General features: G+C 72.9%; 185 protein-coding genes, 5 tRNA genes and 8 pseudogenes (1 of these 198 cut by a window edge). 122 read left to right on the top strand and 76 right to left on the bottom strand.

Annotated features, from left to right (window positions below; translation table 11 throughout):
• From ACZ8ZB_RS12375 to ACZ8ZB_RS12365, 3 genes are all read left to right on the top strand, one after another.
• Nucleotides 1–415: the 3' portion of an ABC transporter ATP-binding protein gene (locus ACZ8ZB_RS12375; RefSeq protein ID WP_470737768.1), read on the top strand. It extends 3,296 nt beyond the left edge of the window; only the last 415 of its 3,711 coding nucleotides appear in the window; its start codon lies off the left edge, out of view; its stop codon occupies nucleotides 413–415.
• Nucleotides 416–525: 110 nt separating this feature from the next.
• Nucleotides 526–912, top strand: a complete 387-nt coding sequence (locus tag ACZ8ZB_RS12370) for a hypothetical protein (protein ID WP_470737767.1) — start codon at nucleotides 526–528, stop codon at nucleotides 910–912.
• 96 nt (nucleotides 913–1,008) lie between these two features.
• Nucleotides 1,009–2,442 carry a S28 family serine protease gene (locus ACZ8ZB_RS12365; RefSeq protein WP_470737766.1) on the top strand — a complete coding sequence of 478 codons (1,434 nt, stop codon included), beginning with the start codon at nucleotides 1,009–1,011 and terminating at the stop codon, nucleotides 2,440–2,442.
• A gap of 16 nt (nucleotides 2,443–2,458) precedes the next feature.
• Here ACZ8ZB_RS12365 and ACZ8ZB_RS12360 read toward each other — a convergent pair whose 3' ends face one another.
• From ACZ8ZB_RS12360 to ACZ8ZB_RS12350, 3 genes are all read right to left on the bottom strand, one after another.
• Nucleotides 2,459–3,109, bottom strand: a complete 651-nt coding sequence (locus ACZ8ZB_RS12360) for a hypothetical protein (protein ID WP_470741467.1) — start codon at nucleotides 3,107–3,109, stop codon at nucleotides 2,459–2,461.
• Between the two features lie 149 nt (nucleotides 3,110–3,258).
• Nucleotides 3,259–5,103 (bottom strand): glycoside hydrolase family 3 protein, encoded by a 1,845-nt coding sequence (locus ACZ8ZB_RS12355; RefSeq protein WP_470737765.1) that lies wholly within the window; start codon nucleotides 5,101–5,103, stop codon nucleotides 3,259–3,261.
• Between the two features lie 337 nt (nucleotides 5,104–5,440).
• The gene (locus ACZ8ZB_RS12350; RefSeq protein WP_470737764.1) at nucleotides 5,441–6,358 is read right to left on the bottom strand and encodes a LysR family transcriptional regulator; all 918 of its coding nucleotides are present in this window, start codon (nucleotides 6,356–6,358) and stop codon (nucleotides 5,441–5,443) included.
• A gap of 90 nt (nucleotides 6,359–6,448) precedes the next feature.
• Between ACZ8ZB_RS12350 and ACZ8ZB_RS12345 the strand changes: the two genes are divergently transcribed.
• Nucleotides 6,449–7,375 carry an EamA family transporter gene (locus ACZ8ZB_RS12345; protein WP_470737763.1) on the top strand — a complete coding sequence of 309 codons (927 nt, stop codon included), beginning with the start codon at nucleotides 6,449–6,451 and terminating at the stop codon, nucleotides 7,373–7,375.
• 94 nt (nucleotides 7,376–7,469) lie between these two features.
• On the opposite strand, the gene ACZ8ZB_RS12340 is transcribed toward ACZ8ZB_RS12345, so the two are convergent.
• The 3 genes from ACZ8ZB_RS12340 to ACZ8ZB_RS12330 all read right to left on the bottom strand — a co-directional run bounded on the left by ACZ8ZB_RS12340 (nucleotide 7,470) and on the right by ACZ8ZB_RS12330 (nucleotide 11,034).
• Nucleotides 7,470–8,708 (bottom strand): MFS transporter, encoded by a 1,239-nt coding sequence (locus tag ACZ8ZB_RS12340; RefSeq protein WP_470737762.1) that lies wholly within the window; start codon nucleotides 8,706–8,708, stop codon nucleotides 7,470–7,472.
• A gap of 94 nt (nucleotides 8,709–8,802) precedes the next feature.
• A complete protein-coding gene (locus ACZ8ZB_RS12335; RefSeq protein ID WP_470737761.1) occupies nucleotides 8,803–9,600 on the bottom strand; it encodes a sugar phosphate isomerase/epimerase family protein in 798 nt (265 codons plus the stop codon).
• Between the two features lie 387 nt (nucleotides 9,601–9,987).
• Nucleotides 9,988–11,034, bottom strand: coding sequence for a LacI family DNA-binding transcriptional regulator (locus ACZ8ZB_RS12330; RefSeq protein ID WP_470737760.1), 1,047 nt, complete (start codon nucleotides 11,032–11,034; stop codon nucleotides 9,988–9,990).
• A 249-nt stretch (nucleotides 11,035–11,283) separates the two neighbouring features.
• Here ACZ8ZB_RS12330 and ACZ8ZB_RS12325 point away from each other — a divergent pair, with 249 nt between their 5' ends.
• The 3 genes from ACZ8ZB_RS12325 to ACZ8ZB_RS12315 are packed head-to-tail and all read left to right on the top strand — an operon-like array spanning nucleotide 11,284 to nucleotide 14,410.
• The gene (locus tag ACZ8ZB_RS12325) at nucleotides 11,284–12,435 is read left to right on the top strand and encodes a Gfo/Idh/MocA family protein (RefSeq protein ID WP_470737759.1); all 1,152 of its coding nucleotides are present in this window, start codon (nucleotides 11,284–11,286) and stop codon (nucleotides 12,433–12,435) included.
• On the top strand, nucleotides 12,432–13,583 hold the full coding sequence (locus ACZ8ZB_RS12320) for a dihydrodipicolinate synthase family protein (protein ID WP_470737758.1): 1,152 nt from the start codon (nucleotides 12,432–12,434) through the stop codon (nucleotides 13,581–13,583). The genes ACZ8ZB_RS12325 and ACZ8ZB_RS12320 overlap by 4 nt, the downstream gene beginning before the upstream one ends.
• On the top strand, nucleotides 13,580–14,410 hold the full coding sequence (locus ACZ8ZB_RS12315) for a sugar phosphate isomerase/epimerase family protein (protein ID WP_470737757.1): 831 nt from the start codon (nucleotides 13,580–13,582) through the stop codon (nucleotides 14,408–14,410). The genes ACZ8ZB_RS12320 and ACZ8ZB_RS12315 overlap by 4 nt, the downstream gene beginning before the upstream one ends.
• A 342-nt stretch (nucleotides 14,411–14,752) precedes the next feature.
• Here the strand turns inward: ACZ8ZB_RS12315 and ACZ8ZB_RS12310 are convergent, their stop codons facing one another.
• The 7 genes from ACZ8ZB_RS12310 to ACZ8ZB_RS12280 form a co-directional block, all read right to left on the bottom strand.
• The gene (locus ACZ8ZB_RS12310; protein WP_470737756.1) at nucleotides 14,753–15,721 is read right to left on the bottom strand and encodes an AraC-like ligand-binding domain-containing protein; all 969 of its coding nucleotides are present in this window, start codon (nucleotides 15,719–15,721) and stop codon (nucleotides 14,753–14,755) included.
• Nucleotides 15,722–16,007: 286 nt separating this feature from the next.
• The gene (locus ACZ8ZB_RS12305) at nucleotides 16,008–16,598 is read right to left on the bottom strand and encodes a hypothetical protein (RefSeq protein ID WP_470737755.1); all 591 of its coding nucleotides are present in this window, start codon (nucleotides 16,596–16,598) and stop codon (nucleotides 16,008–16,010) included.
• A gap of 298 nt (nucleotides 16,599–16,896) precedes the next feature.
• Nucleotides 16,897–17,286, bottom strand: coding sequence for a D-ribose pyranase (gene rbsD, locus ACZ8ZB_RS12300; RefSeq protein ID WP_470737754.1), 390 nt, complete (start codon nucleotides 17,284–17,286; stop codon nucleotides 16,897–16,899).
• On the bottom strand, nucleotides 17,283–18,188 hold the full coding sequence (locus tag ACZ8ZB_RS12295; protein WP_470737753.1) for a ribokinase: 906 nt from the start codon (nucleotides 18,186–18,188) through the stop codon (nucleotides 17,283–17,285). Before ACZ8ZB_RS12295 ends, rbsD begins: the two co-directional genes overlap by 4 nt.
• 102 nt (nucleotides 18,189–18,290) lie before the next feature.
• Nucleotides 18,291–20,249, bottom strand: a complete 1,959-nt coding sequence (locus tag ACZ8ZB_RS12290) for an ABC transporter permease/substrate-binding protein (RefSeq protein ID WP_470737752.1) — start codon at nucleotides 20,247–20,249, stop codon at nucleotides 18,291–18,293.
• Complete coding sequence (locus tag ACZ8ZB_RS12285; protein ID WP_470737751.1) at nucleotides 20,239–21,759, bottom strand: sugar ABC transporter ATP-binding protein; 1,521 nt, start codon at nucleotides 21,757–21,759, stop codon at nucleotides 20,239–20,241. The genes ACZ8ZB_RS12290 and ACZ8ZB_RS12285 overlap by 11 nt, the downstream gene beginning before the upstream one ends.
• The gene (locus ACZ8ZB_RS12280) at nucleotides 21,756–22,790 is read right to left on the bottom strand and encodes a LacI family DNA-binding transcriptional regulator (RefSeq protein WP_470737750.1); all 1,035 of its coding nucleotides are present in this window, start codon (nucleotides 22,788–22,790) and stop codon (nucleotides 21,756–21,758) included. The genes ACZ8ZB_RS12285 and ACZ8ZB_RS12280 overlap by 4 nt, the downstream gene beginning before the upstream one ends.
• Before the next feature lie 190 nt (nucleotides 22,791–22,980).
• Between ACZ8ZB_RS12280 and ACZ8ZB_RS12275 the strand changes: the two genes are divergently transcribed.
• Complete coding sequence (locus ACZ8ZB_RS12275; RefSeq protein WP_470737749.1) at nucleotides 22,981–23,634, top strand: DUF7691 family protein; 654 nt, start codon at nucleotides 22,981–22,983, stop codon at nucleotides 23,632–23,634.
• 122 nt (nucleotides 23,635–23,756) lie between these two features.
• Here ACZ8ZB_RS12275 and ACZ8ZB_RS12270 read toward each other — a convergent pair whose 3' ends face one another.
• Complete coding sequence (locus ACZ8ZB_RS12270) at nucleotides 23,757–24,809, bottom strand: aldo/keto reductase (protein WP_470737748.1); 1,053 nt, start codon at nucleotides 24,807–24,809, stop codon at nucleotides 23,757–23,759.
• Nucleotides 24,810–24,914: 105 nt separating this feature from the next.
• Here ACZ8ZB_RS12270 and ACZ8ZB_RS12265 point away from each other — a divergent pair, with 105 nt between their 5' ends.
• On the top strand, nucleotides 24,915–25,544 hold the full coding sequence (locus ACZ8ZB_RS12265) for a TetR/AcrR family transcriptional regulator (protein WP_470737747.1): 630 nt from the start codon (nucleotides 24,915–24,917) through the stop codon (nucleotides 25,542–25,544).
• Between the two features lie 13 nt (nucleotides 25,545–25,557).
• Here ACZ8ZB_RS12265 and ACZ8ZB_RS12260 read toward each other — a convergent pair whose 3' ends face one another.
• Nucleotides 25,558–25,962 (bottom strand): ATP-binding protein, encoded by a 405-nt coding sequence (locus ACZ8ZB_RS12260; protein ID WP_470737746.1) that lies wholly within the window; start codon nucleotides 25,960–25,962, stop codon nucleotides 25,558–25,560.
• A gap of 224 nt (nucleotides 25,963–26,186) precedes the next feature.
• Here ACZ8ZB_RS12260 and ACZ8ZB_RS12255 point away from each other — a divergent pair, with 224 nt between their 5' ends.
• The 6 genes from ACZ8ZB_RS12255 to ACZ8ZB_RS12230 all read left to right on the top strand — a co-directional run bounded on the left by ACZ8ZB_RS12255 (nucleotide 26,187) and on the right by ACZ8ZB_RS12230 (nucleotide 31,944).
• Nucleotides 26,187–27,038, top strand: a complete 852-nt coding sequence (locus tag ACZ8ZB_RS12255) for a helix-turn-helix domain-containing protein (RefSeq protein ID WP_470737745.1) — start codon at nucleotides 26,187–26,189, stop codon at nucleotides 27,036–27,038.
• Between the two features lie 7 nt (nucleotides 27,039–27,045).
• The gene (locus tag ACZ8ZB_RS12250) at nucleotides 27,046–27,243 is read left to right on the top strand and encodes a DUF397 domain-containing protein (protein WP_470737744.1); all 198 of its coding nucleotides are present in this window, start codon (nucleotides 27,046–27,048) and stop codon (nucleotides 27,241–27,243) included.
• A gap of 7 nt (nucleotides 27,244–27,250) precedes the next feature.
• Entirely contained in the window at nucleotides 27,251–27,460 is a 210-nt protein-coding gene (locus tag ACZ8ZB_RS12245; protein ID WP_470737743.1) for a DUF397 domain-containing protein, read from the top strand.
• 142 nt (nucleotides 27,461–27,602) lie between these two features.
• The gene (locus ACZ8ZB_RS12240; RefSeq protein ID WP_470737742.1) at nucleotides 27,603–28,091 is read left to right on the top strand and encodes a hypothetical protein; all 489 of its coding nucleotides are present in this window, start codon (nucleotides 27,603–27,605) and stop codon (nucleotides 28,089–28,091) included.
• 57 nt (nucleotides 28,092–28,148) lie between these two features.
• Complete coding sequence (gene recD2, locus ACZ8ZB_RS12235; protein ID WP_470737741.1) at nucleotides 28,149–30,422, top strand: SF1B family DNA helicase RecD2; 2,274 nt, start codon at nucleotides 28,149–28,151, stop codon at nucleotides 30,420–30,422.
• Nucleotides 30,423–30,654: 232 nt separating this feature from the next.
• Nucleotides 30,655–31,944 carry a citrate synthase gene (locus ACZ8ZB_RS12230; RefSeq protein ID WP_470737740.1) on the top strand — a complete coding sequence of 430 codons (1,290 nt, stop codon included), beginning with the start codon at nucleotides 30,655–30,657 and terminating at the stop codon, nucleotides 31,942–31,944.
• Nucleotides 31,945–32,588: 644 nt separating this feature from the next.
• On the opposite strand, the gene ACZ8ZB_RS12225 is transcribed toward ACZ8ZB_RS12230, so the two are convergent.
• Together ACZ8ZB_RS12225 and ACZ8ZB_RS12220 are read right to left on the bottom strand one after the other, a co-directional pair.
• Nucleotides 32,589–34,847: a heavy metal translocating P-type ATPase gene (locus ACZ8ZB_RS12225; RefSeq protein ID WP_470737739.1), complete on the bottom strand. Its 2,259-nt coding sequence runs from the start codon at nucleotides 34,845–34,847 to the stop codon at nucleotides 32,589–32,591.
• Nucleotides 34,848–34,993: 146 nt separating this feature from the next.
• Nucleotides 34,994–35,233, bottom strand: a complete 240-nt coding sequence (locus ACZ8ZB_RS12220) for a heavy-metal-associated domain-containing protein (RefSeq protein WP_470737738.1) — start codon at nucleotides 35,231–35,233, stop codon at nucleotides 34,994–34,996.
• A 193-nt stretch (nucleotides 35,234–35,426) separates the two neighbouring features.
• On the opposite strand from ACZ8ZB_RS12220, the pseudogene ACZ8ZB_RS12215 reads away from it, so the two are divergent.
• Nucleotides 35,427–36,472: pseudogene (locus ACZ8ZB_RS12215) on the top strand (zinc-binding dehydrogenase).
• 2 nt (nucleotides 36,473–36,474) lie between these two features.
• Here the strand turns inward: ACZ8ZB_RS12215 and ACZ8ZB_RS12210 are convergent.
• On the bottom strand, nucleotides 36,475–36,675 hold the full coding sequence (locus tag ACZ8ZB_RS12210) for a helix-turn-helix transcriptional regulator (protein ID WP_470737737.1): 201 nt from the start codon (nucleotides 36,673–36,675) through the stop codon (nucleotides 36,475–36,477).
• Nucleotides 36,676–37,070: 395 nt separating this feature from the next.
• Here ACZ8ZB_RS12210 and iolC point away from each other — a divergent pair, with 395 nt between their 5' ends.
• The 7 genes and pseudogenes from iolC to ACZ8ZB_RS12175 all read left to right on the top strand — a co-directional run bounded on the left by iolC (nucleotide 37,071) and on the right by ACZ8ZB_RS12175 (nucleotide 45,693).
• A complete protein-coding gene (gene iolC / locus ACZ8ZB_RS12205) occupies nucleotides 37,071–38,021 on the top strand; it encodes a 5-dehydro-2-deoxygluconokinase (protein ID WP_470737736.1) in 951 nt (316 codons plus the stop codon).
• Between the two features lie 41 nt (nucleotides 38,022–38,062).
• Nucleotides 38,063–38,158, top strand: a pseudogene (locus ACZ8ZB_RS12200) (5-deoxy-glucuronate isomerase); the annotation flags it as partial.
• A gap of 188 nt (nucleotides 38,159–38,346) precedes the next feature.
• A complete protein-coding gene (gene mmsA / locus ACZ8ZB_RS12195) occupies nucleotides 38,347–39,849 on the top strand; it encodes a CoA-acylating methylmalonate-semialdehyde dehydrogenase (protein ID WP_470737735.1) in 1,503 nt (500 codons plus the stop codon).
• Between the two features lie 127 nt (nucleotides 39,850–39,976).
• Nucleotides 39,977–40,897 (top strand): class A beta-lactamase, encoded by a 921-nt coding sequence (bla, locus tag ACZ8ZB_RS12190; RefSeq protein WP_470737734.1) that lies wholly within the window; start codon nucleotides 39,977–39,979, stop codon nucleotides 40,895–40,897.
• Nucleotides 40,898–41,040: 143 nt separating this feature from the next.
• On the top strand, nucleotides 41,041–43,695 hold the full coding sequence (locus ACZ8ZB_RS12185; RefSeq protein ID WP_470737733.1) for an alpha/beta fold hydrolase: 2,655 nt from the start codon (nucleotides 41,041–41,043) through the stop codon (nucleotides 43,693–43,695).
• Nucleotides 43,692–44,591, top strand: a complete 900-nt coding sequence (locus ACZ8ZB_RS12180; RefSeq protein ID WP_470737732.1) for an ABC transporter permease — start codon at nucleotides 43,692–43,694, stop codon at nucleotides 44,589–44,591. Before ACZ8ZB_RS12185 ends, ACZ8ZB_RS12180 begins: the two co-directional genes overlap by 4 nt.
• 151 nt (nucleotides 44,592–44,742) lie before the next feature.
• Nucleotides 44,743–45,693, top strand: coding sequence for a chaplin family protein (locus ACZ8ZB_RS12175; RefSeq protein ID WP_470737731.1), 951 nt, complete (start codon nucleotides 44,743–44,745; stop codon nucleotides 45,691–45,693).
• Nucleotides 45,694–45,794: 101 nt separating this feature from the next.
• On the opposite strand, the gene ACZ8ZB_RS12170 is transcribed toward ACZ8ZB_RS12175, so the two are convergent.
• A complete protein-coding gene (locus ACZ8ZB_RS12170) occupies nucleotides 45,795–47,060 on the bottom strand; it encodes an FAD-dependent oxidoreductase (RefSeq protein ID WP_470741466.1) in 1,266 nt (421 codons plus the stop codon).
• A 2-nt stretch (nucleotides 47,061–47,062) separates the two neighbouring features.
• Complete coding sequence (locus tag ACZ8ZB_RS12165) at nucleotides 47,063–48,325, bottom strand: carboxylate--amine ligase (protein ID WP_470737730.1); 1,263 nt, start codon at nucleotides 48,323–48,325, stop codon at nucleotides 47,063–47,065.
• A 170-nt stretch (nucleotides 48,326–48,495) separates the two neighbouring features.
• Between ACZ8ZB_RS12165 and ACZ8ZB_RS12160 the strand changes: the two genes are divergently transcribed.
• On the top strand, nucleotides 48,496–49,800 hold the full coding sequence (locus tag ACZ8ZB_RS12160; protein ID WP_470737729.1) for a glycoside hydrolase family 26 protein: 1,305 nt from the start codon (nucleotides 48,496–48,498) through the stop codon (nucleotides 49,798–49,800).
• 17 nt (nucleotides 49,801–49,817) lie between these two features.
• Here the strand turns inward: ACZ8ZB_RS12160 and ACZ8ZB_RS12155 are convergent, their stop codons facing one another.
• Genes ACZ8ZB_RS12155 through ACZ8ZB_RS12120 form a run of 8 tightly spaced genes read right to left on the bottom strand, consistent with a single transcriptional unit; the run spans nucleotide 49,818 to nucleotide 59,379 of the window.
• Nucleotides 49,818–50,468 (bottom strand): YveK family protein, encoded by a 651-nt coding sequence (locus ACZ8ZB_RS12155; protein ID WP_470737728.1) that lies wholly within the window; start codon nucleotides 50,466–50,468, stop codon nucleotides 49,818–49,820.
• 52 nt (nucleotides 50,469–50,520) lie between these two features.
• The gene (locus tag ACZ8ZB_RS12150; RefSeq protein ID WP_470737727.1) at nucleotides 50,521–51,657 is read right to left on the bottom strand and encodes a glycosyltransferase; all 1,137 of its coding nucleotides are present in this window, start codon (nucleotides 51,655–51,657) and stop codon (nucleotides 50,521–50,523) included.
• Nucleotides 51,657–52,421: a polysaccharide deacetylase family protein gene (locus tag ACZ8ZB_RS12145; RefSeq protein ID WP_470737726.1), complete on the bottom strand. Its 765-nt coding sequence runs from the start codon at nucleotides 52,419–52,421 to the stop codon at nucleotides 51,657–51,659. Before ACZ8ZB_RS12145 ends, ACZ8ZB_RS12150 begins: the two co-directional genes overlap by 1 nt.
• Entirely contained in the window at nucleotides 52,405–54,237 is a 1,833-nt protein-coding gene (murJ, locus tag ACZ8ZB_RS12140; protein WP_470737725.1) for a murein biosynthesis integral membrane protein MurJ, read from the bottom strand. The genes ACZ8ZB_RS12145 and murJ overlap by 17 nt, the downstream gene beginning before the upstream one ends.
• Nucleotides 54,234–55,580 carry an O-antigen ligase family protein gene (locus ACZ8ZB_RS12135; RefSeq protein ID WP_470737724.1) on the bottom strand — a complete coding sequence of 449 codons (1,347 nt, stop codon included), beginning with the start codon at nucleotides 55,578–55,580 and terminating at the stop codon, nucleotides 54,234–54,236. The genes murJ and ACZ8ZB_RS12135 overlap by 4 nt, the downstream gene beginning before the upstream one ends.
• A 6-nt stretch (nucleotides 55,581–55,586) precedes the next feature.
• Nucleotides 55,587–57,011 (bottom strand): exopolysaccharide biosynthesis polyprenyl glycosylphosphotransferase, encoded by a 1,425-nt coding sequence (locus ACZ8ZB_RS12130; protein ID WP_470737723.1) that lies wholly within the window; start codon nucleotides 57,009–57,011, stop codon nucleotides 55,587–55,589.
• Nucleotides 57,008–58,294 (bottom strand): glycosyltransferase family 4 protein, encoded by a 1,287-nt coding sequence (locus tag ACZ8ZB_RS12125; RefSeq protein ID WP_470737722.1) that lies wholly within the window; start codon nucleotides 58,292–58,294, stop codon nucleotides 57,008–57,010. The genes ACZ8ZB_RS12130 and ACZ8ZB_RS12125 overlap by 4 nt, the downstream gene beginning before the upstream one ends.
• The gene (locus ACZ8ZB_RS12120; RefSeq protein WP_470737721.1) at nucleotides 58,294–59,379 is read right to left on the bottom strand and encodes a DUF3344 domain-containing protein; all 1,086 of its coding nucleotides are present in this window, start codon (nucleotides 59,377–59,379) and stop codon (nucleotides 58,294–58,296) included. The genes ACZ8ZB_RS12125 and ACZ8ZB_RS12120 overlap by 1 nt, the downstream gene beginning before the upstream one ends.
• 328 nt (nucleotides 59,380–59,707) lie before the next feature.
• Between ACZ8ZB_RS12120 and ACZ8ZB_RS12115 the strand changes: the two genes are divergently transcribed.
• From ACZ8ZB_RS12115 to ACZ8ZB_RS12100, 4 genes are all read left to right on the top strand, one after another.
• Nucleotides 59,708–60,475 (top strand): hypothetical protein, encoded by a 768-nt coding sequence (locus ACZ8ZB_RS12115; protein WP_470737720.1) that lies wholly within the window; start codon nucleotides 59,708–59,710, stop codon nucleotides 60,473–60,475.
• Between the two features lie 150 nt (nucleotides 60,476–60,625).
• Nucleotides 60,626–60,898 carry a hypothetical protein gene (locus tag ACZ8ZB_RS12110; RefSeq protein ID WP_470737719.1) on the top strand — a complete coding sequence of 91 codons (273 nt, stop codon included), beginning with the start codon at nucleotides 60,626–60,628 and terminating at the stop codon, nucleotides 60,896–60,898.
• A gap of 94 nt (nucleotides 60,899–60,992) precedes the next feature.
• A complete protein-coding gene (locus ACZ8ZB_RS12105; RefSeq protein ID WP_470737718.1) occupies nucleotides 60,993–61,445 on the top strand; it encodes a tyrosinase family oxidase copper chaperone in 453 nt (150 codons plus the stop codon).
• Nucleotides 61,429–62,295, top strand: coding sequence for a tyrosinase family protein (locus ACZ8ZB_RS12100; protein WP_470737717.1), 867 nt, complete (start codon nucleotides 61,429–61,431; stop codon nucleotides 62,293–62,295). The genes ACZ8ZB_RS12105 and ACZ8ZB_RS12100 overlap by 17 nt, the downstream gene beginning before the upstream one ends.
• A 62-nt stretch (nucleotides 62,296–62,357) precedes the next feature.
• Here the strand turns inward: ACZ8ZB_RS12100 and ACZ8ZB_RS12095 are convergent, their stop codons facing one another.
• Nucleotides 62,358–62,594, bottom strand: a complete 237-nt coding sequence (locus ACZ8ZB_RS12095) for a chaplin (RefSeq protein ID WP_470737716.1) — start codon at nucleotides 62,592–62,594, stop codon at nucleotides 62,358–62,360.
• Between the two features lie 316 nt (nucleotides 62,595–62,910).
• Here ACZ8ZB_RS12095 and ACZ8ZB_RS12090 point away from each other — a divergent pair, with 316 nt between their 5' ends.
• From ACZ8ZB_RS12090 to ACZ8ZB_RS12080, 3 genes are all read left to right on the top strand, one after another.
• Complete coding sequence (locus ACZ8ZB_RS12090) at nucleotides 62,911–63,180, top strand: hypothetical protein (RefSeq protein WP_470737715.1); 270 nt, start codon at nucleotides 62,911–62,913, stop codon at nucleotides 63,178–63,180.
• Between the two features lie 108 nt (nucleotides 63,181–63,288).
• Entirely contained in the window at nucleotides 63,289–63,567 is a 279-nt protein-coding gene (locus ACZ8ZB_RS12085) for a hypothetical protein (RefSeq protein ID WP_470737714.1), read from the top strand.
• 209 nt (nucleotides 63,568–63,776) lie between these two features.
• Nucleotides 63,777–64,043, top strand: a complete 267-nt coding sequence (locus ACZ8ZB_RS12080; RefSeq protein WP_470737713.1) for a hypothetical protein — start codon at nucleotides 63,777–63,779, stop codon at nucleotides 64,041–64,043.
• Between the two features lie 179 nt (nucleotides 64,044–64,222).
• Here the strand turns inward: ACZ8ZB_RS12080 and ACZ8ZB_RS12075 are convergent, their stop codons facing one another.
• A complete protein-coding gene (locus ACZ8ZB_RS12075; RefSeq protein WP_470737712.1) occupies nucleotides 64,223–65,194 on the bottom strand; it encodes an alpha/beta fold hydrolase in 972 nt (323 codons plus the stop codon).
• Nucleotides 65,195–65,689: 495 nt separating this feature from the next.
• Here ACZ8ZB_RS12075 and ACZ8ZB_RS12070 point away from each other — a divergent pair, with 495 nt between their 5' ends.
• Nucleotides 65,690–66,100, top strand: coding sequence for a DUF6416 domain-containing protein (locus ACZ8ZB_RS12070; protein WP_470737711.1), 411 nt, complete (start codon nucleotides 65,690–65,692; stop codon nucleotides 66,098–66,100).
• A gap of 127 nt (nucleotides 66,101–66,227) precedes the next feature.
• Here ACZ8ZB_RS12070 and ACZ8ZB_RS12065 read toward each other — a convergent pair.
• Nucleotides 66,228–66,488: pseudogene (locus ACZ8ZB_RS12065) on the bottom strand (UTRA domain-containing protein); the annotation flags it as partial.
• On the opposite strand from ACZ8ZB_RS12065, the gene ACZ8ZB_RS12060 reads away from it, so the two are divergent.
• The 3 genes and pseudogenes from ACZ8ZB_RS12060 (at nucleotide 66,420) to ACZ8ZB_RS12050 (ending at nucleotide 70,044) form a co-directional block, all read left to right on the top strand.
• Complete coding sequence (locus ACZ8ZB_RS12060) at nucleotides 66,420–66,953, top strand: hypothetical protein (RefSeq protein WP_470741660.1); 534 nt, start codon at nucleotides 66,420–66,422, stop codon at nucleotides 66,951–66,953. The pseudogene ACZ8ZB_RS12065 and the gene ACZ8ZB_RS12060 sit on opposite strands and share 69 nt — an antisense overlap.
• Before the next feature lie 1,003 nt (nucleotides 66,954–67,956).
• Nucleotides 67,957–68,445: a hypothetical protein gene (locus ACZ8ZB_RS12055; protein WP_470737710.1), complete on the top strand. Its 489-nt coding sequence runs from the start codon at nucleotides 67,957–67,959 to the stop codon at nucleotides 68,443–68,445.
• 757 nt (nucleotides 68,446–69,202) lie between these two features.
• A pseudogene (locus tag ACZ8ZB_RS12050) lies at nucleotides 69,203–70,044 on the top strand (IS5 family transposase).
• Between the two features lie 17 nt (nucleotides 70,045–70,061).
• On the opposite strand, the gene ACZ8ZB_RS12045 reads toward ACZ8ZB_RS12050, so the two are convergent.
• The 4 genes from ACZ8ZB_RS12045 to ACZ8ZB_RS12030 all read right to left on the bottom strand — a co-directional run bounded on the left by ACZ8ZB_RS12045 (nucleotide 70,062) and on the right by ACZ8ZB_RS12030 (nucleotide 72,050).
• Complete coding sequence (locus tag ACZ8ZB_RS12045) at nucleotides 70,062–70,259, bottom strand: hypothetical protein (protein WP_470737709.1); 198 nt, start codon at nucleotides 70,257–70,259, stop codon at nucleotides 70,062–70,064.
• A gap of 121 nt (nucleotides 70,260–70,380) precedes the next feature.
• On the bottom strand, nucleotides 70,381–70,638 hold the full coding sequence (locus tag ACZ8ZB_RS12040; protein WP_470737708.1) for a hypothetical protein: 258 nt from the start codon (nucleotides 70,636–70,638) through the stop codon (nucleotides 70,381–70,383).
• A gap of 26 nt (nucleotides 70,639–70,664) precedes the next feature.
• The gene (locus ACZ8ZB_RS12035) at nucleotides 70,665–71,501 is read right to left on the bottom strand and encodes a hypothetical protein (RefSeq protein ID WP_470737707.1); all 837 of its coding nucleotides are present in this window, start codon (nucleotides 71,499–71,501) and stop codon (nucleotides 70,665–70,667) included.
• Nucleotides 71,502–71,974: 473 nt separating this feature from the next.
• Nucleotides 71,975–72,050: transfer RNA gene (locus ACZ8ZB_RS12030), tRNA-Arg, on the bottom strand.
• Between the two features lie 320 nt (nucleotides 72,051–72,370).
• Here ACZ8ZB_RS12030 and ACZ8ZB_RS12025 point away from each other — a divergent pair.
• From ACZ8ZB_RS12025 to ACZ8ZB_RS12005, 5 genes are all read left to right on the top strand, one after another.
• Entirely contained in the window at nucleotides 72,371–73,981 is a 1,611-nt protein-coding gene (locus ACZ8ZB_RS12025) for a dynamin family protein (protein WP_470737706.1), read from the top strand.
• Nucleotides 73,982–73,984: 3 nt separating this feature from the next.
• A complete protein-coding gene (locus ACZ8ZB_RS12020; RefSeq protein ID WP_470737705.1) occupies nucleotides 73,985–75,787 on the top strand; it encodes a YfjP family GTPase in 1,803 nt (600 codons plus the stop codon).
• A gap of 226 nt (nucleotides 75,788–76,013) precedes the next feature.
• Entirely contained in the window at nucleotides 76,014–76,493 is a 480-nt protein-coding gene (locus tag ACZ8ZB_RS12015) for a single-stranded DNA-binding protein (RefSeq protein WP_470737704.1), read from the top strand.
• Between the two features lie 281 nt (nucleotides 76,494–76,774).
• Nucleotides 76,775–78,187, top strand: a complete 1,413-nt coding sequence (locus ACZ8ZB_RS12010) for a Cys-Gln thioester bond-forming surface protein (RefSeq protein WP_470737703.1) — start codon at nucleotides 76,775–76,777, stop codon at nucleotides 78,185–78,187.
• A 74-nt stretch (nucleotides 78,188–78,261) separates the two neighbouring features.
• Nucleotides 78,262–78,711 (top strand): hypothetical protein, encoded by a 450-nt coding sequence (locus ACZ8ZB_RS12005; RefSeq protein ID WP_470737702.1) that lies wholly within the window; start codon nucleotides 78,262–78,264, stop codon nucleotides 78,709–78,711.
• On the opposite strand, the gene ACZ8ZB_RS12000 is transcribed toward ACZ8ZB_RS12005, so the two are convergent.
• The gene (locus ACZ8ZB_RS12000; protein ID WP_470737701.1) at nucleotides 78,600–79,487 is read right to left on the bottom strand and encodes a septum formation family protein; all 888 of its coding nucleotides are present in this window, start codon (nucleotides 79,485–79,487) and stop codon (nucleotides 78,600–78,602) included. The genes ACZ8ZB_RS12005 and ACZ8ZB_RS12000 overlap by 112 nt on opposite strands.
• Before the next feature lie 811 nt (nucleotides 79,488–80,298).
• Between ACZ8ZB_RS12000 and ettA the strand changes: the two genes are divergently transcribed.
• From ettA to ACZ8ZB_RS11985, 3 genes are read left to right on the top strand one after another with little or no spacing between them, the layout of a single operon-like run.
• Entirely contained in the window at nucleotides 80,299–81,963 is a 1,665-nt protein-coding gene (gene ettA / locus ACZ8ZB_RS11995; RefSeq protein WP_470737700.1) for an energy-dependent translational throttle protein EttA, read from the top strand.
• 4 nt (nucleotides 81,964–81,967) lie between these two features.
• Nucleotides 81,968–82,390: an acyl-CoA thioesterase gene (locus tag ACZ8ZB_RS11990; RefSeq protein WP_470737699.1), complete on the top strand. Its 423-nt coding sequence runs from the start codon at nucleotides 81,968–81,970 to the stop codon at nucleotides 82,388–82,390.
• Entirely contained in the window at nucleotides 82,387–83,052 is a 666-nt protein-coding gene (locus tag ACZ8ZB_RS11985; RefSeq protein ID WP_470737698.1) for a DUF8185 domain-containing protein, read from the top strand. Before ACZ8ZB_RS11990 ends, ACZ8ZB_RS11985 begins: the two co-directional genes overlap by 4 nt.
• An 11-nt stretch (nucleotides 83,053–83,063) precedes the next feature.
• Here the strand turns inward: ACZ8ZB_RS11985 and ACZ8ZB_RS11980 are convergent, their stop codons facing one another.
• The 12 genes from ACZ8ZB_RS11980 to ACZ8ZB_RS11925 all read right to left on the bottom strand — a co-directional run bounded on the left by ACZ8ZB_RS11980 (nucleotide 83,064) and on the right by ACZ8ZB_RS11925 (nucleotide 103,388).
• Nucleotides 83,064–84,032: an ABC transporter ATP-binding protein gene (locus tag ACZ8ZB_RS11980; protein ID WP_470737697.1), complete on the bottom strand. Its 969-nt coding sequence runs from the start codon at nucleotides 84,030–84,032 to the stop codon at nucleotides 83,064–83,066.
• A 73-nt stretch (nucleotides 84,033–84,105) separates the two neighbouring features.
• The gene (locus ACZ8ZB_RS11975) at nucleotides 84,106–86,853 is read right to left on the bottom strand and encodes an FtsX-like permease family protein (protein ID WP_470737696.1); all 2,748 of its coding nucleotides are present in this window, start codon (nucleotides 86,851–86,853) and stop codon (nucleotides 84,106–84,108) included.
• 1 nt (nucleotide 86,854) lies between these two features.
• On the bottom strand, nucleotides 86,855–90,133 hold the full coding sequence (locus tag ACZ8ZB_RS11970) for an FtsX-like permease family protein (RefSeq protein WP_470737695.1): 3,279 nt from the start codon (nucleotides 90,131–90,133) through the stop codon (nucleotides 86,855–86,857).
• Between the two features lie 251 nt (nucleotides 90,134–90,384).
• Nucleotides 90,385–90,798, bottom strand: a complete 414-nt coding sequence (locus ACZ8ZB_RS11965; protein WP_470737694.1) for a globin — start codon at nucleotides 90,796–90,798, stop codon at nucleotides 90,385–90,387.
• Nucleotides 90,799–90,916: 118 nt separating this feature from the next.
• Nucleotides 90,917–92,467 (bottom strand): FHA domain-containing protein, encoded by a 1,551-nt coding sequence (locus ACZ8ZB_RS11960; protein WP_470737693.1) that lies wholly within the window; start codon nucleotides 92,465–92,467, stop codon nucleotides 90,917–90,919.
• Between the two features lie 82 nt (nucleotides 92,468–92,549).
• Nucleotides 92,550–93,899 carry a vWA domain-containing protein gene (locus tag ACZ8ZB_RS11955; protein ID WP_470737692.1) on the bottom strand — a complete coding sequence of 450 codons (1,350 nt, stop codon included), beginning with the start codon at nucleotides 93,897–93,899 and terminating at the stop codon, nucleotides 92,550–92,552.
• A 112-nt stretch (nucleotides 93,900–94,011) separates the two neighbouring features.
• Nucleotides 94,012–95,604, bottom strand: a complete 1,593-nt coding sequence (locus ACZ8ZB_RS11950) for a PP2C family serine/threonine-protein phosphatase (RefSeq protein ID WP_470737691.1) — start codon at nucleotides 95,602–95,604, stop codon at nucleotides 94,012–94,014.
• A gap of 3 nt (nucleotides 95,605–95,607) precedes the next feature.
• Nucleotides 95,608–98,136: a serine/threonine-protein kinase gene (locus ACZ8ZB_RS11945; protein ID WP_470737690.1), complete on the bottom strand. Its 2,529-nt coding sequence runs from the start codon at nucleotides 98,134–98,136 to the stop codon at nucleotides 95,608–95,610.
• Between the two features lie 22 nt (nucleotides 98,137–98,158).
• On the bottom strand, nucleotides 98,159–99,478 hold the full coding sequence (locus ACZ8ZB_RS11940) for a hypothetical protein (RefSeq protein WP_470737689.1): 1,320 nt from the start codon (nucleotides 99,476–99,478) through the stop codon (nucleotides 98,159–98,161).
• A gap of 64 nt (nucleotides 99,479–99,542) precedes the next feature.
• Nucleotides 99,543–100,592, bottom strand: coding sequence for a glutamate ABC transporter substrate-binding protein (locus ACZ8ZB_RS11935; RefSeq protein WP_470737688.1), 1,050 nt, complete (start codon nucleotides 100,590–100,592; stop codon nucleotides 99,543–99,545).
• Between the two features lie 29 nt (nucleotides 100,593–100,621).
• Entirely contained in the window at nucleotides 100,622–102,055 is a 1,434-nt protein-coding gene (locus ACZ8ZB_RS11930) for a hypothetical protein (RefSeq protein WP_470737687.1), read from the bottom strand.
• Between the two features lie 247 nt (nucleotides 102,056–102,302).
• Nucleotides 102,303–103,388 (bottom strand): mechanosensitive ion channel family protein, encoded by a 1,086-nt coding sequence (locus tag ACZ8ZB_RS11925; protein ID WP_470737686.1) that lies wholly within the window; start codon nucleotides 103,386–103,388, stop codon nucleotides 102,303–102,305.
• A gap of 314 nt (nucleotides 103,389–103,702) precedes the next feature.
• Here ACZ8ZB_RS11925 and ACZ8ZB_RS11920 point away from each other — a divergent pair, with 314 nt between their 5' ends.
• Nucleotides 103,703–104,239 (top strand): HNH endonuclease, encoded by a 537-nt coding sequence (locus ACZ8ZB_RS11920; protein ID WP_391962203.1) that lies wholly within the window; start codon nucleotides 103,703–103,705, stop codon nucleotides 104,237–104,239.
• 73 nt (nucleotides 104,240–104,312) lie between these two features.
• On the opposite strand, the gene ACZ8ZB_RS11915 is transcribed toward ACZ8ZB_RS11920, so the two are convergent.
• Genes ACZ8ZB_RS11915 through ACZ8ZB_RS11890 form a run of 6 tightly spaced genes read right to left on the bottom strand, consistent with a single transcriptional unit; the run spans nucleotide 104,313 to nucleotide 111,553 of the window.
• Nucleotides 104,313–104,918, bottom strand: a complete 606-nt coding sequence (locus ACZ8ZB_RS11915) for a hypothetical protein (protein WP_470737685.1) — start codon at nucleotides 104,916–104,918, stop codon at nucleotides 104,313–104,315.
• Nucleotides 104,915–106,255: a hypothetical protein gene (locus ACZ8ZB_RS11910; RefSeq protein ID WP_470737684.1), complete on the bottom strand. Its 1,341-nt coding sequence runs from the start codon at nucleotides 106,253–106,255 to the stop codon at nucleotides 104,915–104,917. The genes ACZ8ZB_RS11915 and ACZ8ZB_RS11910 overlap by 4 nt, the downstream gene beginning before the upstream one ends.
• Complete coding sequence (locus ACZ8ZB_RS11905; protein ID WP_470741465.1) at nucleotides 106,252–107,055, bottom strand: ABC transporter ATP-binding protein; 804 nt, start codon at nucleotides 107,053–107,055, stop codon at nucleotides 106,252–106,254. The genes ACZ8ZB_RS11910 and ACZ8ZB_RS11905 overlap by 4 nt, the downstream gene beginning before the upstream one ends.
• A gap of 14 nt (nucleotides 107,056–107,069) precedes the next feature.
• Nucleotides 107,070–107,975, bottom strand: coding sequence for a zf-HC2 domain-containing protein (locus ACZ8ZB_RS11900; protein ID WP_470737683.1), 906 nt, complete (start codon nucleotides 107,973–107,975; stop codon nucleotides 107,070–107,072).
• Nucleotides 107,972–108,598, bottom strand: a complete 627-nt coding sequence (locus ACZ8ZB_RS11895; RefSeq protein WP_470737682.1) for an RNA polymerase sigma factor — start codon at nucleotides 108,596–108,598, stop codon at nucleotides 107,972–107,974. Before ACZ8ZB_RS11895 ends, ACZ8ZB_RS11900 begins: the two co-directional genes overlap by 4 nt.
• Nucleotides 108,599–108,652: 54 nt before the next feature.
• Nucleotides 108,653–111,553 carry a beta-N-acetylglucosaminidase domain-containing protein gene (locus ACZ8ZB_RS11890; RefSeq protein WP_470737681.1) on the bottom strand — a complete coding sequence of 967 codons (2,901 nt, stop codon included), beginning with the start codon at nucleotides 111,551–111,553 and terminating at the stop codon, nucleotides 108,653–108,655.
• Between the two features lie 294 nt (nucleotides 111,554–111,847).
• On the opposite strand from ACZ8ZB_RS11890, the gene ACZ8ZB_RS11885 reads away from it, so the two are divergent.
• From ACZ8ZB_RS11885 to ACZ8ZB_RS11875, 3 genes are all read left to right on the top strand, one after another.
• The gene (locus ACZ8ZB_RS11885) at nucleotides 111,848–112,120 is read left to right on the top strand and encodes a hypothetical protein (protein WP_470737680.1); all 273 of its coding nucleotides are present in this window, start codon (nucleotides 111,848–111,850) and stop codon (nucleotides 112,118–112,120) included.
• A gap of 1 nt (nucleotide 112,121) precedes the next feature.
• Complete coding sequence (gene malQ / locus ACZ8ZB_RS11880; RefSeq protein ID WP_470737679.1) at nucleotides 112,122–114,185, top strand: 4-alpha-glucanotransferase; 2,064 nt, start codon at nucleotides 112,122–112,124, stop codon at nucleotides 114,183–114,185.
• 196 nt (nucleotides 114,186–114,381) lie between these two features.
• The gene (locus ACZ8ZB_RS11875) at nucleotides 114,382–114,657 is read left to right on the top strand and encodes a hypothetical protein (protein ID WP_470737678.1); all 276 of its coding nucleotides are present in this window, start codon (nucleotides 114,382–114,384) and stop codon (nucleotides 114,655–114,657) included.
• A 172-nt stretch (nucleotides 114,658–114,829) separates the two neighbouring features.
• Here ACZ8ZB_RS11875 and ACZ8ZB_RS11870 read toward each other — a convergent pair whose 3' ends face one another.
• Nucleotides 114,830–115,336 carry a MarR family winged helix-turn-helix transcriptional regulator gene (locus tag ACZ8ZB_RS11870; protein ID WP_470737677.1) on the bottom strand — a complete coding sequence of 169 codons (507 nt, stop codon included), beginning with the start codon at nucleotides 115,334–115,336 and terminating at the stop codon, nucleotides 114,830–114,832.
• 124 nt (nucleotides 115,337–115,460) lie between these two features.
• On the opposite strand from ACZ8ZB_RS11870, the gene ACZ8ZB_RS11865 reads away from it, so the two are divergent.
• Nucleotides 115,461–116,462: an EamA family transporter gene (locus tag ACZ8ZB_RS11865; protein WP_470737676.1), complete on the top strand. Its 1,002-nt coding sequence runs from the start codon at nucleotides 115,461–115,463 to the stop codon at nucleotides 116,460–116,462.
• On the opposite strand, the pseudogene ACZ8ZB_RS11860 reads toward ACZ8ZB_RS11865, so the two are convergent.
• Nucleotides 116,384–116,650, bottom strand: a pseudogene (locus ACZ8ZB_RS11860) (hypothetical protein); the annotation flags it as partial. The gene ACZ8ZB_RS11865 and the pseudogene ACZ8ZB_RS11860 overlap by 79 nt on opposite strands.
• A 46-nt stretch (nucleotides 116,651–116,696) precedes the next feature.
• The gene (gene pepN, locus ACZ8ZB_RS11855; RefSeq protein ID WP_470737675.1) at nucleotides 116,697–119,282 is read right to left on the bottom strand and encodes an aminopeptidase N; all 2,586 of its coding nucleotides are present in this window, start codon (nucleotides 119,280–119,282) and stop codon (nucleotides 116,697–116,699) included.
• A gap of 534 nt (nucleotides 119,283–119,816) precedes the next feature.
• Here pepN (ACZ8ZB_RS11855) and ACZ8ZB_RS11850 point away from each other — a divergent pair.
• Nucleotides 119,817–119,948: pseudogene (locus ACZ8ZB_RS11850) on the top strand (type II toxin-antitoxin system PemK/MazF family toxin); the annotation flags it as partial.
• Between the two features lie 125 nt (nucleotides 119,949–120,073).
• Here ACZ8ZB_RS11850 and ACZ8ZB_RS11845 read toward each other — a convergent pair.
• Nucleotides 120,074–121,090 (bottom strand): aspartate-semialdehyde dehydrogenase, encoded by a 1,017-nt coding sequence (locus tag ACZ8ZB_RS11845; RefSeq protein ID WP_470737674.1) that lies wholly within the window; start codon nucleotides 121,088–121,090, stop codon nucleotides 120,074–120,076.
• Nucleotides 121,091–121,424: 334 nt separating this feature from the next.
• Between ACZ8ZB_RS11845 and ACZ8ZB_RS11840 the strand changes: the two genes are divergently transcribed.
• From ACZ8ZB_RS11840 to ACZ8ZB_RS11825, 4 genes are all read left to right on the top strand, one after another.
• Nucleotides 121,425–121,964, top strand: coding sequence for an RNA polymerase sigma factor (locus ACZ8ZB_RS11840; protein WP_470737673.1), 540 nt, complete (start codon nucleotides 121,425–121,427; stop codon nucleotides 121,962–121,964).
• A gap of 1 nt (nucleotide 121,965) precedes the next feature.
• Entirely contained in the window at nucleotides 121,966–122,877 is a 912-nt protein-coding gene (locus ACZ8ZB_RS11835) for a hypothetical protein (RefSeq protein ID WP_470737672.1), read from the top strand.
• Nucleotides 122,878–123,159: 282 nt separating this feature from the next.
• A complete protein-coding gene (locus ACZ8ZB_RS11830) occupies nucleotides 123,160–123,618 on the top strand; it encodes an NUDIX hydrolase (RefSeq protein ID WP_470737671.1) in 459 nt (152 codons plus the stop codon).
• A gap of 246 nt (nucleotides 123,619–123,864) precedes the next feature.
• A complete protein-coding gene (locus ACZ8ZB_RS11825; protein WP_470737670.1) occupies nucleotides 123,865–125,628 on the top strand; it encodes a TIGR03767 family metallophosphoesterase in 1,764 nt (587 codons plus the stop codon).
• Between the two features lie 72 nt (nucleotides 125,629–125,700).
• Here ACZ8ZB_RS11825 and ACZ8ZB_RS11820 read toward each other — a convergent pair whose 3' ends face one another.
• On the bottom strand, nucleotides 125,701–126,753 hold the full coding sequence (locus tag ACZ8ZB_RS11820; RefSeq protein ID WP_470737669.1) for a hypothetical protein: 1,053 nt from the start codon (nucleotides 126,751–126,753) through the stop codon (nucleotides 125,701–125,703).
• Nucleotides 126,754–126,943: 190 nt separating this feature from the next.
• Nucleotides 126,944–129,523, bottom strand: coding sequence for an aminopeptidase N (gene pepN, locus ACZ8ZB_RS11815; protein ID WP_470737668.1), 2,580 nt, complete (start codon nucleotides 129,521–129,523; stop codon nucleotides 126,944–126,946).
• A gap of 137 nt (nucleotides 129,524–129,660) precedes the next feature.
• Between pepN (ACZ8ZB_RS11815) and ACZ8ZB_RS11810 the strand changes: the two genes are divergently transcribed.
• A complete protein-coding gene (locus ACZ8ZB_RS11810; protein ID WP_470737667.1) occupies nucleotides 129,661–130,308 on the top strand; it encodes a mycothiol-dependent nitroreductase Rv2466c family protein in 648 nt (215 codons plus the stop codon).
• Between the two features lie 3 nt (nucleotides 130,309–130,311).
• On the opposite strand, the gene ACZ8ZB_RS11805 is transcribed toward ACZ8ZB_RS11810, so the two are convergent.
• Complete coding sequence (locus ACZ8ZB_RS11805) at nucleotides 130,312–130,554, bottom strand: hypothetical protein (protein WP_470737666.1); 243 nt, start codon at nucleotides 130,552–130,554, stop codon at nucleotides 130,312–130,314.
• A gap of 229 nt (nucleotides 130,555–130,783) precedes the next feature.
• Nucleotides 130,784–132,163 (bottom strand): amino acid permease, encoded by a 1,380-nt coding sequence (locus tag ACZ8ZB_RS11800; RefSeq protein ID WP_470737665.1) that lies wholly within the window; start codon nucleotides 132,161–132,163, stop codon nucleotides 130,784–130,786.
• Between the two features lie 528 nt (nucleotides 132,164–132,691).
• Here ACZ8ZB_RS11800 and ACZ8ZB_RS11795 point away from each other — a divergent pair.
• On the top strand, nucleotides 132,692–133,276 hold the full coding sequence (locus ACZ8ZB_RS11795; protein ID WP_470737664.1) for a biotin transporter BioY: 585 nt from the start codon (nucleotides 132,692–132,694) through the stop codon (nucleotides 133,274–133,276).
• A 79-nt stretch (nucleotides 133,277–133,355) separates the two neighbouring features.
• Here the strand turns inward: ACZ8ZB_RS11795 and ACZ8ZB_RS11790 are convergent, their stop codons facing one another.
• The gene (locus ACZ8ZB_RS11790; RefSeq protein WP_470737663.1) at nucleotides 133,356–134,840 is read right to left on the bottom strand and encodes an amino acid permease; all 1,485 of its coding nucleotides are present in this window, start codon (nucleotides 134,838–134,840) and stop codon (nucleotides 133,356–133,358) included.
• A gap of 203 nt (nucleotides 134,841–135,043) precedes the next feature.
• On the opposite strand from ACZ8ZB_RS11790, the gene ACZ8ZB_RS11785 reads away from it, so the two are divergent.
• Together ACZ8ZB_RS11785 and ACZ8ZB_RS11780 are read left to right on the top strand one after the other, a co-directional pair.
• Nucleotides 135,044–135,529, top strand: coding sequence for a ribose-5-phosphate isomerase (locus tag ACZ8ZB_RS11785; protein WP_470737662.1), 486 nt, complete (start codon nucleotides 135,044–135,046; stop codon nucleotides 135,527–135,529).
• 196 nt (nucleotides 135,530–135,725) lie between these two features.
• Nucleotides 135,726–136,547, top strand: coding sequence for an Fpg/Nei family DNA glycosylase (locus tag ACZ8ZB_RS11780; RefSeq protein ID WP_470737661.1), 822 nt, complete (start codon nucleotides 135,726–135,728; stop codon nucleotides 136,545–136,547).
• Between the two features lie 3 nt (nucleotides 136,548–136,550).
• Here the strand turns inward: ACZ8ZB_RS11780 and ACZ8ZB_RS11775 are convergent, their stop codons facing one another.
• Nucleotides 136,551–137,801: a GNAT family N-acetyltransferase gene (locus ACZ8ZB_RS11775; RefSeq protein WP_470737660.1), complete on the bottom strand. Its 1,251-nt coding sequence runs from the start codon at nucleotides 137,799–137,801 to the stop codon at nucleotides 136,551–136,553.
• Between the two features lie 161 nt (nucleotides 137,802–137,962).
• Here ACZ8ZB_RS11775 and ACZ8ZB_RS11770 point away from each other — a divergent pair, with 161 nt between their 5' ends.
• A complete protein-coding gene (locus ACZ8ZB_RS11770; protein WP_470737659.1) occupies nucleotides 137,963–139,141 on the top strand; it encodes a SpoIIE family protein phosphatase in 1,179 nt (392 codons plus the stop codon).
• An 18-nt stretch (nucleotides 139,142–139,159) separates the two neighbouring features.
• Complete coding sequence (locus ACZ8ZB_RS11765) at nucleotides 139,160–139,630, top strand: HD domain-containing protein (protein WP_470737658.1); 471 nt, start codon at nucleotides 139,160–139,162, stop codon at nucleotides 139,628–139,630.
• Here the strand turns inward: ACZ8ZB_RS11765 and ACZ8ZB_RS11760 are convergent.
• A complete protein-coding gene (locus tag ACZ8ZB_RS11760; RefSeq protein ID WP_470737657.1) occupies nucleotides 139,627–140,814 on the bottom strand; it encodes an acyltransferase family protein in 1,188 nt (395 codons plus the stop codon). The two genes, ACZ8ZB_RS11765 and ACZ8ZB_RS11760, sit on opposite strands and share 4 nt — an antisense overlap.
• 624 nt (nucleotides 140,815–141,438) lie before the next feature.
• Between ACZ8ZB_RS11760 and ACZ8ZB_RS11755 the strand changes: the two genes are divergently transcribed.
• Nucleotides 141,439–141,633, top strand: coding sequence for a hypothetical protein (locus ACZ8ZB_RS11755; protein ID WP_217127783.1), 195 nt, complete (start codon nucleotides 141,439–141,441; stop codon nucleotides 141,631–141,633).
• Nucleotides 141,634–141,815: 182 nt separating this feature from the next.
• On the opposite strand, the gene ACZ8ZB_RS11750 is transcribed toward ACZ8ZB_RS11755, so the two are convergent.
• A tRNA-Gly gene (locus ACZ8ZB_RS11750) sits at nucleotides 141,816–141,889 on the bottom strand.
• 167 nt (nucleotides 141,890–142,056) lie between these two features.
• Between ACZ8ZB_RS11750 and ACZ8ZB_RS11745 the strand changes: the two genes are divergently transcribed.
• The 5 genes from ACZ8ZB_RS11745 (at nucleotide 142,057) to clpX (ending at nucleotide 146,925) form a co-directional block, all read left to right on the top strand.
• Nucleotides 142,057–142,133: transfer RNA gene (locus tag ACZ8ZB_RS11745), tRNA-Pro, on the top strand.
• Nucleotides 142,134–142,299: 166 nt separating this feature from the next.
• A complete protein-coding gene (gene tig / locus ACZ8ZB_RS11740; RefSeq protein ID WP_470737656.1) occupies nucleotides 142,300–143,694 on the top strand; it encodes a trigger factor in 1,395 nt (464 codons plus the stop codon).
• Nucleotides 143,695–144,048: 354 nt separating this feature from the next.
• A complete protein-coding gene (locus tag ACZ8ZB_RS11735) occupies nucleotides 144,049–144,654 on the top strand; it encodes an ATP-dependent Clp protease proteolytic subunit (RefSeq protein WP_167534721.1) in 606 nt (201 codons plus the stop codon).
• Between the two features lie 111 nt (nucleotides 144,655–144,765).
• Entirely contained in the window at nucleotides 144,766–145,458 is a 693-nt protein-coding gene (locus ACZ8ZB_RS11730; RefSeq protein WP_470737655.1) for an ATP-dependent Clp protease proteolytic subunit, read from the top strand.
• A 180-nt stretch (nucleotides 145,459–145,638) separates the two neighbouring features.
• Nucleotides 145,639–146,925, top strand: a complete 1,287-nt coding sequence (clpX, locus tag ACZ8ZB_RS11725; RefSeq protein WP_470737654.1) for an ATP-dependent Clp protease ATP-binding subunit ClpX — start codon at nucleotides 145,639–145,641, stop codon at nucleotides 146,923–146,925.
• 73 nt (nucleotides 146,926–146,998) lie between these two features.
• Here clpX and ACZ8ZB_RS11720 read toward each other — a convergent pair whose 3' ends face one another.
• Nucleotides 146,999–147,955: a hypothetical protein gene (locus ACZ8ZB_RS11720; RefSeq protein WP_470737653.1), complete on the bottom strand. Its 957-nt coding sequence runs from the start codon at nucleotides 147,953–147,955 to the stop codon at nucleotides 146,999–147,001.
• Nucleotides 147,956–148,092: 137 nt separating this feature from the next.
• Here ACZ8ZB_RS11720 and ACZ8ZB_RS11715 point away from each other — a divergent pair, with 137 nt between their 5' ends.
• From ACZ8ZB_RS11715 to ACZ8ZB_RS11665, 11 genes are all read left to right on the top strand, one after another.
• Nucleotides 148,093–150,717: a valine--tRNA ligase gene (locus ACZ8ZB_RS11715; RefSeq protein WP_470737652.1), complete on the top strand. Its 2,625-nt coding sequence runs from the start codon at nucleotides 148,093–148,095 to the stop codon at nucleotides 150,715–150,717.
• Between the two features lie 196 nt (nucleotides 150,718–150,913).
• A complete protein-coding gene (folC, locus tag ACZ8ZB_RS11710) occupies nucleotides 150,914–152,428 on the top strand; it encodes a bifunctional tetrahydrofolate synthase/dihydrofolate synthase (protein WP_470737651.1) in 1,515 nt (504 codons plus the stop codon).
• A gap of 6 nt (nucleotides 152,429–152,434) precedes the next feature.
• The gene (locus tag ACZ8ZB_RS11705; RefSeq protein ID WP_470737650.1) at nucleotides 152,435–152,785 is read left to right on the top strand and encodes a DUF4233 domain-containing protein; all 351 of its coding nucleotides are present in this window, start codon (nucleotides 152,435–152,437) and stop codon (nucleotides 152,783–152,785) included.
• A 65-nt stretch (nucleotides 152,786–152,850) separates the two neighbouring features.
• Nucleotides 152,851–153,264 carry a nucleoside-diphosphate kinase gene (gene ndk, locus ACZ8ZB_RS11700; protein WP_470737649.1) on the top strand — a complete coding sequence of 138 codons (414 nt, stop codon included), beginning with the start codon at nucleotides 152,851–152,853 and terminating at the stop codon, nucleotides 153,262–153,264.
• A gap of 306 nt (nucleotides 153,265–153,570) precedes the next feature.
• Nucleotides 153,571–154,590: a rod shape-determining protein gene (locus ACZ8ZB_RS11695; protein WP_030818432.1), complete on the top strand. Its 1,020-nt coding sequence runs from the start codon at nucleotides 153,571–153,573 to the stop codon at nucleotides 154,588–154,590.
• Nucleotides 154,591–154,763: 173 nt separating this feature from the next.
• Nucleotides 154,764–155,705 carry a rod shape-determining protein MreC gene (gene mreC, locus ACZ8ZB_RS11690; protein ID WP_470737648.1) on the top strand — a complete coding sequence of 314 codons (942 nt, stop codon included), beginning with the start codon at nucleotides 154,764–154,766 and terminating at the stop codon, nucleotides 155,703–155,705.
• Between the two features lie 13 nt (nucleotides 155,706–155,718).
• Nucleotides 155,719–156,387 carry a rod shape-determining protein MreD gene (mreD, locus tag ACZ8ZB_RS11685; protein WP_470737647.1) on the top strand — a complete coding sequence of 223 codons (669 nt, stop codon included), beginning with the start codon at nucleotides 155,719–155,721 and terminating at the stop codon, nucleotides 156,385–156,387.
• A 114-nt stretch (nucleotides 156,388–156,501) separates the two neighbouring features.
• Complete coding sequence (gene mrdA / locus ACZ8ZB_RS11680) at nucleotides 156,502–158,835, top strand: penicillin-binding protein 2 (protein WP_470737646.1); 2,334 nt, start codon at nucleotides 156,502–156,504, stop codon at nucleotides 158,833–158,835.
• The gene (rodA, locus tag ACZ8ZB_RS11675) at nucleotides 158,832–160,034 is read left to right on the top strand and encodes a rod shape-determining protein RodA (protein WP_470737645.1); all 1,203 of its coding nucleotides are present in this window, start codon (nucleotides 158,832–158,834) and stop codon (nucleotides 160,032–160,034) included. The genes mrdA and rodA overlap by 4 nt, the downstream gene beginning before the upstream one ends.
• A gap of 82 nt (nucleotides 160,035–160,116) precedes the next feature.
• Complete coding sequence (locus tag ACZ8ZB_RS11670; protein WP_470737644.1) at nucleotides 160,117–161,688, top strand: CYTH and CHAD domain-containing protein; 1,572 nt, start codon at nucleotides 160,117–160,119, stop codon at nucleotides 161,686–161,688.
• Nucleotides 161,689–161,752: 64 nt separating this feature from the next.
• The gene (locus ACZ8ZB_RS11665) at nucleotides 161,753–163,717 is read left to right on the top strand and encodes a TIGR03960 family B12-binding radical SAM protein (protein WP_470737643.1); all 1,965 of its coding nucleotides are present in this window, start codon (nucleotides 161,753–161,755) and stop codon (nucleotides 163,715–163,717) included.
• A gap of 100 nt (nucleotides 163,718–163,817) precedes the next feature.
• On the opposite strand, the gene ACZ8ZB_RS11660 is transcribed toward ACZ8ZB_RS11665, so the two are convergent.
• Nucleotides 163,818–165,044 (bottom strand): hypothetical protein, encoded by a 1,227-nt coding sequence (locus ACZ8ZB_RS11660; protein ID WP_470737642.1) that lies wholly within the window; start codon nucleotides 165,042–165,044, stop codon nucleotides 163,818–163,820.
• Between the two features lie 315 nt (nucleotides 165,045–165,359).
• On the bottom strand, nucleotides 165,360–166,175 hold the full coding sequence (locus tag ACZ8ZB_RS11655) for a DUF2637 domain-containing protein (RefSeq protein ID WP_470737641.1): 816 nt from the start codon (nucleotides 166,173–166,175) through the stop codon (nucleotides 165,360–165,362).
• 273 nt (nucleotides 166,176–166,448) lie between these two features.
• Between ACZ8ZB_RS11655 and ACZ8ZB_RS11650 the strand changes: the two genes are divergently transcribed.
• The 17 genes and pseudogenes from ACZ8ZB_RS11650 to ACZ8ZB_RS11570 form a co-directional block, all read left to right on the top strand.
• Entirely contained in the window at nucleotides 166,449–167,516 is a 1,068-nt protein-coding gene (locus ACZ8ZB_RS11650) for a hypothetical protein (protein WP_470737640.1), read from the top strand.
• Nucleotides 167,517–167,564: 48 nt separating this feature from the next.
• On the top strand, nucleotides 167,565–168,386 hold the full coding sequence (locus ACZ8ZB_RS11645; RefSeq protein WP_470737639.1) for a TIGR03936 family radical SAM-associated protein: 822 nt from the start codon (nucleotides 167,565–167,567) through the stop codon (nucleotides 168,384–168,386).
• A 261-nt stretch (nucleotides 168,387–168,647) separates the two neighbouring features.
• A complete protein-coding gene (locus tag ACZ8ZB_RS11640; RefSeq protein WP_470737638.1) occupies nucleotides 168,648–172,697 on the top strand; it encodes an Rne/Rng family ribonuclease in 4,050 nt (1,349 codons plus the stop codon).
• Nucleotides 172,698–172,912: 215 nt separating this feature from the next.
• Entirely contained in the window at nucleotides 172,913–173,980 is a 1,068-nt protein-coding gene (locus tag ACZ8ZB_RS11635; protein ID WP_470737637.1) for a glucose-1-phosphate thymidylyltransferase, read from the top strand.
• Entirely contained in the window at nucleotides 173,977–174,963 is a 987-nt protein-coding gene (rfbB, locus tag ACZ8ZB_RS11630; RefSeq protein WP_470737636.1) for a dTDP-glucose 4,6-dehydratase, read from the top strand. Before ACZ8ZB_RS11635 ends, rfbB begins: the two co-directional genes overlap by 4 nt.
• A 38-nt stretch (nucleotides 174,964–175,001) precedes the next feature.
• Entirely contained in the window at nucleotides 175,002–175,859 is an 858-nt protein-coding gene (rfbD, locus tag ACZ8ZB_RS11625; protein WP_470741464.1) for a dTDP-4-dehydrorhamnose reductase, read from the top strand.
• Nucleotides 175,856–177,445, top strand: coding sequence for a glycosyltransferase family 2 protein (locus ACZ8ZB_RS11620; RefSeq protein ID WP_470737635.1), 1,590 nt, complete (start codon nucleotides 175,856–175,858; stop codon nucleotides 177,443–177,445). The genes rfbD and ACZ8ZB_RS11620 overlap by 4 nt, the downstream gene beginning before the upstream one ends.
• Nucleotides 177,446–177,465: 20 nt before the next feature.
• Nucleotides 177,466–178,053 carry a dTDP-4-dehydrorhamnose 3,5-epimerase gene (rfbC, locus tag ACZ8ZB_RS11615; protein WP_470737634.1) on the top strand — a complete coding sequence of 196 codons (588 nt, stop codon included), beginning with the start codon at nucleotides 177,466–177,468 and terminating at the stop codon, nucleotides 178,051–178,053.
• Nucleotides 178,054–178,158: 105 nt separating this feature from the next.
• A complete protein-coding gene (locus ACZ8ZB_RS11610; RefSeq protein WP_470737633.1) occupies nucleotides 178,159–178,953 on the top strand; it encodes a class I SAM-dependent methyltransferase in 795 nt (264 codons plus the stop codon).
• Between the two features lie 290 nt (nucleotides 178,954–179,243).
• Nucleotides 179,244–179,564 (top strand): 50S ribosomal protein L21, encoded by a 321-nt coding sequence (gene rplU / locus ACZ8ZB_RS11605; protein WP_004931419.1) that lies wholly within the window; start codon nucleotides 179,244–179,246, stop codon nucleotides 179,562–179,564.
• A 14-nt stretch (nucleotides 179,565–179,578) separates the two neighbouring features.
• Nucleotides 179,579–179,833, top strand: a complete 255-nt coding sequence (rpmA, locus tag ACZ8ZB_RS11600; RefSeq protein WP_003976205.1) for a 50S ribosomal protein L27 — start codon at nucleotides 179,579–179,581, stop codon at nucleotides 179,831–179,833.
• Nucleotides 179,834–179,936: 103 nt separating this feature from the next.
• A complete protein-coding gene (gene obgE, locus ACZ8ZB_RS11595) occupies nucleotides 179,937–181,391 on the top strand; it encodes a GTPase ObgE (protein WP_470737632.1) in 1,455 nt (484 codons plus the stop codon).
• A gap of 331 nt (nucleotides 181,392–181,722) precedes the next feature.
• Nucleotides 181,723–183,273 carry an alkaline phosphatase D family protein gene (locus tag ACZ8ZB_RS11590; protein WP_470737631.1) on the top strand — a complete coding sequence of 517 codons (1,551 nt, stop codon included), beginning with the start codon at nucleotides 181,723–181,725 and terminating at the stop codon, nucleotides 183,271–183,273.
• 866 nt (nucleotides 183,274–184,139) lie between these two features.
• Nucleotides 184,140–184,610, top strand: a complete 471-nt coding sequence (locus tag ACZ8ZB_RS11585; RefSeq protein WP_470737630.1) for a hypothetical protein — start codon at nucleotides 184,140–184,142, stop codon at nucleotides 184,608–184,610.
• Between the two features lie 225 nt (nucleotides 184,611–184,835).
• Entirely contained in the window at nucleotides 184,836–186,332 is a 1,497-nt protein-coding gene (locus ACZ8ZB_RS11580; RefSeq protein WP_470737629.1) for a D-ribitol-5-phosphate cytidylyltransferase, read from the top strand.
• Between the two features lie 182 nt (nucleotides 186,333–186,514).
• On the top strand, nucleotides 186,515–188,584 hold the full coding sequence (locus ACZ8ZB_RS11575) for a hypothetical protein (protein ID WP_470741463.1): 2,070 nt from the start codon (nucleotides 186,515–186,517) through the stop codon (nucleotides 188,582–188,584).
• A gap of 197 nt (nucleotides 188,585–188,781) precedes the next feature.
• Nucleotides 188,782–189,299 (top strand): annotated as a pseudogene (locus tag ACZ8ZB_RS11570) (glycosyltransferase family 2 protein); the annotation flags it as partial.
• 247 nt (nucleotides 189,300–189,546) lie between these two features.
• Here ACZ8ZB_RS11570 and ACZ8ZB_RS11565 read toward each other — a convergent pair.
• Nucleotides 189,547–191,595, bottom strand: a complete 2,049-nt coding sequence (locus ACZ8ZB_RS11565; protein WP_470737628.1) for a hypothetical protein — start codon at nucleotides 191,593–191,595, stop codon at nucleotides 189,547–189,549.
• Nucleotides 191,596–191,966: 371 nt separating this feature from the next.
• On the opposite strand from ACZ8ZB_RS11565, the gene proB reads away from it, so the two are divergent.
• The 5 genes from proB to ACZ8ZB_RS11540 all read left to right on the top strand — a co-directional run bounded on the left by proB (nucleotide 191,967) and on the right by ACZ8ZB_RS11540 (nucleotide 196,857).
• Nucleotides 191,967–193,094, top strand: a complete 1,128-nt coding sequence (gene proB, locus ACZ8ZB_RS11560; protein WP_470737627.1) for a glutamate 5-kinase — start codon at nucleotides 191,967–191,969, stop codon at nucleotides 193,092–193,094.
• A gap of 133 nt (nucleotides 193,095–193,227) precedes the next feature.
• Nucleotides 193,228–193,695, top strand: a complete 468-nt coding sequence (locus ACZ8ZB_RS11555) for a hypothetical protein (protein WP_470737626.1) — start codon at nucleotides 193,228–193,230, stop codon at nucleotides 193,693–193,695.
• Nucleotides 193,696–193,758: 63 nt separating this feature from the next.
• The gene (locus ACZ8ZB_RS11550) at nucleotides 193,759–195,045 is read left to right on the top strand and encodes a glutamate-5-semialdehyde dehydrogenase (RefSeq protein ID WP_470737625.1); all 1,287 of its coding nucleotides are present in this window, start codon (nucleotides 193,759–193,761) and stop codon (nucleotides 195,043–195,045) included.
• 99 nt (nucleotides 195,046–195,144) lie between these two features.
• Nucleotides 195,145–195,699, top strand: a complete 555-nt coding sequence (locus ACZ8ZB_RS11545) for an SCO2584 family spore wall biosynthesis protein (protein ID WP_470737624.1) — start codon at nucleotides 195,145–195,147, stop codon at nucleotides 195,697–195,699.
• Nucleotides 195,700–195,786: 87 nt separating this feature from the next.
• On the top strand, nucleotides 195,787–196,857 hold the full coding sequence (locus tag ACZ8ZB_RS11540) for an SCO2583 family membrane protein (RefSeq protein WP_470737623.1): 1,071 nt from the start codon (nucleotides 195,787–195,789) through the stop codon (nucleotides 196,855–196,857).
• A 198-nt stretch (nucleotides 196,858–197,055) separates the two neighbouring features.
• On the opposite strand, the gene ACZ8ZB_RS11535 is transcribed toward ACZ8ZB_RS11540, so the two are convergent.
• Nucleotides 197,056–198,183, bottom strand: a complete 1,128-nt coding sequence (locus ACZ8ZB_RS11535; protein ID WP_470737622.1) for a M48 family metallopeptidase — start codon at nucleotides 198,181–198,183, stop codon at nucleotides 197,056–197,058.
• Between the two features lie 363 nt (nucleotides 198,184–198,546).
• Here ACZ8ZB_RS11535 and ACZ8ZB_RS11530 point away from each other — a divergent pair, with 363 nt between their 5' ends.
• The 9 genes from ACZ8ZB_RS11530 (at nucleotide 198,547) to ACZ8ZB_RS11490 (ending at nucleotide 203,376) form a co-directional block, all read left to right on the top strand.
• Nucleotides 198,547–198,711, top strand: coding sequence for a hypothetical protein (locus ACZ8ZB_RS11530; protein WP_470737621.1), 165 nt, complete (start codon nucleotides 198,547–198,549; stop codon nucleotides 198,709–198,711).
• Between the two features lie 61 nt (nucleotides 198,712–198,772).
• A complete protein-coding gene (nadD, locus tag ACZ8ZB_RS11525; RefSeq protein WP_470737620.1) occupies nucleotides 198,773–199,411 on the top strand; it encodes a nicotinate-nucleotide adenylyltransferase in 639 nt (212 codons plus the stop codon).
• A 16-nt stretch (nucleotides 199,412–199,427) separates the two neighbouring features.
• Nucleotides 199,428–201,137 carry a LytR C-terminal domain-containing protein gene (locus ACZ8ZB_RS11520; RefSeq protein ID WP_470737619.1) on the top strand — a complete coding sequence of 570 codons (1,710 nt, stop codon included), beginning with the start codon at nucleotides 199,428–199,430 and terminating at the stop codon, nucleotides 201,135–201,137.
• Nucleotides 201,138–201,231: 94 nt separating this feature from the next.
• Nucleotides 201,232–201,675, top strand: coding sequence for a ribosome silencing factor (rsfS, locus tag ACZ8ZB_RS11515; RefSeq protein WP_470737618.1), 444 nt, complete (start codon nucleotides 201,232–201,234; stop codon nucleotides 201,673–201,675).
• On the top strand, nucleotides 201,672–202,340 hold the full coding sequence (locus ACZ8ZB_RS11510) for a histidine phosphatase family protein (RefSeq protein ID WP_470737617.1): 669 nt from the start codon (nucleotides 201,672–201,674) through the stop codon (nucleotides 202,338–202,340). The genes rsfS and ACZ8ZB_RS11510 overlap by 4 nt, the downstream gene beginning before the upstream one ends.
• A 132-nt stretch (nucleotides 202,341–202,472) precedes the next feature.
• Nucleotides 202,473–202,545: transfer RNA gene (locus ACZ8ZB_RS11505), tRNA-Ala, on the top strand.
• Between the two features lie 201 nt (nucleotides 202,546–202,746).
• Nucleotides 202,747–202,920 (top strand): hypothetical protein, encoded by a 174-nt coding sequence (locus tag ACZ8ZB_RS11500; protein WP_470737616.1) that lies wholly within the window; start codon nucleotides 202,747–202,749, stop codon nucleotides 202,918–202,920.
• 3 nt (nucleotides 202,921–202,923) lie between these two features.
• Nucleotides 202,924–203,157 (top strand): hypothetical protein, encoded by a 234-nt coding sequence (locus ACZ8ZB_RS11495; protein WP_019523121.1) that lies wholly within the window; start codon nucleotides 202,924–202,926, stop codon nucleotides 203,155–203,157.
• 146 nt (nucleotides 203,158–203,303) lie between these two features.
• Nucleotides 203,304–203,376: transfer RNA gene (locus ACZ8ZB_RS11490), tRNA-Ala, on the top strand.
• 98 nt (nucleotides 203,377–203,474) lie between these two features.
• Here ACZ8ZB_RS11490 and ACZ8ZB_RS11485 read toward each other — a convergent pair.
• Together ACZ8ZB_RS11485 and ACZ8ZB_RS11480 are read right to left on the bottom strand one after the other, a co-directional pair.
• Nucleotides 203,475–205,082 carry an NADH-ubiquinone oxidoreductase-F iron-sulfur binding region domain-containing protein gene (locus tag ACZ8ZB_RS11485; RefSeq protein WP_470737615.1) on the bottom strand — a complete coding sequence of 536 codons (1,608 nt, stop codon included), beginning with the start codon at nucleotides 205,080–205,082 and terminating at the stop codon, nucleotides 203,475–203,477.
• Entirely contained in the window at nucleotides 205,079–206,326 is a 1,248-nt protein-coding gene (locus ACZ8ZB_RS11480; RefSeq protein ID WP_470737614.1) for a cytochrome b/b6 domain-containing protein, read from the bottom strand. Before ACZ8ZB_RS11480 ends, ACZ8ZB_RS11485 begins: the two co-directional genes overlap by 4 nt.
• Before the next feature lie 482 nt (nucleotides 206,327–206,808).
• Here ACZ8ZB_RS11480 and leuS point away from each other — a divergent pair, with 482 nt between their 5' ends.
• From leuS to holA, 8 genes are all read left to right on the top strand, one after another.
• Nucleotides 206,809–209,697, top strand: coding sequence for a leucine--tRNA ligase (gene leuS, locus ACZ8ZB_RS11475; RefSeq protein WP_470737613.1), 2,889 nt, complete (start codon nucleotides 206,809–206,811; stop codon nucleotides 209,695–209,697).
• A gap of 216 nt (nucleotides 209,698–209,913) precedes the next feature.
• Nucleotides 209,914–210,651 carry a hypothetical protein gene (locus ACZ8ZB_RS11470; RefSeq protein WP_470737612.1) on the top strand — a complete coding sequence of 246 codons (738 nt, stop codon included), beginning with the start codon at nucleotides 209,914–209,916 and terminating at the stop codon, nucleotides 210,649–210,651.
• Nucleotides 210,652–210,744: 93 nt separating this feature from the next.
• Nucleotides 210,745–211,590 (top strand): DegV family protein, encoded by an 846-nt coding sequence (locus ACZ8ZB_RS11465; protein ID WP_470737611.1) that lies wholly within the window; start codon nucleotides 210,745–210,747, stop codon nucleotides 211,588–211,590.
• Between the two features lie 106 nt (nucleotides 211,591–211,696).
• Nucleotides 211,697–212,926 (top strand): ComEA family DNA-binding protein, encoded by a 1,230-nt coding sequence (locus ACZ8ZB_RS11460; protein WP_470737610.1) that lies wholly within the window; start codon nucleotides 211,697–211,699, stop codon nucleotides 212,924–212,926.
• Nucleotides 212,923–215,508, top strand: a complete 2,586-nt coding sequence (locus ACZ8ZB_RS11455; RefSeq protein WP_470737609.1) for a ComEC/Rec2 family competence protein — start codon at nucleotides 212,923–212,925, stop codon at nucleotides 215,506–215,508. The genes ACZ8ZB_RS11460 and ACZ8ZB_RS11455 overlap by 4 nt, the downstream gene beginning before the upstream one ends.
• A 16-nt stretch (nucleotides 215,509–215,524) precedes the next feature.
• Nucleotides 215,525–216,364: an arylamine N-acetyltransferase family protein gene (locus ACZ8ZB_RS11450; protein WP_470741462.1), complete on the top strand. Its 840-nt coding sequence runs from the start codon at nucleotides 215,525–215,527 to the stop codon at nucleotides 216,362–216,364.
• Between the two features lie 24 nt (nucleotides 216,365–216,388).
• Complete coding sequence (locus ACZ8ZB_RS11445) at nucleotides 216,389–216,634, top strand: hypothetical protein (RefSeq protein WP_470737608.1); 246 nt, start codon at nucleotides 216,389–216,391, stop codon at nucleotides 216,632–216,634.
• Between the two features lie 55 nt (nucleotides 216,635–216,689).
• Nucleotides 216,690–217,667 (top strand): DNA polymerase III subunit delta, encoded by a 978-nt coding sequence (gene holA / locus ACZ8ZB_RS11440; protein ID WP_470737607.1) that lies wholly within the window; start codon nucleotides 216,690–216,692, stop codon nucleotides 217,665–217,667.
• A gap of 188 nt (nucleotides 217,668–217,855) precedes the next feature.
• Here holA and rpsT read toward each other — a convergent pair whose 3' ends face one another.
• Entirely contained in the window at nucleotides 217,856–218,122 is a 267-nt protein-coding gene (gene rpsT / locus ACZ8ZB_RS11435) for a 30S ribosomal protein S20 (protein WP_030858234.1), read from the bottom strand.
• 255 nt (nucleotides 218,123–218,377) lie between these two features.
• Between rpsT and lepA the strand changes: the two genes are divergently transcribed.
• The 5 genes and pseudogenes from lepA to ACZ8ZB_RS11410 all read left to right on the top strand — a co-directional run bounded on the left by lepA (nucleotide 218,378) and on the right by ACZ8ZB_RS11410 (nucleotide 226,589).
• A complete protein-coding gene (gene lepA / locus ACZ8ZB_RS11430; protein WP_470737606.1) occupies nucleotides 218,378–220,246 on the top strand; it encodes a translation elongation factor 4 in 1,869 nt (622 codons plus the stop codon).
• 246 nt (nucleotides 220,247–220,492) lie between these two features.
• Complete coding sequence (locus tag ACZ8ZB_RS11425) at nucleotides 220,493–222,367, top strand: AMP-dependent synthetase/ligase (RefSeq protein ID WP_470737605.1); 1,875 nt, start codon at nucleotides 220,493–220,495, stop codon at nucleotides 222,365–222,367.
• Nucleotides 222,368–222,600: 233 nt separating this feature from the next.
• Complete coding sequence (locus ACZ8ZB_RS11420) at nucleotides 222,601–224,643, top strand: SpoIIE family protein phosphatase (protein ID WP_470737604.1); 2,043 nt, start codon at nucleotides 222,601–222,603, stop codon at nucleotides 224,641–224,643.
• A gap of 27 nt (nucleotides 224,644–224,670) precedes the next feature.
• The gene (hemW, locus tag ACZ8ZB_RS11415) at nucleotides 224,671–225,903 is read left to right on the top strand and encodes a radical SAM family heme chaperone HemW (RefSeq protein WP_470737603.1); all 1,233 of its coding nucleotides are present in this window, start codon (nucleotides 224,671–224,673) and stop codon (nucleotides 225,901–225,903) included.
• Nucleotides 225,904–225,985: 82 nt separating this feature from the next.
• A pseudogene (locus ACZ8ZB_RS11410) lies at nucleotides 225,986–226,589 on the top strand (Uma2 family endonuclease).
• On the opposite strand, the gene ACZ8ZB_RS11405 reads toward ACZ8ZB_RS11410, so the two are convergent.
• Together ACZ8ZB_RS11405 and ACZ8ZB_RS11400 are read right to left on the bottom strand one after the other, a co-directional pair.
• Nucleotides 226,561–227,379, bottom strand: a complete 819-nt coding sequence (locus tag ACZ8ZB_RS11405; protein WP_470737602.1) for a DUF3097 domain-containing protein — start codon at nucleotides 227,377–227,379, stop codon at nucleotides 226,561–226,563. The pseudogene ACZ8ZB_RS11410 and the gene ACZ8ZB_RS11405 overlap by 29 nt on opposite strands.
• A gap of 34 nt (nucleotides 227,380–227,413) precedes the next feature.
• On the bottom strand, nucleotides 227,414–228,142 hold the full coding sequence (locus ACZ8ZB_RS11400; RefSeq protein WP_470737601.1) for an MBL fold metallo-hydrolase: 729 nt from the start codon (nucleotides 228,140–228,142) through the stop codon (nucleotides 227,414–227,416).
• Between the two features lie 171 nt (nucleotides 228,143–228,313).
• On the opposite strand from ACZ8ZB_RS11400, the gene hrcA reads away from it, so the two are divergent.
• A complete protein-coding gene (gene hrcA, locus ACZ8ZB_RS11395) occupies nucleotides 228,314–229,330 on the top strand; it encodes a heat-inducible transcriptional repressor HrcA (RefSeq protein WP_470737600.1) in 1,017 nt (338 codons plus the stop codon).
• Nucleotides 229,330–230,466, top strand: a complete 1,137-nt coding sequence (gene dnaJ, locus ACZ8ZB_RS11390; RefSeq protein WP_470737599.1) for a molecular chaperone DnaJ — start codon at nucleotides 229,330–229,332, stop codon at nucleotides 230,464–230,466. The genes hrcA and dnaJ overlap by 1 nt, the downstream gene beginning before the upstream one ends.
• Nucleotides 230,467–230,686 lie beyond the last annotated feature (220 nt).

Below are 230,686 nucleotides of genomic sequence, written 5' to 3'. Positions count from 1 at the left end.
GGCGGCGGCCCGCGCGGTCGGCGCGCACGAGATGATCGCCACGCTGGACGGCGGCTACCTCCACGAGGTCGCCGAGCGAGGCCGCAACCTGTCCGCCGGACAGCGCCAGCTGATCGCACTGGCGCGCGCCGAACTGGTCGCCCCGGACGTGCTGCTGCTCGACGAGGCCACGGCCGCGCTCGACCTGGCGACCGAGGCGCAGGTCAACCAGGCGACGGACCGGCTCGCCGGGCGTCGTACGACCCTGGTCGTCGCCCACCGCCTGACCACCGCCGCCCGCGCCGACCGGGTGATCGTGATGGACCACGGCCGGGTCGCGGAGGACGGCACGCACGAGGAACTGCTCCGGCTCGGCGGCGCCTACGCCCGGCTGTGGCGGACGTTCGTCGGGGAGGACGTGCCGGCGCCGGCGTGAGGGGCGGCCCGCCCCCGCGGGGGCGGGCGCGCGCAACCATCCGGCGTACGCCGTGCGTCCGTACACGCGTACGCCGCCTGGCGCGGCAGCCGCGGTACGGGAGGACGACTGTGGGCAGTGGAGCGATACGCCGGCGACTCGCGCTCGGCCTGGCGATGCTGACGGCCTCGGGGCTGCTCGCCGTCGCCGCGCCGGGTGACGCGCACGCCGCCGCGTACTGCGCCGGGCGCAAGGTGCGCACGCTGCCGTTCTCCACCGGCTCGGTGGCCGTCTACAAGCGGGGCGGCTACGTCTGTGCCGTCACCCTCGCCAAGAACCCCGGCACCAGACGGAAGATGTCGCTGAGCGTACGGGCGCGCGGGGGCCGCCCGGTCGTCGACGAGGGCAACTACAAGCACCACGCCGGACCGGTGACCGTGCACACCGGCCGCCGCTGCGTGTGGGTGAAGGGCAGGGCCGGCGGCGGGTCCGTCAGCTCCGGCTGGATCCTGTGCTGACCCCTCGTCGGCCGAGGGTTATCCCTATGTCCCCTGGTGCTGGAGGGAGTTGGTCCAGTAGCTTCCGGCGCACATCCGTCTCACAGGGGAGTGCGCATGCGCAAGGCGCTCAGATGGCTGCTGGCGCTCACGGTGCTCATAGGCACACTGGGCACGGCCGGGGCGGCCACCGCCGCCGAGCCGGAGGCCACCGGCACCACTGACATCAAGGAGAGACTGCTCTCGATCCCGGGCATGAGCCTGATCGAGGAGAAGCCGTACACCGGGTACCGCTTCTTCGTCCTCAACTACGCCCAGCCGGTCGACCACCGCAGGCCCTCCAAGGGCACGTTCCAGCAGCGGATCACCGTGCTGCACAAGGACACCGCGCGGCCGACCGTCTTCTACACCGGCGGCTACAGCGTCTCCACGACGCCGCGGCGCGCCGAGCCGACCCAGATCGTGGACGGCAACCAGGTCTCCATGGAGTACCGCTTCTTCACCCCGTCCCGGCCCGAGCCGGCCGACTGGTCGAAGCTGGACATCTGGCAGGCCGCCAGCGACCAGCACCGCGTCTTCACCGCGCTGAAGGAGATCTACTCGAAGAACTGGATCTCCACCGGCGGCTCCAAGGGCGGCATGACCGCCACCTACTACGAGCGCTTCTACCCGCGTGACATGGACGGCGTGGTCGCCTACGTGGCCCCCAACGACGTGGTGAACAAGGAGGACTCGGCCTACGACCGCTTCTTCCGCACCGTCGGCACCAAGGAGTGCCGCGACCGGCTGAACGCGGTGCAGCGCGAGGCGCTGGTGCGCCGGACGCCGCTGGAGGAGCGGTACGAGGCGTACGCCGCCGAGAACGGCTACACCTTCGACACCATCGGCAGCCTGGACCGGGCGTACGAGGCCGTCGTCCTCGACTACGTGTGGGGCTTCTGGCAGTACAGCACCCTCGCCGACTGCGCGGACATCCCGGCGGACGCGAAGAACGCCACCGACGACGAGATCTGGACCTCGATCGACACGATCTCCGGGTTCTCGTTCTACACGGACCAGGGTTTGAGCCCGTACACGCCGTACTACTACCAGGCCGGCACGCAGCTGGGCGCGCCGACCATCCGCTTCCCGCACATCGAGAAGAAGTACGTCCGCTACGGCTACCAGCCGCCGCGCAACTTCGTGCCCCGCTCGATCGACATGAGGTTCCAGCCCCACGTCATGCGGGACGTCGACTCCTGGGTCCGCCACAACGCGCGGCAGATGCTGTTCGTGTACGGCGAGAACGACCCGTGGGGCGCCGAGCCGTTCCGCGTCGGCAGGGGCGCGCGCGACTCGTACGTGTTCACCGCGCCCGGCATGAACCACGGCGCGAACGTGGCCGGTCTGGCCGCCGAGGAGAGGGCGCTGGCCACGGCCCGCATCCTGGACTGGGCGGACGTCGCGCCGAGCACGGTCCAGGAGAACCCGGCGGCGGCGAAGCCGCTGGCGAAGTTCGACGCCAAGCTGGACAAGCGGGACGTCGGGCAGGAGCGGACGCTGCGCCCGTAGCGGGGGCGGGGCGGGACTACACCGGGCGGGCGCAGCCCACCGGTGACGAACCGCCCAGCCGGACGTAGAGGGCCGTGGACGCCGGACACTCGGACCGGTCGTCCACGGCCTTCACCACCTCGAACTCCGGTTCCCGCCCGGCACTGCCGTCGCAGGCCGTCTCGCGGACCCTGCCGGCGCCCAGCTCGTAGACGCAGTCGCCGACGATGGTGCGCGGCCCGCCCCCGCCGCCCGGGTCCCCGGGGTGCGGCGGCTGGAGGTGGCGCATGCAGGCGTAGCCGCGCGGCACCGCGCCGTCGCCGTCCTCGTCGGCGGAGGGGCGCTGTTCGCTGATGTGCAGCACGAAGTCGGTGGTGGCCGGGCAGCGCGGCCCGTCGCGCGCGGTCCCGTCGTGGCGGGCGACGACCCGGGCCGCCGCCCGCTCGCTGCGGCAGGACACCTCGGTGAAGCTGGTCCGGCCGAAGGAGCTGCACTCGTCGACCGCGAGGAACACCGCCCCGTACCCGGACGGCGGGGCCGCCGTCGGCGACGCCGTCCCCGTACGCCGCTCGCCCGGCCGGCCGTCCTCCTCGGCGCCGCCGTCCGGCGCGCCCCGGCAGCCGGTGAGCAGCACCGTGACCGCCGCCGCGAAGACGGCGCGCGTCCCCCACCCACTTCCCACGTGCATCGTCATCCCCCGGACACTCCCGTCCAGCGTGACCCGATCCGCCGGGGCACGCCAGACATCCGGTGGGCTTTCACCACATCGGGGAGGGTGCGTCGGATGGGTGACGTACGCGCGCTACGCCCGGCGGGGAGGGGCGCGCCCGCGTGCGCCTAGTACCTCAGCCCGTGCCCGACGGGGTACAGCACCGTCGCCGGGTCGTCCGCCCGCGGCACCGGCACCGGCAGCGTGCCGCGCGGGCGCACCCTGCCCGCGATCACCCGTGCCGCCGCCCGCAGTTCGACGTCGGTCCAGGAGTACGTCGCCAGGTACGCCGGCACGCCGGGCAGGTGGGCCACGTCGTAGGGGTTGCGGATCGCCACCGCGACCACCGGCCTCCCGGTCGCCAGCAACTGCTCGACCAGCGTCTTCTGACCGCTGGTCGCACCGACGTCGTACGTCCCGACGACCACCGCGTCCGCGTTCCGTGCCGCCGCGACGGCCTCGGCGACGGTGGCGGCGGACGGCGCCGTGCCGGTGGACAGGGCGGTGGCGGCGAAGCCCAGCTCGGTCAGGGCGTCCGCGAGCACCCCGGTCGGCGGTCCCGTCGTGCCGGACGGGGAGGCCGGGTCCGCGCCGACCACCAGCAGCTCGGGGTGCCTGCGCCGGGACAGCGGCAGCAGGCCGCCCTCGTTGACCAGCAGGGTGGTGGTGCGCTCGGCGATCCGGTCGGCGGCGGCCAGGTGCGCACGGGTGCCGACGGCGCGGTCGACCCCGGCGTGCGAGACGTACGGGTCCTCGAACAGGCCCAGCCGCGCTTTGAGCCGCAGCACCCGCAGGACCGACTCGTCGAGCCGGGACTCGGTCAGCTCGCCGTCGCGCACGGCGTTCAGGACCGCGTTCCAGGCGACGTCCAGGGAGGGCGGGTTGAGCAGCTGGTCCACGCCCGCCTCGAGGGCCAGCACCGGCACCCGGTCGTCGCCGTACTTCGTGCGGACGCCCTCCATGCCGAGGGAGTCGGTGACCACGACCCCGTCGTAGCCCAGTTCCTCGCGCAGGATGCCGGTGAGGACGGGGCGGGAGAGGGTGGCCGGGTCCTCGGAGGCGTCGAGGGCCGGGACGACGATGTGCGCGGTCATGATGGAGTCGATGCCCGCGCCGATCGCGGCCCGGAACGGCGGTGCGTCCAGCTCCTCCCACTGCTCGCGGGTGTGGTGGATGTACGGCAGCTCGGCGTGGCTGTCGGTGATCGTGTCGCCGTGTCCCGGGAAGTGCTTGGCCGTCGAGGCGACTCCGGACGACTCGTAGCCCCTGACCTCCGCCGCGACGAGGCCCGCGACCGCCTCCGGGTCGGACCCGAAGGAGCGGACGCCGATGACGGGGTTGGCCGGATCGACGTTGACGTCGGCCACCGGGGAGTAGTTCTGGCGGATGCCCAGCGCGCGCAGCTCACGGCCCGCGATCCGGCCGAGGGTGCGGGCGTCGGAGCGGGAGCGGCCCGCGCCGACGGCCATCGCGCCCGGGAACAGCGTCGCGGGCTCGCCCACGCGGGCCACGATGCCGTGCTCCTGGTCGGTGGAGATGAGCACGGGCAGCCCGCGCTCCAGCCCGAGGGACGCCTTCTGGATGCCGTTGGACAGGTCCGCGATCTGGTGCGGGTCGCGGGTGTTGTGCGCCCAGGCGAAGTAGATGATGCCGCCGACCCGGTACCGGGCGAGCAGTTCGGCGGCCGAGCGGACGCCGATCTCCTCGAGGTTGGCGTCGACGTCGGCCTGGTCGGGGTCGGTGGCGGAGTGGCCGTAGACCCGCATCACGAACAGCTGGCCGACCTTCTCCTCCAGCGTCATGCGGGAGACGAGGGCGCGCAGCCTCCTGTCGTCGTGCGCGGACGGGCCGTCGGCCGCGTGGGCGGCGCCGCCGGCCGCGAGGGCGGTGGTGACGCCCGCCGTCGCGGCGAGGACGGCGCGTCTGGACGGACGTGCGGTGCTTCCCGTGCTTCCGGTGCTGCTGTCGGGCACGTGCGCTCCTTTGGAAGGTGATCCGCGGGGACCGGGATCCGCTGAAGGAAACTGCCGGGAAGTCACCAATATCCGGGAAGTTTCTGCCAGTCAAGGGGATGCGCGGCGGCCGGGGCGGGGCCGTCACCGGCGCGGCGGGAGGGGACGCGCCGATGACGGCGGGCTGCCGGCCGTGGCACGGCGGAGAGGGCGGGCCGGCGGTCGCGGCAGGCGGCGAGGGCCGACACCGCACCACGGGGACTCGCCCGGCAGCCCGGCCCTGGGACGGACGGAGGCGGGAACGGGTTCCCCGCCCGGCCCGTGATCCCCGAAGCCGGGACCGGTGGTGCGGACGGGGTCAGCGGGGCGAGTGCGCCGACACCTCGGGCCAGTGCCCGCACAGCGTGCGGACGGTCTCCACGATCGCCGGACGACGGGCCGCCCCGGCGCGCCACAGCGCGTACAGCCGCCGTACGGGCAGGGGGTCGAGCGGCACCTCCACCACCCCGGCGGGCAACGGGCCGCGCCCCAGCCGGGGGATCAGCGCGATGCCGAGCCCGGCCGCGACCAGGGCGACCAGGGTCGGGTTCTCGTCGGCCTGGTGGACGATCTCCGGTTCGTGCCCGGCCGCGCGCAGGGTGCGCACCAGCCACTCGTGGCAGACCCGCCCCGGCGGCTGGCAGATCCACCGCTCGCCGCCCAGCTCCGCCCGCCGCACCGCCGTACGCCCCGCGAACCGGTGGCCCTCGGGCACCAGCAGATCGCACAGGTCGTCACCGATGACCACCTGCTCCAGGCCCGTCGGGGCCGGCAGCGGCGCGATGTCCCAGTCGTGCGCGACGACGAGGTCGACCGCGCCCTTGGCCACCAGGTCCACGGACAGGTGCGGGTCGACCTCGGTGAGCCGGGTGTCGAGCGCGGGGTGCCGGCGCGCCAGGTCGGCCAGCACGGGCGGCAGCAGCCCGCGCGCCGCCGACGGGAACGCCGCGACGGTCAGCCGCCCGGCCGGCACCCCGCGCCGCTCCTCCAGCTCCGTCTCCGCCCGCTCCACGATGGCGATCAGCTCCCGGGCCGCACGCACCAGTTGGTGCGCCTCGTCGGTCAGCCGCACGCCCCGGCCCTCCCGCTCCAGCAGCACCGTGCGCGTCTCCCGCTCCAGCTTGGCGATCTGCTGGGAGACGGCGGACGAGGTGTAACCGAGCGCCGCGGCGGCGGCGCCGACGGTGCCGTGGACGGAGACGGCGTGCAGGGCGCGCAGCCGCTGGAGGTCGAGCATGGCGGCTCCCCGATCGGTTAGCGGTGCTTCATCCAACCATGCAGGAATCATCGCTGGTGCTGAAGTGCGGCGGGCGGTGATCCTCGACGTATGCGCCCTTCCCACCTGCTCCTGGCCGTCCTCGTCACCGCCGTGTGGGGGGTGAACTTCACCGTCATCGAGGTCGGGCTCGACCGCTTCCCGCCGCTGCTCTTCTCCGCCCTGCGCTTCCTGGTGGCGGCGCTGCCCGCGGTGTTCCTCGTGGGGCGGCCCAAGGTGGCGTGGAAGTGGATCGTGGGGGTGGGCCTCGCGCTGGGGGTGGCCAAGTTCGGGCTGCTGTTCGTCGGCATGGACGCGGGGATGCCGGGCGGACTGTCCTCGCTGGTCCTGCAGATCCAGGCGGTCTTCACGGCCCTGTTCGCCTTCGCGCTCCTCGGCGAACGCCCCTCCCGGCTGCGGCTGGTGGGCATGGCGGTGGCGCTGGCCGGCATCGGCGTGGCCGCGGTCGACGAGGGCGCCTCGGGTCCACTGCTCGGTTTCGCCCTGGTGGTCGCGGCGGCGGCCTGCTGGGGCGTCTCCAACATCCTCACCCGCAAGGCGGCGCCCACGGACGCCCTGAACTTCATGATCTGGGTGAGCACGGTGCCGGTGCTGCCGCTGCTGGGCCTGTCGCTGCTGCTGGAGGGCCCGTCGCGGGACCTGGACGCGCTGCGCGGCCTGGACTGGCAGGGCGTGGGCACGGTGCTCTTCGTCGCCTGGGTCGCCACGGTGTTCGGCTTCGGCGCCTGGGGCTGGCTGCTGCGCCGTCACCCCGCCTCCGCGGTCGCGCCGTTCTCCCTGCTCGTCCCGGTCTTCGGGATGTCGTCGGCCGCCCTGTTCCTGGGCGAGTCGGTCACCCCGCTGCGGTGGTGCGCGGCGGCGCTGCTGGTGGGCGGGGTGGCGCTGGCCTCGGTGACGCCGCGGCGGCCGACGGCGCGGGCCGTGGAACCCGTTCGGCGGGCGAAGGCGCGCGCGGAGGACTCCCCGGTCGGTGGATGAAGGGGGACGCGCAGGGTTTCCGTGCTCCGCCGCGCACCCGCGAACACCGCCGCGCACCCGCGGCCCCGGGCTCCCGGACACCCCCTGCCGGGGGTCAGGGCGCCTCCGGCGCCGGGGCCCCCTCACGCAGTTCCCGCGTGCTCGCGCCGACGTACACCACCGCGACCAGGCACAGCAGCCCGCCCGTCACCAGGGCCGCCGCCCCGGACGTCGCGCCGGCCACCAGCCCCGCGCGCATGTTGCCGAGGTGCGGGCCGGCCTGCCCGACGATCTGCTCGGCGGCCGTGACCCGGCCCAGCAGGGCGTCGGGCGTACGGGTCTGCACGATCGTGGTGCGGGAGAGCACCGACAGGGCGTCGGCCCCGCCGGCCACCACCAGCAGCCCCAGCCCCACCCAGGGGCTGGTCATGAGACCGAACGCGGCCAGCGCGGCCCCCCACACACCGGCGCCGCACAGCATCACCAGGCCGGGACGGCCCAGTTGGGTCACCGCCCCGGACAGCGCGGACGCCAGCACGCCGCCGATCGCGACCGCCGACAGGAACAGGCCCAGCGTGCGGGGGTCACCGCCGAACCGCTCGTCGTTGATCAGCGGGAACAGGCTGACCGGCATCGACAGGACGGTGGCGGCGAGGTCGGTGACGAGCGCGCCGCGCACCACCCGGTGGCCGGCCAGGAAGCGCAGCCCGTCCAGCACCCCGTGCAGCCCCGCGCGGGACGGCTCGCCCTCGGGCGGCAGCGCGGGCAGTCCGAACGCGCCGTAGAAGGCGAGGAGGAAGCTCAGCGAGTCCAGCAGGTAGCAGACGCCGATGCCGAACCAGCCGAGCATCAGCCCGCCGAGGGCCGGGCCGACCAGCATCATCGACTGGGCGGTGACCTGGTACAGCGCCAGCCCGGAGGCGACCTGCTCCTTGGGCAGCAGCCGGGGGACGAACACGCCGGCCGCCGGACCGCCGACCGCCGCGCAGGCGGACTGGGCGGCGACCAGGGCGAGCACACCGGCCACCGGCACGTTCCCGGTGAATCCCTGGACCGCCAGCAGCAGCGAGCACAGCGCCTGGCCCACCGTCGCGGCCAGGAAGATCCGGCGCCGGTCGCCCCGGTCGACCCAGGCCCCGGCGAACAGGCCGAAGCACACCAGCGGCAGCGCCTGCGCGAGACCCACCGCGCCGCTCCAGGCCGCGCTGTGCGTCATCTCCCAGACCTGGTACATGACGGTGACCATGGTCATGAAGCCGCCGAGCACGGACACCGTCCGCCCGATCAGCAGCCGTCGGAAGACCGGCGAGGTGCGCAGGGGACGCACGTCGATCAGCGTGCGGGACAGGCTCACGAGGGGAGGACGGCGGGGCGGGGCGCGGTTCGAGGCACGGCGGAAGACGCTATCCGGTCGCCCCGTGCCCCGGCCAGCGAATTTCCGCGTCCGCTCAGGCCGACTCGTTCAGCAGCCGGGCCAGGTGTTCCCGGCCGGGGGTGAGGAGGCCGGGCAGCGGGGCGGCGTCGGCGTACCAACGCTTCTCGTACTCCCAGCAGAGCCAGCCGTCCCAGCCGTGCCGGGAGAGGACCTCCACGACGTCGGCCAGCGGGAGGACGCCGGCGCCGAGCGGGAGCGGGGCCGTGTCGTCGGCGGAGGCGATGTCCTTGACCTGCACGTACCCGAGGTGCGGGGAGAGGGCCGCATGACTCTCCACGGGCTGCTCGCCGCCGAGCCAGGTGTGCATCACGTCCCACAGCGCGCCCACCTGCCGGTGGCCGACCAGGCCGAGGACCCGCATCGCGTCGGCGCCGGTGCGGTGTGAGTCGTGGGTCTCCAGCAGGATGCGCACGCCCAGGTCGGCGGCGTACTCGGCGGCCGTGCCCAGCCGGCGGGCGGCCGTCGCGTCCGCCTCCTCGGGACTCCGGTCGCCGCCGCCGGGGAAGACCCGGACGAAGGGGGCGCCGAGGTCCCGGGCGAGGTCGAGGAGGGCGCGGACCTCGTCGAGGACGGGTTCGTCCGCGCCGGGCGCGGCGACCCGGGCGTATCCGGCGAGGCCCAGGACCTCGACGCCGGCCGCCTTGAACTCGGCGGCCACGTCGGCGCGCCGTGCGGGGTCGAGGCCCGGGTGGACGGGCTCCTCGGGGTGGGCGCGCAGTTCGACGCCGTGGTAGCCGTGCGCGGTCGCGAGGTCCAGCACGTCGGTGAGGGGGAGCCCGGGGACGCCGAGGGTGGAGAACGCCAGCTTCATGGAATCGGACCCTACCCGCGAGGACCCACCTTGATTCCTCTCCCTCACCCTGGTGTCGGCGTCACGGCTCCGTGGGGGACTCGCCGCGCGGTTCCCCGCGGCCCCTGAGGGGTGTCCGTGCCGGAGCCGTGGAGGATCCGGCGAGCAGCCCCCACGGCCCGCACTCGATGTCGCACCTCTCCAGGGGCGCGGGGAGCTGCGCGAGCAGCCCTCACGGCCCGCACTCGACGTCGCACTCGACGTCGCACTCCTCCAGGGGCGCGGGGAGCTGCGCGAGCAGCCCTCACGGCCCGCACTCGACGTCGCACCTCTCCAGGGGCGCGGGGAGCTGCGCGACGAGCCGCAACCACTCCGCGCCGGCGGTGCAGGCCCCGGACCGGGGTCCGGTCAGTCCCGCGGTCCCGCCGTGGACCCCCGCACCATCAACTCCCCGCGCACCGAGGCGATCCCGCCGGGCGGCTCCTCCTCCCGCCCCATCGCGATCCGCCCCGCCCTGGCCCCCGCCTCCGCCAGCGGCAACCGCACCGTGGTCAGCGCCGGCACCGCGTCGATGCTGAACGGCAGATCGTCGAACCCGGCCACCGACACCTCGTCCGGGATGCGCAGGCCCGAGTCCCGCAGCGCCGCGCAGGCCCCCAGCGCGACGGAGTCGTTCGCCGCGACGACGGCCGTCAACGACGGGTCGCGCCGCAGGAGTTCGAGCGTCGCCTCGTATCCCGACCGCCGGTCGTACCGGCCGTGCACGGTCCACCGGGGGTCCTCCTCGATGCCGTGCGCGGCCAGCGCGTCGCGGTGGCCCTCGAGCCGGTGGCGGGTGGTGGTGCGTTCCTGGGGGCCCGCGATGTAGCCCAGCCGCCGGTGCCCCAAACCGATGAGGTGTTCGGTGAGTTCCCGGCCGCCGCCCCGGTTGTCGAAGGTCAGCGCGATCGCCCCGGTCTCCGGAGCCTGCGGCCGGCCGCACAGCACCACCCGGGTCCCGGCGTCCGCCAGTTTCCGCAGCTTCGCGTTCATGGCCGCCTTGTGCGGCGCGTCCTCGATCGCGCCGCCGGTCAGCACCACCGCCGCCGCCCGCTGCCGCTGGAGCAGGGTGAGGTAGGTCAGTTCGCGCTCGGGCGAGCCGCCCGTGTTGCACACGACCGCGAGTCTCTCCCCGCCCGCGCGCCCGCCCGGACCCCCGATCTCCGCCTGGATCGCGCTCGCCATGATGCCGAAGAACGGGTCGGCGATGTCGTTCACCAGGATGCCCACCAGGTCGGAGGTGGCGGCGGCCAGGGCGCTGGCGGGCCCGTTGAGGACGTAGTCCAGCTCGTCGACGGCCTTCAGCACCCGTTCGCGGGTGGTCGCGGCCACGGGGTAGTTCCCGTTGAGCACGCGCGACACCGTCGCGGGGGAGACCTGTGCGCGAGCCGCCACGTCCGCCAGGGTCACCGTCATGTCTCGTCCTCCGCCTCGCGCGTTCGCCGTACGCCGTCGTACACACCCACACCCACGCCCACACCCGTGGTTCCGAGCAGACCCTACGGCCATCCGCGCGGCTGTTCGCCCCCTCGAACAACTCGGGTTCGCCGCGGTCTTGTCCACACTGCCGCTCAGAGGCTAGCTTCTACGTACATAGAAAGCGCTTGCTGTCACGCTCACCAGTGGGGCGTACGCGGCGCGCGAACCGCGTACGAAGGGAATGACGTGACACGCAAGACGGTGCGTATCGCCATGAACGGTGTGACCGGGCGCATGGGCTACCGCCAGCACCTCGTCCGCTCCATCCTGGCCCTGCGCGAGCAGGGCGGCCTCGACCTCGGTGACGGCACCGTGCTGTGGCCGGAGCCGATCCTGGTCGGCCGGCGGGAGCACGCGCTGAAGGCGTTGGCCGAGCGGCACGGACTCGAGCACATCGCGACGGACGTGGACGCGGTCCTCGCCGACGGGAGCGTCGACATCTACTTCGACGCCCAGGTGACCTCGGCCCGCGAGGAGGCGATCAAGAAGGCGATCGCCGCGGGCAAGCACGTCTACACCGAGAAGCCGACCGCCACCGGCCTCGACGGCGCCCTGGAACTCGCCCGCCTGGCGAACGCGGCCGGCGTCAAGCACGGCGTCGTCCAGGACAAGCTCTTCCTCCCCGGCCTGCTCAAGCTGAAGCGCCTCATCGACGGCGGCTTCTTCGGCCGCATCCTCTCCGTGCGCGGCGAGTTCGGCTACTGGGTGTTCGAGGGTGACTGGCAGGAGGCCCAGCGCCCCTCCTGGAACTACCGCTCCGAGGACGGCGGCGGCATCGTCGTCGACATGTTCCCGCACTGGGAGTACGTGCTGCACGAGCTGTTCGGCCGCGTGAAGTCCGTCCAGGCCCTCACCGCCACCCACATCCCGCAGCGCTGGGACGAGAACGGCAAGCCCTACGACGCCACCGCCGACGACGCCGCCTACGGCGTCTTCGAGCTCGAGGGCGGCGCCATCGCCCAGATCAACTCCTCCTGGGCGGTCCGCGTCAACCGCGACGAGCTGGTCGAGTTCCAGGTCGACGGCACCGAGGGCTCCGCCGTCGCCGGGCTGCGCAACTGCCGCGTCCAGCACCGCTCCGCCACCCCCAAGCCGGTCTGGAACCCGGACGTCCCCGCCACCGAGGTCTTCCGCGACCAGTGGCAGGAGGTCCCGGACAACGGCGAGTTCGACAACGGCTTCAAGGCCCAGTGGGAGCTCTTCCTCAAGCACGTCTACGCCGGCGCCCCCTACCACTGGGACCTGCTGGCCGGCGCCCGCGGCGTCCAGCTCGCCGAGCTGGGCCTGAAGTCCTCGGCCGAGGGCCGCCGCCTCGACGTGCCGGAGATCGCGCTGTGACCCTCCACCTCCCCGACGCGAACGGCGCCCTGCGGGCCTACGAGCCCCGCACCGAGCCCCTCGCCCTCACGACCGGAGCCCCCTTCACCTCCCGTACGGTCTTCTCGGCCGCGCACGTCGTCGCCGACCCGTACGCCGACACCACCCCCGACTCGCCGGCGGCCGTCGACTGGGACGCCACCCTCGCCTTCCGCCGCCACCTGTGGTCGCACGGCCTGGGCGTCGCCGAGGCCATGGACACCGCCCAGCGCGGCATGGGCCTGGACTGGGCCGGCGCGGCGGAACTCATCCGCCGCTCCGCCGCCGAGGCGAAGGCGGTCGGCGGCCGCATCGCCTGCGGCGTCGGCACCGACCAGCTCGCCGGCGGCACCCTCGCCGAGGTGCGGGCGGCGTACGAGGAACAGCTCGCGGTCGTCGAGGAGTCCGGCGCGCAGGCCATCCTGATGGCGTCCCGCGCGCTGGCCGCGACGGCGCAGGGCCCGGAGGACTACCTGGAGGTCTACGGCCACCTGCTGCGCCAGGCCGCCGAGCCCGTGATCCTGCACTGGCTGGGCCCCATGTTCGACCCGGCCCTGGAGGGCTACTGGGGTTCGGAGGACCTCGACGCGGCCACCGACACCTTCCTGGAGGTCATCGCCGCCCACCCGGACAAGGTCGACGGCATCAAGGTCTCGCTCCTGGACGCCCAGCGCGAGATCGACCTGCGCCGCCGCCTGCCGCAGGGCGTGCGCTGCTACACCGGCGACGACTTCAACTACCCCGAGCTGATCGCCGGCGACGGGCAGGGCTTCAGCCACGCCCTGCTCGGCATCTTCGACCCGCTCGGCCCGCTGGCGGCGGAAGCGGTCCGCGTCCTCGACACCGGGAACACGGAGGGCTTCCGCGCCCTGCTCGACCCGACCGTCGAGCTCTCCCGCCACCTCTTCCAGGCGCCCACCCGCTTCTACAAGACGGGCGTGGTCTTCCTGGCCTGGCTGGCGGGCCACCAGAGCCACTTCACGATGGTCGGCGGACTGCAGTCGGCGCGTTCCCTGCCGCACTTCGCCCGCGCCTACGAACTCGCCGACGGCCTCGGCCTGTTCCCCGATCCCAAGCTCGCCGAGGAACGCATGAGGACCCTGTTGCACCTGTACGGAGTGACCCCGTGACCGACCTCGCGCGTTTCAGCATCAACCAGATGACGGTCAAGCAGCTGTCGCTGCCCGACCTCGTCGACGCCTGCCGCGAGCTGGGCGTACCGGGCGTGGGCCTGTGGCGCGAGCCCGTCCAGGCGTACGGCGTCGAGGCGGCCGCGAAACTGGTCCGCGACGCGGGCCTGGCGGTGACGACCCTGTGCCGCGGCGGCTTCCTCACCGCGATCGACCCCGGCGAGCGGGCGGCGGCCCTGGCCGACAACCGGCGGGCGGTCGACGAGGCGGCCACGCTCGGCACCGACACCCTGGTCCTGGTCTCGGGCGGACTGCCGGCCGGCTCCAAGGACCTGCGCGGCGCCCGGGAACGCATCGCGGACGCGCTCGCCGAACTCGGCCCCTACGCCGAGGAGCACGGGGTGAGACTGGCCATCGAGCCGCTGCACCCCATGTTCGCCTCCGACCGGTGCGTGGTCTCGACGCTCGCCCAGGCCTTGGACATCGCGGAGCGCTTCCCCGCCCACCAGGTGGGCGTCACGGTCGACACGTACCACATCTGGTGGGACGACGGGGCCCCCGCGCAGATCGCCCGCGCGGGCGCCCAGAGCCGCATCCACACCTTCCAGCTCGCCGACTGGACCACCCCGCTGCCCGAGGGCGTCCTCAACGGCCGCGGCCAGATCGGCGACGGCGCGGTCGACATGCGGGAGTGGAAGGGCTACGTGGAGGCGGCCGGGTACACCGGCCCCATCGAGGTCGAACTGTTCAACGACGTCCTGTGGGCCCGCGACGGCCGCGAGGTGCTCGCCGAGACGGCGGCACGGTTCGCGGAGCACGCGGGCTAGGAGCCGCACGCGGCGTCCCGGGTCTTGTGCGGGGCCCGGGTTCCGCCCGTGTGGCGTCCCGGGTCTTGTGCGGGGCCCGGGGCACCGCGTCGGGGCGCGGGGCACGGGAGAAGCTCTGGGGAGAGGTCTTCCCGTGCCCTGTCGTCCCCGTGCGGGGCGCAAGCCGTGCGGTGCCGGACCGGACGCCGACGTTCGCCGGCACCGCACGCTGCTTCCCCCCGTTCCCCCGTGCGTGCACAGCCCCCACTGCGCACGGGCACCAGCATGCGGCCGTCGAACGTGTGCATCCTTGACCGTTCGTGCAGAGGGCTTGTCGATTCCGGCAGGACGGCACACCCGCCCCTACGGGCTCGCGTGGTGGCGGTGGTCCGTCGGCGTCATGCCGTACGCGCGGCGGAAGACGCGGCTGAAGGTGGCCGCGTCGGTGAAGCCCCACCGCGCGGCGATCGCGTGGACGGAGCGGCCCCGCAGCCGGGGGTCGGCCAGGTCGCGGCGGCACCGCTCCAGCCGACGGTGGCGGATCCAGGCCGCCGGGGTCTCGCCCTCCGCCGCGAACAGCTGGTGCAGATGCCGTACCGAGATGCCGTGGGCCGCCGCGACGGCCGCCGGGGACAGCGACGGATCGCCCAGGTTCCGGTCGATGAAGTCCCGGATCCGGGCGTGCAGGGCGCGACGGCGGGACTCCGGCGGCAGCGCGTCCTCGGAGTCCGCGCAGCGGCCGAGCACGGAGGCGAGGAGGTCGGTGGTCACCGAGGCCAGCACCGGCGCGTCCGCCTCGGTGAACTCGTCGGCCCGCCGGGCGACGTCGGCCAGCCAGCGGTACAGCGCGCCGCCCATGCCGTGGTCCACCGTGAGCGGCACCGCCAGCAGGCGGCGCACCGCGCGCGGCGGCAGCGGGAGCCGGGCCCGGGGCATGCTGACGACCACCGTCGTGGACCGCTGCGACGTCCTGTTGATGCGGACGTCGTACGGAAGGCTGGTGTCGGCCACGATGAGCTGCCCCGCCCCGAACACCCCCTCGGTGCCGTCCTGCACCAGGATGCCGTCGCCGGAGAGATGACAGTTGATCTGCAGGAACTCAGGGTCGAAACGCCGGATGACCCGCGGTGTGCGCACGGTGTCCAGGTGCGGCAGGTCCAGCTCGGCGATCTGCAGGTCCCCCAGGGGCAGCACCCGCATCGTGGCCTCGAAGTCGTCGCTGCGCCCACTGCGCATCAGGGTGGGCACGTGCGTCCGCGTGGCCACGTCCTGCCACAGATCCCACCGCTCGGCGGGCGGCACCGCCCCGGTCCGGAACTCCTGCACCAGCATCCCCACACACCCTCACCGCATACCGGACGCCCGCATCCTGCCCGGACGGACACCGCAAGGAACCGGAACCGCAAAAAATTCCGGAGAGCCCGTGCCCTCCCCGCGCCTCGTGGGTCGTACAGGGAGTCGGTCAGGACTCCTGGAAAGGGACCCGGGCGACACCGTCGGCGGAGGCCGGGGACCGCCCGGCCTCCGGGAACCGGGCGTGCCACTCCCACCGGGTGGCCCACCGGACGGCTCCGTGGGCGGGTCAGGCGCCGGAGCGGGTGCGCGGGGCCGGGGCCCTTCAGTCCTCCCGGAACGCCCAGAAGACGCCGACTTCCGCGTCGGACACGGCGACGAGTCCACAGTCGGTGGTGCAGACGGAAAGACAGTCCCACTCCGTGTCGGGGTTCAGGAGGTCGGCGTCGGGGTCCCTGCGGGCTTCGGCCGCGTTCGTGAAGAAGCGGCTGCCGGCGCCGAACCGCGACAAGATCGTCCGGGAGCTCCTGAACAACGTCTCCTTCCGCTGTTCGAAGCCGGGGATGCGGGCGGCCTGGTAGAGCTCGCCCTGCAGCGCGACCAGGAGCCGGCCGGCCGGTTCCACTCCTATTTCGTGCAGGGACTTCCCGGTCTCCTCGGGACTCCACGGAAGGAACGGCGAGTGCGTGCCGCTGTGGTTCTCGTCGACTCCGGGCGCGTAGTTGAGCGAGGCCCAGCGTCGTGGATCGGTGGTCTTGAGGGCCATGACCGTGGTCACATCACGGCGCCAGTCGTCGTGGCGCCTGGGGCCCACCTGGGCGAAGGTCCAGCCGCCACCGAACAGATCGAGTACGGCCGTGTTCCAGGAGTCGGCGTCGACGGCGGGTTCCTGCTCGGGCACAGTGCTCCTGTTCATGAGGCCGGCCGGTTTCATGGCGGATCCCCCGTCCTGCTCAACGGCATCGGACAACTGCCGACACTCATCCGACGGATGATCCCAGGGAACGACCTGCGGGGCACGGTTCGAGGTCCTTCGGGGACGGCCGGGAAAAATCTTCCGCACCCCGTGCAACCCTCCCCGCACCTCGCGGGTCGTACTCGGCGTCAGGACTTCTGGGAGGGGACCCGGGGGGGGATTTCGAGGGGTTCTGACGGGGAGGGACGAGGGGGCCGGGTCGACGGACCGGGCCCCCTCGAAGTTCATACGGACCGCCTCAGAAGAACACCCCGCAGCGCAGCAGCACGTTGGCGTACGGCCGTGCCTCGCCGGTGCGGACGACGAGCCGCGCGCCGGCGCTCAGCTCCTTGAGCCGCTCGTGCGGGACCAGGCCGAGGCCGGGGAAGCGGTCCGCCAGCAGTCCGGCCGCCGCCGGATTGGCCTCCCGCACCTCGGACGCGGCCGTGGCGCCCTCGACGACCAGCTCCTCCAGCAGCCCCTCCAGCACCTCCGCGAACGACGGCACCCCCGCGCGGAACGCCAGGTCCACCACGCGCGGCCCGTCGGGGATCGGCATCCCCACGTCGCACACCAGCACCCCGTCCCCGTGCCCGAGCTCGGCCAGGGCGCCGGAGAGGTGCCGGTTCAGGATCCCGTGCCTCTTCACAGCGACGCGACCTCCTCCGCCGTCGGGAAGGACACCTGCGCGCCCTCCTTGGTGACCGTCGCCGCCCCCACCCGGGCCGCGTACGCCGCGGCCCCGGCGAGCGGCTCGCCCGCGCCGAGGTGCCAGGCCAGCGCGGCGGTGAACGCGTCACCCGCCCCGGTGGTGTCCACGGCGCGCACCCGCACGGACGGGACGCGGGCGACACCGTCGGCGGAGGCCACCAGCGCGCCCTCGCCGCCCAGCGTCACCACCACCGAGCGCGGACCCTTCGCCAGCAGCAGCCGCGCCCAGTCCTCCGGTCCGTCGCCCGCCCCGGCGGTGTCGCCCAGGATCACCTTCGCCTCGTGCTCGTTGACGATCAGCGGGTCGCAGGCCGCCAGCACCTCCGCAGGGAGCGGGCGCGGCGGGGACGGGTTCAGCACGAACCGGCTGCCCGGCGCCAGGCTCCGCACCACCTCCACCACCGTCTCCAGCGGGATCTCCAGCTGCGCGGAGACCACCTTGGAGGCGTGGAACAGGCTGCCGGCCGCCCGCACGTCCGCCGGCGTCAGCCGGCCGTTGGCGCCGGGCGAGACGACGATGCTGTTGTCCCCCGACGGGTCCACCGTGATCAGCGCGACCCCGGTGGGCGCCCCGCCCACCAGCACGCCCACCGTGTCCACCCCGGCCGTCCGCTGCGAGTCCAGCAGCAGCCGTCCGTGCCCGTCGTCGCCGACCCGCGCCAGCAGGGCCGTACGGGCGCCGAGCCGGGCGGCGGCGACCGCCTGGTTCGCGCCCTTGCCGCCCGGGTGGACGGCCAGGTCGGAGCCGAGGACCGTCTCCCCGGCGCCCGGCCGGCGCTCGACCCCGATCACCAGGTCGGCGTTGGCCGACCCGACGACCAGGAGGTCGTAGTCGTACATGTGTTGCTCCCCGATCCGAGTGAACCCCAGTGAACCCGAGTGAATCCGAGTGAGGGCGGGCGGTCGTCGTGACCGCCCGCCCGGGTGCCTCCGTGCCCGGCGTCAGCCCTCGAAGCCGGCCACGTTCTCCCGCGTGACCACCTTCACCGGCACCTTCACCATGCTCTCCACCTTCTCGTCCTCGGCGGCCCGCAGCGCGTTGCGCACCGCGATCCTGCCGAGTTCCGACGGCTGCTGCGCGACGGACGCGTACAACGTGCCGGCCTCGACCGCCTTCAGCCCGTCCGGCGTGCCGTCGAAGCCGACGACCTGGACCGACTTCCCGGCCCTCGAACCGAGCGCCTTGACCGCGCCGAGCGCCATCTCGTCGTTCTCGGCGAAGACGCCGTCGACGTCCGGATGCGCCTGGAGCAGGTTCGTCATCACGTCCAGGCCCTTGGTGCGGTCGAAGTCCGCGGGCTGCTTGGCGACGACCTCGATGCCCGGGTAGTCCTTCAGCCCGGCCGCGAAGCCTGCCCCGCGCTCGCGGCTGGCGGAGGTGCCCGCCTGGCCCTGCAGGATGACGATGGTGCCCTTGCCGCCGAGCTTCTCGGCGAGCGCCTTCGCGCCCAGCGCGCCGCCCTCGACGTTGTCGGAGGCGACCAGCGCGGCCGTGTCCGCCTTGTTGACCCCGCGGTCCACGGCGACGACCGGGATGCCGGCCTTGTTGGCGCCGCGCACCGCGGGACCGGCCGCGTCGGAGTCCACCGGGTTGACGACGACCGCGGAGAGCGAGCCGCTGGTGAAGTTCTGCAGCTGGTTGGCCTGCTGGGAGGCGTCGTTCTGCGCGTCCGTGACCGTCAGGTCCACGCCCAGCTTCTCCGCCTCCTCCTCGGCGCCGGCCCTGATCTGCACGAAGAACGGGTTGTTCAGCGTCGACAGCGACAGGCCGATCTTCTGCGTCTTCCCGGCCGGGGACCCGTTGTGCAGCAGCGAGGTCGCGCCGACCACCGCGACGGCGACGACGGCGGCGATCACGTACGTGAGCGCCTGCTTGCCGCGGTTCCCGCCCCCGGACGCCCCGGCCGCCGGGGTGGTCGCGCCCGCCTTGCGGCGCAGCGTGTCGAAGAGGACGGCCAGCGCGATGACGACACCGATGACGACCTGCTGCCAGAACGCGGAGACGGACAGCAGGTTGAGCCCGTTGCGCAGCACCGCCAGGATCAGCGCGCCGATCAGCGTGCCCGACGCCTTGCCGGTGCCGCCCGCCAGCGAGGCGCCGCCGATGACGACGGCGGCGATGGCGTCCAGCTCGTAGCCCTGCGCGGCCTGCGGCTGCGCGGAGGACAGCCGGGAGGCGAGCACGATGCCCGCGGCGGCGGCGAACAGACCGGAGAACGCGTAGATGGCGAGCTTCTGCCGCTTCACCCGCAGGCCCGAAAGGCGCGCGGCCTCCTCGTTGCCGCCGATGGCGTACATGGAGCGGCCGATGTACGTCCGTCCGAGCACGAAGGCGGTGAGCAGCCCCATGACGACCATCACGAGGACCGGCACCGGCAGCCAGCCGCCCAGCGTGTCGCCCAGGTGGGAGACGGAGTCCGGGAAGGCGATCGGGGAGCCCTGCGAGATCACGAGCGACAGACCGCGCCCCACCGACAGCATGGCGAGCGTCGCGATGAACGGCGGCAGCTTCCCGTACGAGATGAGGAAACCGTTCACCAGACCGCAGGCGATGCCCGTCGCGACGGCCAGCAGGACCGCCAGGGCGACCGGGATCCCGGCCTCGGTCGCGCTCCACGCCAGCACGGTGGCGGACAGCGCGGCGACCGAGCCGACCGACAGGTCGATGCCCGCCGAGACGATCACGAAGGTGACGCCGAAGGCGAGGATCGCGGTCACGGCGGCCTGGACGCCGACGTTGAGGAGGTTGTCGGCGGTCAGGAAGTCCCCGGACAGCGCCGACATGGCGATCACGAGGACGATCAGCGCGGTCAGCGCGCCGTTGTCGAGGAGCAGGCGGCGCAGGCCGGCCGTGGCGCCGCCCTGCGCGCCCGGCTTGCCCTTGAGCGTGTCAGTGGCCACGGGAGGCCTCCGTTCCATGGGTGTGAGTGCTGACGGCGAGGGCCATCACGGCGTCCTGGGTGGCCTCTTCGGCGGTGAGTTCGCCGGCGACGCGCCCCTGTGCCATGACGACCACCCGGTCGCTCATGCCGAGCACCTCCGGCAGGTCGCTGGAGATCATGAGCACGGCGGCGCCGGCGGCCGTCAGTTCGTTGATGAGCTGGTAGATCTCGACCTTGGCGCCGACGTCGATGCCGCGCGTCGGCTCGTCGAGGATCAGCACCTTGGTGTCCGCCAGCAGCCACTTGCCGATGACGACCTTCTGCTGGTTGCCGCCGGAGAGCGTGCGCACGTGCTGTCCGAGCCCGGCCATCCGCACGCCGAGCTGCCCGGCGATCCGCTCGGCCGCCTCGTGCTGCCCCTTGAGGTCGACGAGCCCCGCGCGGGAGGCGGACCGCAGGGTGACCAGGCCGAGGTTCTCCTCGACGGAGGCGTCGAGCACCAGCCCCTGCCCCTTGCGGTCCTCGGGCACGAGTCCGATCCCGGCCGCCATGGCGGCGTTCACGTCGTGGCGGCGCAGCGGCGCCCCCGCGACGTGCACGGCACCGGCGTCGTACGGGTCGGCCCCGAACACGGCCCGGACCACCTCGGTCCGCCCGGCTCCGACGAGCCCCGCGATGCCGACGACCTCACCGGCCCGCACCTCGAAGCCCACGTCGTGGAAGACGCCGTCCCGGGTGAGCCCTTCGACCTTGAGCAGCGCGTCACCGGCCTCGGCGCGCTCGCGCGGGTACTGCTGCTCGATCGACCGTCCGACCATGAGCCGTACCAGCTCGTCCTCGGGGGTCGAGGCGGGCACCTGGCCGACGCTGCGGCCGTCCCGGATGACGGTGACCCGGTCGCCGAGGGCGGCGATCTCCTCCAGGTGGTGCGTGATGAACACGATCCCGACGCCGTCCTCGCGCAGCCGTCGCACGATGGCGAACAGCTTCTCGACCTCCTCGGAGGTCAGCACGGCGGTCGGCTCGTCCATGACGAGCACGCGCGCGTCCAGGCTGAGCGCCTTGGCGATCTCGACCATCTGCAGCCGGGCGATGCCGAGTTCGCGCACCCGGGCCCGGGGGGAGACGTCCACCCCGACCCGCTTCAGCAGCACCTCGGCGTCCGCGTCCATCCGCTTCCGGTCGATCATCCCGAAGCGGCGCGGCTGCCGGCCCAGGAAGATGTTCTCGGCCACCGTCAGATCGGGGACCAGGTTGAACTCCTGGTAGATGGTGGCGATCCCGAGCCGCTCGGAGTCCTGCGCACCGTGGACGCGCACCTCCTGGCCGCCGACCGTGATCCGGCCGGCGTCGGGCGTGTAGGCGCCGGAGAGCATCTTGATCAGCGTGCTCTTGCCGGCGCCGTTCTCACCGAGGAGCACGTGCACCTCGCCCCGGCGCAGGTCGAAGTCGACGCTGTCGAGCGCGACCACACCGGGGAAGGTCTTGCGGATGCCCTCGATGCGCAGCAACTCGTCCGGGTTGCTCACGACGTACTCCTTCGTACGGGGGAGGGGGACTGTGGGGACACCGGCTCACCGCACGAGCGGCGTACGACGAGCCGGGCGGGCAGGGTCACGGACTCGCCGGGACCGCCCTCGACGCGGTCGACCAGCGCGCGCACGGCGGCCCGGCCCAGTTCACGGGTGGGCTGGGCGATGGCGGTGACCGGCGGATCGGTGTGCACGAACCACGGGATGTCGTCGAACGCGGCCAGCGCGATGTCGTCGGGCACCCGCAGCCCGCGCGCGCGGACGGCGTCCAGCGCGCCGAGCGCCATCAGGTTGTCGGCGGCGAACACGACCTCGGGCGGCTCGGCCAGGTCGAGGAAGCCCTCGGTGACCCGGCGCCCGCTGTCGGCCTGGAAGTCGCCCTGGCCGATGTAGGCGCCGGGGAGGGCGAGCCCGTACGCGCCGAGCGCCTCGCGGAAGGCGTCCACGCGCTCACGGCCGGTGGTGGTGGCGGCGGGCCCGGCGATGATCGCGAGCTTGCGGTGCCCGAGCTCGTACAGGTGCGCGACCAGGTCCCGTACGGCGCCGCGTCCGTCGGACCTGACGACGGGCACGTCCACCCCGGGGATCCACCGGTCGACGAAGACCATGGGGGTGCCCGTGCGGGCGGCGTCCAGCATGCGCGGGGAGCCGCCGTCGGTGGGGGAGACGAGCAGGCCGTCGATGCGGCGGTCCAGCAGGGTGGTGACGTGGTGGTCCTGGAGGTCGGGCCGCTCGTCGGCGTTGCCGATGATCACGCTGTAGCCGAGCGCGCGGGCCTCCTCCTCGACGGAGCGCGCCAGCTCGGTGAAGTACGGGTTCATCACGTCGCTGATGACCAGTCCGAGGGTGCGGGTCTGGTCGGTGCGCAGGGAGCGTGCGACGGCGTTCGGGCGGTACCCCAGCGCCTCGACGGCGGCCAGCACACGGGTACGGGCGTCCGCGCTGACCGACGGGTGGTCGTTCAGGACGCGCGACACCGTGGCGACGGACACCCCGGCCCGCGCGGCGACGTCCTTGATGCTCGCCATCGCCGTTCCACCTCCTCGTGGAATCGATTACACGGAGGATTGGAAACGATTACACGGGTGGCTGACAAGAGGGTGGCGGATGGCCGAAACCGAATCGTGACCGCGCGGCGCGGCAGCGGGCCCGCCCACCGCGCTCCGGCGGATCGCCTTCCCCGCCGCGCTGTCAGTGGTCGCTGACAGCATGACGGTCATGAGCCGGATCATCTCGTACAGCACCGCCGACAAAGCCGACGTCCTGGCCTTCATCGGAGCCGCGGACGACCTGACGCCCGACCAGGCACGGCAGCTGGGCGTCATGCGTGAGAAGGCGCGGGAGAGCCAGCGGGAACTGGAGCGGCAGGGCATCGACCTGGGCCTGACCGTCCCCGACGCGCTGGAGCACCTCGTGGCCGGTCACGCGAGCTCCGAAGCCGAGTACGCGGCGGGCGCCTACTACCGCGCGCTCCAGCACATCATCGACCGCAACGCCTCCGACCCCGCCGACCTCGGTGTCTACTCCCGGCCCTCCACCTTCTTCGGCCTGCTCGACGAAGAGCTGCGCCGTGCGGGCGTGAGCGCCGATCTCCTGCTGCACGACCGCCTGTTCTCCGGGCCGCCCGAGGAGATCCCCTTCCCCGTCCCCTCTCCCGTCGACGGGCCGCACATCGGCATGTTCCCGCTGGCCAGGGCCAAGCCGGCCGCCGACGCCTACCGCGCGGCGCTGGACCGGGTGGACGAGGACTTCCGGTACGACCTGCGGGAGCTGGCCGAGAAGCTCGAGTTCGAGCACACGGAGTGGGAGTACTCCACGAAGAACATCGACTGGTACACCCAGGACACGATCTTCTTCTCCATCACGGGCTGAGCGGCGGTGGCCGCCCCCCGGTGGCCCGCGCTGCGCACGGTCACCGGACTCGAGCGGCCGAGCGGGGCGTTCGGCCGGTCTGCCGTCGCTACCTTGCTGATCACCACCGACAACGCCGGTCCTCACGCGGCGGGCGGAGCTGCGACGACGGGCGGGTTGAGGCGGGCGAAGCCTTCCTGGCGCTGGTAGGGGAAGTACGGGTAGGGCGCCGTCCTGGCACTCGCCGCGTCGAGTCTCGCCGTCTGGTCGGGCGTGAGCGACCAGCCGACGGCGCCGAGGTTCTGGCGGAGCTGCTCCTCGTTGCGGGCGCCGATGATGACGGAGGAGACGGTCGGCCGCCGCAGCAGCCAGTTGAGGGCGACCTGCGGAACGCTCCTGCCGGTCTCCCGCGCGACCTCGTCGAGGACGTCGACCACGCGGTAGAGGTGTTCGTCCTCGACCGGCGGGCCGTAGTCCGCGGTGCGGTGCAGTCGGCTGCCGGCCGGGAGCGGCAGGCCGCGGCGGACCTTGCCGGTGAGCCGTCCCCAGCCGAGCGGGCTCCAGACGAGGGCTCCGAGCCCCTGGTCGAGCCCGAGGGGCATCAGCTCCCACTCGTAGTCGCGGCCGATGAGCGAGTAGTAGACCTGATGGGCCACATAACGAGGACGGCCGTACCTCTCCGCGCTCGCCAGGGACTTCATCGCCTGCCAGCCGGAGAAGTTGGAGATGCCGAGGTAGCGGACCTTCCCCGCCCGTACGAGGTCGTCGAGCGTGGACAGGACCTCCTCGACCGGCGTCCCGGCGTCGAAGGCGTGCAGCTGGAACAGGTCGATGTGGTCGGTGCCGAGACGGCGCAGGGCGTCCTCGCACGCGGTGATCAGGCGTGAACGGGAGGTGCCCGCGTCGCCGGGGCCGTCGCCCATCGGCAGGCCGGTCTTGGTGGACACGATCACCTGGTCCCTGCGGCCCTTGATCGCCTCGCCCAGCACCTCCTCGGAGGCCCCGCCGGAGTAGACGTCGGCGGTGTCGAACATCGTGATCCCGGCGTCGAGGCAGATGTCCACGAGACGCCGTGCTTCCCGCGCGTCCGTGGTGCCCCAGGCGCCGAACAGCGGCCCCTGGCCGCCGAAGGTGCCGGCGCCGAAGCTCAGTGCGGGGACCTTGAGGCCGGACGCGCCCAACTGCCTGTACTCCATGGCTGTTCCTCTCCCATCACACGACCTGGCTAACGGGTCTGAAGTTCCGTTAGTGTGGACCCCAACGTAGCAGGCGTGAGCATTTAATGGAACTGGAGTCCCGTTATGGAGTTCGAGGGTGCGGATCCGGGGACCGTCCGTCCTGGTGGGCGCACGGCGCGGGTGCGGGCGTCGGTGCTGCGGGCGGCCGGGGACGCCCTGGCGGAGCACGGCTTCGCCCACCTGGACCTCGCCGACGTCGCGCGCCGTGCCGAGGTGGGCAAGACCACCGTCTACCGCCGCTGGGGGACGGTGACCGGCCTGGTGGCCGATCTGCTGCTGGACATGGCCGAGCAGTCGCTGCCGCGCACCGAGACCGGCTCGCTGCTCGGCGACCTCAAGGCCAACGCCCGGCTCGTGCGGCGCACCCTGGCCGACCCGCGGCAAGGGGCGCTGTTCAAGGCGGTGATCGCCGCCGCCACCTGCGAGGCGAAGACGGCCGAGGCCCTGCACCGCTTCTACGACATCCGCGTCGAGGAGTGGGCGCCCTGCGTCCAGCAGGCCGTCGACCGGGGCGAGGTCCCCGAGGGCACCGACGCCCACGAGGTGATCCGCGCCGTCTCCGCCCCCCTTTACTACCGTCTGCTGACCACCGGCGCCCCCCTCGACGAAGCGGCCGCGGACCAGGCCGCCGAGGCCGCGGTGGCGGCGGCGCGCGCGGGAGCGTACGTGCGGGGCGGCGAAGCCCGTACGTGACGGGCTCGCGCCGTCAGGCCGCCGACAGCTCGCACCACACGTACTTGCCCCGGCTGCCCTGCCTGGCCAGCGGCTGCCACCCCCACACGTCGGCGCAGGCCCGCACCAGCGCCAGCCCCCGCCCGTCCTCCGCCTCGTCTTGGAACTGCCTGGGTGGCTCCGGAGGTTGAGGGTCCGCGTCCCACGCCCCGATCCGCAACGTCCCCGGCGGCGACCAGTGCACGCGCAGGCCGGCGGGGCCCTTGGTGTGCCGCACGGCGTTGGAGACCAGCTCGGTGGCGAGGAGTTCGGCGACGTCGACGAGGCGGATCAGTCCGTGCATGGTCAGGATCAGACGGAGGGTGCGACGGCTGACGGTGACGGCGCGGAGGTCGTTGGGGATGTACAGGGAGTACTCCCACGGTTCGTTTTCGGACATGCGGGACTCCGTTTCGGGTGCGGGGGAGTTGGAATCGGCCCCGGTGTCATTGCCGCAGCCGTCACGACAGGACGGGGCGGTGCGCTTCCGGCGGGCCGGTGTCGCACGGTGTGCGTCGCGTCACTGACAGTAGGTACCAAATTTGGTCCAACGCAAGCCGCTGTCGTAGCCTGTCCCCCGAACGAGTCGCTGTAGAACGCTGGTTGAAGCGAAGGAGGGCGGCGATGCCACGTAGGCAGCAGGCCACTGCTCGTCAGCGGCGTTTAGGCGCTGAACTGCGCAAGCTCCGCGAGGCCGCAGGGATCAAAGGGCGGGAAGCCGCAGCGTTGTTGGGTACCGACTCCGCCCAAGTGAGCCAGATCGAGGCCGGCCTGGCGGGTGTCAGTGAGGCGCGCCTGCGCCGCATCGCGGCACACTACAACTGCACCGATCAACAACTGGTGGATGCCCTGGCGGCCATGGCGGGAGAGCGGACACCCGGTTGGTGGGAAGGGTACCGGGGTCTTCTGCCGACGTCCTTCCTGGACCTGTCGGAACTGGAGCATCACGCCGGCTACCGATGGGACGTGGACTTCCTGCATGTTCCTGGGCTCCTGCAGACCGAGGACATCGCGAGAGCGCTGTTCTCGTCCCGCGTTCCTGAATTGCCGGAAGCGGATCTGGAACTGCGAGTCCAACACCGGATGCAGCGCCGTGCCATCCTGACCAAGGAGCAGCCCACCAGGTACGAGGCACTGGTCCATGAGGCGGCGCTGCGCATGATGGTCAGCAGTCGTGCTGCCGCACGAGGCCAACTGGCCCGACTCCTGGAGTTCTCCGAGGCGCCGCACGTCACGGTCCGGGTCATTCCGTTCGAGCGCGAACACTTCGTCGATGTCGGCGCCGCCATGGTGTACGCGGGCGGCGCCGTTCCCAAGTTGGACACCGTCGTGCGCGACGGTCCTCATGGAACGGTTTTCGTCGACTCCGAAGCACAACTGTCGGTGTTCCGCACTCATTTCCGTAGAGTGGAGGCGATGTCGTGCGACCCCGCACCATCGCGTGACCTCATCCACAAGCTGTCGAAGGAACTGTGAGGAACTGATGGCCGACCGCGACCACTGGCGCAAGTCCTCATACTCCGGTGGCGGTGACGGGAACGCCTGCGTGGAGATCGCTGAGGGGTCGACGCACATAGGTATCCGCGACTCCAAGGCCCCCGCGAACGGAACACTCGCCTTCCCCGCCGAAGCCTTCGGCGCTTTCGTGCGAGCGATCAAGGAGACGACCGGGAGGATGTGAGGGGCCCATGGAGAACTGGCGCAAGTCGTCCTACTCCGGCGGAGGCGACGGCAACAACTGCGTGGAGATCGCGACCTCGCCCACCCACGTAGCCGCCCGCGACTTCAAGGACTCCGCCCGAGCCACCCTCACCTTCCCGACCACCGCCTTCACTCACTTCCCCAAGGCGCTGAAGGAACCCGAACCGGCGGGAACCGGCATGATGTCCCTCGGCTGATGTCCCTGGCGGACACGTTCTTGTGGAACCGGGCCACACCGTTCCGCAGTCTCACGGACAGCTGCCCTGCCCGGCGGCTCCTTTCCGCCCCACCCGCATCCTGGAGCCCGCTTTGCCTGTACGGACAAGCACCGCCCGCCCCATGCTCCTGCTCCTGTCGACCGTGCTCGCGGCCGGAACGCTCACCGGCTGCGCGCTGCAGGAGCTCACCAGGGACTGCGAGGGGACCGACGGCCGGGTCAAGGAGATGGCCGCGCTCGGCATCCTCGACTCCCGGCCCGCCGGGGCCACCGTCGCCCGGGGCTTCGAGGAGGTCGACGCGGGCTGCTGGGCGGACAGCGGCGACGTCTCGGTGTACGCCGGCCGGACCTACGCCTACCCCGGGACGAAGGCCGAAGTCGCCGCCCACTACCGGACGGCGGCGGTGCGGGACGGATGGGATCCGGCCTCCGAAGCCCCGTCCGACGACCTGTGCTTCGTCAAGGAGGACATGACCCTGCGGGTCGTCTTCCTCACCGCCGAGGGCCTCGCGGAGGACGGCCACGGAGACCGCCCCGACCTCACCACCGGGGCCGGCTACTCGGTCGACGCCGACTCGTTCGTGGGCAGCGGCGCCGAGGCGGGCTGCTAGGGCGGGGTCGGCCGGACGGGGCACCCCGTGTCACACCCCACCGGTACCGTCGGACCCATGCCCAACCAGTCCGCAGCCGCCGCCCCCGGTGAACGCCGGCTCGCCACCCTCGAAGGCGTCCTGGAAAGGATCACGTACGCCAACGAGGAGAACGGTTACACGGTCGCCCGCGTCGACACCGGCAGAGGCGCCGGCGACCTCCTCACCGTCGTCGGCGCGCTGCTCGGCGCCCAGGTGGGGGAGTCCCTGCGGATGGAGGGGCGCTGGGGGTCGCACCCCCAGTACGGCAAGCAGTTCCACGTCGAGAACTACACGACCGTCCTCCCCGCCACCGTCCAGGGCATCCGCCGCTACCTCGGCTCCGGCCTGGTCAAGGGCATCGGCCCGGTCTTCGCCGACCGCATCACCCAGCACTTCGGCGTCGACACCCTCACCGTCATCGAGGAGGAGCCGAAACGCCTCATCGAGGTCCCCGGGCTCGGGCCCAAGCGGACCAAGAAGATCGCCGACGCCTGGGAGGAGCAGAAGGCGATCAAGGAGGTCATGCTCTTCCTCCAGACCGTGGAGGTGTCCACCTCCATCGCCGTGCGCATCTACAAGAAGTACGGCGACGCCTCGATCTCCGTCGTGAAGAACCAGCCCTACCGCCTCGCCGCCGACGTCTGGGGCATCGGCTTCCTCACCGCCGACAAGATCGCCCAGTCCGTCGGCATCCCGCACGACAGCCCGGACCGGGTGAAGGCCGGCCTGCAGTACGCCCTCTCGCAGGCCACCGACCAGGGGCACTGCTACCTCCCCGAGGAGAAGCTGATCGCCGACGCGGTGAAGCTGCTCCAGGTGGACACCGGCCTCGTCATCGAGTGCCTGGCCGAGCTCGCCGCCGAGCCGGAGAACCCCGACGAGGACCCCGGCGTCGTACGCGAGAAGGTGCCCGCCCCCGACGGCGGCGACCCCGTCACCGCCGTCTACCTGGTCCCCTTCCACCGTGCCGAGCTGGCCCTCTCCGCCCAGCTCCAGCGCCTGCTCCGTACCGACGAGGACCGGATGCCGGCCTTCCGGGACGTGGCCTGGGACAAGGCGCTGGGCTGGCTGAAGGGCCGTACCGGCACCGACCTCGCCCCCGAGCAGGAGGCCGCCGTCAAGCTGGCGCTGAGCGAGAAGGTCGCCGTCCTCACCGGTGGGCCCGGCTGCGGCAAGTCCTTCACGGTCCGCTCGATCGTGGAGCTGGCCCGCGCCAAGAAGGCCAAGGTCGTCCTCGCCGCCCCGACCGGCCGCGCAGCCAAGCGGCTCGCCGAGCTGACCGGCGCCGAGGCCTCCACCGTCCACCGCCTGCTGGAGCTCAAGCCCGGCGGCGACGCGGCCTACGACCGGGACCGCCCGCTCGACGCCGACCTGGTGGTGGTCGACGAGGCGTCCATGCTGGACCTGCTCCTCGCGAACAAGCTGGTCAAGGCGGTGCCCCCGGGCGCCCACCTGCTCTTCGTCGGCGACGTCGACCAGCTCCCCAGCGTCGGCGCGGGCGAGGTGCTCCGGGACCTCCTCGCCGACGGCGGCCCCGTCCCCGCCGTCCGGCTCACCCGTGTCTTCCGGCAGGCGCAGCAGTCCGGCGTGGTGACCAACGCGCACCGGATCAACGCGGGGCAGCACCCCGTCACCGACGGCATGAAGGACTTCTTCCTCTTCGTCGAGGACGACACCGAGGAGGCAGGCCGGCTCACCGTCGACGTCGCGGCCCGGCGCATCCCGGCGAAGTTCGGCCTGGACCCCCGCCGTGACGTGCAGGTCCTCGCCCCCATGCACCGGGGCCCGGCCGGCGCGGGCACGCTCAACGGGCTGCTCCAGCAGGCCATCACCCCCGGCCGCCCCGACCTCGCCGAGAAGCGGTTCGGCGGCCGGGTCTTCCGTGTCGGCGACAAGGTCACCCAGATCCGCAACAATTACGAGAAGGGGGAGAACGGTGTCTTCAACGGCACCGTGGGCGTGGTCACCGCCCTCGACCCGGTCGACCAGCGCCTGACGGTGCTGACCGACGAGGACGAGGAGGTGGGTTACGACTTCGACGAGCTGGACGAGCTGGCGCACGCCTACGCCGTGACCATCCACCGTTCCCAGGGCAGCGAGTACCCGGCGGTCGTCATCCCGGTGACCACGGGCGCCTGGATGATGCTCCAGCGCAACCTGCTGTACACGGCGGTCACCCGGGCCAAGCGGCTGGTCGTCCTCGTCGGCTCCCGCAAGGCGATCGGGCAGGCGGTGCGCACGGTCTCGGCGGGCCGCCGGTGCACGGCGCTGGACTTCCGCCTCGCCGGTTCCCGCCTCTCGGAGGCGTGAGGCGCCGCTGTGAGCGGTCCGTCACCAAAAAATGATCGATCAAATGAGTCACGAAGGTCACAGAGGGCTTCCGGATCGCGAACACAAGGGGCAGGATGGGCAAGTTGGCGGCACTGAGTGCCGCCGATAGGCCCGATGGTCGACCCCGAGTGCACTCTCCTGCGCCGAGTGGGGGATGGTGGAGACAGTCAGGGCACCTCGAAGATGAGGCACTAGGTCGGTGAGGGAAGACGTGAGCGACAACTCTGTAGTACTGCGGTTCGGCGGCAGCGAGTACACCTACCCGGTGATCGACAGCACCGTCGGCGACAAGGGCTTCGACATCGGGAAGCTCCGCGCCCAGACCGGTCTGGTGACACTGGACAGCGGCTACGGCAACACCGCCGCCTACAAATCCGGGATCACCTACCTGGACGGCGAGGCCGGCATCCTCCGGTACCGCGGCTACCCGATCGAGCAGCTGGCCGAGCGCTCCACCTTCCTGGAGGTCGCCTACCTGCTGATCAACGGCGAGCTGCCGACCGTCGACCAGCTCTCCGCGTTCAAGGGCGAGATCACGCAGCACACCCTGCTGCACGAGGACGTCAAGAACTTCTACAAGGGCTTCCCGCGCGACGCCCACCCGATGGCCATGCTGTCGTCGGTGGTCTCCGCGCTGTCGACGTTCTACCAGGACAGCCACAACCCGTTCGACGAGCAGCAGCGCAACCTCTCCACCATCCGCCTGCTCGCCAAGCTTCCGACGATCGCGGCGTACGCCTACAAGAAGTCGGTCGGCCACCCGTTCGTCTACCCGCGCAACGACCTCGGCTACGTCGAGAACTTCCTGCGCATGACGTTCTCGGTCCCCGCGCAGGACTACGAGCTCGACCCGGTCGTCGTGGCCGCCCTGGACAAGCTGCTCATCCTGCACGCGGACCACGAGCAGAACTGCTCGACCTCCACCGTGCGCCTGGTCGGCTCCTCGCAGGCGAACATGTTCGCCTCGATCTCCGCGGGCATCTCCGCCCTGTGGGGCCCGCTGCACGGTGGCGCCAACCAGTCGGTGCTGGAGATGCTCGAGGGCATCCAGGCCTCCGGCGGCGACGTCGACTCCTTCATCCGCAAGGTGAAGAACAAGGAGGACGGCGTCCGCCTGATGGGCTTCGGCCACCGGGTCTACAAGAACTTCGACCCGCGCGCCAAGATCATCAAGGCCGCCGCGCACGACGTGCTGTCCGCCCTCGGCAAGTCCGACGAGCTGCTGGACATCGCGCTGAAGCTGGAGGAGCACGCGCTCTCCGACGACTACTTCGTCTCGCGCAGCCTCTACCCGAACGTCGACTTCTACACCGGTCTGATCTACCGGGCCATGGGCTTCCCGACCGAGATGTTCACGGTCCTGTTCGCCCTCGGCCGGCTGCCGGGCTGGATCGCCCAGTGGCACGAGATGATCAAGGAGCCGGGCTCCCGCATCGGCCGCCCGCGCCAGATCTACACGGGCGTCGTCGAGCGGGACTTCGTCCCGGTCGAGGAGCGCTGACACCTGCCGACAGAGACGTGGTGCGCCTGAGGGCACGTCACTGAAGGGGCGTGGGCGACTGCGGGCCGGTCCTGTGGCCGGTCACGCGGTTCCCCGCGCCCCCAGGTGTGTGGCGCGACCGCAAGGAAGACCGCAAGGAAGAAGGCGCCCCGGCCGCCGGTCCCCCCACGGGCCGACGAGCCAGGGCGCCTTCCCATGTCCCGGTGCGGATTCCCCCCACGGGATCCGGCCGGGCGTCTGTGAGGACAGCGCCTGAATCGCTGTGCGAGCACGGGCGGGCCTGAATCCGCCGCACTCGTCGGTGTGCGGTCTGCCGGGACAGCGCACATTCGGGAGGGCCGCTCAAAGCTCCCCGCTGGGCACGTGCCCCGGCAACGCAATCTCTGGGAAAGTCCCCCAAGACATCCCCAGATGCCAGGAAACGCCCCCCAAGACGTTGCCTGACATCGCCAACTTAGACCTTCGAAGCCCTTCGATGGTTACGTTCAGATCACTGTGATCTGCGTCTCTTGCACATCCCTCGAAGGTGCGCGGGAGCCCGCAAACCGCTCACGGGACCCGAGCGTAAGGAAGATGCGCGAGCCGTGTGAAGAGCTTATGTGAGGGACGTACCGGACGACAGGGGTACACCCCAACTCGAGACCTCAATGAAACGCCCGCAGGCGCAGGCTGTTCGTCACCACGAAGACCGAGGAGAACGCCATCGCCGCACCGGCGATCATCGGGTTCAGCAGTCCGGCCGCGGCCAGCGGCAGCGCGGCCACGTTGTAGCCGAAGGCCCACACCAGATTGCCCTTGATCGTGCCGAGCGTCCTGCGGGACAGCCGTATCGCGTCCGCGGCCGCCCGCAGGTCGCCGCGGACCAGGGTCAGGTCGCCCGCCTCGATCGCCGCGTCCGTGCCGGTGCCCAGGGCGAGACCCAGATCGGCGACGGCCAGCGCGGCCGCGTCGTTGACCCCGTCGCCGACCATGGCGACGCTGCGCCCCTCGTCCTGCAGCCGTCGTACGACGTCGGCCTTGTCCTCGGGCAGCACCTCGGCGATCACCCGGTCGATGCCCACGCTCCGCGCCACCGCCTCGGCCACGGTCCGGTTGTCGCCGGTCAGCAGCACCGGTGTGAGCCCCAGGGCCCGCAGCTCGCGCACCGCCTCGGCGCTGGTCTCCTTCACGGCGTCGGCGACCGTCAGGACACCGCGTGCCGCGCCGTCCCAGCCGGCCACGACGGCAGTGCGCCCGTCCCGCTCGGCCTCGTCCTTCACCCGCGCCAGCTCAGGCGGCAGCTCCCCGAAGAGCTCGGAGAGCCGCCCCACGGCGACCTCGTGGCCCTCCACGCGCCCGCGCACGCCCCGGCCGGGCACGTTCTCGAAGTGCTCCGCACGGGGCAGCGCGCCGGCGCGTTCCTCCGCGCCCGCGGCGATCGCCCGCGCGACGGGGTGCTCGGAGGCGTGCTCCAGGGCGCCCGCGAGCCGCAGCAGCAGCCGCTCGTCCGTGCCCTCGGCGACGTACACCTCCTGGAGGGTCATCCGTCCGGTGGTGACGGTGCCGGTCTTGTCCAGGACGACGGTGTCGACGCGGCGGGTGGACTCCAGGACCTCGGGGCCCTTGATGAGGATGCCGAGCTGGGCGCCGCGCCCGGTGCCGACCATCAGGGCGGTCGGCGTGGCGAGCCCGAGGGCGCACGGGCAGGCGATGATCAGTACGGCGACGGCGGCGGTGAACGCGGCGACCGTGTCACCGGTGGAGCCGAGCCACATCCCGAAGGCGCCGACGGCGATCAGCAGCACCACGGGGACGAAGATCCCGGAGATCCGGTCGGCGAGGCGCTGCACCCGGGCCTTGCCGTTCTGCGCCTCCTCCACCAGCTTCGCCATCCGCGCGAGCTGTGTGTCGGCGCCGATCCGGGTCGCCTCGACGACGAGCCGTCCGCCGGCGTTGACCGTGGCGCCGGTGACGGTGTCGCCGGCGGTGACGTCCACCGGGACGGACTCGCCGGTCAGCATGGACGCGTCCACGGCGGAGGAGCCCTCGAGCACCGTGCCGTCGGTGGCGATCTTCTCCCCGGGCCGTACGACGAACCGGTCGCCCACGGCCAGCCGCTCCGCCGGGACCCGCACCTCGCGTCCCTCGCGCAGCACGGTCACGTCCTTGGCGCCCAGCTCCATCAGCGCCCGCAGGGCCGCTCCCGCGCGGCGCTTGGAGCGGGCCTCCAGCCAGCGGCCGAGCAGGATGAACACGGTGACGCCGGCGGCGACCTCCAGGTAGACCGTGGAGGCGCCGTCGGTGCGGGCGACGGTGAGTTCGAAGGGGTGGCGCATGCCGGGCATGCCCGCGTCGCCGAGGAACAGCGCCCACAGGGACCAGCCGAACGCGGCGAGCGTGCCGACGGAGACCAGCGTGTCCATGGTGGCCGCGCCGTGCCGGAGGTTGGTCCAGGCGGCCCGGTGGAAGGGGGCGGCGCCCCAGACCACGACGGGCGCGGCGAGGGTGAGCGAGAGCCACTGCCAGTTGTCGAACTGCAGGGGCGGGACCATCGCCAGCAGGACGACGGGGAGGGCGAGGAGCGCGGAGACGGTGAGGCGCCGGCGCAGGGCGGCCGACTCCGGGTCGGCCTCCGCGGCGGGCGTCCCGTCGCTCTCCTCCCGCGGGGGCGCGGGTTCCTCGGCGGTGTAGCCGGTCCGCACCACCGTGCTGATCAGGTCGGCGACCTCGGTGCCCGGCGGGTAGGTGATCCGGGCCTTCTCCGTCGCGTAGTTCACCGTGGCGGTGACGCCGTCCATGCGGTTGAGCTTCTTCTCGACGCGGGCCGCGCAGGAGGCGCAGGTCATCCCGCCGATGAGCAGCTCGACCTCCGAGAGGGCCGGCTGTCCGGCGGCCGGCGCCTCGGTGGCGGTGGTGCTGGTCATGTCCGTGCTCCAGGGACGTCCGGGGCTCCAGGGGGGTCAGGGGCTCCGGGGGCGGTGGCGTGCCGGGCCGAGGTGGTGGCGGACCGCGGGGAGCGGGTGGCCGCCGCGGCCCGGTTCACGCCGTGCGGAAGCGGGGCGTTCCCGGCTCAGGCCGGGCCGGCCAGCTCGAAGCCGGCCTCGTCGACGGCGGCGCGGACGGCCTCCTCGTCGAGCGGGGCCGCGGAGACGACGGTCACCTCGCCGGAGGAGGCGACCGCCTGCACCGAGCTGACCCCGGGGAGCCGGGAGATCTCGCCGGAGACGGCGCCCTCGCAGTGCCCGCAGCTCATCCCGCTCACCCGGTAGACGGTGGTGACGGAACCCTGGGTGTCGGTCTGGGAGGTCATGTCGTTGCTCCTCGTCGAGGCGTAAGGGGTCGGTGTGGCCGTGGCCACGGTTCCAGGTTATACCCCCTAGGGGTATGAATCAAAGCTCGGCGGCCGGCCCGGCGCGCGGCGGACCGGGGACGCCCGCGACAAGGCGGGACCCGGGGGATGACGTTCCGGCGGAAGCGACGATCACCGGAGGGCGGGACCGGACATGCGGGCGGTGGTGTTCGAGCGGTACGGAGAGCCGGCCGAGGTGCGGGAGGTCGCGGACCCGGAGCCCGCGGAGCACGGGGTGGTGGTCCGCGTCGAGGCCACCGGCCTGTGCCGCAGCGACTGGCACGGCTGGCAGGGCCACGACCCGGACATCACCCTGCCGCACGTCCCCGGCCACGAACTCGCCGGGACCGTCGAGGCGGCCGGCGCCCGCGCCGCCCGGTGGCGCGCCGGGGACCGGGTCACCGTCCCCTTCGTCTGCGCCTGTGGCTCCTGCCCCGCCTGCGCGGCCGGCGACCAGCAGGTGTGCGAGCGCCAGACCCAGCCCGGCTTCACGCACTGGGGCTCCTTCGCCCAGTACGTGGCGCTGGACCACGCGGACGTGAACCTCGTCGCCGTCCCCGACGGGATGTCCTTCGCGACGGCCGCCTCGCTCGGCTGCCGGTTCGCCACGGCCTACCGGGCGGTGGTGCAGCGGGGCCGGGTGGCGGCGGGGGAGCGGGTGGCCGTGCACGGCTGCGGCGGGGTGGGGCTGTCGGCGGTGATGATCGCGGCGGCGGCCGGTGCGCGCGTCGTCGCCGTCGACGTGTCGCCGGGCGCCCTCGACCTGGCGCGGACGTTCGGCGCCGCGGAGTGCGTGGACGCGGCGGCCACGGCGGACACGGCCGGGGCGGTCCGCGACCTCACCGGCGGCGGCGCCCACCTCTCCCTGGACGCCCTCGGCGCACCCGCCACCTGCGCCGCCTCGGTGAGCGGCCTGCGCCGCCGGGGCCGCCACGTCCAGGTCGGCCTGCTGCCCTCACCGACGGGCGCCACGCCGTCCCCATGGCCCGCGCCATCGCCCTCGAGCTGGAACTCCTCGGCAGCCACGGCATGGCCGCGCACACCTACCCTCCGATGCTGGAACTGGTCCGCGCCGGTGTGCTCCGCCCCGATCTGCTGGTGACCTCCGCCCTCGCCCTGGACGCCGCCCCGCGCGCCCTCGCGGCCATGGGCGGGGCGGCGGCGGGGGCGGGCGTGACCGTCGTCGAGCCCTGGAGCTGACCTCAGCCGTTCCCGCGGCCCCGGTTGCCCGGGCGGGAGGCGACCCACCTGCGGACGGTGTCGGCGTACCAGTAGGGCTTGCCCGCCTCCACGTGGTCGGGCGGGGGCAGCAGGCCGTGCTTGCGGTAGGAGCGGACGGTGTCCGGCTGCACCTTGATGTGGGCCGCGATGTCCTTGTAGGACCACAGCGATCGGTCGGTCATGGTCGTGGCACCTCCCCGCGCGCACCGCGGCGACGGCCGGGGGCGGCCGTCAGGGGGAGCCGGGTGCGCGCTGGTGATCAGGTATGCGTCGTGCCCGGTGAACGAGAGCCGTCGGCGGCGGGGCAGGGGCTGTGCTCCGGGTGTGACGGGAGGGTCGCGCACGTGTGACGCCCGTGACGGCGCGGGAGTGTTTGTGACAGGAACGTCACACGGGCGCGCGCCGGTCCGTCGGCGGGGCGCGTTGACTTCCCCCGCGGCGGCGGGTCCGGGCGGGACACGGAAAAAGTCTCGTCCGAATGTCCGGACAAAACATTGACAGGGCTTCGTGCCCGGGGCTAGAACCAGGGGGGAGCCGTGAAGCCGTAGATGCCTTCCAGCCGTACGAAGGGGACGCGATGGCGTACGACGTGATCACCATGGGGCGGATCGGGGTGGACCTCTACCCGCTCCAGACGGGCGTACCGCTGGCGCAGGTCACGTCCTTCGGCAAGTTCCTCGGCGGCTCGGCGGCCAACGTCGCGGTCGCCGCCGCCCGCCTCGGCCGCCGCACCGCGGTGATCACCCGCACCGGCGACGACCCCTTCGGCGCCTACCTCCACGAGGCGCTGCGCGACTTCGGCGTCGACGACCGCTGGGTCACGCCCGTCCCCGGCCTGCCCACCCCGGTCACCTTCTGCGAGGTCTTCCCGCCGGACGACTTCCCGCTGTACTTCTACCGCCGGCCCAAGGCCCCCGACCTGGAGATCGACGCCCGTGAACTCGACCTGGACGCGATCCGCGGGGCGCGCGTCTTCTGGGTCACCGGCACCGGGCTGAGCGAGGAACCCAGCCGCACCGCCACCCTCGCCGCCCTCGCCCACCGCGCCAGGTCCCACGCCACGGTCTTCGACCTCGACTGGCGCCCGATGTTCTGGACCGACCCCGACGCCGCCCGCCCCTTCTACCGAGAGGCCCTGCGCCACACCACGGTCGCCGTCGGCAACCTGGACGAGGTGGAGGTCGCCACCGGGGAGCGCGAACCGCACGCCGCCGCCCGCGCCCTGCTCGCCGCCGGGGTCGGGCTCGCGGTGGTCAAGCAGGGACCGAAGGGCGTGCTGGCGATGGACGGGGACGGCCGGGTGGCCGAGGTCCCGCCGCTGCCGGTGAACGTCCTCAACGGTCTCGGCGCCGGCGACGCCTTCGGCGGCGCGCTCTGTCACGGCCTGCTGGCCGGCTGGGACCTGGAGAAGACCGTGCGGCACGCCAACGCCGCGGGCGCCATCGTCGCCTCCCGCCTGGAGTGCTCCTCCGCGATGCCCACCCCCGACGAGATCGACGCGGCGCTCGCCGCCGGCGCCGTCGGATGACCGAGCCGCACGTCCCCCGGGGCGCCGCCACCGGCGCCCCACCGATCGCCTCCGGCGCGGGAGGCCGCCTCGCTTTGGCAGGAGCGAGGTGCGAGCGACGACTCCCCGCCCGCCGCGGCCCCGCGCCGGAGGTTCCGCCGCAGTGTCATGTGTCCACTCGGGGACCCGAACGGCCGACACTGTGTCGGGCCCGTCCGGCCGTCCGGTCCTGGTGGGATGGGCCCGTGGCCGAGGCCGCGGCGCGTCCGCCCGCGGCCGGGGCGCACGAGCTGCACGAACGGCACGTCCCCACCCGTCGCCGCCATCTGTGAAGGAGTTCCCGGTCATGACGAAGATCGTCAACCACTGGATCGGCGGCAGGACCGCCGAAGGCGCCTCGGGCACGTACGGCCCGGTGACGGACCCGGCGACCGGCGAGGTCACCACGAAGGTCGCGTTCGCGTCCGTCGAGGAGGTCGACGCCGCCGTCGCCGCCGCCAAGGAGGCGTACCTGAGCTGGGGCCAGTCCTCCCTGGCCACCCGCACCTCGGTCCTCTTCCGGTTCCGCGCGCTGCTCGACGCCCACCGCGACGAGATCGCGGCGCTGATCACCGCCGAGCACGGCAAGGTGCACTCCGACGCGCTCGGCGAGGTGGCGCGCGGCCTGGAGATCGTCGACCTGGCCTGCGGCATCACCGTGCAGCTGAAGGGCGAGCTGTCCACGCAGGTCGCCAGCCGCGTCGACGTGTCGTCCATCCGTCAGCCGCTGGGCGTGGTCGCCGGCATCACGCCGTTCAACTTCCCGGCGATGGTGCCGATGTGGATGTTCCCCCTCGCCATCGCCTGCGGCAACACGTTCGTGCTGAAGCCGTCCGAGAAGGACCCGTCGGCCTCCGTCCGCCTCGCCGAACTCCTCTCCGAGGCCGGACTGCCCGACGGCGTGTTCAACGTCGTGCACGGCGACAAGCTGGCCGTCGACCGCCTCCTCGCCCACCCCGACGTCAAGGCGGTCTCCTTCGTCGGCTCCACCCCGATCGCCCGCTACATCCACACCACCGCCTCCGCCAACGGCAAGCGCGTCCAGGCCCTCGGCGGCGCCAAGAACCACATGCTGGTCCTCCCCGACGCCGACCTCGACGCGGCGGCCGACGCGGCCGTCTCCGCGGCCTACGGCTCGGCGGGCGAGCGCTGCATGGCGATCTCCGCGGTCGTCGCCGTCGGCGCGATCGGCGACGCGCTGGTGGAGAAGATCCGCGAGCGCGCCGAGAAGATCAGGATCGGCCCCGGCGACGACCCCGCCTCCGAGATGGGCCCGCTGATCACCAAGGCCCACCGCGACAAGGTGGCCTCCTACGTGGCCGGCGCGGCGGACGAGGGCGCCGAGGTCGTCCTGGACGGCACCGGCCACACCGTCGACGGCTACGAGAACGGCCACTGGATCGGCATCTCCCTCCTCGACAAGGTGCCGACCACGGCGAAGGCCTACCAGGACGAGATCTTCGGCCCCGTCCTGTGCGTCCTGCGCACCGAGACCTACGAGGAGGCCCTGGACATCGTCAACGCCTCCCCCTTCGGCAACGGCACCGCGATCTTCACCCGGGACGGCGGCGCCGCCCGCCGCTTCCAGCTGGAGGTCGAGGCCGGCATGGTCGGCGTGAACGTCCCGATCCCGGTCCCCGTCGGCTACCACTCCTTCGGCGGCTGGAAGGACTCCCTCTTCGGCGACCACCACGTCTACGGCAACGACGGCACGCACTTCTACACCCGCGGCAAGGTCGTCACCACCCGCTGGCCCGACCCGGCGGACGCCCCCACCGGCGTCGACCTGGGCTTCCCGCGCAACCACTGAGGCACCCGGACCACCCCGCCCGGCCGGGACCGTGCCCACCCCCCCCACGGTTCCGGCCGCCCGCCCGCGACCGCCCGGCCTTCCCCGCTACCCTCGGGCGCTGAAGATCACAGACCCGGAGGAGGGAATGGCTGTGGACAGCGCACGGCGGCCCGTGTCCCGGCGCACCGTGCTCGCCCGGGGAACCGGCGCGGCACTGACCGCCGCCCTGGCCGTGGGCGGGAGCGCCCACGCCTCGGCGCCGGACGGCGGGATCGTGCGCCGGCTGAGGGAGCTCGAACACCGGCACTCCGCCCGGCTGGGCGTGTACGCCCGCGACACCGCCACCGGCAAGTCCGTGCGGTACCGCGCGGACGAACGCTTCCCGATGTGCTCGGTCTTCAAGCCGCTGGCGGCCGCCGCCGTGCTGCGCGACCTCGACCGCGACGGGGAGTTCCTGGCCAGGCGCGTCCGCTACACCGAGAAGGAGGTCAGGGACTCGGGGTACGCACCGGTCACCGGCACGCCCGGGAACCTCGCCTCGGGCATGACCGTCGCGGAGCTCTGCGCCGCCGCGGTCTCCCACAGCGACAACGCCGCCGGGAACCTCCTGCTCCGGGAGCTGGGAGGGCCGGCCGCGGTCACCCGGTTCTGCCGGTCGGCCGGGGACCGGACGACACGGCTCGACCGGTGGGAGCCCGAGCTGAACTCCGCCGAACCGTGGCGGGTGACGGACACCACCACACCGGACGCCATCGGACGGACCTACGCGCGCCTGACGCTCGGCACCGCGCTCGTCCCCGAGGACCGCGAGCGGCTCACCGGCTGGCTGCTGGCCAACACCACGGGCGACGCGAAGCTCCGGGCCGGCCTGCCCGCCGACTGGGCCGTCGCGGAGAAGACCGCCGGCGGGAAGTACGGCACCAACCACGACGTGGGCGTCGCCCGGCCCCCGGGGCGCGCGCCCCTCGTCATGGCGGTCCTCACGACGAAGCGCGAGCCCGACGCCGCGCCCGACGACCCGCTGATCGCCGAGACCGCCGCACTGCTGGCCGAAGCGCTCACCTGACGACGACCGCCACCACGGTCGTCGTGCGCCGCCGCGTACCGCGGACGCGGTACGCGGCGGCGGTTTTGTACGCCTGCGGGAGGTGACCGGGTTCGGTCTGCGGTCGACATCCGTCCGACAGGTTCGCCCCGTACGGTTGACGCATGGATCTTCGACTGCCCGGATCGCGGTGGCTGCGGTCACGGCGGCCGCGACGGGTCATCGCCGCCGCGGCCGCCGTCCTCGTGCTCGCCGGCGCCGGTACGTGGACCGCCGTCGCCTCCGACGACGCGCCCGCGGTCCGCCGCGCCGACCGGGTCATGAACACGGGCGACGGGGTGCGCATCGACACCTCGTACTTCACCGCGGGGCCCGCAGGACGCCGCCCCGCCGTCCTGCTCGGGCACGGCTTCGGCGGCAGCAAGGACGACGTGCGGGAGCAGGCCGAGGACCTCGCGCGCGACGGGTACGCGGTCCTCACCTGGTCCGCGCGCGGCTTCGGCGCGTCGACCGGGAAGATCGGGCTGAACGACCCGGAGGGCGAGGTCGCCGACGTCTCCCGGCTGATCGACTGGCTGGCGGACCGGCCCGAGGTCGAGCTGGACGAGGACGGCGACCCGCGGGTCGGCATGACGGGCGGTTCCTACGGCGGCGCCGTCGCGCTGCTCGGCGCCGGGTACGACGACCGGGTCGACGCCATCGCCCCGGCGATCACCTACTTCGACCTCGCCGAGGCGCTCTTCCCCAGCGGCGTCTTCAAGAGGCTGTGGGCGGGCGTCTTCGTCAACTCCGGCGGCGGCTGCGAGAAGTTCGAGCCCGCGCTGTGCGAGATGTACCAGCGGGTCGCCGAGTCCGGCGTCCCGGACGACGAGGCGCGCGAACTGCTCGAGGCGCGCTCGCCGTCCGCCGTCGCCGACCGCATCGACGTGCCCACCCTCCTGCTGCAGGGCCAGAGCGACTCCCTCTTCCCGCTCGGCCAGGCCGACGCCGCCGCGAAGGCGATCCGCGCGGGCGGCGCCCCGGTCGGCGTCGACTGGATCGCGGGCGGCCACGACGGCGGCGACCCGGAGACGGACCGCGTGCAGCAGCGCGTGACCACCTGGTTCGACCGGTACCTCAAGGGCGACGAGAGCGCCGACACCGGCCCCGCCTTCCGCGTCACCCGCACCGGAGGCGTCGACTCCACCGACGGCGAGGCCGTGCTGAACGGCGCGAGCGCCGACACCTACCCGGGGCTGACGAACGGCGGCCGCTCCTTCCCCCTCACCGGACGCGAACAGAGCTTCGCCAACCCGGCCGGCGCCAGCCCGCCCGCCGTCTCCTCCCTGCCCGGCCTCGGCGGCTCCGGCGGACTCGCCCAGCTGTCCTCGCTCGGCGTCGGGATCTCCCTGGACTTCCCCGGCCAGTACGCCCGCTTCGAGTCCGCCCCGGTCGGCGGCGACCTGCGGATCACCGGATCGCCGACCGTCACCGTGCACGTGAGGTCGACCGGCGAGGACGCCGTCCTCTTCGGCAAGGTGTACGACGTCGGCCCGGACGGACGGCAGCAGGTCCTCCCCTCGCAGCTGGTCGCGCCCGTCCGCGTCGAGGGCGCCGAGGCCGGCAAGGACGTGACGCTCACCCTCCCCGCCGTCGACCACGAGGTCCGCAAGGGCCACCGCCTGCGCCTCGTCCTCGCCTCCACCGACCTCGGCTACGCCTCCCCGGCCGCCCCGGCGACGTACACCGTCTCCCTGAAGAGCGACCTCACGGTGCCCACCGCACCCGGCGTGACCACCGCCGCGGCCCCGCTGCCCGCCTGGGTGGTGTGGCTGCCGGCCGCCGGCGCCCTGATCGCCCTCGCCCTGCTGCTCACCGGCCGCCGCCGCACCACCGCCCCGGCGCCCGACCCCGCACTGGCCGGTGTGCCCCTCCAGATCACCGGCCTGAGCAAGCGCTACGCCCGCTCCTCGGACCGGTACGCCGTGCGGGACCTGTCCTTCCGGGTCGAGAAGGGCCAGGTGCTCGGCCTCCTCGGACCGAACGGCGCGGGCAAGACGACCACCCTGCGCATGCTGATGGGCCTGATCAGTCCCGACGGCGGCGAGATCCGCGTCTTCGGCCACGCCGTCCGCCCCGGCGCCCCGGTGCTCTCCCGGGTCGGCGCCTTCGTCGAGGGCGCGGGCTTCCTGCCGCACCTGTCCGGCCGGGAGAACCTGGAGCTGTACTGGCGGGCCACCGGGCGTCCGCCGGAGGACGCCCACCTGGAGGAGGCGCTGGAGATCGCCGGCCTCGGCGACGCGCTCGCCCGCGCGGTGCGCACCTACTCCCAGGGCATGCGCCAGCGCCTCGCCATCGCCCAGGCCATGCTCGGCCTCCCGGACCTGCTCATCCTGGACGAGCCGACCAACGGACTCGACCCGCCGCAGATCCGCGAGATGCGCGAGGTGATGATCCGGTACGCGGCCGCCGGGCGCACGGTGATCGTCTCCAGCCATCTGCTGTCGGAGGTCGAGCAGTCCTGCACCCACCTCGTGGTGATGGACCGCGGGCGGCTCGTCCAGGCCGGTCCGGTGCACGAGATCGTCGGCTCCGGCGACACCCTGCTCGTCGGCACCGTCGAGCCCGTGGACGAGCCGGTCGCCGAGAAGATCGCCGCGCTGCCGGGCGTCGCCTCCGCCGTCCGCACCGACGAGGGGCTGCTGGTCCGGCTCGACGCCGGCGGCACCGCCCCGCGCCTGGTCGCCGAACTGGTCAGGCTGGAGGTGCCCGTGGCGTCGGTGGGCCCGCACCGCCGCCTCGAAGACGCCTTCCTCACCCTGATCGGAGGTTCCGCATGAGCACGCTCACCGAGCGGGCCGAGCCCACCGGGCGCACCGAGGGGGCCGAGCCCGTGGAGGTCGCCGCCGGCTACCGCGCGGGCCGCACCCTGCCGCTGCGGGTGGAGCTGGTCCGCCAGCTCAAGCGCCGCCGCACCCTCGTGATGGGCGCGGTCCTCGCCCTCCTGCCGTTCGTGCTGGTGGTCGCCTTCGCGATCGGCGGCGAACCGGACCGTCCGGGCGGCCGGGTGAACCTGATGGACACGGCCACCGCGTCCGGCGCCAACTTCGCCGCCGTGAACCTGTTCGTGTCCGCGGGCTTCCTGCTGGTCATCCCCGTCGCCCTGTTCTGCGGGGACACGGTCGCCTCGGAGGCCGGCTGGTCCTCCCTGCGCTACCTGCTCGCCGCGCCGGTGCCCCGGATGCGGCTGCTGTGGTCCAAGCTGATCGTCGGACTGGGGCTGAGCCTGGCCGCGATGGTGCTGCTGCCGGTGGTGGCGCTCGTCGTCGGCACGGCCGCCTACGGCTGGGGTCCGCTGCACATCCCCACCGGCGGCACGCTCGACCCCGGCACGGCGGCGCAGCGGCTCGTGGTGGTCGTGGCGTACCTGTTCGTGTCGCAGCTGGTCACCGCCGGGCTCGCGTTCTGGCTGTCCACCCGCACCGACGCCCCGCTGGGCGCGGTCGGCGGCGCGGTCGGCCTGACCATCGTCGGCAACGTCCTGGACGCCGTCACCGCCCTCGGCGACTGGCGGCACTTCCTGCCCGCGCACTGGCAGTTCGCCTGGGCGGACGCCGTCCAGGCGACCCCGGAGTGGTCCGGCATGATCCAGGGCGCCTCGGTGTCCGTGACGTACGCGCTGGTGCTGTTCGCGCTGGCGTTCCGCGGGTTCGTCCGCAAGGACGTGGTGTCGTGACCGGTGGCCCCTTCCGGGTGAGGAGCGGGCCAACCGGGTGAACCTGCGCAACCGATTCCGCCGAGTCGGGTTGAAGAAGGAGTAGGCCATGCGGCAGCGGAGGGCCAGAACGCGTGGCCGCTCCCACTCTTCAAGCAGGAAGACAACCACATTGCGACAGACCCTGAGCAGGGGAGTGTTCGTGGCGGCCGCCGCCGCCACGGGCATTCTGTCCCTGTACGGAACCCCCGCCCTCGCCGACTCGTACGCGGTGGGCAGTGCCGAGGATTCTCCCGGTGTGCTGTCCGGGAACAACGTGCAGGCGCCGGTCCACGCGCCGGTGAACGCGTGCGGCAACGGCGTCACCGTGGTCGGGGCGTTCAACGAAGCGACCGACAACACGTGTGTCAACGGCTCCTCCACGTCCGGCCACGACTCCCGCACGTCCGACCACGGTTCGCGCGGCTCCGACGGCGCGTACGCGACGGGTGGCGCCAAGGGCTCGCCCGGTGTGCTGTCCGGGAACAACGTGCAGGCGCCGGTCCACGCGCCGGTGAACGCGTGCGGCAACGACGTCACCGTGGTCGGGGCGTTCAACGGGGCGGCCGACAACACGTGCGTCAACGGCTCCCACGACCACGCGAAGAAGTCCGCGGACGGCTCGCACGGCGACTCCTACGGTGAGTCCTCCTACGGCGACTCCTCGCACGCGGACTCCGGTGGCGCGCACGCGACGGGTGGCGCCAAGGGCTCGCCCGGTGTGCTGTCCGGGAACAACGTGCAGGTGCCCGTCCACCTGCCGGTGAACGCGTGCGGCAACGGCGTCGACGTCGTCTCGCTGTTCGGCGGCTCCTACGGCAACACCTGCGTCAACGACAGCGGTTACGGCAAGGAGGAGGAAGAGCCCGAGAAGGAGACGCCGCCCCCGCCCACCAAGGTCAAGACGCCTCCCGCCCACGAGGTCGAGAAGCCCCCGGTCGAGGAGGAGGAGGTGCCCGGCAACCCGCCGCACCTGGCCGAGACCGGCAGCGACGGCATGATCGCCGCCTCGGCGGCCGGCGCCGTCCTGATCACCGGCGGCGCGGTGCTCTACCGCCGCAGCCGCCTCGCCTCCCGCCGCTGATCCGTCGGCTGCCGGGCCCGCCCCACCCGGCAGCCGTACCCGCAGGACGACGCGTCCCCCGGACCGACCCGGTCCGGGGGACGCGTCGTCGTCCCCGCCCGTCAGCCGCTCACCGGCGACGGCGCCCCGCTGCGGCTGCCGCCGCCCGGGACGGGGACCGACCCGCGCACCGGCGTCGACCTCAGCCGCCGGCGCACCCCCTGGACCAGCGTCGGCGCCGTGAACGTCGCCCCGTGCACGAAGCGCATCGCCGGGCCGAAGCCGGACGCGGTCACCAGGCCCGCCAGGAACAGCCCGGGGTGCGAGGACTCGAAGCCGCGGCCCAGCACCGGGGAACCGTCCGGCAGCATCGCCAGCGTCCCGCGCAGCTCGGCGGAGAGCAGGCCGAGCCGGTCACGGTGCGCCCTGAACCCCGTGGCGGCGATGACGTGCTCGGTCTCCAGGAAGCGCCGGGAGCCGTCCCGGCCGGCCAGGTCCAGGCGCAGCCCGCCCGGCACCGCGGCGGCCGCGGTGACCTCCTGGCCCGGCAGCAGGTCCACCGCCCGCTCCACCCGGTCCCGCACCCACCACGCGCCCGCGGGGCCCAGCGCCGTGGCCGCGATCCGCGACCGGGTCCCCCGCGGCAGCCTCCGGAACAGGCCGGGGCGCTCGGCGTAGAACCAGTTCCGCCAGCCGGGCCCGAGACCGCTGTGCGGCGAGCGGACCGACTGCCACCACGGGCGCTCCCGGGGCGGCGGCACGTCGTTCCACCGCAGCCGCTCCGCCCGCGCCAGCACCCGTACCCGTGTGCCCTGTTCGGCGAGGAGCGCCGCCGTCTCCAGAGCCGCCTGGCCGCCGCCGATCACCGTGACGTCCTTGCCCTGGAGGTGGCCCAGGTCGCTGTGGTGGCTGCTGTGCGTCACCAGCGTGGGGTGCAGCCCGCGCAGCGCCGCCGGCACCTCGATGAACGGCATCACCCCGACCGCCAGCGCCACCGTCCGCGCGTGCAGCGCCTGCCCGTCCTCGGTGACCGCCGTGAAACCGGCGGGACCGGACGACACCCGGGTGACCGTGCGCTCGTCCACCTCCGGCACGGCGTTGCGGGCGAACCACAGGCCGTACGAGGCGAACTCCTCCACCGGGATCGGGTGCGCGTGGCGCACCGTCAGGCCCTGCTCGGCGCAGTACGCGTCCAGCCGCCAGCGCCCGGCCGGGTCGGAGAGATGGGACGCCCACGGCTCCGACTTCAGGAACATGCCGCCGGGCATGTGGTCCCGCCAGGACGCCATGGGCCGGCCGAACACGCGCAGGTTCAGTCCGGCGGCCGCGGCGTGGGCCGCGATCGACAGGCCGTACGGACCGGCGCCCACCACCAGGAGGTCGTACATCATCAGCTGCTCGCTTTCTCGTCGTCGGTCGGGGAGGTCGGGGAGGGCGCGGCCGCCCGGGGGGCCGGGAGGGGCGCGGGCACGGCGGCCGACGTGCCCAGCCGCTGCCGCAGCCGGCCGGACACGTGGCGGGCCCACAGGGCCCACATCGCCCATCCGGGGGCGCGGTCGTCCCGGGCGTACCAGGCCAGTTCGCGTCCGCCGGACGGCGTGCGCAGCGCGGCGAACGGCGCGTAGTTCTCCACTACGAACGACCGTCCGGCCACCGGATCCCCGTCCGGCAGCGGACGGCCGGTCAGATCCAGGTGCAGGGCGCGTACGACGTCCAGTCCCGCGCTGTCCGCGAAGAGCCGGAACTGGGCGCCGGGGCGCGGATTGAAGTCGAGGAGGTGGTAGCGGCCGGTCGTGCCGCAGCGGCGGAAGTCGAGGTCGAAGACGCCGCGGTAGCCGAGTTCGCCGGTGAGCCGCTCGGCGAGCGCCCGGACCTCGGGGTTGGGCGTCCAGTGGCCCACCGCGGTCAGCCCCGCGCCGCGCGGCCAGGACAGCTGCTTGCGGCCCGGACCGCCGGCGCGCACGGTGCCCGCGCGGTCGGCGTAGCCGTGGAAGAACCAGTCCCGGTCCTCGCCCGGCGGCAGGAACTCCTGGAGCAGCAGCGGGCTGCCCGCCTCCGCGGTGCGCGCGTACAGCTCCCGGGCCTGCCGTGCGGTGCGCACCAGCTGGGTGCTGCGCAGTCCGCCGCCGGCCGGCAGCAGCCAGGGCCGGCTCCACTTCGCGACCAGCGGCAGCCCGAGCCGGTGGGCGTCGTCGACGGCCCGCCCGGGGCCGTCCGGTACGAGCGTGCGCGGGTGCGGGATGTCCGCGGCGGCGCACACGGCGGCCAGTTCCGCCTTGTCGGCGACGCGTTCGGACAGCGCGGCCGGCATCTCGGGCAGCAGGTAGGAGGGCGCGAGGTCGTCCCGCAGCCGGCCCGCGGCGATCGCGGTCGCGTCGTCCAGCGGGATCAGCACGGCCGGGCGCCCCACCCGTGCGGCCACCCGGCGCAGCACGGCGAGGATCTGCCGCGCGGACGCTCCCGGCGGCGGCGGGGAATGCATGCTGTGGACATAACGCGAGCGGCGAACGGGGCTTCCCGCGGAATCGGCGACGACGTGCACCTCCACTCCCGCCCTGCCGAGCGACCGCACGGCCCCCAGCGTTCCGTGGTGAAAGGGATTCCGGTCGGTCCGCAGCAGTACGGCGGGGACTCGGGTGTCGAGCAGCGACACGAATACTCACTTTCCTCTGGCGCCGGATCACCCGCACGGGCGAGTTCGGCACTCGAAAGCCGCAGTGACATTGGCACCGCCGTATTTCCTGTGCCTGAATTCATATGACTGTTCGTCAAGAACGGATCGTTCAGGCAGAAGGCGGACGTGGATGAGAAGAGGAGCAGCCGATGGCCCCACAGCACAGGCGGGTCCGGGCCCGCACGATGGCCGTGGGCGCGGCGGCGGTCGTCGTGGCCGCCGCCCTGGCGGCCGGACCCGCACCGGCGCCGGCGCCGGCCGACGACTCCCGTCCGGCGGCGCCTGCCCCGGACGAACCCGTGGCCGTCCCCACGGCGCCCGCCGTCCCGGACGTCGCCGTCCCGGGCGTCGCCGTCCCGGGCGTCGACGTCCCGCCGGTCCCCGCGCCGGTGCTGCCGGCGCCGCTCCGTGACGTCCCGGCCTTCGGCGCCTTCCTCGCCTCCGACGCCCGCGGCGTGGCCCGCATGGAGCAGTTCAGCCGCTGGCTGGGCGGCGCCGAGCTGCGCGTCGGCCACACCTACCTGCCCGGCAACCACTGGAGCGACATCGAGGGGAATGCCGGCTTCCTCGAGGCGTGGGCGCGCTGGCGCAACGCCGAGGACGACCGGATGCTCGTCCTCAACGTCCCCCTGCAGGAGCGCAACGAGGCGGGCGTCCCCGACCACGAGGTCCGGCAGCTGCTGCGGCGGGGCGCGGCCGGGGAGTTCGACCACCACTTCCGCGTCCTCGCCGAGCGGCTGGTCGAGCTGGGGATCCCGGACACGGTGCTGGTGCTCGGCTGGGAGATGAACGGCGTCACCTACACCCACCGCTGCGGTCCCGACCCGGAATCCTGGAAGCAGTACTGGAACCGGATCGTGCGGACCATGCGCGCGGTGCCGGGCCAGGAATTCCGCTTCGACTTCACCCCGAGCCGCGGCCGGGACGCCGTCCCCTGGACGCAGTGCTACCCCGGGGACGACACGGTCGACATCGTCGGCATGGATTCCTACGACCAGCCGGCCGGGCGCTCCTTCGACGAACAGGTGAAGGAACCGTACGGACTCCAGGCGCACGTCGATTTCGCGAAGGCCCACGGAAAACCGATCTCCTATCCCGAATGGGGGCTCTTCCGCAACGGCGACAATCCCGAGTACGTGCGGCGCATGCTCGCGTGGATCGACCGGCACAAGCCGCTCTACAACACGCTGACCGATTACTGCCCGCACGGCGTGTGGCAGTGCGACGACAACCCGGAATCGTCCCGCGTCTACCGGTCCGTGCTCCTCGGACGCGCCCACGAGGAGGAGCCGGACACCACGCCGCAGACCCCGGCGCCCACTCCCGTGCCGACCGTGCCCGGCGTGCCGCCGCCGCCGGAGGACTGCTCGCCGCTGGACATGGGCCGGTGGGTGGAGCACTGGCTCGGCGGGGAACTCTGCTTCCGCTTCGACTGGTGGTCGCGCACCCGCTAGGGGCCGTCCCGGCCGCGTCACCGCTGCACATCGGCGGCGGTGGCCGGGCCGGGCACCGAGGCGGCGGGGGCCGGGTCGTCGCCCCGGCCGGTCCGCCTCGGCCGGGCGAGCAGCACCAGGCCGCCGAGCAGGCCGCCCGCGCTCGCCCCCACCAGCGCGGTCACCTCCGACGACGCGGACGACGGCTTGCCCGGCGGCACCGCGCGCGAGAACCGCACGAGCCGGACCTGCGTGCTGCCCTTGGTGTCCTCGGCGTGCCGGGTCAGCGCGCGCGAGACCGCGTTGGCCATGTCGACGGCCAGTCCGGGCTGCGTGGAGGTGGCCGTGACGGCGACCATCGGCGCGTCCGGCGAGGTCGCCGTGCGGACGCTGTCCCGCAGCGTCCGCACCGGCACCCCGGCCCACACCTGGGCGTCGCCGAGCACCGCGAGCTGGGTGGCGACCCGGCCGTACGCCTGCGCGAAACCGCGGGCCGCGTCCGGGGTCGCCTTGTCGGTGGGCACGGCGACGACGTAACTGGTGGCCGTGTACACCGGGGGCGTGAACAGACCGTACGCGCCGCCGAGCAGACCGCCGAGGGACGTGCCCGCCACCAGCGCGGACCAGGCCGGCAGCTTTCTGACACGGTCCAGGGACGGACGGCGCCGACGGGTCGGGGTGTCGGTCATGACGGGCTTGCTCCCTCGAAGGTACGGCAGAGACGTGCGGTGCGGCGGAGGCTCACGGTGCGGCGGGCGGCGACGCGCCGGTGACGGCCGCCGTGTACACGTCCATGAGGCGGGCTGTGCTGCGGGTGATGCTGTAGTGATGCGCGGCCCGGCCGGCCGTGCGCGGTCCGGGGCCCGCCGCACGGACCTCGGCGATCGCGCGGGCGTACGCGGCGGGGCCGCCGCGCACCCGCCGGGCGCCGGCGCGGGTCTCGGGCGGCAGGTCCTCGACCGCCGGGCAGGAGGCGTAGAGCACGGGCAGGCCGGACGCCAGCGCCTCCACGACCGCCAGGCCGAAGGACTCCTCCGCGGACGGGGAGGCGAACAGGTCCATCGCCGAGGTCAGCGAGGGCAGGTCGGGGCCGGGGGTGCCGTCGGGGACGACGGGACGCTCGCCGGTGAACAGCACCCGCCCCGCCACCCCGGCCTCGCGGGCGGTGCGCCGCAGCACGTGCTCCTCGGGGCCGCCGCCCACCAGCAGCAACCAGTGGTCCTCCGGCAGCAGGGCGAGCGCGCGGACGAGGACGTCGAACCGCTTGCCCCGGGCGAGCCGGCCGACGCCGCCGACGACGAACGCCCCCTCCGGCAGGCCGAGGCGCCGGCGGGTGCGCTCCCGCCGCTGCGGGTCGAAGCGGAAACGGTCCAGGTCGATGCCGTTGGGGACGACCTCGATGCGGGGGGCGGGTACGCCCCAGCGCTTCAACCGGTCGGCCACCGTCGGGGAGACGGCGACCGTCGCCGACCCGAGCCGCTCGCTCGCCAGGTACAGCGCGCGCACGCCGGCCGTCAGCCTGCGGCCCTCCATCTGGGTGTCGCCCAGGGAGTGCTCGGTCGCCACGACCGCGCGGATCCCGGCGGCCCGGGCGGCGAACCGGCCGTAGACGCAGGCCCGGTACAGGTGCGTGTGCACGAGGTCGTAGCCGCCGGCCCGGATCACCCGGACCAGGCGGGGCAGCGCGGCCAGGTCGCGGTTGCCGCCCATGCCCAGGTGCACGACCCGCACGCCGTCGGCGCCGAGCCCGTCGGCGACCGCGCCGGGGTTGGTGAGCGTCACCACGTCGCAGTCGACCGGCAGGTGACGCAGCAGCAGCCGCAACTGCTGCTCGGCGCCGCCGACCCCGAGCCCGGTGATGATGTGCAGCGCCCGCATCACAGGCCCTCCACCGGGCGCCGGCGCAGCCGGTGCAGCCGGAGCTTGAGGTGCAGGCGCCACGCCGTGTCGTTCTGCCCGACGTGTGCGCGCGGCAGGGCGTGCGGGCCGGTCAGCGGGCCGGGGTCGATGGCGCAGGCGTAGGTGTAGCCCGCCTTGCGCACGGCCTCGACGGCGCGCGCGTCGACCGTGCCGTACGGGTAGCAGAACCCGGCGGCCGGGGCGCCGGTCAGCGCCTCGATCCGGGCGCGGCTCTCGGCGACCTCGGCGGTGAGCGTGGCGTCGTCCGCGCGGGTCAGGTCGGTGTGGGTGAGGCCGTGCGAGCCGATCTCCACGCCGCCGTCGGCGGCGCGCCGGATGCCGTCCGCGGTCAGCAGCGGCTTGCGCGGGCCGAGCGGGTCCCAGGCGTTGTCGCCGCCGAGCCGTCCGGGCAGGACGAAGAGGGTGGCGCCGCAGCGGAAGCGCTGCAGCAGCGGCAGGGCGCCGGTGAGGAAGTCGGTGTAGCCGTCGTCGAAGGTGAGGCCGACCAGGTCCCGGCCCTCGCCGCGGGCGCGCGCGGCGAGCAGCTCGGCGACGGACACGCCGCGCAGCCCGCGCCGGCGCAGCCAGGCCAGCTGCCGCTCGAGCCGCCCGGGGGTGACGGTGATGCGGTACGGATCGTCCGGGCAGTCGCTCACCGAGTGGTACATCGCCACCCAGGGGACGGGGCCCGGACGGGGCGCGGAGGAGCTGCCGGCGGCGACGGAATCAACGGGAGCGGCCATGTGTGAGCCTTCGTGTGACGGTGCGTACGGAGCGCAGTGCGGATGCGGATGCGGATACGGAGCGCCGGGCGACCGGGACGGACAGGGCGAGCGGCACGAAGACGGCGGCCACGGCCGGACAGCCGGCCGCGAGAGCGGCCGCCGGGGAGTCGAAGAGGCTCGCGGCAAACGTCCCGGCGGCGACGGCGAGGACCGAGGCGAGCACGGGCCGGCTCAGCCGGCCCAGGACCCCGCGGACGCCGACCGTGACGCCGGGCGTCCCGCCGGGGCGGGCCGTGCGCAGGCCGGTCAGCAGCAGCACGGCCGTGACGGTGATGCCGAAGGCGTTGGCGGCGGCGATCCCCGCCACCCCCCAGCGGCCCACGGTCACCGCGCCGATCAGGGACGTGGCGACGACGCCGGCCGCCATCACGCCGAGCGGGTACCAGCTGGGGCGGCCCGCCGAGAAGTAGCAGCGGACGAGGGCGCCCACGAGGGTCTGGCCGAGCAGGCCGAGGGCGTACACGCGCATGACGTTCGCCGTCGCGGCGGTGTCGGCCGCGGTGAACGCCCCCCGCTGGAAGAGCAGTTCGATCATCTGCGGGGCGCAGGCGATCACCGCGCACATGCCGGCCAGCACCACACAGGACGCCAGCACCAGGTCCCGTTCCACCCGGGCGCGGGCCCGGCGGGTGTCGCCGTCGGCGAGCGCCCGCGCCACCACGGGGAAGGTGACGGTGCACACCATCAGCGACAGCGTCATCGGGATCTGGGCGACCTTCTGCGCGTAGTTGAGGTGCGAGATGGACCCGGCGGGCAGGGAGGACGCCAGGAACCGTTCGACGAGGACCTGCGACTGGCGGCACAGCGCGAACAGCAGCACGGCGGCGATCAGGGCGAGGCGCACCGGCCGCTCCTCGTCCGCCGGCCCGGTCGCGGCGGGCGCGGGCGCGGGCGACGCGAGCCGCCGCCACAGGGACGGCAGCTGCACCGCCACCATCAGACAGCCGCCCACCGCGACCCCGAGGGCCGCCGAGCGCACCCCCCACTCCCCGCCGAGCAGGAACATCGTCGCCACGATGCCGGTGTTGTACGCGACGTAGATCGCCGCCGGCGCGAAGAAACGGCGGTGCGCCCGCAGCGCGGCGCTGCAGTACCCGGCGAGCCCGAAGGCCAGCAGGCTGAGCGCGGTGAGCCGGGTGCAGTCGACGGCGAGGCGGGGATCGGGCAGACCGGGCGCCAGCACCCGGACCAGGTACGGGGCCCCGGCGGCGACCAGCGCCGCCACCGCGGCGAAGGCCAGGCACAGCCGGGGCAGGGTGGCCCTGACCAGATCGCGCACCGGGTCGCCGGGCACGCCCCGGGCCCGCCGCGCCAGCGCCATGCTGAACGCCGGGATCAGCGCGATCGCCAGCCCGTCCTCGATCAGCAGCGTCGCGGCGATCTCCGGCACGGTCCACGCCACCAGGAAGGCGTCGGTGTCGCTCCCGGCCCCGAACAGCCGCGCCAGCGACTGGTCCCGCACCAGACCGAGCAGCGACCCGGCGATGGACAGCACCGCCGTCCCCAGCGCGGCCCGGGCGAGGAACCTCCGGGACACCGCGCCCGACTCACCACCGTCACCGCCGCCGGTCCCGGATCCGCCGGCCCCGGGGAAGCCGGTCGTCGTGCGTGTGCCGGCCGGGGACCCGGCGGGTCCGGCTTCCGCGGCTCGGGGGCCGTCCGCCGGAGCGGAGCCCGTCGCGGGCCGGCCGGAGGCGGGACCGCCGGTCCTGAGCCCACCGGGCCCGGACCCGGCGGCGCCGGAACCGGGAGTCTGCGAAGGCAGCACCGTCATCGGGTCGCGGCCTCCTCGAGGCGTGCGGGCGCTCCGTCCCGCGGGGCGGCGCCCGCCCGGTCGTCGCGGGACAGGGCCCACCACGCCGTCAGGCCCAGGGCCACACCGGTCAGGACGGTCGAGGGGCCGCCGATGTCGCCGTAGAGGAAGTCGGTGAGCTGCCAGAGCAGGAGGCCGACGGCGACGAGCGCGCAGTCGAGGTCGGGGCCGCGGCGGCGGGCCCGCGGCAGGCGCCGCAGCGCGCACACCAGCAGCGCCAGCCAGCCCCCGGCGAGCGCCGTCAGCCCGATCAGGCCCTGCTCGCTCAGCACCAGCAGGTACATGCTGTGCGGCGACAGCAGCGCCTGCCTCCGGTACTCCGTGCCCGCGCCCGCGATGTCACTGCCCGAGGACAGCGCCAGCGTGGCGTGCCCGTCGCGGTACTCGGGGAAGCTCTTCAGCCCCACCCCGGTCCACGGGTGCTCGCGCCACATGCCGGCCGCCGCCGCCCACAGGGCGTACCGGTCGACGACGGACTGGTCGGGCGCGTCGGCGACCTCCGTGATGCTGCCGATCCGCTCCTGCAGCATCGCCGTACCGACCCCGAACCCGCCCACCAGGACGACGCCCGCCGCGGCCACGGCCGCCGCCACCTTCAGCGCGCGCCGCAGCCCCGCCAGCGCCAGCTGCGCCGCGCACGCCAGCGCGGTCGCGATCCAGGCGCCCCGGCTGAAGGACAGCGCCAGCGGCAGCACCAGGACCAGGGCGCACCCGGCGGCGGCCGTCCGCTGCCGCACCGGGCCCCGCCCCAGCGCGATCCCCGCCGCGCACACCACGCCCAGCGACACCGCCGTCGCCATGCCCATCACGTCCGTGGCCCCGAAGGTGCCGACCGCCCGGACGGTCTCGCCCCGGTACGAGGCGCCGGTCCCGGTGACGTACTGGTACACCCCGACGGACCCCTGCCACAGGGCGAGCCCCACGAACGACCAGGCCAGCGCCCGGAAGCCGGCCCGGCCGCGGAGCAGCACCAGGACGGCGGCCGGGACGAGCACGAAGACCTGCAGATAGCGGCCCAGCCCGCCGAACGCCGCCTGGGGCGAGGCCGCCCCCATGGCGGCGAGCGCCAGACCCACGACCGGCAGCCCCAGCACCACGGCCGCGCGGGGCGACAGCGGACTCCGCCGCTTCCGCAGCAGCAGGATCACGCAGTACCCGACGACCAGCGCGGACACCGCGTCGGCGGGCCCCGCGCCGTCCCCCGTGGGCGGCAGGCCCGCCAGGACGACCACCGCCACCAGCGGCAGGACCGGCACCGGCGCGGCGACGGCCCGGCGCGGCAGCGGTGCGAGGGCGTGGCTCACGTGTCGTCAGCTCCCCGTCGGACGGACCAGCGTGGTCGCGGTGCGCAGCAGGATGCAGACGTCCCGCCACAGCGACCAGTCGTCGATGTAGGCGTTGTCGAACCGGCAGCGGTCCTCGATCGAGGTGTCGCCGCGCAGCCCGTGGACCTGCGCCAGACCGGTGATGCCGGCGCGCATCCGGTGCCGGGCCGCGTAGCCCGGGTACGTCTGGCTGAACTGTGCGACGAAGTAGGGCCGTTCGGGCCGGGGGCCGACCAGGCTCATGTCGCCGCGCAGCACGTTCCACAGCTGGAGCAGCTCGTCCAGGGAGGTGCGCCGCAGCATGCGGCAGAACCAGCGCATCTCGTGCTCGCCCGCCACGCTCCACCGGGTCGCCGACTCGCGCTCGTCGACCGGGCGGTGGGTGCGGAACTTCAGCAGCGTGAACGGCTCCCCGTTCCGGCCGATGCGCTCCTGCCGGAACACCACGCCCGGCCCGTCGGCCAGCCGCAGCGTCACGGCGCACACCAGCAGCAGCGGGCTGACCAGCAGCAGCAGCGTCCCCGAGACCAGGATGTCGAGCATCCGCTTGCCGAGGCCGCCGTCGCGCGCCGGGGCGAGGTCCAGCCGCCGGCAGGAGAACCCGGCCAGCCGCTCCCGCGCCGGGTACGGCGCCGGGTCGGCGTCCACCTCCCAGACCGCGCAGCCCGACGCGGCCAGCGCCCGCAGCAGCGCTCCCTGTTCGGTCCGCACCGAGGGATGGACGGTGAGCACCGCCCGCACCCCGTTCTGGATGACCGCCCGCTCGACCTCCTCGTCCGTGCGCAGCACCGGCACGCCCTCGGCGCCGTCCGGCCGCCCGGCGACGATCCCCACCGGCCGCACCCCGCAGCGCGGGTCGCGCAGCACGGCGGCGGCCACCCGCTGCGCGGTCGCGGCCGGCCCGACGACGAGCGCGGCGCGCGGACGGCGCAGCAGCGCGGCCCGCCGCCGCCCGTGCACGGCCGCGCGCAGCGCGCAGGCCGCAGCCGCCTGCACGGCGAGCCCGGTCAGCACGGTGCCGGCCGGCAGCGCGTCCTCCGGCCGGTACGCCGCCCACAGCACCGCGCCGGCCGGCCAGACCACCGCGACACGGCCGCACACGGCGGGCAGTTCCTCCAGCAGCCCCGGCACCGGCGGCCGGGTGTCACGCGGGCGCAGCAGCAGCGACACCGCGATCAGCAGGGCGACGAGCAGCGGATGGCGCTGGGCCCCGGGCAGCACCAGCGCGGCGGGCAGGACGGCGGCGCCGTCCGCGACGAGCAGCGGCAGCGGTGAGGCCGTCCGGGGCGGCGCGGCGGGCAGGCGGGGGCCGGTGTCGGCGCCGCGCGGCGGCATGACGGAGACGGGTGAGGGGAATCCGTGGTCCCGCGGCGGCACGCCGGGGGAGGTCACGGTACGTTCGGCGGTCACGAGTGGATGGGCTCCCTGTGCTCGGAGGGCTCGGCGCGCGATGTCGTCCGGTCGGCCTCGGCGCCCCCGGCCGCCCGGTGCGGACATGCCCTCGCCGCGGCGGGCCGGGTGCCGAGCAGGTCGTGGTAGACGTCGGCGACCGCCCGCGCGGTGTGCCGCACGTCGTGGAGGGACAGCACGTGCCGACGTCCCCGGTCGCCGAGGGACGTGCGCAGCACCGGGTCGAGCAGCAGTTCGCCGACCGTCTCCGCCAGGGCCCGGGGGTCCTCCGGCGGCACCACGCACAGGGCGCAGAGGGAGGGCGGCAGGCTCTCGCGGGCGCCGTCGACGTCCGTGACGACCACGGGCCGCCCGCAGGCCATCGCCTCCAGCGGGGCCAGCGCCATGCCCTCCCAGCGGGACGGCAGGACGACGAGGTCGGCGGCCTGGTACCAGGGGGAGGCGTCCGCGACGGCCCCCGCGAACAGCACGGACCCGGGGGCGACCGCGCGCAGCCGGTCCCGGTCCGGCCCGTCGCCGACCAGCACGAGACGGGCGTCGGGCACCCGGCGCAGCACGGCGGTCCAGGCCCGCAGCAGGACGTCCTGCCCCTTCTGCCGGCACAGCCGGCCCACGCACACGACGAGTGGCGTTCCCTCGCGCAGCCCGGCCAGCGGCGCGAGCCCGGCCCGTACGGGTCCTGCGGGCGCCGGACGGAAACGGCCGGGATCGATGCCGTTGGGCACGACGGTCAGGCGGCCGGTGATCCCGGCGTGCACGCCGGTGGCGCGCTCCGCCTCGCTCACGCACACCACCCGCGCGGCCCAGCGGGCCGCCCACCGCTCCCAGCGCAGCGCGAGGGCCGCCGTGCCCCCGCCCACCGCCTCGAACGACCAGGCGTGCGGCTGGTACACCGTGGGGATGCGCCCGCGCACCGCGAGCCGCCCGGCGAGCCCGGCCTTCGCACTGTGCGCGTGCACCAGATCGGGGCGCACCTCGTCGATCAGCCGGGTCAGCTGCCGCACCTCCCGCGCCAGCGAGGCGCCCGGCGAACGCGTCGCCCTCCAGTGCCGCACGTGCGCGCCGAGCGACCGCAGCCGGCCGGAGAGCGCGCTGTCGGGGCAGATCGCGGCGACGTCCAGGCCGTCCGCGAGCTGGGCCCGCACCAGGTCCGTCACGACACGCGCCACTCCGCCGTCCACCGGCTGGGTGAGGTGCAGGACCCGCGGCCGGCGGACGCCGGCCGCCGGGCCCGCGGGAACGGTCTTTCCGCCCCCGAAGGTGCTCGACGCGGAGGCGTTCATCACCGGGCGTCGACGGCGGCGAAGAGCACGCCCGCCCATGCCGCGTCCCGCTGGGACGCGAGCCGGAAGGTCGCCCGGTCACCGGCGTGCGGCAGGCCCCCGTCGAGGTCGAACACGTCGGAGTCGTAGCCGAGGGTGTTGGCGTACGCCGGCACCCGCGCGGGGGACGCGCCGCCGGGGTCGGCGATGGTGGAGTTCAGGACGTCGTCGAAGGGGTTGGCCCGGTCGGCGAAGGCGGTGGGGGTGGGCCCGCCGGCGGTGAGGACGAGCGAGTCGCCGGTGGTGCCGCGGTCGCCGTTGTAGGCCACCAGTCCCGCCCGGCCCCCGGCGCCCGCCGGGAACGGCAGGTCGCTCAGCGGCATCCCGACCCCCGAGCGGCCGCCCAGCGGGGCGAAGCCGTCCCAGAGCGCGAGGTGCCGCAGCGGCTCCGCCGGGTTCTCGTACGCCACCACCAGCGTCCAGCCGCCCCAGGTCCCGGCCGCCGATCTGCCCATGGCCACGTTGACCTGCGCCACCGTGTACAGGCCCGGTCCGCTGTCCCGCACCAGTGCCGTCACGTCCGCCGAGGCCTGGAAGGCGTCCGCGCCGTCCGCCACCCGGTGTCCCACCACCGTGTCGGCGAACAGCTCCTTGTACTCCCCGCCGGGCTCGGCGATCAGCACCCGTCCGTTGTCCTGCCACGGCTTCTGTTCCCCGGCGAGCAGGTTGCCGCCCCAGTACAGGCGGGCGTACGTCACCCGGGAGCCGGTGGGCAGACGGACCTCCGCGCGGGAGGAGTTGTACGTGTTCGGGTCGCTGTCGACGTCGACGTAGAACATGTCGAAGTCGCCGTTCACCCCGGGGCCGCCCGCCTGCGCGTCCCGGCACGAGGACGCCTGGGCACGGCAGGTGGCCGAGGCGTTGGCGGCGCGCACGATGCCGCCGTGCTGGACCGCGCGGTACCGCTGGGAGAAGGCGAGGCCGTCGGCCTCCGGAGAGGGCGCGAGCGGCGCGGAGGCCGCGGAGGCGCAGGGCGCCCACAGCACTGCGAGGGAGAGGACGCCCACTGCCGTGTGGCGAAGCATCTGACCCAGGGATTGACGCATGACCGTCGGAGCCTTTCGGAACAGGTGGCGGTGGCAGGCAGCGGGGACGAGTGCGATGCGGCCGCCCATGGGGTGCTCGGGAGGTTCGCAACTCTAGTCATCAAACGGACAAATTCACCGAAATTCGATGAAGGGCGACAAGTGTGTTGGAAGCGTGAAGCCCCTTCCGGGGGCGGCCGGCCCGGCCCACCGCCCCGTCCGGGTGCTTTCCGGGCGGTACGCACGACGGGTGAGGAGCGGGGAACCGAATGGCGCACACCCGGTTGCGGGGGTCCCCGGGTGCTCCCACGGTGGGCTTCGAGATCCGAAGCCTGTGAAAGGAACCCCCATGCGCGCTCTGCCTGCCCGGCGCATCGCACTCGGCGCACTGTGCGCCGCCCTCCTCGCCGGCCTCACCGGCCCGGCCGCCATGGCCGACGAGCACGACCGCGCGGCATTGCTCGCGCAGGTCAGGACCGTCGAGGCGGGCGAGCCGGGGCTCGCTCCGGTCGTCGGCCTGCTGGAGGCCGTGCTCGAGAAGGGCGAAGGCCGGCTGTCCGCCGCCGAGGCCAGGGAGCTGGGTGACGCGGCGAAGGACGCCCTGGCGAAGGCGGCCGACGAGGACCCGGCGACCACGGCCGGGATCACCCTCACGACCGGGACCGCCACCACGACCGGACCGTCGCCGTCGGCCACGACGACGACGACCACGACGGCGACCACGACGGCGGACGGCACGGCACCGGCCGCCGCCGGGGACGACCTCACGAGCGAGGAGACGGCCACCCTGCGGGAGGTCCTCGACGCCCTCCTCGACCTGCTCCGGCCCGACGCCGGCACCGACGCCGACGCCGACGCCGACGCCGACACCGGCACCGACGCCGACACCGGCACCGACGTCACCGCGGACGCGGACACCGGGGCGGACGAGGGCACCGCTCAGGAGCCCTCGGCCCTCGACGAACTGCTAGCCCGGGTGCACGACCTCGTCGACGCGCTGCTCGGCGCCGCGCCCCAGGCGTCGACCCTGCCCGCACCCGTAGGACCCGTGCAGACGCCGCTGCTCCCCGGCGTCACGTTCCCCGCGCTCCCCTCGGTGCTGCTGCCGTCCTCGTGAAGTCGAGGTCCCGCCACCCCCGAAAAACTCTCATATGAGGACTTGCCAATCTTCGGCTCCACGGTTTCCGCTCCGGCAGGAGGTCGTTAGGCACGGCGACAGAATTCCCCTCCGGCGACCGGCTCCCGCGTTGCCGAAGAAAGGAACACGATGAAGTCCCTGAAGGCTGCCGCCGTCCTTGCCGGAACCCTGATCGCCGCCGGTGCCGCCGCGCCCGCGTACGCCCAGGGGTCCACCGACCTGGCGTCCACCAGCCTCGACACCGGCCTGCGCACCGCGCTCCCCTTCGAGGTGACGGCGACGGACGAGTCCGGCTCGCTCGCCGGCGCCGACGAGGAAGCGCTGTTCGGCACGACGAAGGAAGCGGCGGCCACGGTGAACGAGGCGAAGCCGGTCCACGGCGACCTGGGGCTGCACGCCTGAAAAGCACCCCTGAGAAATCCGGCCCCCAGTTTCCCCTGGGGGCCGGATTTCGTTTGCCGCTACGGACAACCGTACGGACAAGGGAGTCAGGCCGATGGCCATCGGAATCGACGCAGCCCCGAAAGGCGTGCAGCCGCCGCCCGCACCGAAGGGCAGAACGAGGCGGGAGGTGTCACAGGGTCTGCGCACCGGAGCGCTCGCCGCGGCCCTGGCACCCCTGCTCGCCGCCTTCCGCGCACCACGCCCCGCCCCCGGGAGGGCTCCCGGCCGCGCCTCCTTCGCCGAGACGTACCGAGGCCGCCGCATCCAGGGCGTGCGGGCCGCGGACGGCCACTGGCACGTCACCGTCGACCGCCGCCCCCTGCACCTGATGCGCCGGGCCGACGGCACCTGGCTGAGCATGGTCGACCACTACTGCTCCTACCCCACACCGCTCGACGCCGCCCGCGCCGCCGCGGACGCCCTCGCCCCCGGCGAGCGACTGCGCGCGGCGGGCGCGGAACCGCGGCACGAGCACCGGGGAGGCGGGCATGGCGTACGTGCGTAAGGACGCCGCCACCCTCACGGCGGCCGAGAAACGCCGGTTCGTGAACGCGCTGCTCGAGGTCAAGCGGCGGGGGGAGTACGACGAATTCGTGCGCACGCATCTCGCGTACTTCTCCTCCGACGGCGAACGGGGGCTGCGCACCGCGCACATGGCGCCCTCCTTCCTGCCCTGGCACCGCCGGTTCCTGCTCGACCTGGAGGAGGCGCTGCGCCGGGTGGACTCCTCGGTGACCCTGCCGTACTGGGACTGGACCCGCGACCGCACGGCCCGCTCCGCACCCTGGACGGCGGACCTCCTCGGCGGCAACGGGCGCCGTTCCGACCGCCGGGTGACGACGGGCCCGTTCGCGTACCGGGAGGGCAACTGGAGGCTCCGGGTGGGCGTGACCGAGGGGGAGTTCCTCACCCGGGACCTCGGCCGCCGGGACGCCCCGATCGACCTGCCGGGCAAGAGCGACCTGGAGTGGGCGCTGAAGGAGCCCGCCTATGACGTGGCGCCCTGGGACTCCACGGTCACCCGGGGCTTCCGCAACCGGATGGAGGGCTGGGGCACGGGCCGGGGCAGCGTCTCGTGGCGCAACCACAACCGGGTGCACCGCTGGGTCGGCGGCGTCATGCTCACCGCCGCCTCCGTCAACGACCCCGCCTTCTGGCTCCACCACGCCTTCGTCGACCTGCAGTGGTACCGCTGGCAGCGCCGGCACGGCGGTGCCCGCTACCTGCCCGCGACGGCGCCGGGCCCGGGTGACGAGCAGCACGGCCGGGTCGTCCCCCGCGACGAGAGGCTGCCGCCGTGGGACGTGACCCCCGGTGAGCTGGAGGACGTCAGCGACACGTACCGCTACGCGTGAGGTGACACGAGGGCATGGCAGAGCCCCGGCGCCGGAGGCGGCCGGGACTTCCTCGCGACGCGCTACTTGTTCACGCAGTGGTCGCCGAAGGCGGGGTCGAGGGCGCCGACCACGTTGACGGTGTTGCCGCACGCGTCGACGGGCACGTGGACCGGGACCTGGATCACATTGCCGGACGCGACACCGGGCGAGTGGACCGCCGCGCCCTCGGCGCCGGAGTCCGCCGAGGCCGTTCCGGCGCCACTGATCACGGCGGCCCCCGTGCCGAGAGCCACGGCCGCCTTCGCGATACGAGACATCACGTTCTCCTTGTTGGTCAGGCAAGTGCGGTCCCCTCACGAGCAGCCGCACTTCCCGCTCAACGCGCCGACTTTCGCGGGGTGACGGGCGATGCCCGGGGGTCGCTTCTCGGTCGCCTTCGCGGCGGACGCGGGGCGTGTCCGCGACGCCGTTCATCCATCTGGTGCAGCCGGACAGGGCCCTGACCTGCACATCCACACAAAACATGTGCATCTGGGGTGTTTTGATTGTTCATAACCGTCGAGATCGCCTAGATTGACAGCGTTCGGTGACCGGCCCACTACGGACCGTGTCCACTCGAGAAACGGAGAGGTAATGCGTAAGTACCAGAAGGCCGCCGTCGTGATGGCCATGCTCGGCAGCGTCGGCTTCCTCGGTGCCGGCGTCAGCCACGCCGGTGACGAGCCGTCGTTCGAGCTGAACAGCGAGCAGGCGGTGACCTGCGCGCAGGACAACTCGGTCCAGTCGCTCATCTCCATCGACGACGTCAACGCGGGCGTCGGCGCCCTGCTCGGCCTCGGCAACGCCGAGAACACCGAGACCAACGCCGTGGCTTGCACCAACGCCCTCGGTATCGGCGGCTGATGGCCACTGCCAGGTGATCTGGGCAGGTCCTGGAGTGCGGGCCCACGTGTCCGCCCTCCGGGCCTGCCCGGCCCGTCGGTCGGTCCAGGACTGTTGAGGAAAAGGTAGATGTTCAAGTCGAAGAAGATCGCAGCGGCGGCGGGGGTTCTGGGGAGCTTCGCCCTGATCGGCGTCGGCGCCGTCCAGGCCGTCGGTGCCGAGAACCCCGGCAACTGCACCGAGGACGAAAAGGGCAACGTCCACTGCGTGCAGGTGGACGAGCACCGGATCACGCGCGGCGAGGACGGGAAGGTCCGCATCGACGGGCGGACGTCGAAGAGCTGCTCCGGCTCGGGCGGCGAACTCTCCTGTGTGAGCAGCGTCGTGTTCAGCGACGAGGCGCCCTGACGATACGGAAGGGGCGCGGTGGCGCTGTCGCCTGATCGCCGGGCTGCCGAGTCGGTCAGAGGGCGTACGACAGCACTGCGAAGTGTCTTTTTCTCTATGCGAACGCTGTTCAGCGTTTCACCTACCAATTGACGCAAAAGCCACCCGGGTTCGGTGGCCGTCCGTGACCGATTCATGGTGAATCGTGTCTATTCGAGAATGGAGAGATAATGCGCAAGTACCAGAAGGCCGCTGTCGTGATGGCCATGGTCGGCAGCGCCGGCTTCCTCGGCGCCGGTGTCGGCCACGCCGGTGACGGCCCGTCGGCGGAGCTCAACAGCAGCCAGACCGCGACCTGCGTGCAGGACAACTCGGTGCAGTCGCTCATCGCCGTCGACGACATCAACCTCGCCGTCGGTCTGCTGGGTCTCGGCAACGCCGAGAACGCCGAGACCAACCTGGTGGCCTGCGGCAACGGCCTGGGCATCGGCGGCTGACGATCACCGTCAGGTGATCCGGTCGGGTCCCGGGGTGCGGACCGTGTGTTCACGCCCCGGGACCTGCCGGTCTCCGTCGGCCGAGGTGCCGTCGTTCACGGCGGCGCCTCCCGCGCCGGACCACCCGTACCACCGGAAATGGCCGGGACCCGATACCGGGTCCCGGCCATTTCCGGTGGTCAGCGGCGTGCCGCCGGAACGGAACCGGCGCCCGGGGACTCGACGGCGTTGCAGTACGGCAGGTCGTCGATGGAACGGTCGGTGCAGAAGCGGCCGATCAGGTCCGAGGACTCCTGCCGGCGTTCGACGGTGACCAGGTGGTCCGCCTCCTTGACGGTCGTGAAGCGCGCCGAGGGCATCACCGTGGCCAGTTCACGACCCATCTGCGGGGTGCAGAGGGTGTCGTACTCCCCCGTGAACACCAGGGAGGGCACGTCGGGGATCGGCAGGGGGCGGTAACAGCCGTGTGTCGTCAGCCGCGTGTTGTGCTCGACCGCCTTCCTGATCTCGTCCGGCGTCTGGTTCAGGAACTGCTGCTGGAGGAGGCGGGCCACGGCCGCGTGCTTACGGACCCGCCCGGCCCCCGGGTTGGACATGAACAGCCGCACCAGTCCGCCGGCGGCTTTGTCGTTCTCGCCGCGCTCGAGCGCCCGGGACAGCCGGGGCACGGCGTCGGTGTAGATGTCGGGAAGCCGCTTCGCCGCGCCGCAGAAGACGATGCGCCGGACGAACTCGGGGTGGAGCTGCGCGAAGCGGAGGCCGACGACTTCGCCGAAGCAGCCCCCGAACAGGTTCACCTGCGGCATGCCGATGCTCACCAGCATGTGTCTGACCGCGGCGGCGAGGAAGTCCATGCCGTACCGGGCGGGCAGGAAGTCCGAACTGCCGTAACCGGGGAGATCCACGGTGACCAGCGTGCACAGCGGTGACAGCCATTTCTCGTGGCCCTGCCAGGAGTACCTGTTCTGGGACGAGCCTCCGAGCAGTACCAGCGGGTCGGTCCGCGGAGCGCTCTGGTGGACGATGCGGCATGTGTACGCGAAGCCCTCGAAGGTGAGGCTTCGCTCCTCGGCCTGCTCCGGCGCGGGCGTGTCAGAGCCATGGTGGTGTGCGTTCGGTGCGTCCTGGGGGATGGTGGCGGTAGTGCGCATGAACGGCTCCGGGACAGAAGGAACGACGGTGAACCCGTCCATGATTGCCGACAATGCACCATTTAGGGCGTAATTCCACTTTTGTGGGCGATCCCAGTGAGGCCGTCCTCCGGCCGGGATCCGGCGGTGGACCGGAAGGCGCCCGGCCCGCGGCGTCGGGCGCCCTCCGGCACGCGAAAAGGCCGGCGTTTTCGCCGGCCGGCGGATGTGGCGCCCCCGGCAGGACTCGAACCTGCGGCCAAGCGCTTGGAAGGCGCCTTGCGGGTTGCGTCCCACCCTCCTGATGACCTGCGGCTCCTCCCCGACTGAACGGTGTGTCGGTGGAGCTTCGACACGGATTCGACATGCACTGGACTGGTGGCCCGTACGGCGCGAACGTTACGCACACCGGCCGATGGTCTGCGGTACCGGAGGTTGGGCCGGTCAGGTACGGAGCAGTCCCGGGGTGGGCTTGGAACGGGGCAGAATGAAGCCACTCAAAGGCGAGACGTGGGGGTGGACGTGACGGTGTATCTGGCTGAGGCCGATCCGCGGTGGGCTGAGCATTCCGGGGAAGAGGGGCACTACGAAGCTCCGGAATGGGGTCCCGAGGACTTGGAACGCGCCGCGGTGTTCCTGGCCGAACTCGCCCCGCAGGCCCGGCAGGTGTTCGAGTACCTGCTACGCAACCCCGGCCGGAGGATCCACTGCACAGAGCTGGTGGACAAGGTCCTGGGTGGGCCCAATGGGAGTGATCCGGCGCGACGCGTGGCAGGTGTTCTGTCCGGGACGAGCAAGGGGCACGGCAATAGTGGGCGGCGGTATCCGTTCTACTGGTGGGAGGCCCCTGAGGGAAGTGCGGGCGCAACGTACGCGGTCCGCCCCTCGGTGGCAGCGGTGTTCCTGGCCGCTCAGCTCGGCGAGTGACTCCCTCGCCCGTGGCGTGAGGGCCGGTGGTCTCGTAGTAGCGCCTCGCCGGCGACCGTTTGTCGTCGACGGGGCGCACGCCTTTTGAACCTCGCCCGGTGCATATCAACCGCCCTGCGAGCAGCGGCTAACGGTTGATCGGGATCTCGTAGACGATCTCGCAGTGCGCGGCGGGCACCACGAGGTCCGCCGTCTCCACGGGCCGCCCCTGGTCGCTGTAGTACGTCCGCCGGATGTGCGTGACGAGCGCGGACTTCCGGATGCCCAGGAGTGACGCTTCCTCGGCGGTCGCCTGCCTCGGCTCCGGCTGCTCCACGGCGTGGCTGACGGTCACGTCGATCGCGGCCATGCGGTTCACGACACCCGTCCCGGCGTACGGCCCACCCTCGGCACCGATACGCCGCGCCCCGCGACCGCCCGGGCCGTCCGCGAATTCTCCAGCCCTGGCGAGCTGAACTCCACCGTCGGGGAGTTGTGGGTGACTGTGCATCGGAGAGACGATGCCCGCTCGGCGCTCGACGATGTTCGCAAGGCGCTCACGGAGTGCTCGGGCAGCTTCAAGGTTCTCGGCGCCCCCGTGATCTACCGCGACCTCGAACCAACCCAGGCCCCAAATCTCGGGGACGAATCCGTCGGCTTCCGGTTCACCACCAGCCTCTCCAGCGTAAGCAGTCCCGCGACCTACGCCGTCGTCCGCACCGACCACATCCTCACCACGATGATGGTGATCACGGACACGCTTCCGCGGCCCCTTCTGGAGGCGCAGCTGGCGAAGCTCCCCGGCCGAGGAGGGCACACAAAGGGTGCACAACGCATCAGGGCCCGGTTTCCCGCGCAGGAAACCGGGCCCTGAGCTCTGCTGCTTCAGCTGTCGGGGTGGCGGGATTCGAACCCACGACCTCTTCGTCCCGAAGCAACCGGGCTGGGGTGCTGCCTTGAGTTACTGCGCGTCTCACCTGCGTTGACGGTCCACATGCGTTCGCGCTCGTCCGCCGATGTCCGTCGGCGTTGTCACGCAGTTAGACACTCACCTGGGCACGTGGCGGTGTTCCTGAGTCGTCTGCTCGATGCCGTCATGGCGGTGACGATCGATGGTCATCGCCGGTATCGTGACGTGATCCGTCCTTTGCTGCACGGGAAGTTCTCATGCCTCGCCGTTCTCCGGGCGAGATCAGGTCTGAACGGCTTCGGCGCATGCCGGCAGGCGGGATCCCGGTCATTGACGGGTTGTGTGCCGCGACGAATCACGAGATCGCTCAGTTCGAGACCCGTCATCAGTTGCCGGCAGGGCATGTGGCCCGTGCCTTCCGGGACTGGGCCCTGGCCCTACACGAGCGGCCGGACCAAGGAGCAAACCACGGCTACGGGACAACGGCGTGGAGGGACATGCACGCCCGAACGCTGTTGGAGGATGTGGCGGCGTCGATGCGACGCAGGAACAGACGTGACTTTCTGGCGGCGATTGCTCCCTTGGACGACCGCTATGTCTCGCGAACGCTCCCTGATCCCTCTGCGGCGAGCCGGGGCCCATGGTGGAAGTGTCGCCTCAAGGATTGATCCGCACTGCGCCGCTTCGGCTGACAAGAAAACCCCATCTTGCTGCATCGCCGCCCCGGGGCGGAAACCCGTGGGATCGGGGGCTCTGAACTGCGGTTTCTACGCTGGCGGCGGTGGCTCGCGTGTCGCCGTTGGTCAACGTCGGTCGCCGTTGATTCCCCTCGCGCGGCTCAGAGGCGGCCCAGCAGGTGATCACTGCGGCCGCCGCCGATCGGATCGGATCGCCTCGACAGCATCCTGACCGGAGGCTGTACTGTGCCGCCCAGGTGGAAGGGCGCCGACAGGCATCAGGGGGTCGCGTGAACACGGGCATGACCCGTCCGCTCGGACCGGGCGGCGCGTCGCGAGGCGCTTTCCGCCGGGTCGCACGTCACCTCGGCGCCATGCATCTGGGTGGTGCGCTCCTGCTGTTCACCTACGTGATCCCTCCGGCCCGGTCTCTCGACGCCTACGGCGCGGCACCGGCCGGCGATCCTTCGGCGGACGTGCCCCCGTTCGTGATCTTCGCTGTGGTGCTGTTCCACTGTGTGGGCTTCCACGTGCTCGTACAGATCCCCTCCGGGCTTTTGGGTACCAGGTTGGGCCTCCACCACGGCGGCTTGATCACCTACGCCTCGGCCCTGGCGATCGCGGGAGTCCTCACCGCCGTGGCCTTGCCGGCGGCCCTGCGTGTGGAGGATGTCGGTGAGCTCGGGCGACTATGGGCTGACTTCATGGTGCGTGGCTCGCTCGGACTGGCGGGCTACGTGTGGATGACTCGGCGGTCGCAGGAGGACTCGAAGACGTGAGGCCGGCGGAGCTTCAATGGATGAGCCAAGTGCCGTCAGGGGCGATCAGAAGCCGGTCTACTGATCACCGGTTCCACTGACCAGCGGGCCTGACGAAGCCCACGGCTCTGACCAGTTCGGATGCCGTGGGCTTCTGTCGTTGTCGGTCGGCGTTGGCTGACCTTGGACGGCCCAGAGACGGCCCGGCACAGTTAGCTGAGGCGCCTCTGCCGCACGTATCGAAAGATTACGAGGGTGATCACAGCGAGCTGCGCAAAAAGCCAGATGCCGATCTCCACCCCTCCCATGCTGCTGCCGAGTGCTACCAGCGCCAGAGCGAAGATGGCGATGACCAGCAGAAGATTTACGATCAAGCTGCGCAACGTCCTGCCCCCTAGATTTGTGGGCTTGTGCCCTGGTGGGCATGATCGCAGGTGGTGACCGCCGCGTATAGATTTGGCTGACCAGTACGGTCGGTGGAGCCCTGATGGCCCAGATGAGCACTGGCGCATGGGTCCTGGACCACCAGTTTGGAAGATCGCGTACGCGGACCGGCACTAAAAGAGCGTTTCGTCCTGTGATGAGTGTTTCATCGCACTTTAGGCGCCGGATCGTTTCGGGCTGGTCGGGGCGATAGACGTCTGCTGTGGCAGGCGAGGCGGGTGACAGCCTTCGGGGGTCCGTTTCGGTCCGTTCGCTCCTGTCTGATCCCAACACGCCCCCCACCGTGCTTGTTTGCGCCCTGTGGCAGGGGGGCGATCATCGGTACTACAGAAACATGCCTCGCAGACAGCGGCCGTATCCGAGCGACCTGTCCGATGCCCGTTGGAAACTGCTGGAACCAACTCTGACAGCCTGGCGGGCCGAACGAGGAGGGAAGGGCCTGGACATCGGCCGGCCGCCTGAACACGACCTGCGCCGCATCATGGACGCCATCCTCTATGTCGACCGGACCGGAATCCCGTGGCGGTGTCTGCCACACGACTTCGCCCATGGGAAACCGTCTACGGATACTTCGCCGCCTGGCAGAAGGACGAGGTCCTCGACCAGCTCAACGGCCTCCTGCGACGACTGGTCCGGAAGGCCGAAGGCCGCGACGCCGAGCCCGGCGCCTGCATCCTCGACGCCCAGAGCGTCAAGACCTCAGCCAACGTGCCCGCGGCCGGCCAGGGTGTCGACGCGGGCAAGAAGATCGCAGGCCGCAAACGCCACCTCGGCGTCGACACCGCCGGCCTCCTCCTGGCCGTACTGGTCACCGCCGCCAGCGTCTCCGACAACGCCGGCGGTATCCACCTGCTCTCGAGCATCGCCGAAGGCCGCCCCCGCGTCACGAAGGCGTGGGCCGACACCGGCTACCGCACCAAAGCCATCGAACACGGTGCCACCCTCGGCACCGACCTCGAAGTCACCCGCCGCGACCCCGCCCAGAAGGGCTTCAAGGTGATTCCGCGACGCTGGGTCGTCGAGCGGACCTTCGGCTGGCTCATGCACCACCGCCGCCTCGCCCGCGACTACGAAACCCGCCCCCACCGCTCCGAAGCCATGATCAAGGTGGCCATGGTTGACCTCATAAGCCGACGGCTCACCCGCGGATCATCCCCGAACTGGCGCGACGCATGACCACCGCGCAGGCGACTTCACGAGTGCGTCGGGCCCTGCCGCAACACGCTGAATCGCTGATCCACCAGATCAACGCACTCATGCAGACTCGGCATCGGCAGACCGACACGGTCACGCATCACAGCAATGGCCTGCACGTTTCGCCCGGCCGAAACGAGGCTGTCCACCTCCGACCGCACCTCAGCTGAGAGCCGGCCCCACAGCACGTTCTCCATACCCGCATTGAACCCCACAGGCCGTACTCGAGAGCGACCGCGCCCCCTCGAACCGTCGCCTTACCAAACAGCCCCACCGGGACAAAACGCTCCTTAAAGGGTCGGCGGTTTCGTAAGACAATCAGCCATCGAAGCGGTTCCAGTCGATAGGGAGGTCGGCCAGCGGGGCCAGGGCACTTCGGTGGGTGGCGCCGGCCCAGGCATCGAAAGCTTCCCCGTTCTTGCTGCTGACACGCACGACGAGGCCGGGGGCCACATAGAAGTGGGTGGGCGCCCCGGGCCGGAAGGGACGCAGGGGCACAAGCTGCAGTGCTTCGGTGAGTTGCTCGACCTGTGGTGCAGTGAGTTCGCGGGGCAGGGCGAGGTAGTCGGCGCCCATGGATGCCTCGAAGAGGGAGAACTGGATCAGGAAGCCGCTGAGCGGTTCCTGTTCGGCGATCGGCGCCTCGTCGAATTCACGGAACCAGACAGTCGGATCGGCTTCAGGTTCCTCAAGCGTCCACAGGAGTGACCAGAAGAAGCCTCCTTGGTTCCGACGCCGAAGACGAGCATTTCTCCGAGACGGTCGGTGTGCAGGTCTGGCTCGGGCAGGATCCTGTTCTGGATTCCGAGGGCACCCGGCCGCTGCTTCGCGAGCCGGTACAGCTGTCTCAGTCCACCGGGAAGGCGTGGCGCGGAGTCGCGGGTAGGCGATTCGGCGGCGTCTGCGGTGGGGTACCAGCCGGTGACGAACTGCTCGAGAGCTGCCGCACGGTCACCGTTCATATTCCTCAGCCACTCCAAGTCCGGCACGTGCGCAGGTGGAAGTGGTGGGCGCACTCGGTTGAGGAGTTCTCTGCTCAAGGATGCTTCAAAGCGCAGTTCGCATTCGGTGAGAACGCCATCGGAGGTGCCAGCCCGGGTCACCCAGGCAGTTCCCAGGTACAGGACCTCACCTCCGACGCGGACCGCGATGTGGATCGGTGACGAGCCTTCGCCCACACCCCAGGACGCCCCCATGAGCCGCTCTGTGACCGGCGCCGGTGCGGGCCCGATCAAGCGGACCTCCTCAGCGTTCCACACACCGCTTCTGGCGGGTGCGTCACTCGCTTCCGCGATGATCACCGTTCCGGCCGGGCCTATGACGACACTGGCACCCCCCACCGTGAAACGCCCGGGTACCACCGAGCCGCCGACGAGCACGGGTACGTGCTCCCGATCGAACACCGGCACCGGAATCACGGCGGGAAGCTGATCGTTCATTCCCGCATCATCCTTGACCACGGCCGGTCACCCCCAATTCCTCGCGTCGAGCCCGCCTCCGGCACCGCATCCAAGGCGGACAGGCGAGTGGGTTCGTCATCTCTCCGCTCCCGGAATCCGCGAACCCACGCGTTCTTGACCTCGACCACTTCAAGAACCTCGGCGACAGCCTCGGCACCCTTCGCCACGCACGCGCCGACTACCGAGTCGCCCAGGAACACGTCGCCCTCGGCCTGGACGGCCGTGAGCCGGACACCGTCCTGGTCGTCCGCGGCATCGTGGGGCACAGCGCGCTGGAGGTGACGGTGAACATCTACGCGCACGCCGACATGACGGAGAAGCGGGCCGCTCTGGACCGGCTGGGGAGCCTGCTGGCCGTCGAGTGACGGGGCCGTTGCCGTCAGCACTGCCGTCAGAACCACGAAACGCGCCGGAGGGGAGGTCCCCTCCGGGGCGTTCTTGCTGATAGGAGGTGGCGCCCCCGGCAGGACTCGAACCTGCGGCCAAGCGCTTAGAAGGCGCCTGCTCTATCCACTGAGCTACGGGGGCCGGTGTGGTGGCTGTCGTCGCGGTGCCCGGGGACGGGCCCGTCCGTGACGTCGCCGGAGACAAGGATAGGGCTCCCGCATCCTCGTCCCTGTTGCCTCGCCTCCGTGACGCGGTGTGGAGGTTCGGTGAAGCGGTCCCGATAATCGCAGGCAGGTGCGAATCGTGCATCGCTTTTGACCCCTGGCGCACCGGGTGTTGTGCACTCGTTATGCCTGGAGCGCGCACGCGCCGTGGTCATCCCTTCCGTCCCTTGTGTCTTGTCGGCGCGCAGACATACTCATATGCTTCAGAATTCCCCCAAAATTGGGCATTCTTCGCATGTGGTGACCTTGGACGTACGGCCCCAGCTGCTCGACGCACTCTCCGCCCTGCGCGAGCGTGTCGCCGCCGCACGCTTCCCGCTCCCCCTGGCGGGGGCCGCACGCGCGCGTGCCAACCGCGACGAGCTGCTCGCGCAGCTCGACGACTACCTGGTGCCCCGGCTGAGGGATCCCGAGGCGCCCCTGCTGGCCGTCGTCGGGGGGTCCACCGGGGCCGGGAAGTCCACCCTGGTGAACTCCCTGGTGGGCCGCCGGGTCAGCGAGGCGGGCGTGCTGCGGCCGACGACCCGGACACCGGTGCTCGTCTGCCATCCGGAGGACCACCACTGGTTCAGCGGGATGAGGGTGCTGCCCGACCTCACGCGCGTGTGGGTGCCCCACCACCGGGACCCCGCGGACGACCTGCTCCTGCCGGGCGAGGACCCCGCGCGGGTGCTGCGCGTCGAGACCGCCGACACCCTGCCGCCCGGTCTCGCCCTCCTGGACGCGCCCGACATCGACAGCCTCGTCTCCGACAACCGGGTCCTCGCCGCCGAGCTCATCAGCGCCGCGGACATCTGGGTCATGGTCACCACCGCCGCCCGCTACGCCGACGCCGTTCCCTGGCACATGCTGCGCACCGCCAAGGAGTACGACGTCACCCTGGTGACCGTCCTGGACCGCGTGCCCCACCAGGTCGTCTCCGAGGTGTCGCGGCAGTACGGCGCCCTGCTCACCAAGGCCGGACTCGGCCACGTACCGCGCTTCACCGTGCCCGAGCTGCCCGAGTCGGCCTGGGGCGGCGGACTGCTGCCCGCCACCGCCGTGGCCTCGCTGCGGACCTGGCTGGTCCACCAGGCGCTGGATCCCGCCGCCCGGCAGTACACGATGACCCGCACCGCGTACGGCGTCCTCGCCTCCCTCGACACCCGCATGCCCGAGCTGGCCGGCGCCCTCGCCGCGCAGTACGCGGCCGCGCTGCGGCTCACCGCCGCCGTCGAGGGGGCGTACGACAGCGAGCACGCGCGCGTACGGGGCCGGCTGCAGGCCGGAGCCGTACTCGCCGGCGACGCGCTCAGACGGTGGCGCGCCTTCCCCCTGGACTGCACTCCGGGCGAACTCCTCGACACCCTGGCGGAGAGCCTGAGCGCGCTGCTGCTGTGCGCCGTCGCCGCCGCCGACGAGCGCGTCGACGACGCCTGGCGGCGCGAACCCGCGGCGGACGCCCCCGAGCTCGCCGGCCGCGACACCGCGCCCGAGAGCGCCGAGCACCGTATCGGACTGGCCGTGCGGCGCTGGCGGCGCGAGCTCGAGGAGTACGCCGAGGACGAGGTGCGGGGGCTGGACCGCAGCGTCGCGCCCGACCCCGAGACGGTCGCCGCGCTGGTCGCCACGGTCCTGCTGGGCGGTCGCCGGGGCCGGACCGCCGGGGAGGGGCTCGCCGAGCGGATCGGCGCGCACGGCGCGCTGCGGCTGCGCGACCGGGGCGGACGGCTGCTCGTCGCGTACGTGGACCGCGTCATGTACGCCGAACGCGAACGCCGGCTCGCCCCGCTCGACGCGCTCGAGGTGCACGCGGAGCCCCAGGCCGAACTCATCGCCGCGTTGTCCGTACTGCAGAAGGAGAGGTGACCGGTGACCGCCGTCACTGACCAGGACCACACCGAGCACCCCGAGCGTCCCGAGCACGTCGACCGTGACGCCGGGCGGCCGCCCCGTACGGACACCGCGGGCCCTTGGGACGACGGGCTGATCGCGCGCCGGGTGAACGGGGGCTCCGACGAGGAACAGCGCGGGGCGGCGGCCCGCACGGCCGCGCCGCAGACCGTGACCCCGCTCGCGTACGACCCGTGGCTGCGGTCGCGGCTCGACGCGCTGCGCGAACTGGTGGGGCTCTCCCGCGCCCGGCTCGACAACCGCACCCTCGCGCGGGCGGGCCGGGTCCTCGAGGAGTCCACCGCGCGGCGCCGGCTCTCCGGACAGCACACCGTCGTCGCCATCGCGGGCGCCACCGGCAGCGGCAAGTCGCAGCTGTTCAACGCGCTGGCGGGAGTGCCCGTCTCGGAGACCGGCGTACGGCGGCCGACCACCGCCGCGCCCATCGCGTGCAGCTGGAGCGACGGCGCGGCGGGGCTCGTCGAACGCCTCGGCATCCCGCCCCGGCTCAGGCGGCGCCCCCTCCAGGCGACCGCGGACGCCGACGAGCGGCTGCGCGGGCTGGTCCTGGTCGACCTGCCCGACCACGACTCGGCGGCCGTCCAGCACCGGAAGCAGGTGGACCGCGTCCTGGGACTGGTCGACGCGGTCATCTGGGTCGTCGACCCGGAGAAGTACGCCGACGCCATGCTGCACGAGCGTTATCTGCGGCCCATGGCGGCCCATGCGGAGGTCATGTTCGTCGTCCTCAACCAGATCGACCGGCTGCCCGGGGAGGCCGCCGAGCAGGTCCTGGACGATCTGCGGCGACTGCTCGACGAGGACGGCATCGTCCTGGGGGAGTACGGCGAACCCGGTACGACCGTGCTGGCGCTGTCCGCGCTCACCGGTGACGGGGTCGGCGAACTGCGCGAATCGCTCGCCCGGTTCGTGGCCGAGCGCGGGGCCCCGGCCCGGCGGATCTCCGCGGACGTGGACGTCGCGGCGGCCCGGCTGCGGCCCGTGTACGCCACCCGGCGGCGCACCGGGCTGAGCGAGGAGGCGCGCGAGGAGTTCGCCGACCGGCTCGCGGACGCCGTGGGGGCCACCGCCACGGGCGAGGCGGCCGAGCGCGCCTGGCTGCGCAACGCGAACCGCGCCTGCGGCACGCCCTGGCTGCGGCTGTGGCGCTGGTGTCAGGCGCGGAGCGAGCCGTCCACCGGCCGGGTCGCCCTGCGCGGTCAGCCCGACGAGGAGGCGACGGCCCGGCAGCGCGTGGAACAGGCGGTGCGCACGGTGGCCGACCGCGCCTGTGCCGGACTGCCGGCGCCGTGGGCGCTGGCTGTGCGGGAGGCGGCCGTACGCGGCTCCCAGGGCCTGCCGGAGGCACTGGACGAGCTGGCCGTACGCGCGGGACTGCCGCCGGGGAGGCCGCCGCGGCCCGGGTGGTGGCCGCTGGCGGTGCTTGCCCAGGTGTCGATGACAGTCCTTCAGTTCGCCGGCGGGCTGTGGCTGCTGGCGCAGATCATCGGGGTCGTGGCGCCGAACCTGGGGGTGCCGGTGCTGCTGATGGTGGTCGGCATCGTCGGCGGCCCGCTCGTCGAGTGGAGCTGCCGTGTGGCGGCGCGGGGGCCCGCCCGGCGGTACGGGCAGGAGGCGGAGAGGCGGCTGCGGGAGGCGGCCGCGGGGTGCGGCCGGGCCCGTGTCCTGGATCCGGTGGCGGCGGAGCTGCTGCGGTACCGGGAGGTACGGGAGCAGTACGGGCGGGTCGTGGGGGCAGGGGCGGGGGCCGGCCGGGGCTGAGGCGGAGCGCCTCCTTCGGGTGGTGGGGATGTCCACAGGGCGGAAGCGGTCCACAGCGCTCGGCGGGCCCGGCCCGACGGAGGCAGTCTGGCTTCGCGGCGATCGCGGGACGGTCCGCGGTCGCCCTGCCGGACGGCAGCCGTACGGGACGGGCCCGTACGCGTACCAGCCCGGCGCCGGTGTCGCCGTGCGCGGCCGGCGGGGCCGGGCGAGGGAGGGAGACACGATGAACGAGACGATGGTGTGCGTGGTGGGCAACGTGGCGACGCAGCCGGTGTACCGGGAGACGGCGTCCGGCCCCGCGGCCAGGTTCCGGCTCGCGGTCACGTCCCGGTACTGGGACCGGGAGAAGAGCGCCTGGGCGGACGGACACACCAACTTCTTCACGGTGTGGGCGAACCGGCAGCTCGCCACCAACGCGGCGGCGTCGCTGTCGGTGGGCGAACCGGTGATCGTGCAGGGCCGGCTGAAGGTGCGTACGGAGACGCGCGAGGGGCAGCAGGGGTGGATGTCGGCGGACATCGACGCGGTGTCGATCGGTCACGATCTCGCCCGGGGCACGACCGCCTTCCGGCGCGCGCAACGGCCGGAGCAGGCCTCCGTGCCGGAGCGCTCCGGACCCGACTGGGAAAGCGGGCCGGGGAATCCGGCGGCGGCGTACGGAAGCGTGCCGCAACGGCAGCCGGAAGCGGCGGCGGTGACATGAAGTCAGGGATTCGGCCTCGGCGCCGCCGCTGACTGAACCACGGCTTATCGGTGGATCCGCACCGGAACATCCCGAGTGGATTTGTCGACAAGGCCTGCTCGTGACGGCTTCCGCGATAACGATTCCGAGTCGGATCACTCCTCCGACGCGATCACCGGCAAGCGCGCTTCGCCGCCTCCTTAGGATGCCGGGCAAGGCTCCCGGCACTCTCGGGGCCGGTGATTCTGCTGGTGGGACCGTCAGCCCCCCACGTCAACGGGTCCCGCCCGGGAAGGATTTCGGTGTTTGCTTCGTTCTCCGCGGGGTCCGCACGCGGATGCGGGTCGGCCCGTCTCGCCGCAGGGGCGCTGGTGTCCGGACTCGTCGCCACGGCCGCACTGGCCGGCGCCGGGACGGCAGCCGCCGACGAGGAGACGGCACAGGGGCACAGCGGGGCGGCCGCGACCGTGGGCGGGCTCAAGACCTACGGCGCGGCCGTGATCCACGGCGCCGCCGGGGACCAGCAGGTGTCGGCGGGACTGTTCGAGATGTCCGTCGAGGGCGGCGGCACGCTGCAGACGTACTGCGTCGACATCCAGACGCCCACGCAGAAGGACGCCAAGTACCACGAGACCGCCTGGAGCGGGACCTCGCTCGGCGTCAACAAGGACGCCGGCCGGATCCGCTGGATCCTGCGGAACTCCTACCCGCAGGTCAACGACCTCGCGGCACTCGCGAAGAAGGCCGGCGTACGCGGCCGGCTCACCGAGCAGGACGCGGCGGCCGGCACACAGGTGGCCATCTGGCGGTACTCCGACGACGTCTCCGTGGACGCCGTCGACCCCCAGGCCGAGCAACTCGCCGACTACCTGCAGAAGAAGGCCCGCGATCAGGGGGAGCCGAAGGCGTCGCTGGCCCTGGACCCGCCCGCGGTCTCCGGCCGCCCGGGTGAGCTGATCGGTCCGGTGACGGTGCGCACGGACGCGCGCAGCGTGACCGTCTCCCCGCCGGCGGACGCCACCACGACCGGGGTACGGATCGTGGACAAGGACGGCGAGCCCGTCACCACCGCCACCGACGGCGGCCAGATCTTCTTCGAGGTGCCCGAGGACGCGGCGGCGGACACCGCCGAGCTGACCGTGCAGGCCTCGACGACGGTGCCGGTCGGCCGCGCCTTCGTCTCCGAGAGCAGGAGCCAGACGCAGATCCTGGCCGGCTCCAGCGAGTCGACGGTCTCGGCGACGGCGAGCGCCACCTGGGCGCTCGAAGGCGCGATACCCGCACTGTCCGCCCGAGAGAACTGCGCCGCGGGCGGGGTGGACGTCACCGTCGCCAACCAGGACGACGAGCCGTTCACCTTCGAGGTGGCGGGCGGGGAGCACACCGTCGCGGGCGGCGAGTCCCGCACGGTGACGGTCCCGCTGAGCGAGGACCGGCCCTACGACTTCACGGTCACGGGCCCGAACGGCTTCGAGCAGCGCTTCACCGGCGTGCTCGACTGCCTCACCCGGTCCGCCGAGATCGGCACCACCACCCACACGCTCACGGGCCCGAGCCTCACCCCCCTGGCCGGCACCCCCACCGACACCAACCTCGCCGAGACCGGCTCCTCCAGCGCCACCCCGTGGATAGCCGGTACCGCGATCGCCCTGGTCGTCCTCGGCGGAGCGGGCCTGGTCATCACCCGCCGCAGGAACGCTCCCTCCGGGGGGTGAGCCGCCCTTCTCCCGGTGTGCCGGCGTCTGGCGGCACGAGGGGAGCGGGGGCAGGAATCCGACCGGTCGCCGCCGTGGCCGCTGCGGCGCTGCTGCCGGCGGGGCTGCCCGCGCCGTACTTCCCGGCCGTCCACGGCTGCGGTGAGGAGGAGGACCGTCTCGCCGAGGCGACGGCCGGCGAGACGGTGCTGGACGCGGCTCCGGAAGACGCGGACGGGAAGGACCGCCACCGGGAGTGCGATGACGACGACCGCTTCGTCGTCGTGGGAGCGCGGTACCGGTACGACGGTTCGCCGGAGGACGTGCTGCGGTACTACGGGGAGACGGCCCGCGCCGACGGCCGGCGGCCACGGGCAGGGGCCGGATCCTCGATGGACCCGGACCCGGACCCGGACCCGGACCCGGCGGTGCGTCAGCCCGCCCAGGCCTCGGCCTCGTCGGCCGGGACGGTGGTGGCCAGGCCCAGTTCCTTGCGGGCGGCGACCGACTTGTTCGGGTCGATGTCGGTGATCGCCGGGTCGTAGGCGAGGTAGAACGCGTCGGCGTCGGCGGCGTCCGCGGCCTTCTTCCAGTTCCCGGCCGCCTTCGTCAGCGTCGCGCGGAGCTTGCCGACCTCGGCGCCCTCGATGCCGCCCAGGCCCTCGACGTGCGTGTCGAGGGCGGCCGCGACGGCCTTGGCCTGGGCCTTGTAACCGGCCAGGTCGTCCTCGACGAGGTCCTTCTCGGACTGGTTCGCCCACAGGGCCTCGTAGAGCGCGTTCGAACCCTCGAGGTACCTGGCCTGCTCGGGCTTGAGGGACTCCGCGGTGTCCAGCGAGCCGCTGAGCGTGCCCTTCTCCGAGGTGTAGGTGCAGCTCACCGCGCGGTCGCCGGTCGCCCAGCTCTCCTTGGTCGGGGTGTAGTAGAAGAGGGCGGCGCCCTCGGGGAGCGCCCAGGTGTCCGGGGAGTACTTCTGCGCCTCGACCGGGCAGCGGTTGTCCGCGATCGCCGAGATACCGTCGTCGCCGGGGTACTCGTTGCCCTCGTCGATCGCGAACTCACCGACGACCTGGCCCTCGTGCGCCTCGTCGCAGGGCACGATCTCGACGGAGTACGCCGTCCCCTCGGCCTTGCCGTTCGGGTTGTAGCAGTCGCCGACGTCCAGCGAGAACACCGAGCGCTGGCGGGCCACCTTCTTCGCGCCGTCCTTGGCGCTGTCGACGGCGTCGGAGACCTCCGAGCAGCCCACCGCGCCGATCGCGAGCAGGGCGACAACGGCGGATATGCCGCGCAGGGGGCCACGGGGGGCGCGGATTGCCATGACGTGTACATCCTCTTATGTGATCTTCATGAAGGTCGCGCGCATCGTATGTCATCCCTGTGAGCAGGCCGCGCGAAGGCCCTCACCTCATCGCGGCATCCCCGACGCGCGACGGGCCGCAAGGATCGTGCTCGGGTCGCTCGCGGGCGGGAGCGGGGAAGGGGCCTGTGACATCCCCGCGGAGCCGGGCGCCGACCGTTCCGGGCTCACCGGCCGGGGCTTTGAGCCCTAGCGTCGGCACGCCCGCGTCCCGGAGTCCGGAACCCGCGTCAGCGGGTGCGCCACCACCGGCGGGGCGGCGTGACCGGCTCGCTCCCGGCTGCCCGCTCGGGCTTGAGCCGCGCCGTGCGGGCCGCGGCAGGCGGGTGACCTTCGGCGGGGCGGCGAGGTTCCCTGTGCCGGGGGGGCGACGCCCCGTCCCGTCCCGAGTGCGGCAAGCCCCTGGAGCCGGGTGGCTCCGTGCCGCCGGGCGAGCCGACGACGGGCGGAGGGCCCGTCGTTCTCCGCGGTGGTGGGCCGATCGGCACCCGGTGGCGCCGGACGGACCGGTCGAGGAAGAGGCACTCCGCCGAGCCGGTCACGGCGGCGCGACAGCCCGACGCGTCGGGGGACCGGCATCCCCGGGCCGGGCCGCACGGGGTGCCCAAGGCCGGCCGATGGCGACCGGCAGTGACGGGCGAGCCATACCCGCCGCCGGCGAAGCCCCAGGTCAGAGGCTCCGGACCGGACGGGTTTCCGTCCAGGGGTAGCGGTCGGGCAAGATGGGGTGTATCTGCCCACTGCCAGATTTCAAGCTGCCGGACGGTTTCTCTTGGCTGAGTACATCTACACCATGCGCAAGGCGCGCAAAGCGCACGGCGACAAGGTGATCCTCGACGACGTCACCCTGAGCTTCCTGCCGGGAGCGAAGATCGGTGTCGTCGGTCCGAACGGCGCCGGCAAGTCGACCGTCCTGAAGATCATGGCGGGGCTGGAACAGCCGTCGAACGGTGACGCCTTCCTCACTCCCGGTTACACCGTGGGCATCCTGCTCCAGGAGCCCCCGCTGAACGAGGACAAGACCGTCCTGGAGAACGTCCAGGAGGGCGTCGCCGAGGTCAAGGGCAAGCTCGACCGGTTCAACGAGATCGCCGAGCAGATGGCGACCGAGTACACCGACGAGCTCATGGACGAGATGGGCAAGCTGCAGGAGCAGCTCGACCACGCCAATGCCTGGGACCTCGACGCCCAGCTGGAGCAGGCCATGGACGCCCTGGGCTGCCCGCCCGGCGACTGGCCGGTCGCCAACCTCTCCGGTGGCGAGAAGCGCCGCGTGGCGCTGTGCAAGCTGCTGCTCGAGGCCCCCGACCTGCTGCTGCTCGACGAGCCCACCAACCACCTCGACGCCGAGTCGGTGAACTGGCTGGAGCAGCACCTCGCCAAGTACGAGGGCACCGTCGTGGCCGTCACCCACGACCGGTACTTCCTGGACAACGTCGCCGGGTGGATCTGCGAGGTCGACCGCGGCCGGCTGCACGGCTACGAGGGCAACTACTCCAAGTACCTGGAGACCAAGGCCACCCGCCTCAAGGTCGAGGGTCAGAAGGACGCCAAGCGGCAGAAGCGGCTCAAGGAAGAGCTCGAGTGGGTGCGGTCCAACGCCAAGGGGCGGCAGGCCAAGTCCAAGGCGCGTCTGGCCCGCTACGAGGAGATGGCCGCCGAGGCCGACAAGATGCGGAAGCTGGACTTCGAGGAGATCCAGATCCCGCCGGGCCCGCGCCTGGGCAACGTGGTCGTCGAGGTCAACAACCTCACCAAGGGCTTCGGCGAGAAGCTCCTCATCGACGACCTCAGCTTCACGCTGCCGCGCAACGGCATCGTCGGCATCATCGGCCCGAACGGCGCCGGCAAGACCACGCTGTTCAAGATGCTCCAGGGGATCGAGGAGCCCGACTCCGGGTCCATCAAGGTCGGCGAGACCGTCAAGATCTCGTACGTCGACCAGAGCCGGGAGAACATCGACCCCAAGAAGACGCTGTGGGCCGTCGTCTCCGACGAGCTGGACTACATCAACGTCGGACAGGTCGAGATGCCCTCGCGGGCCTACGTCTCCGCCTTCGGGTTCAAGGGACCGGACCAGCAGAAGCCGGCCGGGGTGCTCTCCGGCGGTGAGCGCAACCGGCTGAACCTCGCGCTCACCCTCAAGCAGGGCGGCAACCTGCTGCTGCTCGACGAGCCGACCAACGACCTCGACGTCGAGACGCTCTCCAGCCTGGAGAACGCCCTGCTCGAGTTCCCCGGGTGCGCCGTGGTCGTCTCCCACGACCGGTGGTTCCTGGACCGGGTCGCCACGCACATCCTCGCCTACGAGGGTGACTCCAAGTGGTTCTGGTTCGAGGGCAACTTCGAGTCGTACGAGAAGAACAAGGTCGAGCGGCTCGGACCGGACGCCGCGCGTCCGCACCGCGCCACCTACAAGAAGCTGACCCGGGGCTGATCTCTTGCGGCACATCTACCGCTGCCCGCTGCGCTGGGCGGACATGGACGCGTACGGCCACGTCAACAACGTGGTCTTCCTCCGCTACCTGGAGGAAGCCCGTATCGACTTCCTGTTCCGCCCGGAGAAGGACTTCAAGCAGGGGTCCGTGGTGGCGCGCCACGAGATCGACTACAAGCGGCAGCTCGTCCACCGGCACCACCCGGTCGACATCGAGCTGTGGGTCACCGAGATCAGGGCGGCGTCCTTCACCCTCACCTACGAGGTGAAGGACGACGACCTCGTCTACGTCCGCGCGTCGACGGTGATCGTGCCGTTCGACTTCGAGGCGCAGCGTCCGCGCCGCCTCACCGCGGAGGAGCGCGAGTTCCTCCAGGAGTACACGGACGACGGCCCGGGCGAAGAGGAGGAGGCCGTCGCCGCATGACGGTGCTCCACCTCGCCGACGAGGGGGAGGCCGCGGATCTCGCGGCCTTCCTCTCCCGGCTGCTGCGCTACGACCGTTCCGCCGCGGTGCGGTTGCAGGCGGCCGGCACGGCGCTCGCCGTCTTCGGCCGGCCGCCCTCCTTCGAGGTGCTCGCCGTCCGCGCCGCACGGCTGGCGAAGCCGTACGAGAACGGGCTGGACGTCACGCTGGACGTGACCGTGTCCGCCGGTGAGCTGCTGGAGTCGGTGGACGAGTCCGCCGCCACGGCCGCCGTGCCGGGCGCGGTGACCGGGCCGCCGTGGGCCGGGGTGCTGCCGCCGCGCGGCGGCTGGCGGGCCGAGCCCGGGCTGCCGGCGCCCGAGGAGCTGCGCGGGCTCGTCGCCGCGTCGGTCGCGGAGTTCCGGTCCCGTACGGAGGAACTGGCGCCCGAGCGGCGCACGCGGGCCGAGCTCGACCGGATCGGACGGGAGATCTGGTCCCGCACGGTCGCGGAGACCGGGCTTCCGGTGCGGGCGGTGCACGCCGCCCAGTCGCTGGGGTTCCTGCGGGGCGGCGCGCAGGGGCTGTTCTCCTCCGGGGCGTGGCTCCGGCTGCGCACGCCGTACGGGTCGGTCGCCGTGCGCCGGGCGGGGCTCGGGGCGTTGGGCCTCAGCGTGCGCTGAGACCGCCGCGCTCACCGCCCTTCGCTGTCGTCCGGACGGACGGCGATGTGGTCGGGTTCCAGTTCCAGCGCGACGCGGTCGCGCATGTGCAGCGCCTTCGTGTACTCGGCGGGCAGCTGCAGGCGGCCCGCGCGGTCCAGCATGGCGTACTCGCGGGCGACGACGGTCTCGTGACCGGTGGCCGCGTCGACCTCGCTGCGGCGCAGCACCTCGGTGGAGGTGCGGCCGTCGCGGATGGCGACCGTGCGGCGGACCTCGCCCGCCACCGCCTGGTCGTGGGTGACGATCACGACGGTCGTGCCGAGCCGTTCGTTCGCGGTGCGGAACGCGGCGAAGATCTGCTCCGCGGTGTGCGAGTCGAGTTCGCCGGTGGGCTCGTCGGCGAGCAGCACCGCCGGATCGCCCGCGAGGGCCACGGCGATGGCGACGCGCTGCTGCTGGCCGCCGGACATCTCGTGCGGGCGGCGGCCCCGGCAGTCGGCTACCTCCAGCAGCTCCAGCAGTTCCAGCGCGCGTCCGGCATCGGCCCGGCGGGCGGAACGGGACCGGCCGCGGCGGCCGGCGAGCCGCATCGGCAGGGCGACGTTCTGCGCCGCGGTCAGATAGGGCAGCAGATTGCGGGAGGTCTGCTGCCAGACGAAGCCGACGACCTCGCGGCGGTAGGCGAGGCGGTCCCTGGCGGTCATCGTGAGCAGGTCGCGGCCGGCCACGCGGGCCGCCCCGGCCGTGGGGGTGTCCAGGCCGGCCAGGATGTTCATCAGGGTCGACTTGCCGCTGCCGGACGCGCCCACGAGCGCCATCAACTCCCCCTCCCGCACCAGGAGGTCGAGTCCCTGGAGCGCCTGCACCTCCACCCCGTCCGCGGCGAAGACGCGGACCAGCCGGTCGCAGGTGATGAGCGCGTCGTGGCCGTAGGCCGGACGGTCGCGGTCGGCGGTGACGCGGCCGGCCAGCTCGGCGAGCGTGGGGTTCGAGGTCATCGGGGGGCCTCCTGCGGAGAGAAGGGAGGGAAGGGGAGGAGCCGGCGCGACGCGAAGGCGGGCGAAGGGGCGTTCACCGGGCGTCCCCGGCCCTCAGCTCGCGCACCGAGCCCCCGCGGCCCGTCCACCACGCCTGTGCCGCCGCGATGCCGACGGTCAAGGCCACCACCGTCAGGGCCGGCACCAGCAGGGACACCGGGTCGGTGCGCAGCGCCGCCCGTCCCGCCGGGGACGAGGATGCGGAGACGGCGACGGTCGTCAGATCGATGCCGGGAGACAGCAGCCGGACGGCGGCCCACGCCGTGACCGTGCCGCCGGCCGCCGCGAGCAGCGCCTGCGGCAGGGACTCGAGGACGAGCAGCCGGCGGCCCTGGGCCCGGGTGAGGCCCATGGTGCGCAGCCGGGCCAGCAGCGCGGCGCGTTCGGGCGCGGCGCGCAGCAGGGTCAGCAGCAGGGCGAGCACGGCGTACCCGGCGCCCGCCGCCACCGCCGCGGTGTAGACGCGTTCGGCGCCGGACTGCAGGGGCGAGTCGACGTACTTCGCGAACTGTTCCGCGCGCAGCCGGACCTGCGCGGTGCCGCCCGCCGCCTCGCGCAGCGCGCCCGCGTCCGGCCGGTCGCCGGTCACCAGCAGCGTGGTCGGACGGGCGGGACCGGCGGGCAGCCCGGAGCGGTCCACGACCAGGAAGTCCAGCCCGGCCAGCACCGGGGTCCGTTCGCGCACCGCCACGATCCGTACGGTGAACCGGCTGCCGTCGTCCAGGCGCACCGGGAACGGCCGGCCACCGTGGCGGTCGGCGACCTCGGGGGAGGCCAGGGCGGGCAGGGTCCCGGCGCCGGAGGCCCTCAGCACGTCCGGGTCGAAGGCGCCGATGCCCGTGTGCCGGCTGAGGGCCGCGTAACCGGCCGGGTCGACACCGGCCACCGGCACGGTCGGCCCGCCGTCCGCGGGGCGGCCCTCGTAGGTGACGCTCGCGGCGGTGACGTCCCGCACGCCGGGTGCGCGGCGGACCCGGTCGGCGAGACCGGACGGCAACGGCCGCAACCCGTCGACGCGGGCGTCCGCGCCGACGGCGAGGACGGCCGCGCGGTCCCGGGCGTCGGCCACCCCGGTGAGGACGGAACCGCCGAAGGCGGCCGTGGTCAGCGCGGTCAGCAGGGCGAGCAGGGGCAGCACCGCGGACCCCGGGGCACGGCCCGCGCGGGCCAGCGCCAGCGGGCCCACCACGCCCCGCAGCCGGCCGGCCGGACCGGCCAGCCCGCGCAACGGCAGCGGATACAGCCGCACCAGCACCAGCGCGGCGATCATCCCCACCAGCACCGGGGCCAGCGACACCAGCCCGTCCCCGGACGCTCCCTCGCCGTCCGGCGTACCGCGCGTGCGCAGCGCCACGACCGCGCCCGCCGCCAGGGCGAGCAGCGTCAGCTCGGCGACCGTGCGGCGCCGTGACGGGCGGGCCGCGGCGAGGTCGTCGCGGGCGGTGTGCACGCGCACCGCGCGGTGCGCGGCGACGGCCCGCAGCGGCAGCGCCACGGAGGCGAGCAGGGCGACGGCGCCGGCGGCGGCCACGGCGTACGACGGCCGGCCCCCGTCGACCGCGAGCAGGGCGGCGGCCAGACCCAGGGCGGCCGCCGGCACGGCGACCACCGCCGTCTCCGCCAGCAGCCGCCCGGTCAGACCGGGCAGGGAGACGCCGCGGGCGCGCAGCAGGGTCAGCTCGGCGCGGCGCCGGCCGGCGGCGAGAGCGCCCGCCATGAGCAGGACGACGGCCGCGACCGTACCGGTGCCGAAGGCGGCGACGGCGACCAGGGGACCGATGACGGAGCGCAGTTCGGTGTGCTCGGCGAGCACCTCGTCGAGCGAGGTCTCCGCGTCCAGGGCCGGCGAGGCGGCCGCACGGGCCCGCTGGAGCAGCGGACCCGACTCCAGGGAGGCGACGGCCGACGTCAGCCGCGACAGGTCGTGACCGTGCAGGGCGGACACCTCGGGGGCCAGCGTCCAGTACCGCTCGGGGAGCCCGCCCGTGCCCAGCAGCGCCGGGGCCGCGCCCGGGGGCAGCAGCAGCGCGCCGGCCCAGAACACGCTGCGCTGCGGGTCGCCGGGGACGGTCAGCAGGTTCGGGCCGCGCAGCACGGGCGTGGTCGACCAGTACGCCCCGCGCGGCGCGCGCGGTTCGACGACGCCGGTGACCCGCACCGTGAGCGGGGCGCGCTCCACACCGGGCAGATGGAGGACCGAGCCGGCCTCGATGTTCAGCTTGCGGGCCGTCTCCGCGGTGACCGCGGCCTCGACCGCCGTCGTCGCCGCGGTGACGTCGTCCGGGGCCTTCGGCAGCCGGCCCTCCCGCAGCCGCGCGTGGCCGGCGAGCCCGCTCGGGGCGACGAGGTGGAACTGCGGGGCGATCCCGTCCGGCCGGGACAGGTACGGGTCCGGGGCCGCCAGCCGCCGGGTGGTGCGCACCCCGTGGGACGACTGCCCGGCATCGAGCGGCAGGGAGCGTCCGGGCAGCGCGAGGAGCTCGGCGTAGGGGGCGCGCACCGCGTCCGGGCGCAGCCGCTCCTGCCACTCCTCCGGCGACATGAAGACCTCGTCCTGGGAGGCGTACAGCTGGACGGTGGTGCGGCCGGGCCCGGCCGTCTCCACCGACCGGCGCAGCCCCGCGTCGCCGTACCGGTCGACCGCGAGCGGCAGCGCGGCGGCCAGGAACGCGGTCACCGCCACCAGCAGCGCGAGCGCCGCCGCCGCACCGGGGGCCGCCCGCAGCCGGGTGCGCACCCAGGGCGCGGTCACCCGCGCTTGTTTTGCGGTCCGCCCGGTCACGTCACTCGCCTCCCCGTTCCCGCAGCGACGTCACCGGGTCCGCCCTGCGCAGGGCCAGTACGGCCGTGATCAGCAGGGGCGCCGCGGCCACGGCGGCCAGGAGGACGGCCACCCGGGCGGGCGGCAGCTCCACCAGGACGCCGGGGACCGGGCGGGTGGCCTCCGAGGTCAGCACGGTCAGGGGGATCACCGCCCGGGCCAGCACCGCGCCGAGCAGGACGCCCACCGCCAGCGCCAGACCGACCAGTACCCCCTGCTCGACCAGCACCACCCGGGCCAGCCGCCGCCGGGAGGCGCCGAGCGCGCGCAGCACCGCGAACTCGGCGGACCGCTCCCGCAGCGACCCCGCCGCGCTCACCGCGAACCCGACCGCCGTCAGCGCCGCCGCGGCGAGGGCCGCCGCCCCGAACGCCGTCCCCGGCCCGGCGCCGAACGGGTCGTCGCGCAGCTCCGCGGCGATCTCGTCCCGCACCACCACCCGGGACGGATCGATGTCGGGCCGGCCGCGCAGCGCCCCCGCCACCCGCGCCGACGCGCCCGGCGCGGTCGCCAGCCACCACTCGTCCGGCAGCACGGTCTCCCCCTGGCGCGCCTGGATCATCCGGTTGACGGAACGCAGGTCGACGAGCAGGGCCCCGCCGTCGTCCTTCCCGCCGGCCGGCGCGGACGGCAGCTCCCGCACCGCCCGCACCAGCCGCAGCGGCACGGTGGACCCGCCGATCCGCACGTCCACCCGCTGCCCCGCACGCGCGCCCGTGGAGGCGAGGTAGCGGTCCGTCGCCACGGCGGCGACCTCGGACGGCGACGGCTGCGGCACCTGGAGGCCGATCGTGAGCGGTGACGGCTGCCAGGCCAGCTCCGACGGGAGGTGACCGGTGCCGTAGACGACGGTCGTCGGAGCGCCGGGGACCACGCGGGGCCGGTCCGGCCCGGTGCCCCCGCCCGGGGAGGACACCGCGCGACCGGCGCGGACGGACAGCTTCCACTCGTCCGGCAGCGGCAGCTCCCGGTCCCGGCCGCCGGCGTCCGTGGCGGTCAGCGCCGCCAGGGTGAGGCGGTGCCGCTCGGCCTTCCCGACCGGCTGGGTCAGTTCCAGCCGGAGCCCGGTCAGCGTCAGCGCGCCCACCGGCGCCTCGGCGGCCGCCGTGAGGTCGCAGACGAGGGCGTGGGGCCGTCCGTCGGCGGGCAGCCCGCCGAGACCGAGCGTGTACGGGGTGCCGTGGGAGTCCTCCACCGTGGCGGTGGCCGTGACCGGGGCCCGCGCGTCCGCGCCCCGCAGCGCCGCCGTCAGCGCCAGCCGCGCGGTGCCCGCCGGGACGCGGACCCCCGCCGCGGCGCCCCTCGGAGACAGCCCGGACACCAGCGAGGGCACCGGTTCCGGCGCCAGGTCGGGGCGCATCAGCAGCGTGTCCGCCGCGTGCGCGGTGTCCAGCGCCAGCACGGTCGCCGTCCGCCCGCCGGACAGCGGCACGGTCGTACGGGCGGCGGGGGCGGCCTCGCGCACGCCCGGGACGGCCGCGTACGCCTGGGTACGGCCGAACCCGCCCTGCCCGGCGGTGGTCACCCGCACCGGCGCACCGGCCCGGAAGTCCGCCCGGTCGTCCTGCGAGCGGTCCCACGAGGAGCCCTGACCGATCGCCAGCGTGCCCAGTGCCACGGCGAGCACCAGCAGCAGCACCGGGCCGGCCCCGCGCATCGGGCGGCGGCTGAGCTGCCAGCCCGCCAGCGCCCCCGGCAGGCCGCGACCGCGGGCCGCCCGCCGCTCGGCCAGCCGCGCCACCGGCGGCAGCAGCCGCAGCGTCAGCACCGTACCGGCGAGCAGCGCCAGCGCCGGGGCGACCACGAGCAGCGGATCGACGCCGAGGTCCTCGCCGACGGCGCCGGAGGGCCGGCGGCTCAGCCGCCAGTACGCCACACCGGCCACCACCAGCAGGCCCACGTCCGCGCCCGCGCGCACCAGGCCCGGCAGCGGCTTGGCACGGCCGGCCGTGAAGGAGGAGACGAGAGCCGGGACCGTGACGGCCAGCGCGCAGCCCAGCGCCACGCCCGCCGCCGTCAGCCACACCGCGCCGCGTCCGGCGACCGCGCCGACGGAGGCGTCCAGGCGCAGCCCGATCCGGTCCAGCGCGCCCTGCCCTGCCAGCAGCCGGGTGAGCGGTCCGGCGAGCAGCGGGGCGCAGGCCGCCGCGGGCACGGCCAGCAGCAGCGCCTCCAGGGCGGCGAGCCGGGCCACCTGGGCGCGGGAACCGCCACGGGCCCGCAACAGCCGGGTCTCGCCCGCGCGTGCGGTGCTCAGCAGCCGGGCCACCAGCAGCAGGGCGCACATGGCGAGGAGGGCGAGCTGGAGCGCGATGACCAGCAGCGTGGAGCGGGAGACGAACAGGGAGCGCTCGATGCGGTCCAGCGCGGCGGGCAGCTCGCTCGTGGCGGTCGCCGTGCCGTCCAGCGCCCCGGCCTCGGGCAGGGCGGCGACGCCCCGGCGCACCGCCTCGCGCAGCGCGTCGATCCGCCCGGTCGTCATCGCCGAGAAGTCGGCCGACGCCAGCCAGCCCGAGGGGCCCGTGCTGATGTGGTCTCCGGTGAACACGGCGGGGGTGGTGAGCAGGGGGCCGTACGTCGTGAAGTGGTCCGTGACGATCCCGCGGCCGTTCAGGTCGTCCAGCCGCCAGTAGGGCGCGGTGGTGTCCACGGGCCGGTACAGACCGGTGATCCGGACCTTCGCGGGCGGTCCGTCGAGCCGGTCGTCCAGGGTGAGGCGGTCGCCCGGTTCCAGGGCGAGGGCCCGGGCGGCGGTCTCCGGGAGGGCGGCCTCGATCTCCGTGCCGACGGCCCGTGCGGGCATGCGGCCCTCGGTGATCCGTACCTGGGTGCGGTCCAGGGCCGCGAAGTGCGTGAGGTCGGGTTCGTCCGCCTTCGCGCGTTCGTCCGGGGGGCGGAGGGAGCCGGGCAGGGCGTACGGGCCGGAGCGGGTGAGGGTGCGCAGCGTCACCGGCAGTCCGTCGAAGGCGTCCCGGGCGCCTTCGCGCACGGCGGTGTCGGCGGCGGCGCGACGGTCCGGCGGGAGGGCCTCGGCCTCGACGGCGAGCGTGGTGTCGGCGGCGGTGCGGGGGGCCGCCAGGGCGTGGCGCAGGGACGCGTCGCCGATGGCGGTGGAGTAGGCGGTGAGGGTGGCGAGGACGGCCGTGGTCAGGAGGACGGTGAGGAGGGCGGCCGCGAGGAGTGGTGCGTGCGCGCGTGCGCGGGCGAGGACGAATCCCGCCGAGCTCCCTGCGGATGGCACCGCAACCCCCCGTGGCTGTCCGGACCTTCGGGTGATGCTGTCAGAGGGGGGTGCCGGAGGTAACCGTCCGGGGCGGGGACTTGACCGGATCGTGATCGGAAACCGGCGCCGGGTGACCGGAATGCGATGGGGAAGGGGGGAGGGTTCTCTTCGCCCCCGCCGCCCCTTCCCGTCCGTCCCCAGGGGGCTCTGCCCCCTGGACCCCCGCTCCTCGAACGCCGGAGGGGCCGGATCGCGCCGGTGGGGTCGTCTCAGTCCGGGGAGTTGATCATCGACGCCGCCGCGTACGTCAGGTACTTCCACAGGGTCTGCTCGTGTTCCTCGGACAGGCCCAGTTCGTCCACGGCGTCGCGCATGTGCTTCAGCCAGGCGTCGTGCGCCGCCCGGTCGACCTTGAACGGGGCGTGACGCATCCGCAGCCGGGGATGGCCGCGGTTCTCGCTGTACGTGGTCGGACCGCCCCAGTACTGCATGAGGAACAGCGCGAACCGCTCCTCGGCCGGGCCCAGGTCCTCCTCGGGGTACATGGGCCGCAGCAGTGGGTCGTCGGCCACTCCCACGTAGAAACGGTGGACGAGCCGACGGAAGGTCTCTTCCCCGCCGACCTGCTCGTAGAAGGTCTGCTCCTGAAGCGTGCCGCGCCGAATCTCTGTCACGCCGTCCATGGTCTCAGACGCGACGGCATAGGACCGGAGGCCTAGGACCGGCCCACCGCGGAGGCGCGGGCGGGCAGGCCGCGGCGCGAACGCCGCGGCCTCACGACCGGTGCCCCGGGGGCCGTGCTCAGCCCCGGTGGATGGTGATCGTCGTCCAGGCGCCCACGTGGACCCGGTCGCCGTCCTGGAGCGGGACCGGGACGAACGGCTGGATCGGCTCGTCCGAACCGTTGACCGTCGTGCCGTTCGTCGAGTTCTGGTCGACGACCGCCCACGTGCCGTCCGGCTGTTGCACCAGCACCGCGTGCTGGTGGGAGACGCCCGGGTCCTCCGGCGGGGTCGACAGATCGATGTCGGGGGTGTCGCCGGTGGAGTGGCGGCGGCGCCCGATGGTGATCTGGTTGCCGGTGAGCGTGCGCTGCTGCTCGGGCGAGTACGCGGGCAGGTTCAGGCCCGCGGCCTCGGGGCCGGAGCGCTGCATCATCGCCATGAAGTACTCGCGGTCCGGGCCGATGGTCGCGGTCCAGGTCGCGGGGCCCTGCGGCGGCCCGGGCTGCTGCGGGAAGCCGCCGGGGCCGGGCGGAGCCTGGGTCGCACCGGGCTGCGGGTAGCCGTAACCGCCGCGCTGACCGGGGCCGTTCGGACCGCCGGGCCCAGGGCCGGGCCCAGGGCCGGACCCAGGACCGGGGCCACCGGGCCCACCGGGTCCGCCGGCCGGCGGGGAGATCACCCAGTCGTCGTCACCGCCGCCGAAGGGCGGTCCGCCCGGCTGGGGGCGGCCGGTCGTCTCCTGCGGGAATCCGGGCGGGGCCGACGGCCCGGACCGGAACGCCTGCGGGGCACCGGGACCGTTCGGACCGCCGGGCCCACCGGGGCCGTTCGGAGCACCGGGCCCACCAGGTCCACCAGGCCGACCGGGGCCGTTCGGACCGCCGAAGGCGCCAGGTCCACCGGCCCCACCGAAGCCGCCGGGACCACCAGGTCCACCAGGCCGACCGGACCCGCCGGGGCCGTTCGGACCGCCGGACCCGCCGGGGCCACCGGGGCCGTTGGGGCCACCGGGGCCGCTCGGAGCACCGGGCCCACCAGGTCCACCAGGCCGACCGGGCCCACCGGGGCCGTTCGGGCCGCCGAAGCCACCGGGTCCGCCCGGGCCGGGCGAGGGCGGTACGGAGCGCGAGGGGTCGCCGCCGAAGCCGGGCGGGCCCGGCGGGATCGGCTCGGCGGGACGGTTCATCTGCGAGGGACGCGAACCCTGGTAGTCGTACGCGTCACCGCCGCCGTACGACGGTCCGCCGGGCGGCTGCTGGAAGGGTCCGCCCGGACCCGGACCCGGACCCGGACCCGGACCGGGGGCCGACGGGCGCGGGGCGGCCGGGGTGTACGAGGTCGCCGTGTTCGTCAGGAAGTTCCACCGGCACTCCTCGCAGAACGGCGCCGCGCCCTCGCGCGGCGTACGGCACTGCGGGCACAGCTCCGGCCGGCCGCCACCGGGGCCGCCGAAACCACCGGGGCCGGCGGGGCCGCCGGCGGGGCCGCCGGGCGGGGGGAATCCGTAGCCGCCGCCGGGTGCGGGCGGCGGGGGAGGAGGCGGGGGCACGGCACCCGCCATGCGGTGACCGCACACCTCGCACCAGTCGTCGGAACCCGACTGGTGTCCGCTCGGGCAGGTCGGCATGTCGGCGCTTCCCCCTCTCCTCGTCCGGCCGGTTCCGGCCGGTTTCTCCCACCCCGAGGGGTCGGGCTCGATTACTTACGGATCACTTCTTTACACGAACAGTCTTTGTCGACCGAGTCTCGAGCGTCATCTCGTCGGCCTCCTCGACCTTCGTCTTCAGTCGCACAGTACCCGTCGCGGCGTCGACCACGTCCACCACCTTCGCAAGCAGTTTCGCAGTATCCGCGTTGCCGGACACGCTCGCGAGCTGAACGGCCCTGCCCAGTTTGGCCGTCGCTCCGCCGATATCTCCCCCCTTGCTCAGGTCCAGGCCCTGCCGGATGACTTCCGCCAGTTCCGCCTGCCCGGTGTAGTGGGCGACCTGGGGGTTGATCGCCGTCGAGGCGGCCATGTCGTCCGTCCACACGGCCCGGACCAGACCCTGCGCCCCGAGGTTGCGCACGCCGCCGTCGGACGGCTGCGGGATCACCAGCGACACCCGGGCCGCCAGCATCTCCTGCCCGATGTCCGCGGGCGGCACCTCCACGCAGACGTGGTAGTCGCGGGACTCGTCGCCCCAGGAACCCAGCGGGTAGTCGCCCGCGCGCGGGCCCGCATCCGTGCGGCGGCCGGTCAGGTCCTCGACCGTCGGCGCGACCTGCTTGACGAACCTCACCGTCGCGCCGACCGGGGTCCACAGCCGAAGCGAGACGTCCGCGACCTCCTTGCCCATCGCCGTCTCCATCATCCGCGTGAAATCGGCGGGGAGACCGGCCGGGTCGGCGACGATGTCGGCGGTGCCGAGGAGGGCGGAGGCGATGGCTGTGACTTCTTTCACTTCCCAGTCGGTGCCCACACCCCGGGCGTCACAGGTGAACCGTCCCGCGCAGGCGTCCAGGGCCGCCTTCAGGTCCTGCGGCGACTCGTGCTCGTTGCGGCCGTCGGTGAGCAGGATGCCGTGCCGGATCGCCACGTCCGCCGACGCCAGCAGCCGGTCGGCCAACCGCAGCCAGGTGCCGATCGCCGTGCCGCCGCCCGCGCTCAGCTTCCGCAGCGCCTGCTTGGCCCGCTCCCGCGTGCCGGCGCCGGCGACCGCCAGACCGCCGCCGCCCGGATACACCTCCTCGGCCACGTGCGTGCCGCCGACCACCGCGAAGTTCACACCGTCGCGCAGGGCGTCGATCGCCGCGGCCGTCGCGTCGCGGGCGTTGCGCATCTTGGTCGGCGGATAGTCCATCGAGCCCGAGCAGTCGACCATGAGGACCACCGCCGCCGACGGCCCCTCACCGGGCGAGTAGAGGTGGGGCGCCGCCACCGCGCTGCCGATGGTGCCGCCGCCGGTCGCGGTCACCGTGACGACGGCGTTGACCTCGCGGCCGCCCTCCGGCAGGTACTCGTTCTGGTACACGTCCACCGAGAACTGCGGCACGTTCGATTTCGAGAAATTGGCCATGCCTGGTTCGCTCCCCCTTGGCTGCCCCGGCGGCGCGGGACGACGACGGATGACGGACCGGTCCCCTCCGGTCCGTCGGGACTTCTCCGTGCGAGGCGGCCCGCAAGCGGCCTCAGGCCGATCCTGCCCCCTGCGGGACGGCGGGGAACGGGACGAGGGCCACTGTTACGTTGTCGTGGCCCCCGCCGTCGAGGGCGTGGCCGACCAGCACCCGGGCGGCGTGCAGCGGTCGTACGGCCGCGTCCGCGGGCACCACCCCGGCCATCTCGCCGGCCGACTCCGCGTAGTTCCACAGGCCGTCCGTGCAGACCACGACCACGCCGGGCCGGTCCGGCTCGAACGAGGCGGTGTGCGGCTCCAGTTCGTACGCGTCGGCGCCGAGCCAGCCGGTGATGGCGTGCGCGCGCTGGTCGGCGTACGCCTCGGCCTCGCCCATCAGGCCCGCGGCGACCATCTGCGCGGCCCACGAGTCGTCCTCGGTGAGCCGGGCCGCCCGGACGGAGCGGTCGACCGGCACCCAGTAGACGCGGCTGTCGCCGACCCAGCCGACGACCAGCAGACCGGCCGTCACCACGGCGCCGACGATCGTGCACGCCGGGGCGTTCTGGTGCGGGGCGTGCTCACGGGCCGCCGCGGGCTCGTCGGCCAGCGCGTTGACCGCGTCGGAGGCGGCGACGATCGCGTCGTGCATCGCCTGCCGCGGGTGCGTGCCGCGTGGCAGGGCCGCCAGCAGGGACTCGCTCGCCGCACGGGAGGCGGCGAGTGACGCCTCGTCGGGACGGGTCGCGGAGGAGACGCCGTCGCAGACGATCGCCACCGAGGCGGGGGAGCCGTCGGACAGCGCCGTGACGCCGACGGCGAAGGCGTCCTCGTTGCGGTGGTGGCGCAGACCGCGGTCGCTGACCGCGGCCACGGGCCCGCACTCCTGTTCCATGTGGTCCCGTTCGCGTGGCTGGGCGTGGCCGCAGTTCTCGCAGTAGCCGTCGTCGTCGACCCGGCCCGCACGGCAGGCCACGCACACCGCGGCGCCGTCGGCGGCCGGCCGCTGCTCGGCCGCCACCCGCGGGTCCGGCGCCTGGAGCGGGTACTCGTCGGGCTGCGCGGCCGGCCGGCCGGCGGCAGCGGACCCCTCCTCCGGCTGCGCGCGCCGGTCGAAGCGGACCCCGGACGACGGCGCGGGGGACGCCGCGGGCGGGGGAGGGGGTACGGCGCCCTGCGCCGGGGGCGGCGGGACAGGGGCGCCCGGTACCGGGAGAGGCGGAACGGGAGCACCCTGGGCCGGGGGCGGTGGCGACACGGGGGCGCCCTGCGCCGGGGGCGGCGGGACAGGGGCGCCGGGCGCCGGGGGCGGGGGTGGGGGCGTCACCCCGGCAGCGGACGGCGGCACTTGGGCGCCGGACGGCGGTGCGGGGGCGCCCTGGACCGGTGTTCCGCGGCCGGCCGGGGCGTCGGGCACGGGAGAGCCGTCCGCGCCGGGCCAGGCCGGCGCGGCGGGCGGGGCCGACGGCGGCCGGGGCCGGTCACGGTCCGTCAGGACCTGCGACGGCACCGAGCCGTTCACGGCGATCGTCGGCTCGTCCCGTGGCCGCACGGGGACCACGGACAGGTCGTATCCGCACGCACCGCAGAAACGGTCACCCGACTCGAGGGGTTCCTCGCAGCTCGGGCACTTCGTCAGAGCGGCCTGCTGAGGCATCTGCGACATCAACTACACCCACGTCCGGGGGCGGTAACGATTGGCACGTTCCACCAGGTCGATCCTCTCCTCGCCGCTGCGCGCCAGCCGGGCCAGCGTGCGGTACGAACGCTCCAGGCCGAAACGGAGGCCCCGCTCGTCCAGACCGCTGCCGAGCAGCGTCCGTCCCCCGGCGGCGGGAGGGGCGGAACCCCGGCCCCCGGAGAGTACCCAGTCCAGCCCGCAGCCGAGGACCTCGGCCGACAACAGCTCGCGTCGCGCCGGGTCCAGACCGTACGCCTCCAGGGCCTCGACCTGCCCGGCGGCGGCGGTCAGGTCGTCCAGGAACGGTACGTCACCGGCGGCGGCCGTACGCCCGCGCAGCCGCGCCCGTACGGACGCCACCCGCGCGGCCGTGTAGTGGATGGAGGACTCCGGCACCGACACCAGCGTCCGTACCGCGCCGCCGCGGTCCCCGGCCGCCAGCCGCACCCGGGCCAGGCCGAACGCGGCGCTCACATGGCTCGGGTCGGTCGCCCACACCAGGCGGTAGTACTCGGCGGCGTTGTCCAGCTGGCCCAGCACCTCCGCGCACACGCCGAGCGCCAGCTTCGGCGCGATCTCGCCGGGGAACGCGTCGTAGACCGCGTCGAAGGCGAGCGCGGCGCCCTCGTGGTCGCCGGTGACGAGCGAGGCCACCCCCCGGTACCAGACCACCCGCCAGTCGTCGGGGTCCTGCTCCTCCAGCGCGTCCAGCGCCGCCAGCGCGGCGGACCACTCGCCGGTCTCCAGCCGGGCGCGGATCTCGCGCAGCCGGGTCTCCACCGACGGGGCGGGGGCGGCGGCGAGCGCGTTGATCAGCTCACCGGGCGCGGACGTCAGCAGGCCCGCGAGGAGACCGGCGTTGGGGTCCGAGGGATGGACGTGCGGCACGGGCAGCGCGAGCGCGGCGGCCGGGCAGTCGACGGGTCTGACCGGGGCGGGGGCGCCGGCGGCGGGCGGGAGCGCGCGCGGCGTCCCCTTGCGGAGGCGGACCGGGCGGGCGCCGAGGCGGGAGACGTCACCGTTCAGCGCGGGGAACAACTCCGTGTCGGTCACCCGGAGTTCCGGACCGAAGAGGGTGGACAGCGCGGGACGGGCGCGGCCCGACTGCAGGGAGACCACCTCGCGCAGCACGCCCGTCAGCTGCTCGGTCATCTCCTGCGCGGAGGCGAACCGGCGGGCCGGATCCGGGTCGGTGGCACGGACCAGGAAGCGGTAGAAGGACTCGTACCGCCGGAAGACCTCGATGCCGTCCGGGTCGGGCAGCGAGTCCACGTGGACGTTCGTGTAGCCCTGGAAGTCGAAGGTGAGGACGGCGAGCGTACGGGCCACCGTGTATAGGTCCGACGCCACCGAGGGGCCGACGTCGGCGACCTCGGGCGCCTGGTAGCCGATCGTGCCGTAGATGGCCGACTCCTCGTCGTCCATCCGGCGCACCGCGCCCATGTCGATCAGCTTCAGCTGGTCCTCGGTCTGGATCGCGTTGTCGACCTTGAAGTCGCAGTACAGCAGGTTCCGGCTGTGCAGGTGGCCGAGCGCCTCGAGGGCCTCGATGCCGTACGCGCAGGCCTGCTCCACCGGCAGCGGATCGCGTCTGCCCTCCGGTGTGCGGCGGCCGTTGGCGATCTCCTTCAGCGACTTGCCGCCCAGGTACTCCATGACGATGTAGCCGTCGAGGGAGCCGGTGCGCTGGTCGAGGTGCTCCACGAAGTTGTAGATCCGCACGATGTTGGCGTGCTCGATCTCCGCGAGGAAGCGCCGTTCGGAGATCGCCGCCGCCATCGCGTCCTGGTCGCCCGTGTCCAGCAGGCCCTTCAGCACCACCCAGCGGTCCGAGACCGCCCGGTCCACGGCGAGGTAGACCCAGCCGAGGCCGCCGTGCGCCAGACAGCCGACCACCTCGTACTGGCCGTGCACGATGTCGCCGCCCCGCAGCTTCGGGACGAACGAGTACGGGTGGCCGCACTTGGTGCAGAAACCCTCCGTGCGCCCCGGCCGGCCGCCGCGGGCCCGGCCCACCGGCGCCCCGCAGTCCGAGCGCGAGCAGAACCGCTTCCGCTCGGGCACCTCGGGGTCGGCCAGCACCATCGTGCGCGGATCGGGGCGCGGGATCGGCGGCACCTCGACCAGACCGGCGCCGAGGCGGCCGCGGCCGGAGGAGCCGGCGCCCGCGCCGGAACCGCGCACCGACACCGAGCGGCCCGCGGTCCGGCCCGACACCGAGCGGGAGAGCCGTCCGGAGACCGAACGGCGGGACCGCGACGACTGGGACCGCGACGACTGGGACGAGGTGCGGGAACCGCGGCCGCCGGAGCGCCCGCTGCCCGCCGAGCCGCGCGATCCGCGGCCGTCCGCCGTGATGCCGGTCGGGGCCGAGCCGACCATGCCGGTCGGCGACACCACCGGGGCCAGGCCGCAGGTGTCGCAGTACAGCTCGCCGCCGCCGACGTCCTCGTACGCGCCGCCGCACCCGGGGCGCTGGCACCCGGCCCCGGCCGCCCGGTTCTCCGGTTCGCTCATGACGCGGCCTCCCCCTCCTCGCTCATGCGCCGGGCTCCCTCCGGTCGTCGGGCACGCCCTGGCCCGGTACCCGCGGCTCCGTGCCGAGGAGCTCCGCGGCCGCCTGCTGGTAGCGCAGCACCGCCCGGTCGGCGGCGCGCAGGTCGCAGGGCGCGCTCCACAGCATGCGACGCGCCTTCTCGTACCGCTCCACCAGGACGGGATCCTCCGCCAGGCCGTGCCGGGCCACCTTCGCCCGGTACGCGTCCAGCCGCCCGCGCAGCTCGGCGCGGACCGCCAGCGGCGCCGTCACCGCGGTCAGCGACTCACGGGCGCGCAGCAGTTCGTCCTCGGCCTTCCGTTCGAGGGACTCCAGGAGCGGGGACAGGCGGTGCCACTGGGCGTGCCTGCGGTACTCGGCGGCCGTCGACAGCTGCTCCTGCAACGCGGTCGGCGGTCCGCTGACCACCGGCACCTCCGTCGCGGCGATCTTCGCCAGCACCTCGCCGCGCGCGGTGCGGGCCTCGGCGAGGGTGCGGTCGGCGCGGGACAGCACGTCCCGCAGTCTGATGATGCGTTTCTCCGCGTCCTGGCGGACCGTCAGCACCGCGTCGATCTCCCGGCGCACGTCCTCCAGCGCACGTGCCTCGCGGTCGTAGACCGTGGTGTCGGGCCGTCCGCCGCCGGGCGCCGAACTGCCCTCCGCCCGCTTCCAGTACGCCAGCGGGTCGGACACCACCTGCTCGCGCAGCTTCGTCAGCGTGCGGGTGATCCGCTCCAGGTCGTCGCCCGCCGGATGCTCGCCCGGGCGCACGCCGACCGAGTGCGCGAGCCGGCCGGTGCGCTGCAGCTCGGCGGCGAGCAGGTCGATCCGGGCGGGCAGCGCCGACCACACCGCGTCGGCGGCGACGACCATGTCCAGCGAGGCCGCGTACAGCTCGTTCATGCGGTCGACGAGGGAGGCCAGCGAACAGCGTTCGCCGAGTCTGCCGGGGGCGGCGCCGAGGGCCGTCGCGGCGCCGCCCGCCACGGTCACCGCGTCGCCGCGCAGCAGCTCCGTCAGCTCCGCCAGGTCCTCGCGGCTGGACCAGCGGCGGCGGGACCGGATCTCCCGGGCCCTGCGCAGCGCGTCCGTGTACGCGTCGAAGTACGTCCACAGCAGGGTGATCGACGCCTCCGTGACCGTCCAGCGCTCCGCGGTGACGCCGGTGAGCCGCGCGCCCTCCAGGAGTCTCCGGCCCGCGTGGTCCTGCAGGGCGAGGAGCGAGGTCTCGATCGCCTCGTGCTCCGCGCCGAGCCGCGCCAGCGCACGGTCCACCTCGTCCCGGTCCATCACCGGCCCGGCGGGATCCGTGTCGGCCATCGGTCACCTCTCGCTGCGGGGTTGTTGACGGTTGGGGGAGTGCCCGGCCGGAGCCGGTCCGTGATCAGCTCTCGCGCAGGTACTCCGGGGCCGGGGGCCTCGACCCGGAGGAGTCGTCGCCCAGCGTGGCCGAGAGCCACTCGGCGTACGCGTCCTCCCAGCCGTCCGTGGTGTCCTCCCGGAAGTCCACCAGGATCCGGTTGACCCGGCGCACCAGGTCGTCCGCGTCCTTCCTCATCGCCACGCCGTAGTACTCGGTCGTGAAGGCCCCGCCCTTGAGCCGGACCGTCGGGTCCTGCGCGGCCTGGCTGGCCGCGAGCGCGCCGTCGGTGACCACCGCGTCGACCTCGCCGAGCTGCAGCCGCACCAGACAGTCCAGCTGGTTGGGGACGGTGGTGCGGATGTCGGTGGACGCCGGCAGCCTGCCCGCCTCCTTGTCCGCCTCCAGTTTCGCGTACGCGGTCGAGCCCGTCGCCGTGCAGATCCTCCGGTGCGCGAGCGTCTCGTCGTACCCCTCGACCGGTGAGGACTTCGGGGCCAGGACCTGCTGGCCCGTCCTGAAGTACGGCGCGGAGAACGCCACGTCCTCGATGCGGGCGCAGTTGATCGTCATCGTGCGGACGACCATGTCGACCCGGCCCGCCTTGATCGCCGGGATGCGCTGGTCGGTCGGGATCGCCTTGAACTGGACCGCGTCCCGGTCGCCGAGTATGTCCTCGGCTATGCGGTGCACCAGGTCGATGTCGAAGCCCTCGAGGGTGCCGCTCTCCCCGCTGTTGGGGTCGCGGTAGCCCCAGCGGTAGCTGTTCTGGTCGACCCCCACGACCAGTTTGCGCTTCTCCCCCCGGCGGTTCTTGATCTCCTCGATCGTGGGCCCGTCGGCGTCCGACGGGGACAGGGTCTGCTTCTCCGGGGCCGTGCAGTCCTCGTCCGCCTGGGCCCGCGCGGTGTGGGACACGCTCTGGCCGGCGGTCCTCGAGGGGGCGCCGGCCGGGGCGCCGGCGCAGGTCAGCACCAGCGCGAAGACCAGTGTCAGGGCGCAGGCGGTCGCCATCGCGCCCACGCCGCCCCAGCCCTTCAGGCGGGCCCGCAGGTGTCGTGCGATCGTCGTCATGGCCCCCTCCGGCTCGTTCACGCGTCCGTTCATCGGTACTCCGACAGCCTGCGGCCGATGCCCAGCACCGCGCCGGCCGCGCCCAGCACGGCGAGGACGGCCGCGCCGGCCGGCAGGCCCGTCAGCGCGTCCCGGCCGTCGCGGGCCGCCCGCCGGAACTCGTCCTCCTCGTGCGCGAGCGCCCTGGCCAGGTTCTCGTCGACGCTGTCGAAGCACTCGCCGGTCGAGCCCTTCGCGCCGATCACCATGTCCAGCGCCTGCTGGTAGTTGCCGTTCTCGTCCTGCTCGCGGGCCGCCGCGTGGCGCTTCCTCCACTCCGCCATGGCGCCCGACGCCGAGGCGACCGGCCGGGAGCCGCCGGCGTCGTCCGCGAGGCGCTCTGCCCGGGTCAGCCCTTCGGCGAGGGCGTCCATGTCGCGGCCGAAGTCGTGGTCGTAGGCGTCGAGCGTCTCGTCGCCCGCCTTCGTCGTCTCGGCGCCGCGGGCCACCAGGGTCAGGTTCTCGTTGCCCCTCGCCTTCAGGGAGGCGATGCGGGCGTCGTGCAGCACGTCGAGCGAGCGGACGCCGTGGTCGTAGGAGTCGTCGAGGCTTGACCGGGCGAGGGTGTGACCGGCCGTCAGCCAGAGGAGGACGACGGTGGTCGCCGCCGTCGCCGCCACCAGGCCGTGGTTGAGGACCCTGTTGGTGCGCAGGTAGGTGCGGCGCATGGCCCAGGCGAGGGCGGCGAGGGCGAGGACGCCGAGGGCGACGGCGGGCCAGGGATAGGGGGTCGCGTCCGCGTAGTCGTCGCGCAGGCGCTGGTTCTCCCTGGTGTAGAGGTCCTCCGCGGCCGGGAGCATCTCCTCCTGCATCTTCTCGTTCGCGTACCGCAGGTAGGCGCCGCCGACGGGGAAGCCCTGGCGGTTGTAGGTGCGGGCGCGTTCGACCAGGCCCTTGTACTCGGGCAGCAGGCGGTTGAGCTCGGTGATCGTCTTCGCGGAGGGGGAGCCGGGTTCCGAGTTGGCCGCGGCGTTGACGAGCTTCGCGGCGGCGGTGCGGATGTCCTTCTCGTAGCGGTTCCTGGAGGCGGCGGTCTCCTGACCGCCGGCCAGGAAGCCGTCGGCCGCGGCCGTGTTGGCGTCGGCGAGGGAGCGGTAGATGTCGGCGGCGTCCGAGCTGAGGGGCTGGCTGCCGGTGAGGACGTCGTCGGCGGCCGCGGCCCGGTCGGTCATCTGCCAGGCGGTCACCGTGCCGAAGGCGACGACGAGGGCGGCGAGGACCGCGCCGATGACGCGGAGGCGGCCGGGTTCGGTGGTGGCGGCCCTGCGGAGGCGGTCGACGCCCTCGGCGAAGGCGGTGCGGCGGGCCCGCGGCGGGGGCGCGGCGCCGGCGGGGGTGGGTCGGGGAGGCGCCGCCGGCAGCGTGGGCACGGGTGTGGGCGTGGTGGTGCCGGGTGGCGCCGTGCCGTTCGGCGTGCCTGTCATGCGACCTCCCCCATGGCCATCCCCTCGGGCAAGTATCGCCGCCGGGACCGGCGTGCGCACCGGCCTTGGCGCGATCTTGATCCGGTCGCCGCGCGACCGCCGGACGCTCCGCCCCCACCCTGCCCACGAACACGCCCGGGAAATCGGTTCGGTTCCCGCGTGACGTCCGGTCCGGCGGGGCGGCCGGGGGAGGGACGGGGAAGGGCGGCACCCGGGGATCCCGGGTGCCGCCCTTCGCGGCCGGCGGTTACTTCGTGGTGCTGGGCGGGGGCAGCGGGGACGCCGCCACCGACTGCGGGGAGACCGTGCTCGCGTAGACCGACGGGGGCGCGACGCCCGCCGCGGGGTCGGGGGCCTCCACGTCCTCCGTGGCCGTGGCCCCGCCGACGATGCGGATGCCCGCCGCGTCGAAGGCCCGCTTGACGCGCCAGCGCAGCTCCCGCTCCACGGTCAGGGACTTGCCCGGCATGGTCTTCGCCGAGAGGCGGATCACCATCGAGTCCAGCAGCACCGAGTCCAGGCCGAGCACCTCGACCGGGCTCCACAGGAGCTCGTTCCAGGGCTCCTCCTTGCCCATCTTCTCGGCGACCTCGCTCAGCGTGGCCTTCACCCGGTCCAGGTCCTCGTCGGCACGGACCGTCACGTCGACGCCCGCGGTCGCCCAGCCCTGGGAGAGGTTTCCGATGCGCTTGACCTCGCCGTTGCGGACGTACCAGATCTCGCCGTTGTCGCCGCGCAGCTTGGTCACCCGCAGCCCGACCTCGATCACCTCGCCGGAGGCCACGCCCGCGTCGATCGTGTCGCCGACGCCGTACTGGTCCTCCAGGATCATGAAGACGCCGGAGAGGAAGTCCGTCACCAGGTTGCGCGCGCCGAAACCGATCGCCACGCCCGCGACACCCGCCGAGGCCAGCAGCGGGGCCAGGTTGATCTGGAAGGTGCCGAGGACCATCAGCGCGGCCGTGCCCATGATCAGGAACGACGCCACCGAACGCAGCACCGAGCCGATCGCCTGCGAGCGCTGCCGGCGCCGTTCGGCGTTGACCAGCAGACCGCCGAGCGCGCTGCCGTCCACCGCCTGGCCGGTCCGGGACATCCGGTCGACCAGCTTGGTGATCGCCCGCCGCACCATAACCCTCAGCACCGTCGCGATCACCAGGATCAGCAGGACCCTGAGCCCGATCGCGAGCCACGTCGACCAGTTCTCCTCGATCCAGCCGGCGGCGTTGCTGGCGCTCTCCTGCGCGTCCTGGAGCGAGGGCACCCGTGGTGTCCCGGACTCCGAGGGCGTCGGTGACGGGTCGGCGGCCGACAGAACGGCGGACAAGGACACGGCAGGTACCTCCAGGTGCATGTCTGCCCCCGGCGCGGCGGTCAACATCTTCAAGGTCACGAATGGGTCACCGGTACGGGCAGAACCACCACACTAACGGGGCATTGTGAGCGGATCGGCGGCATCTGTGAAGAAGAGACCGGCCTCACCCGTGCTTGAACAGGCCATGATCCTGGGGATGAATCGGGATGTGGTCGAGAACACTCCCAGCCCGTTACCGGGACATGGTGGCGCGTCCACCAGGCATGAGGAGAGACTGGCCACGGATCGTCCCGGCGCGAGCCACGCGCCGCCGGCGTACAAGGAGGCCGTCCGTGCCGCATGTCCTGGTCCTCAACGCGTCGTACGAGCCGCTCGGCGTCGTACCGCTCCGCCGCGCGCTCGTGCTCGTCCTCGAGAACAAGGCAGTCTGCCTCGAGGAGACCGGCGCCCATCTGCACAGCGCGACCGTCACCGTCCCCGCACCCAGCGTGGTCCGGCTCAAGCGTTTCGTGCGGGTTCCCTACCGGGGGCCCGTTCCTCTGACCCGCAGGGCGCTGTTCGCCCGTGACGGGGGCCGGTGCATGTACTGCGGTGGCGTCGCGACCAGCGTCGACCACGTCATCCCGCGCAGCCGCGGGGGCAAGCACGTCTGGGACAACGTGGTGGCCTCCTGCCGCCGCTGCAACCACGTGAAGGCCGACCGCCACCTGTTCGAGCTGGGCTGGCGCCTGCGCCACAAACCCGCCCCGCCCACCGGTCTGGCCTGGCGGATCATCGGCACCGGCCACCGGGACCCGCGCTGGCTGCCGTACCTGCAGCCGTACGGCGCGGACGACGCGCTGGCCCGCATCGAGGGCATCTCCGCCTGACGGCGCGTCCGGGCCGCCCGGCCCCGGGGAACCCCCGTTCCCCCGGGGACGCGGCGAGCCCCCGCGCGGCGCGTCAGCCGCGCCGTCCCTCGGGCCGCGCCCCGCGTACGACGTACAGCGCCGAGCCCGCCACCAGGAGCACGACGGCGGTCACCCAGGCGGTGTGCTGCGCGGCGGGCTGCACCGGCCACGCCCACACCGGGACCAGACGGCCGCGCGCGCCCGCCGACCCCACGTACACGGCGCTGACGTAACCGAAGGCCGGCAGCCAGCTCAGCCGGGCCCCCAGCAGGGCGGCCGCGCCCGCGGTGAGGCCCGCGCACCCCAGGGTGTTGCGGACCATGGCCGCGGGGCCGAACGGGGAGGGGTGCCCGTACACGGTCGCCGCCAGCAGCAGCGCGGCGCAGCCGGTCAGCGCCGACAGATGGACCAGGCGCCGGCGCCACCAGGGGCGCACGGCGGTGCGGTCCAGCTCCTCGGACGCGCTGTGCAGGCCGGTGCCGATCACCGCCGCCGCGAACAGCGGGGCCAGCGCGACGACCGGGACCTGCCGGGACGGGTCCAGGTACGCGTCCAGGTTCCGGGCGCCCAGGACGGCGGCCGCGGCGGTCGCGACGAGCACCAGCACGGTGCGCGGCAGGACACGCGAACGGGCGTACAGGAGGAAGCCGTGCGTCACAGCTCCGGCACCCCGTTCCGGCCGCACTCGTCCCGCGTCGCGAAGTACGCCGACAGCCACGCGCGGCGCTCCTCGTCGCCCATCGACGCCAGCCGCTCGCGCGCCGCGAGCCGCTCCGCGAGCGCGGCGCGTTCGGCCGCGTCGCCCCGCGCGTACTGCTCGTCGAACTGCCGCCGCAGCGGGCTGGGGGCCAGGTAGTGCTCGACGGCGTCGTCCACGGCGGACACCCGCGGCGCCACCTCGTCGCAGTCCCCGCGGCCCTGCAGCGTCATGCCCGCCGACCACGCGTACTCCTCGGGATCGGTGAGCCGCCCCCGTACGACGGACCAGCCGATCGGTGTGATCATCGGCAGCTCCACCTCGTCCGGGCCCGGTCGGCCCGGCAGGTCCTCGAAGCGCACCGGCAGGTTCTCCACGCCCTCCAGCCGGCCCGTCATCCCGGACAGGGCCTCGGTGACCTGGGGGAGCAGCTCCTTGTAGCGGGCGTTCACGCAGATCTGCGGGGTGGTGGAGGTGTCGCACACCTGGCGCCGGGCGAGCGGAGCGGTGTGCCACAGGCCGTCGCCGGTCTGGACGAGCAGCGTGCCGGCGGCGGCCGCGGCCACCAGCGGCAGCAGGGCGACCGCGCGGCGGCGCGCGGTGCACGCGAGGACCGCGGCGGCCGTGAGACCGCCCGCCCACGCCGCCGTCGCCAGGGGCTGCCACCACACCGGCACGGAGCCGGGCGAGGCGTCGGTGAACGGCGACAGGTGCCGGAGGGGCCCGTGGTCGCCGTACCCGGCCACGCCGAGCACGACGTACCCGGCCGCGGCCAGCAGCGGCGCCGCCAGCCGCCAGGCCACCAGCCGGCCCACCACCTGGCCCGTCAGCGCGGCGCACGCCACGACGGCGGCGTCCCCGAGCGGCGTGCCCAGGTGGGGCCGGTCCCCCATGGCGCGGTACCAGGTGGCGAGCAGCGCGAGCGCGGTCGCGACGGCGTACCCGGCGACCAGCCACAGCGCGACCGGCAGGGCCGACGCGAGGAACGCCGTCGTCCGGCCGCGCACGGCCGTCGCCAGCAGCTCACCCGTACCGCGCCTGCGTTCCCGGCCGCCCTGCCAGCAGCCGGCCGCGAGAGCCAGCGGAACGCCGAGCAGCATCGCCGCCGTGTGCGCCTGGTCACGGGTCTCCGCCCAGCCGCCCTGCCACCGCTCCGACCCGGCCGCCAACGCCACCCCGAGCACGAGCGGCATCGCCGCTCCGGCCCAGGGGGCGAAACCGCGCACGGCCTCCGCCCGCAGCGGGTGCCGGGGCCGCCGGGCCCGCTGCCGCGGGGTCCGCTCCGTCACGAGGGTCATCGGAGCATTCCTCCTGGAGCCGACGCGCGGTGCGCCCGCAGCGCCGCCGTGTAGCCGCGCTCGATCGGGTGGTCGCCGGGGCCGCCCTCCGACTCGCCGAGCGCGGCGAGCGACGGCGGCGTCCCCCGGTAGGCGACCCGGCCCGCGTCGACGAGGGTGACCTCCGTGCAGGCCGCCGCGACGTCCTCCACCAGGTGCGTGGAGACGATGACGGTGGACGAGGCGCCCAGTTCGCGCAGCAGTTCGCGGAACTCCACGCGCTGTTCCGGGTCCAGGCCGGCGGTCGGCTCGTCGAGGAGCAGCACCCGCGGATCGTTCACGACGGCCTGCGCGATGCCGACCCGGCGGATCATGCCGCCGGACAGGCGGCGCACCTTCGTGTCGATGCGGTCGGCCAGGCCGACACGGGCGACGGCGCGCTCGACCGCGGCCGGGGCGCGGTCCGCGGGCATCTCCTTCAGCCAGGCCACGTAGGCGACGAACTCCCGCACCGTGAAGCCCGGGTAGTAGCCGAAGTCCTGCGGCAGGTAACCCAGGTGGCGGCGGACCTCGCCGCGCCGCCGGTGGTCGCGGGTGTCGTGGCCGAGGATCTCCACCCGGCCGCCGGACGGTTCGGCGACCGTGGCGAGGACGCGGATCAGGGAGGTCTTGCCGGCGCCGTTCGGCCCGAGCAGACCGTGCACGCCGGGGCCGAAGTCCAGGTCCACCGCGTCCAGGGCGACGGTCCTGCGGTGCCGGACGTGCAGGCCGGCGGTCCGGACGGTGGCGGCCGGCGCCCCGGGCACGGGACGGGGCACGATGCGTGGAACCGTACTCAACTCTTCTCCGGGAAGTGGAAGGCGGGACGGCGCGCGGCCAGCAGGGCGGCGGACAGGACGGCCGCGGCCGCCCAGCCGCCCTGCGCCGGGGCGCCGCCGAGGTACGAGGACAGCCGCAGGCCCAGCTCGCGGGTGAGCCCGCCCGGTGCGGTGAGCACCGGACCGAGGACGGCGCACAGCCAGGCGCCGCCGGTCACGGCGGTGGCGACGCGCAGGCCGGTGTAACCGGCCAGGGCCAGTGAGGCGAGGGTCAGCGCGAGACCGGGCAGCAGCCAGGCTGCGGCGTTCGGGGCGCCCGTGGACGGCAGCAGCGCCCCGGCGAGGGTCAGCAGCGGCAGGCTCACCGCCAGTACGGCGGCCGTGCGCGTCAGGACCAGCCGCAGCCCGGCCGAGGGCGTGGCCGCGGTGATCTCGTGCATCGGGTCGGCGTGCGGTCCGTAGGACAGGGCGACCCCGGCGACCGGCACGACCGGGGCGAGGGCCAGCAGCCAGGGCCGTGCGTGGGCGAAGCCGCCCCCGTGGGCGAGCGCGACGGCGCCGACGGCGACGAGCAGCACGGCGGGCAGCCAGGCGCCGCGCACGGCGGGACCCAGCGCCCACAGCACGCGCACGGCTCCCGAGCCGGCGGACGGCCACCGGTACGCCCGCGCGCGGGACGCGGCGGGGCGTCCGAGGCGTCCGGGGGCCGGCGCGGGCGCCGCCGCGGACACCTCGGCCAGGACCGCCTCGCGGACCTCGGCCAGGACCGCTTCCGCCGCCGTCGCGCGCACCGCCCGCGAGACCCGCGCCGCGCAGTCGCCGCAGTGCTCCAGGTGTTTCTCCAGCGACCAGGCGTCCGACTCCGGCAGGGAGCCGTCGGCGTAACAGGTCACAAGGCGGTCGGACGCGTGCCAGTCGTTCATGCCGGGCCTCCCATCGGCGACGGGTTCATCCGGGCGAGGACGGCCCGGAGCTCGGCCCGGGCGCGCGTCGCACGGGACTTGACGGTCCCCTCGGGGATGCCCAGCAGCCGCGCGGTCTCCCGGGTGCTCAGCCCGTCGACGACCGTGGCGCGCAGCACCTCCCGCAGCTCGGGCGAGATCCGGTCGAGGGCGGTGCCCACGTCCCCGTACTCCAGGCCCGCCAGCACCCGGTCCTCGGCGGAGGGCGACGCGGCCCCGGCCTGCGTGCCGCCGTCCCACGCCTCCTCCATCGGCGCCGTGCGCAGCCGCGCGGACCGCTCCTGCGCTCGGAACGCGTCGACCAGGCGCCGCGCGGCGATGGTCCACAGCCAGCCGCCTGCCTGCTCGCCGCGGTGCGCGTCCGCCGAACGCCACACCGTGACGAACGTGTCCTGGAGCACCTCCCGCACGGTCTCGGGGTCGGAGCAGCGCCGGCTCAGCCGGGCGTGCAGCCACCCCGCGTGCCGGTCGTACAGCGCGGCCATCGCCGCCGGGTCCCCGCCCGCGACCGCCTCGAGCAGCGCCGCGTCGGAGTCCCCCTCGTCCTTCTCCCGGTGGCCCCCCACGGGGCGGAACAGTCTCACACCCCGTCTATCGACGGCTCCGGCGGTCCCGGTTCACGGCGGCGGCGGGCCCGGTCACCGGGCGACCGCGTACGCCTCCACCGACCACAGCGAGTAGCCGTACCGCGTGGCGCGCTTCTCGCCCCGGACACGGACGTGGCGCACACCGGGCTCGTCCATGCGGACGGTCTCCCGGCCCCCGCGCCCGTCCCGCACCGTCGCCGCCGTGCGCCAGGTGCGGCCGTCCGCCGACACCTCCACGCGGTACGCCGACGGGTGCGCCTCCTGCCAGTGCAGCGCGACCTTCCCCAGCCGCACCGGGCGCTCCAGCTCGACCTGCCACCAGGCGTCGTCCTCGACCGGCGACGACCAGCGTGTCTCCGGGTCGCCGTCGTTCGCCGCCGCGGCCGGGAAGTCGGGCGTCTCGTCGGCCGAGGACGACGCCCGCCCGGCGCGGGCCAGATCGGGGCCGGCGGTACGCGGGACGGCGTGGACCGTCAGCGTGCGGGCCGCCCCGCCGAAGCCGAGCCGCACGCCGTACGACCCGGTCGGCGTGCCCGGTGCCACGGTCACCTCCACCGGCACCTCCACCGGCGTGCCGCGCGGGGCGGTCAGCGCCTCCTTCGGCACCCGGACCCCGATGCCCTCCGGCGCCGTCACGGTCAGCCTGCCGCGCACCTCGTCGGGGCGCAGCGAGCCGACCGAGACCGTCAGCCGCCGGGTGCCGCCGATGTCGGTGTCCGCGCGGTCGTCGGACAGCTCCAGGGAGGCGGCGGGCGCGTCCGCGTACCAGGGGACCAGGTGCCGCACCCGGGAGGCGTCGGCGCCGGTGACCCGGACGGAGTCCACCGGACCGTCACCGGGCCGCAGTTCGGTGGCGCCCGTCGCGGACAGCGCGCCGAGACGGCGCCACCCCTCACCGGGCGCCCGGACCTCCACCGCCCCTTCCGTGCCGGGCTCGGTGAGCACCGTCACGGCGTCCATCGCGCGGGCGCGCGGCAGGTCGAGGGTGCGGTCGCCGCCGGACCGCGCCGGCGGCTCGTGGTCGATGCCCGCCCAGCTCTCGTACGCCTCCTGCGCCCGGCTCAGGAACGGGTCGAGCACGCCCTCGCCGACCGTCACCCGCGAGGACGCCAGTCGCGCCCGCTGCTCGCCCAGCCGCCGGTACGCCGTCCAGGCGGCGCCCGCGTCCCCGCCCCGCTGCGCGCGGAGCAGGTCCAGGGCGGTGGTGCCGGCCTCGCCGTACCCGGCCAGCCGCCGGGACCACGGGCCGGTCTCGGCGGCGAGCCCGGTCCCGGACAGCCGCTCCGGCAGCTCGCGCAGGACGGCGAAGGCCGCCCGCAGCCGCTCGGCTTCCGCTGTCCCCTCCGCCGTCCCGTCCTTTCCGCGGGCGGTCGTACGGGTCCGCCAGAACGCCTTCATCAGCGGCCGCAGGTACGCCGACTCCTCGCCGCCCAGCACCGAGGACGCGGTGTTCCCGGCGAGCGCGCTCAGGGCCTCCGCGCGCCGGGCGTCACCGCCGGCGAGGTCGGCGATCGCGGCCCGCCAGGACTCCCGGGGGCGGTAGTCGCGCGGGTTCCAGGCGAAGTCGGCGGCGGTGAACAGCGGGACGCGGGACGCCTCGGGCTGCTCCATCGCGTTGGCGAGCAGCGCGGCCGAGCCCGCGGCGACGGCCGGTTCGCGGCCCTGGTAGGGGCCGAGGAAGAGCCGGTCGGGGGCGTAGTCGTTCACCGGGTAGTTGTCCATGGTCACCAGCGGGTGCCCGAACACCTTCCGCGCCTCGGCCAGCTGGCCGCCCGTGATGGTGCGCGGCACCACCCCGACCCCGGTCCACGCCACCTCGACGCCCGCGTCCAGTTCCTCCGCCAGGGCCCGTCGGTAGGCCGTCGGGCCCTCCTCGTAGAACTCGGTGGGCATCAGGGACAGGGCGACGGAGTCCGGGTGGCGCTCCGCCAGGTGCCGGGCCACCGCGTTCGCCACGTGCGCCTGGGCGCGGGCGGCGGCGCCGGGTCCGGAGCCGAACCGGTCGGCGTCCGCCCCGCAGTGCCACTCGCTGTAGCTCACGTCCTGGAACTGCAGCTGGAAGGCGCGGAAGCCGAGCGCCCACATCGCGTCCAGCTTGCGGGTCAGCGCCCGCAGGTCGTCGTCCGAGGCGAAGCACATGGCCTGCCCCGGCGCCACCGCCCAGCCGAGCGTGACGTGGTTGCCGCGTGCCCGCTCGGCCAGCTCCCGGAACTCCGCCCGCCGCTTCGCCGGGTACGGCTCGCGCCAGCGGGCCTGCCGGTAGAGGTCCTCGCCGGGCGCGTAGAGGTACCGGTTCTGCTTGGTGCGGCCCATGAAGTCCAGCTGGGCCAGCCGCTGCCCGTGCGTCCACGGGGTGCCGTAGAAGCCCTCGGTGATGCCGCGCACGGCGGTGCCGGGCCAGTCGCGGACGACGGCCGCGGTGAGCGTGGCGCCGTCCGGGCGCAGCAGCTGGCGCAGCGTCTGCACGGCGTGGAACAGGCCGTCGCCGTCCGCGCCGGTCAGGGAGACGGCGCCCTTGCCGACGGTCAGCGCGTACCCCCCGGCGGGGAGGGCGTGCCGGGGGTCGGTCGAAGCGCGCTCCCTGCCCATACGCACCACGAGCGCCCCCTCGGCCACCGATGCGCCGGGGGTGGTGAACCGGCGTGCGCCCGCTTCCCGCAGCAGCGCGCGGAGCGCGTCGAGGGCGTGCGCGTCGGCCGTCGCATCCGTGACCAGGGCGACCTCCTCGGTCACCGCGACCGGGGCGCCGTTCGCGCGCAGCGAGTGGGGGCGCGGCCACACGGACGGCTCCGCCGTGTCGGCGGCCGGGGCCGTGGCGGCGCCCGGCGCGGGCGGCACGGCCAGGGCGGCGGGCGCGGCGGCCAGGGGCACGGCGCCCAGGATTCCGGTGAGGAAGGCGAGGGCGAGGGCGGCCCTCCTGGCGTTCGCCGTCCTCCCACGCCGCAGCTGCACGGGCCCTCCTGGTCGCTCGACGGGCCGCCCGGCCCGGTGACCGATGCGGCCGTGTCCATTCCGTTACCGGGAAACCCCGAGCCCACCACTTCTGCGGTGAACGTGTCAATGAGAGTGAGCGATGTGGCGTATTTGTCCCGCCGTGGGGGGAGGGGGAAGGGAGAGAATATGACCAGGATCACGTGAGAAGGGTTTGTGCGTCTGACGTCGCGCCCACGGGGTAGGGCTGCGGGATGACCCGCACGACCCGCGCGCCCCGCGTGATCCGCGCCGTGCCCGACGAGGAGGCCATCTGTGGCTGCACCCGCCTACGTTCCTTCCCCCGCCCCGTCCAAACCCGCGGCGGAGCCCTCCGCCGACGTCGAGGAGCCCCACTTCTGCGTCTTCAGCGCGGAAGGGTCCTGCGCCGAGGCCCCGTTGACCAGCGAACCCCCGCTGCCCGACGCCGAACCCCTCACCAGCGAACCGCCGCTCGCCGACGCCACCCCCCTGACCAGCGAGTCCGACGCCTTCCTGGACTCCTCCGGACTCGACCCCTTCCCGGCCCAGTACCGCCCGGAGCCCTAGGGTGAGCGCGCCCCGGCCGGCCGAGCCCCCTTCCGAGGACCTGTCCCGGCTCGCCGCCCTGCACGGCGTCGCCACCTCCTACCAGCCCTCCCCGGACCGCACGGTCGCGGCCTCGGCCACCGCCGTCACCCTCGCGCTGGCCGCCCTCGGCGTGGACGCGGCGACCCCGGAGGCCGTCCGCACCGCCCTCGCCGCCCGTGAACGCGAACTCGGCGAGCGGCTGCTGCCCCCCACCGTGGTCGGCTGGGGCGCCCGCACCCCCGCCGCCCTGGCCGCCCTCCCCGAGGGCACCCGGCTGCACGTGGTCACCGAAGAGGGCGGGACCCGGGCGTCCGCCGAGCACCTCCCGCCCGGCGTGCACGAGGTGACCGCCACCGCTCCCGACGGCCGCACCGCCCGCGCCCACCTGATCGTCGCCCCGCCCGGGCTGCCCGCGCCGCCCGGACGCTCGTACGGACTCCTGGTCCAGCTCTACTCCCTGCTCTCCCGCCGCTCCTGGGGCATGGGCGACCTCACCGACCTCGGCGAACTCGCCGGCTGGGCCGGACGCGCCCTCGGCGCCGGATTCATCCAGGTCAACCCCCTGCACGCGGCCGTCCCCGGCCCGCCGACCGACCCCTCCCCCTACCGCCCCTCCTCCCGCCGCTTCCCCGACCCCGTCCACCTGCGGATCGAGGACGTCCCCGAGTTCGCGTACGTCGACGACCAGGGCCGTGTGCGCGCCCTGCTGGAGCGGGCCGGACGCCTGCGCGAGGCGGTGCTGGAGAAGGGCGCGCTGATCGACCGGGACGCCGTGTGGGAGGCCAAGCGGGAGGCCCTGGAACTGGTGCACGAGGTTCCGCTCGGGCCGGGCCGCCGCGCCGCCTACGACGGCTTCCGCGCCGGAGAGGGCCGCGCCCTGGAGGACCACGCCACCTGGTGCGCGCTCGCCGAGGTCCACGGCGCCGACTGGCACCGCTGGCCCGCCCCGCTGCGCGACCCGCGCTCTCCCGGGACCGCCCGTGCCCGGCGCGAGCTGGCGGACCGCGTCGACTTTCATTCTTGGCTCGTCTGGCTCACCGACGCCCAGCTCACCGCCGCCCAGCGGGCCGCCCGCGAGGCCGGGATGCCGGTCGGGATCGTCCACGACCTCGCCGTCGGCGTCCATCCCGGCGGCGCCGACGCCTGGGCGCAGCAGGAGCACTTCGCGGCCGGCATGTCCGTCGGCGCGCCCCCGGACGCCTTCAACGCGCGCGGCCAGGACTGGGGTCTGCCGCCCTGGCGCCCCGACCGGCTCGCCGCCTCCGGGTACGCCCCCTTCCGCGCCCTGCTCCGGGGCCTGTTCCGGTACGCGGGCGCCCTGCGCGTCGACCACGTCATGGGCCTGTTCCGGCTCTGGTGGGTTCCCGGGGGCCACCCGCCCACGGAGGGCACGTACGTCCGCTACGACGCCGAGGCGATGCTCGCCGTCCTCGTCCTGGAGGCGTCCCGGGCCGGGGCGACGGTGATCGGCGAGGACCTGGGCACCGTCGAGCCCGGCGTGCGCGAGGCGCTGCGCGAGCGGGGCGTGTACGGCACGTCGGTGCTGTGGTTCGAGCGGGACTGGGACGGCGACCGGCGCCCGCTGCCGCCGGACGCCTGGCGCGCGGACTGCCTGGCCACGGCCACCACACACGACCTGCCGCCCACGGCCGCCCGGCTCAGCGGTGAGCACGTGGAGCTCCGGGACGGCCTGGGGCTGCTGACGCGGTCCCTGGAGGAGGAGCGGGCGGAGGCCGCGGCCGACACGGCGGAGTGGCGGGAGCTGTTCGTGCGGCTGGGGCTGATGGAGGCGGGCGCCTCCGAGGAGGCCGAGATCCGGGCCGTCCACCGGTACCTGACGCGGACGCCGGCGCGGATGGTCGGGGTCTGGCTCCCCGACGGCGTCGGCGACCGGCGCCCGCAGAACCTGCCCGGCACGTGGGACCAGTACCCGAACTGGCGGCTGCCGGTCGCGGACGCGCGGGGAAGACCGGTGACGCTGGAGGAACTGACGGGGTCCGCGAGGCTGCGCGCGCTGATGGACGTGCTGAGGGAAGGTCCGTGACCGCGGGCGGTCGTGCCTCCCCCGGCGCCTCGAGGGCCCGGGAGGCGCCCCCGGGACGGCACGGGCGGGCGCCGGGGGCCCGCCCCCTGCGCGGGAGGCGTCCCGCGAGCGCCGGACCGCGCGGGCCCGCCCCCGGCCGAGCCCCTTAGGACACCCCGCGCGCGCGGAGCCCGACCGCGTTGGATAGTTTGGCACCGTGGACAAGAAGAACGCCCTGCGCGCCGGCGCCCTGGCAGCCGGTACGACGCTGATGATGCTGCTCATGTCGTCCCCCGCGCTCGCGCTCACCCGCGACGACGGCGACGACCCCGGTACGGGCCTGAGCGTCGTCGAGACGCTGGGCCTCTACGTCGTGGCTCCGATCGCGCTGTTCGTGATCATCGCCGCCCTGGTGATGATCGGCGACAAGTCGCACAAGAAGAAGGACCCGACCAGCTCCAACATCAGCACCAAGGCCGAAGCCAAGGCCTGACCCGGGTCTCACCGCCTTCCGAGGGCGCCGGCACCGCCGTACGCGGGGCCGGCGCCCTTCGTGCTGCCGCAACGCGCCCTCGCGCGTTCCGGCGTGGCGCGCTCTTCGCGCGGGCGGCATCGGGGAGGCGCCGGTGCACGGCCCCGCCGGCCCGCCGACAACGCCCCCGCCGCTACCTCTCCGTGGCGAGCAGCAGTTCCCGCAGCAGGCCGGCCAGGTGCGCCGCCCGCTCCGCGTCCAGGGCGGACAGCGCCTCGGACTGGGCGGCGAGGCCGGCGCCGACCGCCGTGTCGATCAGCCGCAGCCCCTCCTCGGTGAGCGTGACCTGGAGTCCGCGCCGGTCGTGCGGGTCGGGGGAGCGGCGGAGCAGTCCCGCGCGCTCCAGTTTGTCGAGGCGGCCGGTCATCCCGCCGGTGGTGAGCATCAGCGTGGCGGAGAGCTGGCGGGGGGAGAGGGCGTAGGGCTCCCCGGAGCGGCGCAGGGTGGCGAGGACGTCGAACTCGCCGCGTGAGATCCCGTATGCGGCGTACGCCTTCTCCATCCGGTCGCCCATGGCGCGCGCGAGCCGGAAGACGCGCCCGAAGACCTCCATGCCGGCGGTGTCGAGGTCGGGCCGCACCCGCGCCCACTGCTCGATGATCGCGTCGACGGGGTCCTCGGGGCGCTGCTCTGCGGTCATGGCAGGAGTATCCGCCGGAAGCGGGTCACCCGCAAGAAAGTGGGTCGACGTTAAGCAACTTGACGCCAAGTAGCTTGCGACTAAGCTACTTGTCATTGACCTACTCGGAAGAGGTGCGCCCGTCATGGCCGCGAACCGCGCCACCCTCATCGCGCTCACCGCCCTCGCCCCCGTCTCCTGGGGCACCACCTACGCCGTGGCCACGGAGTTCCTCCCGCCCGACCGCCCGCTGTTCACCGGCCTGACGCGCGCCCTGCCCGCCGGCCTCGTCCTGCTCGCGCTCGTCCGGGTGCTGCCGCGGGGAGCCTGGTGGTGGAAGGCGACGGCGCTGGGCGCGCTCAACATCGGCGCCTTCTTCCCGCTGCTGTTCCTCTCCGCGTACCGGCTGCCCGGCGGCATGGCGGCGGTGGTCGGCTCCGTCGGGCCGCTGTTCGTGGTCGGCCTCTCGGCGCTGCTGCTGGGGCAGCGGCCGACGGCGCGGAACGTGGTCACCGGGTTCGCGGCCGCGTCCGGTGTCAGCCTGGTGGTCCTGAAGGCGGCGGGCGCACTGGATCCACTGGGCGTCCTCGCGGCCCTCGCCTCCACCGCCTCGATGTCCGCCGGCACCGTCCTCACCAAGCGCTGGGGCCGCCCGGAGGGCGTCGGCCCGCTCGCCCTGACGGGCTGGCAGCTGACGGCCGGCGGTCTGCTGATCGCGCCCGTCGCCGTCCTGGCCGAGGGCGCGCCCCCCGCCCTGGACGCCCCGGCGATCGGCGGCTACCTCTACCTCGCCCTGGCCAACACGGCGATCGCGTACTGGCTCTGGTTCCGGGGCATCGGCCGCCTCACCGCCACCCAGGTCACCTTCCTCGGCCCCCTCAGCCCCCTCACGGCGGCGGTGATCGGCTGGGCGGCCCTCGGCGAGACGCTGACCCCGCTGCAACTGACGGGCATGGCACTGGCGTTCGGCGCGACGGTGGCCGGGCAGGTCGCCACGCGCCCCCGCCCGGTCCCCGCGCCGCCCCTCGCCGACCGCCCGCAGGACACCCGGCCGGCCCGGGGCGCGCCTCAACCGCGGGTGGCGGACCGCTCGACGAGGGCGACGGTGGCGCGGGGGTCGTCGACCTCGATGACCAGGCGGTCGTAGGTCTCGGCGTCGGCGAGCTCGACGACGACCGCCTTGTCCGGGTTCTTCACGGCCCAGAAGAGGCGCTCCCCGTCACGCCGGAAACGGCCGGCGGTGATGACGCCCGGGAAGTGCGTGCCGCCGACCCGTACGCCCTTCGGCTCGCGCGCCATCCCGGGATCGTGGGTGGCGCCGCGCACGTGCGCGAGGGCGCCCGGTGCGAAGGCACCGGGCGCCCCCTTCGGGGAACCGGTGCTACCGGGCCGCCCCCGCCGCCGCGTCCGCCGCCTGGGCGCGCAGCGCGCGCTCCACGCCCGCGCGGGACTCCGAGACCAGGCGGCGCAGGGCCGCACCCGGCTCGGCGGACGCCAGCCAGGCGTCCGTCTTGTCGAGGGTCTCGCCGGAGACCTGGACGGCCGGGTAGAGGCCGACCGCGATCTGCTGGGCCATCTCGTGCGAACGGGAAGCCCAGACGTCCGCCAGCACCTCGAAGTACCGGTCCGTGTACGGCGCCAGCAGCTCGCGCTGGTCGGTCTGGACGAAGCCGGAGATGACCGCCTCCTGGACGGCGTTCGGCAGCTTGTCGGACTCCACGACCGAGGCCCACGCCTCCGCCTTGGCCTCCTCGGTCGGGCGGGCCGCGCGGGCGGTCGCGGCGTGCCGCTCACCGGCCGCCGTCCTGTCCCGCTCGTACTCGCTCGCGATCTCCGCCTCGTCGAACCGGCCCACCGCCGCCAGCCGCTGCACGAACGACCAGCGCAGCTCCGTGTCCACGGCCAGCCCCTCGACGGTCTGCGTACCGGCCAGCAGGCCCTCCAGCAGGTCCAGCTGCTCCGGCGTACGGGCCGTCGCCGCGAACGCCCGCGCCCACGCCAGCTGGTGGTCGCCGCCCGGCTCGGCGGACCGCAGGTGGGCCAGCGTGGCGTCGGTCCAGCGGGCCAGCAGGGTCTCGCGGGCGCCGGGATCGGCGTACAGGTCGATCGCCAGCTTCACCTGGCGGTGCAGCGACTGCACGACACCGATGTCGGACTCCTTGCCGATGCCCGACAGCACGAGCGAGAGGTAGTCGCGGGCGGCGAGTTCCGCGTCCCGGGTCATGTCCCAGGCGGAGGCCCAGCACAGGGCGCGGGGCAGGGACTCCGCGAAGTCGCCGAGGTGCTCGGTGACGACGGCGAGCGACTCCTCGTCCAGCCGGACCTTCGCGTACGACAGGTCGTCGTCGTTCAGCAGGACGACCGCCGGGCGGCGCTTGCCGACCAGCTGCGGCACGGCCGTCAGCTCGCCGTCGACGTCCAGCTCGACGCGCTCGCCGCGCACCAGCCTGCCGTTCGCGTCGAGGTCGTAGGCGCCGACCGCGATGCGGTGCGGGCGCAGCGTCGGCTCGCCCTTCGCGCCGGCCGGGAGCGCCGGGGCCTCCTGGCGGACGGCGAAGGAGGTGACGACACCCTCGGCGTCCGTCTCGATCACCGGACGCAGCACGTTGATGCCGGCCGTCTCCAGCCACTGCTTCGACCAGGTCCGCAGATCGCGCCCGGAGGTCTCCTCCAGCGCGCCCAGCAGGTCGGACAGGCGCGTGTTGCCGTACGCGTGGCGCTTGAAGTACGCCTGCACGCCCCGGAAGAACGCGTCCTCACCGACGTACGCGACGAGCTGCTTCAGCACCGACGCGCCCTTGGCGTACGTGATGCCGTCGAAGTTGACCAGCACGTCGTCCAGGTCGCGGATGTCCGCCATGATCGGGTGCGTGGACGGCAGCTGGTCCTGGCGGTAGGCCCAGGTCTTCATGGAGTTCGCGAAGGTCGTCCACGAGTGCGGCCACTTCGAGCCCGGCGCCGCCGCCTGGCAGGCGATGGACGTGTACGTGGCGAACGACTCGTTCAGCCACAGGTCGTTCCACCACTCCATGGTGACCAGGTCGCCGAACCACATGTGGGCCAGCTCGTGCAGGATGGTCTCCGCGCGCACCTCGTACGCCGCGTCGGTCACCTTCGACCGGAAGACGTACTGGTCGCGGATGGTCACCGCGCCCGCGTTCTCCATCGCGCCGGCGTTGAACTCCGGCACGAACAGCTGGTCGTACTTCTCGAACGGGTACGCGTAGTCGAACTTCTCCTGGAACCAGTCGAAGCCCTGCCGGGTGACCTCGAAGATCGCCTCCGAGTCCAGGTACTCGGCCAGCGACGGGCGGCAGTAGATGCCGAGCGGGACGGACCGGCCGTCCTTCTCGTAGACGCTGTGCACGGAGTGGTACGGGCCGACGATCAGCGCCGTGATGTACGACGAGATGCGCGGGGTCGGCTCGAACCGCCAGACGTTCCCCTGCGGTTCGGGCGTCGGGGAGTTGGAGACGACGGTCCAGCCCTCCGGCGCCTTCACGGTGAACCGGAAGGTCGCCTTCAGGTCGGGCTGCTCGAAGCTCGCGAAGACCCGGCGGGCGTCGGGCACCTCGAACTGGGTGTAGAGGTACGCCTGGTCGTCCACCGGGTCGACGAACCGGTGCAGGCCCTCGCCCGTGTTGGTGTACGCGCAGTCGGCCTCCACCCGGAGGATGTTGCGGCCCTTCAGCAGGCCGGGCAGGGCGATGCGGGAGTCCGCGAAGACCTCGGCGGGGTCGAGGGGGTCCCCGTTGAGGGTCACCTCGTGCACGGTGGGAGCCACCAGGTCGATGAAGGTCTCCGCGCCGTCGCCGTCCTCGGCGACGTCGAAGCGCACCGTGGTCACGGACCGGTAGGTGCCGCCCTCCTGCGCGCCGGAGAGGTCGAGATCGATCTCGTACGAGTCAACGGTCAGCAGCTTCGCCCGCTGCCGCGCCTCTTCGCGAGTCAGGTTTGTGCCAGGCACGCGGTCATCTCCTCGATATGTGTGGGTTGCGCCATCCTTCCACGCGACGTCGGGATGAGGCGATGACCGAGCCGGATCATGGGGATACCCCTGTGTCGGCCGGTCGGGGCGTGTCCGGCCGACGGTCCCGCGTGCGGGTGGCCAAGGTGTTCCCACCGCGAGCGGCATCGAGGGTGTGAAGATCAGTCTGAGCCCGCCTCAGGAGGATGTCGCCTTCGTCGACGAGTACGCCGCGCGCACCGACGCCGACTCCAGGTCGGCCGTGACGCACGCCGCGATCGGGCTGCCGAGGCAGGCGCAGCTCGTGCAGGAGCACACCGAGGCGTTCGCCGAGCGGGACGCGGGCGAGGGTGCCGCCCTCCGGGACCGGACGAGCGGGGACGGGATCACCGATGAGGCGCGGCGACGTCTACCTGGTGGGCCTGGAACCGGCCAGGGGAGGCGGGGCCGACAAGGCCAGGCCCGCTGTGATCGTGTCCGCTCGACGGGACCGACGAGCCCGTCGAGCGGAACGGCCGAGGCGTCGTCGGTGTCGTGCCGCTGGCGTCGGACACCACACGGATCCTGTCGTTCCAGGTCCTCCTGCGTGCTGACGGGAGTCGTCTGCCCAGGGACTCCGAGGCGGAGTGCGAGCAGGTGCGCGCCGTCGCGCCGGAGCGTCTGCGGCAGCGGGTCGGCGCCCTTCCCCGACAGCGCGTGGCCGGCATCGACGTGGCGCTGCGGCGGCACCCGGCGCTCCGAACGCCCCGAGGGGGCGCCCACCGGCGCCCCCTCGGGTCATGCCCGCGGCGTCACGCGCTCAGCTCAGCCGCCACCAGCTCCGCGATCTGCACGGCGTTCAGCGCCGCGCCCTTGCGGAGGTTGTCGTTGGAGACGAACAGGGCGAGACCGTTCTCCACCGTCTCGTCGGGGCGGATCCGGCCGACGTAGGACGGGTCCTGGCCGGCGGCCTGGAGCGGGGTGGGGATGTCGGTGAGGACGACGCCGGGGGCCTCCGCCAGCAGCTCGGCGGCGCGCTCGGCGCTGATCGGGCGGGCGAAGCGGGCGTTGATCTGCAGGGAGTGCCCGGAGAAGACCGGGACGCGCACGCAGGTGCCGGAGACCTTGAGCTCGGGGATCCCCAGGATCTTGCGCGACTCGTTGCGCAGCTTCTGCTCCTCGTCGGTCTCGCCCAGGCCGTCGTCGACGAGGTTGCCGGCCAGCGGCAGCACGTTGAAGGCGATGGGGCGCTTGTAGACACCGGGCTCGGGGAAGTCGACCGCCGCGCCGTCGTGGGTGAGCTTGTCGGCCTCGTCGATCACCTTCTGCGCCTGGCCGTGCAGCTCCGCGACGCCCGCGAGGCCGGACCCGGACACCGCCTGGTACGTGGCGACGACCAGCGCCTGGAGGCCCGCCTCCGCGTGCAGCGGACGCAGCACCGGCATCGCGGCCATCGTGGTGCAGTTCGGGTTGGCGATGATGCCCTTGGGGCGGTCGGCGATCGCGTGCGGGTTCACCTCGGAGACGACGAGGGGGACCTCGGGGTCCTTGCGCCAGGCGGAGGAGTTGTCGATCACGACCGCGCCCTGCGCGGCGACCTTCTCGGCCAGCGCCTTCGAGGTCGCGCCGCCCGCGGAGAACAGCACGATGTCCAGGCCGCTGTAGTCGGCGGTCGAGGCGTCCTCCACCGTCACGCCGTCCAGCTCCGTGCCCGCCGAACGGGCCGAGGCGAACAGGCGCAGCTCGGTGACCGGGAAGTTCCGCTCCTTGAGGATCCCGCGCATGACCGTACCCACCTGACCGGTGGCTCCGACGATTCCGACCCTCACGGCGACTCCCTACTGTGTCCTGATTCGTATCCGAATGCCTGGCCGAGGCTCTTCCATCATGCGGCCGACCACGGCCCGCCTGTCCAATTCTTTGCGGATCCTGCCCGCCCAGTGGGACACCCCGGCGACGACCGCCGGTTGCGGACCTTCGGCCGTCACCCCTGTGAACTGCAGAAATTCAGCCTTCGGGGGCCGTGGGCCGGAAGGTCCCCTGCCCGGTCCGGTCCCGGTCACACGAAGGTGTGACATACGCCTCGGCCGGATCCGGAGGAGCCGGCCGAACGTTCCGGGCGGGAGCGGCGTCGTAGGGGAAACAGCGTGAGGGGGGTGGCCAGTGCTGCGCGGAAGGACCCGGCGCGGCCGGGGGGCGTCGTACACCGCCACGGACGACGACCCGCTGGACGAGGCGCAGGAACGCCGGGTGCGGGCGGTGCTCGCACTGGGCGGGGTACCGCAGGCGGACCTGCCGGACGGGGTGCAGCAGGTCCGCCTGCGGCTGCTGGAACGCGCCGCGAGCGGGCGGGAGGCGCCGCGGGACGTCTCGGCGTGGGCGGCGGTGGTCGCCTCCAACCTCGCCATGGACTGGCACCGGGCCAAGCGCCGCCAGGAGCGGCTCGGGGAGCGCCTCGCGTCGCTCCGTCCGGCACAGGCCCCGTCCGGCGAGGAGACCAGCCTGCTCTCCCTCGCCGTGGCCCGCGGCCTGGACGCGCTGCCCGACGCGCAGCGCCAGGTGGTCGTGCTGCGTTTCTACGCCGACCTGCCGGTGCGGTCCATCGCCGAGCAGCTCGGCGTCCCGGAGGGCACGGTCAAGAGCAGGCTGCACACGGCGGTACGCGCCCTGCGCGCCCGCCTGCACGAGGACGAGGTGGTGTGACGTGACCGCCCACGACGACCGGGGCCCCGGAGACGGCGCCGAGGACGCCGTCGAGGACGCCGCCGGCGCCGGGTACGACGGCGTGGACCCCCTGACGGCCGCGCTCCTGGACGAGCCGCCGCCCGCGCGGGCCCGGCGCGATCCGGGGTTCCTGGCCGCGCGCGATGCCGCCGCCGCCGACCTGGCGGTGCTGCGGGAACAGCTGGCGCTGATCGGGGACGCGCTCGCCGCCGCCCCGGGGGAGCGGCCGGAGTCCGGTGACGGGGCGCGGCGGCCGGGCACGCAGGGGCGCTTCCCGGAGGGCGGGGGCGCCGGGGACGGGACACGGCACCGGCCGGCCGCCCACACGTCGCCGGGGCACCGCTCCCCGCGTCCCGGAGGCTCCCGCGGCCCGCGCCGAGCCCGCCGTCTGAGGGCGGCCCTCGGCACGCTCGCCGCGGCGGCCGCCGCCGCGCTGGTCGTGGGGGCGGGCGGCTGGCTCGTGGCGCAGGGCGGTACGGCGTCGAGCGACGAAGCGGCGGTGGCTCCGGACGCCGCGGCCGGCAAGGAGGCCTACGGGCAGGACGGCGAGCAGGACGGCGGTGTCGCCTTCGGCAGCCCCCGCTACCTGGCCTGCGCCCGCCTCGTCGCCGAGGGCACCGTCACCGCCGTGGAACCGGTGGCGGGCGCCGGCCGGGAACGGATCACGCTCGAGGTGACCCGCGTCCACAAGGGGGGGAGCACGGACCGGATCACCTTCGTGCTGGAGCCGGCCGGGCAGCCCCGCCTCCGCGGGGGCGAGCGGGTGATGGTCGGTCTGCCCCGCGCGGGCGACCGCCCGGACACGGTGATCACCGGGGAGGAGGACATCGCCCCCGAGCGGGCCCGGATCACCGCAGGACTCCCCGAGTCGCGCACCCTGGCCTGCGACTGAGTGACGACGGGACGACGAGGGGGCGGGCGTCCGCACGGGACGCCCGCCCCGCCCGCGGCGCGGGGAACACCGTCCGGAGGACGCCGGCCACGAGGGGAGCAGTGCGTACCACCGGACCGCCCCGAAGGAGGCGCGCGGGGAGGCCGTGCTCCCGCGCCGCACGGGGGACGCGGGACGTGGCGGACGGGGCGGGACGTGGCGGACGGGACGGGGCGGGCGCCCCGGAGGAGCGCCCGCCCCGCTCCCTGTCACGGACGGCGGCCGCCGGGTTAGCGTCCCCGGATGCGACGGAATCTGAGGGTGGCGGCCTACGCCGTGGTGGTGCGCGAGGGACAGTTCCTGCTCGCCCGGTCGCCGGGCCCCGGCGGCGTCCCCGAGTGGGTGCTGCCGGGCGGCGGCATGGAGCACGGCGAGGACCCCTACGACACCGTGCGGCGGGAGGTCGAGGAGGAGACCGGCTACCGCATCGAGGTCACCGGACTGCTCGGCGTGAACTCCACCCGCCGCACCTTCCCCGCCCGCTTCGGCCGCTCCGTCGACCACCACGGCGTGCGGCTGGTCTACGAGGGCCGGATCACCGGCGGCGAACTGCGCAACGAGGTCGGCGGCTCCACCGACCTCGCCGCCTGGCACCCCCTGGACGTCGTCCCGGACCTGGTCCGCGTCCGCATGGTCGACATCGGGCTGCGGCTGTGGCGGGAACGCCCGGCCGCCGGACGGGTGGAGGCCGCCGGGAACTAGGGGGGTGGCTGCCCCGTGAGATGAACGAGGCGTGACCGCTCCCCGGCCGGTGCGGGAGCGGCCGGCGACGCCTGCGGCGGTCCGCGGGCGGTCCGGGGCCGACGTACGGCGATCGGCGTCGCGCGTTGCCGTCTCGTTCACGCCCGGGTCATCCCCGGTGCCGAGCATCCAGTACGAGCGGGACGGTCGCCCAGCGAGCGCCCCGCGACCACTGCCGACGCGTTCGCACCCGGGGAGACAAGCGCCATGTCGCGCACACGCTCAGTCGCCGGCTCCACTGGACTCCACCGTCGTTCCCTCCTCGCCGCCACCGGAGCGGTGGCCCTCTCCGCCGGCGCCGGCTACGCGCTGTGGCCCGGTGAGGGCCGGGCCGCCGCCGCGGCGGGCCCCGGTTCCGGCACGGAGGGGGCCGCGCCCGCCTCCTCCGGCCGGGCGCCGGCCGCCCCGCTCGTCCCGTACACCCGCGGCACCACCGTCGCCGCCTCGGCGGCCCCGCGCCGCGGCACGGGCTACCGGCGCCTCGCCGAGGGGCCGGGCTGGGACCGCGTGGTGCGCGGCGAGCTCGCCGGGCCGCGGGCCGGACGGGACGACCGCCGGACCGCGCTCGCCGCGTTCGTGCACCTCACCGACCTGCACATCACCGACGTCCAGCATCCGCTGCGCCTGGAGTACCTGCGCTCGGCGGACGTCCACGCCTGGCGGCCCCAGGAGGCCCTGACCGTCCAGGGCGCGGTCGCCCTCGTGGAGCGGATCAACGCGCTGCGCGGCGCCCCCGTCACCGGATCGCCGCTGCGCTTCGCGATGACCACCGGCGACAACACGGACAACAACTGCCGCGCGGAACTGGAGTGGTTCCTGACGGTGATGAGCGGGGGCCGCGTCACCCCCGGAACCGGGGACCCGCGCCACTACGAGGGCGTCCAGAACAGCGGTCTGGAGCAGTACTGGCACCCCGACACCGCACTCCGCGACACCGACAAGCGGCTCGGCTTCCCGCACCTGGACGGCTTCCTCGCGGCGGCCGTCCGCGAGGTGAACAGCCCCGGCCTCGACCTGCCCTGGTACTCCACCGTCGGCAACCACGACGCGATGCCGCTCGGCTGCTTCGCCTCCCACGGCGACCCCCGCCTCACCGAATTCGCCGTCGGCGGGCGGAAGCTGATGGACCTGCCGGCGGCCGAGGCGCACCGGCTCCAGCAGACCCTCAGGAGGGCGAAGGACCCCAGGGGCGTGCGGTACGGCGACTTCCTGGCGGCCCATGCCCGCTCCATGCGCTCCGTCACCCCCGACGAGAAACGCGCCCCCTTCACCCCCGCCGAGTACCTCCGGGCCCACCTGGACCCGGCGTACACGGGTCCCGGCCCGGTGGGCCACGGCTACACCGCGGAGAACCTCGACGCGGGCACCCAGTACTACGCCTTCCGCATCGCCGACGACGTCCTCGGCGTCAGCCTCGACACCACCGGCCCGGGCGGCCACTACAACGGTTCCCTCGGCACCGCCCAGCTGCGCTGGCTGGAGCGGACGCTCACCGAGAACCGGGACGCGTACGTCCTGGTGTTCAGCCACCACACGAGCACGTCGATGGACAACACCCACCGCGACCCGGCCCGCCCCGGCGAGCGGCGTCACACCGGCGAGGAGGTCGTCGCGCTCCTCGGCCGGCACCGCAACGTGGTCGCGTGGGTCAACGGGCACGTCCACCGCAACGCGATCACCCCGCACACCGGGTCCGGCGGGGCCTTCTGGGAGATCTCCACCGCCTCCCACGTCGACTTCCCCCAACTGGCCCGGGTGATCGAGCTGGTGGACAACGGGGACGGCACGCTCTCGCTCTTCACCACCCTGGTCGAATCCTCGGCCCCGTACCGCACGGACTTCACCGACCTCTCCCGGACCGGCCTGGCCGCCCTCTACCGCGAACTCTCCTTCAACGCCGCCGGCTCCCGCACACACCGGGGCGGCGAACCGGGGGACCGCAACACCGAGCTGGTGCTGAGGAGGCGCTGACCCGGCGCACGCGCGGGGAGGGGCCGCCCGGCGGCCCCTCCCCTCCCCTCCTGACGGCGCCGCCCCGGCCCCCTACCGGGGCAGCACCACGACGTACGCCGACGGGGCGCGGTCGGCCGAGGCGATCAGCGCCGTGCGGACCACCGCCGCCTGCTGCTCCATCGCGTCCCGCAGCTTGCGCGGGGTGATGTGGACGACCGTGACGCCGAGGCGCTCCAGGTGTTCGCGCCTGCGGGCGTACTCCGACCACTCGGCCTCGTCGTCGGGCCGCCGGCCCGGGCGCGGCGCGCGGGTGTCCAGCTCCACCGCCACCGCGTGCTCCGGCCAGTACGCGTCCACGCCGCCGAGGCGGGGCCCGCCCGGCAGCCGCAGGTCGACGTTCCAGCACGGGTCGGGCAGGCCGTGGTCGCGCACCATCCGGTACAGCCGGGACTCCGCCAGCGTCCGCCCCTCGGCCAGCAGCGAGTCCACCGCGTCCACCACGTGCGGCCGGTTCAGCAGCTTCGCGGCGGTCAGCTCGCGCACCGCCGCCGCCGGATCGCAGAAGCCGCCGCGCACCGCGTCCGTGAGCAGCCGGCGCACCGTGCCCGCGTCCTGGAGGCCCGCCACGGCGTCGGCCAGCGCGCGCGGGACCGGGGCCACCGGCAGGCCCGTGACCTGCTCCGGGACGGGCAGGTCGGGGGTGCGGACGATACGGACGCAGCCCGTCGAGCGCAGCCGGCGCAGCCGCGGGACCAGGACGTCGAAGGCCTCCAGGGACGGCAGCGGGGGAGCGGACGGGAAGCCGTGCAGGGTCAGCGCGGCCAGTCCGGTGATCATCGCCTCCCCGTAGGCGGACGCGGGCGGGCTCTCCGTACCGGGCTGGACGGGGACGCCCGTGGTCCGTTCCCGTGCCGCGTACATCAGCACCGCGTGCAGCCGCTCCTCGCTGGTCGGCGGGCCGGGGTGGAGCAGGACGACGCCCGGGAGCAGCTGCTGCCAGGGGCCGCCGGGGCGGCACTGCTCGCCGGCCTTCGCGGCGGAGACGCCGTGGGCGCGCAGCTGCGCGTGGGTCAGCACCCGGCGCCCGGCGCCGGTGGAGAGGTGGTGCAGGGGGCGGGGGGAGAGCGGGGTGTTGTGGTTCATGACCGGCAATTTCCCGTCTTCGGCCGGTCCGCGAACCCGTGTTACACGCTCGTCGACAAACAAGGACAAGGCCGTACTGAAGGACACGTGTTCGGATGCCGGGAACCCCTGGTCCGTCCGGGCGCGGACCAGGGGTTACGGGCGTTCTGTAACGATGGCGGAACGCCCGGCCGAGGGCCGGATCCGCCCTTCAGCGACCGGCGGCGGCCGCGTCGCAGGCCTGCCCGCGCAGGGCACGGGCCAGGTCGTCGCGGGCCTCCAGGACCAGGCGGCGCAGGGCGGGGGCCGCGTCCTCGTGGGACGTGAGCCACGCGTCCGTCGCCTCCAGCGTCGCCCGCGAGTCCTGGAAGGAGGGGAACAGGCCCCGCACCACGTCCATGCCGATCTGGATCGACCGCTCGGTCCACACCCGCTCGATCGCCGCGAAGTACCTCTCCGCGTACGGCGCGAGCAGCTCCCGCTGGGACGCCTGCGCGAAGCCCGAGATGGTGGCCTCCACCAGCGCGTTGGACAGCGCGTCCGACTCCACGACCTGCGCCCAGCACTGCGCCTTGACCGCGGCCGACGGGCGGGCGGCCAGACAGCGCACGTGGTGCCGCTTGCCGGACGCGGTGTCGTCCCGGGCCAGCTCCTCGTCCAGCCGCTTCTCGTCCGCCGCCCCGTGCGCGGCCAGCGGCTCCAGGAACGCCCAGCGCAGCTCCTGGTCCACCTCCAGGCCCGGCAGGGTCACCGTGCCGTCGAGGAGCGAGGTCAGCAGCTCGACGTCGGCCGGCGCGTGGGCCACGTGGGCGAAGAACCTCGCCCACGCCAGCTGGTGTTCGCTGCCCGCCTCGGCGGCGTACAGCAGGGCGGAGGCGCCCTCGGCGAGCCGGCGCCCGGTCTGCTCCCGCCGCTCGGGCGCGGTGTAGTGCACCGCCGCCGAATCGGCCCACGCGTGCAGCATCTGCAGCACGCCGATGTCGGACTCGCGGCCCGCGAACTCCAGCACCAGCTCGATGAACTCCTGGGCCGGCAGCAGCGCGTCCCGCGTCATGTTCCACAGCGCCGACCAGCACAGGGCGCGGGCGAGCGGGTCGGTCAGCGCGCCCAGGTGCTCGCGCAGCGTGTCCAGCGACGTCTCGTCGAAGCGGGTCTTGCAGTACGTCAGGTCGTCGTCGTTGACCAGCACCAGCTCCGGCGCGTCCGCGCCCGCCAGCTCCGTCACGACCGTACGCGCCCCCTCGACGTCCGTCTCGGCCTGCGCGTACCGCTCCAGGGCGTCGGATCCCGTACGCCGGTACAGGCCCACCGCCACGCGGTGCGGGCGCAGTTCGGGGTGCGACTCCGCCGCCTCCTGCACGACCGTCAGCTCGTCGATCCGGCCGTCCTCGCGCAACAGCACCTGCGGGGTGAGCGAGTTGACGCCGGCCGTCTGCAGCCACGCCCGCGACCAGGCGGCCATGTCCCGCCCGCTGGTCTCCTCGAGGACGGACAGCAGGTCGCCGAGGCGCGTGTTGCCGTACGCGTGCCGCTTGAAGTAGCGCCGGGCGCCCTCCAGGAACGCGTCCTGGCCCACGTACGCCACCAGCTGCTTGAGCACCGAGGCGCCCTTGGCGTACGTGATGCCGTCGAAGTTGAGCTTGGCGTCCTGCAGGTCGCGGATGTCGGCGGTGATCGGGTGCGTGGAGGGCAGCTGGTCCGCGCGGTAGGCCCACGCCTTGCGGCGGTTGGCGAAGGTGATCCAGCCGTCGGTGAAGCGGGTCGCCCCGACCAGCGAGAACGCGCCCATGAAGTCCGCGAAGGACTCCTTCAGCCACAGGTCGTCCCACCACTCCATGGTGACCAGGTCGCCGAACCACATGTGCGCCATCTCGTGCAGGATGACGTTGGCCCGGCCCTCGTACGACGCCCGCGTCACCTTGCCCCGGAAGATGAACTCCTCCCGGAAGGTCACCATCCCCGGGTTCTCCATCGCGCCCAGGTTGTACTCGGGCACGAACGCCTGGTCGTACTTGCCGAACGGGTACGGGTAGTCGAAGTGGTCGTGGAAGAAGTCCAGGCCCTGCTTGGTCACCAGGAACACGTCGTCGGCGTCGAAGTGCGGGGCGAGGCCCTTGCGGCACATCGCGCCGAGCGGGATCTCCAGCCGCGTGCCGTCCTCGAGGACCCGCTCGTAGGAGTCGGTCACGTAGTGGTACGGGCCGGCCACCACGCACGTGATGTACGTCGAGATCGGCTTGGTCTCCGCGAACCGCCACACGCCGTCGGAGAGTTCACCGGCCCCGTTGCTCCAGACCGTCCAGCCCTCGGGCGCGCGCACCTCGAAGCGGTACGGCGCCTTGAGGTCGGGCTGCTCGAAGTTGGCGAAGACCCGGCGGGCGTCGGCCGGCTCGTACTGGGTGTACAGGTACACCTCGCCGTCCTCGGGGTCGACGAAGCGGTGCATGCCCTCGCCGGTGCGGGAGTAGGCGCACTGCGCGTCGACGACGAGTTCGTTCTCGGCGGCCAGGTCCTCCAGCAGGATCCGCGAGCCGTCGAAGACCTGGCCGGGGTCGAGGTCGCGCCCGTTCAGGGACAGGGCCGTCACGCTCGGCGCGATCAGGTCCGCGAAGCTGCTCGCGCCCGGTTCGGCGCAGCGGAACCGGACGGTGGTGACGGAGCGGAAGGTGCGCGGCTCCCCGCCGTGCTCGCCGACCGCCGAACGCAGGTCCAGGGACACCTCGTACCCGTCGACGGACAGCAGGGCTGCCCGCTCCCGGGCCTCGTCACGGGTCAGATTCTCACCGGGCACGGGCGGACTCCTCATGCGTCGTCGACATGGATGAACAGGACCGATCCTGCCATGCGCCCCTGACGCGGGCCGTCCGGGAATGGCGGGGACCGGTCACGTTGTTCCCCCGGGCGAGACTTCCCTTCCTGAGGAGTGACATGTCGGACAAGCCTTCCGCCACGCCCGTCGACTTCTGGTTCGACCCGCTGTGCCCCTGGGCCTGGATGACCTCCCGCTGGGTGCGCGAGGTGGAGAAGGTGCGGGACATCGAGGTCCGCTGGCACCTGATGAGCCTCGCGGTCCTCAACGAGGACAGGCTCGACGAGCTCCCCGCCGAGTACCGCGAAATGCTGGAGGTCAAGGCCTGGGGGCCGGTCCGGGTGGTCATCGCGGCCCAGCAGGAGCACGGCGCCGAGGTGCTCGGCGACCTCTACACCGCGCTCGGGACCCGCATCCACAACCAGGGCGAGGGTCCGGGGAAGGACGTGGTCGCCGCCGCCCTGAAGGACGTCGGCCTGCCCGAGTCCCTCATGGAGCACTGGGACTCCACCCCGTACGAGCCGGAGCTGCGCGCCTCCCACAGGCAGGGCATCGAGAAGGTCGGCCAGGAGGTCGGCACCCCGGTCATCGCGGTCCCCGGCCCCGACGGCGAGGAGATCGCCTTCTTCGGCCCGGTCGTCACCCCGGCGCCCCGGGGCGAGGAGGCCGCCCGCCTGTGGGACGGCACCCTCGCGGTGGCCTCCGTCCCCGGCTTCTACGAGATCAAGCGCTCCCGGACGAAGGGGCCCGACTTCAGCAACCTGTGACGGTCAGTCGATCACGGGCACCTTGATCGGCTCGGCGAACGGTTTCTTGTTGAAGCCCGTACGCAGGTTGCGGCACTGCTTCCCGGTGTCGGGGTCGAGCACGTTCACGCAGAGCCAGAACTCGCCGACCCCGGACCGGCCGAGCCGTTCCTTGAGCCAGTCCTCCTCCTTCTTGCCCAGCCGGCGGTGCTGCTGGTCCCCGCCGCAGGTCCAGCAGTAGTCCTTTTTCGTCCTCTGTGTCGCCATTGCGCAACCATGGCCCGGATCGCCGCATACGGGAAGCCCCCACGAGTCACGTCCTCGCGGGGGCTTCCCTCTTTCCGCCTGCCGGGTGAACGGTGAGAAGGCGATCGCGGGGCAGGTTTTTTATTGCAACATCCTTGCAACTGCACGCTAGCAGCAGAAAGGGCCGTCCGTGAGCCCCGGTACGCGAAACGGCCCCCGCGTTCTCCCGCGAGGGCCGTCGGGGCGCAGGTCAGCCGCGTGCGCGCGCCCGCTGCCAGGCGTAACCCCCGGCCGCCAGGAGCAGCGTCATGGCGCCCGTCGAGTACAGCTGCACCCGTGTGTCCGGCTCCCGGGCCATGAGGACGAAGACCGCCGCCATGCCGGCCAGTGCCGACCAGGTCAGCCACGGGAACGCCCACATCCGCACCGTCAGCCGCTCCGGCGCCTCGCGCTCCAGCCGGCGGCGCAGCCGCAGCTGGGAGACGGCGATGAAGATCCAGACGACCAGGATCACCGCGCCGATGGTGTTCAGCAGCCAGGCGAAGACGTCGTCCGGCCGCCAGTAGCTCAGCAGCACGCACAGGAAGCCGAAGGCCGAGGAGGCCAGGACGGCGATCCGCGGCACCCCGCCCGACACCCGGCCGAGCGCCTTCGGGCCCTGCCCGCGCTCCACCAGCGAGTAGCCGATGCGCGAGGCGCCGTAGATGTTGGCGTTCATCGCGGACAGCAGCGCGACCAGGATCACGACGTCCATCAGCCGGCCGGCGCCCGGGATGCCGAGGCGGTCCAGGGCGGCGACGTACGGGCCGTCCTCGACCACTGCCGGGGAGTCCCACGGGACCAGGGTGACGACGACCGCCATCGAGCCGATGTAGAACAGCGCGATCCGCCACATCGCCGTACGGACCGCGCCCGCCACGCTCTTGACCGGGTCCTGCGACTCGGCCGCCGCGATGGTCACCGTCTCCAGGCCGCCGTAGGCGAAGACGGAGGCGAGCAGGCCGATCACCAGGCCCTCGCCGCCGTTGGGGAGGAAGTCGGTGAGGTGGGAGGCGCCCGGGGAGTCCGTGCCCGGCAGCACACCGGCGACCGCCAGCACGCCGAGCACCAGGAACAGGGAGATCGCGCCGACCTTGAGGGCCGCGAACCAGAACTCGAACTCGCCGAAGTTCTTCACCGCCGCCAGGTTCGTCCCGCAGAACACCACCATGAACAGCGCCACCCACGCCCAGGCGGGCGTGCCCGGCAGCCAGCCGGTGACGATCTTCGCGGCCCCGATGCCCTCCAGGCCGACCGCCGTGCACAGCAGCACCCAGAACGACCATCCGGCGGTGAACCCCGCCCAGGGGCCGATCGCCCGCTCGGCGTGCGCCGAGAAGGAGCCCGACGACGGGTACGCGGCGGACATCTCGCCCAGCATCCGCATCACCAGCATCACCAGGAGGCCGGAGACGGCGTAGGCGACGACGACGGACGGGCCGGCGGCGGCGATGGCCTCCCCGGAGCCGACGAACAGCCCGGCGCCGATCACCCCGCCGAGGGCGATCATCGACAGATGGCGTTGCTTCAGGCCGTGCGAGAGGGAGGCGCCGCCCGCCTCGGGAGGCGTCTCGACGGTGGTGCGGGGCATGGCGCGACTCGTCCAATGCGGAAGACGGCGAAAACGCCGCTCAGTGTGGTCGGCCGCCCCGCGTGCACGAAGAGGCCGACCAGCATGTGGACATACGACATGCGGAGGGTGATGATCCGCTTACGCCGCGACGATCGTGCGGCGCGAGGCGTCCCCCTCGGTCGAGCAGGACTCCTTCGCCTCGACGCCGGCCCGGACGTCACCGGTGACCATCACCCGGTGCAGCCGGCGCGGCAGGCTGAAGATGTCCGTCCCGCGCTGCCCGGACGGCGACCGACGGGCGAGGCGGCGCCCGCGCCCGCCCGGCCCGCTTGGTGGATCCCCACAGCCGCCGTTCCCCGACGGCGTGTTGGCGAAACCACGTCACCTCAGTGACCGGTGTCACCTCGCGTGCTTCGGCTCCCCGCCCTTTGTCCGGAGCCCACCAAGTCCACGGCGACGCCTTTGTCGGCCGCTGACGGTGATCGGCGCGCGGACACCGGTATAGCGTCGCGGTGTCCCCGACTGCCCTCACTCCGTGGAGACCCCATGAGCACCGCCACCCTCACGTCCGCCCGATCCGGACAGGTCCTCGCGGACCTCGTCCCGGCCTCCCGTGTCCGGGACGCCGCGCTCGTGCTCGGCGGCGCCGCGCTCACCGGCCTCGCCGCCCAGATCGCGGTGCCCGTCCCCGGCTCCCCGGTGCCGGTGACCGGCCAGACCTTCGCGGCGCTCCTGGTCGGCACCGCCCTCGGCGCCCGCCGCGGCTTCGCCTCCCTGGCGGTGTACGCGCTGGTGGGCGCGGCCGGCGTGCCGTGGTTCGCGGAGGGCAGGTCGGGCCTGGGCATGCCGTCCTTCGGCTACGTCCTCGGCATGCTGCTGGCCTCCGTCGTCGTGGGCGCGCTCGCCCGCCGCGGCGCCGACCGCTCCGCCTGGCGCACGGCGGGCACCATGGTGCTCGGCTCGGCGGTCATCTACGCCGTCGGCGTGCCCTACCTGGCCCTCGCCACCGGCATGTCCGCCTCCGCCGCGATCGCGGCCGGCCTCACCCCGTTCCTCGTCGGCGACGCCCTGAAGGCGGCCCTGGCGATGGGCGTGCTGCCGACGGCCTGGAAGCTCGTCGGCAAGCGGTGACCGCCCGGTTCCACGGCGGGAGGCTCGGCGGGGGCGCCGTAGAGCGCCTCCGCCGAGCCTCCCGCCGTGGAAAGGTGTCTCAGCCCGCCGGGACCCCGTCCCGGTCCCCGGCACGACGCCCCGCCACCCGCTGCCTGACGACGGCGATGACGAGCACGATCGCGGCGACCAGCAGGGACAGCAGCATCGTCGTACGCCCGTCGTGCTCGGTGTCGGTCAGCATGTAACCGATCACGAACACGATCAGCGCGGCGCTGGCCCACGTCAGATACGGGTACAGCCACATCCGCACGACCAGCTTCTCCGGCGCCTCCGCCTGGATGATCTTCCGCATGCGCAGCTGCGAGAAGCAGATCACCAGCCAGACGAACAGCGCGACCGCTCCGGAGGAGTTGACGAGGAAGAGGAAGACGGAGTCGGGGAACTTGTAGTTGAAGAAGACGGCGACGAAGCCGAACACCACCGACGCGATGATCGCGGTCCGCGGCACGCCCCGGCTCGTGGTCCGGGCGAACGCCTTCGGCGCGTCCCCGCGCCGGCCGAGCGAGAAGGCCATCCGGGAGGCCGTGTAGAGCCCGGAGTTGAGGCAGGAGAGCACGGACGTCAGCACGATGAAGTTCATGATCTGACCGGCGTGCGCGATGCCGAGGGAGTCCAGGGCGGCGACGTAGGAGCCGTCCTCGGCGATGGACTCGCTGTCCCAGGGCAGCAGACAGACCACGACGAAGATCGAGCCGAGGTAGAAGACGCCGATCCGCCAGATGATGCTGTTGGTCGCCTTGGTGACGGCCCGCTGCGGGTCCTCCGACTCGCCGGCGGCCAGCGTGGCGATCTCGCTGCCCATGAAGGAGAAGACGACGAGCAGGATGCCGGTGAGGATCGCGCCGGCGCCGTGGGGCAGGAAGCCGCCGTGGCCGGTGAGGTTGGCCAGGCCGGCCTGGTCGCTGTCGACGCCGGGCAGCACGCCGAAGACGGCCAGTCCGCCGATGACGATGAACGCGCCGATGGCGACGACCTTGATCCCGGCGAACCAGAACTCGAACTCGCCGTAGGAGCCGACGGACACCAGGTTGGTGGCGGTCAGCACCACCATCACGATGAGGGCCCAGCCCCACTGCGGAACGGCCGGTATCCACCCTTCGAGGATCGCGGCGCCGGCGGTCGCCTCGACCGCGAGGACGACGACCCAGAAGAACCAGTAGAGCCAGCCGATCGTGAAACCGGCCCAGGGACCGAGCGCCCGGTCGGCGTGCGCGGAGAAGGATCCGGACGTCGGGTTGGCCGCGGACATCTCACCGAGCATCCGCATCACCAGCACCACGAGCGTGCCGACGAGGGCGTACGAGAGCAGGATGCCGGGGCCGGCGGTCGCGATGCCGGCGCTGGAGCCGACGAAGAGGCCCGCGCCGATCACGCCGCCGATGGCGATCATCGACAGATGGCGGTTCTTGAGCCCGGCCTGGAGCCCGGAGCCGGGTTCTCCGGGTCCGCTCGCGGATCCTCCGGGTCCTCCGGGGCCTGGGTGGCCGCTTCCGGCTGTCTTCAGGGTCGGCTGCGAGGTCATGGAACGGGATTTCCTTTGCGCCGGGAGAGCTGCGCTCCGCAGAGGTCTACGGGCCGGTCCAGTGAAACGGAGGCGAACAGATTGTGGAACCTTTGATTCCCCTTCTTTACCCGAGCTTTTCCAGAGGTTCTGTAATCCTCCTCACGTTTCCGGCGGCCCGCCCCGACGCGTCTGCCCGCCCGCCCCCGTGTCACACTCGGACCATGCGCGTGTATCTCGGCTCGGACCATGCGGGCTACGAACTCAAGAACCACCTCGTCGAGTGGCTCGAGGCGGCGGGCCACGAGCCCGTCGACTGCGGCCCGCACATCTACGACGCCCAGGACGACTACCCGCCCTTCTGCCTCCGCGCCGCCGAGCGGACCGCCGCGGACGAGGGCGCCCTCGGCATCGTGATCGGCGGCTCCGGCAACGGCGAGCAGATCGCCGCGAACAAGGTCGAGGGCGTACGGGCGGCCCTGGCGTGGAGCGAGGAGACGGCGGCACTGGGCCGCCAGCACAACAACGCCAACGTGATCGCGGTGGGCGCGCGCATGCACACCCAGGACGAGGCGACGAAGTTCGTCGAGACCTTCCTGAGCACCCCCTTCTCCGGTGACGAGCGCCACGTCCGCCGGATCGACATGCTCGCCGCCTACGAGACGACGGGCGACCTCCCGCCCATCCCCCCGCACCACCCGCAGCAGTAACGCCGCCAGGGCCCTTCCCCGACGCACGGGTCCGGGGGAGAGCACCCTCTCCACGGGGCGCACCACCGGGGCCGCGCGCCGGGGCGCCGACGGGGCGCGGGAGACGCGGCCCGCCGGGGTCCGGGGCCGAGCCCCCGGCACGCGCCGGGCCGCCCGGCCGACCGGGCGGTGGGCACACGCTTGGAAGGACACCCCCGTGCCGGAAGGCCACACCATCCACCGGCTGGCCGCGGACTACGCCGCCGCCTTCGCCGCCGGCGCCCCCCTCCGCGTCACCAGCCCTCAGGGCAAGTTCGCCGACGCCGCCGCCCTCCTCGACCGCACGCCGCTGCACAGCACCGACGCCCATGGAAAGCACCTGTTCCTCGGCTTCGGCGACACCGAGCCCGCCGAGTGGGTCCACATCCACCTCGGCCTCTTCGGCAAGGTCGCCTTCGGCCCGGCCCCGGCGCCGCCGCCCACGGACACCGTCCGGCTCCGCCTCGCCGACGCCACGTCCTACGTCGACCTGCGCGGCCCCACCACCTGCGCTCTGATCACGGACGGCGAGAAGCAGGCGGTCCACGACCGCCTCGGCCCCGACCCGCTCCGCCCGGACGCCGACCCGGCCCTCGCGTACCGCAGGATCGGCCGCAGCCGTACGACGATCGCCGCCCTCCTGATGGACCAGAAGGTCATCGCGGGCGTGGGCAACGTCTACCGCGCCGAGGTCCTCTTCCGGCACCGGATCGACCCGTACCGCGCGGGCCGGGACCTCACCCCGGCCGAGTGGGACGCCCTCTGGGCCGACCTGGTCGCGCTGATGCGCGAGGGCGTGCGCGACAACCGCATCGACACCGTCCGCCCCGAACACACCCCGGAGGCGATGGGACGCCCGCCGCGCGTCGACGACCACGGCGGCGAGGTGTACGTCTACCGCAGGGCCCGCCTGCCCTGCCACATCTGCGGCGGCGAGATCCGCACCGCCGACCTCGCCGCCCGCAACCTGTTCTGGTGCCCCGGCTGCCAGCGCCGCTGAGGCTCAGAAGCCGTGCGGCAGCCACGGCGCCGGGTCGCTCCCGAACGCCAGGGACGCCTCCGCCAGCGCGCCCCGCCGCAGTTCGTCCACCCGGCCGGCCGCCGCGAGCGCCGTGAGGCTCGTGCCGCCCAGATAGGCCGCGCCCAGCTCCCGCACCGACAGGGCGAGATCGGCCGGGTCCTCGGCGCGTTCGCAGGACGCGCCCTTGGCGTCCCCGCTCAGTCGCCAACGGCCCGCGTTCCAGGGGCAGAAGGCGTCCTCCACCTCGAGGACGACGTCCACCGGGGCCCGGTACGTCCGCGCCCGGAGCGCCGCCCCGACGTCGACCAGCCGTACGTACAGCGCGTCCCGGAGCTCCGGCCGGCACCGGCGGATGTCCGACACCATGTGCTGCCACGCCTCGTCGACCGGCCGGCCGCGCACCACCAGCGTCGACGTCAGGTCGATGCCGAACAGGAACCGCCACAGCGCCGCCTCGGCCGCCGGGTCCAGCGCGGCCAGGGCGCTCAGGACCACCGACCCCTCGTGCCCCGCCGGACCGTAGTCCCCCTTCACCCGGAACCACGCGTACCCGACGGTCTCGCCGTCCCGTTCGGCGACGACGCCCTGCAGCGGCGACGCCCCGTCCCGGCTGCCCGCCGGGTCCAGCGTCCCCAGCCGCTCCCAGCCCGGCTGCCGCGCGAGCATTCCCGGCCGGCCCGGCACGAGCCGGGCGTACACCGCCTCGCACCGGTCGAGCACGTCGGCGGGGGCCGCGTACCGCACCCGTACGCCGTCCGTGCCGGGCGGGACCGACAGGCGCGTACGACTCGTGTCGATCTCGGCGTTCAGCTGGAAGGTGGCCGCCCCGTACCCGAACCGGCCGTAGATCGCCGGCTCGGAGGCGGTGAGCACCGCCAGCGGCTCGCCCCAGGACCGGACGTCGTCCAGCTGGCGCCGCATCATCGTCCTCAGCACGCCGCGCCGCCGGTGCGTGGCGGCCACACTGACGCCCGTGATGCCCGCGGCCGGCACGGAGTCACCGCCGGGAACGGTCAGCCGGAAGGAGAACGCGCCCGCCGTCCCCACGCACTCGTCGCCGTCCCAGGCCCCCAGGAAGCGGTCGTGCTCGGTGAGCGAGTTCCACAGCTCGCGTTCCTCGTCCGCCTCCTCGGCGCCGCCGAACGCACGGATCAGGTTCGCGTACCACTTGTCCCAATCGTCAGGGTGGAGTACTCGAAGTCCGGTTGCGGGGCTCGCCTGTTCGATCGCCATGGGCCATGCCTATCAGGGCCGTACAGGACGGGCGAGGCAATTTCTCCCGTGCGGCCCCACGGCGGCGTCCGGTGAAGTTGACTGTGAAGTCGGCCCCGACAAGGGGACAACCAGGACCTCCCGTGCCAAGTGGCCGGTCCGATGGATAGGGTCCCGAACTGATGGCAGCAGGACGAGAGCGGCGCGCGGAGGCCGAGACGTTCACGGCCCGGTTGAAGAAGCAGTGGCACCGGGCCCGCGTCGGCATGCGCCGGTCCGCCGTCGACTACTTCCGCGGGGACGGCTCCGACTGGGTCGCGCTGGCCGGACTGCTCCTCACCGTCCCGCTGATCGCGGCCGGGACGCTCACCAACTCCGTGTGGTGCGCGCCCGCCGCACTGGTCCTGCCGATCGTCGCCGGCGGCCTGCTGCTGCGCCCGGCGAGCCTGCTCGGACTGTACGCCGCCGCGGCGACCGCGCTGATCGTGGAGTCGGTGCTGCTCGGCCCCTACACCGAGGGCGCGGCCCGCGTCACACCCGGCGTGGTCCTCACCGTCGCCGCCTGCGGCTTCTTCGGTCTGCTCGTGGCCCAGTTCCGCAGCCGGGTGGGCGTGCCCTGGCGGCGCGGCGGCACCATGCTGTTCGACCTGCGCGAGCGCATCCGGGTGCAGAGCAAGCTGCCGAAACTCCCCGACGGCTGGCACCGCGAGATGGCCCTGCGCCCGGCGGGCGGACAGTCCTTCTCGGGCGACTTCGTGGTCGCGGCCCGCACCAACGGCGGGCGCACCCTGGAGGTCGTGCTCACCGACGTCTCCGGCAAGGGCATGGACGCCGCCTCGCGCGCCCTGCTGCTGTCGGGCGCCTTCGGCGGCCTCCTCGGCAGCCTCCCGCCGCACGCCTTCCTGCCGGCCGCCAACGGCTACCTGCTGCGCCAGGACTGGGACGAGGGCTTCGCCACCTCCATCCACCTGGTGCTCGACCTGGACACCGGCGACTACGAGCTCTACTCCGCCGGGCACCCGCCGGGCCTCCAGCTCAGCGCGGGCAGCGGACGCTGGGAGGAGAAGGCGGCCGACGGCCCGCTGCTCGGCGTCTACGACGGAGCCCAGTTCGACTCGGTGAAGGGCTCGCTGCGCCCCGGGGACGTGCTGATGCTGTTCACGGACGGCCTGGTGGAGACCTCCGACCGGGACATCGTGGAGGGCATCGACCGCCTCACCGGCGAGGCCGACCGCTACGTCGCCGGCGGTTTCCACGGAGCCGCCTGGCACCTCATCGAGGCGGTCGCCAAGGACGTCAACGACGACCGGGCCCTGCTGCTCATATGCCGGGAGGGCCCGACGGCCGCGGCGGTCCGCTGACCCGTGCACACTGGGCGGATGACCGAGACGACACCGCTGTCCCCGGCCGAGGTCGAGGCCGTCGCCCGCGCCGCGCACACCGGCCAGACCGACAAGGCGGGCCGGCCCTACGCAGAACACCTCCGGGCCGTCGCCGAGGGGGTACGGGCCCGCGGCGGCGACGAGGAGCAGATCGCGGCGGCCTGGCTGCACGACGCCGTCGAGGACCACAGGCTGTCGCGGCGCCGGCTGGAGGAGGCCGCGCTGACCCGGCGGACCAAGGACATCGTCCTCGCGGTCACCAAACGGTCCGGGGAACCCCCCGAGGCGTACGCGGCCCGGATCCTCGCCACGCCCGGCGCGCTCCTGGTGAAGGAGGCGGACCTGGCGCACAACGCCGACCCGGCCCGCCTGGCCGTACTGGACGGGCCGACCCGCGCACGACTGACCGAGAAGTACGCGCGGATGCGCGCACTCCTCGGTCTCGTGGCGGGGGAGGGCGACTCCTAGGCGGAGACCTTCTCGCGGGTCTCCTTCTTCTCCTGCCGCTCGGGCGCGCGGGCCGCTTCCGCGGTGTCCCGCTTGAACGCCCACTCCATCCTCGGCTCCATCACGAACCGGAACACCCGCCGCACGGGGGCGGTGCACAGCAGCGTCACCATGACCGCCGCCAGGACGCTCACGGCGATCTCGCCGAGCGGCTGGTGCAGCACGGAGTGCTCGAACCAGCCCCGGTAGTCGCCGGCCTTCACCACGAAGCCGTGCAGCAGGTAGCCGTAGAGCGTGCCCGCGCCGAGCGCCGTGAACCACGTGCGGCGGCCCGGCACCCAGGCGAAGAAGCAGGCGGTCAGCACCAGCGAGCAGCCGAACATCGCGAGCACCATGACCGGACCGGCCCACCACGGCGCGCCCAGCTCCTGCGCGGCGTCACGGTGGTAGAACCACGCGGTGTTCATCCGCGGCACCGCCCACCAGCCGAAGGCCAGCGCCGCCGCGAACACCGGCACCGCCGCGATCCGCACCGACCGGCGGCGCACCAGGTGGAAGTGGTCCGGCCGCAGGCACAGACCGAGCACGAAGTACGGCAGGAACTGCAGCACGCGCTGCAGGTCGAGGCCGTCGCCGATGGCGGGGGTGACACTGGCCAGCATGGCGATGCCGAGCGCCGGCGGCAGCGGGTGCCGTACCGCGTTCCAGATCGGCGTGGTCAGCCGCCACACGAACAGCGCGACCAGGAACCAGGTCAGGTACCAGGGGTCGAGCAGGCTGATCTCCTGCTCCGGGGCGTCGTCGACGACCCGCCGGAACAGGGGGTAGGCGGTCTCGAACACGATGTACGGCACGGCGACGCCGGTGATCAGCCGGCGCAGCCGGTCGGGCCGCATGTCGAAGCTGCGCGAGAAGAAGCCGGAGATGATGATGAAGGCCGGCATGTGGAACGAGTACACGACCGTGTACGCCGCCTCCAGGACCCGGCTGTCGCCCTTGAGGGGTTCCCAGGCGTGTCCGACCGCCACCAGCACGATCGCCAGGTACTTGGCGTTGTCGAAGAACGCGTCGCGCTGTCCGCCGGACGGCGCCGGCCGGTCGCCGCGCCGGCTCTCCGTCCGCGGGCTCGGCACTCCGGGCGCCGGCGGCCGTGCCGGGGGGAGCGGCGTTCTGCGGTTGCCGTACGGTCGCTGCGAGTTCGTCACTGACACTCCCGGCGGGGACTCGGGGAGCCGATCGGTGAGCTCGCTGCGCTTGCGGGGGACGAGGCAGCGTGGAACATCTGAGGCACCCTAGCGTCGTCCGCGGGATTTCGTAAAACGCCCGGCGCCGTCCCTGGTATTCGGTTCGGGAAACCCGGATTCGGGAAAGCGCGCGAGGTGATCGGCGTGATGACCAACACGCTGCGCGCATAAGGAACTTGGATGCGAAGCAGGGCGTCTTTGTCATGATTGTTCCGGATCAAACCGTGCACGAGGCCAGCAGGCGACTACGGCGGTATGTCCTGCTTCGGTGTGTATATCCCGTATTGCGTGAAGGGGTGTTGGAGTACCCGCGGCGGCAATTCGAATGAGCTGCGAACGCATTGTGTGGAGACGGAAACGATCCGGATGAATTCCCTGTGCGGGTGTTCTTTCGAATTGCCGTGCGACACGGCGCCGCCGGCCCGCGCGGACGGCCGCGTGCGGGCGGGCCGGCCGCGCCGGGACGGATGATGCGTCAGCCGCCGCATAGGGCGGCCGTGTTGGTGGCACGATGGTTCTGGCGGGGTGCGCGGGGTCGCGTCGCCCGGGCCGGGGAAGCGGAACCGACCGAGGGTGTGATCAGTTGTGGCCATTTCACTGTCCGTGGTGCTGCTGTTGGCGATCATCCTGGTGGTGCTGATGAGAAGCGGCTCCATCAAGGCGGGGCCGGCGATCGTCGCCGTCCTCTTCGGCTTCTTCCTCGCCTCCACCGGCATGGCCGACGACATCCAGCGGTTCCTGGACTCGATAGCCGAAATGATCAACTCCATCAGCTTCTGACCCCGCCCGCGGAAACGATCCGGGCCGGCCCGGGAGCCGCTCCCCGCCCCGTCCGCTTCGGCCGCCCGGCCTCCGTTCTCCTCCGCGAGCCCGCGGGCGACCGGGGAGCGGGACCGACCGGGGCCCGGAAAGCGATCAGGGCCAGGCGGAGGAATGATCCTCCGACCTGGCCCTGAGCCGTATGGAGCGGGCGACGGGAATCGAACCCGCGTAGCTAGTTTGGAAGACTAGGGCTCTACCATTGAGCTACGCCCGCACGGAGCGCGCCGCGCGTCGGTGGCCGCGGCACTGACAGGCATCGTAGCGGGTCGTACGCCCTCGTCGCACACCCCGTTTCCGTCCCGCCCCCCGGCACCCCGCCGCGCCCGCGAAAACGCGGCGGCCGTTCCGCCCGGGTGCATGTACCCTACGTGTCGCACCAGACGGGGTGTGGCGCAGCTTGGTAGCGCGTCCGCTTTGGGAGCGGAAGGCCGTGGGTTCAAATCCCGCCACCCCGACCAGCCACCTGCCTCATGCAGCGATGATCGCCTTTTGGGTGCCGTAGCCGCTGCCGTTACTATGCAAACTGCACGCCCTGTGTGTCTCTGAAGTCCTCCGGGCGGCGAATCGGCCGGACCCTTCTGGTCCCGGCAGAACCCGAGAAGTCAGCCACAAGGAGACCGAACCGTGAAGAGCGCCGTGGAGACCCTGAACCCGACCCGGGTTCGGCTCACTGTCGAGGTGCCCTTCGAGGAGCTCAAGGACAGCCTCGACGCGGCGTACAAGAAGATCAACCAGCAGGTCACGGTGAAGGGCTTCCGCAAGGGCAAGGTCCCGGCCCGGGTCATCGACCAGCGCTTCGGCCGCGGTGCGGTGCTGGAGGAGGCCGTCAACGACGCCCTCCCGAAGTTCTACACCGACGCGGTCAACGAGGCCGAGCTGAGCCCGCTGGGCCAGCCCGAGGTCGACATCACGGAGCTGAAGGACGGCGAGACGCTGAACTTCACCGCCGAGGTCGACATCCGCCCGGCCATCGAGATCCCGGACTACTCCGGCATCGAGGTCGAGGTCGACGCCGTCGAGGTCACCGACGAGGACGTCGAGAAGTCGGTCGAGCAGCTCCGCGAGCGCTTCGCCTCCACCTCCCCGGTGGAGCGCGCCGCCGAGGAGGGCGACGTCGTCACCATCGACCTGGAGGCCAAGGTCGACGGCGAGGTCCTCGAGGACGGCGTCGCGAACGGCGTGTCGTACACCATCGGCTCCGGCGAGCTGCTGGAGGGCATCGACGACGCCGTGAAGGGCCTGGAGGCCGGTGGCGAGGCCACCTTCACCTCCGAGCTCAAGGGCGGCTCGGCGGCCGGCAAGGAGGCCGAGGTCACCGTCAAGGTGTCCCAGGTCGCCGCCCGTGAGCTGCCGGAGCTGGACGACGAGTTCGCCCAGCTCGCGTCCGAGTTCGACACCCTCGAGGAGCTGAAGGCGGACAGCCGCAAGCGCCTGGAGAACATGAAGCAGTACGACCAGGCCACGCAGGCCCAGGAGCGCGTCCTGGAGAAGCTGCTCGAGCTGGTCGAGGTCCCGGTCCCCGAGAAGCTGCTCGAGGACGAGATCAACACCCGCAAGCACAACCTCGAGCACCACCAGCTCGGCCAGATGGGCCTCGACCTCGCGAAGTACCTGGAGATCCAGGGCAAGACCGAGGAGGAGTTCGAGACCGAGACCCGCGAGGCCGCGGTCAAGGGCATCAAGACCCAGTTCGTGCTCGACGAGCTCGTCAAGCAGGAGAAGCTGAACGTCAACCAGGAGGAGCTTACCGAGCACCTCATGCGGCGCGCCGCCTCCTCCGGCATGTCCCCCGACCAGTTCGCCCAGGCCGTCGTCGAGCAGGGCCAGGTCCCGCTCCTCGTCGGCGAGGTCGCCCGCGGCAAGGCCCTGGCCTCCGTGGTCGAGAAGGCCACGGTCAAGGACACCAACGGCGAGATCGTCGACCTCGAGGACGAGGACGAGGAAGAGGCCGAGGCCGCCGAGTCGGCCGAGGGCGCCGAGCAGACCGAGGCCGCGGCCGAGGAGAAGACCGAGGGCTGACCCTCGCGTCACACCTGACCGACGCACGCGGGGCCCCGGCGATCACGCCGGGGCCCCGCGTCGTGCGGCGGGACGACACCCCCGGGAACGCGCGGTGGCGGCCGGTGTACGGCTCCGCCGCGCGGGCGCGACCGGCCGCCCACGGGCCGCGGCCGCCCGCAAACCGAACAGGCGCCCCTCTACGCCCCCGGCGAACACCCCCGTTACCGGGATTCCCCGGCGGAGCCACCGCGTTAGGGTCCATGAATAACGGGGGGCCAGGAATCACGGCGAAACCGCCGGAGGCCCCCGCAGGGATACGTGAGACGGCCCGGCGCCGTCGCAAGACGAGCAGGTGGATACGTGACGAATCTGATGCCCTCCGCCGCCGGCGAGCCCTCCATCGGTGGTGGCCTCGGCGACCAGGTCTACAACCGGCTGCTCGGCGAGCGGATCATCTTCCTCGGCCAGCCGGTCGACGACGACATTGCCAACAAGATCACCGCACAGCTGCTGCTCCTTGCCTCCGACCCGGACAAGGACATCTACCTGTACATCAACAGCCCCGGCGGCTCCATCACGGCCGGCATGGCGATCTACGACACCATGCAGTACATCAAGAACGACGTGGTGACGATCGCCATGGGCCTGGCGGCCTCCATGGGCCAGTTCCTGCTGAGCGCCGGCACCCCCGGCAAGCGCTTCGCGCTGCCGAACGCCGAGATCCTGATCCACCAGCCGTCCGCCGGACTCGCCGGCTCGGCCTCGGACATCAAGATCCACGCCGAGCGGCTGCTGCACACCAAGAAGCGCATGGCCGAGCTCACGGCCCAGCACACCGGCCAGTCGGTCGAGCAGATCACCCGCGACTCCGACCGCGACCGCTGGTTCGACGCCTTCGAGGCCAAGGAGTACGGCCTCATCGACGACGTGATCGCCACGGCCGCCGGCATGCCGGGCGGCGGCGGCACCGGGGCCTGAGCGGCCTCACGGAGCCCGCACGGCCCCGTGGACGCCCCCGGGCCCCAGGGCCCGGCCGGACCAAGCCCCAGCAGCCCCAGCCGACCGCCTCAGCCCCTTTCAGGAGACACCGTGAACAGCTTCCCCGGCAGCGGCCTGTACGACCGCACGCCCGCCGCCTCCGAAGGCCGGTACACCGGCCCCTCGGCCGAGTCCCGCTACGTCATCCCGCGCTTCGTCGAGCGCACCTCCCAGGGCATCCGCGAGTACGACCCGTACGCGAAGCTCTTCGAGGAGCGCGTGATCTTCCTCGGCGTCCAGATCGACGACGCCTCGGCCAACGACGTGATGGCGCAGCTGCTGTGCCTGGAGTCGATGGACCCCGACCGGGACATCTCGGTCTACATCAACAGCCCCGGCGGTTCCTTCACCGCGCTCACGGCGATCTACGACACGATGCAGTACGTGAAGCCGGACGTCCAGACGGTCTGCATGGGCCAGGCCGCCTCGGCCGCCGCCGTCCTGCTGGCCGCCGGCACGCCCGGCAAGCGCATGGCGCTGCCGAACGCGCGCGTGCTGATCCACCAGCCGTACAGCGAGACCGGCCGCGGTCAGGTCTCCGACCTGGAGATCGCCGCCAACGAGATCCTCCGGATGCGGAGCCAGCTGGAGGAGATGCTGGCCAAGCACTCCACCCGGCCGCTCGACAAGATCCGCGAGGACATCGAGCGCGACAAGATCCTCACGGCCGAGGACGCGCTGGAGTACGGCCTGATCGACCAGATCATCACCACCCGGAAGATGGACAACGCCAGCCTGCGCTGACGCGGGGCGGGGAGTGACGTCTGCCGCCCCTTGGCACGGTTTGGCACGGTCCACGTCAAAGTGAACCGTGCCAAGGGGGGCCCGAACGGAGGGCTCGGCAGGGTACCGTCGGACATAAGGCAGCACCAGGAGCCGCCGGACGCCCACGTCCGCGTCTCCCAGGCGAAGGGGAAGCACACCGTGGCACGCATCGGTGACGGCGGCGATCTGCTCAAGTGCTCGTTCTGCGGCAAGAGCCAGAAGCAGGTCAAGAAGCTCATCGCAGGGCCTGGTGTGTACATCTGCGACGAGTGCATCGATCTCTGCAACGAGATCATCGAGGAAGAGCTCGCCGAGACCAGCGAGGTCCGCTGGGAGGAACTTCCCAAGCCCCGCGAGATCTACGAGTTCCTCGAGGGGTACGTGGTGGGACAGGAGGCGGCCAAGAAGGCCCTCTCCGTCGCCGTGTACAACCACTACAAGCGCGTCCAGGCCGGCGAGAACGGCGGCGCCCAGGGCCGTGAGGACGCCATCGAGCTGGCGAAGTCCAACATCCTCCTGCTGGGCCCCACGGGCTCCGGCAAGACCCTGCTGGCCCAGACCCTCGCCCGCATGCTGAACGTCCCGTTCGCGATCGCCGACGCCACGGCGCTCACCGAGGCGGGGTACGTCGGCGAGGACGTCGAGAACATCCTGCTGAAACTGATCCAGGCGGCCGACTACGACGTCAAGAAGGCCGAGACCGGGATCATCTACATCGACGAGATCGACAAGGTCGCCCGGAAGAGCGAAAACCCGTCGATCACCCGTGACGTCAGCGGTGAGGGTGTGCAGCAGGCCCTGCTGAAGATCCTCGAGGGCACCACGGCCTCCGTCCCGCCGCAGGGCGGCCGCAAGCACCCGCACCAGGAGTTCATCCAGATCGACACGACGAACGTGCTGTTCATCGTGGGCGGCGCCTTCGCCGGACTGGAGAAGATCATCGAGGGCCGGGCGGGCGCCAAGGGCATCGGCTTCGGCGCGACGATCATCTCCAAGCAGGAGCGGGACTCCAAGGACCAGTTCGAGGAGGTCATGCCGGAGGACCTGGTCAAGTTCGGCATGATCCCCGAGTTCATCGGCCGGCTCCCGGTCATCACGAGCGTCCACAACCTCGACCGCGAGGCCCTGCTCCAGATCCTCGTCGAGCCGCGCAACGCGCTGGTGAAGCAGTACCAGCGCCTCTTCGAACTCGACGGCGTGGAGCTGGACTTCGAGCGCGAGGCGCTGGAGGCCATCGCCGACCAGGCCATCCTCCGCCAGACCGGCGCCCGCGGCCTGCGCGCCATCATGGAGGAGGTCCTCCAGGGCGTGATGTACGAGGTCCCGTCCCGCAAGGACGTCGCCCGCGTGGTCATCACGGCCGACGTGGTCCTCTCCAACGTCAACCCGACCCTGATCCCGCGCGACGCCCGCGGCCGGGGCCCGGGCGAGCAGAAGACGGCGTAGCCGCCCCACACCGACGCGGAAGAGGGGCCCCGGCCGGTGCCGGGGCCCCTCTTCCGCGTGTGCACGCGCCGCGTCAGGCCTTGACGCGGACGTCCTTGCGGAACTTGGCGGTCAGTTCGGCGGCCTTCCCCAGGTCGGCGGGCTTACCGGCCATGGCGTCGGCCAGGTCGGTGTTCATGACCACGGCCAGCGTGCTGTGGTCGCCCCAGATGCACACCGGCATGCTGATCTCCGAAGGTCCGGAGGCCGGGTCGCCCGGGGCGGCACCGCTGTTCTTGCCCTTGATCTCCTGGCACTTCAGGACGGCGCCGTCCAGGGCGCTCGGCTCGAAGCCCTTCGGGCTGCCGACGAGCTCGGCCTCCTCGTCCCCGGAGGCCTCCCTCCTCATCTCCGCGAACATGGCGTCGACGGTCTTCTCCGGGTCGTCGATCTCGCCGTAGACGCCCGTGAAGTTGATCATCTTCATGGCGAACGGGTTGCTCTCGTCCCCGGCCTGGTAGGCCGCGCTGACGTTCTTGGCGTTCTTGACGCCGTGCTTCTCGGCTTCCTTCATGTCGTTCTCGTCGAATCCGCCGCTGTCCGCGGCGTCGCCCTTCTTGTACTCGCCGCCGAGCACGGTCGTCGGCGTCGTCAGCTTGTGCGCCCCGTCGTCCTCCAGGCCGCCCGCGCCGCCGCCCACGCCGATCACGAAGTACGCGCCCACGCCGAGGGCCGCGACGACCGCGACCGCGCCGATGATGATCCCGGCCTTCTTGCCGCCGCCGCCCGGGGCGGGGGGCTGGGGAGGCATGCCGTACGGGGGCTGGCCGTAGGGCGGCTGCTGGCCGTACGGGGGCTGCGGCGGCACGCCGGGCTGGCCGGGCTGCTGCGGGTAGCCGTAGCCGGGCTGGCCGGGCGGGGGAGCCTGCTGGGGGTAGCCGTAGCCGGGCTGCGGGGCCTGCGGCGGCTGGCCGTAAGGACCCGGCTGGCCGTATGGCCCCGGCTGCTGGGGCTGCTGCCCGCCGTACGGGCCCGGCTGGTTGTAGCTCATTACGGGGTTCCCCCTCCAAGTGCTTGTGCGTTGCTGACATCCTGGCTCAGGAGTGATGCGTTCAGGTCAGCGGGGGTCGCACCGTTACAGAGAAACGCGTTTCGGGACAGGCCCGTGACGCCTCTAAACTGAGCCCCGTGACCGAGAACGCTCAGCAGCAGCCACCAGCGCCCACCACCGAACTGCCGACCCAGTACGCGCCGGCCGATGTAGAGGGGCCGCTGTACGAGCGCTGGGTGGAGCGCGGTTACTTCGAGGCGGACGCGAAGAGCGACAAGCCTCCGTACACCGTCGTCATCCCGCCGCCGAACGTCACCGGCAGCCTGCACCTCGGGCACGCGTTCGAGCACACGCTGATCGACGCCCTCACCCGCCGCAAGCGCATGCAGGGCTTCGAGACGCTGTGGCAGCCCGGCATGGACCACGCCGGCATCGCCACGCAGAACGTCGTCGAGCGGGAGCTGGCCAAGGAGGGCAAGTCCCGCCACGACCTCGGCCGCGAGGCGTTCGTCGAGCGGGTCTGGCAGTGGAAGGGCGAGTCCGGCGGTCAGATCTCCGGCCAGATGCGCCGCCTCGGTGACGGTGTCGCCTGGTCGCGCGAGCGCTTCACGATGGACGAGGGCCTGTCCCAGGCGGTCCAGACCATCTTCAAGCGGCTCCACGACGACGAGCTGATCTACCGCGCCGAGCGCATCATCAACTGGTGCCCGCGCTGCCTGACCGCGATCTCCGACATCGAGGTCAACTACCAGGACGACGACGGCGAGCTCGTCTCCATGACGTACGGCGAGGGGGACGACACCATCGTCGTCGCCACCACCCGCGCGGAGACGATGCTCGGGGACACGGCCGTCGCCGTCCACCCCGAGGACGAGCGCTACAAGCACCTCGTCGGCAAGCTCGTCAAGCTGCCGCTGACCGACCGCTCCATCCCGGTCGTCGCCGACGAGCACGTCGACCCCGAGTTCGGCACCGGCGCCGTCAAGGTGACGCCGGCCCACGACCCGAACGACTTCGAGATCGGCCGGCGGCACGACCTGCCGTCCATCACCGTGATGGACGAGCACGCCGTCATTACCGTCCACGGCCCCTTCCAGGGCCTGGACCGCCTGGAGGCCCGCTCCGCCATCGTCGCCGCGCTGCGCGCCGAGGGCCGGATCGTCGCCGAGAAGCGCCCCTACGCCCACTCCGTCGGCCACTGCTCGCGGTGCAGGACCACCGTCGAGCCGCGGCTGTCCATGCAGTGGTGGGTCAAGGTCGGCCCGCTCGCCAAGGCCGCCGGTGACGCGGTCCGCGACGGCCGCGTCAAGATCCACCCGCAGGAGATGGAGAAGCGCTACTTCGACTGGGTCGACAACCTCCACGACTGGTGCATCTCGCGGCAGTTGTGGTGGGGCCACCGCATCCCCGTCTGGTACGGGCCCGACGGCGAGGTCGTCTGCGTCGGACCGGACGAGGAACCGCCCACCGGCGAGGGCTGGCACCAGGACACCGACGTCCTCGACACCTGGTTCTCGTCGGGCCTGTGGCCGTTCTCCACGCTCGGCTGGCCCGAGCAGACCGAGTCGCTCGCGAAGTTCTACCCGAACTCCGTCCTGGTCACCGGCTACGACATCCTCTTCTTCTGGGTCGCCCGGATGATGATGTTCGGCCTGTACGCGATGGACGGCACCCCGCCGTTCCACACCATCGCCCTGCACGGCATGGTCCGCGACCAGTTCGGCAAGAAGATGTCGAAGTCCTTCGGCAACGTGGTCAACCCGCTGGACTGGATGGACAAGTACGGCTCCGACGCCCTGCGCTTCACGCTCGCGCGCGGCGCCAACCCGGGCGTCGACGTGCCGATCGGCGAGGACTGGGTCCAGGGCTCGCGCAACTTCGCCAACAAGATCTGGAACGCGACGCGCTTCGCGCTGATGAACGGCGCGACGGTCGAGGGCCCGCTGCCGGACGCGTCGAGGATGTCGCCGACCGACCGCTGGATCCTGTCCCGGCTGAACTCGGTCGTCGCCGAAGTCGACGCGTACTACGACGACTTCCAGTTCGCCAAGCTGTCGGACGCGCTGTTCCACTTCGCGTGGGACGAGGTGTTCGACTGGTACGTCGAGCTGTCCAAGACGACGTTCCAGGCGGGCGGGGAGCCGGCCGAGGTCAGCAAGCGGGTCCTCGGCGAGGTCCTCGACGTCACGCTGAGGCTCCTCCACCCGGTGGTCCCGTTCGTCACGGAGACGCTGTGGACGACGCTGACGGGGGGCGAGTCGGTCGTCGTCGCCGAGTGGCCGTCCGACAGCGGCTTCCGGGACGCGGAGGCCGAGCGGGAGATCGAGACGCTGCAGTCCGTCATCACCGAGGTCCGCCGCTTCCGTGCCGACCAGGGGCTCCAGCCGGGCCAGCGGGTTCCGGCCCGCCTGACGCTCGACGGGACGGCGCTCGCCGCGCACGAGCCGGCCATCCGCCAGCTGCTGCGCCTGACGCCGGAGGGGGAGTCCTTCACGGCCACGGCGACGCTGCCGGTCGCGGGTGTCGAGGTCGCGCTGGACCTGTCCGGTGTGATCGACGTCGCCGCGGAGCGCAAGCGCCTGGCCAAGGACCTCGCCGCCGCCGAGAAGGAGAAGGCCCAGGCGACGGCGAAGCTCGGCAACGAGGCGTTCCTGTCGAAGGCGCCGGACCACGTCGTGGACAAGATCCGGGGGCGTCTGACCAAGGCGGACGAGGACATCGCACGCATCCAGGCGCAGCTGGAGAAGCTGCCGGAGGCGTAGGCGCCGACGCGTCGACGCAGGCTCCCGGTGCCCTGCCGGCACCGGGAGCCTCCGTGTGCCCGGGGGCCCGGGGCCGTATCGGTGTGCGGCTCCGCCGCGTGGGGGCGACCGGCCCCGACGCCCTCGCGCGCCACAGGGCACCAGCCGTCCCACTCCCGTGGGCCCCCCGTCGCCCGGCCTCCGTAGACTGGTCCCCGTGAGCGACATCCCCGGCGAGAACGATCAGCCAGACCCCCTCGACTCCTTCGACGAGATCATCGACGCGGAGACCACCCGCGACCCCGACCTCGCCGTCATCGAGGCCGGCAGCCGCACCCTGCGCACCCAGGGCGGCCCGCCCCAGGCCGACGTGCCCGCCCGCCCCGAGGACCCCGAGGTCGACAAGGCCCTGCGCGAGGTCGAGGCGGAGCTCGCCACCCGCTGGGGCGAGACCAAGCTGGAGCCCTCGGTCGCCCGCATCGCCGCGCTGATGGACGTCCTGGGCGAGCCCCAGCGCTCGTACCCCTCGATCCACATCACCGGCACCAACGGCAAGACCTCCACCGCCCGCATGATCGAGGCCCTGCTCGGCGCCTTCGAGCTGCGCACCGGCCGCTACACCTCCCCGCACGTCCAGTCGATCACCGAGCGGATCAGCCTCGACGGTGCCCCGGTCTCCGCCGAGCGGTTCATCGAGACGTACCAGGACGTCAAGCCGTACGTCGAGATGGTCGACGCGGCGCAGGAGTACCGGCTGTCCTTCTTCGAGGTGCTCACCGGCATGGCGTACGCCGCCTTCGCCGACGCCCCCGTGGACGTGGCGGTCGTCGAGGTCGGCATGGGCGGCAGCTGGGACGCGACGAACGTGATCGACGCCGGCGTCGCCGTGGTGACGCCGATCGACCTCGACCACACCGACCGGCTCGGCACCACGCCCGCCGAGATCGCCGCCGAGAAGTCCGGCATCGTCAAGCGGGACGCGACGGTGATCATGGCGCAGCAGCCGGTGGAGGCCGCGCAGGTGCTGCTGAAGAAGGCCGTCGAGGTGGACGCGACGGTGGCCCGGGAGGGCCTGGAGTTCGGGGTCGTGGCCCGGCAGGTCGCCGTCGGCGGCCAGTTGGTGACGCTGCGCGGACTCGGCGGCGAGTACCCCGAGGTGTACCTCCCGCTGCACGGCGAGCACCAGGCCCACAACGCGGCCGTGGCGCTCGCCGCGGTGGAGGCGTTCTTCGGCGTCGGCGCCCAGCACGCCCAGCCGCTCGACGTCGACACCGTGCGCAAGGCGTTCGCCGCCGTCGCCTCACCGGGGCGGCTGGAGGTCGTACGGCGTTCGCCGACCGTCGTCCTGGACGCCGCCCACAACCCGGCGGGCGCGCGGGCGGCGGCCGCGGCGATCGGGGAGGCGTTCCAGTTCAGCCGGCTCATCGGTGTGGTCGGCGCGAGCGGCGACAAGAACGTGCGCGGGCTGCTGGAGGCGTTCGAGCCGGTCTTCGCCGAGGTCGTCGTCACCCAGAACACCAGCCACCGCGCGATGGGCGCCGACGAGCTGGCGGCGGTCGCCGTCGAGGTGTTCGGCGAGGACCGCGTCCAGGTCGAGCCGCGGCTGCCGGACGCCCTGGAGGCCGCGATCACGCTGGCCGAGGAGGAGGGCGAGTTCGCGGGCGGCGGTGTGCTCGTCACCGGTTCCGTCATCACCGTCGGCGAGGCCCGACTGCTCCTGGGGAGGGGCTGAGATCCCGTGCGTACGCTCTGCGCTTCCACCCTGATCGGCGAGTTCTTCATCATCGGTTTCGCCGGGCTGGTCGCGATGAAGGACGCGGACCTGTCCACCGGCACGGTGTGGACGGTCTGCGGCATCGCGATGTTCCTGTGCGTGGCCCTGTGCGGGGTGATCACGCGACCCGGCGGGGTGGCCCTCGGCTGGGCGCTGCAGGTCGCCCTCGTCCTCTCCGGCGTCTTCGTCCCGATGATGTTCTTCATGGGGGCGCTCTTCGCACTGCTGTGGTGGGCATCGGTGCACTTCGGGCGAAAGGTGGACGAAGCGAAGGCCCGTTTCGCCGCGCAGGCGGAGCGGCCTGACGCTGCATGACGGATGTCCCGACACGCCCGGTAACCTCGTGTTCCCGCACCACTTCACGCACAAGGAGCTCCGTCGTGACCCAGCGCACCCTCGTCCTGCTCAAGCCCGACGCCGTACGTCGTGGCCTGACCGGCGAGATCATCAGCCGTATCGAGCGCAAGGCCGGCTGGCAGATCACCGCGCTGGAGCTGCGCGACCTGGACCAGGACACGCTGGAGCAGCATTACGGCGAGCACAAGGGCAAGCCGTTCTACGAGCCGCTGATGGAGTTCATGGCCTCCGGCCCGGTCGTGGCGATGATCGTCGAGGGCGAGCGGGTCATCGAGGGGGTACGCCAACTGGCGGGCCCCACCGACCCGATCGCCGCCGCGCCGGGTTCGATCCGCGGTGACTTCGGTGTGATCGTCCGGGAGAACCTGATCCACGCCTCCGACTCCGAGGAGTCCGCCGAGCGCGAGGTGAAGATCTTCTTCCCGGGTCGCGCGTAACTTCGCGCATAACGATCACGTCGCGGCCGAGTACAGTGCGTTTGGCCGTCTCTCGGGTGGTCTGGGGGCTTTGCCCCCGGACCCTTTTTTGGCATATGCGCGGCGTTCGGGGGAACGGATGCCCCCGATGGGCCGTCTCCGCAAGCAGGGGGAGACGCCATCTGATGACAATGGCGAAGACCCTCGCGCGGTGCTCGCGAAGGCGCGTCTACGATGGAAGCATTCACGTCACCGCACCCACCTCGCCGACCTGAAAAGCCCTCAAAAGCTCGTGGGAAGGCCAGACGAATCCTGATGGGGAACTCAATGTCGTTCATCGGCCGTGACATGGCTGTCGACCTCGGGACCGCCAACACGCTGGTGTACGTCAGGGGTCGTGGGATCGTACTCAACGAGCCGTCCGTCGTCGCGATCAACACCAACACCGGCGGCATCCTCGCGGTCGGCTCCGAGGCGAAGAAGATGATCGGGCGCACGCCCGGCAACATCGTCGCCGTGCGTCCGCTGAAGGACGGTGTCATCGCCGACTTCGAGATCACCGAGCGGATGCTCCGCTACTTCATCCTGAAGATCCACAAGCGGCGGTACCTGGCTCGTCCGCGGGTCGTCGTCTGTGTGCCCTCGGGCATCACCGGCGTCGAGCGCCGCGCCGTCATCGAGGCGTCGTCCCAGGCCGGCGCCCGCCAGGTGCACATCATCGAGGAGCCCATGGCCGCCGCCATCGGCTCCGGACTGCCGGTCCACGAGGCCACCGGCAACATGGTGGTGGACATCGGCGGCGGCACCACGGAGGTCGCGGTCATCTCCCTCGGCGGCATCGTCACCGCCCAGTCCATCCGCGTCGCGGGCGACGAGCTGGACAACGCGATCATCCAGCACATCAAGAAGGAGTACTCCCTCCTGCTGGGCGAGCGGTCGGCCGAGCAGATCAAGATCACGATCGGTTCGGCGTACGACCTGGACACCGACGAGCACACCGAGATCCGCGGCCGGGACCTCGTCTCCGGGCTGCCGAAGACCGTGGTGATCTCCGCCACCGAAGTGCGCAAGGCGATCGAGGAGCCGGTCAACGCCATCGTGGACGCGGTCAAGACGACCCTCGACAAGTGCCCGCCGGAGCTGTCGGGCGACATCATGGACCGGGGGATCGTGCTGACCGGCGGCGGGGCCCTGCTGCGCGGCCTCGACGAGCGGCTGCGCCGGGAGACGGGCATGCCGATCCACATCGCCGAGGACCCGCTGGACAGCGTGGCGCTCGGATCCGGCAAGTGCGTCGAGGAGTTCGAGGCGCTTCAGCAGGTGCTCGACGCCCAGCCGCGCAGATGACGCGACGCTTCGGTTCCGCCGTACGGGATGTTCACCCTCCGTACGGCGGATCTCTGATATAGAGGCATAATCTCCCCACAACGCCTCGAAACATCATTCGAAGCACCTTCAACACACCTGAACAGACCCCCACCTCATACCCGTTCTCGACGAGGAAGGCACGGCCGCCGCACGTGAGGGACACACGAGAGAGCCGGCTGCTCCTGGTGCTGCTGATCGCCATCGCGTTCGCACTGATCACGGTGGACATCCGCGGCGGGGAGGATTCACCGGTCGACGGTGCCCGACAGGCCGCGGCGACCGTCTTCGGCCCGATCGAGAACGGCGTGTCCGGCGCGGTCGACCCGATCGGCAACGCCGTCTCCGCCGTCCGCGAGTCGGGTGACCGGCACGACCGGCTCGCCGAGCTGGAGAGGGAGAACACCGCGCTCAAGGCCGAACTCGGCAGCGACGACCGCAGCCGCAGCCGCCTCAAGCAGCTCGACGAACTGCTGAAGATCTCCGGCCGGGGCCAGTACGGCATCAAGGGCGCCCAGGTCATCGCCATAGGAGCGGCCCAGGGCTTCTCCTGGACCATCACCATCGACGCCGGGGCCGACGACGGCATCGAGCGCGACATGACCGTCCTCAACAACGACGGACTCGTCGGCCGCGTCACCACCGTCGGCCCCGACACCGCCACCGTGCTGCTCGCCACCGACCCCGACTTCACCGTCGGCACCCGCATGGAGGCCACCGACGAGCTCGGCTTCGCCTCCGGCCAGGGCGACCGCCCGCTGCGCGTCGAACTCCTCAACGGCAGGGCCGAGATCAAGAAGGGCGACCGTCTGGTCACCTTCGGCTCCCAGGCCGACAAGCCGTTCGTGCCCGGTGTTCCCGTCGGCGTCGTCTCCCGCGTCGACCCCTCCGGCGGCGGCCTCACCCGCACCCTCTCCGTCACGCCGTTCGTCAGCTTCAGCAAGCTCGACGTGGTCGGCGTCGTCGTCCAGGCCCCGGAGAAGGACCCGCGCGACACGGTGCTGCCCAAGAAGCCGAAGCCGACCCCCACGCCGACCGTGACGGTGACCGTCACGCCCTCCGCCTCTGCCGACGGCCTGAACCAGCAAGAGCAGTAGGAGCTGTCACCCCATGCGCGTCAACCGGATCCTGCTCTCCAGCTCGCTGATCGTCGTCGCCCTGGTGATCCAGGTGAGTGTCCTCGCCCGGCTCCACCTCCCGGGTGCCGTCCCCGACCTGCTGCTGCTCACCGTCCTGGGCCTCGCCCTGGTCTACGGCCACGTCGGCGGCGCCCTCGTCGGCTTCGCCGCCGGACTCCTCGCCGACCTCGCCCCGCCCGCCGACCACGCCGCCGGACGCTACGCCCTCGTGCTGTGCGTCATCGGCTACCTCGCCGGACTCGTCAAACCCGAGAACGGCCAGGTGAAGTCGGCGACCGGCCCGATGACCGTGGTCGTCGCCGCCGCCGTCGGCTCCACCCTGCTCTACGCCGGCGTCGGCGCCCTCGTCGGCGACACCGCCGCCCGCCATGTCGGCCTGGGCGGACTGCTGTTCACCGCCGCCCTGTACGACCTGCTGCTCGCGCCGTTCGTCGTCCCCGGCGTCATGGCCCTGGCCCGGCGCGCCGAGAACGACCCGCTCGCCGAGACCAACCCCGCCAAGTCCGGCGACATCTCCTCCGGCTGGCTCTCCGGCGGCACCGGACTGCGCATCGGCGGGCAGCGGGGCGGACTGCGCGTCAAGGCGGCCCGCGCCCGGATGGCCCGCGCCGGACGGATCAAGGGGGTCAAGCGCCTGTGACCTCGCACAACTTCACCGGAACGAGTGAACGACGGCGGAACGCGGGCGCACGGCCCGGCCGTTCACCCCTCGTACCCGCACCCGCGTACGCGCTCTGAGAGAGGAGGAAACCGCGTGACCAACATCCCCGAGACCGGCCGCAGCCCGCGGGTCCAGATCCGGCTCGTCGTCATCCAGGTCCTCGTCATCTCCCTCCTCGGCACCCTCGGCGGGCGCCTGTGGTACCTCCAGATCCGCGAGGGCGACCAGTACGCCAAGGAGGCCTCCGGCAACCACGTCCAGCAGGTCGTCCAGCCCGCGGTCCGCGGCTCCATCCTGGACGCCCGCGGAGTGCCCCTCGCCGACAACGAGACCCGCCTGGTCGTCTCCGCCTCCCGCACCGACCTGCTGAAGATGAAGGACGACGGCAAGGCGGTCCTCACCAAACTCGCCGGCGTCCTCGGCATGGACGCCGAGGAGGTCCTCCGGAAGGTCCGCCTCTGCGACGCCGAGACCCCCCAGCCCTGCTGGAACGGCTCGCCGTACCAGCCCATCCCCATCACCGACGAGGCCACCGCCAAGCAGGCCCTGCAGATCCGCGAGCGCGCCGAGGACTTCCCCGGCATCACCGCCGAACCGCAGGCCCTGCGCCGCTACCCGAGCCCCGGCAAGGCCAACACCGCCCAGGTCCTCGGTTACCTCTCGCCCGTCACCGACGAGGAGATCACCAAGGCCCAGGACACCAGCTCGCCCTACCTGCGTTCCGACATGGTCGGCCGCTCCGGCCTGGAGCGCCAGTACGACAAGCAGCTGCGCGGCAAGGCCGGCGTCACCCGCTACGAGGTCGACAACCTCGGCCGCGTCATCGGCGAGGCCGAGTCCGACCCCGCCGAGCCCGGCGCCAACCTCGTCACCAGCATCGACGCGCGCGTCCAGCGCATCGCCGAGTACGAGCTGAACGAGGCGATGAAGGACGCCCGCAAGGTGGTCGACCGCAACACCAACCGCCCCTACGAGGCCGACTCCGGCGCCGTCGTCGTCATGGAGGCCAGGACCGGCCGCGTCGTCGCCATGGCCTCCAACCCGACCTACGACCCCAACGCCTGGGTCGGCGGCATCTCCGCCAAGGACTACGCCGCCCTCACCGGCAAGAAGTCCAACTACCCGCTGCTCAACCGCGCCATCCAGGGCCAGTCGGCGCCCGGCTCCATCTTCAAGGTCATCCCCACGGCCGCCGCGATCAACGCCGGCTACTCCTTCGAAGGCCCCTACGACTGCTCCAGCTCGTACTCCATCGGCGGACAGGTCTTCAAGAACTTCGAGTCGCAGAACCACGGCCCGATCAGCCTCGGCCGCGCCCTGGAGGTGTCCTGCGACACCGTCTTCTACGCCCTCTCCCACGAGGAGTGGAAGCGCGACGGCGGCAACAAGCCGAAGAAGGACGCCGACGACTGGTTCTACAAGACGGCCCACCAGTTCGGCCTCGGCGCCGAGACCGGCATCGACCTGCCCAACGAGGTCACCGGCCGCGTTCCCGACCGCCAGTGGAAGCTCGACTACTGGACGGCCAACAAGGACGCCTGGTGCAAGTACGGGAAGAAGGACGGCAGCTACGCCGAGAAGATCGCCTACGAGAACTGTCTCGAAGGCAACCGACTGCGCGCGGGTGACTCCGTCAACTACTCCATCGGCCAGGGCGACACGCTCGTCACCCCCATCCAGATGGCCACCGTCTACGCGGCCCTCGCCAACGGCGGCACCCTCTACGACCCCACCGTCGGCAAGGCCGTCATCAGCCCCGACGGCAAGACGGTCACGGAGATCGAGCCCCAGCCGCACGGCAAGCTGCCGATGACGAAGAAGACGCTCAGCCAGATAGACGAAGCCCTCGAGGGAGTCGCCACCCGCGGTACGGCCGCGTGGCGATTCGGGGGCTGGCCACAGGACGAGATCCCGATGCACGCCAAGACCGGTACCGCCGAGGTCCACGGCAAGCAGACCACCTCATGGTTCGCCACGTACACCAAGGACTACTCGATCGTCATGACGATCTCCCAGGGTGGTACGGGCTCCGGTGCCTCGGGCCCCGCCGTGCGCAACATCTACAACGCCCTGTACGGCGTCTCCGAGGACGGGGAGATCGACAAGAAGAAGGCGCTGCTGTCCACGCCGCAGAAGAACCTCCCCAAGGTCCGCACGGACGGCACCATCACGTCCCCGAAGATCTCCAAGGACCCCGCCAAGGACCGGGCGACCCCCTCGCCCGACGCACAGGCCACCACCCCGCAGGGCGACCCGGCCGACCCGCAGCAGACCGGCACGGTCCCCTCACCGGAGAACACCAACCGCGACACCCGCCGCCGCGAGCGACGGCGGGGCGGCGGCGGACCACGACGCGGCGACGGACGCCCCCGCCACCGCGCACACCACCGGTGCGGCCGCAGCGGAGCACGGAGGACGGCGTCATGACCGGCGGCGTCAACAGCTTCCAGGTCTCCGGATACGGACCGGAGCGGGCCGGCTGGACACGGGTCTTCGCCCGCGACTCCCTGGCCCGCCGCCTCGACTGGCCGATACTGTTCTCGGCGCTCGCCCTGTCCCTGCTGGGCTCGCTCCTGGTCTACTCGGCCACCCGCAACCGCACCGAACTCAACCAGGGCGACCCCTACTACTTCCTGGTCCGGCACTGGCTCAACACCGGCATCGGACTCGCCCTGATGATCGGCGTCCTCTGGCTCGGCCACCGCACCCTGCGCACGGCCGTGCCCCTGCTGTACGGCGCCTCCGTCTTCCTGATCCTGCTGGTGCTCACCCCGCTGGGCTCCACCATCAACGGCGCCCACTCCTGGATCAAGCTCCCCGGCGGCTTCTCCCTCCAGCCCTCCGAGTTCGTGAAGGTCACGATCATCCTGGGCATGGCGATGCTGCTCGCCGCCCGCGTCGACGCCGGCGACAAGCCGTACCCCGATCACCGCACGGTCCTCCAGGCCCTCGGGCTGGCCGTCGTCCCCATGCTGATCGTGATGCTCATGCCGGACCTCGGGTCGGTCATGGTCATGGTCATCATCGTGCTCGGCGTGCTGCTCGCCTCCGGCGCCTCCAACCGCTGGACCTTCGGCCTGCTCGGCGCCGGAGCGATCGGCGCGGTCACCGTCTGGCAGCTCGGCATCCTCGACGAGTACCAGATCAACCGCTTCGCCGCCTTCGCCAACCCCGAGCTCGACCCCGCCGGCGTCGGCTACAACACCAACCAGGCCCGCATCGCCATCGGCTCCGGCGGACTGACCGGCTCCGGCCTCTTCCAGGGCTCCCAGACCACCGGCCAGTTCGTCCCCGAACAACAGACCGACTTCGTCTTCACCGTCGCCGGTGAGGAACTCGGCTTCGTCGGCGGCGCACTGATCATCGGCCTGCTCGGCGTCATCCTCTGGCGCGCCTGCCGCATCGCCCGCGACACCACCGACCTGTACGGCACGATCGTCGCCGCCGGCGTCGTCGCCTGGTTCGCCTTCCAGTCCTTCGAGAACATCGGCATGACCCTCGGCATCATGCCCGTCACCGGCCTGCCCCTGCCGTTCGTCTCCTACGGCGGCTCCTCCATGTTCGCCGTCTGGCTCGCCGTGGGCCTGCTGCAGTCCATCCGGATACAACGCCCGATGTCCGCGTGACCCTCACGGGCGCGGAGCGGCGGTCCACCGCCGCTCCGCGCCCGTGACGACTAGATTCACCCATGACGGATAGACGGACCTCATGGCGGACACCAAGCGCGAGATCGAGCGGAAGTACGAGTCCGACGACAGCGGACTGCCCGACCTGACGCGCGTCCCCGGCGTGGCGACCGTCCTCGACAAGGGCGTCACCCACCTCGACGCCACCTACCACGACACCGCCGACCAACGCCTCGCCGCCTCCTCCGTCACCCTGCGCCGCCGCACCGGCGGCTCCGACGCCGGCTGGCACCTGAAGTTCCCCGTCGCCCCCGGAGCGCGCGACGAGATCCGCGCCCCGCTCTCCGACACCCTCCCGGACGAACTCGCCGCCCTCGTTCGCTCCCGCGTCCGCGGCAGCGCACTGCTGCCCGTCGTCCGGCTGCGCTCCGACCGCGACGTACGCCATCTGATGGACGCCGACGGCCGGCTGCTCGCCGAGGTCAGCGTCGACACCGTCCACGCCGAACGCCTCACCGGCGACGGCGGCACCGCCCGGTGGACCGAGATCGAGGTCGAACTCGCCGACGACGGTGACCCCGCCTTCCTCGACAAGGTGGAGAAACGCCTGCGCAAAGCCGGCGTACGCCCCTCGAAGTCCGCCTCCAAACTCGCCAGGGCACTGGCCGACACGGCACCGGCCACCACCACGACCGCGGCGACGACAGCCGCACCCGCCACCGCACCGGAGGCCGCCCCGCGGCGGAAACGCCGGTCGAGGGCGGTCGGGAAGCCCGTCACCGCCGGCGACCACGTCCTCGCCTACGTCCGCGCCCAGCGCGACGCCCTCGTCGAGCTCGACCCCGCCGTACGCCAGGACGTCCCCGACTCCGTGCACCGCATGAGAGTCGCCACCCGCCGCCTGCGCAGCACCTTCCGCTCCTTCCGCACCGTCCTCGACCGCGAGGCGACCGACCCCATCGGCGACGACCTGAAATGGCTGGCCGCCGAGCTGGGCCTGGACCGCGACCAGGAAGTGCTCGCCGAACGCCTCCGGTCGTCCCTCGCCGACCTGCCCGACACCCTCGTCGCCGGCCCCGTCGGCCACCGCCTCACCACCTGGGCCGAAGCCCGCCACGCCGGGGCCCACGGCCGCCTCGCCGGCATCCTCGACTCCCGCCGCCATCTCGCCCTCCTCGACGCCCTGGACGCCCTGCTCACCGACCCGCCCCTGCGCAAGAAGGCCGGAGCCGCACCGGAGAAGGTCCTCACCAAGGCCGTGCGCAAGGACCTCGACAAGCTGACCGGCCTCGTCACCCGCGCCCTGGACCTCCCGCCCGGCACCGACCGCGACGTCGCCCTGCACGACGCCCGCAAGAAGACCAAGCGCACCCGCTACGCCGCCGAGGCCGCCGCCCCCGCACTCGGCCGGCCGGCGGACGACCTCGTCAAGGCCATGAAGTCGCTCCAGGACCTGTTCGGCGACCACCAGGACAGCGTCATGGCCCGCAAGAGCCTCCGCGAGTTCGCCGCCGTCGCCCACGCCGCGGGAGAGAGCGCCTTCACCTACGGCGTCCTCCACGCCCGCGAGGAACGCCGCGCGGAACTCGCCGAGGCCGCCCTCCCCGGAGCCTGGAAGAAGATCACCAAGGACCTCCGGCACTGGACGACGTAGGGAGTACCCCTCCGGCCGCGTTACGCTGAATGGTCACCCCACTCAGCACACAAAGGTTCGCGAGATGCCTGCCGAAGCCGCCGAGTCTGTGTTCCCGCAGCTCGAAGCTCTGCTCCCGCATGTGCAGAAGCCGATCCAGTACGTCGGCGGAGAGCTCAACTCCACGGTCAAGCCGTGGGACAGCTGCGACGTCCGCTGGGCGCTCATGTACCCCGACGCCTACGAGGTCGGACTGCCCAACCAGGGCGTCATGATCCTCTACGAGGTCCTCAACGAACAGGACGGCGTCCTCGCCGAGCGCACCTACAGCGTCTGGCCGGACCTCGAGGCGCTGATGCGGGAGCACGACGTCCCGCAGTTCACGGTCGACAGCCACCGCCCGGTGAAGGCCTTCGACGTGTTCGGCCTGAGCTTCTCCACCGAGCTCGGCTACACCAACATGCTCACCGCCCTGGACCTGGCCGGCATCCCGCTGGAGGCCAAGGACCGCGGCCTCGACGACCCGATCGTCATGGCCGGCGGCCACGCCGCCTTCAACCCCGAGCCGATCGCCGACTTCATCGACTGCGCGGTCATCGGCGACGGCGAACAGGCCGTCCTGGAGGTCACGCGGATCATCCGCGCCTGGAAGGAGGAGGGCCGCCCCGGCGGCCGCGAGGAACTCCTCTTCCGCCTGGCGAAGACCGGCGGGGTGTACGTCCCCGGCTTCTACGACGTCGAGTACCTCCCCGACGGCCGCATCGCCCGCGTCGTACCGAACAAGTCGGGCGTCCCGTGGCGCGTCTCCAAGCACACGGTGATGGACCTCGACGAGTGGCCCTACCCCAAGCAGCCCCTCGTCCCGCTCGCGGAGACCGTCCACGAGCGCATGTCCGTGGAGATCTTCCGCGGCTGCACCCGGGGCTGCCGCTTCTGCCAGGCCGGCATGATCACCCGCCCGGTCCGGGAGCGCTCGATCACCGGCATCGGCGAGATGGTCGACAAGGGCCTGAAGGCCACGGGCTTCGAAGAGGTCGGCCTGCTCTCCCTCTCCTCCGCGGACCACTCGGAGATCGGCGACATCGCCAAGGGCCTCGCCGACCGCTACGAAGAGGACAAGATCGGCCTCTCCCTCCCCTCCACCCGCGTCGACGCCTTCAACATCGACCTGGCGAACGAGCTGACCCGCAACGGCCGCCGCTCGGGCCTCACCTTCGCCCCGGAGGGCGGCTCGGAGCGCATCCGCAAGGTCATCAACAAGATGGTCTCCGAGGACGACCTCATCCGGACCGTCGCCACGGCCTACGGCAACGGCTGGCGCCAGGTGAAGCTGTACTTCATGTGCGGCCTGCCCACCGAGACCGACGACGACGTCCTCCAGATCGCCGACATGGCCACCCGGGTGATCGCCAAGGGCCGCGAGGTCTCCGGCTCCAACGACATCCGCTGCACGGTCTCCATCGGCGGCTTCGTCCCCAAGCCGCACACCCCGTTCCAGTGGGCCCCGCAGCTCTCCGCCGAGCAGACGGACGAGCGCCTCGCCAAGCTCCGCGACAAGATCCGCGGCGACAAGAAGTACGGCCGTTCCATCGGCTTCCGCTACCACGACGGCAAGCCCGGCATCGTCGAGGGCCTGCTCTCCCGCGGCGACCGCCGCATCGGCGCGGTCATCCGCGCGGTCTACGAGGACGGCGGCCGCTTCGACGGCTGGCGCGAGCACTTCTCGTACGACCGCTGGATGGACTGCGCCGACAAGGCCCTCGCGCAGTTCGGCGTGGACGTCGACTGGTACACCACCCGCGAGCGCACCTACGAGGAGGTCCTCCCCTGGGACCACCTCGACTCCGGCCTCGACAAGGACTGGCTCTGGGAGGACTGGCAGGACGCCCTCGACGAGACGGAGGTCGAGGACTGCCGCTGGACCCCGTGCTTCGACTGCGGCGTGTGCCCGCAGATGGACACGGCCATCCAGATCGGCCCCACCGGCAAGAAGCTGCTGCCGCTGACGGTCAAGAACGCGGCGCCGGCGCCGAGCGGTCACGCCCACTGACGCGAGCGGGGGCCTCGATCGGGTGATCGAGGCCCTGGGGGCGGGTGAGGGCGGGGCGGCCCTGCCGCGGCCGTCCGGTCACGGACTTCCGTCACCTGCTTCAGGCGGTGCCCCTGGCGGTGACGACGTAGCAGCTGGCGTGCCCTCCGTTCCGTTCCCATTCTTCCGGATCCGACCACATGTACCAGTAGGCTCCGGTCCGGTCCGCCTCGGAGACCCATCGCCCGGGGGCGGTGTCATAGGCGGCGCCGCAGGCGGCGGCGGCTTTCTCCTGGGCGGCCGTGCTGCCCGGGTAGGGGCCCGTACCGAGTGTTCTCTGGGCGAAGATCCTGCCGTCGTGCGCGCCCGAGCACGGCACGTCCACGACGGTGTCCAGGACCCGCTGGCCGGTGCTGAAGTCGACGCAGCCTCCCGGCTTCACCGAGTCGGTGGAACGGACCGCCTCGTCGGCCGGCCGGACGGGTCCGTCGGGCTTCGCGGCGGGCTCGGACACGCCGTGTCCGGAGAGCCGGAGGTCGACGGTCAGGGAGGTCATGCCCTCGAACGCGCTGCCCTCCTTCCCCAGGGTCGTCGAGAGGTCGGCCCGCACGTGGGTGACGCGTCCCCGGCCGTCCACGGAGACGGTCGTCGGCAGTGGGGCGCCCTTGCCGGAGGATCCGGTGGGGAAGGGGAGGGACAGTTCGCGCGTGAGGTCCTGGGGGAGCAGTTGCTCGACAGTGCTGGTGGGCATGTCCGCCTCGTAGACGCGCTGGGAGCCGTCGGTCCGCCAGGATGCCGCCTCCGTGGCGCCGAGTCCTTCGAGGAGGGTGCCGCCCACCGGTCCCTCGGATCCGCGCAGGTGGCCGACGCTGTCGGTGCCGAGGCCCCGACCGGTGTCGTTCGTCGTGTACTGGAGCCAGTACGCCGCCGACCCGGCGCGGTAGTGGATGTGCTGGAGGTCGACGAGGACGCGTGCCGAGGGGTCGGCGTTGCCCTTGCCCGGGGTGGCGCCCAGGAGCGTGTCCTTCGTTCCTCGGGGGAGTCCCTTCGACAGGCGCCACGTCGTGGTCGCCTCGCCCGTTCTCTTCGCGAAGTCCATCCGCCCGCCGAGGGTCTGCACCGCCCGGCCCTTCTTCGATTCGAAGGTCATGGTCTGGACGAAGTCGGCACCGCCCGCCTTCTGCGTCCGGCGCAGGGCGAGGTAGACCTGGAGGCCGAGCTTCTGGTCGAAGACGGGGTGCTCGACGACGGGGTGCTCGGCGGGGGCGTCCCGGCCGCCGGAGCAGGCGGTCAGGAGCAGGGACGCGACGGTGAGCACCGCACCTGTACGGGCAAGGTGTCTGATCATGCCCGTAAGACCCGGCCGGGTGGTGGAGGGTTGCCTTCGCACGGGCCGTGGTGTGACCGCCTTCGGCGGTCGGGGACGCGGCGTCGGCGCCGATGGGTCACGGCCGTCGGAACCCGAGTGCCGGTGTCGGTGCCTGCCGGCGTGACACCGTTGCTCCTCGCCGGGCTTCTCGCCGGCGCCGAGCAGGCCGTCCGCAGCGGCTGGAGTGCCGGGACGTGCACCCCCGAGTACCGGTCGCGCTGGACCGGGGACGATCCGGCCCGGGGGAGGTCCCCTGCTGTCGGCGGCGCATCGGACAGCCGACAGCGGGAGGCCTTACGGGGTGTGCTGTCCGGGGTACCGGGCGGATGGCGTGTCACGCCGGTAGGAGTGGGCCGGGGCCCGGAAACGTTCCTGTTCGCCGGGATCGGCGAGCGGTGCGGGGTGGTCCGCGGGGGACCGCAGTCGGTGGCGGGGGACGGCGCGGCGGGGCGGGCGGGTGAGGGTGATCTGGCGGACGAGTTGCTGGAAGCAGGTCAGGGCGGCCACGCCCGGAAGGGCCGCGGCGGCCGTGTCGGTGAGGGTCCGGGGGGCCTGGGCCACGCAGAGCATGACGGCGAGGGACGAGAAGAGGAGGACGACGAACCACGAGTGCAGGGCGCGCCGTTGGTGCAGTGCCGCGCGGAGGACGGACAACGAGCCCGCCAGCCAGGGGCCGTAGACCAGCACGGGCCACCAGGCCGAGGAACTGCCGCTGCTGTGGGCCGTGGTGACGAGGAGCAGGGGGTCGTAGGTGACGACGCCGCTGAAGACGCTGACCATCGACACGGTGACCGCCGTCAGGGCGGCGGTGGTGTAGCTGGCGAGGCGCAGCGCGTCGGGGCGTCGGCGCGGGGGTTTGCGATGACCGCGTGGTGCGGCGCGCAGGGGCGGCAGTTCCGCCGTGATCTCCTGCGGGTTGCCCAGGGGACCGCCGGCCGGGGGAGCGGTGGCCGAGGTCTCCCCGCGGGGCTGCGGCATGGTGACGCCGGGGGGTTCCTCGCCGCGGGCTTCCTGGAGCAGGTAGGCGAGTTCCTCGGCCGGGTCCCAGTGCGGTACGGAGGACTCCATGGGGTCTGCGTAGACGAGAGGGTCGTAGCGTTCGTCATTCATGTCAGCCGGCCTCGCCGATCCTGCGGCCGGTGAGGTCGGTTTTCCACGAATTCCCCCCCGTCGGACCTGATGAGCCCGGGCATGCGTGCCTTCGTCATATAGCGACTAACGGCAGCTGTTTCGCTGGGATGCGTGGCAAATGAGTGAACACCCGTAGAGAAAATTGTTTTATATAAGTCGCGGAATTCTTTTTTCCTATGGGTGTTCGGCATATGAAATGAACAATGTCTCGGACGTGGGATCCGGGCGGGCCGCGCCCGCGTCTTTGCGAGCATGGATCTCGAGAAGCCGGCCCGCCCGCCCGCCGCCGTGCCCGCGGATGAGGGGTGCCTCGTCGTGGCGGTCCGCGTCCCGGTGCGGATCGTGGTGCTGGTGCTGGTCGTGCCGGTGCGGATGGTGTGGGACGCGCTGGTCGTGGCCGGGCGGTTCCTGAACGACACGCTGCTGCGGCCGCTGGGACGGGCGCTGCTGTGGGTGGGGCGGGCGGTGTTCGTGTGGCCGTTCGTGGGGCTGTGGCGATATGCCCTCGTGCCGTTCGGCAAGGGGCTGGCGTGGCTCGGGAAGGCGCTGGTGGTCCTTTTGGCCGTCGCGTTCCACCGCCATGTGCTGACCCCCCTCGGTCGTGGGGCCGTGTGGGTGTACGCGCGGGTGCTGACGCCGATCGGTCACGTCCTCGCCGCGGTCGGGGCCGGGGCGTGGGCGGGCGCGGTGCGGCTGGGGCGGTGTCTCGTCGCCGTGCCCTCGGCGTGGCTGTACCGGCGGGTCCTGGCCCCGGTGGGGCGGGCGGTCGTCCGGTGCGCGCGGGGTCTGACGCGGGTGGGGGAGGCGCTCGTCGCCGGGATCGGCACGGGGCTGTACTGGATCACCCGGATCCTGCTGGTGCTGCCCGCGCTCGCGGTGTGGCGCCGGGCGCTGACGCCCGTGGGCCGTGTGCTCGCGGTCGTCGCGCGGGAGGCCGGAGAGGCCCTCGGGCACGCCTGGCGCGTCGCCGGACACGTCTCGCTCGCCGTCGGACGGTGGCTGGGGACGTTCTTCCGGTGGGTGTTCGTGGAGCCGGCGCGGTGGATGTACCGGAGTGTGCTGACCCCGGCGGGGTACGCGGTGCGTGACGCGGTGCTGCGGCCTCTCGGGGGCGCCGCCCGCGCAGTGGGCCGGGCCACCCGGCAGGCCCTCGCCGCCGCCCGCGCGTCGGTGTGGCGGGCACGCGCCGACCTCCGGCGGACACTGCTCGGCGAACAGGCCGGTGCGGAGCGGGAACCGCAGCCCACGCACCGGCGGGAACCCAACGGCCCGCGGACACGTACTCTTGGTAGCAGTACGACCGCTCTCACGAAGGACTGAACGACACTGGGCAAGCGACAGCCCGAAGGCCCGCCGCCCGCACCCGCGGTGCAGCGCATCCGACTGCGCTACACCAAGCGCGGCCGCCTCCGGTTCACCAGCCACCGTGACTTCCAGCGCGCCTTCGAGCGTGCGCTGCGCCGCGCCGAGGTGCCGATGGCGTACTCGGCGGGGTTCACACCGCACCCGAAGGTGTCGTACGCCAATGCCGCACCCACCGGCACGGGCAGTGAGGCCGAGTATCTGGAGATCGCGCTCACCGAGCCGCGTGACCCCGAGCGGCTCCGGGGCCTGCTCGACGAGTCGATGCCCGCCGGGCTCGACATCGTCGAGGCGGTCGAGGCCCGCACCTCGGGTCTCGCCGACCGGCTGACGGCCTCCGTGTGGGAGCTGCGGCTGGACGGCGTCGGCCCCGAGGACGCCCGCCGTGCGGTGGACGCCTTCAACGCGGCCGGGACCGTCGAGGTCCAGCGCCGGGCCAAGAACGGCGTCCGCACCTTCGACGCCCGCTCGGCGGTCGTGCGGCTGGAGAGCGCGGAAAGGCACCCGTCGCCTCCCGACGCGAGCACCGCCTCCACCGGAGCGGCTGACGCCGTGCTCCTTACTGGGCCGACCGACCGCCCCTGTGCGATACTGCGGCTGGTTGTTCGGCACGTGACGCCTGCCGTACGACCCGACGACGTCCTGTCCGGTCTCCGCGCCGTGGCCGACCTGGCGCCGCCGGTCCCCGCAGCGGTGACCAGGCTGGCGCAGGGGCTGCTCGATGAAGAGACCGGCACGGTGACCGACCCGCTCGCGCCCGACCGCGAGGCAGCAGCGACCGAGCCGCAACAGGCCGGCGCCACTGCCGCCGCGACGGCGCCGGCGTAAGGAAGGTCCCGCGAAGGGACGGACGTCGTAAGCGCCGCCCTCGACCTCGGGAGCCACCTGGGTCGGGCAGCGCACCGACCAGAAGACTTTCGCCAGGCCGTACGCATTCGGCGTACGGAACCGGCGAGACAGGACACAGAGTGCTCCCGTGCGGCGCCCGCGCCCCGGACGGCGGCGATCGCGCACCGCGCGAGCCGCGGACGTCACCGGCATCGCCGGACCAGGCGCGGCGCCCGGGAGCCTGACGGGAGAAACGCCCGCATGCTCGAACCGACCGAGCCCACCGAGGGCTCCGAACCGAACACCCCCAGCGACACCCTGCCGCCGAGGCGGCGGCGCCGTGCCGCGTCCCGCCCGGCGGGCCCGCCCGCCGGGGCGGCCGACACGACGGCGGAGACCGTCGCGCCGGCCATACCGGCCGCGGAGGCCCCCGAGCCCGAGGAGCCCGTGGAGCAGGAAGGCGCCGAGGCCGAGCCCGTCGAGGCCCCGGCCGCCGCGCCCCGGCGTCGTCGCGTGGTCCGCCGCGCGGCCGCGCCGGCCGGGGCGCCGAAGTCGGCGGAGGCCGCCGAGACCGTCGTACCGGCGACGCCCGCCGCTCCCGAGGCCGCTCCCGCTCCCGAGCAGCCCGCAGCCGCCGCGACCACCTCCGAGGACGCGGCCCCGCGCCGTACCCGGCGGCGCGCGACCCGCAGCGTGACCTCGCCGACGGCGACCGCGGAAGCCCCGCAGACCGCCTCCGAAGCCCCGGAGGCCGCCCCTGCAGCCCCGGAGGCCGCGGAGACCGCGGTCGAGGAGGCGGCTCCGCGCCGTACCCGGCGTCGGGCCACGCGCGGTGCGACCTCCCCGGAGGCGTCCACCGGGACCGTCGAGGCCACCGTCGAGGCCGCAGGGACGGCGGAGCCCGCCGCCGAGGCGCCCGAGGACGCCGCTCCGCGCCGTACCCGGCGGCGCGCCACGCGGCGCGCCGACGCGCCCGCCGCCGAGGAGACCCCGGTGACCGAGGCCCCCGAGTCCGCGCGGACCCCCGAGCCGGTGCAGGCCTCCGAGCCCGCGCAGGCCCCCGAGCCCGTCGCCGACGAGGCCGGTCCGCGGCGCCGGCGCCGGGTGGTCCGCAAGCCCGCCGCCGGCTTCGCCGAGCCCGCCGGATCCGGTGAGGCGGAGACCTCGCAGCTGCGCCCCGCGCGTCCGGCCGTCGCCGTGTTCCAGCCGCCGGTGTTCACCGAGCCCCGCTTCCAGACCCCGGAGCGGGCCGCCGCCGAAGCGGCCGCCGAGGGCGCCGAACCGGCGGCGGAGCCGGAGCGGACCGAGGAGTTCCCGGAGGAGGAGCAGCCCGCCGCCTCCCGCCGCCGCCGTCGGCGCCGGGGTGCGGGCGACGAGCCCGAGGCCGCTCCCGCGACCCACGCCGAGGACGAGGCGGAGGAGGCCGAGGAGCAGTCCGACGACCACGCCGAGGACCACCTCGAGGCCGACGACCAGGACGACAGCGAGGCCGCCGGTTCGCGTCGTCGCCGTCGTCGCGGCGGCCGTCGCCGCCGGCGTGGTGACTCCGCGGAGGCCGACCTCGAGGGCGACGAGTCCGCGGACGTCGGCGCCGAGCAGGCCGCCCAGGACGCCGAGGACACCGCCGAACAGGTCGAGGAGGATGCGGAGGACGAGGCCGAGTCGGCCGAGGACCGCGAGGAATCCGGGTCCAGCAGCAGCCGGCGCCGTCGTCGCCGTCGTCGTCGCGCCGGTGACGGCGGCGGTGAGACCGAGGCGGCCTCCGACGACCCCGAGCGCACCGTCGTCAAGGTCCGCGAGCCCCGTCCGAAGGCCGAGCCGTCGGACGAGGTGCAGTCCATCAAGGGCTCCACGCGTCTGGAGGCGAAGAAGCAGCGCCGCCGCGAGGGCCGTGAGCAGGGCCGCCGCCGGGTGCCGATCATCACCGAGGCCGAGTTCCTGGCCCGCCGCGAGGCCGTCGAGCGCGTCATGGTGGTGCGCCAGCACGGCGACCGCACGCAGATCGGCGTCCTGGAGGACGGCGTGCTCGTCGAGCACTACGTCAACAAGGAGCAGGCGACCTCGTACGTCGGCAACGTCTACCTCGGCAAGGTGCAGAACGTGCTGCCGTCGATGGAGGCCGCCTTCATCGACATCGGCAAGGGCCGCAACGCCGTGCTCTACGCCGGCGAGGTCAACTTCGAGGCGCTCGGCATGTCGGGCGGTCCGCGCCGCATCGAGTCCGCGCTCAAGTCGGGACAGTCGGTCCTGGTGCAGGTCACCAAGGACCCGATCGGGCACAAGGGCGCCCGGCTCACCAGCCAGGTCTCCCTCCCGGGCCGCTACCTCGTGTACGTCCCCGAGGGCTCGATGACCGGCATCAGCCGCAAGCTGCCCGACACCGAGCGGGCCCGGCTGAAGACCATCCTCAAGAAGATCGTCCCCGAGGACGCGGGCGTCATCGTGCGCACCGCAGCCGAGGGCGCGAGCGAGGACGAGCTGCGCCGGGACGTCGAGCGGCTGCAGGCGCAGTGGGAGGAGATCAAGAAGAAGTCCAAGAACGGCGGCAGCGCGCCGACGCTGCTGTACGGCGAGCCGGACATGACCGTCCGGGTCGTGCGGGACATCTTCAACGAGGACTTCACCAAGGTCGTCGTCAGCGGTGACGACGCCTGGGAGACCATCCACGGGTACGTGTCGCACGTGGCGCCGGACCTGGCCGGGCGGTTGTCCCGGTGGACCAGCGAGGTCGACGTCTTCGCCACGTACCGGATCGACGAGCAGCTCGCCAAGGCGCTGGACCGCAAGGTGTGGCTGCCCAGCGGCGGTTCGCTGGTGATCGACCGGACCGAGGCGATGGTCGTCGTCGACGTCAACACCGGCAAGTTCACCGGCCAGGGCGGCAACCTGGAGGAGACGGTCACCAGGAACAACCTGGAGGCGGCCGAGGAGATCGTGCGTCAGCTGCGGCTGCGCGACCTCGGCGGCATCATCGTCATCGACTTCATCGACATGGTGCTGGAGTCCAACAGGGATCTCGTTCTGCGGCGCCTCCTCGAGTGCCTGGGCCGGGACCGTACGAAGCACCAGGTCGCCGAGGTGACCTCGCTGGGTCTGGTCCAGATGACCCGCAAGCGGGTCGGCCAGGGTCTGCTGGAGTCGTTCTCGGAGACCTGCGTCCACTGCAACGGTCGCGGTGTCATCGTGCACCTGGACCAGCCGACCGCCGCCGCCGGCGGCGGCAAGCGCCGGAAGCGGGCCCGGGCCGGTGCGGCGGAGCAGCCGCACGAGCACGAGATCGTCGTGGACGCCGGGACGGCCGAGGAGGAGGCGGAGACGGAGACGGAGACGGTGGCCGAGGTCGCCGCCGAGGCCGCCGAGCCGGTCGCGCTCCCGGCCCCCGAGTTCGTGCCGGACGAGGAGCTGTACAGCAGCGCCGCCGAGGCGGAGGCCGCGGCGACCCGTGGGCGCACGCGCCGCCGGGCGAGCCGGCGGGCGTCGGCCCCGGCGGGCGCGCCGAGGCGGGAGACCGCCAAGGACAGGGCGGGCCGGCACAAGGCGCAGGAGAGCGAGCAGGCCGAGACCGAGGCTCCGACGGCGCAGGACGTGACGGCCGCGGAAGAGGTCGCGCGTCCGGTGCAGCCGGAGTCGGCCGCCGAGGCGCTGGCCGAGCCCGCGGCCGTCGAGGACGCGGTGGTCCCCGAGCCGCCGGTCGAGGAGGCCGCGCCCAAGGGCCGTACGCGTCGCCGGGCCACCCGCAAGGCGTCCGCGCCGGCCGGTTCCCCGGCGGGAGCGGAGGCCGCGGTGGTGACGGTCACGGAGCCCGCGGCCCCGGTCGCCGAGGCGCCCGAGCCGAAGCCCGAGGAGGTCCCGTCCGAAGCGCCCGCCGAGACCGGGGCCCCGGCCCGCCCGCGCCGCCGCGCGGTGCGCAAGCCGAGCACGTCGACCGCGTCCGAGGAGACGGCCGTCGTGGTCGTCCCCTCGGTGGCGACGGAGGCGGCGCCCGCCGAGGAGGCGTCCAAGGCGCCTTCCGACGAGCCCGTCGAGGAAGCCGGGGCCGAGGCCGCCCCGGCCAAGAAGACCGCCCGCAAGGCGGTCAAGAAGGCCACGGCGAAGAAGACCGCCACGAAGAAGACGGCGGCCAAGAAGACCGCCACGAAGAAGACGGCGGCCAAGAAGACCGCCGCCAAGAAGACGACGGCCAAGAAGGCGGCGGCGAAGACCACCAAGTCGGCCGCCGCCAAGACGACCGCGAAGAAGACGGCGTCGAAGAAGACCGCGGCGGCGGCCCAGCAGCCGTCGTCCTCGGTGACGGCCTCGACGGAGGACTGACCTCCGGATCGTTCGGTGATCGTGATCCGCCCCCGGTCCCACCGGGGGCGGATCACTTTTCTGCCATGCGATGGCCACCGGGGTTCGAATGCGTGAATGGCCGGTGAATCGTTGTTCCTGCGGCGCGGTTATGATGTGCGCAAAGATCTGCTGCGAAATCAGACAAACGGGGACTTTCCATCCCTACTAAGGTCCATAGTATTGGGGCACCACACGTGAAGGCTCTCGTGCTTTCCGGGGGAGCGGGAACCCGCCTCCGTCCGATCACCCACACCTCCGCCAAACAGCTCGTGCCGGTCGCCAACAAGCCCGTGCTCTTCTACGGCTTGGAAGCGATCGCCGAAGCCGGGATCACCGAGGTCGGAATCATCGTCGGCGACACCGCCGACGAGATCCGCGAGGCGGTGGGGGACGGTTCCCGGTTCGGCATCGAGGTCACCTACATCCCGCAGGACGCGCCCCTGGGCCTCGCGCACGCCGTGCTCATCGCCCAGGACTTCCTCGGCGACGACGACTTCGTCATGTACCTCGGCGACAACTTCATCGTCGGCGGCATCACCGGCCTGGTGGAGGAGTTCCGCACCGAGCGGCCCGACGCGCAGATCCTGCTGACCAAGGTCCCCAACCCCACCTCCTTCGGTGTCGCCGAACTCGGCCCCGACGGCCGCGTGGTGGGCCTGGAGGAGAAGCCGAAGCAGCCGAAGAGCGATCTGGCCCTCGTCGGCGTCTACCTGTTCACCCCGGCCATACACGAGGCCGTCCGCTCCATCGAGCCGTCCTGGCGCGGCGAGCTGGAGATCACCCACGCCATCCAGTGGCTGATCGACCAGAAGCGGGACGTCCGCTCCACCACGATCTCCGGCTACTGGAAGGACACCGGCAACGTCACCGACATGCTGGAGGTCAACCGGTCCGTCCTGGAGACCCTGGAGCCCCACGACGCGGGCACGGTGGACGAGACCAGCGAGATCATCGGCCGGGTGCGCATCGAGGAAGGCGCCCGGGTCAGCGGCAGCCGGATCGTCGGGCCCGCGGTCATCGGCGCCGGTACGGTGGTCAACGACGCGTACATCGGTCCCTTCACCTCGGTGTCCGAGGGCTGCCGGATCGAGGACAGCGAAATCGAGTACTCCATCGTCCTGCGGGGCGCGTCCGTCACCGGCGTGCGCCGGGTGGAGGCCTCGCTCATCGGGCGCGACGTCGAGGTCACGCCCGCTCCCCGTAACCCCAAGGCCCACCGACTCGTGCTCGGTGATCACAGCAAGGTGCAGATCTCCTCATGACTACCAGGATCCTGGTGACCGGCGGCGCCGGCTTCATCGGCTCGCACTACGTCCGTACGGTGCTCGGCCCCCAGGGCCCCGGTGACGTCTCGGTCACCGTCCTGGACAAGCTGACGTACGCGGGCAACCCGGCCAACCTCGACGAGGTGCGCGAGCACCCCGGGTTCGCCTTCGTGCAGGGCGACATCTGCGACCCCGAGCTGGTCGGCAAGCTGATGGCGGAGCACGACCAGGTGGTGCACTTCGCCGCCGAGTCCCACGTCGACCGGTCCATCGACGGCGGCGCGGAGTTCGTCCGCACGAACGTGGTCGGCACCCACACGCTCGTCGACGCCGCGCACCGGGCCGGCGTCGAGACCTTCGTGCACATCTCCACCGACGAGGTCTACGGCTCGATCGACGAGGGTTCCTGGCCCGAGACCCACCCGCTGGAGCCCAACTCGCCCTACTCCTCGGCGAAGGCGTCCAGCGACCTGATCGCGCTGTCCTACCACCGCACCCACGGCCTGGACGTCCGCGTCACCCGCTGCTCCAACAACTACGGGCACCACCACTTCCCCGAGAAGGTCATCCCCCTCTTCGTCACCAACCTCCTCGACGGCAAGAAGGTCCCGCTGTACGGCGACGGCGGCAACGTCCGCGACTGGCTGCACATCGACGACCACGTCCAGGGCATCGAGCTGGTCCGCACCAAGGGCCGCGCGGGCGAGATCTACAACATCGGCGGCGGTACCGAGCTCTCCAACAAGGAGCTCACCGAGTTGCTCCTGAAGGCGTGCGGCGCCGACTGGGAGACCAGCGTCGAGTACGTCGAGGACCGCAAGGGCCACGACCGCCGTTACTCCGTCGACTGCACCAAGATCCGCGAGGAACTGGGCTACGAGCCCCGCAAGAGCTTCGAGCAGGGCCTCGCCGAGACCGTCCAGTGGTACCGCGACAACCGTGCCTGGTGGGAGCCGCTGAAGGAGCGTGCGGCGCTGTGAGCGGTACGCGCAGCTGGCTGGTGACCGGCGCGGGGGGGATGCTGGCGCGGGACGTCCTGGCCCGGCTCGCGACCGCCGGGATCCCGGCGGTCGCCGTCACCCGCGCCGAGCTGGACATCACCGACCCCGCGGCGGTGCGCGACGTCCTTGCCGAGCACCGGCCCGCGGCCGTGGTCAACTGCGCCGCCTGGACCGCCGTCGACGACGCGGAGACCCGCGAGGACGAGGCCCTGCGCATCAACGGCGACGGCCCGCGCCACCTGGCCGAGGCCTGCCGCGAGCTCGACGCCGTGCTCCTGCACGTCTCCACGGACTACGTCTTCCCCGGTGACGCGGACACGCCGTACGCGGAGGACGCCCCGACGGGCCCGCGCAGCGCGTACGGCCGCACCAAGCTGGCCGGGGAACAGGCCGTCCTGGCCACGCTTCCCGACCGCGGCTTCGTGGTCCGCACGGCATGGCTGTACGGGGCGGGCGGCGGCAACTTCGTCCATACGATGATCAAGCTGGAGGCCGTCAAGGACACCCTCGACGTCGTCGACGACCAGCGCGGCCAGCCCACCTGGACCGTTGACCTGGCCGACCGCCTGGTGCGCCTCGGCCAGGCGGCCCTCGCGGGGAGCGCTCCCGCCGGTGTGTACCACGGCACCAGCGCCGGCGAGACGACGTGGTTCGGGCTCACCCGGGAGATCTTCCGGCTGCTGGGCGCCGATCCGGAGCGGGTCCGGCCGACCACCAGCGCGGCGTTCGCCCGCCCCGCGCCCCGGCCCGCGTACAGCGTGCTGGGGCACGACCGTTGGCGACAGGCCGGAATCGAACCCATACGCGACTGGTCCGAAGGGCTCAGCTCCGCGATGCCCGTGTTGGCCGCAGAGCTGAAAGAGGGGAACCCATGACCGTGAAGGTCAGCATCATCATCCCGGTGTACAACGCGGGGGTCTACATCGAGCGCCCGATCAACTCGATCCTGAAGCAGTCGATGCCGCAGGACGAGCTCGAGGTGCTCTTCGTCGACGACGGATCGACCGACGACTCCGCGGAGCGGCTGAACAAGCTGGCCGAGAAGACGGAGAACATGCGGGTGCTCTCCATGCCGAACTCCGGCTGGCCCGGGCGTCCCCGTAACGTCGGCGTCGCCCATGCGCGCGGCGAGTACATACATTTCCTCGACCAGGACGACGCCCTCGGCCCGAAGGCGCTGGAAGTGATGTACGACCGGGCGCGGAAGAACAACTCCGACATCGTCGTCGGCAAGGTCAAGGGCAACATGCGCGGCCCCATCCGCCTTTTCCGCGAGTCGTACGACAGCGTCGGCCCGGAGTTCGCCGAGCTGTACGAGACGCTGACCCCGCACAAGATGTTCCGGCGTCAGTTCCTGCTCGACAACGACATCACCTTCCAGGAGGGGCGCTGCCGTCTCGAGGACCAGATGTTCCTGGCGAAGGCCTATCCGCTCGCCAAGAGCATCACGGTCGTCGGCGATGTCGTGTGTTACGACTGGAGCAAGCGCGACGACGGCAGCAACAACAGCAAGAGCCGCACCGAGCCGGGTGACTACTATCCCTGGCTCGCCAAGACCGCGCAGATCGTCAAGGCCAACACGAGCCCGGGACCGGTGCGCGACGCCTTCCTGACGCGCAACTACCGGGTCGAAGTCCTGCGGAACACCTCCACCCAGGGGTTCCTGAAGGGCGACCCCTTCAGCATGGGGCACTACGAGGCGGCCCGTAAGGTGGCGGTGGAGGAGTACTCGGACTCCGTCCGCGAGGGGCTGCCGCCGCTCTGGCGGTTCCGCGCCGAACTGCTCGAGGCCGACCGCGTCGAGGACCTGCGCAAGGTGGCCGAGCGCTACCGCGACACCGTCAGCGAGGTCGAGTTCAGCGGTCCGGTGCGCTGGCGGCGGGGTGTGCTGGTCGCGCCGTTCCGCGCCCGGCTGCGCTACCAGGACGGCGCCACGGTGAAGGTCAGGAAGCTGGGCGACGGCTACGGCCTCGACCTCGCCGTGGTCCAGGGGATAGACGGCGGACCGGAATGGTCCTTCAAGGACATAGAGAACCGCGCGGTCGTTGATTTCCAGCTGCGTCAGCGCAACAAGGCACAGGCCTGGTTCGCCGACGTCGAGTCCAAGCTGAACGTCGCCTCCGACGGGACCGTGGAGATCACGGGGACCGTCAGCATCGACCCCGACACCGCGGCGTGCGGAGGCCGGCTCCCCAAGGGGCTCTACGACGTCCACGTCAACGTCCAGCTGCTCGGGATCGAACGCATGGCCCGGGTCGAGGGCGGCCCGGTGAGCGAGCTGCTGCCCTGCGGCGGTCAGCGGTCCCAGCGCCGGAACATCCAGGCCGCCCCCTACTGGACCCGGGACGGGAGGCTCGCCCTCGACATCGGCGGGAACATGCACCCGGTCCCGGACAAGGTCGAGGGGGAGGCCACTTGGCGGAAGGTCGCCAAGAAGGTCAAACGAGCTCTCTCATCCTGAACCGGAGGTTCCGCTACACCATGAAGCCCCTTTCGATCGAAGGCGCCTGGGTCCACGAGCCCAGCGTCTTCCCGGACGAGCGCGGCAGCTTTCACGAGTGGTTCCGCGGAGCGGATTTCCGCGCGAGCACCGGGCACGACCTGTCCCTGGCCCAGGCGAACTGCTCGGTCTCCCGCCGCGGCACCCTGCGCGGCATCCACTTCGCCGACGTGCCGCCGAGCCAGGCCAAGTACGTGAAGTGCGTACGCGGCGCCGTGCTCGACGCGGTCGTCGACATCCGGGTCGGCTCCCCCACCTACGGGCAGTGGGAGCTGGTCCGGCTCGACGACGAGACGCACGCCTCGGTCTACCTCTCCGAGGGTCTCGGGCACGCCTTCCTGGCGCTGACCGACGACGCGACGGTCGTCTACCTCTGTTCCGAGGGCTACGCGCCGCAGCGGGAGCACGGCATCCACCCCCTCGACCCCGAGCTGGGCATCGCATGGCCGGCGGACGTGGAGCCGCTGCTGTCGGACAAGGACGCCGCCGCCCCGACGCTGGCAAAGGCGGCGGAGCAGGGGCTGCTGCCCCGCTACGAGGAGTGCGTCGCCTATCGCTCGGAACTCTGAAAGGCCCTTAAGTTACTGGGCGGTAAGTGTTTACTCCCCGGTCGCACCCCCGCTAGTTTCCGTGAATCGCTTGGTCGTCACCCATCAGTGAAGGGCGCGCTTTACGTGGATCGGCACGGGTTCCTCCGCCAGTTGCACAAGGTTTACCGCCCCCGTAACTACCTTGAGATAGGAGTGAACGACGGTCGCAGCCTGACGCTGTCCCGGGTTCCCACGGTCGCCGTCGATCCGGCGTTCAAGGTGACGTCGGAGGTCAGCTGCGACGTGCACCTGGTCAAGGCCACGAGCGACGCCTTCTTCGGCCGCAAGGACCCGTTGATCCACCTGCGCAACGGCCGCAACCCGTTCCGCGCGCTCGCCCGCCGGGATCCGCTGAACCTCCTGGGCGGTGAGCCGCGGCTCGATCTGGCGTTCATCGACGGCATGCACCTGTTCGAGTTCGCGTTGCGGGACTTCATGAACGTCGAGCGGCACTCGCGCTGGTCGAGCGTGATCGTGCTGGACGACATGCTGCCGCGCAACGTCGACGAGGCGGCCCGCGACCGGCACACGGGGATGTGGACCGGCGACGTGTTCAAGGTGGCGCAGGTGCTGCGGCGCTTCCGTCCCGATCTGGTGGTGGTGGAGCTCGACACGAAGCCGACCGGCGTCGTGGCGGTCTTCGGAGCCGATCCGACCAGCACCGTGCTGAAGGACAACTACGACAGGATCATCGAGGAGTACCGCGCCGAGGACCCGCAGGTCGTCCCGGAGGAGGTCCTGCTGCGCAAGAACGCCGTCCAGGGCGAGATCCTGCTCGGGGCGGACTTCTGGCCGGCCCTCATGCGGGCCCGCAACCTGCGCCGCCCCCGCTCGGCGTTCGCGCCGATCCGCCGCCGCATCCAGGCCGTGGCCGGCTGACGCCGGCCGCTCCGCCGGGCCGGACGCCCCCGGCCCGGCGGACGCGCGTCCGGCCCGCCCCGCGTCCGGCCCGCCCCGCGTCCGCTCCCGTTCCCCGGATGGTCCGAGGTCCGGTTTGACCCTCACGTCAGGGCCCCGTAACCTTGACCGTCGGCGTGTCCATCGGGACCGCCACATCCCCGTAAACCTCTTCCTTCCGGGTGCTCCGGTGGCCGGGAGAGGTCGTCCGTGTTCCTGGCCGGGCGGCTGGCCTGCGGGGGTGCCGTTCTTCGAGTGAGAGTGAGATCCGCGTGTACGCCATCGTGCGCAGCGGTGGTCGCCAGCACAAGGTTGCTGTCGGCGACATCGTTGAGGTTGACAAGATTTCCACCGCCAAGGTGGGCGACACGGTCGAGCTCTCGACCCTGCTCGTCGTCGACGGCGACGCTGTGACCAGCGACCCGTGGGTGCTGGCCGGCATCAAGGTCCAGGCCGAGGTCGTGGACCACCACAAGGGCCAGAAGATCGACATTCTGCGCTACAAGAACAAGACCGGCTACCGCCGTCGTCAGGGCCACCGCCAGCAGTACACGGCGATCAAGGTCACTGAGATCCCCGCGGCTGCGAAGTAAGGGACTGAGGAGACATGGCACACAAGAAGGGCGCATCGTCCACCCGGAACGGTCGCGACTCGAACGCCCAGCGGCTCGGCGTGAAGCGCTTCGGCGGTCAGGCCGTCAACGCGGGTGAGATCCTGGTCCGCCAGCGTGGCACCCACTTCCACCCGGGCGCCGGCGTCGGCCGTGGCGGCGACGACACGCTGTTCGCCCTGCAGGCCGGCGCGGTGCAGTTCGGCACCCACCGTGGCCGCAAGGTCGTGAACATCGTTCCGGTCGCCTGACCGGAAGCTTTCGCGAGGCGGACCTCACTTCCCTCACGGGAAGCGGGTCCGCCTTTCGCGTGTTGGGCAAGAGACAACCCCGTAGTAACTGGAGGCACATCCCATGACCACCTTCGTGGACCGCGTCGAACTGCACGTCGCCGCGGGTAACGGAGGTCACGGCTGTGCCTCCGTCCACCGTGAGAAGTTCAAGCCGCTCGGCGGGCCCGACGGCGGGAACGGCGGACGCGGCGGCGATGTGATCCTCACCGTCGACCAGTCCGTGACGACCCTCCTCGACTACCACCACTCCCCGCACCGCAAGGCCACCAACGGCAAGCCCGGCGAGGGCGGCAACCGGTCCGGGAAGGACGGGCAGGACCTGGTCCTCCCCGTGCCGGACGGGACCGTCGTCCTGGACAAGGCCGGCAACGTGCTCGCGGACCTGGTCGGGCACGGGACGTCGTACGTCGCCGCCCAGGGCGGACGCGGCGGGCTCGGCAACGCCGCCCTCGCCTCCGCGCGCCGCAAGGCGCCCGGGTTCGCGCTGCTCGGTGAGCCGGGGGACCTGCAGGACGTCGTCCTGGAGCTCAAGACCGTCGCCGACGTGGCGCTGGTCGGGTACCCGAGCGCGGGCAAGTCGTCGCTGATCTCCGTGCTCAGCGCCGCCAAGCCGAAGATCGCCGACTACCCCTTCACCACCCTCGTCCCGAACCTCGGCGTCGTCACCGCCGGGTCGACCGTCTACACCATCGCCGACGTGCCCGGCCTCATCCCCGGGGCCAGCCAGGGCAAGGGGCTCGGCCTGGAGTTCCTGCGGCACGTCGAGCGGTGCAGCGTGCTCGTGCACGTGCTGGACACCGCCACGCTGGAGTCCGACCGCGACCCCGTCTCCGACCTCGACATCATCGAGGAGGAGCTGCGGCAGTACGGCGGTCTCGGCGACCGCCCCCGCATCGTCGTCCTCAACAAGATCGACGTTCCCGACGGCAAGGACCTCGCCGAGATGGTGCGCCCCGACCTGGAGGCGCGCGGCTACCGCGTCTTCGAGGTGTCGGCCGTCGCCCACACGGGGCTGAGGGAGCTGTCGTTCGCGCTCGCCGACCTGGTGGCCCGGGCGCGGGCCGCCAGGCCCAAGGAGGAGGCGACGCGGATCGTCATCCGGCCCAAGGCCGTGGACGACACCGGCTTCACCGTCACCCGCGAGGAGGTCGACGGGGAGCTGTTGTTCCGGGTGCGCGGCGAGAAGCCCGAACGCTGGGTCCGCCAGACCGACTTCAACAACGATGAGGCCGTCGGCTACCTCGCCGACCGGCTCAACCGCCTCGGCGTCGAGGCGGAGCTGATGAAGGCCGGCGCCCGGTCCGGTGACGGCGTCGCCATCGGCCCCGAGGACAACGCGGTCGTCTTCGACTGGGAGCCGACCGTCACCGCCGGCGCGGAGATGCTCGGCCGGCGCGGCGAGGACCACCGCTTCGAGGCGCCCCGTCCGGCCGCCCAGCGGCGCCGGGACAAGCAGGCCGAACGGGACGAGTCCGAGCAGGCCTACGAGGGCTTCGAGCCGTTCCGGTCGGAGTGACCGCGGGAGGAGGGCGAACACCCGGGTGACCGACGGGTGTTCCGGCCGGCCGTACTGAACGGCGGCCCGGCCGGCCCCACGACGGGACGCCCACCGCGGGAGCCTCCCCGCCCCGAGCGCGCCCGCGGCCGGTGCGGCACCCGTCAGCCCGGCCGTGGCCCGCCGCTCACCCGACGGACCCGTCGTGTCCACGGGACGTTCCCGTGCCGCGGCGGGTTTCCCGTTGTCCTTTTGTTTGTCATGCACGCGCACTTAGGTGTTCAGCGGGCGGACCGCCCGGACCGCGAGCTTCCCCGTGTCCAAGCGTCACACGAGGCAGGGGAGTCAGCCGATGACCGGAGCAGTTCAGCCCGACCGCCGTCGCGTCCTGACCGCGGGCGCCGCGGTGCTCGGCGCCGCCGCTTCCGCCCAGCTGTGGCTGCCGGCCACCGCGCACGCGGCCGAGGCGAAGCTGCCCGAAGGCGTGTTCAGCCTGGGCGTGGCCTCCGGCGACCCGCTCCCGGACGGGATAGTCCTGTGGACCCGGCTCGCCCCGGACCCGCTGAACGGCGGCGGCATGCCCGACCGCACCGTGGCCGTGGAGTGGCAGGTCGCCCGGGACGCCCGCTTCAGGAAGGTCGTCCGCCGGGGTGTCGCCCCGGCCCGGCGCGCGTACGGGCACAGCGTCCACGTGGACGTACGCGGGCTGCGCCCGGACACCACGTACTGGTTCCGCTTCCGCGCCGGCGGGCGGCTCTCGCGCGTCGGCCGCACCCGTACCGCGCCCGCTCCGCACAGCTCCGGCGGCCGTCTGAAGGTCGCGCTGGCCTCCTGCCAGAACTGGCAGCACGGCTACTTCACCCCGTACGCCGACATGCTGCAGCAGGACCCGGACGTCGTGGTGTTCGTCGGCGACTACATCTACGAGTCCGGCCCCTCGGCGACCGGCGTACGGCGCCACGAGGGCACCGGTGAGCCGTACAGCCTCACCCAGTACCGCAACCGGTACGCCCAGTACCGCTCCGACCCGGACCTCGCGGAGATGCACGCCAACGCCCCGTTCGTGGTCACCTTCGACGACCACGAGGTCGACAACGACTTCGCCGGCCAGATCCCGCAGGACCCCGACAAGCAGGCGCACGACCCGTTCGTCGCCCGGCTGACGGCCGCCTACCAGGCGTACTACGAGCACATGCCGGTCCGCGCCACCGCCGTGCCGGACGGCCCGCACATCCGCATGCACCGCCGGCTGGACTTCGGCCGGCTGGCCCGGCTGAACGTGCTGGACACCCGCCAGTACCGCAGCGACCAGGCCACCACCCAGGAAGGCGCCCAGGACCCGTCGCTGACCATGCTCGGGGCCGCGCAGAGGCGCTGGCTGGTCGACGGGCTGCGCCACTCGCCCGCCCGCTGGAACCTGATCGCCTCCCAGATCATGATGGCCGAGACCGACCTCCAGGTCGGCGAGGGCAAGCTCTGGTTCTACGACGCCTGGGACGGCTACCAGGCCGAGCGCAACGCCCTGCTCCAGGAGTTCCGGCGGGTCAGCAACCCCGTCGTCCTCACCGGCGACCGCCATCTGACGATGGTCAGCGACCTGAAGGCGGACTTCGCCGACCCGAGGTCCGCGGTCGTGGGCGCCGAGTTCGTCGGCACCTCCATCTCCAGCAACGGCGACCAGGACCAGACCGCGTTCCGCGCGCAGTGGGATCCGCGGCGCGCGGACAACCCGCACTGGAAGCTGCTCGACGCCCACCGCGGCTACCACCTGTTCGACATCCGCCGGGGCGGCATCGACGCGCGCGTGCGGGTGGTGGACACCGTGGTGAAGCCGCGGGCCACCCCGAGCACGCTGGCGAGCCTCCGGGTGGAGGCCGGTCGGCCGGGCGTGCACCTGGTCTGAGTGGGCCGGGGACGGGTCGCGCGGCCCGGCGCCCGCGGGGTGCCTCCCCCGGAGGGGGGCACCCCCGGCGCCCGCCGGTGCCGCCCACCGCGGACGACCGCCCGCGGTGGGCGGGGGCGGGCACTCAGGTGGGTCCCGGGCTCCTCCCACGGCCTCCTCGGCGAGCCGTCCTGCCGTCCCCCGGCATGGACACCGACCGTACGAGAGAAGAACTCCCGGCCACCGGCGCCGTGGTCCCCCGCTGCCCGCCGGCATCCGCCGGCTGCGCATCGGTCCGCACGAAACCGGCACCACCGCCGTTCAGGGCGCGCTGTCCGCCGCGAAGGAGGAGACGGCGCGGCACGGCGTCGGCTTCCCGGCGCACAGCCGGCACCCGATCGAGGCCGTCCTCGCCGCCTGCGCCCGGCCCGCGACGACGGGGGACACCGTACCCGCCGAGCGGCACCGGCAGCGGCTGCTGGACCGGGTGCGGGCCACCGGGCGGCGCACCTCCGTGCTCAGCGGCGAGTTCTTCGCGGACGCCGAGGACGACACGACGATCGCCCGGATCGTTGAGCAGCTCGGGGGCGACCGGGCGCACGTCCTGGCCGTCCTGCGGCCCCTGGCCCGGATCGTGCCCTCGCAGTGGCAGCAGTACGTCCGGAACGAGCCGTGGCCGGAGCACATGCTCCGCCGGCCCCCGTACGACAGGCCCGCCCCCAGCTTCCGGCGCCGGCACGACCGGCCGGTCGAGCGGTGGGCCGGGGCGACCGGCCCCGGCCGGGTGACCGTCGTCGTGGTCGACGACCGCGACCGGGACGCGCTGATGCGCGCCTTCGAGGCGCTGCCGGGACTGCCGGGGGCTGCTGCGTCCGGTCCCGGAGACCGTGAACCGTTCCCTCACCCTCGCCGAGACCGAAATGCCGCGGAACCTCAACGAGGAATTCCGCGGCAATGGGCTTCCGGAGGAGCTGTATTCGAAGCCGGTGCGGCACGGCGCGACCGCGCATATGAAGAACGCGTGCGGCCCCGCCCCGCGGGACGCGAGGATCCGTACTCCGCCATGGGCCCCGGAGGCCGCCGCCGGGATCGGCGCCGGGACGGCCGCGCGGATCGACGACATGGGCGTGCGGATCCTCGGCGACCCGGCGTCGCCGTCCCGTGCACCGGCGTCCGCGGGGCCGGCGGACGAGCCGGGGCTCACCCCCGGGACGGCCGCGCAGGCCCTGTTCGGGATGCTCACCGCGGTCGCGGCGGCGAACGGCGCCGACGAAGGGCGTACCGTTCACCGGACATCGTCGAAGGAACTCGTGAAGGTCCTCGGTCACCGCTGTCCGAAACGACTGCACCCGCGCTGAGCCGAGCGGGTGGTGTCACGCCTGTCACGCACGGCAATGGCATAACTCCTGTGGAGTTACTCACAAGAATTCACGGTGCGTCCCGGGAACCCTCACCGGGCGCCCGGAGTCCTAGGTGAATGACAGGTGGCGCGCACATATGCGGCGGAGGTCGCTCACCTTGCACTGCGGTAACCACAAGTGGGACCATTTCGAGGTTCCCTGTCGCCCCAAGGTAGGTCACCTGTGTCCCAGCACATAGCCAAGCCCCGTACCACCGCAGTGATCCTGGCCGGCGGTACCGGTCAGCGGGTGGGTCTGTCGATCCCCAAGCAGCTGCTGAAGATCGCCGGCAAGGCAGTCATCGAGCACACCCTGGCCACCTTCGAGAAGGCCGGCTCGATCGACGACATCATCGTGCTGATGGCGCCCGGGTACGTGCCCGACGTCGAGAAGATCGTCGCCAAGGCCGGGTTCACCAAGGTCACCAAGGTCATCGAGGGCGGCTCGACCCGGAACGAGACCACCGAGCGGGCCATCGCCGCGCTCGGCGAGGGCCTGGCCGAGGGCGAGGACCGCAACGTCCTCTTCCACGACGCCGTGCGTCCCCTGCTGTCGCAGCGCGTCATCGACGACTGCGTGACCGCGCTGGAGCGCTACCAGGCCGTCGACGTGGCCATCCCGTCCGCCGACACCATCATCGTCACGCGCACGCACGGCGAGGACGGCGAGTTCATCACGGAGATCCCGGACCGCTCCCGGCTGCGCCGCGGCCAGACCCCGCAGGCCTTCAAGCTGTCCACCATCCGCCGCGCCTACGAGGTCGCCTCCGGCGACCCCAACTTCCAGGCCACGGACGACTGCTCGGTCGTGCTCAAGTACCTGCCGGACGTGCCGATCCACGTCGTGGCGGGCGACGAGTACAACATGAAGGTCACCCAGCCGGTCGACGTCTTCATCGCCGACAAGCTCTTCCAGCTCGCCTCCACCGCCGCCCCCGAGCAGGTCTCCGAGGAGGCCTACCGGCAGCTGCTCACCGGCAAGACCATGGTGGTCTTCGGCGGTTCGTACGGCATCGGCAAGGACATCGCCGAGCTCGCCGAGTCCTACGGCGCCACCGTCTACGCGCTGGGCCGCTCCACCACCGGCACCCACGTGGAGAACCCGGAGGAGGTCGACGACGCGCTGTCCAAGGCGTACGGCGAGACCGGCCGCATCGACTACGTCGTCAACACCGCGGGCGTGCTGCGCATCGGCAAGCTCGCCGAGACCGACAACGCCACCATCGAGGAGGCGCTGAAGGTCAACTACCTGGCCCCGGTGCAGATCGCCCGCTCGGCCTACAAGTACCTCGCCGAGACCGACGGACAGCTGCTGCTGTACACCTCCAGCAGCTACACCCGCGGGCGCGCCGAGTACAGCCTGTACTCCTCGACCAAGGCCGCGATGGTGAACCTCACCCAGGCCCTGTCCGACGAGTGGGCCGGCGACGGCGTCCGGGTGAACTGCATCAACCCGGAGCGCACCGCCACGCCGATGCGCACCAAGGCCTTCGGGCAGGAGCCTTCGGGCAGTCTGCTGTCCTCCGAGGCGGTGGCCAGGACCTCGCTGGACGTGCTGTTGTCCGAGCTCACCGGCCATGTCATCGACGTGAGGCAGCAGGATCCGACGGCGGGCGCGGCGCGGGCCACCGGGTTCGAGCAGGCGCTGGCCGCGGTGCTGGACCGTCAGGACGGCGTGTAATAATTGCCGCCAAATAGCCTTCCGTAATTCAGGCCCCCCCGGCCTCCTGTTCACGTGGTTAGTCGACGGGAGTTCGCGGGGGCCTGAATCCGTACCTCCCGAATTGCGCACAGGCACAAAACCGGCACTCCCCCTTCAAGAGCAGGTTATTCGTGATATCCACCGCTATTCGCGTCGCCCGGGTGGGCAGTGCGGCCGAGCTGGCCGCGGCGGTCCTCATGGTGCTGGGCTTCCCCTGCCTCATGCTGGCCGCGCTCGTCCCGAGCATCCCCGCCTTCGCGGCGGCGGCCGCCGTGACGTACCTGGCGGACCACTATCTGCACCGCAAGGGCAGCTACCTGGTCAGCCGCCTCAGCAAGGTGCGGGCCGGCCTGTCGATCCGCTTCCTGATCCGGCAACTGCTGCTGATCCTGCTGCTGGCCCGCCTGTCCCTCGCGGACAACCTGATCTACTACGGGGCGATCGCCTGCTTCATCGCCTTCTACGGTCTTCAGGCCCCGCACGGCGCGCTCACCACGCTGATCCGCAACCGCCGACGGATGCCGGTCGCCACCCGCAACGTCGACCTGGCCTCCCGCATCCGCATCCCGGACGCGCCGCCGCGCGCACTGCTGAACCGGCCCGCGGAGAAGATGCTCCACCTCGACCTCGCGGCGGTCGTCGGCATACTGGCCGGCGCCGCCCTGGAGTCGGCGGCCATCGGCTACGCCGGCATCGGCGTCACGGTGGCCGCGGGCACCCTGTACGTCCTCGCCCTGCTGCCCTACGCGCGCGGCCGGAGGACCCCGCCGAGCCCGGAGAAGGTGCTGGAGGCGGTCGACGACTGGCTGCGCGAGTACCGCCCGGAGACCGTGCTGTACTTCTCCGGCTCCAGGGACTCCGCCTACCAGGTCAACATGTGGCTGGAGACCATGGAGCAGCTGGACACCCGTCCGCTGGTCATCCTGCGTGAGCGGGTCATCCTGCAGAACCTGGCGCCCACCACGGTCCCCGTCGTCTGCGTGCCCGGAGGGGTGCACCTGATGAACATGGACCTGTCCACGGTGCGGGTCGCGCTGTACGCGGCGAACGTCGGCAAGAACATCCACATGCTGCGCGTGCCCACCATGAAGCACGTCTTCATCGGCCACGGCGACAGCGACAAGCTCGCCAGCGTCAACCCGTACAGCAAGGTCTACGACGAGGTGTGGACGGCCGGCCGCGCGGGCCGCGACCGCTACGCCATCGCCGACGTCGGTGTCCGCGACGAGGACATCGTCGAGGTCGGCCGTCCGCAGCTGGCCCCGATCCGGACCTGGCAGGGCGTCCCCGGCGACCGCATGCCGACCGTCCTGTACGCCCCCACCTGGGAGGGCTGGGACGACAACCCGGGCAACACCTCGATCCTGCTGGCCGGCGAGAACATCGTGAAGAAGCTGGTCGAGGCCGACCCGGCGGTGCGCGTCCTGTACAAGCCGCACCCCTTCACCGGCACCCGCAGCGCGCAGGCGAAGGCCGCCCACCAGCGGATCACCGCGCTGATCGAGAAGGCCGCCGCCGCGCGCGCCGCCGACCCGCGCTTCACCGCCGACACCGCCGCCCAGGCCGAGGCCGGGGCCGAGCTGGCCCGCATCGAGGCCCGGCTGGCCGAGCTGTCCGGCGGCACCGGCAAGGGCGACGAGGCCGAGGCCTCCCGCGACGGGGTGGTCGACGTGGCCCGGCACGAGGAGATCGCCCGGCTGCGCACCGAGTGGAACACCGCGTACTGGCGCTCCTTCCCCGACTGGGAGCACCGCGTCATCACGGGCGCCGAGCCGCGCCTGTACGACTGCTTCAACGTCTCCGACGCGATGGTCTCCGACATCTCCAGCGTGGTCTCCGACTTCATCGCCAGCGGCAAGCCGTACGCCGTCACGGACTCCGCCGAGCTGGGCGTCGAGGAGTTCAAGCGGCAGAACACGGCGGTGCGCGCCGCGGTGATCCTGTCCAACGGAGCGAAGGAGCTCGGCGGGCTGCTCGAGGCGGTCCGCGACCCGGCCGCCGACCCGCTGGCCGAGGACCGCAAGGAGCTCAAGCAGTACCTGCTCGGCCCGGACGAGCCGAAGTCCATCGACCAGTTCAACACCGCGGTCGCCCGGCTCGCGCTGAAGGCCGAGACGCGCAACCTCGGCCAGGAGGCCCGGATCACCACCGGCGGCCCCGACGTGGAGCTGGCGGACGCGGTGCCCGTGCCGCGGACGTCGACGGCCGGTGAGGCGGACAGCGTCGACTGACCGGCCCGACGGGTTCGGCGGGGCTCGGCCCCCCGAGGAGTCGATCCTCGGGGGGCCGAGCCCTTTCGCGTGCCCGCCGACTGCCCTGTGACGTGGGCCACCGAAGCAGGCGTCCGACGCAACTTCCCGACTCGAACCGCCGTCTCACCCGCAGGGAATGAGGCGATACAGGGGAAACACCCTGTGACGAGGGGGAAGTGACCGTGGCGCAGCCCGATGTCACCGTGGTCATCGGGGCGTACGAGGCGATGCCGTACCCGACCGAGTGCCTCGCCTCCGTGGAGGCGCAGACCATCGCCCCGGAGCGCGTCGAGGTCATCGCGGTCGACGACGGCTCGACCGACGGCACGGGGGAGTGCCTGGAGGAGTTCGCGGCCCGCGCGCCGATGCCGGTCACCGTGCTGAGGCAGGAGAACTCGGGCGGCCCCAGCGGCCCGCGCGACGTGGGCCTGGCCAGGGCCGCCGGGCGCTACGTCTTCTTCCTGGACGCCGACGACCGGCTGGGCCCCGAGGCCCTCGAGCGGATGGTCGGCATGGCCGCCGGGCCGGCACCGACGTCGTGCTGGGCCGGATCGAGGGCGTCAACCGGGGCGCGCCGAAGTCCATGTGGGGCAGGACGCTGGAGCGCACCGACGTCTACTCCTCCCCCATCAAGTTCACGCTCAGCGCGCAGAAGCTGTTCCGCCGCTCGTTGCTCGAGCGGCACGGCATGCGCACTTCCGCGACCGCGCGGCGGGCATCCCGACTCCGTGTACCTGGCCCCCCCGCGCGAGGCCCGCGCGGTCCCCGGCTACCGCGGGGGCGGCGTGGACTCCCTGCCGCGCCGCACCGTCCGCAAGGTCCGCCGTCTGCTGACCTCCGTGGCGGCCTGAGCCAGGGCGTGCCGGCCGGATCCCGTCGGGGTCGCGGGGCCCGGCTGCGAGGCACCGCTCGCCGGAGCCGGCCCGATCCGAACGACACCCCTAGACGAGGCGCGGGGCGGCCGGGTTCGTGGTGGTCTCCTGGCGCTGGACGGGGAGCTCCGCGGTGAGGCGCCGGGTGGCGCGGGTCCGGCGGGCCTGGGACGCCGTGCACAGGGCCTGGACGGCCGCGGCGAAGCGCTGCTGGGACGGCGGGTCGGCCGGACCCAGCAGGCGGAGCTTCAACTCCGCGCGGACCCGCGCCAGTCCGTCCTTCTCCGGATCGCGGACCGACTCCAGCAGGGCCGGAACCCCGGCCGCGTCCGGCGTCAGCACCGTCGCCGCCGCCACCGTCGGGAACACCGCGCGGAACGCCTCCTCGGGCAGTCCGCCGGTGTTCACCACCGCGTACGGCTTCCCGCTCGCCAGGAAGTCGCTGATCACGCTCGACACGTCGCTGATCAGCAGGTCGGCGACGTTGAAGCAGGCGTACAGCCCGGGCCGGACGTCCGTGACGACCTGGTGCTCCCACTCCGGCAGCGACGCCCAGTACGCCTCCTCCCAGGCCGCCGTCGCCCGTGCCACCGCCTGTGCCCGGCCCGGCTCCGGCGCGGACTGCACCAGCATCCGCTCGACCTGGTCGGCGCCCGCCCGGAAGGCGGCCGTGGTGAGCCGGTCCAGCTCCGCGGCGCGCCGGGCCGGCTCCCCCGACGGCGCGGGACGCGCCCCGGACCGCTCCCGGTTCGCCGCCCGGATCAGCTCCCGCACGCGCCGGTCGGCGGCGCCCGCCCGCGGGTCCACCGAGCCGGTCAGCGGGTGCGGCTTGTACAGCAGCCGCACCCCCGGGTCGGCGAGCAGCGCCCGCACCAGGTTCTCGCCGGCCGCGACCACCGAGGTGTTGCCCGGGTTGCCGTCCCAGCCCTCCCAGGTCGGCGCGTACAGCACCGTCACGTAGGAACCGGCGGGCGGACCCGCGTACGGGCGCACGGCGTCCAGCTGCGGACGGCCGATCTCCACCACGTCCTTGTCCTCGACCCCCACCTCGGCCAGCGCGTACCGCTCGCGCGCCGCCGGGCCGGCCACCCACACCTCGTCGTACGCCTTCGCGTACGGGTTGCAGGACGACAGCTTGTCGCTCTCGCCGTGGTTGACGAAGGCGTGCTTGATCGTGGGGATCCGCAGCACCTGGGAGGTCTTGCCGGAGTTCGACGGGTGGATGAGCACCTGGAGCGTGGACCGCTCGAGACGCATCAGCGTGGACACCTTCGGCAGGCACACGACCGGGATGTCGGTCGCCGCGATCCTCGGCACCATGAACCGCTCGCGCAGCACGATCACCGGCCGCCCGCCGAGCCCGGCCAGCGGCTCCAGCCACATGTTGGCCTGGTAGGCGGAGGACGGACCGCCGGAGAAGTACAGGCCGACCGTCGGGCGGTACTCGGCCAGCCACGCGTCGAACCAGTCGAGCACCTCCCGCTCGCCCGCCGGACGCCGGCCCGGCAGCAGCCGCAGCAGCAGCGCGCCCAGGCCCGCGGACGTGAGCAGCAGCGCCAGCGCGACACCGGCCGCCGCGTACCGGGCGTCGTCGGTGACCGCCGTCGCCGTCAGCCCGGCCGTGGCGGGCAGGCCGAACACCAGCAGCCGGTGGCCGGGGCGGCGCAGCAGCGCGGCCGGGGCGGGGGACAGGCGCAGCGCCGAGGCGTCGATGTTGCGGGTCAGCACCGGCAGGGTGCGGGTGCGACGGACCAGCACGGACACCGCCTGGACCGTGCAGTGCAGCGCGTAGAAGGCGAGCAGCCCGGCGACCAGCGGGGCGTACTGCGTCTCCCGGTGCTGCTCGCCGAGCCGCAGCAGGCCCACCACCAGCAGCAGGTCGCGCAGCACGTGGCGGACGGTGATGTCCGCGTGCGACTTGGCGAACAGCGCCACCATGCCGGGCTGCCACCGGTACAGCACGCCCTCGACCGCCAGGGACACGGCGGTCGAGGCGAGCAGCAGCGGCACGTGGGGGAGCAGCGCGGCGACGGCCTGCGCGGTGAAGGCGGCCGCCAGAACGGCGAGGACGAGCAACTGGGCGGCGGTCCGCCGCCGGGGGGACGAGGGTTCGGGCACTGCGGTCACTCCAGGGTCGGCGCGGGACGGGCGCCCGGGTTAACGCGCACCGACCTCCGGACGACACGCGGGTGTCCTCGCCGCGGGGAGCGGCCGGGGGTACCGCGCCCCTCCGAACCCTGGCTCGGGCCTCCTGCGGTGCCCGGCGCAGGGGAGCGCCCACCACGCGGCGGGCTCGGCGGTGCACCGGCACGGCCGTGGACCCGCGCGCCCGGCCCTCGCCCGGCGCGCTCCCTCCCCGCGCGCGAGCCGTGACGGCGCGGTGACCCGCACCGGCCCGTTCCGGAAGCTGGAACGACCGAGCGCCGTCCGATCCGCTTCGCGTAGATTGCCTGGTGGGCGATCGATCGACGTGAGGGACGGGCGGCAAGGTGGCAGGGGCGAGGCAGGCCGTGGGCGAGGCGCGCAGGATCGTCGTGAAGGTCGGCTCCTCGTCGCTGACCACCGCGGCGGGCGGTCTGGACGCGGATCGCGTGGACGCGCTCGTCGACGTGCTGGCGAAGGTGCGCAGTGGAGGGGAACGGGAGATCGTCCTCGTCTCCTCCGGCGCCATCGCCGCCGGGCTCGCCCCGCTGGGCCTGCGCCGCCGCCCCAGGGACCTGGCCCGGCAGCAGGCCGCCGCCAGCGTCGGCCAGGGGCTGCTGGTCGCCCGCTACACCGCCTCCTTCGCGCGCTACGGCGTCCGGGTCGGCCAGGTGCTGCTGACCAGCGACGACATGAGCCGCCGCGCCCACCACCGCAACGCCTCCCGCACCCTGGACAAGCTGCTGGCGATGGGCGCGTTCCCGGTCGTCAACGAGAACGACACCGTCGCCACCGACGAGATCCGCTTCGGCGACAACGACCGGCTCGCCGCCCTCGTCGCCCACCTGGTCCACGCCGACCTGCTGGTCCTGCTCTCCGACGTGGACGGCGTCTACGACGGCGACCCGGCCCGCCCCGGCACCTCACGGATCGCCGAGGTCAGGGGTCCCGCGGACCTCGCCCACGTGGAGATCGGCAGCGCCGGCAGGGCGGGCGTCGGTACCGGCGGCATGGTCACCAAGGTCGAGGCCGCCTCGATCGCCGCCGCCGCGGGCGTCCAGGTGGTGCTGACCAGCGCGGTGCACGCCGCCGACGCCCTCACCGGCGGCGACACCGGCACCTACTTCCACCCCACCGGCCGCCGCTCCGCCGACCGGCTGCTGTGGCTCCAGCACGCCTCCACCCCGCAGGGCGCGATCACTCTGGACGACGGCGCGGTCCGCGCCGTCGTCCAGGGCCGCAAGTCACTGCTGCCCGCCGGCATCGCGGGCGTCGAGGGCGAGTTCAGCGCGGGCGACCCGGTGGAGCTGAGGGACGGCGAGGGGCGGGCGGTGGCCCGGGGGCTGGTCAACTTCGACGCCAGGGAGATTCCCCTCCTGATCGGCCGCTCGACCCATGAACTCGCCCGGGACCTCGGACCGGAGTACGAACGTGAGGTCGTACACAGGGACGATCTGGTGGTCCTGCATCCGTAATGTGCCGAAACGCCCGCCCTCGGTGGTGGACGTTCCGCAAAAGTGCCCCGCGATCCCCGGCGGCCTGCTCCACTTTGTTGCGAGGACACATCCGCCCGACCACCGGGTGGGTCCGCGCGTGAAGGAGGCCGTCGTGAGACGAGTGCGCCCGGTGACGACACCGTCTCGCGGTGCCGGCTCCCGTGCGGCCGGCGACGAGCGCGCCCTGAGCGGCGTCGCCGCCGGTGACCGTTTCCAGGACGGCGGCGGACCCCGGGACCTGCCCCGCCTGTGGCACGTGACCCTCAGCGTCTCCGGCGCACCGGCCCCCGCCGCGGAGGTCCGGCGGGCACTGGAACAGCTCGCCCACGACCACCCGTTCCTGCTGACCAGCCGCTACGCCGACGACCACGCGGAGATCCGCTACTGGGAGGAGGCCCGCGACCTGCACGACGCGGCCGCCGTGGCGCTGCGCCTGTGGGGCGAACACCGCCGCACCGCCGGCCTGCCGCCCTGGGAGATCGTCGGCCTGGAGGTCATCGACCGGGCCACCTACCACCAGCGCGTCGCGGCGGGGTACGGACCGGTCCTGGCGACACCCGTCGGAGTCCACCCGTTCTGAGCCCGTGTCTCGGGGTTCGGGATGACCGCGGGCCGGACCCGCCGCCCGCACTACCCTTTTTCCATGACCACGCTCTCGCCGTACGACTCGATGTCCCCGGTCAGCCAGGCCGCCTACCGGGCCAAGGGCGCCGCCGCCACCCTCGCGCCGCTGCCGCGGGCCGCCAAGGACGACGCGCTGCTCGCCATCGCGGACGCGCTGGAGGTCCGTACGAGTGAAATCGTCGAGGCCAACGCCCAGGACGTGGCCAGGGCCCGCGAGGCCGGCACCAGTGAAGGCATGATCGACCGGCTCACCCTCACCCCCGAGCGGGTGCGCGCTATCGCCGCCGACGTGCGGGACGTGGCCGCGCTGCCCGACCCGGTCGGCGAGGTCGTCCGCGGCTCCACGCTGCCCAACGGCATCGACCTGCGCCAGGTCCGGGTGCCGCTCGGCGTCGTCGGCATCATCTACGAGGGCCGTCCGAACGTGACGGTCGACGCCGCCGCCCTCTGCCTGAAGTCCGGCAACGCGGTCCTGCTGCGCGGCTCGTCCTCCGCGTACCGGTCGAACACCGCCCTGGTGGGCGTCCTGCGCGACGCCGTGCACGGCGCCGGGCTGCCCGCCGACGCCGTCCAGCTGGTGCCCGGCGAGAGCCGGGACAGCGTGCGCGAGCTGATGCGCGCCCGCGGTCTGGTCGACGTGCTCATCCCGCGCGGCGGCGCCTCGCTGATCAACACGGTCGTCCAGGAGTCCGTCGTCCCGGTCATCGAGACCGGCACCGGCAACTGCCACGTGTACGTCGACGCGCAGGCCGACCTCGACACGGCGGTGGAGATCCTGGTCAACTCCAAGGCCCACCGGGTCGGCGTCTGCAACGCCGCCGAGACCCTCCTGGTGCACCAGGACATCGCCGCCGAGTTCCTGCCGCGCGCCCTGGACGCCCTCGCCGACGCCGGGGTGACCGTGCACGCCGACGAACGCGTGATGGCGTACGCCAAGGACTCCCGCGCCACCGTCGTGGAGGCCACCACGGAGGACTGGGAGACCGAGTACCTCTCCCACGACATCGCCGCCGCCGTCGTCGACTCCCTCGACCGGGCCGTCGAGCACATCCGGCTGTGGACCTCCGGCCACACCGAGGCCATCGTCACCACCTCGCAGCAGGCCGCCCGCCGCTTCACCCAGTTGGTGGACTCCACCACGGTCGCGGTGAACGCCTCCACCCGGTTCACCGACGGCGGCCAGTTCGGCTTCGGCGCGGAGATCGGCATCTCCACGCAGAAGCTGCACGCCCGGGGGCCGATGGGCCTGCCCGAGCTGACCAGCACGAAGTACATCGTCACCGGCGACGGTCACGTACGGCGCTGACCCGCGCACGCGGGAGGAACGACGGCGGGACCGTCTCACCGGACGGATGAATTTCCATACCGTCTGCCCAAAATGACCCCCCAGGTCTACTCTGGATCCGTGCCGGAGGACGTGGGGGGCACGCCGTTCCGTGACGGCCGGGAGCCCGACGACGACCACGACCGCGGGGTGTCGGACGAAGAGTTCGCCTCCGTGGTCTTCGACGAGGCCTTCGTACGGGCGGCCGAGGTGCACGAGCCGACCGCCGTCGAGCGCCTCCTGGCCGCGGCACAGGCCAGAGCCGAGGCCGAGGCCCGCCGGGCCCATGCGCGCGGCGACCGGTACGACGACGGGTACGGCGGCTGCCGGGGCGATTCCGGCTACGACGACCCGGACGACGCCGAGGACGTCCCGGAGGGCGGCCAGGGCTCTTTGGGCCCGTACGGCAGGCAGGTGCGCTGGCACCGCCCCGTCGCCTGGATGCTCGCCCTGGTGATGGGCGTCGGCATGGTCGCGCTCGCCTTCTCGGCCGTCTACCGGGGAGCGTCCTCCCAGCGCCAGGACCCGGCCCCGCCGCCCACCACCGGCGTGGAGCGGGGCGGCACGGCGGAGCCCTCCGCGTCGGCCGACTACTCGCAGCCGACCGTTCCGGTGATCCCGCGCGGCAGCCCCTGAGACCGGGCGCCGGCCTGGTGAGAACCTGTCAGAACTTGACCCGGGCGGGGCGTTTACCGGAACCTCCCCGGACCTACCCTTGAAGATATGGGAGGGCCTTCGGACCCACCCGAGGGGACGCCCGAGGGAGCCCCCGGAGGTGGAGAGGACGAGTACAGGTCCGTCGTCTTCGACGAGTCCTTCGTCCGCGCTGCCCGGCTCCAGGAGTACTCCGCCGAGCAGCGCATCACCGACCACGCGCCCGCCGTGCGCCGCCGCCCGCCGCGGAGCCGCGGCGGCCTGCCCCGGCAGGCGCTGATCCTGGTCCTGCTGATCGCCGTGGCCTTCGGCACCGCCGTCTACATGGGTGTGCGCCACCCCTACCGGAGCCCCGCCGCCGCACCCGCCGAGCCGCTGCGGATGACCGTCATCCCGCTCGCCCCGCGGGACGAGGTCCCCGGCACCGCCGACGTCGAACAGCTGTACGCGAGCAGTCCGGCGGCGCAGTTCCGGCCCGGAGCCGAGGGGGTGCCGCTCCCGGCGTCCCGGCGCACCGCGCACTTCTCCGACGGCCAGGTGGTGGCCGCGCTGCTCACCGCCAAGGACTACATCGTGCGGTCCGCCCTCGACCCGGGCGTGCTCACCGGCGGCGAGACCCGGCCCGTGCGGGTGCTGCTCGACCCCGGCCAGCTGGACCAGTTCGACCAGAGCTTCGACCGGCCCGCCGCCGACGGACGGCACGCACCCACCGGATGGCTGGTCCGCTTCGACCCCGCCAGCGTGCGGCTGGCGGACCACGGGATCCGGGTCCAGGGCACCATGCGGGCAGCCGAGACCGACTCCGCCACCCTCGAGGTCACCACGGACCACACGCTCGTCTACGCGCTGCGTCCGGCCGGCGCCGACCGGGACGCCGCGGCGTCGCTGTTCACCGTCCGGCGCGAGCTGCACTTCCGCTTCGACCGCGACGACCTGCGCCTGCACCGGGCGGAACTCGTCGTCGCCCGCGTCCAGGCCGGCCCGCTGTCCTGCGCCGAGGACTCCGCCGTCCGGCTGCGCCCGCTGCTGGCGGGCCGGACGGCCGGGGAGACCGCCCCCGCCGGCACCGACCCGTACGCCACGGGCAGCACCCCGGCCCTGTGCGGATCCCTCGCCCCGGGCGCGCAGCCGAAGCTGTGAGCCGGGGCACCGCGTCGTTCCGGCGGGCGGCGCCGTGCCCGTCGCGTACCGCACGGGCCCGCGCGCTCCCCACCCGTCGTCCTCCCCGGGCGCCGCGCGCGGGAGCGGTGGGACATCCCGCGGGGGAGCCCCGGGACGCGGACGGGGAACGCGGGTCCCTGCCGACCGCCGACCGCCGACCCGGGGATCTGGGCGGCCCTACGCGCCGTCGCGTGGCGGCTCGTCACCCTCCGCGCCCGGCGCCGTACCCGGCTCCCGCGGTCCCGGCTTCGGCGGCTTCGGCTCCGAGGACGTGAACCCGCCGAAGCCGCGGCGGACCCGGCCGCCCAGATCCCCGGCACCGCCCGCGATGTCGCTGACCAGCTTCATCAGCGGATCCTTGGAGGTGCGCACCTCGTCCGCGTAGCTGCTCGCCGAATCCCGCCAGGACTCCCGCACCGAGGCGTCCTTGTCCTCCTCACGGCGCGGGTAGTGACCGTCCATGATCCGCTGGAAGTCACGGGAGGCCGCCCACTTCTTCAGCTCGGCCGCCCGCACGGTGGTGAACGGGTGCGAGCGGGGCAGCACGTTGAGGATCTTCAGCACGGAGTCGCGCAGATCGCCCCCCGCCTCGTACTCCTCGGCCTGCTCCAGGAACGCGTCCACGTTCATCTCGTGCAGGTGGTTGCCGCCCGCGATCTTCATCAGACCGCGCATCGAGGCCCGTACGTCCTGGCCGACCAGCAGCCCCGCGCGGTCCGCGGACAGCTCCGACTTGCGGAACCACTCGCGCAGCGCCGTCACGATCGCCATGATCGCGACGTTGCCGAGCGGGATCCACGCGACCCGGACCGCCAGCGACGTCAGGAACAGCAGGACCGTCCGGTACACCGAGTGCCCGGACAGCGCGTGCCCGACCTCGTGTCCGACGACCGCCCGCATCTCCTCCTCGTCGAGCAGCTCCACCAGACCGGTGGTCACCACGATGATCGGCTCGTCCATGCCGATGCACATCGCGTTCGGATTCGGATCCTGCTTGACGTACATCGGCGGGACCTTCTCCAGGTCCAGGATGTAGCAGGCGTCCCGCAGCATGTCGTTGAGGTGCGCGAACTGCCGGTCCGAGACCCGCACCGAGTCGGACAGGAACAGCAGCCGCAGACTGCGCTCGGGCAGCAGACCGCTCAGCACCTTGAACACCGTGTCGAAACCGGTCAGCTTGCGCAGCGCCACCAGCGCGGAACGGTCCGCCGGATGCTCGTACGCCCGCGTGGAGATCCCGGGGAAGCGCCTGCGCTGCCTGCTCGGCACGCTCTCGTGCCCGTTGTGCTGATGGCCGTCGGACATGTGTCCCCCATGTGCGTCTGGGTGACCCTTCGCGGCCCCCTCGTGCGACCCTTCGCTCCCTCGCGGCGAGGCCCGGCCCAGGCGGAGTCGCCGTGGACGGGCGGTGACGGACGACGGGACGGCCGGGGAGGCGCGGGGGGATCCTGCTCCGGGTGCTCCTGATCGTGAGGACGGCGGGCCGGGCGCCCGCCGCGTGGTTCCTGTTGCGTGGCTACAGCCGGAAGGACGATCGAGCGGCGGGGAAGGTTCCTTCCACCCGTCCCCGAGCCCGCGACGGCGGAGTCGGCGTGATCGGCGCGAAGGCGCCCGCTTACGATGAGCCGACGTCTTTGTCCCGCCCACACGCGATAGGTCCTGCCGAAGATGAGCATCCACAGCACCGCTGCCCAGTTCGCCACCCTTGCCGCCGAGGGCGGAGAGCACGGCGGCAACCACGCGAGCCTCAACCCCTACCTCACCGGCGGCGGCGCCCTGTTCGTCCTGCTGCTCCTGCTGTGGATCACCACCCGTTTCAACCGCGACCGCTGAACCTCCCTCCGGCCGCCCTCGCGGACGGGGTCCCCGGGCCGGGCCGGTAGGGTCTGCACGCATGGGAGAGCAGGACATGCCTACCGGCCCCGGCAGCGGCCAGGCGCGGCAGGGCAGGCGCCGTCTCGGCGTGATGGGCGGCACCTTCGACCCGATCCACCACGGGCACCTGGTGGCGGCCAGTGAGGTCGCCGCGCAGTTCCGCCTCGACGAGGTGGTCTTCGTCCCCACCGGCCAGCCGTGGCAGAAGAGCCACCGCGCGGTCTCCGCCGCCGAGGACCGCTATCTGATGACGGTCATCGCCACGGCCGAGAACCCGCAGTTCTCGGTGAGCCGCATCGACATCGACCGCGGCGGCCCCACCTACACCACGGACACCCTGCGCGACCTGCGCGCGCTCAACCCGGACAGCGACCTGTTCTTCATCACCGGCGCCGACGCCCTCGCCCAGATCCTCACCTGGCGCGACAGCGAGGAGCTGTTCTCCCTGGCGCACTTCATCGGCGTGACCCGGCCCGGCCACCACCTGACCGACGCGGGCCTCCCCGAGGGCGGCGTCTCGCTCGTCGAGGTTCCCGCCCTCGCCATCTCCTCGACGGACTGCCGTGCGAGAGTCGCCAAGGGGGCGCCCGTCTGGTACCTGGTGCCGGACGGAGTCGTGCGCTACATCGACAAGCGCGAGCTGTACCGCGGCGAGTGAGCCGAGAGGGGCACCGGTGAACGACCGATACGACGCGGGGTACGGGGCCGACGGGGGCGCCCCGTACGAGCTCGTCGGCTACGACGAGTACGGCCGGCCTGTCTACCGCCAGGCCGCGGACCAGCAGAGCCAGCAGGCCCAGCAGGCCCAGCAGTACGACGGGTACCAGCAGCAGGGCTACGGCTACGACCCGTACCACGCGGGTGGACACCAGCAGCCCTCGTACGATCCCTACGGGACCGGGGCCCCGCAGCAGTCGCAGGACCCGTCCTACGACTCCTACGCCCCCTACGGCACCCAGCAGGGCGGCCACGGCGGCCAGGACGCCCCGTACGACCCCTACGGGCAGACCGCGCACACCGGGCAGCAGCCCCGCGTCACCGAGCAGACCGCGCACATCCCGCAGCAGCCCGGCCCGGCCGACGACGAGCAGGGCCCCGACGGGCCCGCGCCGGAGTACCGCACCGAGCAGTTCGCCTTCGTCGAGGAGCCCGACGGCGACTCGGAGGACGTCATCGACTGGATGAAGTTCACCGAGAACCGCACCGAGCGCCGGGAGGAGGCCAAGCGCCGCGCCCGCAGCCGGATCATCGCCCTCGTCGTGGTGTTCGCCCTGGTCGTGGCCGGCGGCGTCGGCTACCTCTGGTACGCCGGGAAGCTGCCCGGCCTGTCCGGCTCCGGCTCCGGCACGGGCACCACGACGGCCGCGGGCGCGCAGAAGCGGGACGTCATCGTCGTCCACCTGCACGACACCACCGGCGGCGGCACCGCCACCGCCCTGCTCGTCGACAACACCACCACCGAGCGGGGCACCACCGTCCTGCTGCCCAACTCCCTCGCCCTGACGGCCGACGACGGCACCACCACCACGCTCGCCAAGTCGGTCGAGGACGACGGCTCCGAGGGCACCAGGACCGCCCTCGACACCGTCCTCGGCACCGACATCGAGGGCACCTGGCGGCTGGACACCCCCTTCCTGCTCACCCTCGTCGACCTGGTCGGCAACATCGAGGTCGACACCGACACCGACGTGCCCGACCCGGATGCCAAGAAGGGCGAGGCGCCCCTGGTCAGGAAGGGGAAGGGCCAGGTCCTCAGCGGCAAGTCGGCCGTCGCCTACGCCACCCACCGCGGCTCCGGCGAGGCCCAGAACGCCCAGCTGGAGCGGTTCGGGCAGGTCCTGCACGGCGTCCTGCGCAAGATGACCTCCGACCCGGACGCCGCCACGACCACCGTCCAGACCCTCGGGCAGATCATCGAGCCGCCGCTCACCGACAAGGACCTCGGCTCCTTCCTCGCCCGGCTCTCCGACCGCGCCAAGGGCGGCGACCACAGGACCGCCGTGCTGCCCGTGCAGGACGACGGCACGCTCACCGCCCAGGCCAGCGACAGCGTGGTCGAGGACGTCCTCGGCGGCACCGCCAAGAGCCCCGACCCGGACGCCGCCGTCAGTGTCTCCGTGCGCAACGCCACCGGGGTGGACGACCGCACCGAGAAGGCCCGCGTAGTGCTCCTCAACGGCGGCTTCACCTTCCGGGACGCGGGGGCCGCCGGCGCCGCCGAGTCCGCCTCGAAGGTCGTCTACGCGGACGCCGCCGACAAGGAGAACGCCACCGAGGTCGCCAAGACCCTGGGCCTGTCCGCCGACTCCGTCACCAAGGGCGAGGTCTTCGCGAACGCCCGTGTCTCGGTCGTGCTCGGCCAGGACTACGACCCCGGCACGTAGGGCACACGGGGCGCACCCTCCGTCATCGCGTGGGGTGCGCCCGGCGGTCCGTGAGACCCTTGGGGGCAAGTGTCCACCGACCGAAAGCCTCGCAGTGACCGCAACCGACCGTTCCCTCGAGCTCGTCACCACCGCCGCCCAGGCGGCCGCCGACAAGCTCGCGCACGACATCGTCGCCTACGACGTCAGTGACGTGCTGTCCATCACCGACGCCTTCCTGCTGGCCTCCGCACCCAACGACCGCCAGGTCAAGTCGATCGTCGACGAGATCGAGGAGCGGCTCAGCAAGGAGCTCGGCGCCAAGCCGGTCCGCCGCGAGGGCGACCGCGAGGCCCGCTGGGTGCTGCTCGACTACGTCGACATCGTCGTCCACGTCCAGCACAGCGAGGAGCGCGTCTTCTACGCCCTGGAGCGACTGTGGAAGGACTGCCCCGAGCTGGAGCTGCCCGAGGAGGCCAAGGCCACCCGCGGCAAGGCCGCCGAGCACGCGAAGCTCCAGGAGGCCGAGGAGGCCGCACAGCCGGACGGTGAGTGGTGAGCGCCACCGGCGAGGTGGGCGGGGCCGCGCGCCGGGGCCGCCGCATCATCCTGTGGCGGCACGGCCAGACGTCCTGGAACGTGGAGCGCCGCTTCCAGGGCTCCACGGACGTGGACCTCACCGAGACCGGCGTCGCCCAGGCCCGCAGGGCCGCCCGCCTCCTCGCGGGGCTGAAGCCCGACGCGATCGTCGCCTCCGACCTGAAACGGGCCGTGGCCACCGCCGCCGAGCTCGCCGCGCTCACCGGCCTGGACGTCACCCACGACGAGGCCCTGCGGGAGACCTACGCGGGCGTCTGGCAGGGTCTGACGCACGACGAGATCATCGCCAGGTACGGCGACGAGTACACCGCGTGGAAGCGCGGCGAGCCGGTCCGCCGGGGCGGTGGCGAGCTGGAGACCGAGGTCGCCGACCGTGCCGCCCCCGTGGTGCTGCGGCACGTCGAGAAGCTCCCGCAGGACGGCACGCTCGTCGTGGTCAGCCATGGCGGCACCATCCGCACCACCATCGGCCGGCTGCTCGGACTCGCCCCGCACAACTGGGAGAGCCTGGGCGGTCTCACCAACTGCTGCTGGTCCGTCCTCGGCGAGGGCGCCCGGGGCTGGCGGCTGCTCGAGCACAACGCCGGCACCCTGCCGGAACCGGTGCTCGGCGACGACGACTGAGAGCGCTCCGATCCGGCCCCGGGGCGCCCCGGGACCCGGATTTCACTTTCCGGCAGGTCACAGGCTAGAGTTCTTCTTGTTCGCCCCGCCGAGCGGGACGGAACACCAGGAGGTCACCTCGTGTGGCAACCAGGGGCTATAGCTCAGTTGGTAGAGCGCCTGCATGGCATGCAGGAGGTCAGGAGTTCAATTCTCCTTAGCTCCACATGACGAAGATCCCGCCTCCCTCAGGGAGGCGGGATCTTTCGTTGTCCGTCGGTGAGCGGCACGCTCCCGGCGCGCGTATACCCCTACGAGGCGTCGAGCCGTGTCCTGACCGGTACCACGGCGTCGCTGACCGTGTCGGCCCGGCCGTGGCAGAATCAAACGGCCGGAAGGGGGCGCGGCCCTACGGGAGGGAGTTGTGATGCCTGCGAGCATCCTCGAGGAGGTCGACCACCTCCTCGGAGCGGTGTCGACGCGACGGACCTCGGCCCGCCTCGGCTGTCCTTCCCGCGGCTCCGCGCACGTCGCCCAGGTGCTCGGCGACGACGGCGGGGTCTCCTGCGCGTGCACGGCCTGCGGCCACAGCTGGAGCTGACCGATGGGTGCACACAGGCGGAAGTGCGACTGGTGCGGCAGCGGGACGCCGATCGTCCGGGACATGGAGCCGCTCAACCCCGACTACCAGTACTGGTGCGAGGAATGCGCGCGGGCGCTGATCATAAAGGGCGACCCCATCGAGACATACCGCGAGCTCGAGGGGGAGCCGATCTACGGTCGGCTGCTGGAGGAGCACTGCACGCTCAAGCGCTTCTATTCGTTCGTGACCGCGTAGGCCTCCATATGAGGGGGCATTTCGGGACACGGGCGAGCGAAGCGAAACCGATTTGGTGTTGGACCGGGTCGACCGTGTAAAGTTGGCGTCGCCGCCGGGGAAACCGGGCGACGCGAACGACATGCGGCTCCGCCGCATGACAGCAAGGGGCTATAGCTCAGTTGGTAGAGCGCCTGCATGGCATGCAGGAGGTCAGGAGTTCAATTCTCCTTAGCTCCACAGAAGGAGAGGGCGGATCATCCGAACGGATGGTCCGCCCTCTGCCGTTGTCCCGGTCTCCGGTTGTCCCGGACCGCCGCAGCGGCCCGGGACCCGTGTCAGCGCCCCAGGGCGCGCCGGCCGCGCCCCTGCGAGAGCACCGGCAGATTGCGGGACGGCGCCTTGGCCTGGGGCGCCTCGTCCTCGATGCGCAGGGCCAGTGCCGGGCAGCGGCGCACCGCCCGCAGCGCCTTCGCCTCCGCGAAACGCGGCACCTGGGCCTGAGCCACCGTCGGGAAGCCGTCCGCGCCGAGCTGGAAGACCTCCGGGAGGATGTCCGCGCACAGGCCGTGGCCCCGGCACAGCGTCCAGTCGACGTAGATCTTCCGGCGGCTGGGCCCGTTCTCCTCCCCGCCGCCCGGGACGCCCGTGGGGGCCCTGCCCCCCTCGAAGAGCGGCAGGACGCCCGCCACGGGCCGTCCGCAGCCGTTGCCGAGGACGTGCGCGGCGAGGTCGTCGGTGAACGCCTTGACGGTCGACTCCAGGAACATCGCGGAGCCGTCCGGGTGCGAACACGCCCCGCGCCGCTTCACGTTCCTGGCGACCTGCTTGACCGCCTCCAGGGCGGCGGGACCGCCGCCGCCCAGGATGTCCTCGAGGCCGCGCGCGGCGGCCGGCAGCCCCAGGTAGCAGGGTCCGCACTGGCCCGCGCTCTCCTCCGCCAGCCACTGCGCCACCCGCAGTGACTCGCCCAGCGGGCAGGTGTCCTGACCGATCGGCAGGATCGCGCCCGCGCCCAGCGAACCGCCCACCGCGTCCAGGGAGTTGCGGGAGATGATCGCCTCGTTGACGGTCGCCGCGTCGATCCACTTGCCGTGGTAGCCGCCCGTCAGCACCCCCTGCGGCACCGGCGGGGCGCCGGCGAGCTGCAGGACGTAGCGCAGCGGCACACCCGTCGGCACCTCGATCACCATGGGGCGGGCCACCGCCCCGGACACCGTGAGCATCACGGTGCCCGGCTCGTCGTACAGACCGGTGTTGCCGTAGCGCTCCGGGCCGATGCGGGCGGCGATGGCGAGCTGGGCGAAGGTCTCGGCGTTGGACAGCAGGGTGGGCGCGCCGCCGACGCCGTTCCTCGACGCGCTGACCTTGCGGCCCGGCGGGATCGCCGGGCCGCCGTCGATGGAGCGGATCAGCGAGGCCGCCGCGCCCGTGACCATGCGGACCGGGTTGCGCTGCACGCGGGCGCGCAGCGCGGAGCGGCGTCCGTTGTTCAGGCCGCGTTCGGCGAGCGCGGCCTCCATGGAGCGCTGGGTGGACTCCCGGGTGACCCCCACCACGAGCGTGCGGGCGCCCATCGCCTCGGCGCACAACAGCGCGCCGTCCAGGATGAGGTGCGGGGCACGGTTGATCAGCACCGTGTCCTTGCGGCAGGCCGGCTCGTCCTCGCTGCCGTTGACGACGACGACCGGCCGGACACCGCGCTTGATCGCCGATTCGGCGACCGAGCGCAGCTTCCTGTGGAAGGGGAACCCCGCGCCGCCGCGGCCCCTGAGGTTGATGCGTTCGGCGAGCTGCGCGAGCTGCTCACCGCCCAGGGGCTCGAGCGGCCCGTGCACCTTGAGGTGCATGGGCAGATCGAGCCGGTCGACAAGGTCGAAGCCCGACGTGAGCTGGGGAAGGCCGACCACGCGGACTTCGGGTACGTCGGGCAGGGCCTCGTTCACTTGTAGCCTCCGGACGGCGTGTTCCAAGGTTCGCCCGAGCCCGGTGCGTCGAAGTCGTAGGACGACGAGGGCGACGCACCGGGGAGTGGTTCATCGGCGGGACCGCTGTTGTACGTGTCACCCGGGTTGTACGTGGCGTAGAGGCCGTTCGTCTCAACGGTGTCGCGCACATCACGCGAACCGAAGCCGGAGGCGGCCGAATTGTCATGGGCCGGGATGGTGTATCCGGTGTCCTGGAGCGGGTCGTACGCCGACGGCGGGGCCTCGCCGACCGGCGGCGGGGACGGGATCGGCCAGTTGCCCGAGGTGCTGGGGGGACCGTCCACGCGCGGGACGGCCTCCGTGGGCCGCATGTCCGGCGGCAGCTCCATGCGGGCGGTCGCGTCGGCGAGGGGCTGTTGCCCGGCGGGCGGGCGGCCGGGCGTCGACAGCGCGCGGTAGGCGGCCGCGAAGCCGTTCGCCGGTTCCGGGGCGGGGGCGCGCTCGGCGGTCTCGTACAGCGGGCGTTCGCCGCGCCGGTCGCCGTCGCCGCGCGGGCGCCCGTCGCCGTATCCCGGCGGGAGGGACCCGGTCGCCCCGGACCTGCTCTCCTCCCACCGCTCCTCGCGGCCCCGCTGCCGGTCGGCGAGGCCGAGCAGCGCGGTGACCCGGTCGGCGATCCTGCGCTTCACACGGGCCGGGGAGGCGCGCACGGCGAGGGCCGCCATGACACCGACCAGGGACAGCCCGTAGAGGATCAGGAAGACCGGCTTCGCCGATCGACCCGCGTAGAGGCCGTGCACCAGCGCGGCGCACCAGGCCGGGTAGGCCAGCATGTGCATCGCCCGCCAGCGGGCCGCGACCGGCGCCGGGGAGGCGAAGCGGTTGCGCAGTACGCCGGTGATGCCCACGAAGATCATCAGCAGGCCGGCGAGGGTGCCGAGCCCGATGAGGAAGGACCTGCCGGCGACGGCCTCGTCGTTCGTGAGCGCCAGCCCGAAGGGGATGAACGCGGCGATCCACGTGGTGTGGTCCAGGGCCAGCTTGATGCCTATGTGCACCAGCAGGAAGGCGATCGAGGCGACCGCGGTGGTCCGGTGCACCGCCTGCGCCAGGATCCGCTGGCGGGGGCCCAGCAGGATCCGGTCCTGGGCGACGAGCCCCCAGATCACCGAGCAGCTGAGGCAGACGAGCGAGAGGACGCCCACGCCGAAGTCGAGGAACTCGGCGAACCAGTCGTCCGCCGTGCTGTCGTCCGGCCTCACGACCTGCCTCCCGGCGTCACGACGCGGAGCGGGTACGACGGAGCCGCAGCCGACCGGCCCCGAGCGGGGGGTGGGCTGCTGTCTGGGCGAGGGTTCATGGGGGCAACTCCGAAGGTTCGGTAAAGCGGTCCCGCTGCCGAACTCTAAGGCCCGTCATACCGATGAGTACGAGGTTTGAGTTATTGCGCTGTTATCAAAAGACAATGAGGTCGCTGTGATGTCCCTTACTGGTTGTTACGCGGAGTAATACGTGACCTCGGGTCAGCGTGCCGTGGAAGCGCGTCGCGACCGGATCGGCGGCTGCGGTACCCTGGCGCCATGCGTGCCGTACGCCTTCTGCTTAGCGAGCCGCGCTGATCAGTCCCGACCGCCGGTGACCGGCGGGTCGGAATCGGCGCGGCGTCCCCTCCTGTGCGAGGGGATTTTTCATTTCCGGGAAGTCGCGGCAGCAGGCGAAGACGATCGATGGAGCATTGAGGATCATGAGCGAGACGAACCCCGCTGCCACCGCAGCCGCGGAGGCCGCGCCGCACCGCTACACGGCCGCCCTGGCGGCCGAGATCGAGGCACGCTGGCAGGACTTCTGGGACGCCGACGGCACCTACGCGGCGCCCAATCCGAGCGGCGACCTGTCGGGCGATCCGGAGACGGCCGCCAAGCCCAAGAAGTTCATCATGGACATGTTCCCGTACCCCTCCGGTGCGGGGCTGCACGTCGGACACCCGCTGGGCTACATCGCCACCGACGTCTTCGCCCGCTTCCAGCGCATGACCGGGCACAACGTCCTGCACACCCTGGGCTTCGACGCCTTCGGCCTGCCCGCCGAGCAGTACGCCGTGCAGACCGGCACGCACCCGCGCGTGTCGACCGAGGCCAACATGGAGAACATGAAGTCCCAGCTGCGCCGGCTGGGTCTGGGCCACGACAGGCGCCGGTCGTTCGCCACGATCGACCCCGAGTACTACAAGTGGACCCAGTGGATCTTCCTGCAGATCTTCAACTCCTGGTACGACGAGGAGGCGGACAGGGCCCGCCCGATCGCCGAGCTGGTCGCCCAGTTCGAGTCCGGTGAGCGCGGCGTCCTCGGCGGCCGCTTCTGGAGCGAGCTGACCGAGGCGGAGCGCGCCGACGTCCTGGGTGAGTACCGCCTGGCCTACGCCTCCGACGCGCCGGTCAACTGGTGCCCCGGCCTGGGCACCGTGCTGGCCAACGAGGAGGTCACCGCCGAGGGCCGTTCCGAGCGCGGCAACTTCCCCGTCTTCAAGGCCAAGCTGCGCCAGTGGAACATGCGCATCACCGCCTACGCGGACCGCCTGCTGAACGACCTGGACGCCCTGGACTGGCCCGAGGCCATCAAGCTGCAGCAGCGCAACTGGATCGGCCGCTCCGAGGGCGCCCGCGTCGACTTCCCCATCGACGGCGAGAACATCACCGTCTTCACCACCCGCCCCGACACCCTGTTCGGCGCCACCTACATGGTGCTGGCGCCCGAGCACCCGCTGGTGGAGAAGTTCACCCCGGACGCCTGGCCCGAGGGCACCCACGCGGTGTGGACCGGCGGGCACGCCACGCCCGCCGAGGCCGTCGCCGCCTACCGCGCGCAGGCCGCCGCCAAGTCCGACGTCGAGCGGCAGGCCGAGGCCAAGGACAAGACCGGCGTCTTCATCGGCGCGTACGCGACCAACCCGGTCAACGGCGAGCGGGTCCCCGTCTTCATCGCCGACTACGTCCTGATGGGCTACGGCACCGGCGCGATCATGGCCGTTCCGGCGGGCGACCAGCGCGACTTCGAGTTCGCGCGCGCCTTCGAGCTGCCGATCCACTGCATCGTCGAGCCGACCGACGGCCGCGGCACGGACACCGCCACCTGGGAGAACGCGTTCGCCTCGTACGACGCGAAGATCATCAACTCGTCGAACGACGAGATCTCCCTGGACGGCCTGTCCGTCGTCGAGGCCAAGGCGCGCGTCACCGAGTGGCTGGAGCGCGAGGGCCGCGGCGCGGGCACCGTCAACTTCCGTCTGCGCGACTGGCTGTTCAGCCGGCAGCGCTACTGGGGCGAGCCCTTCCCGATCGTCTACGACGAGGACGGCGTCGCCCACGCCCTGCCCGAGTCGATGCTGCCGCTGGAGCTGCCCGAGGTCGAGGACTACAGCCCGCGCACCTTCGACCCGGACGACGCCGACACCCAGCCCGAGACGCCGCTGTCGCGCAACGAGGACTGGGTGAACGTCACCCTGGACCTGGGCGACGGCCGCGGTCCGCGCCGGTACCGCCGCGAGACCAACACCATGCCCAACTGGGCCGGTTCCTGCTGGTACGAGCTGCGCTACCTGGACCCGCACAACAGCGACGAGCTGGTCGACCCGGCCGTCGAGCAGTACTGGATGGGCCCGCGCGAGGGCATGCCGCACGGCGGCGTCGACCTGTACGTCGGCGGCGCCGAACACGCCGTGCTGCACCTGCTGTACGCGCGCTTCTGGTCCAAGGTGCTGTACGACCTGGGGCACGTGTCGTCGTCGGAGCCGTTCCACAAGCTGTTCAACCAGGGCATGATCCAGGCCTACGTCTACCGCGACAGCCGGGGCATCGCCGTGCCGGCCGCCGAGGTGGAGGAGCGCGACGGCGGCTACTGGTACCAGGGCGAGCGGGTCTCCCGGCTGCTGGGCAAGATGGGCAAGTCCCTGAAGAACGCGGTCACCCCGGACGAGATCTGCGCCGAGTACGGGGCCGACACGCTGCGTCTGTACGAGATGGCCATGGGCCCGCTGGACGTGTCCCGGCCGTGGGACACCCGCGCGGTGGTCGGCCAGTTCCGGCTGCTGCAGCGGCTGTGGCGCAACATCGTCGACGAGACGAGCGGCGAGGCGACCGTCGTCGACGACGGGGCGGCCGACATCGACGAGGACACCCTGCGCGCCCTGCACAAGGCGATCGACGGCGTGCGCGGCGATCTGGAGGGGATGCGCTTCAACACCGCCATCGCCAAGGTCACCGAGCTGAACAACCACCTGACCAAGCGGGGAGGGGCGCTGCCGCGCTCCGTGGCGGAACCCCTGGTGCTGTTGGTCGCGCCGCTGGCCCCGCACATCGCCGAGGAGCTGTGGCGCAAGCTGGGGCACACGGACTCCGTGGTGCACCAGGACTTCCCGGTGGCCGACCCGGCGTACGTGGTGGACGAGGCCGTCACCTGTGTCGTGCAGATCAAGGGCAAGGTCAAGGCGCGGCTGGAGGTGTCCCCCGGCATCTCCGAGAGCGAGCTGGAGAAGATCGCGCTGGCCGACGAGCGGGTCGTCGCGGCGCTGGACGGTGCCGGGATCCGCAAGGTGATCGTCCGGGCGCCGAAGCTGGTGAACATCGTCCCGGCGTGAGGTGAGCGTTTCGGGGTCCGTCCGGTGTGATCCGCCGGACGGGCCTCGGACTTCGGGCCTCGGGCCTCGGACTTCGGGGCGCCCGGCGGTCCGGGTGGTCCCCTACGGGCAGGATCGGGGTTTTCCGGGAACTCCGGACCTGCCCGTTGCGTTTACCGTTGAAGAGCGGCGCGACGTGCGCCGGGACAGGCCGGAGGGGCCCGGAGGAGGAGCTTCGTGGAAGCGGTGTTCGCAGTGGTCGCCCTGCTCGTCGTGCTCTTCGTCGTGCTCGGCGCCTACGCCACGGTGAAGGTCGTCGGCGCCGCCAAGCGCAGCGCGGACCGCCACATCACCCAGGCCCGACGCACGGTCGAGGACCACACCCTGAGGGCCAAGGCCTTCGCGCAGCCCGGCCCGGCCGGCGAGATCGCCCAGCTCCGGCTGGGGCTGCGCACCTCCATGCGGGCCACCCAGGACGCCCTGGAGGCCGCCGTCGCCGAGGACGAGTCCCTCAAGGAGTCCCTCGGCCTCTTCCAGCGGCTCAGCGCGCACGGCCACGAGCTGGACGCCGAGCTCAGGCGCCTGGAGTCCGAACCGGACCGCGCCACCCTCTCCGCCCGGCTGCCCGAGCTGCGCGAGCGCACCGAGCGCATCAGGGGGTCCGCGGACTCCCTGCGCTGGGCGGCCCGCGACCGCGCCCACCGTTTCGCCTCCGACGACCTGGACTCGCTGAGCGAGCAGATCGACGTGGAGGCCGGGGCCCTGCGCCACTGGGCCACCACGGAGCGGCACCCGGCGCCCCCGCCCTGGCCCGAGGACCCCGCCGACGACGCCCCGACGGCCGGGCGGACCCGGCCGGACACCCCGGCGCCCGCCTCGGCGAAGGAACCGGAACAGCGGCCCGCCATCACCCCGCCGACGCCGCGTCCCGCCTACCCCTGGCAGAAGAAGCCCCGCCCCGAGAGCACCACCTGAGCACCACCTGAGCGCCCCCTGATCCGGCCACCGTCGAACCCGCCCGCGAGGCCGGACTGCCGCACGGGCACCACGGCAGGTAACCTCCAGCTCATGTCCCGCCATGTCGCGATCGTCACCGATTCAACGGCCTACCTGCCGACCCGGACGACGGAGCGGCACCGCATCACGGCGGTACCCCTGACCGTGGTCCTCGGCGACCGTGCGCTCGAAGAGGGCACCGAGATCTCCACCCGCTCCCTCGCCCAGGCTTTGCAGAAGCGGCGCCCGGTCACGACCTCGCGGCCCGGCCCCGAGGTGTTCGCCGAGACCTACCGCAGGGTCGCCGGGTCCGGCGCGACCGGCATCGTCTCCCTCCACCTCTCCGCCGAGCTCTCCGGCACCTACGACGCGGCGGTCGTCGCGGCCCGCGAGGCGCCCGTGCCGGTGCGGGTGGTGGACACCGGCATGATCGCGATGGCGCTCGGGTTCTGCGCGCTGGCGGCGGCGGAGACCGCGGAGGCGGGCGGCACGGTGGACGAGGCGGTCACGGCCGCGGAGAAGCGGGCGGCGGGCACGTCCGCCTACTTCTACGTCGACACGCTCGACTATCTGCGCCGGGGCGGCCGGATCGGCGCCGCGCAGGCCCTGCTGGGCTCGGCCCTCGCGGTCAAGCCGCTGCTGCAGCTGGCGGGCGGCCGTATCGAACCGCTGGAGAAGGTGCGCACGGCGTCGAAGGCGATCGCCCGTCTGGAGGAGATCGCGGCCGAACGGGCGGGCGGGGCGGAGGTCGACGTCGCCGTCCACCATCTCGCCGCGCAGGAGCGCGCGTCGGCCCTCGCGGACCGGCTGCGGGCCCGGCTTCCGGGCCTGGCCGACCTGCACGTCAGCGAGGTGGGAGCGGTGATCGGGGCGCACACGGGGCCCGGGTTGCTGGGGGTCGTGGTCTCGGCCCGGTGAGGCCGGCGCACTCGTACGGGTGACGGAGTTGTCCACAACCGGTCGGTGATCCACCGGATTCGAGCAAGATCATCGCGGATGGGGTGATGTGCCGGATCCTCCTGGCATGACACTTCGATCACGCTCACGCACAGCGACGGCGACCAGCGGTCCGGGCCGCCCGCCCGCCTCCGACGGCCGCGCCCGCCACCGCAGGCCGACCGGGCCCCGAGGCCGGCCCCCGCACCGGAACCGCCGGGCGGCGGCGGAGGAGATCCGCCGCCGGGCGGAGTCGCTTTTCGACGGCGACGGCCACTCCGCGCACACCAGGCGGCCTCCGGCCTGGGCCCTGACCGGCACCCGCCGCATCAGGCGGGCCGGGTCCTCGGCGGCCGTGGACCGGGTGGCGGATGCGGACCGTTCGGGAGCCGGGGACTTTCCGGTGGGCGTGGGCCGTCCGGCGGCTTCGGAGCGGACGGCTGCTGTGAGCCGGCGGGCCGCTCAGCGGCCGGTGGCTGCTGTGGGCCCTCTCGCCGCGAGGCCCGGTGGCGGTGCGGTCGCGGTGGACGACGTGGACGACGTGGACGACGTGGACGACGTGGACGACGTGGACGACGTGGACGACGTCGTGGGCGCGGAGGAAGCCGGCCGAGGGTCCGGACGGGGGTGGCGGCGGGAGAGGGCCGGGCTCGCGCTGCGGGAGCGGCTGCCGTTGTGGGTGCGGGCGCGGTGCGGGATGGAACGGCGGAGCGTGGTCGCGCTCTCGGTGCTGCTCGTGGTCGCCGTGGGATTCGCCGTACAGCACTTCTGGGCCGGGCGGACCCAGCCGGTGAGGGCGCCGGAGGTGGTGCGGGCGGCGGCGGTTCCCCACGGGGCGCACGCCAAGGGCGCGGCGAAGGGGGAAGCCGCACCGGACGGCGCGGTGCGGGCCGACGGCTCGGAGGGGCCCGAGATCGTGGTCGACGTCAGCGGCAAGGTGCGCGACCCGGGAATCCACCGCCTGCCCGCCGGTTCACGCGTCGAGGACGCGCTGCGGGCGGCCGGCGGAGTACGGCCCGGCACCAGGACCGACACCCTGAACCGCGCCCGTTTCCTCGTCGACGGCGAGCAGGTGGTCGTAGGGGGACCGGCACCGGCCGGAGCAGCCCCCGACGGCGGCCCCGCCGCACCGGTCTCCCTCAACACCGCCACTCCGGACCAGCTCGACGCCCTGCCCGGAGTCGGCCCCGTGCTCGCCCAGCACATCGTCGACTACCGCACCCGCAACGGCGGTTTCCGCTCGGTGGACGAACTCCGCGAGGTGAACGGCATCGGCGACCGCCGTTTCGAGGATCTGCGAAACCTCGTACGGCCATGAGGACGGAGGCGACGGACACGGCGGCGCCACCGCCGCCCGTGGAGCCCACCGCCCGGCGGCACGTCCACGCAGCCTCCGGGAAGCGGCTCGGAGCCGCGCACCCGCGGCAGGAGGGACCGACGGACCTGCGCCTGGTCCCGCCCGCCCTGGCCGCCTGGGCCACGGCCGCCGTGATGCTGCACGCCCCGCCCGGCCGGGCGGCGGGCGCGGTGATCGCCTCCCTGCTGGCGGCCGGTGCTCTCCTCGTGGCGCGCAGCCGGCTGACCGGGCGGGGGCGGGCCACCGCCCACGCCGGCGCCGCCGCACTGCTCTGTGTCGCCGCAGCCGCCGGATCGGCGGGCCTGCACGGCGCGGACCTGCGACGGGGACCCGTGCCCGCACTGGCGCGGGAGTACGCCCCGGTGACCGCCGAGGTCGAGATCACCTCCGACCCCCGGCTCACCCGGCCCCGGGTCAGCGGCAACCACATGGCCCCGGCATCCGTACTGATCGAGGCCGACGTGCGGCGGGTGGAGCGGGCCGACGGCACGGCGGAGACGACCCGCGCACCCGTACTGCTGATCGTCGACCCGGGCTCGTCCGAACGCACCGCACCGGATGCCGAGGGCCGCTCCTCCTGGCTCGCCCTCCTGCCCTCCACCCGCCTCCGCGTCGAGGCACGGCTCGCCCCGGCGAGGGCGGGCGGCGACCGGTTCGCCGCCGTGCTGCGGGTGAAGAGCCGGGGCGGCGAACCGGAGACCGTGGGCCCGCCGACGGGCCCGCAACGGCTGGCGGGACGGCTGCGGGCCGGACTGCGGGAGGCGACCGACGGACTGCCGGCGGACGCGCGGGCGCTGCTGCCCGGCCTGGTCGTGGGCGACACCGCGAGGATCACCCCGGAGCTGGACGAGGCGTTCAGGGAGACCGACCTCACCCACACGCTCGCCGTCTCCGGCGCCAACTTCACCATCCTCCTCGCCCTGCTCCTCGGCCCGCCCGGCCTCGCGCAGCGGGCCGAGCGGCGCGGACTCGCCCCCCGCCTCGGCATCTCCCTGCGGGCCACCGCACTGCTGGGCGCGGTGCTCTCCCTCGCCTTCGTCGTCGTGTGCCGGCCCGATCCCAGCGTGCTGCGGGCCGCCGCCTGCGGATCCGTCGCCCTGCTCGCGCTCGCCACCGGCCGCCGCAGATCACTGATCCCGGCGCTGGCGACGGCCGTCCTGCTCCTGGTGCTCTACGACCCCTGGCTGGCACGCAGCTACGGCTTCCTGCTCTCCGTGCTGGCCACCGGCGCGCTGCTCACGCTCGCGCCGCGCTGGGGCGCGGGACTGCGACGGCGCGGGGTGCCGCCCCGCCTCGCGGAGGCGCTGGCCGCCGCGGGCGCCGCGCAGGCCGTGTGCGCGCCGGTGGTCGCCGTGCTGGCGGCGCGGGTGAGCCTGGTGGCGATCCCGTGCAACCTGCTCGCGGAGTTCGCGCTCGCGCCGGCCACGGTGCTGGGCTTCCTGACCCTGGCGACGGCGCCGGTGGCGATGCCGGCGGCGAAGGCACTGGCCTGGTGCGCGAGCTGGCCCGCCCAGTGGCTCGCACAGGTCGCCAGGACCGGTGCGGCGCTGCCCGGCGCGGGAGTGGACTGGCCCGGCAGCTGGGCCGGCGCGGCGGCGCTCGGCGCCCTCGTCCTGGCGGCGCTGCTCGTGGGACGCCGCCTGTCGAGACACCCCTGGTGGTGCGCTGCCTGCGCACTGCTGCTGATGCTGGTGCTGGTACAGCCCCGACCACTGACCCGGGCGATCACGGGCTGGCCCCCGCCGGGCTGGCGGATGGCGATGTGCGACGTGGGCCAGGGCGACGCGCTGGTGCTGTCGGCGGGCGAGGGCGCCGGCGTGGTCGTGGACGCCGGCCCCGACCCGGCCCTCGTCGACCACTGCCTGCGCTCCCTCGGCATCACCAGCGTCCCCCTCGTGGTCCTGACCCACTTCCACGCCGACCACGTGGCGGGCCTGCCCGGCGTACTGCGCGGACGCGCGGTGGGCGCCGTCGAGACGACGTCCCTCGAAGAACCCGCCGACCAGGCCGCGTTCGTCCGGAGACTCGCCGCCGCCCGGCGCATCCCGGTGACGCACGCCGCGGCCGGTGAGGCACGGCGCACGGGGGAGCTGTCCTGGGAGGTGGTGTGGCCGCCGCCGAGCGCCCCGCCGACCGCGGGCCCGCAGCCCACGGGCCCCGTGCCGGAGGGCCCGAACGACGCCAGCGTCGCCATGCTGGTCCGCACGGCCGGCCTGCGCCTGCTGCTCCTCGGGGACCTGGAACCCCCGTCCCAGCGGGCCCTGGCCAGATCACCGGCGGCCGGGAGACTGACCGACGTGGACGTCCTCAAGGTCGCCCACCACGGCTCGGCGTACCAGGACCCGGACCTCATGCGCCGGGCGGCCCCACGGCTGGCGCTGATCAGTACGGGGGAGGACAACACCTACGGGCACCCCGCCCCGAGCACGGTCGCCGCCCTCCGCGCCGGAGGAGCGACGGTACTGCGCACCGACCGGGACGGGGCACTGGCGGTGACCGTCGGCGAGAACGGGGACAAGGAGCTGCAGGTGGCGCGAGACTGAAGGCATGACTGAGGGCATGAACACCGCGGAAGTCGACGCCTGTCTGCGCCGCCTGGGCGTCGAACAGCCCGCCTGGCCCACCGTGGACGCGCTGCGCGAGCTGCACCTGCGGCATCTGGAGACCGTGCCGTTCGAGAACCTGTCCATCCATCTCGGCGAGGAGATCGTGCTGGACGAGAAGCGGCTGCTGGACAAGGTGGTGGAGGCGCGGCGGGGCGGGTTCTGCTACGAACTCAACGGCCTCTTCGGGGCGTTGCTCGCCGCACTCGGCTACGACGTCCAGTTGCTCGCGGCGCGGGTGTACGGCGACGGGGGCCGGCTCGGCATCCCGTACGACCATCTCGCGCTGCGGGTGCGGACGGTGGACGGCGGTGACTGGCTGGCCGACGTCGGCTTCGGCGCGCACTGCCACCTGCCGCTCGCCTTCGGGGAGCGCGGGGAGCAGAAGGATCCCGGGGGCACGTTCCGGATCGCCGAGGCGGGCGCCGACGCGGCCGGAGTGCGCGGCGGACACGACAGGGTGGAGGCCGCGGACCTGGACGTGAGCCGGAACGGGCGGCCGGTGTACCGCCTGGAGGTCCGGCCCAGGGTGCTCGGCGACTTCACGGTCGGGGCCTGGTGGCACAGCACCTCACCGCTCTCCCACTTCATGCGGTCGCCGGTGTGCTCGCGGATCACCGAGGACGGGGGCAGGATCACGCTCAGCGGCCGGCGGTTCACGGTCACCGCGCCGGACGGGACGCGGCGGGAGCACGAGGCCGGGACGGACGAGGAGGTGCTGGCGCTCTACCGGGACCGGTTCGGGATCGCACTGGACACGGTGCCGACGGCGCGCGGCACCGGCACGGACGGCTGAACCCGGTGTCGGACAATGACCCGTGTGAGTGATGTGCGACATGTGCTGGTGCTGCCCGACCGTGATGCCGCGGAGGAGGTGGCCGAGGCCCTCGGGGAACGGTTCGGCGTGGACGAGGAGCCGCGGCTGGTGCGGGACGCGCTCGCCGGTGAGGACGACGCGGAGGACGCGCAGTGGCTCGTCGTCCTGCGGGACGAGCCGGGCCGGCTGGACCCCGGGGAGCTGGACGAGTTCGTGGCAGGGTGGGACGGCTGGCGGGAGGAGCCGTAGCCCGGTGACCGCAGGCCGGGCGGCGTTGTCGGTGGCGCGTGGGATGCTTGTCGCGATGGCCAGGAAGACCGCATCCGACGACCCCCTCGCCCCGGTGACGCTCGCCGTGGGCCAGGAGGACCTGCTGCTCGACCGCGCCGTGCGGGAGGTGGTGGCCGCCGCGCGGGCCGCCGACGCCGACACGGACGTACGCGACCTGACACCGGACCAGCTCCAGCCCGGCACCCTCGCCGAGCTGACCAGCCCGTCGCTCTTCGCGGAGCGCAAGGTCGTCGTCGTGCGCAACGCGCAGGACCTCTCGGCCGACACCGTCAAGGACGTGAAGGCCTACCTGGGCTCGCCCGCCGAGGAGATCACGCTGGTCCTGCTGCACGCGGGCGGCGCCAAGGGCAAGGGGCTGCTCGACGCGGCGCGCAAGGCGGGGGCGCGCGAGGTGGCGTGCCCGAAGATGACGAAGGCCACGGACCGGCTGGCCTTCGTGCGGGGCGAGTTCCGCACCGCCGGGAGATCGGCCACGCCGGAGGCGTGCCAGGCGCTCGTGGACGCGCTGGGCAGCGATCTGCGGGAGCTGGCCTCGGCGGTGTCCCAGCTGGTCGCGGACGTCGAGGGCACGATCGACGAGGCGGTCGTCGGCCGGTACTACACCGGGCGGGCCGAGGCGTCGAGCTTCACGGTCGCCGACCGCGCGGTCGAGGGGCGGGCGGCGGATGCCCTGGAGGCCCTGCGTTGGTCGCTGTCGACCGGGGTGGCCCCGGTGATGATCACCAGCGCGCTGGCCCAGGGCGTACGGGCGATCGGCAAGCTGCAGTCGTCGCCGGGCGCCCGCCCCGCCGATCTCGGCATGCCGCCCTGGAAGATCAACCAGGTCCGGCAGCAGATGCGCGGCTGGACCCCGGACGGCGTGGCGGTCGCGCTGCGCGCGGTCGCCGAGGCGGACGCGGGCGTGAAGGGCGGCGGGGACGACCCGGAGTACGCCCTGGAGAAGGCCGTCGTCGCCATCGCCCGCGCGGCGCGCTCGCGGGGACGGGCGTAAGCGGGACGGAAGAGGCCGAAGGCCCCGCCCACCACCCGGGGAAGGGTGTGGGGCGGGGCCTTCGGTCAAAGCGTGTGAGCCCGTACCCGCGTGGCGAACGCAGGCCGCGTACGGGCTCGGGTGCCGGCCGGGGGCGGATGAGAGAGGGCCCGCCCGGATTCCCGCCGACGGTCAGATCACGGGGTGGTTCAGCCCTTGACGGCCGCGACCTTCTGAGCCAGCGCCGACTTCTTGTTGGCGGCCTGGTTCTTGTGGATGACGCCCTTGGAGACGGCCTTGTCGAGCTGACGCGCCGCGGCGCGCTGGTACTCGGTGGCCTTCTCGACGTCACCCGCGGCGGCGGCCTCGCGGGCCTTGCGGATCGCGGTCTTCAGAGAGGACTTGACGGCCTTGTTGCGCAGCCGGGCCTTCTCGTTGGTCTTGTTCCGCTTGATCTGGGACTTGATGTTCGCCACGAATGAGCCTCTACAGGTTCTGGCACGGGACCGCACGGAAGCCGCACGGTTCCGGTACCGGGTGATTTCTTGGGGGTGTGCCTCGCGCTGAGAGGGCATGAGACACAGCCCCCCACACTACCAGCGGCCCATTCAGTGGCCCAAACCCGTCCCCGGTCGCCACCCGTGGGACCATGGAAGCTACGTATCGATCCGACCCGAGACCGCAGACGCACAAGCACACGTATGCGGACGCCTCAAGAATCAGGACCCTGCGTGCCCGCGATCCCTAGCCATGTGCCCGAGCCGAGCCGTACCGACCCGGCGCTGATCCGCAATTTCTGCATCATCGCGCACATCGACCACGGCAAGTCCACGCTCGCCGACCGGATGCTCCAGCTGACCGGAGTGGTCGAGCAGCGGCAGATGCGCGCTCAGTACCTCGACCGCATGGACATCGAGCGCGAGCGCGGCATCACGATCAAGTCCCAGGCGGTGCGGTTGCCGTGGGCGCCCACCCACGACAAGGGCGACACGCACATCCTCAACATGATCGACACGCCGGGGCACGTCGACTTCACGTACGAGGTCTCCCGCTCGCTCGCCGCCTGCGAGGGCACGGTCCTGCTGGTCGACGCCGCCCAGGGCATCGAGGCCCAGACCCTCGCCAACCTCTACCTGGCGATGGAGAACGACCTCACGATCATCCCGGTGCTCAACAAGATCGACCTGCCGGCCGCGCAGCCGGAGAAGTTCGCCGAGGAGCTGGCGAACCTGGTCGGCTGCGACCCCGACGACGTGCTCAAGGTCTCCGCGAAGACCGGTCTCGGCGTCGAGGCGCTGCTGGACAAGGTGGTCGCCGAGATCCCCGCCCCGGTCGGCGTCAAGGACGCCCCCGCCCGCGCGATGATCTTCGACTCGGTCTACGACTCCTACCGCGGTGTCGTGACGTACGTCCGTGTCATCGACGGCCAGCTCAACAAGCGCGAGCGGATCCGGATGATGTCCACCGGCGCCACCCACGAGCTGCTGGAGATCGGCACCAACTCGCCGGAGATGCTGCCCGCCGACGGCCTCGGCGTCGGCGAGGTGGGCTACCTCATCACCGGTGTGAAGGACGTCCGCCAGTCGAAGGTCGGCGACACCGTCACCAGCCAGCACAAGGGCGCCGAGGAGGCGCTCGGAGGCTACAAGGACCCCAAGCCCATGGTGTTCTCCGGCCTCTACCCCCTGGACGGCTCCGACTACCCGGAGCTGCGCGAGGCGCTGGACAAGCTCCAGCTCAACGACGCCGCCCTGGTCTACGAGCCGGAGACCTCCGCCGCCCTCGGCTTCGGTTTCCGCGTCGGCTTCCTCGGCCTGCTGCACCTCGACGTGATCCGCGAGCGCCTCGAGCGCGAGTTCGGGCTCGACCTCATCGCCACCGCGCCGAACGTGGTCTACCGCGTGGTCATGGAGGACGGCAGCGAGCACACCGTCACCAACCCGAGCGAGTTCCCCGAGGGGAAGATCGACGAGGTGTACGAGCCGGTCGTGCGCGCCACCATCCTGGCGCCCAGCGAGTTCATCGGCTCGATCATGGAGCTGTGCCAGACCCGACGCGGCGTCCTGCTCGGCATGGACTACCTCTCCGAGGACCGGGTGGAGATCCGCTACACCCTCCCGCTCGCCGAGATCGTCTTCGACTTCTTCGACCAGCTGAAGTCAAAGACCCGCGGCTACGCCTCCCTCGACTACGAGCCCACCGGCGAGCAGACCTCCAGCCTGGTGAAGGTCGACATCCTGCTGCACGGCGACAAGGTGGACGCGTTCTCCGCGATCACCCACAAGGACCAGGCGTACGCGTACGGCGTGCGGCTCGTCGCCAAGCTCAAGGAACTCATCCCGCGGCAGGCCTTCGAGGTCCCGGTGCAGGCCGCCATCGGCTCCAGGGTCATCGCCCGCGAGACCATCCGCGCCATCCGCAAGGACGTCCTCGCCAAGTGCTACGGCGGTGACATCTCCCGCAAGCGGAAGCTGCTGGAGAAGCAGAAGGAGGGCAAGAAGCGGATGAAGATGGTGGGGTCCGTGGAGGTCCCGCAGGAGGCCTTCATCGCCGTCCTCTCCAGTGACGACAGCGCGGGATCGGGCAAGGGCAAGAAGTAGCCGGTGGTTACCGCGGGTCACTCCGCGAACCGGGCGTAACGGGGCCCGTCGTACGCGAGTGCGGCGGGTCCCCGCGCGTCCGCGGGGTAGCTCTCTGTGTGAAGTGGCAGGCCGCGACCCCTTACGCCGTGGCCGGTCGCACCTTACTCTGTCCGTGCTCGATAGTTACTCGCGAGTTAAACAACGGCGCGAGGAAACCCCAGCCGCACTGAGCCAGCCGCACCGTCGCGGGCCCCGGAGGATGTCGTGAGCGACACACAGACACTGATCGAGAACCGTCCGCCGAGCGTGGCGACCCTCTTCCTGGAGCGTGTGGCGGCCACACCGGACGCCGAGGCCTATCGCTACCCCGTCCCACCGGCCTCCGGCGAGGGCCCGGACGACTGGAAGTCCCTCACCTGGGCGGGCGCCGCCGAGCGGGTCCACGCCATCGCGGCCGGCCTGATCGAGCTGGGCGTGCGGCCGGAGGAGCGGGTCGCGCTCGCCTCCTCCACCCGGGTCGAGTGGATCCTCGCCGACCTCGGCATCCTCTGCGCCGGCGCCGCCACCACCACGGTCTACCCGCAGACCAACGCCGACGAGTCCGCCTACATCCTGTCCGACTCCCAGAGCCGGGTGCTCGTCGCGGAGGACGCCGAGCAGGCGGCCAAGGCGGTCGAGAAGCGCGCCGAACTGCCCGAGCTCACCCACGTCGTGGTCGTCGACCCGGCCGGCGTCGAGACCGACGACTTCGTGATCACCCTCGCCGACCTGGAGAAGCGCGGCGCCGCCCGGCTCCAGCAGGAGCCGGAGCTGATCAAGGAGCGGGTCGCCGCGATCACCAAGGACCAGCTCGCCACCCTGATCTACACCTCCGGCACCACCGGCCGCCCCAAGGGCGTACGCCTGCCGCACGACTGCTGGTCGTACATGGCCAAGGCCATCCCCGCCACCGGCCTGATCAGCGCCGACGACGTGCAGTACCTGTGGCTGCCCCTCGCCCACGTCTTCGGCAAGGTGCTCATCTCCGGGCAGATCGAGGCCGGCCACGTCACCGCCGTCGACGGCCGCGTCGACAAGATCATCGAAAACCTCCCGGTGGTCCGGCCGACGTACATGGCGGCCGTGCCCCGCATCTTCGAGAAGGTCTACAACGGCGTGGCCGCCAAGGCGAGGGCCGGCGGCGGAGCCAAGTACAAGATCTTCCAGTGGGCCGCCGGCGTCGCCCGCGAGTACGCCGAGGTCACCCAGGACAACTTCCGCCGCACCGGCACCGCGAGCGCCCCCTTCGGCCTCTCGGCGAAGCACAACATCGCCGACAAGCTCGTCTACGCCAAGATCCGCGAGGCCTTCGGCGGCAACCTCCGCGCCTGCGTCTCCGGCTCAGCCGCCCTCGCTCCCGAGATCGGCTACTTCTTCTCCGGCGCCGGCGTCCACATCCTGGAGGGCTACGGCCTCACCGAGTCCTCCGCCGCCTCCTTCGTCAACCCCGGCGAGGCCTACCGCACCGGCACCGTCGGCAAGCCGCTGCCCGGCACCGAGGTGCGCATCGCCGACGACGGCGAGATCCTGCTGCGCGGCCCCGGCATCATGCAGGGCTACCACAACCTGCCCGAGAAGACCGCCGAGGTCCTGGAGGAGGACGGCTGGTTCCACACCGGCGACATCGGCGAGCTCTCGCCCGACGGCTACCTGCGCATCACCGACCGCAAGAAGGACCTGATCAAGACCTCCGGCGGCAAGTACATCGCGCCCGCCGAGGTCGAGGGCCGGTTCAAGGCGGTCTGCCCCTACGTCTCGAACATCCTCGTCCACGGCGCGGACCGCAACTACTGCACCGCCCTCATCGCCCTCGACGAGATCGCCATCACCGCCTGGGCGGCCGAGAACGGCATGGAGGGCAGGCCGTACGCCGAGATCGTCGCCGCGCCCGCCACGGTCGAGATGGTCGACGGCTACGTCAAGCAGCTCAACGAGGGCCTCCAGCGCTGGCAGACCATCAAGAAGTTCCGCCTCCTGCCCCGCGACCTCGACGTCGAGCACGGCGAGATCACCCCGAGCCTGAAGCTGAAGCGCCCGGTGGTGGAGCGCGCGTACAGGCACCTCATCGAGGAGATGTACGAGGGGGCGCGCGAGGCGTGATCACCACGGTGTGACCGCGGGGCGGGTTCCGGGCCGGTGCGGCCCGGAACCCGCCCCTCTTCTCACGATGACCGGAACAAAACGGCTTTCTGTTCGTTCCTGAACGCGCGCGTAGCACTGTTTTCACCCGTGGAGGTTCACTTGGGTGACTCGGTGCTCATGAGCGGGGCCGGTCTGTCACCCTGTCGGCAGCGATCGAGTTCTCTTCGTACGAACTGCCCGGGGAGCTGCCCATGAGGGCCATTCCGACCCAACGGGAGACCGCCTCGTGCGCCTCCGGCGCGCGGGAGCGCGTGTGGGTGGACGCGACCCTGCCCGGGAGCCCCCTCGCACCGGGCACCGCACGCGCCGTGCTGCGCAAGGCGCTCACCGAGTGGGCGGAACTCGCTCCGCCCGGCGCCGAACACCTCACCGGCCGCGTCGGCGACGACGCCACGCTGGTCGCCAGCGAACTCGTCACCAACGCCGTCGTGCACGCCGGCACCGAGGTGCGTCTGACGTGCAGGCTGGAGGAGGCGACCGGCGCGCTCGTCGTCGAGGTCGCCGACCAGCACCCCTCCCGCGCGCCGCGCGGCAACGAGCCGGAGGCGCCGGCGTACGGGACCCCGGAGTACGGGCGCGGCCTGCGCCTCGTCGCCGCGCTCTCCGAGGCCTGGGGGATCACCTACCGTCCGGGCACGAAGACCGTGTGGGCGCGGCTGGCCGCCGGAGGGAGCGCGGCGGACGATCAGGCCGAGGCGTACGCCGGGGAGCGCGCGCTGGCGCGCGACCTGAGGGTGGCGGAGATCCTCGCGCCGGAGCCGCCCCGGCCGGAACAGGGCGCCCCCGGTCCGCTGGACGCACTCGACCCACTGGTCCCCCGGCGCGCGCCCGGCCACCGGGAAGCGCGCGGTCCCGCCCGTGACATCTGGCGCGGCGGCTCGTACGGCGACGACTGGCTCGCCCGCCGGCCCGGCCGGGACGGGACCTGGCTGGGGCGCGGCGCCCTGTCCTTCCTCGCCGAGGCCTCCGACCTGCTCGCCGGGCAGCTCGACGAGGACCTGGTCGCCTCCCTCACCGGGCAGCTGATCGTGCCGCGACTGGCCGACTGGTGCGCGGTGTGGCTGGAGGACGAGACCACCGGCCACGGCGGCTGGAGCGGGGGGAGCCGGTCCTGCGGCCCCCGCCTCGCCCGCGTCTGGCACGCGAGTGAGGACCGCATCGAGGACCTGAGCCGCTCCCTGGAACGGAACCCGCCGCCCGCGTGCGATCCGCTGCGGGCCGGCCCCGCCCCCTACCCGTGGCCGGACGGAGCACTCGACACCCCGGGCGCCCCCGGCGCCGCCCTCTCCTACCGACTGGTCGCCGGCGGACGCCCGCTGGGCACGCTGGTGATCGGACGGGGCGGGATCGACCGGTTCCCGGACGAGATCACCGGCCTCGTGGAGGACCTCGGCCGCCGGGTCGCGCTCGCCATCGGGGCCGCCCGGCAGTACTCCCGCCAGGCCACCATCAGCGCCGTCCTGCAACGCGGACTGCTGCCCGGCGCCGTCGCCGAGATCCCCGGCGTGCGCAGCGCCCTCGTCTACGAACCCTGCGACAAGGGCGGACCCAGCGGCGACTTCTACGACCTCTTCCCCGCCGGGCACGGCCGCTGGTGCTTCGCCGTCGGCGACGTCCAGGGCAAGGGCCCCGAGGCCGCCGTCGTCATCGGCCTGGTGCGGCCCTGGCTGCGGCTGCTCGCCCGTGAGGGCTACCACGTCGCCGACGTCCTGGACCGCCTCAACCAGCTCCTCCTCGACGACGCCACCGAGGCCGCCGACGCCGCCGCCCGCGCGCTGGTGGCCGCCGGCGCCCGCCCCACCGCCCCCGGCGACGGCCCCCAGACCCGCTTCCTCTCCCTCCTCTACGGCGAACTCGCCCCCTTCGACGGCGGGGTCCGCTGCACCCTCGCCTCCGCCGGACACCCGCTGCCCCTGCTGCTCGCCCCCGACGGCTCGGTCCGCGCCGTCGCGCAGCCGCAGACCCTGCTCGGGGTCGTCGAGGACGCCACCTACACCAGCGAGACCTTCGCGATGCACTCCGGCGACACCCTGCTCTGCGTCACCGACGGGGTCACCGAGCGGCGCTCCGGCTCCCGCCAGTTCGACGACGGCGACGGGCTCGCCACGGCCCTGTCGGGATGCGCGGGGATGGACGCGGAGCTGATAGCGGAACGGATCACCGAGCTCGTGCACGCGTTCGGGGCCCGTCCGCCGGCCGACGATCTCGCCCTGCTCGTGCTGCAAGCCGACTGACGCGGCCGGTGCGGGACAATGGAGCACATGCCTTCCGCACTCCCCGACGGCGCGCCCGTCCCCGCCGACGGCGCGCTGCCCGCGTCCGCGCTCGCCGGGGCCGCAGACCGCCCCCTCGGGTTCTACCTGCACGTCCCGTACTGCGCGACCCGCTGCGGCTACTGCGACTTCAACACCTACACCGCGACCGAGCTGCGCGGCAGCGGCGGCGTGCTGGCCTCCCGCGACAACTACGCCGAGACCCTGGTCGACGAGGTCCGCCTGGCGCGGAAGGTGCTGGGGGACGACCCGCGCGAGGTCCGCACGGTGTTCGTCGGCGGCGGTACGCCGACGCTGCTGGCCGCCGACGACCTCGTACGGATGCTGGGGGCGATCCGCGAGGAGTTCGGTCTGGCGCCGGACGCCGAGGTGACCACGGAGGCGAATCCGGAGTCGGTCGACCCGGCCTATCTGGCGGCCCTCCGCGCGGGCGGCTTCAACCGCGTCTCCTTCGGCATGCAGAGCGCCCGGCAGCACGTGCTGAGGGTCCTGGACCGCACACACACCCCCGGCCGCCCCGAGGCGTGCGTCGCCGAGGCCCGAGCGGCCGGCTTCGAGCACGTCAACCTCGATCTGATCTACGGCACGCCGGGGGAGTCCGACGACGACTGGCGGGCGTCCCTGGACGCGGCGATCGGCGCCGGTCCCGACCACGTCTCGGCGTACGCGCTGATCGTCGAGGAGGGCACGCGGCTCGCCCACCGCATCCGGCGCGGCGAGGTCCCCATGACCGACGACGACGTCCACGCGGACCGGTACCTGATCGCCGAGGAGACGCTGTCGGCGGCGGGCTTCGACTGGTACGAGGTGTCCAACTGGACCACCTCCGACGCGGGCCGCTGCCTGCACAACGAGCTGTACTGGCGGGGCGCCGACTGGTGGGGCGCGGGGCCCGGCGCCCACAGCCACGTGGGCGGGGTGCGCTGGTGGAACGTCAAGCACCCGGGCGCCTACGCGGCGGCGCTGGCGGAGGGGCGGTCGCCGGGGGCGGGCCGTGAGCTGCTGTCGGACGAGGACCGGCGGGTGGAGCGGATCCTGCTGGAGCTGCGGCTCGAGGAGGGCGTGCCGCTGTCCCTGCTGAAGGAGGCGGGGCTGGAGGCGTCGCGGCGGGCCCTGACGGACGGGCTGCTCCGGCAGGGGGCGTACGACGAGGGCCGCGCGGCCCTCACCCTGCGCGGGCGGCTGCTGGCGGACGCCGTGGTCAGAGACCTGGTGGATTGATCACTCGGCGGAGTGAATCACTGCGCAACGCGGGTTCGGTCCCTAACCTGGTTCGTGGGCTGCCGCCAAAAGAACGCGGCGGATGTGGAGGGCCACGGAGATGACCGCTGTGGACGAGCGTGGGATGACCAGGTTCTTCGAGGAGTTCGAGCCTCCCGAGGGCGTCAGGGTCGAGCTTCTCCGGGGGGAAATCGTGATGGTGGCCAGCCCTGATCTGGTGCACAACCTCATCGTCGCCGATGTGCAGGACCAGATTCCACGCAAGTACTGGGCCCGCCTCCAGACCCAGGACGTCGACATCGTCGACGAGGCGAGCGAGCCCGTTCCGGACCTGGTGGTCCTGGAGCCCGACGTCCCTCCCGCATCCGGGCGCCTGCTGCCGTCGAGGATCATCACGATGGTCATGGAGGTCGTCTCCAAGACCAGCGTCGACCGGGACTACGGCGTCAAGCGATCGATCTACGCCGCGGGCGGCGTGCCCGTGTACCTCATCGTCGATCCGATCATGGCGCAGTGCGTTCTGCTGACAGACCCTGTCGGCACGGGGGGGGAAGGCCGACTACAAGGGGCAGGAGAAAACGAAGTTCGGTGATCCGCTGGCCCTCGACGCCCTGGGTGTCGAACTCGACACCAGCGGATTCGGCACCCTGCCGGGTGTCAGGCCCCACCGCTGGCCGTTGCCGTGACGAAATCGATCAGTTCCTCCACGCGGCCCAGGAGCTGGGGCTCCAGGTCCTTGTAGGAGCGCACCGAGCCGAGGATCCGCTGCCACGCCTCGCCGGTGTTCGCCACCCGCCAGCCCAGCGCCCGGCACACCCCCGTCTTCCAGTCCTGCCCGCGCGGCACCCGGGGCCACGCCTCGATGCCGACCGACGCCGGCTTCACCGCCTCCCAGACGTCGATGTACGGGTGGCCCACCACCAGCGCGTGCTCGCTCGTCACCGCCTCGGCGATCCGCCACTCCTTCGAGCCCGGGACCAGGTGGTCCACCAGGACGCCCAGCCGCGCGTCCGGCCCCGGCGCGAAGGACTCGACGACCGACGGCAGATCGTCGACGCCCTCCAGGTACTCCACCACCACGCCCTCGACGCGCAGGTCGTCGCCCCACACCTTCTCGACCAGCTCCGCGTCGTGCCGCCCCTCCACGTAGATGCGCCCCGCGCGGGCCACCCGCGCCCGCGCGCCGGGAACGGCCACCGAACCGGACGCCGTACGGGTGGGGCGCGCCGGACCGGCGGGCGGCCGCACCAGCGTCACCACGCGGCCCTCCAGCAGGAAGCCCCGCGGCTCCAGCGGGAACACCCGGTGCTTCCCGAAGCGGTCCTCCAGGGTCACCGTGCCCGCCTCGCAGCGGATCACCGCGCCGCAGAAGCCGCTGCCGGGTTCCTCCACCACCAGGCCGGGCTCGGCCGCGACCTCGGGGACGGGCTGCGGTTTCTTCCACGGAGGGGTCAGATCGGCGGAGTACTGGCGCATTCTGACGACGATACGAGGATCCCGCCCGCCGTGATCAGTCCGACACGCCGAAACGGGCCGCCAGGGCGTCGCGCTGGGCCCGGACGAACGCCGCGTCCACCACCGCGCCGTGGCCGGGGACGTACCGGGCGCCCTCGCCGCCCAGCTCCAGCAACCGGTCCAGGGCGGCCGGCCAGCGGGACGGTACGGCGTCGGGACCGGCCTGCGGCTCGCCCGACTCCTCGACCAGGTCGCCGCAGAACACCACCTCCGGGTCGCCGGGGACCAGTACCGCGAGGTCATGGGAGGTGTGCCCGGGGCCCACGTTCGCCAGCAGCACCCGCAGGCCGCCGCCCAGGTCGAGCGTCCGCTCGCCGCTCACCGCGTGCCGGGGCGGGACCAGCGCGTCCACGGCCTCCTCGGCCACCCGCGCGTCCAGCCCGTGGCGCACCGCGTCCGCGCGCAGCTCCTCACGTCCGCGGCCCGTCAGCACGGTGTCCGCGCCCACCGCGCCGAACACCTCCGCGCCCGCGAACGCCGCCGCCCCGAGGACGTGGTCGAAGTGGGGGTGGGTGAGCGCGAGATGCGTCACACGGCGACCGGTGAGCGCCTGCACCTCCGTCCGCAACCGTGCGCCCTCGCCCGGACCGGAACCCGCGTCGACGAGCAGCACGCCGTCCGGGCCCACGACGAGCCCCACCGTGCAGTCCCACACCGGCAGTCGGCGCCGTCCCACCCCGGCGGCCACTTGCTCCCATCCCGGCTCTTCCCAAGTCACGGTCATACCGGGACGCTATCGGGGGACGGCGCCGTCCGGCGCGACGGCGAGGGGACCGGCCTTGCCCGGGGTGCACCCCCCGGCCGTACACTGGGCGGGGAAGTCTGGCACTCGTGCACGAAGAGTGCCAGGCGGACAGGGAAGGTACCGCGCGGAAGGCTTCTGGAGGTGTGCGCGATGCTCAGTGAACGCAGGCTCCAGGTGCTGCGCGCCATCGTTCAGGACTACGTGGGCACCGAGGAGCCCGTCGGCTCCAAGGCGCTCACCGAGCGGCACAACCTCGGCGTCTCCCCGGCCACCGTGCGCAACGACATGGCGGCCCTGGAGGACGAGGGCTTCATCGCCCAGCCGCACACCAGCGCCGGGCGCATCCCCACCGACAAGGGCTACCGCCTGTTCGTCGACAAGCTCGCCGGCGTCAAGCCCATGAGCCCGCCCGAGCGGCGGGCCATCCAGAACTTCCTCGACGGCGCCGTCGACCTCGACGACGTGGTGGCCAGGACCGTGCGGCTGCTCGCGCAGCTGACCCGGCAGGTCGCCGTCGTGCAGTACCCGTCGCTGACCCGCTCCACCGTGCGGCACGTGGAACTGCTGGCCCTCGCCCCCGCGCGGCTGATGCTGGTGCTGATCACGGACACCGGCCGGGTGGAGCAGCGCGTGGTCGACTGCCCGGCGCCGTTCGGCGAGTCCTCCCTGGCGGACCTGCGGGCCCGCCTGAACAGCCGGGTCACGGGCCGTCGGTTCACCGATGTGCCCAGCCTGGTGGAGGACCTCCCCGAGGCGTTCGAGGCGGAGGACCGCGGTACGGTCTCGACGGTGCTCTCCACTCTCCTGGAGACGCTCGTCGAGGAGAACGAGGAGCGGCTGATGATCGGCGGCACCGCCAATCTCACCCGCTTCGGACATGACTTCCCCCTCACGATCCGGCCTGTCCTGGAGGCGCTCGAGGAGCAGGTCGTGCTCCTCAAGTTGCTTGGTGAGGCGGGGGATTCGGGCATGACCGTGCGCATCGGGCACGAGAACGCCTACGAGGGACTCAACTCCACGTCCGTCGTGTCGGTGGGCTACGGTTCGGGCGGCGAGGCGGTTGCCAAGCTCGGCGTGGTCGGACCGACCCGCATGGACTATCCGGGAACGATGGGAGCGGTACGCGCAGTGGCACGGTACGTCGGACAGATCCTGGCGGAGTCGTAGTGGCCACGGACTACTACGCCGTACTCGGCGTGCGCCGCGACGCGTCGCAGGAGGAGATCAAGAAGGCCTTCCGGCGGCTCGCCCGCGAGCTGCACCCGGACGTCAATCCTGATCCGAAGACGCAGGAGCGGTTCAAGGAGATCAACGCCGCCTACGAGGTGCTGTCGGACCCGCAGAAGAAGCAGGTCTACGACCTCGGCGGCGACCCCCTCTCGCAGGCCGGCGGCGGTGGCGCGGGCGGCTTCGGGGCGGGTGGCTTCGGCAACTTCTCCGACATCATGGACGCGTTCTTCGGCACGGCGTCGCAGCGCGGGCCGCGCTCGCGCACCCGCCGGGGCCAGGACGCGATGATCCGCATCGACGTCGAGCTCGACGAGGCCGCGTTCGGCACGACCAAGGACATCCAGGTCGACACGGCCGTCGTCTGCACGACGTGCAGCGGCGAGGGCGCCGCTCCGGGCACCACCGCGCAGACCTGTGACATGTGCCGGGGCCGAGGTGAGGTCTCGCAGGTCACGCGGTCCTTCCTGGGCCAGGTCATGACCTCCCGCCCCTGCCCGCAGTGCCAGGGCTTCGGCACCGTCGTCCCCACCCCGTGCCCGGAGTGCGCGGGCGACGGCCGGATCCGTTCCCGGCGCACCCTCACGGTCAAGATCCCGGCCGGTGTCGACAACGGCACCCGGATCCAGCTGGCCGGCGAGGGCGAGGTCGGGCCCGGCGGCGGCCCCGCCGGTGACCTGTACGTGGAGATCCACGAGCTCCCGCACACGCAGTTCCAGCGGCGCGGCGACGACCTGCACTGCACGGTCACCCTCCCGATGACGGCGGCGGCCCTCGGCACCAAGGTGCCGCTGGAGACGCTGGACGGCATGGAGGAGGTCGACATCCGGCCCGGTACCCAGTCCGGCCAGTCGATCCCGCTGCACGGCCGGGGCGTCACGCACCTGCGCGGCGGCGGCCGGGGCGACCTCGTCGTCCACGTCGAGGTCCAGACCCCGACCAAGCTCGACCCCGAACAGGAACGCCTCCTCCGGGAGCTGGCCAAGCTGCGGGGCGAGGAACGGCCCACGGGACAGTTCCAGCCCGGTCAGCAGGGGTTGTTCTCGCGGTTGAAGGACGCGTTCAACGGGCGTTGACCGGTCGGCGCCGGGCGGTTGGTGTGCTGCCGGGGGTCCGGGGGTGGTCCCCCGGGCGGGCACGGTCAGCCCGGTCAGCAGGGGTTGTTCTCGCGGTTGAAGGACGCGTTCAACGGGCGTTGACCGGTCGGTGCCGGGCGGTTGGTGTGCTGCCGGGGGTCCGGGGGTGGTCCCCCGGGCGGGCACGGTCAGCCCGGCCGGCAGGGGTTGTTCTCGCGGT

It is taken from the genome of Streptomyces sp. 12E, from assembly GCF_055633275.1.
Note: the sequence above shows the minus strand (reverse complement) of the source record. Positions and strands in the feature narration are given on the sequence as shown.

Coding starts and splice junctions, on each gene's coding strand:
- ACZ8ZB_RS12365 (WP_470737766.1), top strand. CDS start 1,009: ATGCGCAAGGCGCTCAGATGGCTGCTGGCGCTCACGGTGCTCATAGGC.
- ACZ8ZB_RS12360 (WP_470741467.1), bottom strand. CDS start 3,109: ATGCACGTGGGAAGTGGGTGGGGGACGCGCGCCGTCTTCGCGGCGGCG.
- ACZ8ZB_RS12350 (WP_470737764.1), bottom strand. CDS start 6,358: ATGCTCGACCTCCAGCGGCTGCGCGCCCTGCACGCCGTCTCCGTCCAC.
- ACZ8ZB_RS12345 (WP_470737763.1), top strand. CDS start 6,449: ATGCGCCCTTCCCACCTGCTCCTGGCCGTCCTCGTCACCGCCGTGTGG.
- ACZ8ZB_RS12335 (WP_470737761.1), bottom strand. CDS start 9,600: ATGAAGCTGGCGTTCTCCACCCTCGGCGTCCCCGGGCTCCCCCTCACC.
- ACZ8ZB_RS12330 (WP_470737760.1), bottom strand. CDS start 11,034: ATGACGGTGACCCTGGCGGACGTGGCGGCTCGCGCACAGGTCTCCCCC.
- ACZ8ZB_RS12310 (WP_470737756.1), bottom strand. CDS start 15,721: ATGCTGGTGCAGGAGTTCCGGACCGGGGCGGTGCCGCCCGCCGAGCGG.
- ACZ8ZB_RS12305 (WP_470737755.1), bottom strand. CDS start 16,598: ATGAACAGGAGCACTGTGCCCGAGCAGGAACCCGCCGTCGACGCCGAC.
- ACZ8ZB_RS12295 (WP_470737753.1), bottom strand. CDS start 18,188: ATGTACGACTACGACCTCCTGGTCGTCGGGTCGGCCAACGCCGACCTG.
- ACZ8ZB_RS12280 (WP_470737750.1), bottom strand. CDS start 22,790: ATGGCGAGCATCAAGGACGTCGCCGCGCGGGCCGGGGTGTCCGTCGCC.
- ACZ8ZB_RS12275 (WP_470737749.1), top strand. CDS start 22,981: ATGAGCCGGATCATCTCGTACAGCACCGCCGACAAAGCCGACGTCCTG.
- ACZ8ZB_RS12270 (WP_470737748.1), bottom strand. CDS start 24,809: ATGGAGTACAGGCAGTTGGGCGCGTCCGGCCTCAAGGTCCCCGCACTG.
- ACZ8ZB_RS12265 (WP_470737747.1), top strand. CDS start 24,915: ATGGAGTTCGAGGGTGCGGATCCGGGGACCGTCCGTCCTGGTGGGCGC.
- ACZ8ZB_RS12260 (WP_470737746.1), bottom strand. CDS start 25,962: ATGTCCGAAAACGAACCGTGGGAGTACTCCCTGTACATCCCCAACGAC.
- ACZ8ZB_RS12255 (WP_470737745.1), top strand. CDS start 26,187: ATGCCACGTAGGCAGCAGGCCACTGCTCGTCAGCGGCGTTTAGGCGCT.
- ACZ8ZB_RS12250 (WP_470737744.1), top strand. CDS start 27,046: ATGGCCGACCGCGACCACTGGCGCAAGTCCTCATACTCCGGTGGCGGT.
- ACZ8ZB_RS12245 (WP_470737743.1), top strand. CDS start 27,251: ATGGAGAACTGGCGCAAGTCGTCCTACTCCGGCGGAGGCGACGGCAAC.
- ACZ8ZB_RS12240 (WP_470737742.1), top strand. CDS start 27,603: ATGCTCCTGCTCCTGTCGACCGTGCTCGCGGCCGGAACGCTCACCGGC.
- recD2 (WP_470737741.1), top strand. CDS start 28,149: ATGCCCAACCAGTCCGCAGCCGCCGCCCCCGGTGAACGCCGGCTCGCC.
- ACZ8ZB_RS12225 (WP_470737739.1), bottom strand. CDS start 34,847: ATGACCAGCACCACCGCCACCGAGGCGCCGGCCGCCGGACAGCCGGCC.
- ACZ8ZB_RS12220 (WP_470737738.1), bottom strand. CDS start 35,233: ATGACCTCCCAGACCGACACCCAGGGTTCCGTCACCACCGTCTACCGG.
- ACZ8ZB_RS12210 (WP_470737737.1), bottom strand. CDS start 36,675: ATGACCGACCGATCGCTGTGGTCCTACAAGGACATCGCGGCCCACATC.
- iolC (WP_470737736.1), top strand. CDS start 37,071: ATGGCGTACGACGTGATCACCATGGGGCGGATCGGGGTGGACCTCTAC.
- mmsA (WP_470737735.1), top strand. CDS start 38,347: ATGACGAAGATCGTCAACCACTGGATCGGCGGCAGGACCGCCGAAGGC.
- bla (WP_470737734.1), top strand. CDS start 39,977: ATGGCTGTGGACAGCGCACGGCGGCCCGTGTCCCGGCGCACCGTGCTC.
- ACZ8ZB_RS12185 (WP_470737733.1), top strand. CDS start 41,041: ATGGATCTTCGACTGCCCGGATCGCGGTGGCTGCGGTCACGGCGGCCG.
- ACZ8ZB_RS12180 (WP_470737732.1), top strand. CDS start 43,692: ATGAGCACGCTCACCGAGCGGGCCGAGCCCACCGGGCGCACCGAGGGG.
- ACZ8ZB_RS12170 (WP_470741466.1), bottom strand. CDS start 47,060: ATGTACGACCTCCTGGTGGTGGGCGCCGGTCCGTACGGCCTGTCGATC.
- ACZ8ZB_RS12160 (WP_470737729.1), top strand. CDS start 48,496: ATGGCCCCACAGCACAGGCGGGTCCGGGCCCGCACGATGGCCGTGGGC.
- ACZ8ZB_RS12155 (WP_470737728.1), bottom strand. CDS start 50,468: ATGACCGACACCCCGACCCGTCGGCGCCGTCCGTCCCTGGACCGTGTC.
- ACZ8ZB_RS12150 (WP_470737727.1), bottom strand. CDS start 51,657: ATGCGGGCGCTGCACATCATCACCGGGCTCGGGGTCGGCGGCGCCGAG.
- ACZ8ZB_RS12145 (WP_470737726.1), bottom strand. CDS start 52,421: ATGGCCGCTCCCGTTGATTCCGTCGCCGCCGGCAGCTCCTCCGCGCCC.
- murJ (WP_470737725.1), bottom strand. CDS start 54,237: ATGACGGTGCTGCCTTCGCAGACTCCCGGTTCCGGCGCCGCCGGGTCC.
- ACZ8ZB_RS12125 (WP_470737722.1), bottom strand. CDS start 58,294: ATGAACGCCTCCGCGTCGAGCACCTTCGGGGGCGGAAAGACCGTTCCC.
- ACZ8ZB_RS12120 (WP_470737721.1), bottom strand. CDS start 59,379: ATGCGTCAATCCCTGGGTCAGATGCTTCGCCACACGGCAGTGGGCGTC.
- ACZ8ZB_RS12115 (WP_470737720.1), top strand. CDS start 59,708: ATGCGCGCTCTGCCTGCCCGGCGCATCGCACTCGGCGCACTGTGCGCC.
- ACZ8ZB_RS12110 (WP_470737719.1), top strand. CDS start 60,626: ATGAAGTCCCTGAAGGCTGCCGCCGTCCTTGCCGGAACCCTGATCGCC.
- ACZ8ZB_RS12105 (WP_470737718.1), top strand. CDS start 60,993: ATGGCCATCGGAATCGACGCAGCCCCGAAAGGCGTGCAGCCGCCGCCC.
- ACZ8ZB_RS12100 (WP_470737717.1), top strand. CDS start 61,429: ATGGCGTACGTGCGTAAGGACGCCGCCACCCTCACGGCGGCCGAGAAA.
- ACZ8ZB_RS12095 (WP_470737716.1), bottom strand. CDS start 62,594: ATGTCTCGTATCGCGAAGGCGGCCGTGGCTCTCGGCACGGGGGCCGCC.
- ACZ8ZB_RS12090 (WP_470737715.1), top strand. CDS start 62,911: ATGCGTAAGTACCAGAAGGCCGCCGTCGTGATGGCCATGCTCGGCAGC.
- ACZ8ZB_RS12085 (WP_470737714.1), top strand. CDS start 63,289: ATGTTCAAGTCGAAGAAGATCGCAGCGGCGGCGGGGGTTCTGGGGAGC.
- ACZ8ZB_RS12080 (WP_470737713.1), top strand. CDS start 63,777: ATGCGCAAGTACCAGAAGGCCGCTGTCGTGATGGCCATGGTCGGCAGC.
- ACZ8ZB_RS12075 (WP_470737712.1), bottom strand. CDS start 65,194: ATGCGCACTACCGCCACCATCCCCCAGGACGCACCGAACGCACACCAC.
- ACZ8ZB_RS12045 (WP_470737709.1), bottom strand. CDS start 70,259: ATGGAGAACGTGCTGTGGGGCCGGCTCTCAGCTGAGGTGCGGTCGGAG.
- ACZ8ZB_RS12040 (WP_470737708.1), bottom strand. CDS start 70,638: ATGGGCGCCGACTACCTCGCCCTGCCCCGCGAACTCACTGCACCACAG.
- ACZ8ZB_RS12035 (WP_470737707.1), bottom strand. CDS start 71,501: ATGAACGATCAGCTTCCCGCCGTGATTCCGGTGCCGGTGTTCGATCGG.
- ACZ8ZB_RS12015 (WP_470737704.1), top strand. CDS start 76,014: ATGAACGAGACGATGGTGTGCGTGGTGGGCAACGTGGCGACGCAGCCG.
- ACZ8ZB_RS12000 (WP_470737701.1), bottom strand. CDS start 79,487: ATGGCAATCCGCGCCCCCCGTGGCCCCCTGCGCGGCATATCCGCCGTT.
- ACZ8ZB_RS11985 (WP_470737698.1), top strand. CDS start 82,387: ATGACGGTGCTCCACCTCGCCGACGAGGGGGAGGCCGCGGATCTCGCG.
- ACZ8ZB_RS11980 (WP_470737697.1), bottom strand. CDS start 84,032: ATGACCTCGAACCCCACGCTCGCCGAGCTGGCCGGCCGCGTCACCGCC.
- ACZ8ZB_RS11965 (WP_470737694.1), bottom strand. CDS start 90,798: ATGGACGGCGTGACAGAGATTCGGCGCGGCACGCTTCAGGAGCAGACC.
- ACZ8ZB_RS11960 (WP_470737693.1), bottom strand. CDS start 92,467: ATGCCGACCTGCCCGAGCGGACACCAGTCGGGTTCCGACGACTGGTGC.
- ACZ8ZB_RS11955 (WP_470737692.1), bottom strand. CDS start 93,899: ATGGCCAATTTCTCGAAATCGAACGTGCCGCAGTTCTCGGTGGACGTG.
- ACZ8ZB_RS11950 (WP_470737691.1), bottom strand. CDS start 95,604: ATGTCGCAGATGCCTCAGCAGGCCGCTCTGACGAAGTGCCCGAGCTGC.
- ACZ8ZB_RS11945 (WP_470737690.1), bottom strand. CDS start 98,136: ATGAGCGAACCGGAGAACCGGGCGGCCGGGGCCGGGTGCCAGCGCCCC.
- ACZ8ZB_RS11940 (WP_470737689.1), bottom strand. CDS start 99,478: ATGGCCGACACGGATCCCGCCGGGCCGGTGATGGACCGGGACGAGGTG.
- ACZ8ZB_RS11935 (WP_470737688.1), bottom strand. CDS start 100,592: ATGACGACGATCGCACGACACCTGCGGGCCCGCCTGAAGGGCTGGGGC.
- ACZ8ZB_RS11930 (WP_470737687.1), bottom strand. CDS start 102,055: ATGACAGGCACGCCGAACGGCACGGCGCCACCCGGCACCACCACGCCC.
- ACZ8ZB_RS11910 (WP_470737684.1), bottom strand. CDS start 106,255: ATGACCCTCGTGACGGAGCGGACCCCGCGGCAGCGGGCCCGGCGGCCC.
- ACZ8ZB_RS11900 (WP_470737683.1), bottom strand. CDS start 107,975: ATGAACGACTGGCACGCGTCCGACCGCCTTGTGACCTGTTACGCCGAC.
- ACZ8ZB_RS11870 (WP_470737677.1), bottom strand. CDS start 115,336: ATGACCGCAGAGCAGCGCCCCGAGGACCCCGTCGACGCGATCATCGAG.
- ACZ8ZB_RS11865 (WP_470737676.1), top strand. CDS start 115,461: ATGGCCGCGAACCGCGCCACCCTCATCGCGCTCACCGCCCTCGCCCCC.
- ACZ8ZB_RS11830 (WP_470737671.1), top strand. CDS start 123,160: ATGCGACGGAATCTGAGGGTGGCGGCCTACGCCGTGGTGGTGCGCGAG.
- ACZ8ZB_RS11825 (WP_470737670.1), top strand. CDS start 123,865: ATGTCGCGCACACGCTCAGTCGCCGGCTCCACTGGACTCCACCGTCGT.
- ACZ8ZB_RS11820 (WP_470737669.1), bottom strand. CDS start 126,753: ATGAACCACAACACCCCGCTCTCCCCCCGCCCCCTGCACCACCTCTCC.
- ACZ8ZB_RS11810 (WP_470737667.1), top strand. CDS start 129,661: ATGTCGGACAAGCCTTCCGCCACGCCCGTCGACTTCTGGTTCGACCCG.
- ACZ8ZB_RS11805 (WP_470737666.1), bottom strand. CDS start 130,554: ATGGCGACACAGAGGACGAAAAAGGACTACTGCTGGACCTGCGGCGGG.
- ACZ8ZB_RS11800 (WP_470737665.1), bottom strand. CDS start 132,163: ATGCCCCGCACCACCGTCGAGACGCCTCCCGAGGCGGGCGGCGCCTCC.
- ACZ8ZB_RS11795 (WP_470737664.1), top strand. CDS start 132,692: ATGAGCACCGCCACCCTCACGTCCGCCCGATCCGGACAGGTCCTCGCG.
- ACZ8ZB_RS11790 (WP_470737663.1), bottom strand. CDS start 134,840: ATGACCTCGCAGCCGACCCTGAAGACAGCCGGAAGCGGCCACCCAGGC.
- ACZ8ZB_RS11785 (WP_470737662.1), top strand. CDS start 135,044: ATGCGCGTGTATCTCGGCTCGGACCATGCGGGCTACGAACTCAAGAAC.
- ACZ8ZB_RS11775 (WP_470737660.1), bottom strand. CDS start 137,801: ATGGCGATCGAACAGGCGAGCCCCGCAACCGGACTTCGAGTACTCCAC.
- ACZ8ZB_RS11770 (WP_470737659.1), top strand. CDS start 137,963: ATGGCAGCAGGACGAGAGCGGCGCGCGGAGGCCGAGACGTTCACGGCC.
- ACZ8ZB_RS11765 (WP_470737658.1), top strand. CDS start 139,160: ATGACCGAGACGACACCGCTGTCCCCGGCCGAGGTCGAGGCCGTCGCC.
- ACZ8ZB_RS11735 (WP_167534721.1), top strand. CDS start 144,049: ATGCCCTCCGCCGCCGGCGAGCCCTCCATCGGTGGTGGCCTCGGCGAC.
- ACZ8ZB_RS11720 (WP_470737653.1), bottom strand. CDS start 147,955: ATGAGCTACAACCAGCCGGGCCCGTACGGCGGGCAGCAGCCCCAGCAG.
- ACZ8ZB_RS11695 (WP_030818432.1), top strand. CDS start 153,571: ATGTCGTTCATCGGCCGTGACATGGCTGTCGACCTCGGGACCGCCAAC.
- mreD (WP_470737647.1), top strand. CDS start 155,719: ATGCGCGTCAACCGGATCCTGCTCTCCAGCTCGCTGATCGTCGTCGCC.
- rodA (WP_470737645.1), top strand. CDS start 158,832: ATGACCGGCGGCGTCAACAGCTTCCAGGTCTCCGGATACGGACCGGAG.
- ACZ8ZB_RS11670 (WP_470737644.1), top strand. CDS start 160,117: ATGGCGGACACCAAGCGCGAGATCGAGCGGAAGTACGAGTCCGACGAC.
- ACZ8ZB_RS11665 (WP_470737643.1), top strand. CDS start 161,753: ATGCCTGCCGAAGCCGCCGAGTCTGTGTTCCCGCAGCTCGAAGCTCTG.
- ACZ8ZB_RS11660 (WP_470737642.1), bottom strand. CDS start 165,044: ATGATCAGACACCTTGCCCGTACAGGTGCGGTGCTCACCGTCGCGTCC.
- ACZ8ZB_RS11655 (WP_470737641.1), bottom strand. CDS start 166,175: ATGAATGACGAACGCTACGACCCTCTCGTCTACGCAGACCCCATGGAG.
- ACZ8ZB_RS11650 (WP_470737640.1), top strand. CDS start 166,449: ATGGATCTCGAGAAGCCGGCCCGCCCGCCCGCCGCCGTGCCCGCGGAT.
- ACZ8ZB_RS11640 (WP_470737638.1), top strand. CDS start 168,648: ATGCTCGAACCGACCGAGCCCACCGAGGGCTCCGAACCGAACACCCCC.
- rfbB (WP_470737636.1), top strand. CDS start 173,977: ATGACTACCAGGATCCTGGTGACCGGCGGCGCCGGCTTCATCGGCTCG.
- rfbD (WP_470741464.1), top strand. CDS start 175,002: ATGCTGGCGCGGGACGTCCTGGCCCGGCTCGCGACCGCCGGGATCCCG.
- ACZ8ZB_RS11620 (WP_470737635.1), top strand. CDS start 175,856: ATGACCGTGAAGGTCAGCATCATCATCCCGGTGTACAACGCGGGGGTC.
- rfbC (WP_470737634.1), top strand. CDS start 177,466: ATGAAGCCCCTTTCGATCGAAGGCGCCTGGGTCCACGAGCCCAGCGTC.
- rpmA (WP_003976205.1), top strand. CDS start 179,579: ATGGCACACAAGAAGGGCGCATCGTCCACCCGGAACGGTCGCGACTCG.
- obgE (WP_470737632.1), top strand. CDS start 179,937: ATGACCACCTTCGTGGACCGCGTCGAACTGCACGTCGCCGCGGGTAAC.
- ACZ8ZB_RS11590 (WP_470737631.1), top strand. CDS start 181,723: ATGACCGGAGCAGTTCAGCCCGACCGCCGTCGCGTCCTGACCGCGGGC.
- ACZ8ZB_RS11550 (WP_470737625.1), top strand. CDS start 193,759: ATGACCACGCTCTCGCCGTACGACTCGATGTCCCCGGTCAGCCAGGCC.
- ACZ8ZB_RS11540 (WP_470737623.1), top strand. CDS start 195,787: ATGGGAGGGCCTTCGGACCCACCCGAGGGGACGCCCGAGGGAGCCCCC.
- ACZ8ZB_RS11535 (WP_470737622.1), bottom strand. CDS start 198,183: ATGTCCGACGGCCATCAGCACAACGGGCACGAGAGCGTGCCGAGCAGG.
- ACZ8ZB_RS11530 (WP_470737621.1), top strand. CDS start 198,547: ATGAGCATCCACAGCACCGCTGCCCAGTTCGCCACCCTTGCCGCCGAG.
- nadD (WP_470737620.1), top strand. CDS start 198,773: ATGGGAGAGCAGGACATGCCTACCGGCCCCGGCAGCGGCCAGGCGCGG.
- ACZ8ZB_RS11500 (WP_470737616.1), top strand. CDS start 202,747: ATGCCTGCGAGCATCCTCGAGGAGGTCGACCACCTCCTCGGAGCGGTG.
- ACZ8ZB_RS11495 (WP_019523121.1), top strand. CDS start 202,924: ATGGGTGCACACAGGCGGAAGTGCGACTGGTGCGGCAGCGGGACGCCG.
- leuS (WP_470737613.1), top strand. CDS start 206,809: ATGAGCGAGACGAACCCCGCTGCCACCGCAGCCGCGGAGGCCGCGCCG.
- ACZ8ZB_RS11465 (WP_470737611.1), top strand. CDS start 210,745: ATGTCCCGCCATGTCGCGATCGTCACCGATTCAACGGCCTACCTGCCG.
- ACZ8ZB_RS11460 (WP_470737610.1), top strand. CDS start 211,697: ATGACACTTCGATCACGCTCACGCACAGCGACGGCGACCAGCGGTCCG.
- ACZ8ZB_RS11455 (WP_470737609.1), top strand. CDS start 212,923: ATGAGGACGGAGGCGACGGACACGGCGGCGCCACCGCCGCCCGTGGAG.
- ACZ8ZB_RS11450 (WP_470741462.1), top strand. CDS start 215,525: ATGAACACCGCGGAAGTCGACGCCTGTCTGCGCCGCCTGGGCGTCGAA.
- holA (WP_470737607.1), top strand. CDS start 216,690: ATGGCCAGGAAGACCGCATCCGACGACCCCCTCGCCCCGGTGACGCTC.
- ACZ8ZB_RS11420 (WP_470737604.1), top strand. CDS start 222,601: ATGAGGGCCATTCCGACCCAACGGGAGACCGCCTCGTGCGCCTCCGGC.
- hemW (WP_470737603.1), top strand. CDS start 224,671: ATGCCTTCCGCACTCCCCGACGGCGCGCCCGTCCCCGCCGACGGCGCG.
- ACZ8ZB_RS11405 (WP_470737602.1), bottom strand. CDS start 227,379: ATGCGCCAGTACTCCGCCGATCTGACCCCTCCGTGGAAGAAACCGCAG.
- ACZ8ZB_RS11400 (WP_470737601.1), bottom strand. CDS start 228,142: ATGACCGTGACTTGGGAAGAGCCGGGATGGGAGCAAGTGGCCGCCGGG.
- hrcA (WP_470737600.1), top strand. CDS start 228,314: ATGCTCAGTGAACGCAGGCTCCAGGTGCTGCGCGCCATCGTTCAGGAC.